Consider the following 228,229-nt stretch of genomic DNA (forward strand, 5'->3'; position numbering starts at 1 on the left):
AGGGCAGCGTCATCACGAACGACGATGACGGCATGATCCGCGCCGCATTGCAGAACGTGGGCCTTATCCAGCACATCGACATTGCCGTGCAGCGACATTTGGACTCGGGTGCGCTGGTACGTGTGCTGCAGCCCTGGTGCAAGCCCTTCGCGGGTTTCTACATCTATGCGCCGACCCGCGCGCAGATGCCCGCCAAGGTGCGTGCCTTGATTGACTTCCTGGTCGAGAAGCGCGAGGGCATGGCAGCCCTGCGACAGCCGTCTTCCAAGACGAAACGGGTGCGCTGAGCGGCATTCTCACGCTTCATTGTCAATCTGGACTGAATACTGTTGTGTAGATTGGAAATCTTGGCTCGCGGCCGCTTTGGCCTCAGATTGAAGGTCTTGTGACTTTCTTTTGGGGCGCCTGCGTTGCGCCAAGGTTTCTAAATGACTTCTGAACACACCACCCTGTTCCAACCTTTCGCTCTCCATAGCGGCTTGACGCTGCGCAACCGTGTCGTCATGGCGCCTATGACCACGTGGTCTGCCAACCCCGACGGCACCGTCTCGGATGCGGAGGTGGACTATTACCGCCGCCGCGCCCAGGGCGTGGGCATGGTCATCACGGGGTGTACGCATGTGACGGAGAATGGCATCGGTTTCACCGACGAGTTCGCCGCCTACGACGACCGCTTCATTCCCAGCTTGCAGCGGCTGGCTGAGGCCGCCAAGAGTGGCGGCGCTGCGGCGGTCCTGCAAATCTTCCATGCGGGCAACAAGGCGGTGGTGGAGGCGGTACCAGGAGGTGAACTGGTGAGTGCCAGTGCCGTCAATGCACTGGCCGGCCCCTTCAACCGGGGCGATGTGGCACCCCGGGCTTTATCACGTGACGAGATTTTTGAGATGGTGCATGCCTTCGGCGAAGCTACCCGCCGGGCCATCGAAGCGGGGTTCGATGGGGTAGAGCTGCATGGTGCGCACGGTTTCTTGCTGCAGAACTTCTTCTCGCCACGCTACAACCAGCGCGATGACGAATGGGGTGGCTCACCGGAAAACCGCATGCGCTTCGCGCTGGCTGTGGTGCGGGAGGCGAAGCGGGTGATTGCCGCCCATGCCAAGGGGCCGTTTGTATTGGGCTACCGCATCTCACCCGAGGAACGCGAGGATGGCGGCTATCGAGTGCCGGACATCTGCGCGCTGGTGGATGGGCTGATTGCCGAAGGCATCGACTATTTACACGTCTCGCTCAATGACGTTCTGGGTGCGCGCCCGCTGGGAGCGGACTCCCGCCTCACCGTGGAACAGGTCGTTGCTCACGTCGACAAGCGCGTGCCAATACTTGCGGCAGGCATGCTGCGCACCCCCAAACAGGCCCAGGCCGCGCTTGACCTGGGGCTGTCGCTGGCAGGTATAGGCAAGGGGCTGGTAATGAACGCTGACTGGGTAGGATTGGCACAGTCGGGCTGCGGTGCGCAAATCCGTCAGGAACTGGATCTGGAAAAGCGCGCGGTGTTATCCATCCCCGCGGGTCTGTTGCGAGCTGTGGAGGCGGCGCCAGGGTGGATTCCTGTGAGCAAGAAGGTTGAAACAGTTGCTTGATCGGCGTTGTCGTTCGCGCCAGGGGTATGGCGTCCTGAGGCAGGAACGATGACGTTCCGTTCTTAAGTCAGTTGAATTGGCAGCCTCTCGGGGGTAAACCCGCTCCTGCAGTGAAGGTGTATGTCGTGGGTAACACCTGGTCTGTAGGAGCGGGTTTACCCGCGAAGGGCCGCATGCCGGCCCAGGTAAGTTCGTCCTAGAGCACGGCCCCTGCCGCGCGTAGGCACTGTTGCTCCTGCGCCGAGAAGCCCCAGTCGGCCAGCACCGTATCTGCATCCTGGCCAGGATGTGGTGGGGGGTTCTGGATAGCGCCCGGTGTACGGCTAAAGCGCGGCGCCGGCGCCGGCTGGAGCACACCATCAACTTCCACGAAGCTGCCGCGTTGCTGCACGTGGGTGTGCTGCGGTGCCTCGGCCAGCGACAGCACCGGCACGATGCAGGACTGGGTACCCGCGGCCAGCGCCGTCCATTCCTCACGCGTACGGGTCTTGAACACCTCAGCGAAGCGCTGCTTCATCAGCGGCCAGCCGGCCTGATCGTGCTGCGCTGGTAGATCCCGTTCCTCCAGGCCCAGCACGCCCAGGGCTTCGCGGTAGAAGCGCCCTTCGTTGGCGGCGATGCTGACGTGCTTGCCGTCCTGGGTTTCATAGACGTTGTACCAGGGGGCGCCGGAGTCGAGCCGGTTGGTGCCGCGCTCATCCTTCCAGTACCCCGCGGCATGGAAACCATAGACCAGGGTCATCAACGAGGCGGCGCCATCAACCATGGCCGCATCCACCACCTGGCCCTGGCCTGAGGCGCGCGCCTCGAGCAGAGCACTGAGGATGCCCAATGCAAGGTAAAGCGAGCCACCACCGAAGTCGCCCACCAGGTTCAGCGGAATCGCCGGCGCCTCGCCAGCGCGCCCCATGGCGTGCAGGGCACCGGTCAGCGCGATGTAGTTGACGTCATGGCCCGGCGCCTGGGCCAGCGGGCCGTCCTGGCCCCAGCCGGTCATGCGGCCGTAGACCAGGTGGGGGTTGGCACTCAGGCAGACCTCGGGCCCCAGCCCCAGGCGCTCCATCACACCAGGGCGGAAGCCTTCCACCAGCACGTCGGCCTGTTCCACCAGGCGCAGCACCGCGGCCACTGCCTCGGGCTGTTTGAGGTTCATCTGCACGCTGCGCCGGCTACGATTGAGCAGGTCGAAACGTGCATCGACAGGGGCGCCGCCATCATGGCCTGCAGGCCGGTCGATGCGCACGACCTCAGCGCCCAGGTCGGCCAGCAGCATGCAGCAGAACGGGGCCGGGCCGATGCCACCTATTTCGACGATCTTGACACCCTTCAATGGGCCTTGAGCTTGCTTGTTCATGAATCCATCCAATGAGGAGTGAAGGTGCACGGGTGCCCGCATTGATCAGGCACCTTGCAGCAACTGGTGGAGGCGTGCGTTGTCCTGGCCGATTTCGGGGGCCGAGGCCAGGGCGGGTGGACGCTGGCGGTCGAACGAAAGGGGCATGCCCACCAGCTCGATCTCGTCTTCGCCCGTTCTGCCCAGGATACCCAAGGCACGGGTTTGCTCATGGGTGTAGAGTTCTTCGGTGGTTTGCACCGAGGCGCAAGGCAGGCCGAGGGCATCGAAGTGTTTCTGCCAGTGATCGCGCCTGTGCTGTTTCATGCGCTCGCCGATCAGCCCGTCGATCGCCTTGCGGTTGGCGATGCGCCCGGCATTGGTGGCGAACCTGGGGTCGGTGGCCCATTCGGGATGACCCAGGGCATCGCACAGGCGGGCAAACAGTGTGTCGTTGGCCGCACTGATGATGGCGTGGCCGTCTGCCGCCTCGTAGGCACGGTGCGGCACGATGAAGGCCACGCCCGAACCATGTCGACCACCGGGGTTGCCGTCGGCGGCGTAGTTGGCGATACCAATGGACATCCAGGCGATCGCGGTTTCCAGCAGCGAACTGTTGACGGTCGCGCCGATTTGCTTGCGCTCACGACGCACAAGGGCGGCGGCGATACCGATTACGGCCCACATGCCGGTGCCGAAATCGCAGATGGAGACACCGGCGCGCACAGGCGCCTGGCCGTCCTCGCCGGTGAGCGTCATGATGCCGGAAAACGCCTGCATCAACGGGTCGTAGCCGGGCAGCTTGCTCAAGGGGCCCAGATGCCCATAGGCACCAACTTCGCACACCACCAGGTCAGGCTTGCGCTGGCGCAGGCTGTCAGGGTCCAGGTGGTACCGCTCGGCACTGCCCGGGCGCAGGTTGTGCAGGAAGACATCGGCATGGCCCTCGATGAGGTCATGCAGAGTGGCCAGTTGCACCGGGTCCTTGATGTCCAGGCAGATGGAGCGCTTGCCGCGGTTGATGGCGTGGAACGCGGCGCCGCTGCCTTTCCATTGGCTGGGGCCCCAACTGCGGGAGGAGTCGCCGGCCGGACGCTCCACCTTCCAGACCTGTGCACCCAGGCCGGCAAGGACGTGGCCGGCAAATGGCGCAGAAGCGCTGTCACCCAGTTCGACCACGGTGATGCCGGCCAGGGGCAGGTCTGCTCGGGGATCCTTTTGCATTGGGGGCTCCTTACTCACGCGCTGGCCGTATCGATGGAGGCTTGCACGGCACCCCCGGACTGCACCACCTGTTGGGCCTGTTCTGTCGTCAAGCCATACTCGGTCAGCAATTGCACCGTGTGCTCGCCTAGGCGCGGAGCGGGGTAGCGCTGCTCCGGTTGGCTCTCGCTCCACTGTTGCGGGATACCCAGCATGCGCAACAGGCCTTCGCTCGGGTGCTGTTGCACCTGGAAGAAGTTGACGGCTTCCATGTGCGGGTCATGCAGCAGTGTCTCAGGGGTGTTCATCTCGATGACGGGAATGTCGGCTTCAGTCAGGATGCTCAGCCACTGCGCAGTCGTCTTGGTTTCGAAGGTGTCGGCCAGGAACTTGTAGAGGTAGCCGATGTTCTCGGTACGGCCGAAGATCGTGCCGTAGCGAGGGTCGTCAGCCATGTCGGGGCGACCGACGGCGAGGAAGAAGCGCTGCCAGTGGCGGTCGGTGTAGATGTTCACGCCCAGGTAGCCATCCTGCGTCTGGTAGGGACGGCGTTCGGCACTCATCATGCGGGCGTAGCCCCAGTCGCCGATCGGCGGCTCGAAGGTATGGCCGTACAGGTGGTCGCCCATCACGAAGTGAGCGAAAGTTTCGAACATCGGCACTTCCACCGATTGTCCGTGCCCGGTCTTTTCGCGGTAATAGAGTGCCATCGCTACCGCGTTGCAGGTTGCCATACCGACGATCCGGTCAGCGATGGCTGTGGCGACGTAGGAGGGTGGGCCAGATTTGCGCGCTTGCAGCACTGGCATGCCCACAGCTGCCTGGATCAGGTCGTCGTAGGCAGGGCGGTCAGCGTAAGGGCCGTTCTGTCCGAAGCCAAAAGCGCCGCAGTAGATGATGCGTGGGTTGATCTTGCGGACATCATCGTAGGTCAGCCCGAGCTTGGCCATTGCCTTGGGGCGCAGGCTATGCAACACCACATCGGCGGAGGCCAGCATGTGCTGGAGGGCTTGTGCAGCCTCCGGGTGCTTGAGGTCCAGCACGGCACTGCGTTTGTTGCGGTTCAGGTGCAGGAAGATTGCGCTCATGCCTGAGTTACGGCAGGGTCCGACGCCGCGCGTGGGGTCACCACCGGGAGCCTCGATCTTGCAGATGTCCGCGCCCATGTCCGCCATCAGCAGTGAGGCATAGGGGCCCATGAAATTAGAGGTCAGGTCCAGTACCCGTACCCCGGAAAGTGGTCCTGCCATGTCGGTTACTCCGATTGTTGTTATTGGATATCAAAGCGTCAGCGGTTAGCCGTGAGACCGGACATGGCCTGATGGCCAGGCCCGGTCTGGCTCCATCAGGTCCGCCGGTACATCGTCACCACGCAGGCACCACCTAGGCCGATGTTGTGCTGCAATGCAATCCGAGCGTTCTCCACCTGGCGTTTACCGGCCTGGCCACGCAGGTGCCAGACCAGTTCGGTGCACTGGGCCAGGCCTGTGGCACCGAGGGGGTGACCCTTGGACATCAGACCACCCGACGGGTTGACGACATACTTGCCGCCATAGGTGTTGTCCCTGTCGGCGATGAACTGCTCCGCGCCGCCCTCCGGGCACAGCCCCAGGCCTTCGTAGCTGATGACCTCGTTGGGCGTGAAGCAATCGTGCAACTCCACGACGTTCACGTCCTGCGGGCCAATACCGGCCGCCTCGTAGACCTGCTGCGCGGCGCTGCGGGTCATATCGGCACCCACCAGGTTCAGCAGATCGAGCTTGCTGGCCTCGGTGTCGGTCGTCATCGACTGGGCCACGATCTCCACGGCATTGGTGATGCCGTGGCGGGTGGCAAAGGCTTCACTGCAAACGATCGCCGCTGCTGCACCGCAGGTGGGAGGGCAGGCCATCAAACGGGTCATGTGAGGATACATCGGCGCAGCCGCCAGCACCTCCTCGACCGTCAAGGGCTTGTTGAATAGGGAGTAGGGGTTGTTCACTGCATGGCTACGGGTCTTCACGGCCACCTTGGCAAAGATGTCCGGGTTGGCACCATAGCGGTTGATGTATTCCCATCCAGCTGCACCGAATGCCTTGATCGCTCGCGGGGCCTCCTGTGGCAGTTGCGGTGCCAGCACATCGCGCCGCTCATGGATCCAGCCCACGGGGGATGTGCGATCAGTGAAGGCACTGCCCAGTGCGCCTGGTTGCATCTCCTCGAAGCCGAACGCCAATGCACACTCGACGACACCTGCCTCTACAGCCTGGCGTGCCAGGAACAGCGCAGAGGAACCGGAGGCGCAGTAGTTGTTCAGGTTGAACACCGGAATGCCGGTCATTCCCACGCCATAGGCCACCCGCTGGCCGCAGGTGCTGTCGCCATAGACGTAGCCGGCAAAGGCCTGCTGCACCTGATCGTAGCGGATGCCGGCGTCCTCCAAAGCACCCTGGATGGCCTTGGCGCCCATGACCTCGTAGGGCTCATGCGCCCCTGGCTTGGCGAACTTGACCATGTTCACGCCAATGATTCTGGCTTTGTTACCCATGTCGGTTCTCCTTCAATGCATCAACTGCAGATCGCTTTCATCGACATCCAGAACGATGCGCAGGATGGCCTGGCACATGGTCTTGCCGGTGAAGTCGATACGCAGACTGCGTGTGGCGCCGCCGCCGAGCGAGTTACGCAGCACGAAGTTCATCGCGTGCAGGGTGCGTACCTCATAACGCTCCACCGGCCCCTTGGACATTTCGCCGAAGAACGCCTTGACGCGCTCTGCGGTCAGGTGCTTTTGCAGCAAGGGGTAGAAGCGCGGCTCTTTGGCGATGACAGCAATGTTGCTGATGTCGCCCTTGTCGCCAGAGCGGGCGTATACCAGGTCTTTCAGTTGCAGCTTGGCCATTTCAAAGCTCCCGGATCTCGACGTTCTGTACGACTTGCTCGCGTTCGATCAGCGTGGGCCAGAGGGCAAACACTTCGCGTGGGGCGGGCGTGTTCAACTGGCCAGTGGAACCGATGGGGCCAGTTCCCATCAGCATCACGCACTCACGGGCGACTTTGCTGGCTTCGGCGCGGTTGGCGCACTTTGCCGCCACGCGAATGCGCACTTCGTTGATGTCCTCGTCGGGCTCGGGGGAGGCCGACCAGTGGCAGGAGTCGACACCGACCATGTCGAAGCGCACTTCCTCGGCCTTCAGGTCGACCATCTCGAAGCGCTTCTTGATGATCTCGAACGAGCGCCGCGCCTTGGCCACGGCATCCGGCCAAGTCACCGAGGACTCGACTTCGCCGATGTAACCGTCGGTGTAGGCGATACCGGCCTTGAGCGTGGCCGGTGCCGGCTTGCCACGGGCGCCCCAGACCTTGACGCGGTCCTTGGCCACTTCCTGCATCTGCACCTGGGTGAAGTCGGTGATGACCTCGGGCATAAGGTAGTTGCCTGGGTCATGCACTTCATAGAGCAGGTGTTCGGTGAGCGTTACCTTGTTGACCAGGCCGCCAGTCCCGTCCACCTTGGTGATGAACAGCTCGCCTTCTTCGTTCACCTCGGCGATGGGATAGCCGATGTTCCAGGGCTCTGGCACTTCCTTCCACAGGCTGGTGATACCGCCGGAGCAGGCCGCGCCGCACTCGATCAGGTGGCCGGCGGTGATGCCGATGGCCAGCCTGTCCCAGTCGTCCCATTTCCAGCCGAATTCATGGACCAGTGGTGCCAGGATGGCGGCGTCGTCGGTCGCGCGGTCGGAGATGATGATGTCGCAGCCGGCCTGCAGCGCCTCCACGTAGCCATAGGCGCCGGAGTAGACGTACGAGCCGACGATGCGTTCACGCACCCGCCCCAGGTCGGTGTCACCGGTGTCCAGGTTGGTGAAGCGCACGCCCTTGTCGAGCAGCTCCTCCACCTTGTGCTGGATGTCGTTGGTGGTGACGATACCCACCTTTAGCCGGGTGATGCCCACCTCCCTGGCCGCTGCCAGGATGGTGTCGGCGCAGGCTTGGGGGTTGGCCGCGCCGGCGTTGGTGAGGATCTTGATGCCTTTTTCCAGACAGATCGGCAGTACGCCGCGCACCACCGCTCGGATGGCCGGCACGAAACCGTGCTCCGGGTTCTTCTGGCGCATCTTCTGCAGCAGTGGAATGGTCGGCTCGCCGAGGAAGTCGTAAGCCAGATACTGCACGTTGCCGTGCTTGGCGATCTCGATGGCAGGGTCGAGGTTGTCACCCCAGAACCCGCTACCGGAGCCGATACGAATGGTCTTCATGGCGATTAGCCTTTCGGGGTAGGCAGGGTGGAGGCCACCAGGGCATCGAGGTCTTCGCGCTTGCGCAGCATCAGCAGGCTCCATTCGCCCTGTTGCACCACATCGCCGTCCTGGTTCAGCACCTGCATCAGGAACTTGATCACACCGTATTTGTCGTCCTTGACCTTCTTGCCGATCACGGTGGCACGGGCATAGACGGTGTCATCGATCAACACGGGCTTGAGAAAGCGCATGTTGTCGATGCCGTAGTTGGCCTGGAAGCCCAGGCCGAACTGCACCAGGCCGGTGGCGATGGAGTAGGTGAGGGCACCTTGCACCAGGCGCTTGCCGAAGCGGGTCTTGGACGAATAAACAGTGTTGGAATGAATCGCGATCCAGTTACCGGTCAGTGCGCAGTAGTTCACCACGTCGGTTTCGGTGATGGTGCGGCCACCGGAGGCGAAGACCTGGCCCTCCTCCAGCTCGTCGAAGGTCTGGTTGATCTGGTTGTTGATCAGGCTCATGGCAGTTTCCTTGTTTCGTATCAGGCGTCGGCTCAGTTCAAGCGCATGGATTTGGCGATGATGGTTCGCTGGATCTGCGAAGTGCCGCCACCGATGGTGCATTGAATGCTTTCGCGCAGGTAGCGCTCCATGTCGGCTTCGGGCAGGTTGGCGAAGCCGCCAAGAATCTGCATGCCATCGAGCGCGCACTGCTTGAGGGTTTCGGAGGCAAACAGCTTGGCCATGGATGTTTCCTTCGGCGCGGATTGGCCTTCGTTCTTGGCTACCGCGGCGCGGTATACGAGCAGGCGTGCAGCATCGACCCGGGTCTGGTTCTCTGCCAACATGTGTTTGAGCACCTGAAAGTTGAAGAGCGGCTGGCCGAACTGGGTGCGTTGGTGCGCATAGCGGTTGGCGTTGTTCACTGCCTCCTGGGCATTGCCTGTATAGGCAGCAGCGACGGCGCAACGCTCAAGTTCAAGGTGATTGAGGATGATTTCATGACCTTGGCCTTCGACACCGAGGATCATGTCACCGGGAATCACAACATTGTCGAGGAAGATCTCGGTGGTGCCGGTTGCATGGCGCGACAACGTGGGGAGCTTGTTGATGACCAAACCCGGAGTCGTGTTTGGGATGAGCATCATGGAGAGACCACCGTGCTTGTCATTCATGTCGGTGCGCACGAGCATTGCAATGACGGTGTCGTTGGCATGCGCGCCGGAGCAGTACAACTTGGAACCGTTGATGACCCAGTCGCCGTTCTCGTTCTTCTTGGCATGGGTCTTCGTCGCGAACACGTCCGAGCCGGCATTGGGCTCGGTCATCGACACGGAGAAACGAATCTTGCCTTCGATGAAGGGCTGGATGTACATGTCCCGCTGCTTCTGCGTGCCGTACTTGGCAATGTTCATGGCGGTGAAGGTAGGCACCAGGATAGAGGCGGCGAAATCGAACCCGTACTTGCCCAAACCTTCGGCCATCAAGATGTAGTCAAAAACGCTGCCGCCGGCGCCGCCTTCCTCTTCAGAGAACAGCAGGCCAAGCCAGCCTTGCTCGGCGACCTTTGCGTAGGCTTCGTAGGGATAGTCACGGTTGATGTCGCACTTGCGGATGTATTCGCAGGTAACTTCTTTGTCCATGAAGCGGTTTACGCTGTCGAGCCACATTTGTTGTGAATCGTCGAGGAAGTTGGCCATCGCCGGGGTCCTTTTAGGTTGTTGTGTAGACACCCCGTAAGCTAGGCCGCAGAGCCCGGCAAACCAAGTTGCGAATTTTGAAGTCTGATTTCGAGAAGATTGAAGTGACGCTCGCTAGGTCGTTTGCTGCGTCTTCAGAGCATGGTTTTCAAGCGCGCGAAAATCTTATGGTGCGCTTGCGAGGTGCTGTGCAGTAAAGCAATGGGAGATGACCACTGCAGGCCGGTCGCGCCGGCCTTTCGTTGCCATAGAGTTGAGTGCAACCGGCCAGCGCAGCGCGTTCACTCTACAGGTAGGTCGAGCACCACCGCTTTGGATTCCAGGAAGGCTTCGAGGCCACCTTCGCCGCCTTCACGGCCAATGCCCGACTGCTTGAAACCGCCGAAGCCGATCGAGAAGTCATAGCGCGAAGCGTTGTGGCCAACCGTACCTGCGCGCAATTGCCGCGCCACCTGCATGGCTCGCTCAGGATCCTGGGTGAACACCGTGGCATTGAGGCCAAAGATGGTGTCGTTGGCCATTTCGATCGCATGCTGCTCGTTGTCGGCGGCAATGACCGATAGCACCGGCCCGAAAAATTCATGCTGGGCCGCGAAGGAGCGATTGTCGACATCGGCGAATACCGTGGGCTCAAAGAAGAACCCGCGTTGCAGGTGCTTGGGCCTGCCGCCACCGGTAGCTAATTTGGCGCCGTCGGCAATACTTTGGGCCACTAGCCGTTCCACGTTGTCTCGCTGGCGTGATGTGGCCAAGGGGCCCATCGTCGTGCCGGTATCGAACGGGTCGCCCGGCACAGCTTCCCTCGCGGCACTTACCAGCGCTTCGACCATCGCGTTGTGCTTGTTGCGAGGCACAATAATCCGGGTCAGGCTGGCGCAAACCTGCCCTGACAGGTAGCTGAAATACGGGGCGCCAAGGGCCTTGGCGGCGACTCCTATGTCGTAGTCGTCCAGCACCAGCGCGGGTGACTTGCCGCCTAGCTCCAGTGTGACCCGTGCTACGCGTTCCGAGGCCACCGCGCTGATGCGCCGCCCTGCCGCAGTGGAGCCCGTGAAGGTGATCTTGTCAACGCCAGGGTTGCTGACCAGCGTCTCGGACACATCGCGCTCGGCCGTCACCATGTTCACCACACCCGGTGGCAGCCCGACCTCCTGACAGACCTGCGCGAACAGATAGCCGGAGCAGGGGGCTTCAGGGGAGTTTTTGATGATGACCGTGCAACCGGCCAGCAGGGCGGGCGCGACCTTGTAGGCGATCAGCCCCGCCGGACCGTTCCACGGAACGATGGCCAGCGTGACCCCCACCGGCTCCTGCACGGCATAGCCTTGGTGACCGCTGCCGGAGGTGATGGGCTTGATGAACGGGTAGGTGTGGGCCAGCGCCGCATACTGGCGGAAAGCGCCACTGAGGTATTGGCCTACGCGAGGTTGGGCGATGCGGTACAGGATGCCGGACTCGATCGTCCAGATACGGGCGAACTCGTCATTGAGTGCCTCAAGGCGCTGGGCGATCTTTTCCAAGTAGCCGGCCCGCTCGGTGGGGGTCATGCGCGGCCAGTGGCCATGGTCGAATGCCTGGCGGGCGGCCTGCACGGCGGCGGCCACATCAGCCTCCTCGGCCTTGGCCACGCGGGCGACGACCTCTTCGGTAGCGCAGTTGAGCACCGCGAAGGTGTCCACTGTAGAGGGTTTGACCCATTGCCCCCCGATGAACAGGCAATCAGCATGGGGGATGTTCAGGGTCTGACCTGGGTTCGTCATGGCGATGGGTCCTTGAAGTGTCAGGCTGCCAAAGTACGGGCGGTGAGCGCGTCGGCACGGATCATGTCCGCTCCCTTTTCACCGATCATGATGCAGGGGGCATTGGTGTTCCCCGTGGGGATGACCGGCATGATCGAGGCATCGATGACCCGGAGCCGACGAAGGCCGTGCGCGCGTAGCTGGGCATCGACCACGGCATCGCCATCGTTGCCCATCTTGCAGGTACCTACCGGGTGCCAGCCTGTTCCGCCGAATCGCTTGATGTAGTCGAACAATTCATCGTCGCTTGTGCACTGCGGGCCAGGTTTGATCTCCTCGACCACCCGTTGCGCAAGCGGCTGCGTCTGCAGGATCTGGCGCAGTTGGCGCAGCCCGGCGATGTGCCGGCGTATGTCGCTTTCATCACTGAAGTAGTTGGGGTGAAGGAGCGGAGCGTCCAGCGGGTTGGCGCTCGCCAGCTCCAGATAGCCGCGCGAGCGGGGTGAGAGCAGCACCACCGAGGCGGACAGGCCTGGGTAGTTGTCGGCGGCGACTTCGCCTGATGCGGTAGCCGAAAAGCTCATAGGATTGAGGGACAGCTGCAGGTCGACCCGTTCGCCCGCTTCACTTCTGGCATACGCCGTCACAGGGGCGGCCCCCAAGGCAAGGTAACCACTGTGCGTGAGCACGTAGCGCGCGCCCTCCAGGTATTTACGCACGCCGTTCAGGCGATGGTTGACCGAGCTGGCCGGCGTGCAGCGCCACGCCATTGAGGCATACCAGTGGTCCTGTAGATTGCGGCCTACGCCCGGCAAATCCCTGCGCACGGCAATGCCGTGGCGTTGTAACTGCGCGGCAGGGCCGACTCCCGAGAGCATGAGCAACTGAGGCGAGGCGAGGGCACCTGCGCTCAGGATCACCTCGCGCGTGGCGGTGATGGCGCGGCGTTGGCTCTGGAGCTGGACTTCCACCCCCGTCGCTTCGTCGCCGTCGAACAGTATCCGCGTCACATGCGCGTTGGTCAGCATGTCGAGGTTGGGGCGGTGACGCACAGGGTGGAGAAAGGCCTTGTACGCCGAGTGGCGTTGGCCCTTCTTGATCGTGTATTGGCGAACCCCGACAGCAGGGTACGGTGGGGCATTCAGGTCGCTGGAACGTTCGATGCCGGTGTTGACGCAGGCAGTGATGAAGTCGTGCGCCGCCGGGTGGAGCTCGACCGGGTCGGTCACGTACAAGGGGCCTTGGTCGCCATGAAAGGCGTTGGCGCCGCGCATGTTGTTTTCCGAGCGCTTGAAGTAGGGCAGCACATCGTCCCAGCCCCAGCCCACGTTACCCAGTTGCGCCCAGCGATCATAGTCCTCGGGTTGGCCGCGCATGTAGATCATGCCGTTGATGGCGCTGCTGCCACCCAGGCCCTTGCCCCGGTCCCATTGCACCTGGCGCCCATCGAGTGTGGGCACGGGCGCGGTCTTGAAGCGCCAGTTGAAACGTTCGCTGCCGAAGAGCTTGGCCATGCCCGCGGGGGTATTGACCCAGAAGTCTTCCATGCTGCCACCCGCTTCGATCAATAGAACGCGAACGTGCGGATCCTCGCTGAGACGGCTCGCTACCACGCAACCCGAGGAGCCGGCACCGACCACGATATAGTCATAGTTTTCCATCGTGCGCCTCTGCCTGCGGGGCGGTCAGATGGGCATGCAATTGTGCGAACGGTTTCATGGTGCCTCCTTGGTTTTTGTTGTGCTTATTGACTCCGCACGCTATCAAACATGGATCAGGCGTCGTAAGCGGCTCGGCTTGACGAATCCTGAAGTGGCGCTTCGAAAATCATGACTTGGAGGGGCCTGGCGGAGTCTTGAAGATGACGGTTCGTCGCGATACTGACGACCGCGACGGGCGTGGGCGCCGCGCAAGATCGCTTGTAGTCGGCAGTACCGTCCATCTGGCGCCTTGTCTTGGTCCTCATACATGAACCCACGCACCTCGCTTCCCGGCACGTCCACCCCAATGCTCACCTGGACCGGCGCTCATGGCAATCGTCTGTGCGGCGATAGCTGGGGCGACCCTTCATCACGGCCTGTCGTGCTATTGCATGGTGGCGGGCAAACCCGGCATTCGTGGCGAAATACCGCACGCCAGCTGGCGCAAGCCGGCTTTCACGCAGTGACCTACGACGCCCGCGGTCATGGTGATTCGAGCTGGGTGGAGGACGGCGACTATGGCGAGATGGCCATGGCGCAGGATCTTGCCTGTGTGGCTCGTACTCTTGCTGGGCGCCCTGTGTTGATCGGCGCCTCGATGGGCGGGATGACCAGCCTACAGGCGGCGGGCGGTGGTGTGGTGGATGCGGCAGCATTGATATTGGCAGATGTCGCGCATTTGTCGTCCGGCGATGGTGTTGGCCGAGTGCGTGAATTCATGATGCGCCACGCCGAGGGCTTCGTATCGCTCGATGAGGCAGCCGACGCTATCGCGCAATACCGTGGGGATGTGCGACGTCAGGGCAACATCGCCGGATTGGGTAAGAACTTGCGCCGCGCCGTGGACGGCCGCCTCTACTGGCACTGGGACCCGCGTTTTCTCCATGCCCGGGGCGACTTGGCCGAGCGGGCTGCACGGCTTGGCCAATGCGCGCGTCGTCTCGATGTACCGACGCTAGTGGTGCGCGGCGAGCATTCCGATGTGCTGACGCGTGAGGCGGTCAGCGAATTTCTGGCGCTGTGCCCTCAAGCTCGAAAAATCGAAGTGGCGGGGGCGGGGCATATGCTGACGGGTGACGACAATAATGCCTTTGGCCAAGTGGCGATCGATTTCATCCGTCAGATGGAGTGATGAGCTGATTCGGCTCAAGCCTTCTGCGAGCAGCCTTGTGTCGCGAAAGGGCTGCCCCGTAGCTCTGGATACGGCGACAGAGACAGATAGGGCCGCGGTGCGGCCCTTCGCACTACAAAGTTGCGCCCACGAGATTCAGAACAGCGACAAGGTGTAGGTCACCAGCAAGCGATTCTGGTCCTGGTTCGGCACCGCCTCGCTGTGCAGCAAGGCATTGAGCCAGACGAAACCTAGGCCTTTTAATGGGCCGCTCTGGATAATGTAGCCCAACGACAAGTCCCGTTCCCATTCGCGCTGGTTACTGCCACTGGCCGTCTTGATTGAGTCTGAGTCCAGATACATGATTGACGCATTGAGGCCAGGCACACCGGCTGCGGCAAAGTCGTAAGCGTACTGCGCATACCGCGTGGCCTGGCCCGCGCGGGTGAAGTTGGAAGCGAGCCGGTCGGTGTACAAGTAGGTGCTGGAGCCAGCTGCCTCAACGCCACCGCTCAGGCTGGCCTGGTTCGGTTGGACAAATGCACTGTTGTCGGACACTTTCTGATAACCGGCCAGCAAGCTGTGCCCGTTAACGGTGTAGGTGAAGGTGGCGCTCCAGGTATCGTTGTCGATTTTTCCATCTCCGCCTTGTGTGAAGCCGGCCACCTGATAGCCCGCATCACCCGAGGCGTTTGCCCCCTGCGCTCGACTGCGGAAGTAACGCAGGTCAGTCTTGAACTTTTGCGTTTCGCCAATGGGCAGCGTATGTACCGCTCCCAGGAAATCCTGGCGGTAATAGTCCTTCAGCGAGGCATGGTAATACTGCAGCAAAAGGTTGCTGCCGAGTGAGTAGTCGGCCCCCGCAAAGGTGAAATTATCGCTTTGCTCGCGCCCTCCGCCCACCGCCAGCCCGGTACGATCGCTCGAGCCACGCCCGGTGGCCTTGTTCAACTTGCCTGCGACCAGGGTGAGCCTGTCGAATTCGTTTGAGGTGACCATAGCGCCCTGGAATGTCTGTTGCAGCAATCGGCCGTCATTGGCGACCAGAATGGGCAGCTTGGGGTATAGCGTACCAGCCAGCAGCTCGGTCTTTGATGCCTTGGCCTTGAAGGTCAGGCCGAGCCTGCTCCATTCGTCCGCGGGGTGATCGCCGTCCGAAGGAATCATGGAACTGCCCTGGTGGCGCCCTCTGCCGCTGTCGAGTGTCACTCCCAGTAGACCCAGGGCATTGACGCCCAGGCCGATGGGGCCATCCGTATAGCCGGACTGGTAGTCGAGCTTGAAGCCTTGTGCCAATTCAGCGGTCTTGGATGGGCCACTGGTGTTGTCGCGAAAATCATTATTGTAATAGAGCGTTCGAAAGCCCAGGTTCAGCCTGCTGTCAGACACGAATTCCGCGCGCGCGGTCATCGGGACGATGGGGCTCAACGCCATGATCAGGACGAGCGGATACAACTTTGATTCGGCCACACTACAACCCTCTTCTTATTTTTTTAAGGTGAACGCGTACCCGCGTCGGCAATGATCTTGCCGACGAGGACCAGCGGGCTTTCTCGGATAACGGACAGGGTGCTCTCGCCCGTGGTGTAACTATTGAAGGGCTAAGATGGTCGCTCAAGTGACCATTCCTGAAGCACAGATTCAGCGTGGGTGAATCGGCCGCAAGTACGCATTGGGACAGAGGTTGGCGAAGTCCGTCAGGCCCATGCGAACAGCAGCAATAGGCAAGCGGGTTGGCGGGTGAGGGGGTATAGTCGAGCTAGCGAGAAGCAGTGGAAGAGGGCGTTCGGACAACAGGTTTCGATCGCCTTCTGATAAATAATGATAAGACGATTGAGACACCTTCAGAGCGCCTATGACTTTCAACAAGATGCACCTCATCCGCCAGGTAGATCTGTTTACCTTGAAGCTATTCCTGTCTGCCGTGGAGGAACAGCAGATTGGCCTTGCAGCGATTCGCGAGAACATCGCGGCTTCGACAGCGACGAAGAGAATCCAGGATCTTGAGGAAATTGCCGGCGTGAAACTCTTGGAGCGTAATCCCAAGGGCGTACTGCCAAGCCCGGCAGGTGCGGTGCTGGTGCGCTACCTGCGCTCGATCTTCGGTCAATTGGATGACATGCGGGCGGAAATTTCCTCCTTCACCGAAGGTGTTCGTGGCGAGGTCCATGTCGCGTCGGCTCGTTCGATCATCGCGCCATTTCTGGCGCGTGAACTAGGCAACTATGCTCATGACTATCCCCTGATCGAGCTGCAACTGAGTGAGGTGGAAAATGCCGAGATCGTGCGCACTGTGGCGCATGGCGAGGCTGATGTGGGCGTTTTTGCAATGGCCCACGAAATTGACCTGAGCGGTGTCGATGTCACCCCTTATCGCAAGGACCGGATGGTAGCCATCGTGCCTCGGGAGCACCCGCTAGCGGGCCGGCAGAGTGTAACTTTCGAAGACCTGGCGCCGGAAAACATCGTTGCGGTGAAAGCTATGATACCGGCTTTCCGGGTAGCGGCGAAACGGTTGGGCCAGGAGTTCCAGACCCGCTTTAATGTCCGTAGTACCGGGGTTGCGATCAGCCTGGTGCAGGCGGGGTTCGGCGTGACGGTGCAGCCAGAGTGCCATGTCAGCCGCGACATGCTCGATACCATCGCAGTGCTCGACCTCGCTGAGCCTTGGGCCAAGCGCATAATTTCGATTGCGACGCCTCACGGGCGTTTGCCGAGCCCGGCGGCTCGTACGCTGCTGGAGTACCTGGCGGGTAGTTCAGGGGGTGTGGAGGTTTGACCTATCCGGCCGTGGGCACTGCTGTCCACGGCCAACGCTCTTGATGGCTAGCCTGGTAGATTGCCCGCGTGTACTTGGCGTTCAAGTGTTTCACGGTGTTCCGGCGCCGCTACTGCGATTAGCCTGGCTGCTCGCTGGGCAAGTGAGAGCCCGCGCAGGTCGGCGATACCGTGCTCGGTGATGATGACGCAGCCATCGCTTCGAGGCACCGTCACAGGCCCCGACAGCGCAGTAACGATTCTGCTCTGGCCACCTGCTGTGGCGGGCAGAGCAATGATTGGCACGCCGCCTCGACTCGATTGAGCGGCGCGCAGGAAATCGACGATGCCACCAACACCGCCTAGGTAGCGACCTCCGGCCATTTCCGAGTTTATCTGGCCGCTGAGGTCGACCTCGATGGCCGAGTTGATCGCCACGAACCGGTCGATTTTCCCCAGCACCTGTGGGTTGTGCGTGTAATCCGTGCCCCGCAACTCCAAAGCACGGTTCATATGAGCATAGCGACGCACCAACTCGCCGCCAATCAACACTCCACCAATGGACACATCGACATCGATGCTCTTGCAACCGTTGGTGATGATGCCTGCCAGCGCCAATTCGGCAATGCCGTCACCAATCGCGCCGGAATGCACGCCGAGTTCTCGTCGGTCGTGTAGTTGCGCCAGTACGGCATCGGGAATATTGCCGATACCGGTCTGCAAGGTGGCGCCATCTTCCACGAGGCTAGCGACATGACGCCCAATCGCGACCTCGATTGGGCCCGGGGCTGATGCGGCAGTGGCGAGGGGCTGGAGGATGCTGGGGATCAGCAAGTCGAAGTCGTTCTCCTGCAGGTAGGGGCCGCCATATGTCCAGGGGATGGAAGTATTGACCTCCGCAAGGACCACCCGCGCCGATTTGAGTGCTGGAATCAGATACTCACGAGCCATACCCAGGCTATAACGGCCCAGCGCGTCGGGGGGCGGAACTTGCAGCATCAGGACATCGATACGCAGTGCCTTCTGCTCTATCAGGCGTGGGAACTGGGAGTAGTGGGCCGGAAGGATATCCAGCACTCCCGCCTGGGCCAGCTTGCGGTTAGAGCCCGTTGCGCAGTACCCCAGAAAGTCGATGGCGTCGGCATGTCCAGGCTCGAGCAAGCTGTTTTGTCCGATACCGAGGAACACGCGTACGCGGCCCAGCGCGTGGCGCTGATTCACCAACGCCTGGATCAAGGTCAAGGGCTCTGCGTTGGCTTGCCCCCACATGATGGTATCGCTAGGGCGAATCAATGAAGTCAGGTCAGGAGCCTGGGCATCGAGCGGAGCAAGGTGTGGTGTATTCATAGGGGCGTCGGATTGTCTGGGCCTGTCGTCAGCCTGATGTTTGGTCTTGCGGGTGTGTGGAACAAATGAATATTTCGCAAGCGCAGCTTCATCGCCGACGAATTGAACGTCGTAGCGACACGCGCAGGATGGCTTTGACAACGGTTCGACCTCATCGAATCGGCGCTTTGAAATTCACGTATTGAACAAGGTGATGCCTGCCTCCAGCATTGTGCTGGCCTCCCTCTTCATAAGGTCCCTTGCGTACTGGGTTCTCCAGGCCAAGGTGGACTTCACATCGATGGTCAACGGTAGACAGATGCAGCTCCCAAAACCCTCCATCAAAGCAGCAGTGCGCAAGTGTTTGCATGGTGATGCGGGAGGGGAGCGCTGATGCGCACGATAGGCAATGAGCAGTCCTCTCGTTTTGAACGGGCCAAGTTGATCGTCCTGGCCGGATTCACGGGTAGCAGTGAATGCTGATGCGTCGCTTGCCGAGCCGAGAGGACCTGTGGTTTTCCCTGCGTACGTTCATTGCCTCGATGCTGGCGTTGTACATTGCGCTTGATCTGTCATTGGCCAATCCAATCTGGGCCATGGGTACCGTCTACATCGTCTCGCAACCGCTGCTCGGGGCGATGCGCTCAAAGACCCTCTATCGTATCGGCGGGACCTTGACCGGTGCGGCCGGAGCCCTACTACTGGTCCCGCCTCTGAGCTCCCAGCCGGTGTTGTTGATCCTTGCTGTAGCGCTATGGTCGGGGATGTTCCTATTCCTGTCGATGCTCGATCGCAGCCCTCGGACGTACCTGTTTCGCTTGCCGGCCTATACCTTGCCGTTGATCGTGTTTCCCTCGGTGCAGGCGCCTCAGTTGGTGTTCGACATCGCGCTGGCCAGAACAGAGGAAATCCTGGTCGGTATCTTCTGCGCCAACCTGGTTGCTGGCCTCGCCCTGGTGCAGCGGGCTAGTCCGGTGATACGCAAGCGGCTTACACAATGGTTCGAACATGTGGCCATGTGGGCACAAGAGCTGATGACAGGGCAGGCCGGTTCGGGCAGCCGACACCAGTTGGTCGTGGAGCTTTCGACGCTGGAGCAGTTGACCACCCACCTGGGTTTCGATACCCCTCACCGGCACGCTGTATCGCTGATGCTGCAGTTGCGCGCGCGAATGCGCCGCCTGCTGCCGCTGCTATCATCGCTGGCGGCGATGCGCCAGGCGCTGCAGCGAGAGGGCAACCTCGATCCGCTATTGCAGTTGCAGCTCAGTCAGGTGGTTGATCAACTGAGCGGCGCGGCAACGGCAGACGCTGCCGGTGAGTTTTCCGATGCCCCTCCACGGCAGAACTGGCCTGGGATCCTGGCGTGGGTCATACGCCGACGCTTGGCCCATTTCCGTGCACTCAATGGTGATTGCCAGCAGTTGCGCAAGCGCCTGATCGATATGAGTCTAGATCGTAGCCCCTTGCTGTATCCCCATGACCGTTTGGCTGGTAACGCCCATCACCTGGACCATGGCCTAGTGCTGTTCTATGCGAGTTCGGTAGCCCTGGGCATAGTCCTTTGTGGCCTGCTCTGGCTGATCTCTGGTTGGACGGCGGGGGCCAATGCCATGGTGCTGGGCATCGTCGCTTGTGCGCTGTTCTGCGCGCTAGACGAACCTGCACCGAAAATGTTGCGTTTTCTCGGCGTGAACCTGGCCAGCAGTGTGCTGGGTGGTCTGCTGTTGTTCGTGGTGTTGCCTCAGGTGGAGACGTTTGAGGCACTGGTGGCATGTCTCATGCTGCCGTGCCTGGCATTCGGGGTACTGATCCTACGCCCACAGTTCAGCACCGAAGCGATGCTGATGATTGTCTTTACCGGCAGCACGCTCGGGCTACACGGCGCATATCAGGCCGATTTCGCTGGGTTCCTGGAGGGGTGTCTGGCCAGTATCGGTGGTGCCTTGGTCGCATTATTGTGGACGATGCTGATTCGGCCCTTCGGCCGTGATGTAACCTTGGCACGGTTGCGCCAGTCCACCTTCAGGGCGCTGGCCCAACTAGCATTGTGTGGTGGCGACGACTACCCACGCCTCACCGCGCGCCTGCATGATCGCCAGGAACTGACCTGGCCCCGTCAACCGGGCATCGATGGCATGGCCGAAGTGCGTTTGGGGTTGGCCTTACTGCATCTGCGCAGGCAACTGCCCTCGATCGATGGCACCGCTCGCAGTGCCGTCGAGGAACTGCTCGACGGCCTTGGGCGGTTCTTCCTGATCTGTGCCGAGAATGGAGGGCTGAGCCTGCCCGATAGTCGCCTGCTGCCGCTCATCGACCGGGCCTTGGGCCAGCTGCTGGCGGGCACCGCATTTGCTGAACAGGACGCCAGCAGCACCCTGGTGGAGCTGCGCCTCATTTGTTACCCCGATGCACCTGCACCGGATTTGTCTGGAGTGCTCGTCCATGCTGGGTGAAGTCGACCTGTACGGTGTCTATTTGCCCAGCCTGTTGCCCATGCTGGCAATTGCCTATGTCGTGAGTACATTGTTGCGAGTGGCTTTGGCCCGATCAGGGCTGTATCGACGACTATGGCATCCCTTTCTCTTCAACCTGGCCTTGTACGTGCTCGTTCTTGGCCTTGCCACTTTCCTGGTATCGGATTGGCCCGTATGACCCGCAAGCTGAATAACCTGCTTCCCTTCATCCCGTCGTTGCTGCTGGCGGCCATCGCAATCCCGGTGGCGGTCCATTTATGGGACTACTACAGCAACTCACCCTGGACACGAGACGGTCGCGTGCGAGCCGAGGTGGTGCAGGTGGCGCCGGACGTTTCCGGTCTGATCATCCAGGTGGCGGTCGAAGACAACCAATTGGTCAAGCGCGGGCAGTTGCTGTTTAAGATCGATCGCAGCCGTTACGAGGCCCTGGTGAGACAGGCGCAGGCAAACCTGATGCAGGCACGAGCGAATCTGGGCCAGGCGCAACGGCAGGCGCGACGCAACCATGTGGTATCCGACCTAGTGGCGCGTCAGCAACTGGAAGAGGGCGATACCCGGGTCGAGCGGGCCCAGGCCACGCTGGCCGCAGCCGAAGCGGCATTGACCCTGGCACAGGTGGACCTGGTCCGAACCGAAGTGCGTAGTCCGGTGGATGGTTATGTCAATGATCAAGTACCGCGTAGCGGTGACTACATCACCACCGGGCGCCCAGTGCTTTCGATTGTCGATGAACACTCGCTGCATGTGGTTGGCTACTTCGAAGAAACCAAGCTGGAGCGTTTGCATATCGGCCAGCCAGTGGAAATACGCCTTATGGGCAGCAATGGTTTGCTGCACGGCCACGTACAGAGCGTGGCTGCAGGTATCGATGACCGTGACCGTAGTTCGGGCGAGGCGCTTTTGCCTAATGTGAACCCGGCTTTCAACTGGGTGCGTTTGGCCCAGCGTGTGCCGGTGCGGGTAGCGCTGGATGACGTACCTGGCGATCTGCGCATGGTGGCCGGGCGCACCGCGACCGTGTCTGTGCTCCAGGAGCTGTCACGATGAAGGCTGAGATTCTTGCCATTATCGTCGGGGTAGTTCTGGGCGGTTGTAGTCTTGTAGGGCCAGATTACAGGGTGGCCGATACTGCTTTGGTACGCACAGAAGCAGCCAATGGGCCGTTCCAGGCGCCAGGGGCGCGGGATCAAGCGGTGCCGGAGCACTGGCGGCTTTACGATGATCCCGAAGTCGAGCAGCTGGTGCGCGAGGCATTGGCAGCCAATACCGACCTTCGGGTGGCCACTGCCCATTTGCGCAAAGCCTTGGCAGTGGAGGCCTCGGTGACTGCTGATAGCCATCCACACGCCAGCGTCGAAGTCGATGCACGTCGTCACCAGGAGGCCCTCGAATCGTCGCCGCTTGGCGTGCGCCCAGGCGTGGTGAACGACGCGGGTGTGGGATTGACGATCAGTTACGATCTAGACCTGTTTGGTAAGCTGGCGCGTGCCGAGCAGGCGGCCCGCGCCGACAGCGATAGTGCCTTGGCGGCGCTGGAGCTTGCTCGCACTGCGGTTGTGGCGCAGACCCTGAGGGCCTATGTTCAGGGCTGCTCGGCGACGCATCAGCTGGCCGTCGCACGGCAACAGTTGGCGCTGCAGGCGCGTAGCGTGGAGGTGGTTGAACGCTTGGCAGCGGTGGGCAGTGGTAGCAAGAGCGATGTCGACCGGGCGCGCACCCAACTGGCCAGCCTGCGGGCCAACCTGCCACCGTTCGAGGCGGCTCGGGATGGGGCTGCGTACCGCCTCGCTGCGTTGCTGGGCAAAACTTCTGCGCAATTTTCCAATGAACGGCCAGCCTGCTCGCGAGAGCCACGTCTGGCCCAGCCTATTCCCGCAGGGGATGGTGGGGCGCTGCTTCGCCGGCGCCCGGACGTTCGCCAGGCCGAGCGCCAGCTGGCTGCCGCTACCGCACGTATCGGCGTAGCCATGGCAGACTTGTACCCGGACATCCGACTGGGAGCATCGGCGGGGCTGGCCGGGCGATTCGGCGACCTTGCCGAACAGTCGGCATCGCATTTCGCTTTCGGCCCACTGTTGAGCTGGACGATACCCGACAGTGGCGCTCGTGCCCGCGTCAAGGCCGCTGAAGCTGACAGCGACGCGGCGCTGGCGAATTTTGATGGTGTGGTGCTTGGTGCATTGCGTGAAACCGAAACTGCATTGACCAATTACTCAAGGGCGCTTGTACGCAATGCTGACTTGCGGGATGCGCGCGACCATGCCAAAGGCGCGGCTGTGGACGAAGACCGTCTGTACCGGGCGGGGCAATCGCCGTACCTGTCCAGTCTCGATGCCAATCGCACGCTGGCGACAGCCGAGGCAGAGCTGGCGGCATCCGATGCACAGGTGGCGCTTGATCAAGTGGATTTGTTCCGAGCCCTGGGTGGGGGATGGCGCGCTGCAGTGTCCGCGAATCGCTCGCCCGTTACAGCATCTTCGCTACCAGCCGCTCACGTTTCTCTACGAGAAAGTCCAACAATGCCCTGATTTTGGCGGGCATTTGTGAGCGCAACGAGAGACAGGCACACTATGGTGCCGTCTCTCGTTGCGCTGGTCTGGCTCCGGCAGCCCTGCTCAGTCCGGTACGTGCTTTCCCGATAGCCTTAGGACAGGTTCTCTTTAAAGAAAGGCACCAGCTTGGCCAAGGCTTGGCGCACAGGCTCGGGCTTGTCATAGAGGTCGTAGTGCGACCAGCCCGGCACCACCACCAGCTCCTTGGGCTTCGACGCTGCACGACCGATGATCTCGCAGCCGTCGCGGTAGGCACCGAATGCACCGACCTTGTCACCCACCACCACCATCAACGGCTGGGTCAGCAACACTTCGGCAAGGTGGAAAGCATCCCAACCCACGGCGTTGCCCTGATGCGAGAGCAGTGAGCGGTTCAATCCATTGGGTTTCTGCCCGCGCGGGGTGCGGTAGTACTCGGTGGCTTCGAATACGTCGATTTCAGTCGCGCCCACGCGTTTGGCGTCTTCTGGAGAAGGCGGCAGCAGGTCATCCACCCGGCGTTCGCCACCACGGGCTTCTGCTGTACGCTGCTGGGCGATGGATTCGAGCAGGGCGACAGGGTTGAAGCCACTGAACCCTTCGCGCATCAGGCGGCCATAGTTCACACCTGTGACGGTGGCCACGGCCTTGATGCGCCGCTCGGTCATCGCCGCATTGATCGAATAACCGCCACCGCCACAGAGGCCGAGTACGCCAATGTGTTGCTCGTCCACATAGGGCAGGGTTGTCAGGTAGTCGGCTACCACCCGGAAATCCTCGACCCGGTGGCTTGGGTCTTCGATGAAGCGCGGCTCACCGCCGCTGGCGCCCTGAAAGCTGGCGTCGAAGGCGATGACCACGAACCCTTCCTTGGCGAGCGCTGTGCCATAGACGTTGCCGGACGTCTGCTCCTTGCAACTGCCGATGGGGTGGGCACTGATGATGGCGGGGTACTTCTTCTGGGCATCGAAGTCCGGCGGGAAGTGCAGGTCGGCGGCAATGTTCCAGTACAGGTTGGGGATTTGGACAGTTTCCATGAACGTGCACCTCGTAGCATGTGATCAGTGATTACGGCATAAGCCTTCAGTCGGCAGCTGCCAGTGCCCCGCCTGATTCCAATACGGCTGCCACTTCGTCCTGGGCGAAGCCATATTCGTGCAGCAGCTCGGTGGTGTGTTGGCCCAGGCGCGGTGCGGGAAATCGCAACGCGCCGGGGGTGGCACTCCATTCGTGAGCCAGGCCAATGGTGCGGATGCGTCCTTCGCTTGGGTGATCCTGCTCTTCGAAGAAGTTCACGGCCTTCATGTGCTCATCGTCGAGCAGTGACTCAGGGGTGTTCATCTGCATCACGCAGATATCCGCTTCGATGAGCAGCTTTACCCACTCGGCACTGGTTCGGGTCTCGAAGGTGTGCGAAAGGAATTCGTACAGCTCACTCATATGCAGCGCCCGGCTGTGGACATCACGATACCGTGGATCCTCGGCCATTTCCGGGCGCCCCACGGCTTCGAACAGTCGTTGCCAGTGGCGATCAGTATAGATCTCCACGCTCAGGTAACCATCCAATGTGGGGAAGGGACGCCGTTCAGAACTGGTCATGCGTGCATAGCCCCAGTCGCCGAGCGCAGGCACGAATGTATGGCCATACATGTGGTCGCCCATCACGAAGTGGGCGAAGGTTTCGAACATGGGCACCGACACCGACTGGCCTTGGCCCGTTTGTCCTCGGTAGTGAAGGGCCGCCAGGATTGCATTGCTGGTGGCCATCCCAACGATGCGATCCGCGATTGCCGTGCCCACATAGCTGGGTGGGCCATCGGTCTTGCGGCTTTGTACCATCGGCACGCCAACGGCAGCCTGGATCAGGTTGTCATAGGCCGGACGCTCGGCGTAGGGGCCGCGCTGTCCAAAACCGAAGGCACCGCAGTAGATGATCCGCGGGTTGATGGCCTGCACCTGCTCGTAGGAAAGCCCGAGCCGTGTCATCGCATTGGGGCGCAGGCTGAATAGCAGGACGTCCGCCGTGGCGATCATGCGTTTGAGCGCTGCGAGGCCGCTGGGCGTTTTGAGGTTCAGCACCAGGCTGCGCTTGTTGCGGTTCAGGTGTAGGAAGATTGCCGCCATGCCCTTGTTGCGGCTGGGGCCGACGTTGCGGGTGGTATCGCCTTCAGGCGCTTCGATCTTGCAGATGTCCGCGCCCATGTCCCCCAGTAGCAGGGATGCATACGGCCCCATGAAATTCGAGGTGAGGTCCAGCACCCGCACACCGGTCAAAGGCCCGACCAGCGTGGAGTGATTGGTCAGTGGGGGGTTAGTGGCACATTGATTCGACATACCGCATTACTCCTGTTTTTGTTATTGCGTCAGTCCGCTACCGGGTGAGCCAGAGGGCTCAATGAATGGTCAGGCCACCGGTGGGGCTGACCGTGGCACCCGTGAGGTACGCAGCATCGTCGGAAGCCAGGAAGGCCACGACGCCCCCGATGTCACCGGGCGCCGCGACACCGAATGGGCTGCTGGCCACGATCTTTTCGTACTGCTTGCGGTGGTGCTCGGAAACACCGCCTTCCTGGCCCCAGGCGGCGTCCCACGACGGGGTGTCACGCACCACGGTGACGCACACGCAATTGACCCGGATCTTATCCTTGGCGAGCTCTTTGGACAGCACCTTGCTGGCCATGATCAGGCCGCCGGAGAACGTGGAGATGGCGGTCTGCCCAGGGGTGGGCGACCTGCCGCCTTCGGAGGTGACGAATACCACACTGCCGCCGCCGCGCTGGCGCATGTAGGGTACCGCTGCCTGCACTACCAGCAGTTTCGCCGCCACGGCTTGCGCCACGAACTGAGTCACCCGCTCCAGGTCGATCTCGGCAAAGGGGCCGCGTACCTGTGGTTGCCGGGCCTCATCGTCGTTGCCCCCGGCGTTGGGTACCACGATGTCTATTCCGCCGAAGCGGCGTGCCGCCTCAGCAGCTACGGCCTGCATGTCGCTTTTCGAGCGCACGTCGCCTGCAACGAAGCAGCCTTCGCCACCCAGGGTGCGTATTTGCTCGAGTACCGCCTGGGCCTTCTTTTCGTCCCGGCCATTGATGACCACACGGGCACCACGGGCGGCGAGTTGCAACGCCACACCCTTGCCAATACCACCCGTGCCACCGGTGACGATGGCGACTTTACCTTCAAGATTGTTCATTGCTACAAAGCCCCTGACTGCATGGTCGAAACTGGCGGTGCCACGCACCGCGCAGGTTTGATGAATATCAAACCCAAGGGTAGGCGCCGACACGGCCCGATCCAACTTGTGCTTTACGAAGCCCTGATTCGGTCGTATTGAAGTTGCGCCTTGGGTGAAACCGGTGCGGCGAAAGGCCTCGTCGCACCGGAGCATTTACATGTTCTGCGGCAGCCAGAGCGTCAACTGAGGGAATACCAAGAGAATCGCGATCGCGATCAATTGGGTGACCACATAGGGGAACGACCCCCTGAAGATCTGCGAGACCGGCGTCTTCGAGTACTTGGACACGATGAAACAGTTCAGACCCACCGGCGGGGTGACCATGCCGATTTCAGCGACAACGATCATGATGATGCCGAACCAGACCAAGTCGAAGCCCAGCGAGGATACCAACGGCGCGACGATGGGCACGGTGAGCACCAGGATGGCCATCTGGTCCATGAAGAAACCCAGCACCAGGTACAGGAGCACCAGCCCAAGCATGATGGTCCAGGGCGACACGTCCAGTGCTCCCACCCAGGCGATCAGGTCCTGCGTGACATGGGTCAGCGCGAACACCATGGCGAATAGTTTCGCGCCCAGGATGATGATGGCGAACATGCAAGAGGTGCGCGCCGCCCGTGCGACCAGCACTTGCAGATCGGGCAGTGAAGCGCGACCGCGGACGACATACAGGACACCAGCGAGCAATGCACCCAGCGCGGAGGCTTCGGTGGGGGTTGCGATACCGGTGTAGATGACCCCTGTGATCGCGGCAAACAGAAGCAGCACCGGCAGGACGCTCTTGAGCAGGCGCAGTTTCTCTGTCAGGGCGACCGGCTCCGACAAAGGTGCGCGCGAAGGGTCGAGCTTGACCAGGGTATAGACCGTGATGACGATCGTCAGGGTTACCAGAATGCCGGGTACTACCCCTGCCATCAGCAGCCTGCCGATGTTCACCTCGGCAATCAGTCCATAGACCACCATCGCGATGCTGGGGGGAATCAGCATCGCCAGGGTCCCGGAAATCGCCACGCAGCCACCTGCCAGGCGCGGCTCATAGCCGTGCTTGAGCATCGCCGGCAGGGACGTGGCCGACAGGGTCGCCGCAGCTGCGGAGGAGGAACCGCAGATCGCCCCGAAACCAGCCCCGGAAAAGGCCGTTGCAATACCGAGCCCGCCGGGAATACGGCCGAACCAGGCCGCGCCGGCCTTGAATAGGTCATCGGTTACGCCCGAGCGAAGCACGAACTCAGCCATCAGCAGGAACATGGGTATGGTCACGAACTCGTAGACCACCGCCGATTCGCGTGGCATCGACCCGAGCATGATGACCAACGCATCGGTACCACCGGCCCACAGAAGCCCAAGACCACCCACGATCGCCATGGCAAAGCCGATGGGGGAACCCAGGGAGATCAGCAGCAACAGGGCAATGAAAAAAGCAACGGCAATCATCTCAGGCTTCCTCGGGTTGTTCGAGAGACGCATCCTGGCCACTGCTCAATAGCAGCGAGCAGTGATGAATCAGTCGCAAGGACAGCAGCCCACTGCCGATACTGATGGGCAAGTAGCTCAACCAGACCGGCCAGTTGACGTAACCCGTGAGAAACTCGGCTGCCTTGAACGACTCGATCATGTTGAAGGTGCTGCCAATGGCGATAACCACAAACACGCAGGCGGCCAGGAGCGAGCAAGCGGTATCTGAAATCAGCTTGGTGCGCGGCCCCATGCGAGTGAGGAACAGGTCCAGTTGGATATGGTCGCCATGCCGGAAGGTATCGGAGATCGCCAGGTAGGAAATAACTACCATGAGGTAGTAGCTGATGACGTCCATTGTCCAGGGAATGGGTGAGTGGAACATGTAGCGGGCAACCGCGTCGGCGCTGATTAGCAACATGGTGATCAGCAAGCAGGTACCCGCAAGCAGTGTGCTGGACTTTTCGAGGGCTTGAATTGTCGATTTCATGGAAAGGCTCTCAGGTAAGCGGCGGGTTATTGTTCTGAAGCCACGAACAGCTGGTGGTATTCCTCAAGCAGTGCACTGCCGTCGTGATGGGCTGCATCCATGACCTGCGCCCAGCTTTCCTTGACCTGTTGCATGGCGAGCGTCAGCTTGGCCAGATCGTCGGCTGGCAACTGTGTCACGATGTGGCCATTGTCCTTGACGATCTGGTTTTTGATCCTGACGTTTTCCTCATCCAGCCATTGGCACAGTGAGGCCTGGGTGGACTGCGCTGCTTGATTCATGATGGTTTTCACATCCGCGGGCAGCGCATTCCACTTTTTGCTGTTCATTGCATACACCACGGCCGTTCCACCCAGGCTTACACCGTCTACGGAGTACTTGAGCTGGTTTTCGAGGGCGTAAGGCGTCAGCGCGTTATAGGGGTAGACGGCGCCGTCGATGGTGCCACGCGACAATGCTTCGTAGACCTCCGAAGCGGAGATCTGCACGGGCACCGCGCCCAGAGCCTGTACCGTCTTTGTCATGGCCGCCCCGGCGCCGCGGATCTTCAACCCCTCCATTGCCTCCAGGCTGGCGGTCGGTTGCTTCGAGGTCATGAAGGTATAGGGTGGCATCAGGGTCACGAACAGCACGTGAAGCCCGTGGCGGTTGTACTCGGATTTACCGATGGTGCCGGTGTCACTGATCATGGTCGCCAGCGTGCGAGTACCCTGGCATATGTTGCTGTACATGTTCGGCAGTTCAGCTACCGTGGACATTGGAAGTTTGTCCGATTCATACGCGGGAATGAAAACAGCTATATCGGCAAGCCCTGAGCGGAGCAGGCTGAAGTAGTCTTTTCCCAATTGTGCGGCGGGGTAGACTTCGAACGTTACCCTGCCGCTTGAGGCCTTCTCCACCGCCTGGGTGAATACGCCACCGCCGTGAGTCCAGGCATAGTGCTTCGCTGAGAAACGGTGAGTGAACTTCAGGTTGATTTGATCCTGTGCCACCGCGGGAAACGCACTGCACAAGCTGGCAAGGGTCAGTACCGTCGCGCATTGAAGTACAGAAGGACGCTGGTGCACGGGGCGCGTCTGAGTGGCAGATGGTTGTGCGGGCGCACGGTTTTTTAACGGTGTCTTCGAACGGAACAACATGGCTGTACCTCTGAAACTGGAATGATCTTGTTGTTGTTTCTATTCCTGTTTGGGTTCGTCGAGTTGATCAGGTCTGTTAGGTCACGGAGTCACTCCTCTGCGATGTATCACCGGGTTCGCAACCTAACCGGAGCGTGGTTGTGCGCGGGTGCGATGTTGGGATAACGATGAAGCAGAGCAGCCGATTGCGCCTGCTGTTTCGGCTGAAGAATTCGCAAGCCCCGATTCGCTCTCGGCGAACCCTGAGACTGCTTCGCCCTAGTCGAATCGACGCTTCGATTTATCGCGTTTGCCCCATGCCCGGTAAGCTCTTAGCCTCATGCAAGAGGGATATTGCCTGTCCCGGTGCTGGCCAGATGCGTGGCCTGTTTCACTTCTGGCAAGCGTCCAGGGGCATTCAAACGCAACGGCAGCACCCGACTACCAACAACAATCAAGCTAATGCTGAGGGCGCTGAATGCGAGGCATGATTTTCAAGGGGCAGTGCGAAGTCCAAGTCAAGGACTTCCCGGACCCCACCCCAGGACCGGGCGAGGCCATCATCGAGATGAAAGCCTCCGGCATGTGCGGTACCGATCTGCATTACTACCGGCACGGCATGCACGAGGCCCTCGGTATGCTCGGCCTGAAGGAGCGCATGCGCGGCGACGACATCATCGGCGGGCATGAGCCCTGTGGGGTAATCGCCGCAGTGGGGGCTGATGTGGACGCGCGGGCATTCAAGCCGGGCGATCGGGTCATTGTCTTTCATTACAAAGGGTGCAGTCACTGCGAGCATTGCCGTAGCGGCTGGACCCAGTTGTGCGATCACGGCGCCGACATCTATGGCGTACTCAACCACGGCGGGCATGCCACCTACATGAAGGTGCCGGTGTCCTCGCTGATCCATCTGCCCCAAGACATTTCGTTCAAGGGCGGTGCCGCCATCGCTTGTGGCACGGGTACGGCCTATGGCGCTCTGCTGCGCCTTGGCGTCACCGCTCGCGACACGCTGGCGATCTATGGTCTGGGGCCCGTCGGTCTTTCCGCCGCGCAGTTGGCTGCCGCCATGGGCGTAGAGGTGATCGGCGTCGATATCAACGCCGAACGCGTGCAGAACGCGAAGGCGTTTGGTGTGGCGCATGCCATCGATGCCAGCCGAGCTGACCCGGTCGAGCAGATCCACAGGCTCACGGCTGGCAAAGGCGCCTCCTGCGCCATGGAGTGTGCCGGTGGTGAGATACCCCGTAACCAGGCTGTGCGCAGCACCAGCATCTGGGGGCGGATTGCCCTGGTGTCGGTGGGCGGCAACCTGAGCCTCGATGTCATGAAGGACCTGATCGGCAAGCAGCGAACCCTGGTGGGCACATTCACGGTTTCGGAGGTCGGCATGAGTGACTGTGCGCGCTTCATCGCGGCCCACGGTGTCGAGGTGGACAAGCTGTTTTCCAGCGAGTGGTCCCTTGAGCAGGCCGGCGAGGCCTATGCCGATTTCAACCAACAGACAGGCGGCAAGGGCGTGATCGTCTTCTGACCGCCCTGTGTTCTGGCCAAACCGTTCAGTGGCGCATTGGTGCCCAATGGAGATCATCATGACCAAAAGAACCATTTCCCTGAAACACCCCGATCGGCTATTTATCGGTGGGCAGTGGGTAGTGCCCGCCACCTCTGAAACCTTCGATGTGCTTGACTGCTCGACCGAGGAGGTCGTCGCCACTGTGGCCAAAGCCTCTTCCGAGGATATGCAGCGGGCGATCAACGCGGCGCGGGAGGCATTCGACGACGGGCCCTGGCCGCGCCTGAGCCCACAGGAGCGTGCTGTCTATTTAGAGAAAATTGCCGAGCGCCTCGAGGCGTTGAATGACGAGTTCGCGCGCATCTGGTCTATCGAAACAGGCATTGTCTACAAGGTCGCCCAACCGCGTATCGGCCTGTTCATCAGTGGCGCGTTTCGGCAATACGCGGCGATGGCCTCGAGCTTTCCCTTCAGTGAGGCGCATCAGTCGGTGACCGGAAACCCGGCTTATCGCGTTTATGAACCGGTCGGTGTAGTGGGGCAGATCATTCCTTGGAATGGTCCTGCGGGGTTGATGGCCTACAAGACCGCGCCGGCGCTGCTGGCCGGGTGCACGATGGTCATCAAATCACCGCCCGAAGCGCCATGTTCGGCGTACCTGCTGGCGCAGATCTGCGAGGAAATCGGGTTGCCTTCTGGCGTCATCAACGTCGTGACGGCGGACCGGGATGTGTCCGAGGAGTTGGTTCGCCATCCGGGCGTGGACAAGATCACTTTCACCGGGTCGACCGGGGCAGGCCGCAGGATCGCCTCCATCGCCGGGGATCGCGTCGCCCGCGTAACGCTGGAGCTGGGCGGCAAGTCGCCGGCCGTGGTGCTTGACGACTATGACATCGAAACGGCCGCCGCCACTTTGGGTAACTCCTACTTTGGCTATAACACCGGCCAGATCTGCCATAGCCTGACCAGGGTCATCGTTCCACGGGCCAAGCACGACCAGATGGTCGAGGCGCTGGCGAACATCGCGCGCAAGATTGTCGTCGGCGACCCGTTTGCCGACGATACGACCTCCGGCCCGCTCGCCAGCGGGCGTCAGCGGGAAACCGTGGAACGTTATGTGGCAAAAGGTATTGCCGAGGGGGCTACGCTGGTGACGGGAGGAAAGCGCCCTGAAAACCCGAAAAAAGGGTTCTTCTACGAGCCTACGGTCTTTGCCAACGTCGACAATCGCTCCGCCATTGCCCAGGAAGAGATTTTCGGGCCGGTGCTGTGTGTCATTCCCGCCGACAGCGAGGCGGATGCCATTCGCATGGCGAACGACACACCGTTCGGACTTAATGCTGCGGTCTTTACCAACGATCGTGAAAAGGCGTTGCAGGTGGCACGCCAGCTTCGCTCCGGTACTGTGGGGCACAATGGGCCCCGCACTGATTTTTCGATCGGCTTCGGCGGGTTCAAGCAGTCTGGAATTGGTCGTGAGGGCGGGGTAGAGGGCTTGTTGGCCTTCATGGAGTCCAAAACCATCGTCCTGGCCTGAGCTCTTCATCGTCGCACGCCTGGCGCTGGATCGTCAGGCGTGTCGTCTTTCGCCACTGCAAAAGCACTAACATTGAACATCGGAAATGGCCCATTGAAGGGGATGTGTCATGAAATTAGAGGTAGTGCGTACGCAGATAGGTGCTGCTGAAATCCTCCAGGTCATCGAGTTGGAAATAGGCCCGCAACTGGCTTGGCTCCTACCTGATACGACGCCTGACAATATTCGGGCAATCGAATGGTTGAAGCCTCCCTATCGTAATGCCGACTTTTCATTGAATGCGCTCTCTCAATGTTTCATCGTCAGGTTGAATGGGCGCACGCTGGTCGTGGATACCTGCATCGGCAATGACAAGACCGTCACGGAGGTCGCTGAGTGGGAGCATATGGATACCGGTTTTCTCGAAGCGCTGGATCGCGCCGATATCGATCGTGGCGAAGTGACCGATGTCTTGTGTACCCACCTGCATATCGACCATGTGGGTTGGAACACCTATCTACACGAGGGCCGGTGGCTGCCTACTTTCCCTAATGCCAAGTACCATTTTGCCCGGGGTGAGTATGAATATTGGCTAGAGGCTGCTCAGCAGAGCCCGCAAGACATGCATTCTGTCTCGTTTGGCGAGTCCATCCACCCGGTGGTCGAGGCTGGGCTGGTGAACCTCGTCGATGCACCGTGTGAGCTGGGTGACGGCATCTCCATCCTGGCGACCCCCGGGCATACTCACTCGCATATCGCCGTCATGATCGATAGCGGCTGTGGCGATATCATCATTGCAGGTGATGCGTTTCACCACCCGTGCCAAGTCGCAAGGCCGCATTGGGCTACCGTGAGTGATCATGACCAGCGTCAGTCCACTATGACAAGGGAGACGCTGCTCTCGACATGCGCTGACACGCCGACATTGCTTGCGGGGATTCACTTCAGCACACCTTCGTTCGGTCAAATTTGCTCAACTGAAGAAGGCGGGTACCTCTTCAAACCTTTCGTTTCGAAATGAATGGATCGTTACTTCCTGCGCTGCACGCTCCTCGGTGAAGGGCGCGCTCTTACGAGGACTTAAGGGCAATTCATCGCTTGGGAAGCGGCACTTCATGCATTGCCAGTTGGATCGATCGCTGCGATCGCTAACCATCCAACAATAATAACCAGGCATCACGTGCCCCAGTGCCATATCGACGGGGCTGGGATTTGAGGCGAGATGCCGCCCCCGTCCCCGCAATGCAGTGCTGCTGTCTGGTTCGACGGGATTGGAGTGGAGCGAAGTATTATGGGGCAGATCCAGCAGTATCGACCAGACCGGATGAGCATCCGTGACAGGTTGAGTTTCATGGGTACCTTGGCGATTGCAGGGCTGAATATTTCTGCGCTGGGCTCGGCGCGACTGATAGTACCTTTGATCGCACTCTCGCTGGGCGCAAGCGCTACGCTTGTGGGCGTCATTGCTGCGGCGTTCACCGCTGTCCCCATGGTCTTTAGCGTGTCATTCGGGCGCTGGCTGGACCGTGCGGGAACCTTGATGCCGATCATGAGCGCCGCACTGCTCATCGTTGGTGCAACGTTGACGTTCTGGGTATTCCCGAGTTACTACGCGCTTGTGGTCGTTGCAGGTCTCGTAGGGGCAGGCGCGGTGTTGACCCACATGGCTGCCACCCGTGCTGTCGGCTCGATTGCGACAGAAGCGCAACGCCCTCGATATCTGGGGTACTTGATCCTCAGTTATTCGCTATTCCAGCTGGTGGCTCCAGTGTCGGCAGGGGCGATGTACCAGCATCATGGTTCGGTCGCTGCAATCACTTTGCTTGGAGGATTTTCCGTACTGTCGATTCTCGCGATCAGTCTTCGTCAGCATCATTTCAGGCACGAGCGTCGTGGGCCCGTGGAGAGAGTGGCCCGTCAGGGCATCTATCCGTTGTTGCGTGTGCCTGGCCTGATGGTTTGGATACTGGTGAGCAGCCTCTTCTTCGCCGCACAGACCATTTTCCCATTTGTGATATCACTGCACGCGGTTGCCAATGGCATCTCGCCCATTGAAGCCGGTTGGTTGCTCGGCGCGTTTGCCGGTGGCGCATTCATCTCCAGGTTCTTCACACCCGTTCTGACCCGGTATGCCAGACCACGCCCGACGTTGGTGGTGGCAATGATTCTCGGCGCTGCCATTTACGCGGTGATACCGTTCGCCCATCAGGTCGTCACCCTGAGCGCTCTGAGCCTACTCCTCGGAATGCCATTGGGCGTTGGTGTGCCTGTCTCCTTGGCAATGATTTACGACACTGCACCGGCAGAGCGGGTCAATGAGTCGGTGGGGTTGTCCATGACCGTTAATAACTGCCTACAGACAATTTTTCCCTTGGCCTTGGGCGCACTGGTTCACACATTCGGAGTTGCGCCGATGGTTCTCGCATTCTCGCTGATCATGCTTGGGTGTGCCGCGATCAGTTCCAGAAGTTCGGCGTGATTTTCCGCGCTTTGGCGCCCCACTTCAGCTCGGTTGCCCAAGGGATGGACGCGACGTCCGAAGCCTGGCCAAGGGCCTAGACATGAAAGTACACAGATTGTCGCGTCCAATGCGTGATAACAAGCACGGTGTCTAAGACGGCCTCAGCTGATGATCAATTCCCGTAGGCCATTGGCATGCTCGACCCGCTCCCCAGGCAACGCAACGCGCTGGTTCGCTCTGTAGTCGTGGAAGGCTCGGGCCCTATCGATCTGCGACAGGTCCAGGGTCACGGTGTGACGTGACTCACCCCTGCCTGCCTCGAACAGGGTCTTGCCAAAGGGGTCCACACCCAGGCTGTGGCCGACAAATACGCAACCGTCAGGCCCCTTGCCCACGCGGTTGGATACCACCGCGAAGATCTGGTTCTCCATCGCCCGCGCCATCACTGACACGCGGTGTACGTTGTCCTCCGGTTCGGACAGGCCGTCGGTGATCAGCACCACCTGCGCATCGAGAGCCGTCAGCGCCCGCGCGGTCTCTGGGAATTCACTGTCATAGCAGATCAGCAGGCCGATGCGCACGCCTCGCCATTGCACGGTCGCGAAGCGATCCCCCGGTACCACGATGCCATGCTCCGGCACCCACAGGTGGGTCTTGCGATAGGTGAGCAAGATGCCCTCCGGCGCGATAAGCAGCGTGGTGTTGTAGAAAGTGCCGTTGGCATTTTCATAAAGACCCAGCACCACCGCCACATTGTTCCGGCGTGCCGCTTCGACCACCGTCTGCACGGCCTCGCCCTCAATGGCCTCGGATAGCATGCCCACGTCCTCCTGGCTGAGGAAGCCGGTCAGGTGCGACTCGGGGAACAGCACGATGTCGGTGTCCGGTGCACACTGGCCAATCGCCTCCAGGATGCACTTGAGGTTGTAGGGCGTGTCGCCATCGCGTGTCGTTGTTTGTACCACTTCGATCTTCATGGGCCATCCATCTTATAGTGTCCGACCGATTGTGGTCGGGTGACTTTTGTAAAAGGTGATGCAAGTATGAAAACAACGACTATTAAAACAATCACGCTGAGTGGTTAACCCAGGGGGTAGGCATGGGCCTGAGTTTGCAGGATCTTTCATGGCATCAGGGCATCGGCCAATGCATTGAGCACCTCGATCGGCCCAGTTTCTGGCGCACGCTGGCAACGCTAGTGGGCGACTTCGTCGAGGTGGACTCCTGGGTCGCCTTGCTGTTCAGCCACGACAAACCGCTGATCTTCGATCAGAGCCCCTACGGCCGGGAGGGCGTCGATCCACTGGTAAGCGAGTATGCCAATGGCCTGTACCTGCTGGACCCGTTCTACCTCAACAGTCGTGAGCATCCCGTGACCGCTCTGGTGCGGCTGGCCGACATCGCCCCGGAGCACTTCCACCAGACCGACTACTACCGCCTGTATTTCACCCACAACGTAGTCGCCGACGAGGTGCAGTTCAACGCTACGGTGGGAGAGGGGCGAACGCTGTGCCTGTCGCTGGGCGCTTGTCGGCGTTTCAACGCCGAACAGCTTGCCGTGCTGGAGCTGGTGCGGCCCTGGCTGATCGGCCTGATGCGTCAACGCCTGCACTTCGAGGGCCTGCCGGAGCGGGCGCCTGCGAAATCGGCGCTGGATTGCACTCATGGTCGCGACGAGGCGCGCCAGCAGTTGGAGTCGGTGCTCACCGCACGAGAGTTGGACGTGGTACGGCTGATTCTTTCCGGGCACTCCAACAAAGAGGCGGCGGCTAAGCTCAAGCTCTCTGTGGAGACGGTGAAGGTTCATAGACGCAATGTCTATCGCAAGCTGGACGTGAACTCCCAGAGCGAACTTTTCTCGTTGTTGTTCCTGGCTGGCGGGGACCTCAGGAGCCTGCGTCTCACCCCTTGATAACCCTAGGGTTAATCATTCGGCGTTATAGGAATTGGCGCACGGATCCGCATACTTGAGTGGCTGACGCCCTTGCGCGCGCAGCCCATGCCTTCCGTTGCTCACGCTCCGGGAGCCCGTTCTCAGCCTCCGACAAGAACACAAGAGAGGATGACCGATGGCCCATTCCATTTCTGACCAGGCCCCTGGCCGCATTACTGCAAGCGGGGAGGCCGCCGATGCCTGAGCCGATTTCCATACCCTTCAAATTGTCGCTCACCTCGCTGGTGGTTTTTGGCCTCGCGTATATGTGCCCAAGTCTGGTGATGGTGATCTTCGGCGTGATTGCCGAAAGCAGTCAAGGCATCGCGCCCACGGCCTTCCTGCTGGCCACAGGGGCGATGCTGCTGTCGGCGCTAAGCTACGCCAAACTCTCGCGGCTGTTCCCGGTGTCAGGTTCGGCCTACTACTACGCCAAGCGCCTGCTAGGCCCCAGCTGTGGGTTCTTAGTCGGCTGGACAGTGCTGCTGGCGTACCTGTTCATGCCTATGGTGGCTTGGCTGCTGCAATCGGTGTTCCTCAACGCGCAGTTCCCGATGGTGCCAACCTGGGGCTGGCTACTGATCAACATCGGCCTGACCACGGCGGTGAATGTCAGTGGCATGGCGCTGACCGACAGGTTGAACAAGCTGCTCACCGCGCTGAGTGTGATGCTGGTGCTGTTGTTCGTGGGCTACTGCCTGAAATACTTGGCGGGCCAGCCGCAGGTGGGCTTCACCCAGGCGGTGTGGAATACTGACAGCAGCCTTGCCGGGTTGACCGCTGCGGCCGCGATCGCGGCCTACTCCTTCCTGGGGTTCGACGCGGTGACCACCCTCGCCGAAGAAGCCGAGCAACCGCAGCGCGATATCCCACGTGCGGTGATCCTGGTGGTTTGTCTGGGAGGACTGTTGTTCACAGCGGTGGCCTACATTCTACAACTGAGCCATCCCGGCGGCCTATTCGATGATCCGGAAACTGCCACCTATTCGATGTCGATTGCCGTAGGCGGGCAGTTCTTTGCTGACTTCATCAACCTGGGCGGGATCATTGGTGGCTTTGCTTCATGCCTGGCTGTGCAGGTCAGTGCCAGCCGCTTGCTGTATTTCATGGGGCGTGAGGACGTGCTGCCTCGACGTTACTTCGCGCGTTTACAGGGCCCGAGCCAGACACCGAAGGTCAACCTCCTGCTGATCGCAGGCGTGGGTTTGGTCGGCATTTTCGCGGATGTCGGTTCGGCCACTTCGCTCATCAATTTCGGTGCCTTCCTAGCCTTTGCTGCAGTCAACTCCTGCGTGATTGGCTACTACATGCGCGAGCGGCATATGCAGCGGTTGAGTGTAAGCAGTTTCGTAGTGTTTCCGATGTTGGCCATTGGTGTGAACCTCTATCTGCTTTCGCTTTTGAGTACCGCGGTGATCGTGGTGGGTGCAGGCTGGCTGGTATTTGGTGGGTTGTACCTGATGTGGATCACGATGGGATTTCGCAAGCCTGTGCCTGGATTGATCGAATTGGAGTCTTGAGCGCTAGCCCTTCATATCCACCACGCCGAACAGACCATCCCGATGGTCGCCGCTCGTTGCTGACTCCCTAGGCAGCACCGATCAATCATCCAACAACAAGAACCCTGCACGTGCCGGTCGTCGTCCCGATGCTGACGACCCGCCAGGAGCGTATTCATGCAATCGAAGTCAGTGAAACTTGGCCTGGCCCTGCTGCTGGGAATAATGGGTAGCGTCGCCACAGCGGCGACTTCTAGTGTGCACCTCTACAATTGGTACGACTTCATCGAGCCGGAAACACCCAAAGCATTTGGGCGAGACTCTGGTAATTCCTTGGTGCTGGATACCTTCGACAGCGTCGATGTAATGCAAAGCAAGCTCATGGCCGGCCGTACCGGTTATGACGTGGTGGTGGTCAGTGGCGATGCTCTGCCCAATCTGATCAAGGCTGGCGTGGTGACCGCAGAGCAGGTTGCCCGCCAGCGTGCTCATCGATGATTGGCACGCAGGTGAAACGGCCGTTTTCTCACATGTTTGGATAGGTGGGCCCGCCTGCGCCTTCAGGGGTAACCCAGGTGATGTTCTGGGCCGGGTCCTTGATGTCGCAGGTCTTGCAGTGCACGCAGTTCTGCGCGTTGATCTGGAAGCGTTTGGCGCCGTCTTCCTGGGTGACCACCTCGTATACGCCGGCCGGGCAGTAACGCTGGGCCGGTTCGTCGTACAGCGGCAGGTTGCTGGCGGTTGGCACGTTCGGGTCGGCCAGCTTCAGGTGGCAAGGTTGTTCCTCTTCGTGGTTGGTGCTGGAGAGGAATACCGAGCTGAGCTTGTCGAAGCTGAGCTTGCCGTCCGGTTTCGGGTAGTCGATTTTTTTCGACTCTGACGCAAGCTTGAGGCAGGCATAGTCCGGCTTGGTGTCGTGCAGGGTGAATGGCAGCTTGCCGCCGAACCAGTTCTGGTCGACATAGTTGAAGGCTGCGCCCAGCAGGGGGCCGAACTTGTGCATGGCCGGGCCGAAGTTGCGGCTGGCGAACAGTTCCTCGTACAGCCAGCTGGCCTTGAACGCGCTGACATAACCGTCGAGCTGGTCACCACCCTCGCGGCCGGCCGCCAGGGCCTCGGCCACCGCTTCAGCGGCGAGCATGCCGGACTTCATGGCGGTGTGGCTGCCCTTGATCTTGGAGAAGTTCAGGGTGCCGAGATCGCAACCGATCAGCGCGCCGCCGTTGAAGACCATTTTCGGCAGCGAGTTCAGGCCGCCTTTGCAGATGGCCCGGGCACCGTAGCTGATGCGCTTGCCGCCTTCGAGGTACTGGCTCATCACCGGGTGGTGCTTGAGGCGCTGGAATTCGTCGAATGGCGACAGGTACGGGTTGGCGTAGGACAGGTCGACGATCAGGCCGACCACCACCTGGTTGTTTTCCAGGTGGTAAAGGAACGAGCCACCGGTGTTGTCCTTGGCCACCACGTCCAGCGGCCAGCCGGCGGTGTGCACCACCAGGCCCTGCTCATGCTTGGCCGGGTCGATTTCCCAGATTTCCTTCAGGCCGATGCCGTAGTGCTGGACGTCGGATTCGCTGTCGAGGTTGAAGCGCTTGATCAGCTGCTTGCCGATATGGCCGCGGCAGCCTTCGGCGAACAGGGTGTACTTGGCACGCAGTTCCATGCCTGGGGTATACAGGCCGTCCTTCGGGTTGCCTTCACGGTCGACACCCAGGTCGCCGGTGACAATGCCGCGGACCACGCCGTTTTCGTCGAACAGCGCTTCCTGGGCGGCGAAGCCCGGGTAGATTTCCACACCCAGGTTCTCGGCCTGCTGGGCCAGCCAGCGGCACAGGTTGCCCAGGGAAATGATGTAGTTACCGTGGTTGTGCATGGTCTTGGGCACGAACAGGTCCGGGACCTTGGTCGAGCTGCCGGCGTCCTTGAGCACATAGATATCGTCGCGCTTCACTTCGGTGTTGAGCGGCGCGCCGAGTTCCTTCCAGTCGGGGAACAGCTCGTTCAGGGCGCGGGGTTCGAACACCGCGCCGGAGAGAATATGAGCGCCTACTTCGGAGCCTTTTTCCACCACGCAGACGCTGATCTCGCTACCGGCTTCGGCGGCCTTCTTCTTCAGGCGGCAGGCGGCGGACAGGCCTCCCGGGCCGGCACCGACGATGACCACGTCGAATTCCATATATTCGCGTTCCACTTTCGATTTCTCCTGACAGGGCTGAGCGGCGAATGTTGGGAAGCGGGGCGTTGCCGCAGCGCCGCCGCCTGTGTCGGGATCATTGAAAATGCGAAACGATATTTCAATGTGCGAAACGTCATTGTTCCGCCTGGCGCAACAAGTGGCGGGATTCGGTCAAAAGGTCATTCCGCTCTTCGGAACGCACCCTCTCTGGCGGTTGTGCCGGGGTGGGAAATGCCCTGACGATAATTTGAAACAAGATTTCGCATGTTGAAACCACGCATTTGCCACAAGATCAAGACAGGAGGGCGCGATGCCCATCGATGCCGACCAGTTGCTCAGCTACCCGATCCCGAGCGTGCGCCAGCGCCTGGCCGCACGTGAGGCTGCGTTCTATGCGCTGTCGGTAGGTCTGGGACAAGATCCTGAGGATGAGCGCCAGTTGCGCTATGTCGACTATACGCAGGCGATATCGGTATTGCCGTCCATGGCCTTGGTACTGGCGCACCCTGGGTTCTGGCTGGGTGATCCACGGTCTGGCGTCGATGCCACTCAAGTGGTGCATGGCGAGCAGGCGCTCACCCTGCATCAGCCATTGCCGGTGGACACTGACCTGACCAGTGAAACAGTCATCGATGGCCTCGTGGACAAGGGGCCGGGGCAGGGCGCGCTGCTCTATACGCGCAAAACACTCAAGAACGCGGCCAATGGCGAGCTGATCGCTTCCACTGTGAACACCACCTTCATTCGCGGCGGCGGGGGATTTGGAGGGGGAGATGTGGCACGAGGCCCCAGTCTGCCGCACCCTGAAGGTGAGCCGGCATTCGTCGTCGATCTGCCAACCCGCCCCGAGCAAGCGCTGTATTACCGCATGAATGGCGACCACAACCCGTTGCACGCCGATCCACAGGTGGCCGCCAAGGCCGGCTTCCCACGCCCGATTCTGCATGGGTTGTGCTCCTTCGGGGTGGTGTGTCATGCGTTGGTACGCAGCCTGTGCGACTACCAGGGAGGGCGTCTGCGAGAAATGTCCTTGCGCTTCGCTGCGCCGGTCTACCCCGGGGAAACCTTGCGTTGCGAAATCTGGCGCGACGGCGCCTTCCGTGTCTGGGTAGTGGAACGTGAGGTGTTGGTGATCAGTCACGGGCGGGCATCGTGGCAACAGCCCTGATATTCCGAAGTACGGAACAATCCGACCACTTGCTTTGACGCTACCGCTTCCTGGGCGGTTAATGAATAAACGACCAGATCTGAAAACAAAATCCGAGTGGCACCCTCACCGGGCCACCGAAATCGACTGGAGATGTGACGCAACATGAACGACAGCTCGCCCTCGGTATGGCAACCAAGCGCTGAAGACATCGCCAGCGCCAACGTGACCGAAATGATGCACCGACTCGGTACTCCGGACTACGAGCAATTCCAGGCTCGCGCCCTGGCTGACCCGCTCGCTTACTGGCGGATGGTCTCGAACTACTGTGGTATTGCCTGGGAAAAGCCGTTCGAGGGCTACCTGGACGACAGTCGCGGCAGGGAGTTCCCTAGTTGGTTCCCGGGCGGACGACTGAACTGGGTGCAGTCCATCCTTGCCATGGGCGAGCGTCAAGGTGCCGTGCCTGCAGTGATTGCCGAACGTGAGAATGGCCAAGTGAACCGTGCCACTTACGCAGAGCTCGCAGGGCAGGTCCGCGCCTTCGCCGCAGGCCTGGAGGCCAACGGCCTCAAGCGTGGGGATCGTATTGGTCTGTTGATGTCCAACGGCCTAGAAGCCACTGTCACCCTACTGGCTATCGCCTACATGGGCGCCATTGCCGTGCCCTTGTTCAGTGGCTTTGGTGTCGATGCCATCAAATCACGGCTTTCCGCCTGCTCGGCCAAGGCGCTGATCGCCAGTGCCGGTTTCGATCGGCGCGGCAAGCGGGTGGATACACTGGCGCTGGTGCAAGCTGCTCGCACAGAGCTGCCCATCTTGGAAATCCTGGTGGTCCATGATGTCGATGGCGTAGCGCCGGTGGTCGACGGCAGCCGTGACTGGATGCAGGTTCTGGTGCAGGGGCGAGGGCTGGAAAAAGCGGCTGCGAGCATGTCGCCCAATGATCCGTTCATGATCGTCTACACCTCCGGCACCACCGGCAAGCCCAAAGGCACGGTGCATGTGCACGGCGGCTTTGCTTTGAAGATTGCCCACGACGCTGCGATCCACTTCAACGTCAAACCCGGTGATGTGTTCTGCTGGCCTGCCGACATGGGCTGGATCGCCGGCTCCCTGGTGTTGTGCAGTGCCCTGATGCGTGGCGCGACCCTGGTTTGCTATGACGGTGCGCCGGATTTTCCCGACTGGTCGCGCATGGGCCGGCTGATCGAAACCCATCGGGTGACACATTTCGGCTCGGCACCGACCCTGATCCGTGGCCTGGCGGTCAACGAGGCCGTGGCCTGTGCTGCCGATACTTCTTCGGTACGCCTACTGATCACGGCAGGCGAGGGCATCGACCCCGAGCATTTCTGTTGGTTCCAGGCGCACTTCGGCAGAGGCCGCAGTCCGGTCATCAACTACACCGGCGGTACCGAGGTTTCCGGTGCGCTGCTGTCGAGTGTGGTGATCCGCCCGATCAGCCCCTCAGGCTTCAACACCGCCTCGCCCGGGGTAGATGTCACCGTCGCGGACAGCGCGGGGCAGGCAGTGGCAGGCGAGCCGGGCGAGCTGGTCGTTCGCCGACCGTTCGTGGGCATGACCCAGTCCTTCTGGCAGGACGATGAGCGTTATCTGGACTCGTACTGGCGCACCCTCCCCGGTCTTTGGGTTCATGGCGACCTGGCCATGCTCAAGGACGGTAGCTTCTACATGCTGGGCCGCTCCGACGACACCATCAAGCTGGCCGGCAAGCGTGTCGGGCCAGCGGAAATCGAAGAAGTGCTGCTGGAGCTCGATGAGATCAGCGAAGCTGCTGCGGTCGGCGTAAAGGACGACAGCAAAGGCCAGAAGCTGGTGGTGTTCTTGATTGCACCCGGTGCCTCGGGCGACCAGGCTGCGCTGCGGCAGCGCATTGCTGCCCACGTGCAAGCGCGCATGGGCAAACCCTTTGTGCCTGCGGCGGCCTATTTCGTTAGTCTGCTGCCCAAGACTCGCAGCTCCAAGGTGATGCGAAGGGTCATTCGCAACCTCTGCAACGGCATGCCGCTGGGGGATACCTCGTCGCTGGACAACCCGGCAGCCCTGGATCTAATCCGCCAGGCCATCCAGGCCTAGTCGCCTACAAGCTGATAAAAAGGAACACCACAATGCACAAACAGATCGACTATTGCGACTATCAACGCCTGGCATTCGACCGCCCGGCGCCTCGGGTGCTGCGCATCACGCTCAACCGCCCGGAACGCCTGAATGCTCTGGACGAAGCCGGGCATGCCGAGCTGACCCGGGTATGGCGCGATATCGAGGCTGACGACAGCGTCAATACGGTGATCATCTGCGGCGCCGGCAAGGCGTTCTCTGCCGGCGGGGATTTCCAGATCGTCGAGGGCATGATCGATTCGTTCGAATACCGCTGCCGCGTGTGGCGCGAGTCCAAGGACCTGGTCTACAACATCATCAACTGCAACAAACCTATCGTTTCGGCGATCCATGGCCCGGCTGTGGGTGCCGGACTGGTGGCTGCCTTGCTCGCCGACATCTCCATCGCGGCGAAAGACGCGAAGATCGTAGATGGTCACACCCGTCTGGGCGTGGCCGCTGGCGATCACGCTGCGATTGTCTGGCCACTGCTGTGCGGTATGGCCAAGGCCAAGTATCACTTGCTGCTGTGCGAATCGCTCAATGGCGAGGAGGCCGAGCGTATTGGCCTGGTGTCGCTCTGCGTCGATGGCGAACAGTTGCAGGCCCGCGCCCTGGAGGTGGCCACACGCCTGGCCGAGGGTGCCCAGTCGGCGATCCGCTGGACCAAATACTCGCTCAACAACTGGCTGCGCCAGGCCGGGCCGATCTTCGATGCCTCGCTGGCTCTGGAGATGCTTGGCTTTGGTGGCGAGGAAGTGAAGGAGGGCGTGCGGGCCTATCGGGAGAAGCGTGCGCCGAAATTCCCGGACAACACCGACGTGTAGGGAGGTTGCCGTCATGACCAAGGCCGAACCCATGAGCGGCGGGCTGCACCATGAAGCATTGCTCAGCCTGCGCGAACCCCAGTTGCCGAGGTCGGGCATGGTCATGCCGGTGGTGCGGGCGCTGGAGGTGCTCTCGGCCTTCAGTGCCCATGACGGCTGGTTGGGCAACAAGGACATCGCCGACCGTACCGGGATGCCGGCCTCCACGGTCAGTCGCTTCCTGCGCTCGCTAGTATCGTTGGGTTTTCTCAACTACAACGCCAGCCTGCGTCAGTATCGACTGGCCGCAGCCGTGTTGTCGCTGGGATATGCCGCCACCTCGCACTCCGACGTGCAACGCCTGGTGCGTGAGGACCTGGTGCGTTTCGCCTGTGCCAACAACGTCACGGTATTGCTGGCCATGCGTGACCGCCTGGACCTGATCGCCCTGGAGAGTTGTACCGGCAACGGCAGCTTCCGGCGCAACGGTCTGAACGTCGGCACGCGTATCGCCATCTCCTCGACGCAGATGGGCGTGACTTTGCTGGCCTCTCTGCCGCCGTTGGAACGTGCCTACTTGCTGGAAAATATCGCTCGACGCATGCCCGAAGGCTGGACAGAACCGGAGCCGAACCTCAGCGAGGCAATCCGTCAATTGCGTGCGATGGGTTTTTGCTACTCGCTGAGCAAGTGGGAGCGCGACCTGGGGATCATCTCGGTACCGCTGAGTTTGCCCGGGCGCGGCCTGTTCGTCCTGACTTGCCTGGGGTCGCTGGGGCAGATGACCAAGGCGCGGGTGGCGCGGGAGCTGGGCCCACAACTTTTGGCGCTGGCCAACCAGATCAAACGCTCGCTGGACGACTCCAGCGGTGACCTCTAACGGAGCTCGGCCATGACCAGCGATCACGATAGTGCCGATGCACTGCTTACCGTCAGCCGTGGGCTTCAGGTGTTGCGCGCGTTCCGTGGCGAGCGGGCGCCGCTGTCGAACGCCGAGATCGTCGCACGTACCGGTTTGCCCAAATCGACCGTCTCGCGACTGACCACGACCTTGATGTTCTCCGGCTTCTTGCAGCACGCCAGCGGCGGTCGCCAGTTCGAACTGAGTACAGGGCCGCTTGGGATCGGCCAGGCGTTGCTGGAGTCCAGCCCCCTGGTGCAGCGAGCCCAGCCGTTCATGCAGGCACTGGCGGACCGACTCAACGTCTCGGTAGCCCTGGCCATGCCGGATCAGCTGGAGATGCTCTACGTCACCTATTGCTCGGGCCGCAACATCTCCACCTTGCGTCTGGGTGTGGGCTCGATGCTGCCAATGGCGAGCACGGCGATTGGTCATGGCTACCTGTGGGGCTTGCCGGTAGAGGAGCGTGAAGCCTTGATCGCCCGCATGGCGCAGCGCATGGGAGCAGGCTTTGCCAAGGTCCGTGAGGCCATGGGTACCAGTTTTTCCCACATGGCTGACAGCGGCTGCTGTCTGGTGGTCGGCGGCTACCAGCGCGATACCTATGGGATCGGTTGCCCGATCAGAGTAGGGCGTCAGGGCACGGTCATGGGCCTGAATTGCGGCGCGGCCGTACTCGGGGTGGATTTCGAGAGGGTGCGTAGTACTGTGGGCAAGGCCTTGATGGAGGCTGCCCCGGAGCTCGAACACCTGCTGCAGGATCTGGAAGGCCCATTCTAAAGGCCGGCCATTCAATGAAGCACAAGAGAGACTTCTATGGCGCAAGTGTTAGCTGGAATCAGGGTGCTCGACTTCGGGCGCTATATCGCGGGGCCGTTCTGTGGTGCGCTGCTGGCCGACATGGGCGCGGACGTGATCCGCATCGACCGGGTCGGTGGCAGCGAGGACCGCTTCGTCATGCCGGTCACCGAGCAGGGTGATGGTGCGGTGTTTCTGCAGTCCAACCGCAACAAGCGCTCGCTCACTCTGGAGATCGCCAGCGAGGAGGGCCGCGCGATCGTACGGCGTCTGGTGGCCGAGGCCGATGTGGTGATCGCCAACATGCCGGCGCCGACCCTGGCCAACCTGGGGCTCGACTATGAAACACTCAAGGCGATCAAGCCGGACGTCGTGCTGGTTGCACCCTCGGCGTTCGGCGACAGCCCGCTGCTGCGCGATAAGATTGGCTTTGACGGTGTGGGCCAGGTCATGAGTGGCGGGGTGTACTTGTCGGGTTATCCGGACCAGCCAATCAAGTCGATGTTGCCGGTAGTGGATTACTGCACCGGTATCGCATGCGCTCTGGGAGCGGTGGCCGCGCTCTATGAGCGTGAGCGCAGTGGCCAGGGCCAGCAGGTGGGGGCTTCGCTCTTGCAGACAGCCTTAAACTTCTCGAGTGGCTACCTGATCGAGGAGCGGGTACTGGGCCTGCAACGCCAGGCCACCGGTAACCGCAGCCAGAGCTACGGGCCATCGGACATCTTCCGCACCCGTGGTGGCTGGATCATCGTTCAGGTCATTGGCCCGGCCATGTTCCGCCGCTGGGCGAAGATCGTCGGTCAACCTGAACTGCTCGATGACTCACGCTTTGCCGACGATGAGCTGCGTGGGCAGCATGGAGAGGTGTTGTCCGGGTTGATGAGCGAGTGGTGCGCGGAGCGCTCCCGAGATCAGGCATTGGAGGAACTGAACCAGGCAAAGATTCCTGCGGGGCCTGTGTATTCGCCCGCGGAGGTCAACAGTGACCCAGCTATTGCCGAGAGCGGGGCGTTCGTACGTTTGAGGCACCCGGGGGTTGAGCCTGAAGTGCCTTATGTAGCTGCGCCCGTGAGCCTGTCGCGTACACCGCTGGCGATTCGCAAACATGCGCCGCTCAGTGGCGAGCATACAGAGGAAGTCCTGCGCGAGTTTGGATTCTCGCCGGGGCAGATCGAGGCACTGCGAGCAAAAGGCACGGTCTGAGTTCGGATGAACGGGGCTGCTGCGCAGCCCCAAACGATATCAATCCCTTGCCGCGGCCAGCTGTGTGGCAATGTCGTCAGCCACTTGCCGTAGCGGCGCCAAGATCTGCTTGCGCGCCTCGGAGAGGATCAGCGCTTTCTTGAGCATCATCACATTCAAGGCTGCGAACAGCTCACCTTTGTGCACCACCGGCACGCCCATGGCCCAAACATTACCGGCGAACACCTGTTCGCTGTAGTCATCATTCATCACCGCGAACCCGTCTTTACGCGTGCGTTCGAGCAGCGCATTCAGCCGCTCGGGTTCACGGGCCAACTGGTTCCAAGGTTCATCCACTGCCGCCAGTTGCCTGATGATCCGCTGGCATTCATCCGTTGGGCAGAACGCCAGGTAGGCGATGCCGATCGAGGTGGCCAGCATTGGTGAGCGGAACCCTGGGCGGCGATTGAACGACAAGGGGCCGCCGCTCTCCCGCGAGGTCTGCAGCACCACCATGGCGTCGACATCGAACACGGCGATGTCCGAAGGCCAGCCAATGCTATTGCGAAAGCGCGCCAAGCTCGGCTCGGCGACGCCTGCGATCCAGCGTGATTTCTCGTAGCCCTGGCTCAACAGCAAGGTACGGGCGGTGACCGAGTACTGTGCCCGCTCCGTTTCCTTGGCCACGTAGCCTTCGTGATGCAAGGTCTCGAGCATGCGCACGATTGTGGCCTTGTCCAGGCCGGTCTTACGGTGGATCGAGGCCACCGTCGCCTGACGCTCCTCACTGACCACCCGTAGCACCTTCAGAGCACGGGCAACGGCTTCCACGGGTTTGAACGAGGGCTTGGTGGGCGTCTTCACAGGCATTCCAGATCAGGGCTAGGGCGTGCCGCGATCTTAGCAAGCAGTGGCGCGTAGCAGGAACTTGGAGCGCTTTTGCGTGAGCTGTTCTCACTGTACGGAACCGTGCGCGTGGCGCGCTTGTCTTGCCCGGACATCTGCCGTTGATTGGCAATGCTTTCGACAAAGTGCTGGCAATGGCTGGCCATCTGTCCCTTCGAGTACGTCGCTTCACAACAACAATAAAAAGTGGAGATGTTCCTATGCTCAGTCGCCCGAACGTGCGGGGGTAACCCTGCACGCACTTCGCCAACTACTCGTTACGCTGTTGGTACCGCTATGCCTGCTCTTGCCGACCTCCAAAGCGCTTGCTCTGGGTGCCGATATCGGCGATTTCGCCGCGCCCATGCCGGGGTATGACCTGACGGCGTTGTACATGATCAATTCGAAGAATTCCGACATGTACAAGAACAACCAGATCATCGACAACCATGCCAAGCTCGATGTCACCACCACCATCCTACGCTATGCCCACCCGATCGAGGTGGCGATTGGTTCATCATCAACCGGTCCTTGATCCTGATCCACCAGAACATGTCACGGGATAACGTCGCGGGCCTGGACCACATTTCCGGGATGGGCGACCCCTTCATCGGCATCCCGTTCTGGCTGCATGTCGACCGTGAAAGACGCGAGTACCTGACCGTCGGCGCTTGGCTGTACCTGCCGCTGGGCGAATATGACCACGAGGACTTTCTTATCCAGGAGAGAACCGTTGGAAAGTGGTCCTGCAGTTGGGCTACCAACGAGGCCTGAGGCAGCACTTCGACCTGGACGTGCTGCTCGAAGCGGACTTCTACCGCAAGAACGACGAGTACGGCCCGGACAAGCTCACTCGACGTCAACACCCTTGGTACGAGGCCAAGGGTAGGGCGACCTACCTGTTCAACAACCGTGGCGGTTCTCAGTTGGGCGTGGGGACCAAGGTGGCGAGACCGAGATCGAAGGCCAGTTGCAGGGCGACCAGGTCAAGCTCCGCAGCTTCTATGTTCAGGGCTGCACCATGCTGAGCCCTGTCGATCAGGTCATGGTCGGCCTGTTCCGCGACCTCGACGTGGAGAACGGCTTCAAGATGAGCCAACAGCTGCGCCTGCGCTACCTGCATGTGTTCTGACCGGCGAACAGCGTCGCCGAAAGTATTCCGAAGTACAGGACAGGCAACCTTGGTTGCTTGCCCGCAACGCCCGTCAGGGCTGCAATGACCTCCCGCGCGCTGAACCTGCCGCATGCATATGCCGACCGGCCCGAAATGATGTTCGACAAGACAAACAAGAGAACATGTCATGAGAAAGTCTGTACTGCTCGACGGCATGACCCACACCGAAGGCGCACGCCGGTATCACGGACGTTTCTGGTTCAGTGACCTGTACTCCTTCGCCAGGAAGCCGACCTGCCAGCGGGCTTAATCAATATGCTTCCGGGCTTTGGCCATATCGCGGGTGCCGCGCTGTCGCTGCACCAGAACGTGGACAAGATCACCTTCACCGGCTCCACAGCAGTGGGCAAGCAGATCGTCCAGGCATCTACCTCCAACCTCAAGAAGGCACCCTGGAGCTTGGCGGCAAGGCGCCTACGTGGTGTTCGCCGACCCCGACCTCGAAAAGGCGGTGCAAGGGGCAGTCAAGACCTGCTGTGGCAACTCCGGCCAGGTGTGCTCCGCCGGCACGCGACTGTTCGTCCAGCGCGCGGTGTATGACGAAGTGCAGGAGCGCGTGGCAGGTCTGGCCGCAACCTTCAAGGTCGGTGACCCCCTGGCTGCCGACACCAAACTTGGCCCACGTATGGATCAACACCTATGGCGAGGCCGATCCGGCAATGCCGTTTAGCGGATACAAACAGTCCGGCTGGGGCCGCGAGTTCGGCCAGAAATAGATCGACGCCTATACCCAAGTCAAGGCTGTAATGCTGCGTATGTAAGCCCCCGTAACGGCGGCCCGGGTATTCTGAACAGAACAAAATACAAGAGCGTTTACCGGAGCACACTATGCGTGGCGTTGTATTCAGAGGCGAACGCAAGCTGGACATCCTCGACTTCGCTGACCCCACCCTAGGGCCAGGCGAGGCCGTGATCCGCCTGCGTGCATCGGGCATGTGCGGCAGTGATTTGCATTTCTATCGACATGACTCGCTGCAGATCATCCGCTCGGTGGGTTCAAGGATCTGGCCTCGCGTGGCATCGACGAAACCCAGCCAATCATCGGTGGGCATGAGCCCTGTGGCGAGATCGTTGCCGTAGGCGAGGGGGCGACCCGACGCGTTTCAAGATTGGCGATCGGGTGATGGTGTTCCATTACGAAGGTCGCAAGTGCTGTGACTCCTGCCGCACCAGCTGGAGCCAGCGCTGTGACCACGGCGCCACGGTGCATGGGGTCATCGCCCACGGCAGTCATGCCGCTTACATGAAAACCCCGGCGTCCTGCCTGGTACACCTGCGCGAGGAAATCTCATTCGCCGGTGGTGCGCCATCGCTTGTGGCACCGGCACGGCCTATGGCGCGCTGTTGCGCCTGGACATCAGCGCCCGCGACACCCTGGCGGTGTTCGGCCTTGGACCGGTGGGGTTGTCGGCTGTACAGCTGGCGGCGGCCATGGGTATCGAAGTGATTGGCGTGGATATCAGCGCCGAGCGCATTGCCCGGCCAAGGCCTTTGGCGCGGCGCACGTGATTGACGGCAGCCAGGTGGACGCGGTGGAGGAGATCCTGCGCATCCCCCGCGGCAAGGGCGTGAGCTGCTCCATGGATTGCGCAGGCGGCGAAGCGCCGCGCCAGCAGGCCGTGCGTTGTACCGCTACCTGGCATGGCTGCGGCGGGAATCACCGGGCCGCGGGCCTTCCTGTCCGGCAACAAAGGCTTCTTGCGCACCTTCGTGCAGCGTGGACCGGGCGAAAGCGCCGAGGCGCGCTTCGGCTTGGACCAGCCATTTGAAATCGGCAATGTCTGGCTCAAGGCTTACTGCGCCTGTTATTGCACACACGCCTACATTGATCCCTTGACGCCCTATGCAGGGCAACTGGAGCGTATCCGCGAGGTGCATGCGCGTATTCATCCGGCGTTCAACACGGTGGTGGGTAATGCCAATGCCTACTCACCGGCCAACATCGAGCAGGTGCAGTTCAGCCTGCCAGTGCTGATCGTCTTCGCCCTCCCGGGCAAAGGCAACGGCTTTGCCGTGCACCGTGACTATCTAGCTAGCAAGGTCGATATGGCCCCCGTGCTGGAGGTGGCTCGAGGCATTCGCATCAGCGAGTCGCCGGAGATCGAGTAGCGCTACCCCGGCAAGTTCGTGGCCGACCTGACCATGACGCTGAGTGATGGCACACATCTGTTCGTCGAACAGCCTATCGGTTCGTTGGAGAACCCTATGTCCGAGGCGCAGCAAGATGCCAAGTTCATGGAACTGACAGCCGAGGTGCTTGGCGAGCAACGCGCTCGGGCCTTGCTGGCAACCTTGCGCGAGCTGCCGCTGAAAGCCCCGGTGACGGACTTGACCGCTCTGTTCGCAGCCTGACGGGGGTTACTGCACGAGTGGCCTCTTTGCGATGCAAGGCCGCTCCTGCACAGGGGCGTAGCATCTTTCAACGCCTTGCCCAGAGCAAAGCGTTGTCGTTTCTGGCCGCTAGACGGTCGGCTAGTTCCATTGCTCGGAACAAAGCCTAACTGCCCTTCCGAAAACCCCTGTCAACGGGCTGTAGGCTCTTGAAACGGTATTTCATATGGCGAAATATCTTCTCAAGGCTGTGACGACTTCGCTGCCGACGACACGTTGCCAGGTGACTGCCAGGCAATCAGGAGACCGAGATGCATTCGTCTGAAGAACGTTTGGAAAACATCCGCATGATCCGCGACAGCGCGGTCGCGTTCGCCCCGGCCAGCGAGCTGGCCCGGGTGCGCGGTGTGCGCTACCAAGTGCCGGGGTTCGACGGCGCGGTATGGCGCGAGATGGCCGACAACGGCTGGCTAGGCTTGTCGTTGCCCGAAGCTCAGGGCGGCATTGGCCTGGGCATGGCCGAGTACTGCGCCTTGCTGGAAGTGTTCGGCGCCGCCTTGCTGCCCGAGCCCTTCGTACCGGCGGTGCTGGCGGCGCGCCTGCTCGATGGTGAACAACTGACTGCACAACTGAGCGGTGAGCGCCTGCTGCTGCCAGCCTTGCAAGAGCAGATCGACAGCCTCGAAGCCGCTGAAGGCGGCACCCGACTGCACAACGGCAAGGTCAGGGGGCGCAAGCTGTGCATCCCCATGGCCGCTAGCGCCGACGGCTTTTTGGTCAGCACCCCCGATGGCCTGGCCCTGGTGGACGCCAAGGCCCCGGGCGTGAAGTTGGAAATCGTCACCACTCAGGACGGCGGCCACTTCGGCCACCTGCAGCTGGATAGCGCCCCGGCCGAAACCTTGCCACTGCAGGCCCAGGCCCTGGCCGACGCCCTTGACGAAGCCGCCCTGGGCACCGCCGCCTACCTGCTGGGCGCCGCCGAGCAGGCCTTCGCCCTGACCCTGGAGTACCTGCGCACCCGCAAGCAGTTCGGCCAGACCATCGGCAATTTCCAGGCCCTGCAGCACCGCGCCGTGGACTTGAAGCTGCAACTGGCCTTGTGGCGCGCCAGCCTGGACGCGGCGGCGGCTACCTGTGACGCAGGCGCCCCGGCCACCCAGCGCCGCGCGGCCGTTTCCCGGGCCAAGGCCCGCGCCGCCGATGCCGCCTTGCTGGTGACCCGCCAGGCCGTGCAGTTGCACGGCGCCATTGGCTACACCGACGAGTGCGACGTGGGCCTGTACCTGCGCAAAGCCATGACCCTGGCCAACCTGTACGGCTCATCCGACCAGCACCGTCGTCGTTACGACGCCTGCATGCCACGCCTGGCCAGCGCCTGAGGACCCGACCATGAGCGACACACCACAACTGCCCGATTTCAACGCCCTGAGCGACGATGCCTTCCGCCAAGCCGTACGCGAATTCCTGCATGCGCACTTTCCCGAAGCGCTGCGCGACTTACCCAAACGCCTGCATTGGGAAGAGGTCAAGGACTGGTACATGACCCTCTCCGAGCACGGCTGGCTTTGCCCGGGCTGGCCCCGTGAGTTCGGTGGCATGGGCCTGTCGGCGGCCAAGCAGCTGATCTATACCGAGGAATTCGAGAACCACGGCGTGGCCCGTACCCCGGACCACGGCATCATGTTGCTCGGCCCGCTGCTGATCCGCTACGGCTCACCCGAGCAACAGCAGTACTTCCTGCCGCGCATCCTTTCCGGCGAGCACATCTGGTGCCAGGGCTACAGCGAGCCCAACGCTGGCTCCGACCTGGCCAGCCTGCGCACAGAAGCGGTGCTCGACGATGACGAATGGGTAGTCAACGGCCAGAAAATCTGGACCACCCTGGCCACCGACGCCGACTGGATCTTCCTGCTGGTGCGCACCGACAAGACGGCGAAGAAGCAGGAGGGCATCAGCTTCCTGCTGGTGCCGATGGACAGCCCCGGCGTGACCGTGCGGCCGGTCCTCAACCTGGACCTGCACGACGAGCTCTGCGAGGTGTTCTTCGACGATGTGCGCGTGCCCAAGGCCAACCTGGTTGGCGAAATGAATGCTGGCTGGACCATGGCTAAGGCGCTGCTGGGCTTCGAGCGCATCTTCCTCGGCTCGCCCAAGCAGTCGGCCAATGCCCTGACCCGCCTGGAAGTGCTCGGCGAGCACTTGGGCCTTCACGACGAGCCGGGTTTCCGCGACCGCCTGACCCGCCTGCGCCTGGACCTGGACGACCACAAGCTGCTGTTCGAGACCTTCGCCGAGCGCCTGCGCCGGGGCGAGAACCTGGGCGCCGACGTGTCGCTGCTCAAGGTGCACCAGACCGAGCTATTCCAGCGCATCACCGACTACATGCTGGAGATCGCCGGGGAATACGCCGCCTATCTGGAGCCGATCGAGGGCAACGGCAACCTGAACCCCACCGGCCTGTTCCTCCAGGCGCGCCCCGCGACCATCTACGGCGGCAGCTCGGAGATCCAGCGCAACATCCTGGCCAAAGCGATGCTCGGCCTGTAACCGATCGACGGAGAGAACGACATGCTCGACAACAAAGTAGTGGTGGTCACCGGTGCCGGTGGCGGCATCGGCCGGGCCATCGCCGTGGAAATGGCACGTGCCGGCGCCTCGGTGGTGATCAATGACGTGGGCGTGTCCCTGGGCGGCGAGGGCGGCTCGTCCACCCCGGCCCAGGAGACGTTGAAACTGATCGAAGGCTTCGGTGGTCGCGCGGTGATCAACACCGACAGCGTGGCCGACTGGAATGGCGCGCAGAACATCATCACCTGCGCCATGGACAGCTTTGGCCGTATCGATGGCGTTGTGAACAACGCCGGCATCATCCGCGACGTGATCTTCCACAAGATGAGTGTGGAGGATTGGCAGTCAGTGATCCAGGTGCACCTGAACGGCAGCTTCTTCGTCAGCCGTGCCGCCGCCGAGCGTTTTCGCGCACAGAGCAGCGGGGCCTTCGTGCACATGGTCAGCACTTCGGCGCTGATCGGCAACGTCGGCCAGGCCAACTACTCGGCGGCCAAGCTGGGGATGGTGGCACTGAGCAAATCCATCGCGCTGGACATGCAGCGCTTCAACGTGCGCTCCAATTGCCTGGCGCCGTTCGCCTGGAGCCGGATGACCAGCGCGATCCCCGACAGCACCCCGGAAGAAAAGGCCCGGGTCGAGCGCCTGAAGCAGATGACCCCGGAGAAGAACGCCCCGCTGGCGGTGTACCTGCTGTCGGACCAGGCCAAGGAAGTGAACGGCCAGGTGTTCACCGTGCGCCGCAACGAAATCTTCCTGATGAGCCAGAACCGCCCGGTGCGCTCGGTGCAGCAGGGCGAGGGCTGGACCGCCCAGGCCATCGCCGAGCACGGCATGCCGGCGCTGTCGGGCTCTTTCACACCGCTGCAGGTCAGCGCCGACGTGTTCTGCTGGGACCCGGTTTAACGAATTCATGAGGTCGAGTTTTATGAATGCCACACACGCCCAAGAGCGCTACCAGGACATCCGAGAGGGCGTCCGTGCCCTGTGCGGGGAGTTCCCCGCCGAATACTGGCGCAAGATCGACGAGCAGAAAGGGTTCCCGGAAGCCTTCGTCACGGCCATGACCGAGGCAGGCTGGCTGTCGGCGATGATCCCGGAAGAGTACGGCGGCTCGGGCCTGGGCCTCGCCGAGGCGTCGGTGATCCTGGAGGAAGTCAATCACTGCGGCGGCAACTCCGGCACCATCCATGGGCAGATGTACAACATGTTCACCCTGCTGCGTAACGGCAGCGAGGAGCAGAAGCGCTATTACCTGCCAAAGCTGGCCAGCGGTGAGCTGCGCTTGCAGTCGATGGGCGTGACCGAGCCGACCACCGGCACCGACACCACCAAGATCAAGACCACCGCCGTGCGCCAGGGCGACAAGTACGTCATCAATGGGCAGAAGGTGTGGATCTCCCGGGTGCAGCACTCGGACCTGATGATCCTGCTGGCCCGCACCACGCCGTTGGCGGAGGTGAAGAAGAAGGTCGATGGCATGTCGATCTTCCTGGTCGACCTGCGCGAGGCCATCGGCAATGGCCTGACGGTCCAGCCGATCGCCAACTTGGTGAACCACGAGACCAACGAGCTGTTCTTCGACAACCTGGAGATCCCCGCCAGCAGCCTGATCGGTGAGGAGGGCAAGGGCTTCCGCTACATTCTCGATGGACTCAATGCGGAGCGCACGCTGATCGCCGCCGAATGCATCGGCGATGGTCGCTGGTTCGTCGAAAAGGCCAGTGCCTATGCCCGCGATCGTGTCGTCTTTGGCCGCCCGATTGGGCAGAACCAAGGTGTGCAATTCCCCATCGCCGAAGCCCATATCGAGATCGAGGCCGCCGACCTGATGCGCTGGCGCGCCTGCGAGGAGTACGACAGTGGCCGCAATGCCGGCGCGGCGGCCAACATGGCCAAGTACCTGGCGGCCAAGGCCAGCTGGGAGGCGGCCAACGCCTGCCTGCAGACCCACGGTGGCTTCGGCTTCGCCAACGAGTACGACGTGGAGCGCAAGTTCCGCGAGACCCGCCTGTACCAGGTGGCGCCGATCTCCACCAACCTGATTCTCAGCTACGTCGCCGAGCATTTGCTGGGCATGCCCCGTTCCTACTGAGGCAATGGTCATGAGCGATAACGATCTGGGCCAATTGCAAGAGTGGCTGGGCCGCCAGGAGCGCTGCGAGGCGATGATCACGCCGCAGATGCTCGAGGCCTATCGGGCTACCCTGGCGCCACATCTGTGGGAGGCTGAAGGGTTCGCGCCGCCTGGCCTGCATTGGTGCCTGGCACCGAGCCCGGCCGCCGCCAGCATGGATGAGCTGGGCGAGGACGGCCACCCTCGACGCGGCGGCTTCCTGCCGCCGGTGCTGTTGCCGAGGCGCATGTGGGCGGGCGGTGAGGTACAGACCTTCGCACCGCTGCCCATCGGCAAACCGATCCAGCGGCTGTCGACCATCCGCGACATTCGCTTCAAGGAGGGGCGCAGCGGCAAGCTGTGCTTCGTGACCGTCGAGCACGAGTTGTCCTGTGACGGCACGCTGGCCGTCCGTGAGCGCCAGGAAATTGTCTACCGTGCGCCGGCCGCGGCAGGTACTGCGCCTGCGGGTGGGCCGCAGCGTGTGGGTGAGCTTGAGCATTGGGTCGAGACCCCACCGACCTTGCTGATGCGCTATTCGGCGCTGACCTTCAACGCCCATCGCATACATTACGACCTGCCCTACGCCACGGAAGTGGAGGGTTACCAAGGGTTGGTGGTGCACGGGCCGTTGCAGGCCAGCCTGTTGTTCAACCTGGCGGCCCGGCACGCGGGGCACGTGCCCGCACGTTTCGCCTATCGCGGCCAGGTGCCATTGATTGCCGGGCGCGTGTTTCGCGCGGCGGTGTCCTGGCAAACCCAAGGCGACACGCTGCAGGCCTGGACCCAGGATGCCGATGGCAACCTGAACATGGAGGCCAGCGCATCATGTTGAGTGACTTCCAGGCGCCCCTGGCGCCGTTGTTCGTGCCGGGCGACCGCCCTGAGCGTTTTGCCAAGGCCGCCGCCAGCGGCACCGATGCGGTGATCCTTGACTTGGAGGATGCTGTGGCGGCGGGCAACCGTGCTGCTGCCCGGGACGCCGTGGCCAACCATGGCATCGACGTTGTGCCGGTGATCATCCGCATCAACTCGACCACCAGCGCTGATTTTCAGGCCGACCTGACTGCGCTGCGCGAGGCGCGTTTCGATGCCTTGATGCTGGCCAAAGCCGAGACGGCCGCGGACATCCGTCTGGTGCATGCCTTGCTGGCTCGGCAAGTGCCCGTGATCGCCTTGGTGGAGACCGCCGCCGCCTTTGAAGATTTGGCCTGGCTGCTGCGTGAGCCCGGCGTGGTGCAGGCCGCGTTCGGCTCGCTGGACCTGGCCCTGGACCTGGGCTGCCAGCCGAGCTGGGAGGCGCTGACGTATTTTCGCAGTGCGCTGGTGTTGCAGTCGCGACTGGCTGGCCTCTCGGCCCCGCTCGATGGCGTCACGCCAAGTTTTGACGACCCCACCCTGGTGCACCACGACGCCCTGAGGGCCAGCAACCTGGGCTTCGGCGGCAAGCTGGCGATCCACCCAAAACAGGTGGCGCCGATCACCGAAGCGCTGTTACCCGATGCCCAATCGGTGAACTGGGCCCGTCGGGTCCTGGAGGCCGTGCATAACGGCGGCGCCGTGCAAGTTGACGGAGCGATGGTCGATCGCCCGTTGATCGAGCGGGCCCGCCGCATTCTTTCCCGTTCCAGCTCTGTTGGAGAATCCCAAGCATGAAAGTCCTCGTAGCAGTCAAGCGCGTGGTCGATTTCAACGTGAAGGTCCGCGTCAAGGCGGACCAGTCCGGCGTTGAGCTGACCAGCGTGAAAATGGCCCTGAACCCCTTCTGCGAGATCGCCGTGGAAGAAGCCGTCCGGCTCAAGGAGCAAGGCATCGCCACTGAAGTGGTGGTGGTGAGTGTCGGCTCGAACGCTGCCCAGGAGCAACTGCGCACGGCCTTGGCCCTGGGGGCCGATCGCGCCATCCTGGTCGAAACCGACGTCGAGCTGGGCTCGTTGGCCATTGCCAAGGCGCTCAAGGCCATCGTCGACAAGGAACAACCACAGCTGGTGATCCTTGGCAAGCAAGCCATCGACAGTGACAACAACCAGACTGGCCAGATGCTGGCTGCGCTGACCGGCTATGCCCAGGGCACCTTCGCTTCCAAGGTTGAAGTGGCGGGCGACAAGCTGAATGTCACCCGCGAAATCGATGGTGGCCTGCAGACCGTTTCGCTGAACCTGCCGGCGATCGTCACCACCGACCTGCGCCTGAACGAGCCGCGCTATGCGTCGCTGCCGAACATCATGAAGGCGAAGAAGAAGCCGCTGGAGACCTTGGCACCAGAGGCGCTGGGCGTGTCCACCACCTCTACCACCAAGACCCTGAAAGTCGAAGCTCCGGCTGCTCGCAGCGCGGGCATCAAGGTCAAGACGGTGGCTGAACTGGTCGAAAAACTGAAGAACGAAGCGAAGGTGATCTGATGGCTATCCTGGTTGTTGCTGAACACTCCAATGGCGCCCTGGCCGCCGCCACCCTCAACACCATCACCGCCGCGGCACAGATTGGTGGCGACATCACCGTGCTGGTCGCTGGTGCGAACGTTGGCGCTGTTGCCGAAGCTGCGGCGCAGGTCGTGGGCGTGACCAAGGTCCTGCTTGCCGACAATGCGGCCTATGCCCACCAACTGCCGGAAAACATCGCCCCGCTGGTGGTATCCCTGGCCAGCGAGTACAGCCATGTGCTGGCCCCGGCCACCACCAACGGCAAGAACTACCTGCCACGGGTGGCGGCGCAGCTGGATGTGGACCAGATCTCCGAGATCATCGAGGTGGTCAACGCGGACACTTTCAAACGCCCGATCTACGCCGGTAACGCCATCGCCACTGTGCAATCCAGTGCCCCGGTGAAGGTGTTGACCGTGCGTGCCACCGGTTTCGATGCTGCCAACGCCGAAGGTGGTAAGGCCAGCGTCGAGGTGATGAGCAGTGCGTTCGATGCGCAGGTATCCGCTTTCGTCGGTGAAGCCCTGGCCAAATCAGACCGTCCGGAGTTGACGGCCGCCAAGATCGTGGTGTCCGGCGGGCGTGGCATGCAGAACGGCGACAACTTCAGCTTGCTGTATAGCCTCGCCGACAAGCTCGGTGCCGCTGTCGGTGCTTCGCGCGCTGCGGTTGACGCAGGCTTCGTGCCTAACGACATGCAGGTCGGCCAGACCGGCAAGATCGTCGCCCCGCAGCTGTACATCGCCGTCGGTATCTCCGGCGCGATCCAGCACCTGGCGGGCATGAAGGACTCCAAGGTGATCGTGGCGATCAACAAGGACGAAGAAGCGCCGATCTTCCAAGTCGCCGACTACGGCTTGGTGGGCGACCTGTTCGAGTTGGTCCCGCAACTGCAAGACGCGCTCTGAGGAGAGGCAACGATGAGAAGAGCAGCGATCGTGGCACCGCGCCGAACCGCGGTTGGGACATTTGGCGGCAGCCTGCGCGGCGTGCCAGTGGAGCGCCTGGGCGCGGAGGTGGTCAAAGCCATCCTGGCGCAAACCAGGCTGGACCCTGAGCGTATCGATGATGTGGTGTTCGCCCAGTCCTATGCCAACTCCGAAACTCCCTGCGTGGGCCGCTGGATTGCCCTGGAGGCGGGGCTGCCGGTGAGCGTGCCGGGCATGCAGCTGGACCGCCGTTGTGGCGGTGGCCTGCAGGCCCTGGTCAGCGCCGCGATGATGGTGCAGACCGGCGCCGCCGACGTGGTACTCGCCGGTGGCGTAGAGAGCATGAGCAACATCGAGTACTACAGCACTGACATGCGCTGGGGCTCCAAGGCCGGCTCCGTGACGCTGCACGACCGCCTGGATCGGGGCCGCGAGCGTTCGCAGCCGGAGCACCGCTTCGGCCGTATCTCGGGAATGATCGAGACCGCCGAGAACCTGGCCCGCGAGTACGGCATCAGCCGTGAGGCGTCCGACGCTTATGCCGCACGCAGCCAGCAACGCGCTGCCGCCGCCTGGGAGGCCGGGCGTTTCGATGACGAGATCGTACCGGTCAGCGTGCCGCAGAAGCGCGGCGAGCCGCTTGTGGTGACCCGCGATGAGGGCGTGCGTGGTGACACCACGCTCGAAAAACTGGCCGGCCTGCGCACTCTGAGCAAGGGCGGTACCGTCACCGCCGGCAACGCCTCCCAGCAGAACGACGCCGCGGCAGCCTGCCTGGTGGTGGCCGAGGATAAGCTCGACGAGCTGGGCCTGGAGCCAATCGGCTACCTGCACAGCTGGGCGGCGGCCGGTTGCGAGCCAGCGATCATGGGCATCGGACCGGTACCGGCGGTGAACAAGCTGTTCGCCCGTACCGGGCTTGGCTTCGAGCAGATGGACCTGGTGGAGGTCAACGAGGCCTTTGCCTGCCAGGTGCTGGCGGTGCTCAAGGGTTGGGGCTGGAACGACCCGGACCGGCTCAATGTGAACGGTTCGGGCATCTCCCTGGGGCATCCGGTGGGCGCCACGGGCCTGCGCATCATGACCTCGGTGCTGCACGAGCTGCAGCGTCGCCAGGGGCGCTATGCTCTGGAGGCCATGTGTATCGGCGGTGGCCAAGGCCTAGCCGCGATCTTCGAGCGGGCCTGAGGGAGCACCTGCGATGACGGAAGCGATCAGCCTCGAAGCGCTGGACTTCTGTACCCTGATCCACCCGGGCGACCGGGCTGTGTGGGGGCAGGGCGGCGCTGAACCGACAGCGCTAACCGAACGCCTGATGGCCCAGCGTGAAAGTATTGGACGTTTCAACGTGTTCGTCGGCATGAGCCTCGGCGACAGCGTGACACCCGCCAATTCCAGGCAGGTGCGCTATCAGTCCTATTGTGGTGCCGCGCGGAACCGGTCCCTGGCCCGAGAGAAGGCGCTGGACATCCTGCCGTGCCATTACTCGCAGCTGGCCACGCTCCTGGCGCCTGTCGACGTTTTGCTGTTGCAGGTGGCCGAGGGGCCGCAAGGGTTCAGTTTCAGTATTGCCGCCGAGTACCTGGCACCGCTGGTACGCTCGGCGCGCTTGGTGATTGCGGAGGTCAATGCCCAGGCCCCGTGGACTCATGGTGAGTACCTGGACCCACGGGACATCGACCTGCTGGTACGCACCGACCGGTCTGTACTGGAGGTGCCCAGTGCGTTGGGCGGCGAAGTCGAGAAGGCCATCGCTCGGCACATTGCCGGGTTGGTGGAGGATGGTTCTACCTTGCAACTGGGCCTGGGCAGCTTGCCGGAGGCCGTGCTCGATGGCCTTCGTTCGCACCGTGACCTGGGTATCCACTCCGGCGCCATCGGTGACAAGGTTGTCGACCTGATGGAACAGGGCATCATCACCAACGCTCGCAAGAGCCGTGATGCCGGTGTCAGCGTTGGCGGCGTACTGTTCGGCGGTGAGCGCATTTACCGCTACGCTCACGACAACCCTCGCATTCACTTGCGTTCGACCGCCTATACGCACTCTCTAGATGTCCTGCGCAGCCTGGACCGGTTGGTGACCATCAATTCGGCCATCGAGGTGGACCTCACCGGCCAGGTTAACGCCGAAATCGCCGGTGGCTTGTATGTCGGTGCGGTGGGCGGCGCCATGGACTTCCAGCGCGGCGCCCATGCCTCCCGGGGGGGCCTGCCGATCATCGCCTTGCCGGCCACGGCACTGGGCGGGCGTCAGAGCCGGGTGGTCAGCAGCTTGTCGGGGCCGGTCAGCACGCCCCGTGCCGATGCCGGATTGATTGTGACGGAATATGGCGTGGCGGACCTGCGTCATTGTGACCTGCGCGAGCGGGCGCGACGCATGGTGGACATCGCCCACCCAGACTTCCGTCACTCGCTCGCCCAAGCGGCGGGGCTCTGAACTGGTTTGATGGCGGGTAAGGCAGGCGTCATTGGTTCCACGCAACCCCGTCGTCGTTTGCTTGACTCGCGGTCAGACCACCCCCGAATTCAACAAACTCCGTTTGAGCACTGGCAGGTCGACGGTTACCATCTCGCCAGTCCACCCGACCCACAGGGATGCCCGCTACAGATGGCGAGACGTCAAGCCACTCCTTCCGCTGAAGACACCCGTGAACGGCTCATGCGCCTCGCTGCCCGTGCGTTCGGTGCTCAAGGTTATACCGCCACGACCATGCGACAGATCGCCGAGCAAGCTGGTATCGAGGCCGCCAGCATCTATTACCACTTCTCGTCCAAGGAAGAGCTGGTGGATGCGGTCATGGAGCATGGTGCCGAGCGAATCGTCCGGCACATCTATCGATGCATGGATTCGCTGCCCGTCGGCGCCAGCGCCGAGGCCAGCTTCAAGGCGGCACTGGTCGGCCAGTTGACGGGGCTGGTGCAGTACGGCGACTACGCCTTCGCTCGTGGACGCTTGCATGAGCAGTTGCCGGAAAAGGTTCAGCAGCGTCAATTGCGCCGGCGCGAACGGCACCAAGCGTTCTGGGACGGGTTGCTGCATCGGCTGCGCGACGAAGGGTATCTGCGCGAGGATGTGAACCTGGCGCTGTGCCGTGTGTTCGTGCTTGGCACCATCAATTCGGCATTGAACTGGTTCGATCCGCAGAAGGGAACGGCGCAGGCGGTGGTGGAGGAGTTTTGCTCGATCTTCTTCGAGGGGGTACGGCCAAGGGCGGCGAACTAGGTTCTTTTATTAATGGATCCTGGGACGCAAAGCGCCTCCAGTCATCGTTAGCCTAGTGGTGGTGCTTCCGGCACCGGGGAAAAGTGGTGCCGCCAGATTTTCCACGCTCCGTCTTCAAGGCGCAGTACCAAGGTCGAGCGCAACAGGCTTGTCGTCTCGCGCCCATCGCTCAGGACGAAACTCATGTTTACGTGCCCTTGGGCCAACAGCAGGCCGTCGGCCGGCTGTGAAACCTCCTGGTCCAGGGCTTGTACCGCGCCCGAACGGATCACACCGTCATAGCTGGCGAAATAGGCCACGATGGCCCCACGCCCGAGGCTGTGCCCCGGGCGCCCGCCGAGCAGCCCGGCATCGGCGGTATAGCACGCGCCCAGGGCGTTGGCATCCCAGGTCGCGGCTGCGGCGCTCCACCGTTCGAGCATTTGCTCCAGCAGTCGTGTCGGTGTCATACGAAGGCTCCGTCTGCGGCATAGGCATCGATACTCGCCGCAGGCAACCACTCGGCCAGCGCCGCGCGGGCGTTTTCCAGCCTTGGTGCGGCCGGTGGCGTAGGGCGCGCAGGCGGTGTACGGGAGAACCGGGGAGCAGGGGCAGGCTGCAGGATACCCTCCACCTCGACGAAGGTTTCCCGCGCCTTGAGATGCGGGTGCTGCATAGCCTGTACAAGGTCGAAGACCGGCGAGAAACAGCAGTCGCTGCCGGCCAGCAGATGCTCCCAGTGGGCGCGAGGCTGGCTGGCGAAGCGTTGGCCCAGGGCATCACGGATCGCTGGGCAAGCGGCGCGGTCGTACTGCTCGCGCAGTATGGGCGCATTGAGTTCGAGTTTTGCCAGCAATTGCAGGTAGAACTTGCGCTCGATGGGGCCGACCGAAACGTACTGGCCCTCGGCGCAAGCGTAGACGTCGTAGAACGGAGAGCCGGAGTCCAGCAGGTTGTTGCCGCGTCCTTCGTTCATCATGCCGGCGTGCCAGAGGCCAAGCAGCACAGTCATCAACGAGCTCACGCCATCGACGATGGCCGCGTCCACGACTTGGCCCTGGCCCGAGCCGCGCGCCTCGAGAATGCCACTGAGCAGCCCGATGGCCAGGTAAAGCGAGCCGCCGGCATAGTCGCCGAGCACGTTCAGTGGAACGGTGGGCGGAGCCCCTTTGCGACCAATGGCATCGAGTACACCGGTAATGGCGATGTAGTTGATGTCATGACCGGCGCTGTGGGCCAGCGGGCCATATTGGCCCCAACCGGTCATGCGGCAGTAGACCAGCCTGGGGTTGCGTTCGAGGCACGCGTCGGGCCCCGCCCCAGGCGTTCCATCACACCCGGGTGAAAGCCCTCGATCAGGGCATCGGCACGGGCTATCAGGTCTTGTACCAGGGCCATGCCCTTGGGTCCTTGAGGTCGACGCGCACGGTCTTGCGGTTGCGCAGTACCAGGTCGTATTCCAGGGGGCAGGCCAGGCCAATATCGGGTGGGGTGACTCGGTCGATACGAATGACGGTGGCGCCAAGGTCGGCCAGCAGCATTGCGCACAGGGGGGGCCGGCCTAATATCGGCGAACTCGATGATATGTACACCTTGCAAGGGTCCCACGGTGTTCTCCTTCTAGGCCGCCGCGGCACCGGCCGCGGCGATCGTGGCTAGACGATGCCTTGCTCGCGCAGGCTGTTGATCTGCTCGGGGCTCAGGCCCAGTAGACCGGTGTAGACATCTTCATTGGCTGCGCCCAGGGCCATGGCGGGTTGGTCGAACTGCGAGGGCGTGGCGGAAAACTGGATCGGCAGCCCCATGCCCATGGCACCGGTGGGGCCGTTGTGCGGGTGCGACAGTTCGAGGATTGCGCCTCGCTCATGCAGACGGCGGTCGTCGAGCATCTGTTGTGGTGTCCGCACGGGTGCCGCCGGAACACCGCGCTTGCGGCCCAGCTCTGCAATCGCTTCGGCGCTGGTGCGCTGGCTGGTCCAGGCCTCGATGATGGCGTTTAGCTCGGTGGCATGGCGCATGCGCGGTCCGCGATGGGCGAAGCGTGGGTCATCGATCAGCTCGGGTTGGCCGAGGGCATCGAGCAGGCCGCGCATCCATTCTGGATGGAAGGCGACGATGGCGATGTGGCCGTCCCGGGTTCGGTAGACACCGAAGGGCGCCAGGCGATCATGGAAATTGCCGGAGCGCATGGGGTAGCCAGCTTGGCCCATGACGTCGAAGTGCTCTTCGGCCACCCAGGACGCCAAGCAGTCGAGCATGGACACCTGCACATGCTGGCCGACGCCTGTACGGCCACGGTGGATCAGCGCGGCGAGGATACCGTTGACCGCGTACATCGGTGCGACCATGTCAGCGATCGGCAGGCCACAACGGGTGGGTGGGCCATCGGCGAAGCCGGTGACTTCCATGATCCCGCTCAAGGCCTGGACGATGATGTCCATGCCCTTCAGGCCGGGGTAGGCGCTAGGCTCACCCATGGCCTTGATCGAGGCATAGATGATGTTCGGGTTGTGCGGGCGTACGCGTTCGTAGTCGACTCCAAGCTTGGCAGTGACACCTTCGCTGAAGTTCTCAAGGATCACATCGGCTTTCTGTGCCAGTTGCATGAATAGCGCTTTGCCCTGCTCACTCTTGAGGTCGAGGGTGATGCTTTTTTTGTTGCGCGCGCGGTTGAGGATCGACAGGGATATCTCGTCCTTGGCCGGGGCGCCGAAATTCAGGCCGTCACCGCCTAGAAAAGGGGGGTTGCTGCGGCCGATATCGCTACCGCCAGGGGATTCGATGCGGATCACTTCCGCACCCATACCGCCTAGCAGCAGCGAGGCGTAGGGCCCCGACAGCGCGACGGTCAGGTCGAGGACGCGGATACCTTCCAGAGGTCTTGTTGTTGACATTTTTGTCTCCTAGAACCGGTTTGCGATCGATGCCTAGCGGGTAACTCGGACCAGGCATCGCGCAGGCTTAGTAGGACTTCGGCAACCCGAGCTTGCGCTCGGCGATGTTCGACAGAATCAGCTGCGGCGTGACCGGGGCGATGTAGCCGATCCAGGCTTCGCGCATGAAGCGCTCGACGTGGTACTCCTTGGCATAGCCGAAACCGCCATGGGTCAGGATCGAGGTCTGGCAGGCCTGCATGCACGCCTCTGAAGCCAACAGCTTGGCGGCATTGGCTTCCGAGCCGCAGGGCTGGCCTTTGTCGTACAGGTCGGCGGCGGCGAAGATCATGTGGTTGGCCGCTTCAAGCTCGGCCCAATTGCGTGCCAGCGGGTGTTGCACGCCCTGGTTCATGCCGATCTGACGACCGAAAACCACACGTTCCTTGGCGTACTGGGTGGCCAGTTTGAGCACAGCGCGGCCAATGCCGACCTGCTCTGCGGAAACCAGCACACGTTCGGCGTTCATACCATGGAAGATATAGCTCAGGCCTTTACCTTCCTCGCCGATCAGCGCGTCCTTGGATATCGGCATGTTGTCGATGAACAGTTCGTTGGTGTCGACGGCAGCGCGGCCGAGCTTGTCGATCTCGCGGATGTCGACGTAGTTGTGGTCCAGCTTGGTGTAGAACAGGCTCAGGCCTTCGCTGTGCTTCTTGACCTCTTCGATCGGCGTGGTGCGCGCCAGGATCAGCATGTGGTCGGCCACCTGGGCGGTGGAAATGAACACTTTCTTGCCGGAGAGGATGTAGTTGCCATCGGCCTGTTTCTTGGCGACGCAGCGCAGCTTGGTGGTGTCCAGGCCCGTGTCCGGTTCGGTGACCGCGAAGCACGCCTTGTGCTCGCCACGGGCGAACGGTGGCAACCAGGCTTCTTTCTGCGCCTCGGTCCCGAAGTGCACAACCGGTTGCAGGCCGAAGATGTTCATGTGAATGGTCGAGGCCGCGGCCTGGCCACCACACTCGGCGACTGTGCGCATGAACAAGGCTGCCTCGGTCACGCCCAGATTTGCACCGCCGACGTTTTCGGGCATGCAGATCCCCAGCCAGCCATCGCGGGCGACGGCTTCGAAGAATTCGTGGGGGAACTCGTGATTCTTGTCTTTGTTACGCCAGTATTCAAGCGGGAAGTTGGCGCAGATTTTCTCTGCGGCATCGACAATGGCTCGTTGGTCCGCTGTAAGTTGGTAATCCATGGCGGGTTCTCCCTCAAGCCTGCGCGGTCGGGCGCAGCATCATCAGGCCAGTGCGAACGGCGGTGCAGACGACTTCATCGCGCTGGTTCCTGGCCACGTGCTTGAAGGTGACGATGCCGGAGTCGTTGCGGCTCTTGGAGAGGCGGGTATCGACGATCTCGGTCTGCACACGGATGGTATCTCCGTGGAAGGTTGGCTTGGGGAAGGCGATCTCGCCAAAGCCGAGGTTGCCTAGGGTTGTGCCCAGGGTGGTCTCGTACACGGTGATGCCGGCTACCAGGGCTAGCAAGAACATGCTGTTGACCAGGCGCTGGCCATAGAAAGTGTTGGCGCTGTATTCGGCATCGATGTGGAGCGGCGCGCAATTGTAGGTCATGGCCGAGAACAGGATGTTGTCGGTCTCGGTCACGGTGCGGCGAATGGCATGTTCGATCACCATCCCTGGTTTGAAGTCTTCGAAGTAAAGTCCGGCCATTTTCATGTTCTCCTTAATTGTTGAAGGCTCGAGCGAGTTCGAGGACTTCGCGGGCGGTCTTGGCGTGGGCGATGTCGATGTGCTCGCCGTCGTAGATGCACGAGGCGCGGCCTTCAGACTGGGCTTTTTCCAGCGCGTCGATCATGCCCTGGTAGAAGGCCACTTCTTCCTCGGTGGGGCTGTAGGTGCGGTTAACGATCTCGATGTTGGACGGGTGCAGCACCAGTTCACCGCTCATGCCCAACTGACGGTCGTTGGCCGAAGACACTTTGAGGCCCTCAAGGTCGTGGACCTGCTGCCAGACACCGCCGATCGGCAGCTTGCCGGCAGCGCGGGCAGCCATGACGATGCGCGACTTGAGGTATTGGGTCTCGCGGCCTTCCAGTGACCACACGGTCTTCAGGGCGCGGGCCACATCGGCGTTCTTGGCGGTTGCCCCGACGATGGCCGGCACGCGCTCGTGTTGGGCGATTTCATACGCCAGCTGCAGCGAGCGGGCGGTTTCCAGCAGTGGGATGACCAAGGTATGACCGATCGGGACACCCGCGCGGTACTCGGCCTCGGCCAGCATAGAGGAAACGGTGTGGATGTCCTCAGGGCCGCATGGCTTGGAGATGACAATACCTTCGATCAGCGGGCTGACAACGGCGAGGATGTCGTCGAAGTCGTATAGGTGAGCGCTACGGTTGATACGCACCCATATACGTTGTTTCTGTTGGGCCAGCCAGCCGATCTTGGATTTGACGATACCGCGGGCCTCGACCTTCAGGTCCGCTGGCACGCTGTCCTCTAGGTCGAGGATCAGCGCATCGGCCTTGGCGCCGGCCGCCTTCTCGATCATGTTCGGCTTGTTGCCGGGCACGAACATCATCGAGCGAATCGGTTTGAGGGGAGTGGAAGCCATCGTGCGAGTACTCCTTCTTGTTTTGCTGGTTAGCCTAACGATAGTTAGATTGATTGGCGGAACTTGCCTGGAATCCAGCATGTATCCGTGAGCTGACCCGCGCCAAGCGGGGTGGCGGAATATTTCCGTACTTTGAAATTCACCATTGAGATCATTGCTGCGCAGTGCCTTCGGAGCGCCAAAGAACGGAACAGAGGCATGTTGCGCCTTGTCAGGGAGTTTGCAGGAGGGCAGGCTGCCTAACATCTGTAAGATTACTGCCGTGCGGGCAGGCTAGAAGGACTCTGCGTAGGCGCTTGTCCGATACCCCACAGCCTACGCAGCACTGGCCGGGCGGGCGGGGCTTGTGCTGGCCGGGGACAGCTGGGGCGATCCAGCGGGGCCGCTGGTGATCCTGTTACACGGCGGGGGCAACCCCGTCATGCCTGGGGCGCCACCGGTGCACTGCTCGCTGCTGCCGGTTGTCATGCAGTGGCCCTGGATGTTCGAGGGCATGGCGATTCGCAGTGGAGCCCTCCAGTGGCGATTACAGCACTGACGCCATGGTGCAGGACCTCAAAGCGGTCATCGCCAGTCATGGCGACCCCGAGCCGGTGCTCATCGGGGCCGAGCGCCTTGAGCCAAGCTGCGGTTTCGCTCGCAGCGTCACCGTCACGGTCGGACACGATCACCAAGGCTCCATCTTCGGCCAGGCGCTGAGCGATCGCGCGACCGATACCCCGTGCAGCGCCGGTAACCAGCGCGACTTGTCCTGCAAGTGGTTTCATCAGATGGATCTCAATGCCGAGGGTTTGTATGCGCCGACATTAGAAGCGGCCTTGGCGCGGCAGGGTGAGGTATCAACCCCGTGTTCCGGTATCCGGAACCTTGTCGATGACGCACTTGAACTGGCGTGAGGAATGGATGATGCAGCGACCTACTGCAAGACCCCTCATGGTGAGTTTCGTGGGTACCTGCGCTATCGCAGGCTTGAACCTGGCCTCGATGTTCTCCGCACGACTGGTGGTGCCTCTGGTGGCCTTGTCGATGGGGGCCAGTGCGCTGTTCGCGGGTGTGACGGCGGCCATGTTCACAATGGTGCCGAAGTTTGCCAGCCTCGGTTTCGGCAGATGGTTAGATCGCACTGGCACCTTGTGGCCCATGACCTTTGCCGCCAGCCTAGCCGTCATCACGGCCTTGGTGTTCACATTGACGCCGCACCTGTTCGCTTTACCGGTGGTGGCCGGCCTGGCTGGTGCAGGTGGCGTGTTTGCGCACATGGCCGCCACTCAGGCGATCGGCGTTGTCGAGGATGTGGCGCATCGGACACGTGACTTGGGTTACCTGGTTCTGGGGTACTCACTGTTCCAGTTCTCCGGGCCGCTGATTGTCGGGGCGACGTATCAGTACCTGGGCAGTACTGCGGCCATGTTGGCGCTGGGAGCGTTCTCGCTCATTTCCCTGGTGGTACTGGCCCTGGGTTGGCATATGTTCCTGCACGAAAACCGGCAAGCGCCGACGGCCAAATCGGCCCGGCCAACTCGGTTGCTGTTGGCACATGCCGAACTGCGTACCTGGATCCTGATCAGTAGTGTGTTCGTCGCAGCACATTCGATTTACCCGTTCGTGTTGTCGCTGCATATCAGCCAGGTGGGCCTGGGGGCGCTCGAAGCGGGATGGATCCTGGGGGCATCGCGTCGTTGAGCATCAGCTCCAGCCGCAGGTTTGGCCAACGGGTCATTAGTTCGCCCATGTGTGGCTCCAGCAAGGTTCTTGCAGCGATGCGCGAAGTGTTTATGCGGATCAGACCAGTCGGTTCGAACTGGGTTTCACCCAGTTCGGAAACTGCGACATCGATGGTGCGCAACGCGGGGACGATGGCATCGAACAGGCGCTGCCCCTCTTCGGTCAGCGACATGTCCCGTGTCGAGCGGTGCAGCAGCCTGACATTCAACTGCTGCTCCAGTGCCTTGAGGTGTTGGAAGAGTGCCGCGCGTGACTTGTCCGTCTATATCGCAGCCTTGGTGAAGCTGCGATTACGCGCAATGTGAACGAACTAGGCCAGTGCGGCAAGAAGAGAGGGAGGAACCGTCATATTGTTAATTAATCCTGACGACTGATGTAATGATCGGCATGTTTTACATGCTAATTGCTTGGTTGCGAAAGGTCATCGATTTCGTTTAACGCCTCATTCCAAAGCAGGAGGAGCCCCATGCGCAACGTCAGCATCACTTACCTCAACGGCCAAGGCATCACCCTGGCAGCGGTCATCCACGAACCGGCAGGGTTCGACGAAGGAAAGCATTACCCAGTGGTTGTCATCGCACCAGGCGGTGACGTGAAGGAGCAGACGGCTGGCCTTTATGCTCGCAAGCTGGCTGAGCAAGGCTTGCTGGCTATCGCCTTCGATGACTCGTACCAGGGCGCAAGCACCGGCTTGCCGCGCGCCAACTGGAGAACCCTTACATCCACACCGAAGATATCAGCGCTGTCATCGACTACCTGACTACGCTGCCCTATGTCGACCCACAGCGTATCGGCGCCATGGGGATCTGTGCCGGTGGTGGCTACAGCGTCAACGCGGCGATCAACGGCCGTCGTATCAGGGCCGTGCCGACGGTCAGTGCCGTGAACATCGGCCAGACGTTCCGCAATGGCTGGGAAAACACCGTCAAGGACGCGGACGCCGTGGGCCACATCGAGTTCGGCTCGAACGCTCGCACCGCCGATCCCAGCAAGTCCGAGTTGGCAACATTGCCGCTGGCCCCGATGCGAGAGGAAGATGCCCCCAACGCTGAACTGCGCGAGGCTGGGAGTACTACCACACGCCTCGCTGCGAACACCCCAACGCGCCTGGCTTCATGACCGCACGCAGCCTGACCCAAATCATCACTTATGATGCTTACAACAAGGCCGAAGCCTTCCTGACCCGACCCATTCTCGCCGTAGCCGGCAGTGTGGCTGGCAGCAAATGGATGAGTGATGACATGCTGGCCCGTGCTGCGAGCCTGGGTTAGCGACTCCACGTCCTCGAGGGTGCTAACCACATGTCATTGTACGACGTACCGAAATATGTGGATGAGGCCGTTTCTGTGCTGGCACCATCCTTCAAGGACACGCCGTAAGGCTTAGTTTGCAGTGCATGGTGGAGTGTATAACCGGTTTTGGTCTGGACCGCCGAGGTGGTGGTGTCGAGCACTTGCCACTCTGGCGCTAGGAATTGAATGTACTTTAGGGGGGCTTTTCGGTATGTGCAGAGAAGCTGGTGGAGTGCTTTTCCAGATAGCCAGAAGCGCAACCAATCAGCGTCAGAAATTCTGATGTCCAAACTGCTGTTTTCATACGCGCCTGTCTTTTTCCTCTACGGATGGGTGGGAATGAGTCCGCCCTAGTACACGCTGCTGGAAATTGCCAGAAAAATGCATCTCGCTAGGTTGTCTAACGCTGTTCGTCTGCACTCATCATCGCTTTGGCTAGGCGTGTCGCCTCGGTAGTGCGGATAGCCAAAGTACGTACTTCATCGGCAACAACGGCAAAGCCCCTCCCGTATTCACCCGCGCGAGCGGCTTCTATGGCAGCGTTGAGGGCTAACAAGTTGGTCTGGGTCGCGATTCCCTCGATCGAGCTGACAATCGTGTTTATCTTTTGCAGGTTGCCTTGCAGGAATTCATGCTGAAGCGCTTGCAGCCGTCGAAGCTCGGACTCTTCATGCTCATCTTGCGCATCAACCAGCGACCCCACCACACGTAGAAGTAAACCGCTGCAGTTGCGCTGGGCTATACCTCGTGCGCGAAACCAGCGGTAGTCGCCATTTTTTAATTTCAACCGATAAGACAAGTCGAGTGGGGCGGTCGCATTGATATCCGCCATGTAAGCAGCAAATGACTCGAAGGTGTTGCCCTGGTCATCCGGATGAAGGCGGGATGACCAGGTCTCTAGCCGTTCGGGAAACGCTTCGACATTTTCGAAACCCAGTAGGCGAATGAACTGAGGTGACCACCACAACGTATTTCTGGGATTGAGGAGGTCACCTTCCACTACCTGCATCTCCCAGAGGGCGTCACGGATGGCTTCAAGCGAAAGTTCGAAGCGCAGCTCGCTAGCCGCCAGCGCATGGCATTGTTGTTTGCTCTGCGTAATGTCCCGCAGGACACAGATGACATGGGATGACAGCGATGAATCATTGCTTGCGCCCAGGTAGCCTTTGAACCAGCCGTACTCATCCATTCTGGTGCGTATCCGACATTCAAATACTTGGGGCACGGTGTCTACCTTGCCGTAAACCAAGCTCTCCACAGGGGCGCCATCATCTGGGTGTACTAGGGCAAGGAGCTCACTTAAACGGGCCGGCACATTAGGTCGTAAAAGACCGGCGAGTGAGGCCGAGAGCGATATAGAGGTATTTGAACTCAGTTCCCTTTGCCCAAGCGATTCCCAAAAGTACTCCCCCGAGCAGGAGGCCAGCAGTTCAAAACGGGCTCTATCGCGATCATGCGCTGCCTGAAGGGAAACCAGATGTTCGGAGAGTTTTTTAATTTCTTGCTCCTGATATATTTTCTCTTCTGTCAGCGCACTGAATTGTTCTTTAAGATTGACCAGCGCTCGATCAGCGTGTTGCGCAAGCCCTCGGATCGAGTGTGGCAAGACAGTGTTTGCCGAGCATGCGGCGTGGATGACATGAAGCAGTGTCTTCCTGACTGCCCGCGCGGTGGAAAAGAGGAGCATCGGATTACCTCGGTTATAACAACAGTGTTGAAATTGTAGTGACGCTCGTGCTGTGCAGCTACGCGCTGAGTCAACCGTTCCGCAAAGTGGAAGGTGTCGACAGTTGTGCTAACAACGCTGTGGTTTTGTCCTGCATCACCCTGTGCAACACTGGGATCGTCATCGTGCAATGTGGGACTCGAAGCGTAGCTGGGCCTTTGATCTTCTGAGGTCTTCTCGAGGAGGCTGGCGACTGTGCTCATGAATCTAGGTACCTATTTGCCTAGGTCACTACTTCTACCACCTGATATCCCCAGTTCGAGCCTTTCGTGGCTCGTTATTGTCATTTGTACCGCATTCGACGGTATCCAACAGAAATGAGAATCCTGCAACGGAGAATCGGTAGTTGCAAGCGAGAAGGTTCACTGGAAATGAGAGGCTCGGCGCATCAAGGGCTGAGAATTACCTCATGGTGTCGCTAGAATCGAGAGTCACTAGCATGAACACGATCGTAATCACAAATTCTGCGGCTGCCGACCTTCTTCACCGATCGCTGCTGCGCTGGAGATCGGGGGTATGGTCATCGGAGTGTTGTGCCATGTAATCTAGTGGTGCGGATAGTAACGATGAAAATTTTGGTTGGTATAAATCAATTGATCATTACACGTTTAATTCGCCTCGGCGGCTCACTGTCCTTGTGGCTCAGTTGCATGCTGTTGGTGCTGGGTGGTTGATCCCAACGATGGCACAAACGATTTTCTGAGAGTGCCGAAAGGTGGAGCAGCAGCACTACATCCGAGGTGTAGAGGAACGAGCGTCCCGCGAGATCGATAGGGTCCGTGAGGAGAGCAAGGGCCTGACGGGTCAACTCAAAGAGGCTAATAAACGTCTGCTGGCTGCGCAACAGCTGCTGCAATCGGTGCATGCTGAGCTGGGCGAGGCTCGCGAGCAGCGCGCTACCGCTCAAGCTCAGGTACACGTCCTGCGGGATCAGGTGGAGCTAGCCCGTGTGGCGGACAAGCCATGCTTTTGCTTGCAGGTAGGCCATGCCCCTCGCGTTGCTTTACTCGCGCAGGCCAGGAGCAAGGTCGCCAGGGCCAGGGCCAAATCACCTTGTTCGCCCCCAGTCGCTCACTAACTCTGACCGCAACGCTGACTAGTTGCAATGCATTAGGATCGGCCAACCCGATATCGTCCCAGGCGACGGCAAGCAGGCGCCGACGCAGATAACGACGATATACGCCTCCCTGTAACATACGGCAATACGGCACATCCAATACAGAGCGGCGGATGGGCTCGACCCCCGCGGCGACTTATGCGGTGCGGAAACTCGGTTAGTCGGATGCTGGGTGCCTTGGTGATCATAAGGTTATTCACCCCATATTTGTCGCCGATTAACACCCTGATTGCGGCGTAGGTGCTGGCAGCGGGGTTGTACGTAATCATTCCGCTGATCAAGGATTTGCTGTTGCTATATTTTCTGAGTGGGTGTGTCGGTCATGATGTGGGCGTTAATCGTTGGTCTTCATCGTCGTCATGACGCTGTTCAGCAGGGGCTAGGCGCAAGGTATAGAAAGCACGGAAGCACCGTGGCCGCCGTGCATGTTTACAATCGGGCTTCTCAGTCCGCGTAGAGATCAGGAAATTTACCTGTCTTACTGATCACGGTCGTGCAGGTTTCCAGGTAGGGTTCAAGGGCATTGATCCCGTTCTCCCGGCCCCAGCCACTACTCTTGACCCCCCCGTAAGGCGTCGACCAGCGCAGGAACGAATAAGTGTTGACCCACACCGTGCCTGCTTCTATGCGACTCGACACCCGGTGAGCTCTGCCCAGGTCCTGAGTCCAGACTCCGGCTGTCAAACCGTAGATGGTGTCGTTGGCGATGGCGATGGCTTCTTCCTCATCATCAAAAGGAATCAGGCATGCCACCGGACCAAATATTTCCTCGCGGGCAACGCGCATTTGATTGGTGACGTCGGCGAATACCGTTGGCTCTACAAAATAACCCGAGGCCAGTTCAGGTGTGCTAACACGTTTGCCACCGGTCACCAGCCTTGCTCCCTCTTGTTGAGCGACAGCGATATACGAAAGGGTTTTCTTCAACTGCGCCTCGTTGGATTGCGGCCCCATATGCACATCTTCCCGAGACGGCAGGCCGACGCGAACACATTTTGCTCGCTCACGGAAGGCCTCGACTACGCGCTCATAGATTGAGCGCTCGACCAGCACACGCGACCCCAACGCACAACTTTGCCCTGTCAGACGCCACGCAGAGGCCGTTGCAGCATTAATCGCGCTTTCGATATCCGCGTCCGCGAAAATGATGTGTGGGGCTTTGCCACCCAGCTCAAAGGAAAATCTTTTTAGATTCTCGGAACCGTCGCGCAGCATGCGTTTAGCGGTAGAGCCTTCACCTGTAAACGAAATTTTGTTCACATCGGGATGCTGGACCAGATGCGCGCCGGCCACAGTTCCCAGGCCTGGCACTACATTGAAAACACCCGGAGGGAAGCCCGCCTCATGTACCAGTCGCGCAAGCAGCAGTGCTGATACCGGCGTCTGCTCGGCTGGTTTGACAACTACTGTACAGCCGGCTGCGAGGGCAGCGCCCACTTTGAGACAGGTGGAAAGCATCGGCGCATTCCAAGGGATGATGGCACCCACTACACCAATGGGTACACGGGTGGTAAAGGCATGCACGCTGTCGTCAATCGGAATAGTTGTACCCTGAGTTTTATCTGCCAGCGAGGCGAACCATTGGTACCACTGGACCTGCGCTGCCAGGCTATTGCGATGATCTCGCACAGGGTTGCCGTTGTCCCTGGACTCGATGATAGCCAGGTCTTCTGTCGCGGCACTGAACAGATCGGCCAGCCGACGAATCAGGGCAGCGCGTTCATGCCCAGGCATTTTGCCCCATGGTCCCTTGAGGGCTGTGCGCGCCGCTAGCACGGCACGATCGATGTCCTGGATGCCTCCAATAGGTGCAACTGCCCAGGGTTTCCCGGATGCAGGGTCGATCGTCTCTATATAGCCGCCATCCAGTGGTGTAACCCACTCGCCATTGATGTAGAGGTGTTCGTAGCGCTGCAAAGTTGTTTCTTGGGGTGTGACTGAAAATTGGACCGCCATGTGTAACTCCAATTGATTGATGCTTGTGACACTACCTGCCAGGTGCCGCTGCTTAGGGCTCACTCTAGAGATCCAGCACCAGCCGTGCTGATTTGGCCCGAGAACAGCACGGCAGGAATTGATCGTTTGCCTCTTGCTCCTGTTCGCTGAGGTAAACGTCAAAGTGGTCCGGCTCGCCGGCTAGGACACGGGTCAGGCAACTGCCGCATACCCCTTGCTCACAAGACGTTTCCACCGTGATTCCGGCGTTGGCTAAGGCCTGGACAGCGGATTGATCTGGCTCGACGACGATCACCTTGCCAGTACTGGCGATCTCGATCTCAAAACGCTCGTTCTCGGTGGGCCGCCGTTGCTCGGCGGCAAAGAACTCGTAATGCAGTTGAGATTCCGGCCAACCTAGCTCGCGGGCCGTGGTCAATACGACATCCATGAAACCTTTGGGGCCGCAGACATAAAGGTGGGTGCCTGCCTGTGGCGACTCCAGCAGGGCTCCTAGATCGAGTCGAGGTGTGCGTGCCTCGTCGTCAAAATATAGGTGAGTGTGGGGTATGAAGTCGGAATGAGTCACGCGCCCTAGAAACGCCGTGCGCGCTCGCGATCGCGTGCAGTAATGCAGGTTGAACGTTGAACCTATTTTAGCCAAGCGTTCCGCCATGCACAGGATTGGGGTGACGCCGATGCCGCCGGCCAGCAGCACGCTGTGACTCGCATCGTCGGCCAAAGGGAAATGATTTCTGGGTGTACTGATGGTCAACTCATCGCCGACATTTACATACGCGTGCAGACTCGACGAGCCACCCCGTGAATGGTGATCACGAAGTACGCAAATCAAATAGCTGAGGGGCGCGTCACCCGCGTTGCATAACGAATACTGGCGCGTTGGCCCACCCGGTATCTGCACATCGATATGCGAGCCGGCCGAGAAGGGGGGAAGTGGGGTGGCGGTGGTGGACACCAATTCGAAGCTGCAGATATCCTCGGCTTCGGTGCGTTTTGCCGCTACGCGAACCTTCAAACGGTCTGGCATGGTCCTACCTCGTTCTTGCTCACGAATAAGCGCGCAGGTACTTGCGCATTTAATAACGCCTGAATATGAACACCACCGGCCGTCAGCCTTACAGGAGCTGCCGGTGGATGCCATCGCCTTGTTAAGATAGGGCGTCCGCAACCGTCTCTGCCGACGACCATTTGATGACCTGCTCAAGGCCATGACGGCAAAGGATTTCGCTCTCGTTGAAGTACACAAAAGGCTTGGCACCGGACTCCAGGCCTTTTTGCATGCTTTCAATGTTTGCCAAGTCTTCTAGCATCGTATCGGTGATGTGGGACGTGAAATGCTCCAATTGAAGGCGCTCGCGCACGGTCGTTGGCTTCTTGTTATAGAAGCGGGCTTCCCAGAGGGTGGTGGTAGCCGAGGTGGGCCAGAACTCATGCGTCCAGAACTGGTTGGCCGACAATTGCAAATGCCAGTTAGGAAAGAACCAGTTCACGTCGCTTGACCAATTCTCGTTCTTCGTCGGGTTTACGCTCTTGTGTTCAGTTACAGGGTTTCTTTGCCCATGTTGACGTGCACCGGTTACCGAGTGATCCGCCGGAAACAGCCATTGAGCGAACTTCGATTTAGCAAAAGGTTGTGCAAGAGGGTTCAGCCAGAGTGACAGCGAGCGATGAGAACCATAGATATTGGCGCTGATGGGGCGACTAAACGGGTTAGGCTTGCCCGTATAAAGCGGACCCAGCGTCTTAGGGTGGATCGAGGCAATATGGTAGGCCTCGCTGAAGTTCTCAGCCACGACTTTCCAATTTGCCTTGAACTCCCCACGTAAAACAACAGAGTGATTGGGATTCTGGTAAGTAATTCCTGCCATGGCATCCGCCATTGGCCCAAGAAACGCTTTCAGGCTGACCTCGGGCACCGGCGCCATATTGAGGAAGATCCAGCCTTCCCAGATATCCAGTGTGACGGGTGTTAGACCGCACTTTTTACGATCAAGGTTGAAGAACCCTGACTCATCCGGAACATTGGCCAGCTCACCAGAGTTGTTGTAACCCCAACTGTGGTAGCGACAGACGAAACGCTTAGCATTGCCACTAGGACGGTGCTCAACCAGATTTGCACGATGCGCGCAGACGTTATGGAATGCACGGATATTGCCGTCCTCGGCGCGCACCACAATGACGGAGGATTTGATCACCGCGAGGTCCTTCACGAAGAAGTCGCCGGTCTTGGGTATGCTTTCGACGCGCCCGACCATCAACCAGGCGCGCTTGAATATACGCTCACGCTCAACTTCATATTGAGCCAGATCGCTGTAAAGCGAGGATGACATTTCACCTGTATTTAGGCCAGCCAACTCGGTTAGACTCGTTTTTTTATCGATCGGTTGGTTCATGATGACTCCTGGTAATACATGAAATTTCAGATGAACAAAGGCCCAAGCGGACACTCAACCGTGAGGCTGAAAGCCAGTCACTATTTCAAGTGCATGCTGTGATCGTGCATGTCGAATAGAAGGGGCTTGGTGAATTTCCACCGCAACGGCGGCGTGAGTCATTGCCAGCAATAACCGGAACAGGCGTTCAGCGGGAGCGGGCATTTCATCCAGAGGAAATTGATCCAAATACTGAGTTGCAGCGTCCGCGCGCGGCAGCATGGCCTCGTAGAACTTCAAAATGTCCGGATAGGGCATCGCGGCACGTTTGATCCAGCGCTCATGGGATGTGGGCTTATCCCAATGATCCAGAAATGGTTCCAACTCTTCAAAACCGTCAGGCAAGCGAGTGGTGTCAGGCGTTAGCATCGGTACCTCCTTTTTTTTTATGGCAGTCTCAAAGCGGGTCAGAGCGAAGTCAATTTTCCTCGTAGAACATTTCCGTACACTGGGTTTGCGCATCGCATAAGGTGGCCAGTTGTGGTGTTATGGCATCAAAATACGTGAAGGATGCGAACACGAAGTTGCTGGTCCATCTTGAAGCCACTTTCAACGTCTAGGTCCCGGTAGTAACCGAACAGGATCTGATCTGATGCTGTTACAAAAGTACTGGTCTCAGAATAGAAGCCCGTGGTTTTCGTCCGGTCGCCTTGCCAGTTATTGTCCAGCTTTGTTTCTCCGCCTATGTCGTGGTACAGGCCTACCCCTACCAGTGTGTGACCCGGGTTATCAAACTGGTAGTTGAACGCGACTTTGGTTTCGTACCAGGGGCGCTGGCGAAGCGTCATCTTGGACGGGCCGTATTCATTGTTTTTACCGTAGACGGTAGCCTCGGCAGCAAGCTCCAAGCGCCAGTTCGGCCCCAGCCCACGCTGATAGAGTGCCTGTACGGTCGCTTTCCAGCGGTTTTCTCCAGGATTGAGTAGGTCGTTGTGGTCATACTCACCTATTGGCAAAAATACATACGGCCCAATGACAAAGTAATTGTTATTAGCTCTGTCGACATGCAACCATATCGGAAAACCAACTAATGGATCAGCGAGCCCGGAGGTGTGTCTCAACCCGACTACGTTGTCGGGCGAAAGATTTGAGTGAAAGAGAACAAACTGGGGATTCCCGACCATGGAATCCCCCAGTGCTATAGGGTGGGCGTACCGAATGATGCTGGTGGTGGCTTTGAGCTTTGCCTGACGACTTACTACGTCGCCGTTCTTGTACATGCTGGAGTTTCGATTGGCGAGGACATAACCGGCGAGAAGGTCATGCCCTGGAACCGGAGCAATCGTATCTCCGATATCGCTTCCCAAGGCGTTTGCGGGAAGCGGGTATAAACCAATAAGTGATAAAATCATTGCTGAAGTTAGCGCTTTTTTTACGGTGCAATAGAGGTGCAGCCAAAAACGATGTTTGACGAGCATGCAATTCTCCAATATTTATTTTTTTTGTTTTGAAGCTCTTTATTGCTCAGGGCGCGAGATTGCTTCCCGCTGGAGGTATCTCGCCACAATATGTCTGGGCTGTCTTTTTTTTTTGGTAGATGTTCCGTTCTTTGGAATAGATCGCAGAGCGATATCAATTAGAGCGTGAAAAATGGAAGGAAGAGGCTTGTATGGTACGAGTTCATCGTATGTTATAACAACGTGATTGCCGGCGACGTGGGCGCCGGCGGGGCGTCAGATCGAAGTGAACGTCCACGGCTAAGTTGGCTGTGGTGACGTAGGATGTCTGGTCACTCGTCAGAAACAATACAGCGCTGGCAACCTCTTCGGGAACGTGCAGCAATTCCCGGGTTTCACTTTCACTGTTCAGGCCGCCCGCACTCATTGTGGTGATGATCATCCCTGGGTTTACTGCATTCAGGCGGATGTTGTGGGATGCATATTTGGGTGCCGCAGATTTTGTCAGCATCCTCGAGACACCTTTGGAGGCGGTAGAATCCGGATTGAGCCCGGGGAACGCACCCAGTGCTGCGATAAGGCGCAACGCTGACGATCGCGCCGCCTCCAGCCTCTTCAGGTGCGGAGCGGCAGCCTTAAGTTTGAACTCACTGGAATAAGATTTACGCATAGCCTAACACCTCAGATTTGGGCGCAATCATAGCGCCCGATTGAAGTGTCCAAAATCATTAGGCCAGGCGGTTGCAGGAGCTGAGTGCAACACGGTTATTGAATTGTCATGGGTGTATCGTTCCGCATCGCAATGGCCTTTTGCATCACCTCACTCATCACCTCGATCGGACATTGGAAATCGAAGCGTTTACGTGGAAGCATATTTAATTGCAAGGCAATGGCATCTACCTGTTTTTGGCTGTGTCCCGACAAGTCCGCCCCTTTGGGCAGGTACTGACGGATCAGCCCGTTGATATTTTCATTACTGCCGCGCTGCCGAGGGCTGTGCGGGTCGCAGAGGTAATCGCCACCTCTGTGCTCTGGGTAATCTCCCCGCGCCGCGCCGTCTCTCGGCCCTGGTCGAAGGTCATGCTCCTGCGCAATGTCAACGGCGTGCTATTGAACGCAGCGCTGAAGCCCTACATCGCCGAGGTTGCGGTCGCGTCATTCATTTTCACCAGCATCAAGTAGCCACTGGTGCGTTCCACCAACGTGACTACGGACGAGGCATTGGCCGCGCCGATCCACGCCGCCTGAGCGTGGCCGGCGGGCCGTTTTGCCTTGGCGCAGACAGATGATAAGTTCCTTGCGCAGTTCACCGACCGGCAGGGCATAGATCGCGTTATAGATCGTCTCGCGGCAGACGTAGGCATCTCTAGGGCTGGGAATGTTCATGCTGCGTAGCTTGCCGGCAATCTGCTCGGGAGACAAACGCTCGCGCAGCATATGGGCCACCAACTCGAAGCGTTCGCTACACGGCAACAGCTTTCGCATCGGCCGACAGGTTTGGCGGCGGGCTTGCGTTTGTTGCTGAGCCGCACGGGCCGAGTAACTACCACAGACCTCCCGATTGCGGCGTATCTCCCGGCTGATGGTCGAGGGAGATCGTCCGATCAGCCGAGCAATTCAACGCTGGCCGAGGACCTCTACATGACCGATTTGAATGGCGGCGCGTTCTTCGACGCTGAGTTCGTGATAAGAGATGGGGCAGCACCGTACCGGAAAGGTCAGGTGTGCACTCAGTTTTTGCCGCCGCCCCAGTTGAGTACAGTGACGGCACGGATAACTTCAGATGTGCGCAAGGCGGTCATGCCCCCAAACTCTCGAGTTATTCTGATGTACGGAATATAAGCGTCGTGCTCTTTGTGCACCGAAATGTTTGCTCCTTATGATGGACTCGTCGGTTCAACTGAAGGTAGCTCGTCAGTTGAATGGCGCACGCACGACAGGAAATAAGAAAGGGAATGTGTGCAAGCTCCTAAATCGGTTTCGCCGTTTGCTATCGCAGTTGCGGGTAGGACGAGTCCAATGACGTTGGCGATCTTCTCCGTCGCCTCTCCACTACAGGCAGTCGCACAGGCGCGCTCAACCCAAGTACGGGCTGGTCAAAAAAAATCAGCACCAACGTAACTGGAATGAGGTCGAGACCGGTTTGATCTGCACGTTCGGTATCCAGGCTCATCCTCATTTGGATGCCGGCATATATACCGACTGGGAGGGGAAACCGTCTAGGTTATGAGCTGTAAGACGATCAGGGACGTACACGGGATTTATATGGCTAACGCAGTCCGTTTCTTGTAGCTCTGATCAGATGATGTTCGGTATGTACAAGGATCTGGATGTTGAAAGCGGCTACAAAATGGTCCACCGCTGGTTCATCTGGTGAGCGCTCTATAAGCGTGACAGTACACGAACACCCGAACCACAAATAGAGCTTAAATCTAGAGGACACCATCATGTCGGACACCATCGTACAAAAACTGGCGCAATTTTCGAGTCAAACGACCCTCGCTTCCTTGCCGGGCGAGGTTATCGAGGAGTGCAAGCGCGTCCTGCTCGATTCCTTTGGTTGCGCGCTTGCCGCGATCCATGAACCCAAGGGGCGCATCGGTATCGACTACGCCCGCGTGCTCGGCGCCGGCGATCCGGCAGCCACCATCATCGGTGAGAAGCAAAAGGTCTCGGTGTTTGCCGCAGCGTTCGCCAATGGTGAGTTGATCAACACCCTGGACATGGACGCAGTGCTACCGCCGGGTCATGTCACGCCTTATGTACTGCCGGGGGCGCTGGCGGTGGCCGAGGCACGTCGCTCCTCGGGTGCCGAGTTGATCGCAGCCATGGCGTTGTCGCACGAGATGTCCTATCGCCTAGGCAAGGCGATGGATTATCTGCGTGATACCAAAGACGGCAAGGTTTCGCCGCCGCCGGTGTATGGCTACAGCAGCACTGTCTTCGGTGCCACCGCGGCCGTCGGCAAGCTCATGGGGTTTACCACGCAACAGCTGGCTGACGCTCTTGGTATCGCCGGCAGTACCGCCCCAGTGAACTCCCAAGTCGCCTGGTTCCAGCATGCGCCAAGCTCGACCATCAAGTATCTGCTGGCCGGCGCGTTGACCCAGGTCGCCATGACCGCAGCATATATGGCTGAGCTGGGGCATCGTGGCGATATTCAGACCCTCGACGACCGCGAATACGGTTTCCCAAGGTTCATCGGCACCCGCCGCTGGGAGCCGGCGCCTATTACCCAGGGCCTGGGTGAAGAGTGGCGGTTCACCACCGAGCAGGCTTACAAGCCTTATCCTCATTGTCGCATCCTCCATGCGCTGCTTGATTCGATGGACGAAATCTTATCTGACAATAATATCCGCCCGAACGAGATCGATGGCATCAAGGCTTGGGTAGAAGGGTTCGTGGAACAGCCTGTATGGCTCAATCGCAGTATCGAACATGTGCATGACGCCCAGTTCAGTATCGCCCACGGCTTGGCATTGGGAGCCCATCGCATTAAGCCCGGCAAAGCATGGCAGGACCCGCAACGGGTGTTCGACCCATCGGTGATGCAACTGATGGACAAGGTTACCCACGAAGTTCACCCCAATTACGTCGAGCTACTCACAACCAACGGTGCCAGTCGGCCTGCGAAGATCGAAATCACCGCCCGTGGCCAAACATTCACCGGTGAGCGTCGCTACCCCAAAGGCAGCCCATCCCCGGACCCGCAAAGCCGCATGACCAATGAAGAGCTGATTGCCAAATTCCTACACAACGCCGATGGGGTGATCCCAGCAGATGTGGCCACGCAGATCGTCGATAACGTGCTCTCCCTTGAACAGCTCAGCGATGTTTCACAGTTGATGCGGAAGGTCGCCGCCGCGGGCTGAGCCCGTGTTCGTCTGCCCTTAGTAGCCCGAGAAAATCACAATGACAATAAAGTACCTCAAGAAAATCTTCAGAATAAATGTTGCCTTAAAGGCAAAGCACAGATGACGCACGCTCGGTCCAGAGCTCGGCCGTCTGGGAGAGTCTGGGAGAGGTAGCTGTTAGTCGATTAGGGATCCGTAGGGGCCTTAGAAATGCCATCAAAAACCAAATCAGGTCGGCTCGCACGGGTGAGGAGTGGATCGCGCGTGACGGTGATCTGGGGGTGAAATCAACCAGGGTGTGTACGACTGGGCGAAAGGCTAGGAGAGGCGATTTGAGTGACGCCGTTTATGTTCAATAGGCCCCACATTTTGACACAGTGGGGGGCTGCTTGATTGGCTCTGTTTCCCACTATCCTAGACTGGATGGCCAGGCCCCCTGGCCCTGATTACGCAGTAAACGCTCTCACTCAAAAGGTTAATTCGGCTAGCCGTTGCTGGAGGACATCTGCCTCGAAGTCGGAATCAACTGTGCCGACAGTCACGGCGCACTCGGAGTAAGCGCGTGGATGCGCCAGTTAGTTAAAGACGCGATGAGCGAGTGCTGGTGGCCAAAGTGGCTGCTGCTGAAGATCTACATCTATGGCTACCTGAACTGGTCAAGTAATTTTGGACACCGGTTAAGGTTCATGCCGCTATCCTGAGCTTTTCCTCCATGGCTACTGGTGTTTTCATAGCCGTTGTAGCTGTGGAGGCGTTTGAGCTTGTAGCGCAATAGATAAGCCTGGATATCCCCTCGTGCCTGCGCTTCGGTCTCATAGCCCTCCGCTGGCATCCATTCTGATTTCAACGTGCTGAAGAATCGCTCCATGGCGGCAATATCCCAGCATTGGCCCCGATGGCTCATGCTCTGGCTCAATTTGTACTCATCGAGTGCTGCCCTGAATTATGGCTGGTGTACTGACAGCCCTGGTCCGAATGAAACATTACACCCGCCGGCCTGCCTCGTGATTCGGCAGCCATGCGCAGGGCGTTACAAGCCAGATTAGCGTCTGCAATCATTGAGAACGCCCAACCCACTACTCGACGGGCATAGAGATCAATCACAGCGGCTAGGTACAACCAGCGCTTGCCAACCTGGATGTAGGTCACATCTCCACACCAAACCTCATTGATCGTTGAAAGCTTGAAATTGAGCTTCAGTGATTCTGCGCCCGATGACCGATATCGGTGCGGCCTGCGCTGCTTGCACTTCAGTGCCAGCTTCACGCATTAACGCGCGCACCTTGTATCGTCCGACTTCATGACCTTATCGCCGCAATTCCTGCACCAGCGTTCGCAAGTCAGACGCACTTCGTGAGGCGTTGAAGTGCTTGATGACCAATAGGCGCAGAGCATCTCTGGCCGGGTCTTCACACCCTTGCCGTTTGCGCCATGCATAGAAACTGCTGCGTTTGACTCCAAGCACGCGGCAGCAGTCGATAACAGGATATTGCTCACTCAGCTCGTTGATCAGCGAGGACGATCTTTGGAGTCCCGAAGCAGAAGAGCACTGGCCTTTTTTAGGATTTCGATGTCCCGATCTTTTGCCGAACCAGCGCTTCGAGTTCTTCAATTCGTTGCTGCTCCGGCATGATCGCCTTGGCTCCGGCCGGAAACTTGCCAGCCCTCTCTTCGCGCACCTGCTCAACCCAACGACTGCGGGCCGTAGGCCCCAGCCCAAGGGCTGCGCAGACTTCAGGAACTGACTGGCCGCCGTCCAGCACCATTTCGGCAGCTTGGACTTTGTATTCTCTTGAGTAAGATTTACGCACTGATTTTGCCTCCAATTGGGCGTCATCATAGCGCCCGATGAAGGTGTCCAAAATCATTAGGCCAGTTCACTTAGTCCTAACAGATCTTTCTGGATAATGGCATGCATGGCGTGGGTACGAGTAGGTTTGCAAGGGTATGGCAGATCCCGCAACACGCCAGCACGCCGACGGTGGCTGACGAAATATGGAATTGTCATCTCCGCTGAATCGCTTGCGGGTTAGTTCAGGTTGTATAGCTCAGCTAGGCATCGACCAAGGATTGTTTCGAGTGTTCCAGATCAGGGGAACTCGGGCGTTTCGTAAGCGCGATCATCCTTCGAGCTTTCTAAAAAGGCCCCCAAATTGTTGTGCAGGCTCAACATAGCGTAGTGCGGACTTCAAATCGCTCCAGCCGACGTAGTCCATCAACGTCTTGATGTCCCAGCCTGAACTCGCTGCCCAGGTGGCAAAGCCTCGCCGTATCGAGTGCGCACTATAGATCTCGGACGGCAAGCCACACCTATCCAGAGTGCCGCGAAGCAGGGGAATTAAGCTATGGGCGGCAAGCGGGCGATCGCTTATGTTGCCCCAGCGATCGATGCTTCTAAACACACCTCCGCGGGTAAGGCCAGCAATCTCGATCCAGTTCAGGTAAGCCTCGACAGGGCAAAGCTTGCTTAGCGATGGGGTTTTGTACTCGCGCCCGATGTTCTGCCGATCTCCTTTGCTAGACCCGAGGTAAAACTTAATCCCGACGTAGCGCTCGGCATGCGTGTTCTCGATCGTGAGCCTGGCAAGTTCGTCCCCGCGGAAGCCCCTCCAGAACCCGATCGTGAGCAGAGCGATGTCGCGACTCGCCTTGAGAAGGACGGCCATATTGCCGGCGGATCTTGCCTGGGCAGCCTCATCCTCTAGGTGAGCGACTGCCTTCTCAAGATGCAGCAACGCTAGCGGGGCAGCTTGCTTTTGCTGGACGGGATGAAGTGCCCTGATGCCTTTTAGCAACTGCCTGACCTTCGGTGCCTTGGTGGGATCTGGGAAGCCGTTGCTCTGATGCCAGTTGGCGAGCGCAGCCAGGCGCTGCTTAAGGGTGCTGAGCGCCAGCTGGTCAGCGTACTCAGCGATGTACCGCACGACTGACTCGGTGGTGGTGGGCAGAAAGCCGCCCCACGTCACCTCGAAGTGGTTGAGGGCAGCCGCATAGCTCTTCGAGGTGTTCTCTCGAACGCTCGCATCCAAGTACCTATCAGCCTTACTGGGCACATCAACCACGCTAATCCTCCGTTTCGAGCCCTACGTGGCTCTCCTTTGCCATTTGTACCGCTTTTTGGGTCATTTTACCCCAAACTTGGCCCTGGCAAGCTATAAACCTCGATTATGTCTTGCCACAAATGAAGGAATATTTGGTATCTCAAAGTGTTAAAGTGGCACGTAATTACATGAAACGTAAAACAGTACGTAATCGTAGGGGCAGACATGGCTAGAGGCGGCATTAACCTGGTACTGGTGCGCAAGGCTCGCGAGGCGCTGCTGTTGAGAGGGCAGAACCCTAGCATCGACGCGATACGCATAGAACTTGGGAATACTGGCTCAAAGACAACAATTCAGCGCTTTTTGAAGGAGATTGAAACGCATGACCCCCGACCATCAGCTTCGCCATCGCGCTTAAGTGATGAGCTCACGGAGCTGGTGGGCAAGATGCTCGAGCGCTTGCTAGCGGAGGGGAACGAAGCCTTGGCGCATGAGCGAGCCGCATTTGAGCTTGAACGCAAAGCGATGAAGGCTGAGAGCAGTACACTTCAAAGTGATCTTGAGCAATTGCAGTTGGAGATCGCCAAGCTGCAGTCAGCCCTGCAGGCTCAGGACGAAGAACTCAAGATCGTTCAATCCAGCCTTCAAACAGAGATCACTCGAAACGCCCGGATCAGCCAGAGCTGCAGCGACCTTGAGATACGCGTGCAAGAGAAGGACGCCCAGATCGAATCTCTGGAGCAGAAGCACACGCATGCCAGAGAAGCACTCGAGCACTACCGAGTAGCGGTAAAGGAACAGCGCGACCAGGATCTAAACCGTCACGAAACTCAGATCTACCAGATGCAGCAAGAGGTGACAGTCCTCCAACAGACGCTCATGGTTAAGCAGGAGGAGGCCACTCGATTGATTCGCGACAACGAGCGATTGATCGCCGAAAACCGCCAGCACGCCAAGGAGGCCAGCCAGCATCGTGACGCTATCGAGCATCTGAGAGGCGACCTGGGCATCGCCAATGCTGCAACTGCTCGCGCGGAAGGGGGCCAAAGAGCTGCTGGCTCACCAGCTCGAAACCAAGAGTAAAGAGGCTACCGATGCCCATCTAACTGGAACAGCAGCACAGCAAAAGGCAGAAGAGTTGAAGGCACTGCTCGAGCAGTCTGAAACCGAGCTAGAAGCACTTCGCGCTTCGATTGAAACCAAACAAGGGTCAGAAAGTCAGTAAGCCTCGAGCCGAGACGTATTGGTGGAGTACAAATGTACTCTATCCGTATTTCAGGCATACGCGCTTCTCTACACGTTCACCTAAGAGGGGCTCAGTTGCGATTACCTCAGGCGGCGCATCACGCTCTACAATGATTTCCATCGGCTAATCGATCATGGATGTAAGTGAAGAGGCAATTTATGGATCGCGAAGGCCCTGGCACTCCAGGCACCTTTGATGCTCCGGCATCACCGCATCAGGATCACGCATTTCCGACAACCGCCTCGGAGCGCCTACAGCTGGCGCTCGACGCTGGCGCCATCATCGGCACATGGGTATGGGATATTCCGGATAATCGGGTTACCGCTGATGAGCGGTTCTCCCGCTCCTTCGGGCTGGCTGCGGACAGGTGTCTGGCCGGCATCCCGATCGAGGAAGCGTTTTCGTCCATACACCCTGATGATCGTGATCGAGTCTTGGCTGACATCCATGACGCCATGCGCCGCGGTGGGGCTTATCGGTGTGAATACCGGGTGAAGCAACACGAGGGCGGCTACCGCTGGGTCGAGGCTAACGGCCGTGCCGAGCTCAATTCGGACGGCCTAGCTGTGCGCTTTCCGGGGGTGCTCATGGACATTGAGTCACGCCGCTCTGCCGAGGCCGAGCGCGACAGAATGTCAGCCTTACTCCGCACCTTTGCCGCAGCAGTACCTGGTGTTGTCTACGCCAAAAACCTAGAAGGCAGACTGCTGGTCGCGAACCATGGAGCCACGCAGCTGATCGGTAAACCCCCTGAATTTTACCTTGGCAAAACCGACCTAGAGGTTCTGGAAGACAAGGCGCAGGCCCGCCAGATCATGGAAACCGATCAGCGCATCATGCAAAGCGGGAAGGCCATTCAGATTGAAGAGCGCGTCGACATGCCGGATGGCTCGGCTACCTACTGGCTTTCGATGAAATCTCCTCTTCGCAATGAATCAGGTGAAATCATCGGCCTGATTGGTTCATCCATTGATGTAACGGCAAGGAAGAAAGCGGAATCGGAGCTGCTGCAGCTCAATCACACGCTGGAAGCACGCATAGAACAAGCCATTGCCGAGCGTGAAGCAGCTCAAGCGGCGCTTCGCCAGTCACAGAAAATGGAGGCGGTAGGACAACTGACCGGAGGTATCGCTCATGACTTCAATAATTTGCTGGCTGGCATTACAGGCAGCCTGGATTTGATCAGACTTCGCTTGAAGCAGGGGCGCATTTCGGACGTCGAACGTTACGTGACAGTCGCTCACGGCGCGGCTCATAGGGCTGCCGCTTTGACCCATCGACTTCTAGCGTTCTCCCGTCGCCAGACGTTGATGCCTGTCCACACCGATGTGAATACCCTGATCAGTGACATGGAAGAGCTGATTAGCCGCACAGTGGGGCCAGGGATTGAACTGAAGGTAGAACTGAATGCAGCATCAAGCATCTGTCTGGTCGACCCCGCACAAGTAGAGAACTCGCTCCTGAACCTGTGCATCAATGCCCGTGATGCCTTGGAGGGTGGCGGGTATATTTTCATCAGAACGTTCAACCAGGAGCTGGCGCAAGGGGCAGAGCTGGATCCTGAGCTGGCGCCAGGCAGCTATTTCACGGTTTGTGTCGCTGATAATGGAACCGGCATGAGCGCTGAAACACTGACCCGGGCATTTGAACCATTCTTTACCACCAAGCCCGTGGGCGCCGGCACTGGCCTCGGCCTGTCCATGACCTATGGATTCGCCAAGCAATCCGGAGGACAGGTCAGGATTGAGTCTGAGGAGGGAGCTGGAACGCGGGTCTTCCTTCAGCTACCAAGCCATACGGCTCAAATCCCTGCGCCAAAGCCTGTTGAGCAGCAGCCCGAGTCAAAGATCTCCTCATCCGGGGAGACGGTGCTGGTCGTCGACGACGAGCCTTCCGTTCGCCTATTCGTGAGTGAGTTGCTGGGCAGCAATGGCTACATTGTCATAGAGGCTGCCGACAGCCTGGCGGGACTTCAGCTGCTTGGATCGGACACCCGCATTGACCTGCTTGTAACAGACATCGGCCTACCTGGTGGCATCGACGGTAAACAGATGGTCGATACAGGACGCAGTACTAGGCCTGATCTTCCCGTGCTGTTCATGACCGGCTATGCGCAGCCGCATGTCCTGGAAAACGCCAAATTAGGGCCGTGTACGGCAATACTGACCAAACCCTTCTCACTCGAAGCCATGATGCAGAGCGTTAACACCCTGCTCAGGAGAACTTGACTGCCAGAGGAGGTAGCAAGCTCCGCCCATCTTCAACTGCGGCGATGCCCCAATGATGGAATGGAGTCCATGCTTCCCATGTAGGATTTAAGTACCTCAGGAATACGAACTGAGCCATCTGCCTGCCGGTGATTCTAAAATATGGCAAACATACTGCGTGCCACGCCAGACCTGCGGCTACCAAGGCAGACTGTCTACCAGTGACTGACAGAACACTGACCTGAGTGCGCTCTGAAGCGGGTAAGGGTTACCGATCGGGTAGGTGTAGAGATTACTGGCGAACCCCCAGCAGGAGTACGAATGTACTCCTTGCCGATGCTCCAACAAAACCCTCCGAGCGTGAGCCACGTACTTAAAGCTGGCAGGCTGGGCTTGAGAGGTGGTCAGCAAAGAAACGGACAGGGCTTGAGCTTTTCTAGTCCGTGCTCGCGCTGAGGGCTCATGAGATATAAACCGTCATGCGTCACTCGAGCGAGATGACTTTTTACGGTCGGCGGCCTCGCCTGCCCGCCCAGCTTCAGCAACCACTGGAAACTCCACTTCAGCGACAGCGTGCAGTTGTCTACGGCGCGGCGGCTGCCGCCAAATAGCCATACGGATCTCCTGGCGCTAGGGAGCCGTCAGCATGGGGTGGGCGATGGTCAGGATGTGTCGTCTCTGCCGCAAACAGAGGAAAAGATGGCATATTGCCTTCCCTTTTGATCTGGCCGAGCCGATTACTGCCGGGACTGAGACACAAGCTGTCGGTGTCAGCGGTGATGTTGGCCATGCATTAGTTTTCTCAAGGATGTGTGTTGATGATTACCGTTCTCTCCCTGCTGGACGACAGGCTGCGACCTAAGGGGTCCAGGGATCCCTTGGCCATCGAGTCGATCTGGAGCGCCGTGGGGCGCAAGCTGGTCGGCAACCTGACCACGGTCACCAGCCGCGCCGAGCACTTCATGGTGGCGCTGCTGGCCTGCCGTCATGCCCATGAAGGCAAATCCCGCTCGCTGGACGAGGTACAGGCCCGCTATGTCACGGCCGAGCAACTGGCCGCGTACTTGCGTCTGGAAGCCTCTGCCGAAGCCAGCTTGCTGGGGCGTCAGCTGGCCGTTGCCAATTTCAGGCGCGACGCGATGGCGCTGGGAATGCACAAGAAAGCCCAGATTCTGAGCAATCAGCTGAGCTACGGGTTGTGGGGGCTGTATTCCTCGGCCCTGCATGAGGCTGGCCTGATCAAGGGCAACGATAGGCGCCTGACCGACGCAGGGCGCGCCCTGACAGATGCGTTGCTGGAGGTGTTCGGCAAGTCGCAATGGCAGCGCTTCGGCGAGTTGGCAAACCAGGACGCGGTGAGCAGGCAGCAGCTGTCGACACTGGCTGGGCCATTTTCGGCCCTGCTAAAAGACCAGGGCGTGCGCAAACAACTGGTCTCGGCGCTGCTGCGGTACGCCAAGGCTTGCCCATTGCAACTGGCGTTGCATGATGCGGCCCAGCAGTGGCTGGCATTGCCGGGTGAGCACGATGTATCTGCTCGCGCCTTCGCCAGCTGGGCGGTGGGCGCTGATGAAGTCGATGCGCAGGTACAGCAGGTCCTGAAGCAGATCCTGCTGTTGCAACCGCTACTGGTATTCGCCAACACCGTGGTCGTCTGGCTGCAGCGGCAGGGCGGGCGAACCCGCGTAGCTTTGGTCGAAGACTTGCGCTCGCGGCTTACCGAGCCTTTCCTCCAGTCGGGTTGGGATCGACCTGGGTTGCCCCATGCGACCTTCCTGCAGGGCTTGAGCGATGCTGTCAATGACGGGGATGCGGGGGCGGTGATCGACCAGCTCATCCGCCAGAATTCGGCGGTCATGGGCGCGCGCGGCGGTGCGGCCTGGCTGGATTGGGAGGGGGACAGGCTCAAGGTCAGGGTGCCGGTCGACCGCGCCAGCCTCCCTGCCGAACTGGTCGCGCACTGCCATCGAACCTGGGACTACAGCTTTTTCCTCCATGCCTTCCTCGCCATTGCCAAGGCCGGTCACGTATGAAAGCACATACCATCAGCGACGCGTTTCGCCGCTGCATCGGCGAGCGTGAAGTGAGCTTTGCCTTCTTCAGCACCTACAGTTTCGAGCCTGACTTCTTCGAACTCGAAGTCATTCCCTTGCTCTTGGGCGATCAGGCGCTCTCCAGTCAGGATGACATTCGCTATGTCCAACTACAGGTTTTGATGCAGGACAAGGCCCGGCGATTCGCCGTGGCCCACGACATGGATGTCTTCAACCCTGCCGCCGGCAGCCGTCTGGAAGTCGACTACCTGCCGGTAAGAATCGGCGGGGCCTGCCAGCATTCCAAATTGGCGATCCTGGTGGTCAAGGGCGATCAGGGGGATGCGGCCATCCTGTTGGCAGCAGGGTCGTTCAACCTGACCAAGGCCGGCTGGTGGGACAACATCGAGGTTGGCCACTTCGTCGAGCTCAGCGCCAACCATGCACCGGGCAATATCCTTGGGCCGCTGCGCCGGGCCTTGCAGTTTTTCCAGGCCAGCACACCGGCACCTGCGCTCGATGGGATCGTCGCGGTGCAGGAAGGCTGGTCGCCGGGTGAACATGATCCCGACTGCAGCTTCTATTTTTCCGGCGCTGCATCTGGGCGTGTGGCCTTTCTCGACTTCCTGCACCAGCACCTGCAAAGGCCAGCGACTGCAAATGGCACAGGCACGTTGGAAATCATCAGCCCGTTTTTTGCCGAGAAGCCCACCCGTGGCAGTACCCAGGAGCTGATGAGCGAGTTCGGCACTGTGCGCCTGTTGCTGCCGAAGGATGAAGATGGACGCGCATTGGTCGACCGTGCGGTGTACAGCGCCTTCGAGGTGCAGCAGTGGTGTGACTGGGCCGAGCAGTGGCAAGGCAGTCACAAGGTGCACGACAAGCCGTTACGCCGCCTTCACGCAAAGGTTTTTCAGGGGCTGGGCAAGCAGCCATGGCAATTCGTCGGTTCGGTGAATTTCAGTCACAAGGCCTTCAAGGAAAACGTCGAGGCAGGGTTCCTGCTGCAGGGGCGGGCGCTGGCGCCGTTGCTGGCGACTTCGACGACCAGCTTCACGGAATTCGCTGAGGTACCTGGTACGCAATCTGCCCAGACGCAGGACGGCTTGGTAATGCCCGTTCTATGCCTGGCATACGACTGGGACAGTGGGGTGCTGGAGGTGACGGCGCAGGCGCCGATCAGCGGTGAGCTGACACTACTGGACAGCTCCAGTGGCAATCTCGCCACGCTGCATTTCGAACGGGCCGCGCAGCTTGTGCAGCCGTTGCCCGCGCTGCATGAGCACCTGCAGCGTTCTTCATTGCTCAATGTGTGCTGGCAGGCCGGCGGCGAATGCGTGACACGTTGGCTGATGGTCTCGCAGCACAACATCTACTGCCGCCCCAGCCATTTGCCGGCCATGGACCTGCAAAGCCTGCTGCGCCTGTTCATCGAGATGCGCTTGAGCAGGAAAATCAGCCAGTTTGGCGAGCTGGCCCAGCGGTTGCTGAGCCGGCGTCACGCCGACGAGGCGGACGAACATCTGCCGCAGCTGCCGGATGAAGGCGAAGACCGCAGCTTTTTCTCAGAGTTTTCACAGGTCAACGGGGCGTTCTGGCAACTGGAACGCACACTGGAACGGGCCGAGGCCGAGGGGAATCACGCCAAACTGGCGTACTACCTCGCGGGCTGCCAGCCCGACTCCTTGCGGGCCATGCTCGACAGCGTGCAGGCCGCAGCAGGCGATGAAGAAACGCTGGTAGTGCGCTATTTGACCCTGGTCAGCATGCAAGGCGTGTTGAACCGCTATCCGCAGCACCGTTGTGCAGACCTGGAATCAGGTGTGGCGGCCGCCATCAGCGGGCTGGAACGCCAGGAATTGCTTGGCCAACTCGGCGAAGGCGAGGGCAAGCGGTTTCTGCAGTGGTTCAGGGCGCAGTTTCAGCGTCGCCTGAGCACTTCGAAGTCACCCAACAAAGAGGTTGCCCATGCAGCGGATCAATAAGGCCACGGCCCAGGCTGTGATCGATTTTTCGGGCAATAACCCCGAACTCGCGGGGCTGGCCGAACAGCAGCTGGAGGGCACCGTCGCGCTGTACAACAAGCTCGCGGACCAGCGGGTAGCCTACCTTGCCGATGAAGTCGGGATGGGCAAGACCTACATAGGCCTGGGTGTGGCTGCCTTGATGCGGCATTTCAACCCGGGGCTGCGCGTGCTGTACCTGTTACCGAAAAACAACGTTCGCGACAAATGGATCAAGGACTATCGGGCCTTCGTGCGCAGCAACTATCGGCTCCAGGACATGGCGGTCAAAGGCCTGGGCAGCGACCCCGTCACGCCCTACGCCGACTGTCGAAAACTATCCGAGCTGGTTCAAACCGTCGCCAGTGGCAATGAGCGGGACCTGTTCCTGTGCACGTCGATCTTCAGCTACGCGCTGGGCAATACGGCGGCCCAGCTGCTGGACAGTACCCGGCAGTTCGAAGAATCGATGCCCCAGTATCGGCTTCTGATGGCCCCATTGGCCCTGCAACTCCGGGCCATGAACGGCAACTGCAAACCGGCAGACCTCAAGCGCAAGGTCAAGCACGTGTGGATGCAGGCCCTGGGCAAAATGTTGCCGCGCTTCGACCTGGTGATTGTGGACGAAGCGCACAACTTGCGGGCTGGCCGTGAAAGCAGTGACCGTAACCGTTTGCTGGCGACCTTGCTGGGGGACAACCAACGCATCAAGCGCCTGTTGCTGCTGTCGGCGACACCCTTCGACCGCGACCTGGGCCAATTGCGCAACCAGCTTGCCCTGTTTGGCTTCAAAGCGCAGGCCGACCTGCCAGCGGGTAACGATCCGGCCGCCCCCGACATGCACGCAGCGCTCGCTCGCCTGCTGGTTCGGCGGCTGAATACGCTCACCCTTGGCCAGAAAGCGCACACCCGCAACATGTATCGGCGTGAGCAGCGCGGCAGCGAGGCACACGTGACATTGACGGTCGCGCAGAAGCTGTTCGCCGCACTGCTGCAGAAGAAGGTCAGCGAGCATTTGCAGGAAAACTGCTCGAACCGTTTCGAACTGGGAATGTTGGCCTCGTTCGAGAGCTACTTGCCTGGCGAAAAGAACCAGCCGGTGACTTTCGACGGTGATGAGGTCGCGAGCGACAGTGAATCGTCGCACGATGCGGCAGACCGCAGCGTCGTCGAGTATCTGGTGGAAGATTTCGAGAAGACCTTCAAGCGCAGGCCTCCGCACCCGAAAATGGACAGTGTGTGCCGGCAGACACACCGGCTGGCGTTTGTCGAAGGCAAGAAACAGTTGGTCTTCGTGCGCCGGATACGCAGCGTCACCGAGTTGAAGTTCAAGCTCGAAGAGGCCTACAACGAATGGATCGGCGATTACATCGACAGCGATGTTGCCGTTGCCGACGTTTTCAAGCGCTATCGGAAGCGCGCAGCCCAACGCAGCCACTCACTCATCGAGCCCGAGGCCGTCGATGACTTCGAAGCAGCGGCCAGCGGCGACAATTTCTTCACCTGGTTCTACCGAGGACGGAATCCGGAACTGGACCGCGAGAAAAAGTTGGGGCAGTTGCCACACAACTTGCGCAGCAAACTGCTGCAGAGCCGATGGTTCGAGACCAACTGGGCATCCTTGCCAGGCATGCCGGCCGCGAAGTCGCTGGTCCTCGATTGGGGCGTGATCGGCAAGAACGAATCTACTGCCAACCCCGGCCAGCGTTATCGACTGGCTCAATATGCTTATCTGCGTGCTGTCGCGGCACGCAAAGACAAGGCGGCGATTGTCGCCAACCACGTGCTGACTGTGTTGTTTGACAAGTTCGAGGCCAGGTGCGACCTGGCCGACCCTTCTGTGCTGATCAGCGAACTGCAACGTTCGACGCTGTGGGACATTCTGCGACGCCAGGCTGAGCTGTCGGAACTGGCGCCGCTATGGACCGCCGATACATTCATTGAGCTGACCAAGGCAAACCACGCTGGGGCCGATCGGCTACTGCGCAGGCTCAGTACCCACCAGGAGCTTTTCGGTGTGCTTTGCCGTGTGGATCATCCTTTCATTGACCTGTATGCGCTCAGGCACACAGGCAAGGAAGGGGAGGCCGATGCCGAAGAGGCATTCATGGCGGCGTTGGCCGAACGGTTGCGCGTACAACACGCGCAGCGCATCCCGTTCTGCAGCTACCAGATACTGCGCGACACTGCCCAGAACCTGGACTTGTTGATCAAGCTCAATTTCCCGGATGTGTACACCAAGCCAGTGAGCAGCCTGACACAGTACCTGTCCAGCCAGGTCCGCTCCACATCGCCCGTTCGCGGCGCTACGGGCGAGAACAGCGGCAGCCGTACGGCGATCGCCACGTTGTTCCGCATGCCCGGTTATCCCAGGGTGCTGGTGTCCACCGATGTGTTCCAGGAAGGTGAAGACCTGCACACCTTCTGCGACAGCGTGGTCCATTACGGTATTTCCTCCAGCCCTATCGCGCTGGAGCAGAAGGTCGGTCGTGTCGACCGGGTCGGTTCGCTGGCGCATCGACGCATGCAGTCGGCCGGTGATGGTTATGCCGAGCACTTCATTCAGGTTGGCTTTCCGCACATCCGGCAAAGCATGGAGTTCTACCAGGTGCGCACGGCCGCAGCCAATATGAATGCCTTCATTCAAACGCTGCATGCCGTGGGAAGACAAGGCCCGCGCTTCAAGCACGAGGTGCAATTGCAGGACGAGGTTCTGGACCCCTCACCGGTGCAGCCGCAGATCCTCGATTTTTTGACCAGCCACTACGCCATCACTGATGGCGACCTCCAGGGCGATGACTGCAGCCAGTTCATCAGCGACCGGGCCAAGGCCATGCAGCAGCGTCTGGAGCATGTCAAGACCCAGTTGGGCACCTCGCTCAGGGACCTGACAGGTGATCCGCAGGTGTTGGTCAAGGAGGATGGCAAAGGCTGGCACTTGTCCAGCACAGACCTCGACAGCCCCGTGGCTGCCGGGCCGGCAGTTTCCGTCCGTAGCGCGGTTGGCATGGCCGAATTGGTGATCGCAGCGACGTTGCCCAGCGGGATCGAAGACCCCGGTGACATCGACAGCCCGATCGGGCGTGTGCGTGTGCTCAAGGCCCTGCAAGCCGACCCGTTCAGGCGCCTGGCGCGGGTGCCGGGCACTGACAAGTCCAGGCAAATGGCGTTGCAGTATCAGGTTGAAGGTTATGCGGGCAGTGACGGTGTGCTGATCGGCGACGAAATTCTCGACGTCTATCAGCGTGCCTCAGGTTCGCAAGCGGCCGGCAAGTGCACAGAGCAAACGCGGTCGTGCGTTCACGCGATGGTGGACGGGCTGGCCTGCGACACGCCGCGGATGAGTGTGCGGCGCTTGTCGACCTGGAGGCTGGCGTTCCTGTTCAAGCTGGAGGGGCGAATGCAAGTGGTTCGGTGGGCGTTCAAGGGCCCGTACGTGATGTTCAGCGCCAATGTGGTCAACCCCAAGCACACCCGAAGACTGGCCATGTTCAACCGGTTCAGCCAATCACCGCTGGTAGAGCACACGCTCGGGCGTAACGCCCGATTCGAACTGGTGGACTTCCATGTCGACCAGAATGAGGCACTGAGCGTGCGAGCCTGCCACCCGGTGCAGCACCTCAATGAGGAAGAACTGATGTACATCGCCCATCAAGTCGCGTCCCAGGCAGACCGGCTGGAGCACGTACTGATGGGGCGGGAAGAGGAGATCGGCGGCGACGACTGATCAGTCTGCCGGGCGTTTGTAGCGTTCGAGTGCCTCGTGCAGCTTCTCGCATACATACTCCCGCAGTTCAGAGGGGGCCAGCACTTCGATGCCTGCCGCGTTGCTGAGCAGAAACAGGCGTAGCCCCAGGCTGTCTTTCAACTGGCAGGTCAATACCCAACCATGCCGGTCCTGCGTGAGCTGCGGGCACAGCGATTTTGGCCACTGTGGTGCAGACGCTGACTACGCTTTGCAGCATCCGTGCAAAGGTGGTGTCAGGCCCACTGTTGCTGTACTTGCCACGCGCGGCGTCGTATGGGTAGTTCCGCAACGCGGCCAGTTCACCTGTCGCTGCAAGGAACTCGAAGCATTATGTACGCTGGAACATTGCGGTGAGGGTCATCGATTCAGCCGGAGAAAGCACTAGATCGAGGTGTGCACGGCGGAGTATCCCATAGTGGGCCCTGCCGCCTTCGTTCCGGTCACCACCTCGTTGATCACCTAAAGCGATGACCTGCAGCAGAAAAGGCCTAAGCGTTCATGACCGACGCCACCCGCAGGAGCGGCTTACCATTCAGAACTATCGCCAGTAACTCCTGAGCGACCTTACCCATGGCGGCGGTGAATGCCGCTTAATGACCACGCTGGACGACGCCAGCGTTCGATTTCACAGCCTGAGTAGACAGCCAATGAACTTCAACGAATATCAACAACATGGCTGGGCCGCCTATGCCGCCTTGGCGTCGACGATCTCCAGCATCTTGGCCGCTGCTATCGAGACTGAGGGTGGTTACCGCCTCCAGCTGGTCAAAGAGCGCGCCAAGGAGGCCAACTCTCTGTTCAAAAAGCTGCAGGAACGGGGCATCGCGGACACCGCGCAGCTGGAGCATGAAATCAAGGATCTCGCCGGGTGCCGCACGGTGTTCTACACCAACAGCGACGTCGAGAAGTTCATCCACTCGGGCATCATCCAGGAAAACTTCGATGTCTTGGAGGTCAAGCTCCACCAGCCGGGGAGGGAGGTCAAGGATGCGGCAGACCTGTACATCTCCAACCATTATCTGGTGACCCTCACCGAGGAGCGGACCAAGCTACCGGAGTATGCGCGCTTCGCCGGCATGCGCTGTGAAATTCAGATTCAGACAATTCTCAACCACGCCTGGGCGGAAATGGCCCATGACACGATCTACAAAGCACCTGATCTGCGCGACTTTGGCAGCAGGCAGTTTCAGGGGATCAAGAACCGGCTGCAAAAGGTCGCATTGCAGTACCTGGTTCCGGCGGGCTATGAGTTCCAGAAAATCGCGGCTGACTTCCAGCGCCTGCTTGACGGCAAGGCGCTTTTCGATGGGGATGCCCTGGAAGCCATTGTCCGAGCAACGGACAATAATCAGCGGGTAGATGCCCTTGAGCGCTTCGCTGAAAATGTCCTGCCGTTTTATGATGACCTGTCAGCGGTCTACGGTGACGTCGTGGCGAAGCTGCTGGCGGCAGCGGACCAGGCCAAAGCCACCCCCGCTATAGACATCGAAACACCGTATGGCTCCCTGCCCGCGAAAACCTACGCAGATGTCTTGCAGGCGATCGCCGACATCCTTACTCATTACCGCTATGTAGACGCAGAGCTGACCTTTGATGGCCTGTGTAAGCTCTATTTGGCGACCGACACGGAGGCGGAGCGCAAACCGCTGATGCAGTTGGGTGAGGCACTGGCGGGGCACCAACTGGAGATCTGGAACGGCCATGGTCCGCTGGTGCAGTGGCTGCTGGTAGAACGTATCGAAGGGTTCGAAGACAACGTTCGCAAGCAATTGCTGCCGCTGTTGATCGCCGTGCTCAATCCGGTCTTGAGCCTGGAGATCAGTGGCACGTCCAGCAGTTTTGAAGGGTTTACCATTCGCCGCGCCACCGTTGTCGCCAGCGACCAGCTCCGCCTGACCCGGGGCAAAGCCGTCGCACTCCTGGCGAGTCTGTATCCGGTTTGCGATGGCGAAACACAGCAGCGCAGCATCCTGTTGGCAGTGAATGCAGCGACCTGTGGTCCGCGCGGTACCGGCTTCACCCGCGAACTTGCAGCGATCGTTCTCGCCGACACGCTCGCAGTATTAGAATTCCTGCTGAGCATTGCCACCGCCGTTAGTCATCAGACACTGCAAGCGATGGAGGAGCGGGTGCTCCACTGTTATTGGCGCTATGTGCAACTTCCCGAGTACCTGGGAGAAGACGCTGATTTGCAGGCGGCGTGCCAACGCGTGCGTAGTGCAGCATTGAAGTTTCGCGATTTCATCAATGCTGTGCCGGACTATGTGATGTACAAGGCGCTGGTTGGCTACAACTCGGTCTTTCCGCCTGCCTGGGAAGAGCAAGATTTTGGTTATGAGCAAGCGGCGGTTTACCGGAAGGAGCAAATTGAGCGACTTTATGCGCAAGTCGAGCTGCCAAGCGCTGAGCTCTGGTTTGAGCGGTTAAATCGCTTTGCGCAGACAGAGTCTGACGATCTGGCGACATTTCCAGAGTTTGGGCAGTTTCTGGAGCGGTTGGCCGAGGAGAAGGCGGGCATTGTTCGGTCGTTTATCGAGCGAAAGGACAGCAGCCTAATGAATTTCCTCCCTGCAATGCTGATCGGCCTGGCTCGCAGCCAGGAGCGCGAGCAGGTTCGGCTGCGTATCGAGTCGTGGTTGGACCATGGTGAGCATCTCGGCGCTATCGCCTGGTATTTGCGGTTCACCGATTGCTTCGACAAAGAACTGCTTTGTCGCACCTTGGTCAGTGCGCAGAGGCACGGTGACAGAGACGGCCTGAGAAATGTCTTGCTGGCGGCTGTTACCCAGTTTTCCAGCCACCCTGACGATCTGATTGACGGGGTGTTCTTGCCCGCCCTGACAGGGCTGGTCGAACTCGACAACTTCAGCTGGACTGGGCAGCCCTGGTTCTCTTGGCTGAATAACAACCTGATCGCGTCGCTCGATCAAGCGCAGGCTGAGACTGTGTTGAATGCGCTCATCGGCTACCCGGAACTCGTTTATGGAGCCGAATACATTTGCGCCTCGATCGCCAAGCACTGGCCTGCGCTGGTCGTGCAATTTCTGGGCGACCGGCAGTTCTACGCAGAACGTGAAGACGCACCGTCACGCTACGATGCCTTACCGTTCAATGTCTTCGAGCTGCGGGCACCGCTGGCGTTGGTGCCTGACCTGATGCTTACGGCGGCTCAGCAGTGGTTCACCCGCGCACCAGGCAGCTTTGAATTCGATGGCGCAAGGTTGTTGGCCTCGGTCTTCTCGGAGGTGGCGGGTGACTATGCAGAGCGGCTGCGGGCGTTGATCGCGGGCCGGGAGCTCAGCAATCTGGCGTTTGTGTTGGCGCTACTACACGCTTATGAGGGGCGTGAAAGTGTGTATCCTTTGGTTCGAGAGATTGTCGCCGTGCTGCCAGGGCATAGCGACTTGCTGAAATGCGCACAACGTGTGCTGGGCGCCTCGGGCGTGGTGTCGGGAGCGTATGGATTCGCTGAGCTGTATGACGAGCGTAAAGCGCGGCTGAATGAATGGCTGACTGACGAGCGCGAGCCGGTCCGTACCTTTGCATGCGAGCTGATCCGCCGCCTGGAGCAACGGATTTCTGCGGAGAATCGCGCCGCACAGGCCTCGATCGCACTGAGAAGATTGGAGTGGCCAGATGACCAGGATAAGGTGTCCGAGGAGTAAGCCGGTCGGTGAACAACGCGCACGATATTCAGTCGATCTGCCCTCAGGGGTCATCATCATTTGGCGTGATGCGAGGCTTTCATACCTCAGCCTTGGTTCAATGACCGGTCCATAGTGGGGGCGGTGTCTGGGTCGTAATCTAGGTCGTTACCTCAAGAAAACACGCTCTTACAAGGCTCGGTCACGCCCTGATCGCCAAGCATACGGATGGCTCACCATGTAAGGAGCGCGTTGACTGACGACCCGCACCTGAGCGACGAAGTGTTTCAAGGCCTGCTTGAAGGCTCTCGCCTCCGTCAGACGGTACTCATCCACAGAGTCCAAAAAGCACCAGGCTTCTCGGCACGATAAAAACCTGTCAAAGACCGGCGTCATGTAGCCATCGTATTGCCATTGCTACTCTGGTTCAACATACTTGGCTGATGACCCGCGGGTAAGCGGATTACGTGCCATACACCGTGTCGCGGTGACGTAGCCACATACCTGTCGGAGGAATCGCATTAACCAAGGATATGTGTGTGGCTATACGGAATGTAGACCAGGATCGGTTTGTCGAGATCCTTCAGTCAAAGCTGTCAGTGCGCTCTCCGATCAAAACCATCGAACGGCTTTTTGGCCGAGAACGCGAATTGGAGTTGGTCGAAGAAGCCCTGTTCGACCAAGGCGGTCACGTATTCATTTACGGTGATCGGGGCGTGGGCAAGTCTTCACTTGCGGCATCGGTGGCCGCTCAGTACCAGAGCAGCGACAACGAACCCATCCAGATACCCTGTGGCAAGGACACATGTTTCTATAAGACGATCGAGGAAATCGCAGAGCGCATCTTGCGCCGAGCGGGCGGACGGCGGAGCCTGGAATTCACGCATACGGTCAATCTGAAATTCTACACGTTACAGGTTAAAGACCAGGTGAAAAGCATCAGCCTTCCGCCTATCGACTCGATGTTTTCCGCCGTGGATGTGATGGAAGAGGTGGTGGAGGTTCACTCTGAGCGGCCGGTTGTGGTCATCGATGAGTTCGACCAGATCGAATCTGTCTCCGAGCGCGCCAAATTCGCCCATTTCCTCAAAGATCTCGGTGACCGAGGCGTCAACGTTAAATTCATTTTCACCGGTATCGCGACATCGTTGTACCAGCTGCTGGGCGATCATGAATCCAGCTTTCGACAGCTTTTCACCCTGCATCTGGAGCGTCTGTACTGGTCATACCGGGAAGACATTGCCTACAGCGCTATTGAGGCATTCGGCCTAGACGTCAATGAAGAGATCGTGCACTCGATTGCACGCATCAGTAATGGCTTCCCTTACTTTGTTCATCTGCTGACGCAGAATTTACTGTGGGCAGTTTTCAAAGATGAGCACGAAGTGTCGCGCATTGAGCGGCGACATTTCGATGCTGCCATTGCTCGTTCCATTATCGGCATCAGTGGTCGCCTACAGCGCCCCTACGACAGTGCGGTGCTGCACAAAGGCCACGATTACCTGCTGGCATTGTGGGCTACCGCCGATTCCGAGGATACCGTTCGCTATGCTGATAATATTTTTAAATCCTACCTCAGGATCAACCGACAGCTGTTTGGTACGGACCCGGCCGAGGCTGATCAAGCACCGCTTCAGCCCGCCGAATTCAAGAAGATCCTGAAGAAGTTTCTACGCAAAGACTGTGGCGAAGTTCTTGAACTAGTCGAAGGTCGAGAGCACATGTATTCGTACCGTGAAAACCTTCTGCGAGGCTTTGTGGCATTGAAGGCGCAAGAAGCTGGTATTGAACTGCAAGGTGATCAACCTGATGAGCCGCGCATACCTACGGCCATGGCGAAGTCTCGCTTCAGTGGCGGCCAAGGACGGTTATCGGCATACGCAGCAGATCCTTCCAAGCACGTCAAATTCCGATCTGAGCATTGAGCATTTAGGGTACCGGCAAAGCCTCATCAAAAACCTCGCACAGTTTGCAAGTCGTACACACGCCAGAGGCTGAAACACTTGGTTAGGTCCACATTGTTTTGAACAAGTCGCTGACGGTTCAGCGGCTCACACACAGGCCTCATCGGTATGAAAGTTGGTATCAAACGAAGCGCGATTCCTGCCAGTGGTTACCTGTATCAGACATTGGTCGGAATTCAGCTCTTGTGTGACTGGCTCGATTCGCCCTCCCTGTATGAGTGGGTCAAATTCGAGGCGGACGATGAGCGCGAAGCTCAAGGTTTAGATGACATCGTGGCTCAGCGACCCGATGGCAGTGTTGAGTTCATCCAAGTTAAGTTCACCGTTGACGGTTTTGATCCAGGCAATGCTCTGTCATGGGATTGGCTTACGCGTCGCAAAGGGCAACGCGGCAAGTCCTTGCTGGAAAAATGGGCGGGAGCATTCTTTCGCGTTGGCTTAGCGCGTCTGAGTAGGGCCAGACTGATCACCAATAGGCGGCCGGATGCGACCTTCGCCTTGCACCTGGTTGACAACAAAGTACGCTGGAGTTCCTTACCGGAAGCGCTACGCGAAGAGCTAATGCCGCACCTAGGCGGCACAGGGAACGCCGAGCGCTTCTTTGAGCATTTTGAGTTTTTGCATAGTTTTGCAGGCTATGAATCGCTTACCGCCACGGTTGCTTCAGCTCTGGAGGGCAAGCACACCGATCACCTCGGCTGGCTCAACCTGCTGCGCCGCTCTATTGAATGGAGTATACATAAAAGTTCGCCTGCTCCTGACGGGCGGATCACGCTGGAGGTACTACGAAGCACCATCTCCGAGCGGCAACCTCGCCCTTTGGATCAAGAGTTTCGGGTTCCACCAGGATACCTTCCGCCTGACTCTCAGTTTGCCGACGCATTCGTCGACGAGGTACAGAGCACTTGCTGGAATGAGCGCGTCCTATGGGGGGCGCCAGGGCAGGGGAAGAGCACGTTCTTGAGCTACCTCTGCGAGCAACTCAGCGCTTTAGGGTATCCGGTCATACGGCACCACTATTTTCTAGACCTTCAAGACACCTCTGAGAGATTCACTCTGAAAAGTGTCGCGCGATCGATGATGACCCAACTGGCGAGTGAATTTCCAACAGATATTGCGCGCCTGAAAAAGGAGCCTGAGCATCTGCGCAGTTGGCTTGAGGTCTGCGGGCAAGCAAGCTTGGCACAATCGAAGCGATTGATTGTGATTGTCGATGGACTCGATCACGTTTGGCGTGAAAATGACGAACAGATCTTGCCGCTCAATGAGCTATTCAACCAGCTGCTTCCAGCACCACACGGGGTTGCCTTGATCCTTGGTACACAACGTGTGAGTGACCAGCACCTGCCGCGGCGGATGAATCGTCATCTTGGTTCCGAAGCGTGGATAGAGCTTCCGCGCATGCAAATGACCTCAATCATCTCATGGCTTCGTAGCCAGCACGAAGCTGGTGTCTTCCAACTACCTGAACCTGAAGCGGTTGCACAGCAATTGACGCCAATCGCCGAAGCGCTCATGACCGCCAGTGAAGGCCACCCTCTGGTGCTCACTTACTTGTTCATGAAGGTCGCTCATGGACATCGCGTCATCTCGCCAGCAGCAATCCGCGGAGTGGACATTGCGCCGCACGGCGACCTACAGGGTTACTACAAAACTCTGTGGCAACAATTGTCATGGCCCGTACGCGACGCGCTGCACCTTCTAGCTGAGGATTCCTTCATCTGGCCCGCAGGCGCACTTGAGCTTTGCTTGGAGCTCCGAGGTGTCAACTTAGAGGTTGAAATTGGTCACCTGCTGACTACCGTCGACGCGGGGCTGAAGGCGTTTCATGGCAGCCTGTATGTGTTCATCACACAGCAATCCGACCACCGAGATCGACTGGGCATTTTGCGTCCGAAAGTGAAGGTATGGCTTGCCACGCAGGCCTCCCCGTATCTGCGCTGGGCTTGGCTATGGCTTTACGAGGCACACCAGGGTTGCACCGACAACCTGCTTAACGAAACAACCAGGCAATGGGTGCTGAAGTCACTCACCAACGCCTGCGAAATTGGCCAGATTGTTCGCATTTTGGAAGCAGCCGAGTCAGTAGCATTTGAGGCAGGAGACTTTCAGACGGCCATTGGCAAAAGAGCCCTCAAGCATCGAGTGGAGGAAGGGCTTCCCTATCAAGTAGAAGATGCCGAGTACCTGCGTGAACAGGCACTCCAGTTGACTACTGACCCTTACCCGACACTACTGCTGGCCTCGCGTCTAAATCAGTCAAGTCTACATGCCCAGCAGCAACTGGCTTCTCTGTATCTGGCATTGGGTCAGGTAGAGCGAGCGAGGGAAGTGCAGGAACGGATGCGTATCAGAATTAACGATAGGGTAAAAGCCAAGGCCTTCAAAGCTCGGGACTATGGTCAAGCCATCGCTCGATACTTGCAGGTCGCTGCCGGCACAGGACGCTACGACCCAGCAAGGGTACTCACAATATTGCGCCGACAGCCAAATTCCACGGAGCTATTCGAGCGTTTCCTGATCACAGCGAGCAAGGCTGACGATCTGGAGCGCGTCATTGCTTTTGTCGACCTACCCATGCCTTTGGCTTTACGGCGGGTGTTAGAAGTCCACGCCGTACGAGTTGCAGCCTGGGCTAGCGCTCGACTTCACAGTTGGCAACAGTTCAAACGTCTAACCAAGCATCCACTTTCGATCTGCTGGGGGTTGTTGTACCAGCCTGAATTTGCACCTCGCATCCCTCACCGAGCGATCCATGCGACCATGGCTGCTGGGTCTGAGAACAATGACGAGCAGGGTCTTGCTCGATATTTGCACTATTTTTTCTTTGCTGTGTTGGCCCGAGGTCTGGCGGGCACTGATGATAATGTTGTGCCGGAAGCACAGAGTCAACGACCGTGGCTTGCAGGGGCCTTGCTGGCGCTAGAAACTGCGGCCAGTGCCGTTGCAACAGAATTGGTTCGAGGCGGGCATGTAGTCGCCTCAGTGCTTTACAGTCTTGATCTTGGCGAGCGGCCTGCGCACAGCGACCACGAGGCATGGAGTGATCTGCGCGCCATGCGCCGAGCACTGGTGCTCATCACTGCAGATGTATTCCTTCTCACGCGCGCCAGGTCGGGATTACAGCACATCCCTGCGAAGGAATGGGAGAAGTGCAAGGTTTCGCGTCTGTTCGCGCTGGAGCACTGGCAAGAGGACTTCCTCATGTGCGGCTATCGCTTGCTCGATGATGCGACCGCGCAAGACTTCATAGCGGAGCGGGCCGGGAAAATTCGCAGCACAGTTGCTCCCTTCAATGAGCAAGCCTCATCGCTCGTGGCCCTCTGTAGCTGGGCAACTAGCTATGGTCTTACAGATTTAGCTCATGAACTTCTCGAGCAAACCTACGCTTACGCTATCGGCTACGGTTGGAGAAAAGACCCCAGTTTGGCGGGGGTCCTCGAAGTAGTGGCTGAAATAGCCAAGCGCGATCCTGCATATGCAGTAAGACAAGTCCGTCGGCTAGCCCCAATTTTTGAACAGATTGATGCCATGACGGAAGATTCAGGGTCACGGCCATGCGATCTCGCTGCGTTGCTTTGGCAGCTGTTACCCGATATCTATGTGCGCTACTACCAGCATTTTTTGGATAGGAGTGAGTGGTACTACGCGGATTGCACATTCTCAGTATTGGCCGAGCACATTGACCTTTCACCTGAGAGCACGCCAGCATTGAGTATAGCTCTCGGTGAGCAAACGGTGTCAGCGCTACGGACCCGGGCACAAAAGATGGAAAACCCAGCTCTGCTAGCCAAAGTACGGTTGTGGGGCGGCGCGCTGGTTTCAGACTCGAGAGCTAATAATTTCGCGCATGATCAAGTTGACAGGGAAAGTCAAATGGTCGATCCACAACGCTATCCGCCCACACAGCTACGTCAATTTCTGGCGCACGTGCATGCTACGATTGACTATCAGCACCGCTCAGCAATGAGTCAAAACTGGTTGGCGCACTGGGAGCATCAAGGCAATGGAATGGAGGTGTTGCAGGCGCTCGAGGAACTACTGGACGACAAAAGCTCAAGCTCCCACTTCAGCGAACTTCTTGATCCTGCGTTTCATTTGTCGCTGCGTCTGCAGGGGGCGAAGCGTGCCTTTATGTGGCTTATTCGAGCGCACCAGTATCGCTATGGGTGGTCGGAACGTTACCACGGTTACGACGAGTCATTACGGCGTTTGGAGATACTTGGCGAGTATTATCCTTCGCGCTGGAAAGAATTTTTGGCGAAATCGTCGCTGCCGCCACCGGGCGCGTACGTGAAAGCCAGGGTTATCCCAGATACAGGACTAGTGCGCCTATTAATAGCAGTAGGTGAGTTACAGCAGGCCAAGGATGTCCTGTCAACCTTAATTGACATTCTGATCGAGGAGTTCAGTGTGCAACCGCTGGCTCCGCCGCAATGGTGGCCGGAGCTCAACCAATGAACGCTAAACAAATTGCCATTATTGCAACGGCACGTCTTGGACTACCCGTTCCCACGGGGAAATTGTTTTTGCTTCACAGCCTCGCGCATGCACTCAAGCACCCTCAGACTGAGGCAGTCTACGCGGATGCTATTGTGGAATGGTTGGCGTCACGCGAATTAGAATCGGAATGCCTGGAAGGGCTGGCCATCTTTCTATTGGCGCCACCCGCTACAGAACTCTTGGCGCGCGTCCAAGGTGCGATTAAGTGGCCGTCCTTGGCATCGGCTGCGCTTTTATCGATTATCTCGAGCGGCTCTACTGGGCTTCAGGATTGGACCCAGGCACATTCAGGTAGGGCAACCCTCAACGAAGATCTCAGCAAGGCTGAAGAAGCCTTAGCGAGCTGCACTTTTATACCTCCAGTATTTCTTCATGAAGTACAGGCGCTTGAGTCTGGCTCTGGATACCCCTTTGTTCGACAGTGGGCTTTTGAGTACAGCGCCATCAGTAAGCGTGTCAGTAACACTAGCGATGGCCATTTCAGTTACTTCTTGAATGGTCAGCATGATCATGTCGGGCAATTTGTTGGTAGGCAGGGGCATCTGGCCAGGTCGGCCTTTTTGAGGGTTTTGGCGTTCGCTGTGGAGAAGTGGGATATGCCCGAGGAGACTGCTTACCACTATGCCCAGACGGCTTTTCCAGCAGAACCGCTGTTCCTAAAATTCTTGCCTGGGAGCGATCCTGCATGGTTGGGAAGCGCACCTCTGACTGCGGAGGGGGGCACTGAATCTGCCGAACAGTTGGTCGTAGATAGTATCGATCGCGTGGAAAACGCTATCAATGGCCGGGTTATGCATTTGTCAATGAATGTTGTCGATGGGCCTGAACGGCAAGTGGAGCTGGAGGTGTTTACCGTTTTTGCGGGCGAGGCAGTGAATGCAGAGCAAGTATTAAGGATTTATACAGGCATGTTGGGAAGGCTGACGCTGGCCCGCGATGATATGCGAGCATTCGTTTCCCCTGTACTGCCGGCGTTTTTTGTGGAAAAGTTCAACTACGCCCCTGCGTTACTGCCGCTAATTGGTCCGTGCGTAGGTTACTTGCAGAACGATTTCGTCAGTCGAACCCCTTACATTCCCTTCTCATCTGCATCCTTGCCTGCAATCGAGTTGCGGCCCGGCGAGGGCGGCGGGGCATTAACCTCAAGCGGCCAGGTAGTCGGACATTTTGCTTTTTGGCATCGGAAATGGCAGCCGACACATAAAAGAAATTGGCCAAGTCCCACGGGATGTTGCACCTACCTTACGCGTGATGCCGCCGAGCGTCAGGCAACTGACCATGCAGGCAAGGCGCTATATGTCTGGAAACTAACGACGTGGACTCGAAAAACTGAGTACGAGGAGTGGGAGGAATCTGTACTGTTCGGATCCGGCCCTGTACTTGAAAGACCCGGGGCTTGAAAGAGTATATCATGGGCGAGAAGAGCATCTCCCGCTGCTCGCTGGCAGCGACGCCCTTGATGGCAACCGCACAGGGTTCGATCAAGTCGTGTTCGGCCTAGTACCTGGTCCGTTGCGCCTTAAGCCAAGGCGCAATTTTTTCCAGTACTGATATCCGAGCGCTATCCTTATGCGATAACTCGCAAAGCCGATCAAGTCAAGGCGGCCCCGATTGGCCAGTGCCAACTCGCACTGTTCAGCCAAGTCGTCGCTAGTTGTTGCGCGGGCCGCCATGGCGGGTGGCCGGCACAAAAGTAATCATGAAAAATAGGAAGCAGCATGGATTTTAGCACTATCTTTAAAGTTGTTGTCGCGATCAGCGCAATACTGGGTGCCGCCAAGGTGATTTATGAATTTACACTCGGTGGACATACTCGGCGCCGAGAAGAGTACCGGTTCGCTAAAGAGTTTCTCTATGACCTGTACAGGGCCGATGATGTCGACAAACTGCACCCACTAGCCGTCGAGCGTGGCTTCTATGCGATTGCCGGGACATCCAGCATCAATGCAGACGATGTGGAATACCTGCTCACGCTTTCATCGCCGGATAAAGCCTTGAAAGATTATGTCCTCTCGCAAGTCTGCGTGGAGATAGACCACAAAACGCAGCGAGTAAAGTACCGAGACAAGTACGCCAGCACTTTCGCACGATCTTGGCGGAAGGTCTGGTGGCTGTTGATTTACTTCGTCGCCTCTTTACTCGCGGCTTCACCCTTGGTTTTGACCGGTCCTCTGGGCCTTCCTACCCAGTTCATGTGGCTGGCAGTAGTCACCATTCCCTGTGGCGGCCTGTACGCCTACCTAGCATTGAGGGATTTCATCAAGATCACCCGCGCTGAAGCCTTAGTGAAGGATCACAAAAAACACACCCCCGCCATTCAAGTGGGTCACGGTAAATAGGGTGGAAGTGTCAGCGCTCGATTGTGGCAGCGGCACGCAGGGAGTAAAACGCTCATCACCTGCCCGCCGCAGTTGCACGAGAGTTGGTGCGCTGCATCGAAGATTGGCAGGGTTATCCAGGGGATCGCGCTGCTGGCATTTGCCGACAGTGCCGCCCATGAGCTGAGAAGTCGGCTGATCGCTGACCAGCAGGGTGCGCCTTTGGCCACCCGCATAGACGTCGACGATAGATAGCTCATCCTCAATGATCTCGTGGTGTCTATTGTCCATCGACTTACCCGGTATACCAGCAAGGATGGCAATTACCGGCTGCGGCCAGCAAAAATTGAAAGCCTCCGTGCGAGTCACGCTGTAACGGCTTAGCTTTGAGTTAGCTACTCGATAACCAAAATGCTCGGGGGGCAAACTACCAGAGAGAGGGGAACAGAAAATCTATCGCGTGCCGCGAAAGCTTCAGGGATACCGACTGACGGCAGTCCAAAGTGATCAGCCGCTCTAAACACATCTGGCTTAGTAGGCTTTGCGTGGTAGCCTCATCGAGACCTAGGCGCGCGCGGATATCGTTGCGTTGCTGGTCACCCAGGCAGAGAAGCGTTTTGTAGATATCACGGCACTTCATCTGCAGTTCAGGCAGGTGCTCGCCCTTACTGCCTGACAGTGCGCAGCGGCTCCGCATCTCAAAATAGCCGTCGATCCGATCATTTAGCCTTTCCGGCTCCAGCAGCTTACTGAAGTACTGCAACTGCTCAAGTGCTGTCTCAGTGAAGAATCTAGTCCAGCGCCACAAACCGCTATCCGAAAGTTCGCCACGGCCGTCTAATCCGCCTTGGCGCTGAGCATCCGCAGCGCGCAGCATCTCGTAATAGGCGGCGATATTGCGAGCGAACCCACGGCTCATGGACCACAAGCCAGACCCACTCAAGCCAGCAGCCTTGAGGTACTGATCTGTGAATAGGCGACCCGTACGACCATTGCCGTCCATGAATGGGTGGATCCACATCAGGCGGTGGTGGGAGGCAGCAGCGGCTAAAAGCCGCGATTGCCCATGGATCCAATCTAGACGGTACACGCGCGCAAAGTCGTTGAGGTGCGACTGCATCTGCTGCGAAGTAGGGGGGATGTGTTGGCCAACGCGGACCTCACATTTGCGAAATTCACCAGGGACCATGCGCGCGGAAATCGCTGGCTCGGATGATTGCATTTCCAGCATCCGTTCAGGCACGCCAACATAGAGTTCGCGATGTAGGCGTGCGATTGTGACCTTCGCACACACGGTGACTTTGTTGATTGGCTCATTGACAAGCCGGCGCTGGGCGTCAATGTGGCGTTTAACCTCTTGCAGGCCTTGGTCGCCTTCGATCTCATGAGTACTCTCCTCGGCCCTCAGAATGTCGATCGGTGCGCTTGAATTCCCCTCGATCTTGTTGCTGTAGTACGAATTTACAAGCTGTACCAGATTCATCATAGGCACGCGTAATGGGGCTGGAATCCCGGTGTGAAGGGCCTCGTCGAGCCTCATGATCTGGATGATTTGTTCCAGCAGCTCCTCCGTGGCCTTGTCTTGGGTGATGTACGGAGTGAATGCCATTGCCACATAGTCCTTTGCACAGCTAGTTATAAAGGCTTAGAACGTTTCAAAGCTTTCTCCTTGCCGGGTAGTGGATGGTCATGTCAACGCCAGAGCAATCAGCTGTGGCAGTATTTTCTCAGCAGGGCCTATCAGCATGATCTCGTTCGGCCCATTCATGGATACATCTACGTTATTGACGTGTACGACCACTGCACCAGAAGCTATCGCGATATCTGGTAAGTCAGCAGCAGGCCTTACCACACCGGATGTCCCGATCGAAAGCATGACGTCACACTGTCGTGCTGCTCGGCTGGCGGTTTTCCATGCGCCTGGCGGAAGATCTTCACCAAACCACACCACAGCTGGACGCAAGCGGCCGTTGCATCGTCGGCAGCGGGGCGGTTCTATCAATGCGCCTTCCGCTGGAATGCTCGGAAATTCCAGCGATCCCGCGACAAAGCGATGACAGGTGAAACACTTGGGAAGCGTCAGGCTGCCATGGAGATGAAGCACGTCCTGATTGCCCGCCCGCTCGTGCAGGTCATCAACGTTCTGAGTGACCACAGTGACATTCCGACCGCTGCCAGATAACCGGTGGATCGCCTGATGTGCCGCATTGGGCAGAGCTTGCGTGACCTGCTGGCGCCGCCATAGGTACCAGCCCCAAACCAGCGCCGGATTTTCGCGAAATGCCTTCGCGGTTTCTAAGCGTTGAGGGTCTTGGCGCTCCCACAACCCGGTTAGTCGGTCGCGAAAAGTCGGAATGCCGCTGCCAGCAGAAACGCCAGCGCCGGTAAACACCATGATATGTTGCGCATCCCGCAATGCGTCTGCCGCTTTTGCTAAGGTGTCCATGAGCACTCATCATCGTAACGCGTGGTAGGGAAGGCTGCCAGGAGAGCGGCCGCGGGAGGCATCGGATCAGTGAACAGCCAATTCGATGGCCTTGCGCCGAAAAACCCAAGTGTGGAGGCTTCACCGTTCAACGACGGTGTGCGTTCCTGCATCAAAAATGCGCGTACAACTGCGGTTCGTCAGCAGACTTAGGTGGAGGGGCCGTGCTGGTGATTCGCGCTTTCAGGTTTCGCGCCGAGTACAACGCGTGTGACCGTTTCCGCAGGCGTAAATCGAGATCCCCTAATTTGTAGGTGGCCACCGCAGTCTCGTAAATCACTGCGCTTTGCGAGGACTCAAGTCCACGGTGAATCACTATCTTACGAAGCTCTTCCAGGCTCCAGTGCGGACGTCCGGTGATGGAAGGAGGGCATAGCATTTGTACCTGCGCGATCTCGACGCCCGTTGCCTGAGACAGGAAGACGTTGAGTTCGTAGGCATCTTCAACCACAGCTGCTCGCTCGCTCTCACCGTTGAAAAGCGGCCGCAAGGTTACCCAAAAGCACATCCCTTCAATTTCACAATAGGAACCCGTACGGACAGTACGGGTGTGAGATTCGGACAAATAGATCAAAACGGGCTCCACTGAGCGCTGCATACCCCTAGGCGACCAGTCACCAGGGCTGGAAAGCTCAAATTATCCCACAATGAACACTATAGATTGTAGCCCTATCGTGTTCGATAGCGCTTCATCATTCCTTTTATGAGGAATGATGATGGAAATCCGTGAATCCCTGGGTGAGGCACTGCGGCGCATGCGCATTCTTCACGGCCTGACCCAGGAAGATTTTGGAGTAGTCAGTAGTAGGACCTACGTCAGCACCCTCGAACGCGGACTCAAGGCGCCAACTATTCAAAAAATTGAAGAGCTGGCCGGCCGCATGGGTGTCCACCCACTCAGCCTCATCGTATCTGCGTACCTTATCCAGAATCCGGATGTGGGCATCGACGGGCTGATCAAACAGGTGAAAAAAGAGGCGCTCAAGCCTTGACCGTCGTTCCAGCGTCGAAAATGAGCGCTATAGTGTTCACGCCACCCTGAATCGACTACCATCGCTGCTCACTGAAACCCGCTTCGGGGAGCAGCGTAGCTATGCGTAGATCATTCCATGGCTAAGGTGGCCCCTTCTACATCCAAATGCCTATGGCCACCGTCGCTGCTCTCCATTTTTCAATTGGCCTGTACAGAACACCTGTCGAGAATCGTGGAAGATTCCTGACTAGCACTGCCGAAGACTGCCGGCCAGAAGCCTGGATGGAGGAGGGCGTCGCTAAATAAAGCGGTTTTGTCTCTTGGGTATAGCGAGCGAGCTGCGGCGATGGGCCTCGCTACGAGCACCGCTAGCCATGCAAGACCCCATCTATCTCGTCCTGTGCGGCTTGAACCACCGCGTCGGGGTCGGAGGATATGAAGTCCTTCGGCAGCTTACCGCCCAGATACGAATTGGATGATTCGAACCATAACGCCATGCCCCAGCCATTCAGCCTGGTGGCCAGCACAGCGATGACGCGCTGCATTCCCTGGGCCGCATTGGCCAAGGTGCAGGCATCGATGGCAAAACGTGGAAAGTACTCCACGCCCTCATAGGTGATAGAGAAGATCACACCGTCTAAATACCGGCCAGGAGTGCCGGCGCTGAGTTGCTCAGCTAACGCCGGCAACAGCGCATTTAGCTCAGCCCAGGTCAGCCAATCTCCGCTGGCCATGACTCTGGATTGTGCCTTGGACTGGAAAATCGCCTCTCGGCCGGCAATATTCCTCGCCTGTCGAATTTCGCGCATCTGCGAGACCCTCCTTAAGAATCAGGGGGTAGGGGATGTCAGCAACCCGTTCTGAGCTGCCCGCTGAGAGATAGACCACCACCAATTCGGATCCACCGGCTGACTGAGGGTCGACCACTCAACGGCGGCCGGTGTCCTGGAAGTAGTCGTCCTGGGCAACCAGGCCCAAATCACCGCCCTCAGCCGTCGGTTCATCACTGAACAGCTGTTGAACGCGACGCTCCTGCTTCACGTACGCCAGGGTCTGGAAAAAGCAGTGCTCGCAGAGGTGTACCTCGAATCGCTGGCCGTCGTATTCGCTGCCATACCCCCAGCGGGCTTGTAGGGTTCCATACTGGTAACTGCCCGCAGCCAGGCGCGTAGAACTACCGCAGACGTCACACGTGACATCAGTGATGCACTCAATCTCGACCCGCCCGGTAATTTTCACTGTGAATTCCTAGAAAATGGCTTCGTGCCATGTTGGACGGCAGGCTGGCGATCGGCGACCAGGTGATTCGAGCTCAACCGCGGTCACGCATGCCAATGCGCTTAACCGAATGTGCGCGCTCCTGATCATGCGTGTGATAATAGGTGTTCTGGGTTGTACTGAGGTTGCTGTGACGCAAATCTTCCTGCAGGTCCTTAGGATTGCGCAGCGGCGCGTCAAAGGTGGCCGAAGTGTGACGCAGCCAGTGCGCGGACGCACAGCGCAGACTTTCCATCTCGTGGTTCGCGCGGCCTTCGCTGCGCATCTTCTCTACGGCTTTATCAAACACGGTTTGGAGGAGGGCGCGGATCTGTCGATCAGACAAACCGGCGCGGCCGTTGAGCGTGGTGATCAGCGGCGTAGTTTCTCCTAGATGAGGTAACTCGGGAAGTCCCAGGAATCGCCGATAACGTTTCAAATAGCGCTCTACGTAGATATCCCGCACGGCAATCTTCGCCGCCTTGTTGCCTTTACCCACGGCGAAGTACCACCAATTGCCTTCATCATCTAAACGGAAGTCACCCATGGTGGGTTTCCAGTTTTTACGACCGGTGAGATCGGAAACCCGCAGGTACATGGCGAACAGCGTGGCAACAATAAATAATGTTCGCTCATGCCGCTCCGGTTCGGCGTTCGCCATTGCTTCAACGGTATCCAGGACAAAGTCCCACTGCAGCGGCGTAAGTGCCCGCGAAGTAGTAACTTCCAGCACTTGCGTGGAGAATCGGTTGCCTTTTTTAAGGAGCCGAAAGGGATTCGTTTGAGCGAAGCCATCCTCCACAAGAAACTCATAGAACCGGCTGCAGACCGTATACACCTGGTTCAATGTGCCATTCGCAGCATGATACTCCTGGGTGCTCGGAGTTTCTGCAGCGATCACCTTGCGCGACTTGGTATTAAACGGATGCCATTTGGGGTTGGGGATGTAGGCCTCGCGGGCATCGAGCGCGTGCGGGTTACTGACGAACCGGCTGCGGGTCACCGGACCCATCCAGTCATCTGGCGGGTTTCGACAGAAACTCAGATAGTCTTGGGCATCCTGGCGCTTGAGCTGGTTCAGTGGTTTGCCTTGGATCAGCAGCGCCCACAGCAGTAAGCGCTCGGTATGACTGCGGTACGAGTTGAACGTCTGGGCGTTGTCGGAAAAGGCGCGCAGAAACGCGCGTACCGCGGCGTAACCGCGGTCAGCCTCCAGTGCGGCGTCACACTCGTCCAGAAAGGCGCCGACGCAGGCCAGCGGTGAGCCGTGCAAACTGAAGTCTTGCTCGATGAAGTTATCGTGGGTTTCGAACAAGGGTTGGGGTGCGCGCGCCATGAAATACCAGCCAGAATTTTGAAGACAATAGACTTCCAGTTATGACAGTAATCGGAAGTTCGAAGCTATTCGAGGAATTTAGCCTCAGTAGATCGATGGTAGCGGCATGCTCCTCGCGGCGCAAGACTGACTGACGGAAGCCTCAAATGCAAAAGCATTGAAGTCCTTATGAGAACTGAATTTTCTGCGGAGCGCTATTGTTTAATTATGAGAACTTCCTGCGTCGGGTTTTTCTCGTAATTAAACATTTTCCTGACAGGATGATAGAGAGGCCCGTCGCACCTGCGCTGACTGGCATGTAGAAGACAGTGTAGGACTGCATATGCAGAGCCCGCGCGTCAGACGGAATTTCTCATTAATAGGCACCATCCCGCCGGGGATTTCTCATGATTTTTGCAAAGAGCAAGCCTGTCTGTTACGGGCTTTACGTGAGGGCACCCTAGACGAAAAAGGGTTTTTCTCACCTTAGCGCAACATACGAACGGGAATTTCTCGGCATTAATGCACGCCCATTTTCGATAGTTACAAGCTGGTGCAAGTACCTGAACGGATCGTCGATACCGCTAAAGGGCTATCAATCAGCCCCATTTTTTCTCATTTACTCGCAGCGGTCCTCTCGCGGAGGCAGAATTTCAAAGCTATCTCAACGGGTTAAGGACAGACTGACGCGATTCTCATAATTTAGCGACGGGATCAGGTGTATGGTCAATTCGGGCAAAGTCTGGTTTTCGGGGGCTGGTGACAAACAAGGCGGATTCATCAAAGACCATAATTTAACATAATATGCATTATGAGCACCTTCGTATGAAGGTACCGGGCCGTGGGTTGGCCAGATTGGAAGCCCGTTCGCAGTGCGATTATCGCGGACGCGAAAAAATGACCAGTTCAGCCGGCTCCAGGTGTTGCTACCAGCAACACGCATCAGCTCCGAAGTAAGTCGCTGCAGACAGCTCTGCCGGTGGTTTTTCACGGTGAAAAAATCCACGGTGAAACTTCAGAGCCCAGATCGCACTACGATTTTCGCGGGCACCGAAATTACGCTCGCCGTTGGCTTTTCGGCCGACGTTGCGTCATTTGACCCAGTACCTGGTCAAGTTGCGGCGCGAGGTTCAACACGTCCAAGTCTACGCCTAGAACTGAATCGGCTTCGTACGGATACCGCGTGCCAGAGAACAGAGTCGACGCAGTACTTATTCATCTGTCCAACTCAAAGCCTGGTGCCAGGTGTCCAACTCAAAGCCTGGTGCCAGGCTCTGTGAATCGCACGAAACTGGCTGGCTAGGTCGCTAGGAATTGCGTTTTACAGATCAGACAAGCAGTGTCCATTACCACGTGGCTTCAGGCGCAGTCGCAGGTGCCCATCAGGATCATATTCAGATCTGGGGAACGCGGGTCAGCCTTAACCAGAAGCGACTTGAGAAACAGCTCTCAAGCGAGCGCCGGATTCCTCACAGCTGGCCAGTAACGCGTTCTATCTGGGGAACTTTTCGCTCTCACCTCAAGCGCTTGAGTTGCCTGCAGAAATGTCCGGGCTTCCTCTATAACCCAAGTATTGGGCAGTGGGACGTCATCCTTCATATGGCGTCTTAAGTGGACCTTCGCTTGGAGCTGTGGCTGGTAGCAACAGCCTGCGGCCGCATAGCATAGCGGGATAAGCTCTGGTACCCTGCCCTTATAATATGAATTTAAGGAATAACTCTACTAAATATTCATTTAGTAGAGTTGCACTCAGTAAGTGCCTGGTAATGAGTTCAATCAAGACTAATTTGTGTATCGTCAAACCCTACCCTGACGACTGCGAAAGTTTTCCGCAACATTGAACAATCCCATACCGACGAGCATCGCGATCACGAACAGCCAGGCTTGCCAGTACCCCCCGGCGAGCAACACCAACGCCGGCCCCGGACAAACGCCGGCCAACCCCCAGCCTATGCCAAAGACCAGGCTCCCACCGACAAGTCGACGGTCGATGTCACGCCTGGCAGGCAACTGTATCTTACCTCCCAGCGCAGCCGTGGTGTGACGCCGCGCCCAGGTCATAGGCAACAGTGCGGCACCTATCGCACCCACCATGACCAGTGCCAGCGACGGGTCCCACTGCCCGGCAATGTCGAGAAACCCTAACACCTTGGCGGGGTTTGCCATGCCGGATAGCAATATCCCCATGCCGAATAGCAACCCTGCAATGAAGCCACTGATCCGCTTCATTTCACGCTCCTGAAAAAAGATGCCTGACCACGAAGACCGTGGCAAAGCCGGCGGCCATGAAGCACAGTGTCGCCACTGCCGAACGGGGCGACAGGCGTGACAGGCCACAAACGCCATGGCCACTGGTGCAGCCACCGCCATAGCGAGTACCGAGGCCTACCAGAACTCCCGCGACCATAAGCAGCCAAGGCGCCATACTGAAATGAACCGGAGGCATTGCCGAGAACAGTTGCCATAAAAGTGGCGCGGCAATGAGTCCCAACAAGAAGCACACTTTTTCGCCCCGCCCTTCCCCGCCACTTTGCAGCAGAGAACCGAGCAAACCGCTGATGCCCGCGATGCGCCCGTTCGCAACGGCGAACAGCCCAGCGGCCAAACCGATCAGTGCCCCGCCTGCCAACGCCGACCACGGCGTGAAGGCAGCCATATCAACAAACATCTCAGCGCTCCATTGTCGTATTAGAGACAAAAACAGATTCCATCTTAACGCTAGAGAGCGACCTCATGACACTTCCCAGCATGCGGTGCCCGCGTCCAAGCCTGCTGCAGAAACGATAGAAGCGAAACAATAAAGTCAGCTGACCGGCGCAGACCTGATCGTCAGGATGCTGCACGGCGCATGGCTGAGAAGCCGCTCGGTGGTATCGCCGATCACCTTGGCCCAATGCCTGGCCTGCACGACGCCGACAACCACTGCATCGATCTTCAGCGTGGCGATGTAGGTCTTGATCACGCGCAGGGGCGCGCCTTCGCTGAAATACCGGTGCGTGTGGGCAACGCCATGTGCATCGGCCAACGCATCGAAAGGCAACTGCAGTGACTCGCGTAACTGGTTCGCCCAGGGGCCGGCAAGGTCAGGGTTGGCCAGCATGGCGATGGGCAGTTCGTAAGCCGAGAGCAGGTGCAACTGGCCCTTGCATTGAGCAGCCAGTTGTTGACCTGCCGCGATCAGGGCATGGTTGAGGGCATCCTTGTGTGGCGACGGGTTGGCGACATCCACTGCGACCAGAATGTTGCGGAGCATGGCTGGGGCATTCGCCGGCACGAACAACAACGGCGTCTCGCACCCATGCAGCAACGCTTGGTCTAGCGAGGTCCGGGCGATCTGCTCGAGCAGGGAGTGGCCCGGGCAGTCCTTGATCACCAGGTCAGGTGCGTAGCGGGCAATGCAGGCTGGCAGTTGATCACGCGGATTGGAGGTTTCTACGGCCTCGAAACCTGGCCGAGCCCCCACGAACTGCTGCTCATCGAGCAGCGCTTTGAGTTCGGTGCTGAAGTGCACGAATGAGACCGAAGGTACCGGGTCCTCCTGCAATTCATGACGCAGGCGCAGTTCACCCGACTCATGGATGCCCAGTACTTGTAAACTTGCACCCGACGCCGCAGACAATGCCATGGCCCAGGACAGCGCTGTATTGGCTTGGGCCTCGGTCATGATGAGCAGAATCCGGCGATACGGCGTCATGGGCACCTCCCAGCGCGGCGTTTGGGGTGTATGCGATTGTCATTATCGAAGCCGGCGCTGGTTCGTTCTTGATAAATATCAAGGCCCCCAGGCGCCATAGCGCCACTTTACGGCTGAACCGATGCGCCGTCATCGGGGCGGCCATCACTGTCCTCTACCGACTCCAGGCGCGCATCGTGGCTCGGGTTTGCCAAGGATTGATGCGCGCGATCTGGCTCGAAGCGTTCCCGCCGTTACTGCCGCAGGCCAATGAGCTACCATCCATGCGTTGGTCGACAACTTGAAATGAACCGCCACACAGGGCAAGAGTACCTTCGCGATGCTCACTGTCACGCTGATCAACATGCTGGTCGTGATACTGGTGGTGATCATTCACTACGAATGCCTGCTGCGCCTGAATGACTGGCTACCCCGCCTCAAGCTCTGGAGCCGGTTTCGCATCGTAGCGGGCGTGTTCGGCGCACTGCTGGCCCATGCGCTTGAGGTCTGGTGCTTTGCCCTGGTGTATTACCTGATGGCCCATGCCGACGGCTGGGGCACGCTCAGCGGCAATTTCGACGGGAGTTTCCTGGACTGCGTGTACTTTTCCTTCACCACCTATACCACCATTGGTTTCGGCGACATCACCCCTGACGGGCACCTCAAATACCTTACTGGCCTGCAGGCATTGACTGGCCTGGTGCTGATCACCTGGACCGCTTCGTTTCTCTTCCTGGAAATGCAGAAGTACTGGAAAGCCAAATAGAAGCCGGAGCGTCCTTGCTCCTGAAGCGTTCCCGAACGTCGTTCACTCGCTACTCTTGATCGGAATCACTTTTTCCGGGTGAATGGCTTCGGCACGCTTTGGCAGATGTAACCGCAGTACACCGTTGGCGAACTCTGCATTGATTTTTTCAGCATCGACTTCGCGGGGCAATTGGAAAACCCGCTCGAAGCTGCCGTAGTGCCGTTCTGACAGGTGATACTCCTTGCGCTTTTCGTCGCGTTCTTCCTGCTTCTCTCCGCGAATCACCACATTCCCATTGACCAGCTTGATTTCGATGTCCTTGTCGTCCACGCCTGGCAATTCGGCACTGATGCGAAATTCATCGGCCAGTTCGCTGATATCCATCGCCGGCATGCCATGGCTGAAAAGGTCGCGACGCCAGAACGGCTCTACGTCAAACGGCGTGTGGCTGAACGTGCGTAAAGGCCGGCGCCCGAAATCCTCGAACAGGCTGTCGATCTGGCGCCGTAACTGCTGGAATGGCCGCCACTGATCCGATGTTTCGGCGCTGGCCGGCGAAGCCTTGGCAGGCTGGGCGGCTGTGGGAGTATCAGGTACTTTCTTGGCTGCTTCGGACATGGCGACCTCCTCGAATGAGTTATGCCTCACTGGGAGACGCCTTGATCTTGAGCCTGCAGCTAACCCCACGCTTGACCTTTATCAACCTGCATGCGGCAACCTTTGCCTGCCCCTTTTGCTCCTGATCAACGGCCGGTGAGACTGCCGCCTAATGGGCTGGTAGCCGTGCAATTGACAACTATCAAGTCGGTGCAAGGCCATGCGACGAAACTGTATCTCCACTGTTCATTCCAGACGTGTGAGGATACCGCCATGGCTCCAGTCAACCCCTCCCCTCAACCTGCCCCCGCCGCGTTTCCAGTGCCATCCGGCGAGCATTGGATCGATGCTCTGGACAATGGCACCCATGTACTGATCAGGCCGTTGCAAGCCAAGGACAGGCAGCGCGAAAGGGCCTTCATCGAACGGTTGTCACCTGAATCACGGCACTTTCGCTTCCTGTGTCAGATCAGGGAGCCCGGTGAAGCCATGCTCGACCAGTTGATGGCGGTCGATCAGGACCGACAAGCCGCCTTCGTCGCCCTCGCGCATGTCGACGGCGAACTGCAAGAAGTGGGCATTTCCCGTTACGCCGCTTGTGATGCCAAGGATGAATGCGAATGCGCGGTCACGGTTCTCGACAGCTGGCAACACCATGGTCTCGGCCGTTTGCTGCTCAAGCACCTGACTGATCATGCGCGGGCAAAAGGTTTTCGGCAGATGTATTCGATCGATTTCGCCGCCAACCAGGCAATGCGTGACATGGCCAAGGCAGCAGGATTTACCACGACCACCGACCCTGATGATCCGAGCCAGGTAATCCATCGGCTTGTACTGAGCTGAACCGAAGCCGCCGCGCCATGACCGGTCCTGACGCGGCGGCCAGCATCTTATTCAAGGCATGGTTGCCTGAGGCTCCTCGGGCAGCAGGTCGAACTGTTTGAGGCAGCGCTGCTCATCATCGGGTGTGAGTACCTTCAAGCCGCTCACCTCCTGCATGGGCGTTTCGAGCAAAGCCATGCGCAGCACCCCGTTGCGCTCCATGAAGGTCTGCGCCAGGCACGTGCACACCGGTTTGCCGACCAGTGCGGTGAGTTTTTCATCTTCAGGTGTGTGCACCTGATCCAGCAGGTTGGCCTCGCAGTTCGCCACGATCTGCGCCACCGAGCGTCCTGCCAACCACAAGGTGCCGGTGCCCAGCAGGGCCAGGCACAACAGCACCACCAGCAGGATGTTCGACTCCCGGGCCACTGAGCGAAGGAACGCCAGCCTGGCCTGCCAGCCTTTCTCCATGCCGTTGAAAATGGCCTTGCCGACAGTGCGCTTCACACCCCGTTGCACCACCCAGCCTAGCGCCACGCTCAGGGCCAGCAAGCCCAGCATTACGGCTGGATCGTACAGGGGCAGGCGCCATGTCGGGCTCAGCCCGCGGTAGGCCGATGCGGCGAGTAGCAAGACCAGGATCGCAACGATCCACCCCAGGCTGCCCTTGGGGCGATGCATCCAGGCTCTGAGTCTTGCCCTTGCTTGTGTGTTCATGAATACCTCCCGCGCCACCCCAGGCTCTGTATGAAAAGCCTTGATACTCGGTGATACTGCGTTAGAAACAGCCCCTAGCGCACAGGGTCGATGGCAACCGTTTCCTGATACTCAGGCACGCACACCTGCCAGCCGAGTTCGAGGCTGATCCGCCGCCGCAAGGTGTCGGCTGCGTGTGGCTCGCCATGAATGACATAGGTCTGACGCGGTGGCCGGGTGAACCCGCGTAACCATTCCATGATTTCATCAGCATCGGCGTGCGCAGAAAGATTCTCCATCGCATGCACCTGTGCACGGATGGGCACGTCCTCGCCGTGCAACCGCACGCTGTGGGCGCCCGCGACGATATCGGCACCCCGCGTCCCCCCGGCTTGAAAGCCCGAGAACAGAATGCTGTTGCGTGGGTTGGGGGCCAGCGCCTTGAGGTGGTGAAGCACCCGTCCACCGGTCGCCATGCCACTGGCGGCGATGATCACTGCGGGCTCGCGCAGCTGGTCCAGGTGCCTGGACTCGTCGACCGTGCGGACGATGTGCGTGCCCCTGCACATGGCGGCGCACTCGGCTGCTGTCAGCCGGTGTTCACTGCGGTACTGCTGGTACAGGACAGTGGCATCGGTGGCCATCGGGCTGTTCAGGTAGACCGGGATATCAGGGATCAGCCGGTCGCGCTTGAGCGTGTACAGGTAGTACATGAGCAGTTGGGCACGGCCGACAGCGAACGAGGGCACGAGGGTAATGCCGTGGCGCAGGAGCGTTTCGTTGATGACCTTGGCCAGGTACTGTTCGGTCGATTCGGCCGGATGCTGGCGATCCCCATAGGTAGACTCGATCAACAGCACGTCCGTCGTCCTGACCAGTTCAGGCGCACGCATGATCGGATCCTCAGGGCGGCCGAGGTCACCCGAAAACAGCACGGTCTGCCCTTCGGCGCTGATCTGGACCGTGGCTGCCCCCAGAATATGTCCGGCGGTACGCAATAGCAGCTCCATGCCCTCGGCAATCAGGGTCACCTGGTGCAACTCTACGGGATGAAACAGTGCCAGGACCCTTTTGGCATCCTGCTCGGTATAGAGCGGTTGCGCCGGTGCATGCTTGGAGTAACCGTGGCGATTGGCATGGTCGGCCTGCTCTTCCTGCAGCCGCGCACTGTCGAGCAAGAGGATTTCCGCCAGGGCGCAAGTCGCCGGCGTGGCGTAGATCGGCCCGCGGTAGCCTTCCCGAACCAGCACCGGTAGATAACCACTGTGGTCAAGGTGGGCGTGGGTCAGCACCACTGCATCGAGCGCCCGCAGCGCCGGGGGCAGTGGCTGCCAGTTGCGCAGGCGCAGTTGCTTGAACCCCTGGAAGAGTCCGCAGTCGACCAATACCCGCGTGCTGTCACGGGTCAACAGGAATTTGCTGCCGGTCACGGTCCCGGTGCCGCCAAGAAAAGTCAGTTGCATGGCCAAGGCTCCCAACTTTCGGCTATTTGGGGATGAACGGCGAGCACACTGCACGGTGGGCGGCTGACGATACGCTCGGTGGTGTCACCCAACAGTTTGTCCAAGCCTTTGGGCTGTACCACGCCCATCACCACCGCATCGATCTCCAGGGCCGCGACCTGTTCACGAATCACCTGTACCGGGCCTCCCTCCATGAAATGTCGGCGCTCCGGCGCGAAGCCTTCGGCATCGGCCAGCGCTTCGAATGGCTCCTGCAGTGCCTCGCGCATCTCGTCGATCCACGCCTGGGAGACATTCATGTCCGAGGCAAATACCCCTGCCAGGTTGTAGGCCGATAGCAGATGCAGGGGCGCGTCACACTGCAACGCCAGCGCCTGGCCAGCACGAATCAGTCCATGATTGAAGCACGCCTGGACGGCAGGCGTCTCGCTGAACGCAGTATCCACGGCGACCAGCACACGCCGCGGCAATGAAACGGCCGCCGCCGGCACGAAATGGCTGACGCCTTTGAAACCTCGCATCAGCGCACAATCCAGTGGGGTGCCGAACATGCGCATCAGGGCCGACGCGGCTTCGCTGTCCTTGATGACCATATCCGGCTGCAGTTCACTGATGTAATCGATCGCCTGGCTGCGGATATCCTCCGCATTCAGGCTGTCGACCGTCAGCGTCGTACCGCTGCCCCGATGCCGTTCGACCAATCCCGTCAACTGAACGCGATAATGCTGGTACTGGCGCTTGATATCGGCCTCGTTCAGCCGCTCTTCGCGCAGAAGGTGCTCCTCGCTCGGCTCGAACAGGCCCAGCACATGCACGCTGGCACCGCTGACTTGCGCCAAGGCAAGGGCTCGGCGCAAAGCGGCGGAATGCGGATCGACCTCGCTCAGCAGCACCAGCAATTGTCGATATTGCCCCATGGTGAACCTCCGCGCTTGCGTCAGTGGATGTGATGCTGACGATGTTCCGCGCGCAGGATCGATGTTGCTTGATGCAGATCAGAAAACTGCTACCCAGCCTGAACTTGATGATTGTCAGAACCTAACCGGCCCGTCACGTTAAAACGGCTGCACCAGGCAATGATCGAGTAACGGGAGGCGTCATGAACGGGCAGCAAACAGCACAGCCACAGACCTGCGAACACTGGGTCGAAAACCTCGAGGACGGTTCGGCGGTGCTGATCCGCCCCTTACGCGAGGAGGACCACGAACGGGACAAGCGTTTTCTGAGCACAATCACTTATGAATCACGGCGTTTTCGTTTCATTGCCGGACTCAGCGGCGGCTTGCCCAGCTTGGACACGCAATGCATGCCCGTGGACTATCAGCAGCGCATGGCCTACGTCGCCTTGGCTCATGTGGACGGTAAATTGCAACAGATCGGCGTCAGCCGTTATGCAGGCCTACCTGGCAGCCAATGTTGCGAATGCGCAGTGGCGGTCAGCGAAGACTGGCAGCGCAAAGGGTTGGGCAAGCGCCTGATGCAGCACCTGATTGCAGCCGCACGACGCAATGGCTTTCAGTGCATGGTTTCCCGGGATCTGGCCAGCAACTATGGCATGCACCGGCTGGTCAAGGCACTAGGCTTCACCTCACGCTACCCTGGCGGGGATGTGAGCGAGATCCTGCACGAACTTGACCTGCAGCCTTGAAAAGAAAAGGCCCTTGCGGGCCTTGTGCTTCAGCCTTGGGAGCGCTCTGGAGAAATCACCAGCACGCTGCTGGACAACCGATGCAAAACCCGCTCGGCAGTACTGCCGATGAACCAGCCGATGCCATGGTGGTGATAACTGCCCATGACCAGCACGTCGATATCATTGTTATCCATGAATATCGCCAAGGCCTTTGCCGGGTCGCCTATGCGCATGTGGCGGTGTTCGACGGCGATCCCGTTGCGTTCGGCAAGCTCCTGGAAGGCAGCACTCTGAGCGTCATGCAAGGTCCGGGCGTGGTTCGAATCGAACAGGAACGAATGTTCCCGGCTGCCGCCTGCATCCAGGTACATGGAACCCAAGTCGTAGGCATACAGCAACTCGATCTGTGCATTGCACTGCAATGTCAGTTTCAGCGCTTCGCTGATGATCTGGTCGTTGAAACCTTCGAACTGATCCTCAGGCCTGGACAGGTCCACCGCCGCAAGAATCCTGCGTGGCAACGCGTGGCTGGCCTTGTGTACCAAGTGCAAGGGGGTTCGCGTTTCACGCAGCAACTGGATATCCAGCGAGGTGAACATTGCGCGCATCCACCAGGGCTCATGCTCGAACGCCTTGATCAGCATGGCGAACGGCTGCTCACGCAAGTGCACCAGGATCTCGTTCAAGGGTTGCTGTACCCACACCACCTCGGTTGTGACGATGACACCACTGCGCCGCATCGATGTCGCCTGGGTTTCCAGCCATTCACGGTGCTGCTGCACGTAACCCTCGCGCATGACTACCAGCGCCTGGTCATTCACCAGGCCCGCCGTGGCAAGCCCTTCCACGTAGTCGAAAGCCACGATGTGCAGGGCCATCCCCTTGGCCTTGGCCAACGCAGCAGCCCGGTCATAGGCCGGGGTTCGGCGCATCAGGGGGGAGGCGATCAGCAGCAGTCTTTGCGGAGTATCCATGGCACACCTCTGAGGTTGCGATATGTAGCTCAAGCATCTGCCACCCAGGTCTTGCGAATTTGATGTTTATCAACTGGAGGCACCTTCTGACAAACGGCATTGCCCATGGCGCAACAACTTGACGCGGATCAATGTCTCGACACTTCGCAGGCGCACCCTGTACCCATATCAACATTCACTTCAGGCGCCGCAGGCGTGCCATGGTGATAACGCCCTGAGCTTCACCTGCGCTGCCGGCAGGGACGCCTTCATTTTGCATTGTCTACCGATACATGCTTTGGAGGCTCTGATGAACGTTTACGTCGAGAAGAACACTGTGCAGGGACGCTGTTGGGTTCGCATGGATCACTGGCGGGTGAGTTTCAGTACGGCAGCTGAAGCCGAGCAGTTTGTCGAACGGTTGACAACCCGCCTCAATGCGCCCCACTCGTTTGACATGCTGGCCGATTGGTCGCGCCACGCTGGGATTGCCGATGCGCACAGTGCGCGCATTGGCTTGAAGGCCCAAAGCGGCCTCCGAAGTGCTGAGGAGGCCTGAAGATGCCAGGCCAACTGAAGGTCACACGGCTCGACTCGCCCAACGAGTCGTCCAAGGCAAACCCTATTCACCTGAAACCGCTGGCGAACCACTGCAGGGATTGCCGGGTCAGCGGCCTGTGTCTCCCCACCGGCCTGCCGGTTGACGACGACAGCTGCCTGGGCGCGTTGATAGGCCCACGCCTTCGCATTCGCAAGGGCGCCGCGCTGTTCAATGCCAACGATCCGCTGACCATGCTCTATGCCGTCCGCTGCGGCAGTTTCAAGACCAGCCTGAACACCGCCGAGGGGCAAGGCGTGGTGATCAACTTCTGGATGCCGGGCGATGTACTGGGCCTTGATGCCATTGCCACAGAGCACCATGTCTGCGACGCCATTGCCCTGGAAGACAGCGAAGTCTGCCCAGTCCCCTATCGCCGCTTGCAAACCCTGGCGCGTGACTTTCCGGTCCTGCAGCAAAGCCTCAATCGCTTGATGAGCCGGGAGATCGTGCGTGAGCACGGGCGTGTGCTGATGCTGTGCAACCTCACCGCAGAACAGCGGCTGGCCAGCTTCCTGGTAGGGCTCTCCAGGCGCTTCGTCAGCCGTGGTTATTCTGCCCATGGCTTCATGCTGCGGATGTCCCGAGAAGACATGGCGTCGTACCTGGGATTACGCCTGGAAACCGTATGCCGATCCATCGCCCACCTGCGGGCGCTGGGTCTCGTCGACCTGCATGGCAGGTTGGTAGAAATTCTCGATATGCCTGCACTCATGGCACTGGAACAGGGCGGCGGTGAATGTGAGGTCAAGGGCCCCTGAAGGCACCCTGCTCGGACGCCGTAGATGTTGGCCACGACGCTGTGACGCGAGCATTCCTTTCAAACCAACCCGCCAAAACGCTTGTAGAAACCCTCGCTCACGTCCGGCAATGGGCCATCTGCTGTCTCCAGCGCTGCATTCAACCATTCTTCGGCCTTGGCAAACACCAGTCGATAGAGGTTGCGGCACAACTGTCGCGCGGCCCTTCCCTCCCAGTCCCCTGGCAGTAGCTCGTCGGGTAGTTGCGGGTCGCGCAGCAGCAGGCGGCGGTACTCGTGAATCAGCAGCGTGCGTGCCAGGAAGCAATCTTGAGCATCGAGCAACGGCTGCTCTTTCAAACCTTGCCACAGCGGCCTGAACAGCTGGATGAACTCGCTGTATTGCTGCCCCAGTTCGTCGATACGCCAGCTTTCCCGCACCTGGGCGCGCATGGCCTTGGACGCGAGTACCTCTTGGGTGTGGGTTTCGAAGACGATGCTGTCGTCGCTGGCTTCAAGATCACGCAACGTGGCCGCCAGGTCGGCACGATCTGCCCGTGGGCAGCCCAGCAGGTTCGGTGCCATGACGCCAAACCCCTGCCACTCCAGTTCTTCACGCACTGCCTTACGTTTACCCGTCTCGAGTTGCGACAGCAACACCAGCGTCCAGGCCCCGTCCCAGGCCGGCTGGCTCGGGCTATAGACGCGCTTGAAGGCTTTTTCGAAACGCCGACGGCCAGTGCCGGTCAGGCTGTAATAACTGCGTCGCCCCACCTTTTCTGCAGTGAGCCAACCCTCTTTGGTCAGGCGAAAGATCGACGTGCGGATCAACCGTTCATTGATGCCGATCGGCTCCAGCAGGTTGATCAGGCTACCGAGCCAGACTGTACCGCCGTGCGGCTCGATGGCATCGCCGTACAACGTGATGATCAGGGAACTGGCGCGGATTGGCGTCTGCTCCTGAAAGCGGGTAATCAAGTGGTTCAGTGGGGCGAGATTGCTCATGGGCGAACTGTGCGCGGATAAAGCACCGACTATACCTGTGCGGCGGGCCGCCTGGCCATTGCGTGTCACTGCCAGGCTCATGCGCTCGCCTGGCCCTTGGGCCTGACCCCAGTGTCTTCCATGCGCGGGCGCCCCGGCTCTGCCTCGGCCAGCGGCGGGCATTCGACCATGCTGTTCATGCAGCGCCGCGCCAGGTGCTGGTACTCCGCCGTCCCGCGCTGTTTCCAGGCCAGTTCCTGCTCGCTCAGTGGGCGTTTGACCTGGGCTGGTGACCCCATCACCAGGCTCTGCGCCGCGCATTCGAAGCCAGCTTTGACGAAGGCGGTGGCCGCGACGATGCAGCGTGGTGCGACATGGGCGCCATCCATCACCACGGCGTTCATGCCGATCAATGAATCTTCGCCCACGCGACAGCCGTGCAGCACCGCGCCATGGCCGACGTGCCCGTTACGCTCCACTACGGTATCGCCCCCCGGGAAACCATGCATCACGCAGGTGTCCTGCAAGTTGGCGCCCTCCTCCAGCACGATGCGGCCGAAATCGCCCCTGAGCGATGCCAGTGGGCCAATGTAGCAGCGGGGGCCGACGATGACGTCGCCGATCAGGACTGCGCTGGGGTGTACGTAGGCTGTCGGGTGAACCACGGGCGTCAGGCCGTCCAGTCGATAGCAAGGCATCGCATCACTCCTGAAATGATTTGAAATGTCAGTCGATCTTGTATCAGAAGCTGTTTGATCGTCAATCGTGTATCACTTGTGTTGATCTAATGCTGCCAGACAAAAATCAGCTGAAAATACCCGTAAATCCATAGGAAAAACGATTCATCTGCAGATATTGCGGCGGAGCGGTGATCGCCGGATAACACACAAAGAGATACGGAAACGTATTTTTGATGTTGCATATATGTATCATTTAGAGCATATACTGGCCTCACCTGGTCGTGATCCCGCATTACGCCCCTGCAAACAATTCCAAGAAATGCCGGCCCCGCGATGTGCCGTGCGTGCAGCCAGAGGAACCCGAGATGCCGCGATATATCGATGTGCAGGCGCCCGAACACGGCGTTCAGCTCATTACCCTGCAACGGCCCGAGGCCTTGAACGCCCTGAGCACCGAGTTACTGGCACAACTGGCTGCTGCGTTGCAGGCTGCCGGGGACGACGAGCGTGTCCGAACTGTAGTGATTACGGGCAGTGCCAGGGCTTTCGCCGCAGGCGCCGACATTGGCGAGATGGCCGATCGCGACCTGGTCGGCATCCTTAATGACCCCCGCGTAGCGCATTGGCAAAGCATCGCTGCATTCGCCAAGCCGCTGATTGCCGCAGTCAACGGCTATGCCCTGGGTGGCGGCTGCGAACTGGCAATGTGCGCCGACATCCTCATCGCCAGTACCGACGCCCGTTTCGGCCAGCCGGAAATCAACCTGGGCATCATCCCCGGTGCTGGCGGCACCCAGCGCCTGTTGCGCGCCGTCGGTAAGCCGTTGGCCATGCAGATGGTGCTGACGGGGGAGCCCATCACTGCCCACCGCGCCCAGCAGGCCGGCCTGGTCAGCGAAATTACCCAGCCCGAACTCACCGTAGAACGCGCCATGCAGGTTGCCCGCAGCATCGCCGCCAAAGCGCCGCTGGCCGTGCGCCTGGCCAAGGAGGCGCTACTGAAGGCCGGTGATACCGACCTGGCCAGCGGTCTGCGCTTCGAGCGCCATGCGTTCACTCTGCTGGCTGGCACCGCCGACCGCGATGAAGGCATCCGCGCCTTCCAGGAAAAGCGCCAGGCCCGTTTCCAGGGGCGCTGAACTTCATTCTCTCGACTGACGGAGCGAGCCTGTCATGACTTTCCAGCACATCCTGTTTTCCATCGAGGACGGCGTCGCCCTCCTTTCGTTGAACCGCCCCGAGCAGCTGAACAGCTTCAATACGGCCATGCACCTGGAGGTGCGCGAAGCGCTCAAGCAAGTGCGTCAGAGCAGTGAAGCACGGGTGCTGCTGCTGACGGCTGAAGGCCGCGGCTTCTGCGCCGGCCAGGACCTGTCCGACCGCAACGTTGCCCCAGGCGCCGAGATGCCAGACCTGGGCCAGTCGATCGACAAGTTCTACAACCCGCTGGTGCGCACCCTGCGCGACCTGCCATTGCCGGTGATCTGCGCGGTCAACGGCGTGGCTGCCGGAGCCGGTGCCAACATTCCCTTGGCCTGCGACCTGGTGCTGGCCGCCCGCTCGGCCAGCTTCATCCAGGCCTTCTGCAAGATCGGCCTGGTGCCGGATTCCGGCGGTACCTGGCTGCTGCCGCGCTTGGTCGGCATGGCCCGGGCCAAGGCGCTGGCCATGCTGGGCGAGCGCCTTGGCGCCGAACAGGCCGAGCAATGGGGGCTGATCCATCGCGTGGTGGATGATGCCGCGCTGCGTGACGAAGCCCTCACCCTCGCCCGCCAGCTCGCTGCCCAGCCTACCTACGGCCTGGCACTGATCAAGCGCAGCCTCAATGCCAGTTTCGACAACGGTTTTGAGGAGCAGCTGGAGCTGGAGCGCGACCTGCAGCGCCTGGCCGGGCGCAGCGAGGACTACCGCGAAGGCGTGAGCGCCTTCATGAACAAACGCTCGCCAGCCTTCAAGGGGCGCTGAACATGGGCGCACTCGCAAGCAATGCGCAGGTGGCAGTGATCGGTGCCGGCGCCATGGGCGCCGGTATTGCCCAGGTCGCGGCCCAGGCCGGCCACCCCGTCAAGCTCTACGATAACCGCCCGGGTGCTGCCGCCCAGGCAGTGGAGGGTATCGATCGCCAACTGGCCCGGCTGGTTGAAAAAGGAAAGTTGCTGGCCGCTGAACGCGAAGTGATCAATGCCCGCCTGTTCCCGGTCGAGACACTCGAGGCCTTGGCAGATGCCGGCCTGGTGATTGAAGCCATCGTCGAAAACCTGCAGGTGAAGCAGGCGCTGTTCAGTCAGCTCGAAACCCTTTGCGCAGTCGACTGTATCCTTGCCAGCAATACTTCGTCACTGTCCATCACCAGCCTTGCGGCTGGCCTTGAACGCCCGCAGCACGTGGTCGGTATGCATTTCTTCAACCCGGCACCGCTGATGGCGCTGGTCGAGGTGGTGTCGGGCCTGGCAACCGACCCGACAGTTGCCGCACGCATCTACGCCACTGCCCAGGCCTGGGGCAAGCAGCCGGTCCATGCGCGCTCTACACCCGGTTTCATCGTCAACCGGGTAGCGCGGCCGTTCTATGCCGAAAGCCTGCGCCTGATGCAGGAAGGTGCCGCCGATTGCGCCAGCCTGGATGCGCTGATGCGTGACGCGGGTGGCTTCCGCATGGGGGCGTTCGAGCTGACCGACCTGATTGGCCATGACGTCAATTACGCGGTCACCTGTTCCGTATTCGATGCTTTCTATGGCGATTTCCGTTTCCAGCCTTCGCTGGTGCAGAAGGAACTGGTGGACGCCGGTCGCCTGGGTCGTAAGACCGGCCAAGGCTTCTATCGCTATGCCGAAGGCGTCGAGCGCCCGCAGCCGGCCGAACTGCACAGCTCCGCCGGCGCAGAGGCCTGCGTTGTCGAGGGCAACCTGGGGGTGATGCAGCCGCTGGTCGAGCGCCTGCGCCAAAGCGGTATTGCCGTGACCCAACGCGCCGGTAGTGGCCTGATTCAGGTGGGCGATGCCACCCTGGCCCTGTCCGATGGCCGCCTGGCGAGCCAGCGCGCCCGCGAAGACGGCCTGCGCAACCTTGTGCTGCTCGACCTGGCGCTGGACTACAGCAGCGCCACGCGCCTAGCCATCAGCTGGTCAGCGGATACCAGCGACAGCGCCCGTGACCAGGCTGTAGCCCTGCTGCAGCGCGCAGGCTTGAAAGTGACCGGCATCGCCGACCTGCCCGGCCTGGTGGTGCTGCGCACCGTGGCAATGCTCGCCAACGAGGCTGCCGATGCGGTGCTTCAGGGCGTCGGCAGCGCCGCCGACATCGACCTGGCCATGCGCGCCGGCGTCAATTACCCCCGCGGCCCGCTGGCCTGGGCCGCAGACATCGGCCTTGCCCACACCCTGGCCGTGCTCGACAACCTGCAGCGCAGCTATGGCGAGAGCCGCTACCGCCCTTCCCTGTTGTTACGCCGCTGTGAAGCCAAAGGAGGCACCCTACATGACTGAAGAGCAACTGGCACAAGCCTGTGCCGACGCCATGTACGCCCGCGACCAAGCCACCCAGGGCCTGGGTATCAGCCTGCTGGATGCCGGCCCAGGTCGGGCCAGCCTGCGCATGCCGGTGCGTGCCGACATGATCCAGGGGCATGGCACCTGCCATGGCGGTTTCCTGTTCGCGTTGGCCGATTCGGCGTTTGCCTTCGCCTGCAACAGCTACGACCAGGCCACGGTGGCGCTGGGCTGCAGCATCGACTACCTGGCCCCGGCGCTGCGCGATGACGTGCTCACCGCCCACGCCAGCGAAGTCAGCCGCAAAGGCCGCACCGGCCTGTACGACGTGCGCATCGACAACCAGCGCGGTGACCTGGTGGCGATGTTCCATGGCAAATCCTACAAAGTGCGCGGCACCGTGCTGGCGCAGGAGACGCAAGATGAATGAACCGACCCACGCCGATGCCTTGATCATCGACGCCGTACGCACCCCCATTGCCCGCTATGCCGGGGCCCTGAGCAGTGTGCGCGCCGACGACCTGGCGGCCATCCCGCTCAAAGCCTTGATCCAGCGCCACCCCGAACTGGACTGGAAAGCCATTGATGACGTCATCTTCGGCTGTGCCAACCAGGCCGGCGAGGACAACCGCAACGTGGCTCACATGGCGAGCCTGCTGGCCGGGCTGCCAGTCGAAGTTCCAGGGACCACGATCAACCGCCTGTGCGGTTCCGGCCTGGATGCCATCGGCAATGCGGCACGTGCCCTGCGCTGTGGTGAAGCAGGGCTCATGCTGGCCGGCGGTGTGGAATCCATGTCGCGTGCGCCGTTTGTGATGGGTAAGTCGGAACAGGCATTCGGGCGTGCGGCCGAACTGTTCGACACCACGATCGGCTGGCGTTTCGTCAACCCGCTGATGAAGACTGCCTACGGCATCGATTCGATGCCGGAAACGGCCGAAAACGTGGCAGAGCAGTTCGGCATCTCGCGCGCCGACCAGGATGCCTTTGCCCTGCGCAGCCAGCACAAGGCCGCAGCAGCTCAGGCCCGCGGCCGCCTGGCGAGGGAAATCGTGCCGGTCGAAATCCCGCAACGCAAAGGCCCTGCCAAAGTGGTCGAGCATGACGAGCACCCGCGCGGCGACACGACCCTGGAGCAGTTGGCTCGGCTCGGCACGCCGTTTCGTGAAGGCGGCAGCGTAACGGCGGGTAATGCCTCCGGCGTGAATGACGGCGCGTGCGCCCTGCTGCTGGCCAGCAGCGCCGCGGCCCGCCGCCATGGCCTGAAAGCGCGCGGGCGCATCGTCGGCATGGCTGTGGCCGGGGTCGAACCCAGGCTGATGGGCATCGGTCCGGTGCCTGCGACCCGCAAGGTGCTGGCGCTCAGCGGCCTGGCACTGGCTGACATGGATGTCATCGAACTCAATGAAGCCTTTGCCGCCCAAGGGCTGGCCGTGTTGCGCGAGCTGGGCCTGGCCGACGACGACCCACGAGTCAACCGCAACGGCGGCGCCATCGCCCTGGGCCATCCACTGGGCATGAGCGGTGCTCGATTGGTGACCACTGCCTTGCACGAGCTTGAAGAAACGGCCGGCCGCTACGCCCTGTGCACCATGTGCATCGGCGTAGGCCAAGGCATTGCCATGATCATCGAGCGCCTCTGAGCGGTTCAGGCCCTGCGCTTGTTACCGAACTGAACGCAGCCGTATATGCTGCCTCCATGACACTCACCGCGTGGCCTGCAACCGCTGCCGCGCGGCGTACAAGAACAATTCGAGTGAAGCCATGAACATGTACCATGATGCCGATCGTGCCCTGCTGGACCCGATGGAAACCGCCAGCGTCGATGGCCTGCGCCAGCACCAGCTGGAGCGTCTGCGCTGGAGCCTGAAGCACGCCTACGACAATGTGCCGTTGTACCGCCAGCGCTTTGCCGAGTACGGCATCCACCCTGATGACCTCAAGTGCCTGGAGGACCTGGCGAAGTTCCCCTTCACCGGCAAGAACGACCTGCGCGACAACTACCCCTACGGCATGTTTGCCGTGCCCCAGGAAGAAGTGGTGCGCCTGCATGCCTCCAGTGGCACCACCGGCAAGCCGACGGTGGTCGGCTACACCCAGAACGATATCGACACCTGGGCCAATGTGGTTGCCCGTTCGATTCGTGCGGCCGGCGGGCGCAAAGGTGACAAGGTGCATGTGTCCTACGGCTACGGACTGTTCACCGGTGGGCTCGGCGCGCACTACGGTGCAGAACGCCTGGGCTGCACCGTGATCCCCATGTCCGGTGGCCAGACCGAAAAGCAGGTGCAACTGATTCGCGACTTCCAGCCCGACATCATCATGGTCACCCCGTCCTACATGCTCAACCTGGCTGATGAAATCGAGCGTCAGGGCATCGACCCGCACGACCTCAAGCTGCGCCTGGGCATTTTTGGTGCCGAGCCGTGGACCGACGAGCTGCGCCGCTCGATCGAGCAGCGCCTGGGTATCGATGCCCTCGATATCTATGGCCTCTCGGAAATCATGGGGCCCGGGGTGGCAATGGAGTGCATCGAGACCAAGGACGGCCCGACCATCTGGGAAGACCACTTCTATCCCGAGATCATCGACCCTGCCACCGGCGAGGTACTGCCGGATGGCCAATTGGGCGAACTGGTATTTACCTCGCTGAGCAAAGAGGCATTGCCGATGGTGCGCTACCGCACCCGCGACCTCACCCGGCTGCTGCCCGGCACCGCTCGGCCAATGCGGCGGATCGGCAAGATCACCGGTCGCAGTGACGACATGCTGATCATTCGCGGGGTCAATGTGTTCCCGACTCAGATCGAGGAGCAGGTGCTAAAAATAAAACAGCTTTCTGAGCTTTATGAGATTCATCTGTATCGCAATGGAAATCTGGACAGTGTCCAGGTGCACGTGGAGCTGCGTGCAGAGTGCCAGCACCTTGACGAAGGCCAGCGCAAGTTGGTTGTCGGGGAGTTGAGCAAACAGATCAAGACTTACATCGGTATCAGCACCCACGTGCACCTGCAGCCCTGCGGCACGCTCAAGCGCTCCGAAGGCAAGGCGTGCCACGTGTTCGACAAACGGTTGGCCAGCTGACCCATTCGGCTGCCATTTCGGCCCCGGCATTGTCCGGGGCCTTTTTTTGCCTGCGTGCTGCCGGGCACACGCTGCTGCCCGACAGCCCTCTTGCCTGTCAACGTGATACACAAATCTTACTTGATACACATAAATGTGTTTGACGTTATGTTTTGTATCGCTTACAAATGACTCATGCCTTAGCAGGAGTCGCAGCACATGTACGCACAGCTAGTGGAAACCGGAGTCAAGCGCATCAAGTCGCTGGAAGAGATGTCCCCCGAAGAACGCAACTTCCAGGAAAAGATCGACGCCGAAATCAAGATCGAAGCCAAGAACTGGATGCCCGAGGCCTACCGCCAGACCCTGATCCGGCAGATCTCCCAGCACGCCCACTCTGAAATCGTCGGCATGCTGCCCGAAGGCAACTGGGTCACCCGTGCTCCCAGCCTCAAGCGCAAACTGCAGCTGATGGCCAAGATTCAGGACGAAGCCGGCCATGGCCTGTACCTGTACAGCGCCATGGAAACCCTGGGGGCGGACCGCGACGAAGAAATCGCCAAACTGCACAGCGGCAAGGCCAAGTACTCGAGCATCTTCAACTACCCCACCCTCAGCTGGGCCGACATGGGCGCTGTGGGCTGGCTGGTGGACGGCGCCGCCATCGTCAACCAGGTGGTACTGCAGCGCACCTCTTACGGCCCCTACTCCCGCGCGATGATCCGGATCTGCAAGGAAGAGAGCTTCCACCAGCGCCAGGGCTACGAAATGCTCCTGACCATGATGCGCCAGGGCACCCAAGCCCAGCGCGACATGGTTCAGGACGCCATCAACCGCCTGTGGTGGCCGGCGCTGATGATGTTCGGCCCGAGCGATGAACACTCGCCCAACAGCGCCCAGTCGATGGCCTGGAAGATCAAGCGCCAGACCAACGACGAACTGCGCCAGCGCTTCATCGACCAGACCGTGCCGCAGCTGGAACTGCTTGGCTGCACTGCGCCTGACCCTGAGCTGAAGTGGAACGCCGAGCGCGGCCACTACGACTTCGGCGAAATCCAGTGGGACGAGTTCTACGAAGTGATCAAGGGCAATGGCCCGTGCAACCTGGAACGTGTCGCCACCCGGCGCAAGGCCATCGAGGACGGCGCCTGGGTACGCGAGGCTGCCGTGGCCTATGCGCGCAAGCAACAGAACAAGAACGCCGCCTGAGCGGCGATTGATGCGGAGATCGAAAATGTCTGTCTGGACCCTCTACGAAGTGTTCGTGCGCAGCAAGCACGGCCTTAACCACAAGCATGTCGGCAGCGTGCACGCCGCCGATGCCGCCATGGCCATCGAGAATGCCCGCGAGCTCTACACCCGCCGTAGCGAAGGTGTGAGCCTGTGGGTGGTGCCTTCGGCGCTGATCACCGCCTCCTCTCCCGACGAGAAAGACCCGCTGTTCGCCCCTTCGGACGACAAGGTCTATCGCCATGCCAGCTTCTACGAACTGCCCGACGAAGTCGGACACATGTGAGGTGGGCCATGCATAAAGAAGCCCTTATCCCCTACCTGCTGTTGCTCGGTGACAGCGCCCTGGTCCAGGGCCAGCGCCTCTGTGAGTGGTGTGGCCGCGCCCCGGCCATCGAGGAAGAGCTGGCCCTGATGAACGTCGGCCTCGATCTGGTCGGCCAGGCCCGCAACTGGTTGGAGTATGCCGCCGAGCTGCTCGACGATGGCCGGGATGCCGATGCCCTGGCGTTCCGCCGTGACGAGCGCGCCTACCGCAACCTGTTGCTGGTCGAGCAGCCCAACGGTGATTTTGCCGTGACCATGACCAAACAGTTCCTCTACGACGCCTGGCACTTCGCCGTGCTGCGGGGGCTGGTCGAGTCCAGCGATGCGCGAATCGCCGGTATTGCCGCCAAGGCCCTGAAGGAAGTCACCTACCACCTGCGCCGGTCCAGCGAGTGGGTACAACGTCTGGGTGGTGGTACCGATGCCAGCCGCCAGCGCATGCTGGCCGCTATCCCGGCACTGTGGCGCTTCACCGTCGAACTCGCCGCTGGCAGCGACAACGAAGTGCGTTTGGCCGAATGCGGTATTGCCGCCGACCCAGCGACCGTCGGCGCCACCTGGCTGAAGCAGGTCGCCGCGACGTTTGCTTCGGTCGAACTGCCGCTGCCCAAGGCCGCGAGCCACTTCTACCTGGACGGCCGCAAAGGCCTGCACACCGAGCATCTGGGCCTGCTGCTGGCCGAAATGCAGTTCCTGCCAAGGGCCTACCCCGATGCAACCTGGTGAACTGATTGCCGGTGACCGCGGCGCGCGGGCACAGCAAGGTGACGACCTGGCCCGGGCCTGGGCGGTATTGGGCCAGGTCATGGACCCTGAAGTGCCGGTAGTCAGCGTGGTCGACCTGGGGATCGTGCGCGATGTCGATTGGCGCGCCGGCCACCTGCACCTGGTGGTTACCCCGACCTACTCTGGCTGCCCGGCCACCGAAGTCATCGAAGGGGATATACGCCAGGCGCTGGAACACGCCGGTTTCACCGCGCCAGACCTGGAGCGCCGGCTGACCCCGGCCTGGAGCACCGACTGGATCACCGAACTGGGCCGCGAGCGCCTGCGCGCTTATGGCATTGCGCCGCCGCAAGGCAGCGCCAGCAAGCGCAGCCTGCTCGGCGGAGCCCCCCAGGTGTGCTGCCCGCAATGCGGCAGCGCCCATACCGAATTGCTCAGCCAGTTCGGCTCCACGGCCTGCAAGGCGCTGTACCGCTGCCGCGAGTGCCTGGAGCCATTCGACTATTTCAAATGCATTTGAGCCGTGGAGACCACCATGAGCCAGTTTCACAGCCTGACCATCAAGCAAGTGCGCAATGAGACCCGTGATGCGGTATCGATTGCCTTCGATGTGCCCGAGCACCTGCAGGACCAGTTCCGCTTCACTCAGGGCCAGTACCTGGTCATGCGTACCCAGCTGGACAACGAAGAAGTCCGCCGCTCCTACTCCATCTGCAGCGCCGTGCAGGACGGCGAGCTGCGCGTGGCCGTCAAGCGCGTGCCGGGCGGGCGCTTCTCGGCATTTGCCAATGAAGTGCTCAAGGCCGGCCAGCAGCTGGAAGTGATGCCGCCATCGGGGAGCTTCTTCGTGCCTCTGGACCCGGCTCGCCAGGGCAACTATCTGGGGGTGGCCGCCGGCAGCGGCATCACCCCGATACTGTCGATCATCGCCACCACGCTGGCCAGCGAGCCGCACAGCCGTTTCACCTTGCTGTACGGCAACCGCTCCAGTTCGGGGGCGCTGTTCCGCGACAAGCTCGAAGACCTGAAAAACCGTTACCTCGACCGCTTGAACCTGATTTTCGTGTTCAGCCGCGAACAGCAGGACGTCGACCTGTACAACGGCCGCATCGACGCTGACAAATGCGGCCAACTGTTTTCGCGCTGGCTGGATGTTCCCGGCCTGGACGCGGCATTCATCTGCGGCCCGCAGGCGATGACCGAAACCGTGCGTGACAGCCTGCAGGCCAACGGTATGGCCAAGGAACGCATTCACTTCGAGCTGTTCGCCGCCGCCGGCAGCGAGGCCCGCCGCGAAGCCCGTGAGGCGGCACACCAGGTGGATTCGGCGCTTAGCCATATCACCGTAATCAGCGACGGCCGGGCACTGAGCTTCGACCTGCCGCGCAACACCCAGAACGTACTGGACGCCGGCAACGCCATCGGCGCCGAGCTGCCCTACTCGTGCAAGGCCGGCGTGTGCTCCACCTGCAAGTGCCGGGTGATCGAGGGCGAAGTGGAAATGGACAGCAACCATGCCCTCGAAGATTACGAAGTGGCGGCCGGGTATGTGCTGTCGTGCCAGACCTACCCGGTGAGCGACAAGGTGGTGCTTGACTTCGACCAGCTGTAGACCGAGTCGACTGCTTCGCGGGTAAACCCGCTCCTACAGGGGCTGCGCAAGACCCTATGGCAGCCTCCTGCCTGCGAAGGGCCTAAGCAGCAACGCAATACCCCGCGTGACCTCAACAAAACAATTACAACACCCAGAGATCGCAACCTATGACACCCGAACGCATAGAAAGCATCGCCAACCACCCCGACTTCCAGCACCTGGTGCGGCGCAAACGCCGCCTGAACGGCAGCCTGACCCTGGCCATGCTGGTGGTCTACTACGGCTTCGTCCTGCTGGTCGCGTTCTCGCCCAGCACCCTCGGCCAGTCCCTCAGCGGCGGCGTAACCACTGTCGGCATGCTGGTGGGCGTGCTGATGGTGCTGCTGTCCTTTGCCCTGACCGGCATCTATGTGCACCGCGCCAACAACGTGCTCGACCCGCTCAACGACAAGGTCAAGCAGGAGTGCGCACAATGAACTGGACAGCCATTTCGATGTTCATGGTGTTTGTCTGCTTCACCCTGCTGGTCACCCGCTGGGCTGCCCTGCGGACCCGCTCGGCCAGCGACTTCTACACCGCCGGCGGGGGCCTGACCGGCATGCAGAACGGCCTGGCGATCGCTGGGGACATGATCAGTGCTGCTTCGTTCCTGGGCATTTCCGCGATGATGTTCATGAACGGCTACGACGGCCTGTTGTATGCCCTCGGTGTCCTGGCAGGCTGGCCGATCATCCTGTTCCTGATTGCCGAGCGGCTGCGCAACCTGGGCAAGTACACCTTCGCCGACGTGGTCAGCTACCGGCTGGCGCAAACCCCGGTGCGCTTGACCTCGGCTTTCGGCACCCTGGTGGTGGCGCTGATGTACCTGGTGGCGCAAATGGTCGGTGCCGGCAAGCTGATCGAGTTGCTGTTCGGCATCAGCTACCTGTACGCCGTGATGCTGGTCGGCGTGCTGATGGTTGCCTATGTCACCTTCGGTGGCATGCTCGCCACCACCTGGGTGCAGATCATCAAGGCGGTAATGCTGCTGTCGGGCACCAGTTTCATGGCTTTCATGGTGCTCAAGCACTTCGGCTTCAGCACCGAGGCCATGTTTGCCAGCGCCGTGGCCGTGCATGCCAAGGGCCAGGCGATCATGGCCCCAGGCGGCTTGTTGTCCAACCCGGTGGACGCCATTTCCCTCGGTTTGGGCATGATGTTCGGCACCGCTGGCCTGCCGCATATCCTGATGCGCTTCTTCACTGTCAGTGATGCCAAGGAAGCACGCAAGAGCGTGTTCTATGCCACCGGTTTCATTGGTTACTTCTACCTGCTGCTGATCATTGTCGGCTTTGGCGCCATCGTCATGGTCGGCACCGAGCCGTCCTACCGCGACGCCTCCGGCGCAATCATCGGTGGTGGCAACATGGTCGCCGTGCACCTGGCCCAGGCCGTGGGTGGCAACCTGTTCCTCGGCTTCATCTCTGCCGTGGCCTTCGCCACCATTCTGGCGGTGGTTGCCGGCCTGGCGCTGTCCGGGGCTTCGGCAGTGTCCCACGACCTGTATGCCTGCGTGATGCGCAAAGGCAAGGCCACCGAGCAAGAGGAAATGCGCGTGTCGCGCATCGCCACGCTGGTCATAGGCCTGCTGGCAGTGATCCTGGGCCTGATGTTCGAGTCGCAGAACATTGCCTTCCTGTCCGGCCTGGTGCTGGCGGTGGCCGCTTCGGTCAACTTCCCGGTGCTGCTCCTTTCGATGTTCTGGAAAGGCCTGACCACCCGCGGCGCGGTGTGCGGCAGCATGGCCGGGCTGGTCTCGGCGGTGCTGTTGGTGGTGCTGGGCCCGGCGGTGTGGGTCAACGTGCTGCACAACGAAACGGCGCTGTTCCCCTACAGCAACCCGGCACTGTTCTCCATGAGCCTGGCCTTCCTCAGTGCCTGGGTGTTCTCGGTTACCGACAGCTCCGAACGTGCCGTTGAAGAGCGTGGCCGCTACCTGGGCCAGTTCATCCGCTCCATGACCGGTATCGGTGCGGCTGGCGCCAGCAAACACTGACTTCAAGGACGAACAGACATGTCGGGTAAAACAACAACAATGAACCGCACACACTTCCTGTCAGCCGCCTGGCTGGCCACCCTCGCCCTGCCCATGCCCGCGCTGGCCGACTTCATCGGCGACAGCCATGCTCGCCTGGAGCTGCGCAACCACTACCTCAACCGCGACTTCCGCCAAAGCAACGCCCCGCAGGCCAAGGCCGAGGAATGGGGCCAGGGCTTTACCGCCAAGCTGGAATCGGGTTTCACCGAGGGCCCGGTCGGCTTTGGCGTGGACGCGCTGGGGCAGTTGGGCATCAAGCTCGACTCCAGCCGCGACCGTCGCAACACCGGCCTGCTGCCTTTTGGCCCGAACAGCCACGAACCGGTCGACGACTACAGTGAGCTGGGCCTGACCGGCAAGGTTCGTGTGTCCAAGAGCACCTTGCGCCTGGGCACCTTGCAGCCGATCCTGCCGGTGGTGGTGTACAACGACACCCGCCTGCTGGCATCCACCTTCCAGGGGGGGCTGCTCACCAGTCAGGACCTTGATGGCCTCACCTTCAATGCCGGGCGCCTGACCAAGGCCAATCTACGCGATTCCTCTGGCCGCGATGATATCGGCTATGGCGCAGCCAGCAGTGACCACCTGGACTTTGGTGGTGGCAGCTACGCCATCACGCCGCAAACCACGGTCAGCTATTACTACGCCAAGCTCCAGGACATCTACCGTCAGCAATTCGTCGGGCTGATCGACACCCGCCCACTGGCAGAAGGTGTGAGCCTGCGCAGTGACCTGCGCTACTTCGACAGCCGCAACGACGGTGCCGAGCGTGCCGGCAACATCGACAACCGTAACTTCAACGCCATGTTTACCCTGGGCGTGCGGGCGCACAAGTTCACCGCCACCTGGCAGCAGATGTCCGGTGACAGCGCCTTCCCGTTCGTCAACGGCGGCGACCCGTTCACCGTCAACCTGGTCACCTACAACACCTTCACCCGCGCCGGGCTGGACTCTTGGCAAGTACGCTACGACTACGACTTCGTTGCCATGGGCATTCCCGGCCTGAGTTTCATGACCCGCTACACCGACGGTCGCCACGCCGAAACTGCCACCGTGACCAATGGCCGCGAGCGCGAGCGCGACACCGACATCGCTTATGTCATTCAGAGCGGCCCGCTTAAAGACGTCAGCCTGCGCTGGCGCAATGTCACCTTCCGCTCCGGCAACGGCCTGACCAACGCCGTGGACGAAAACCGCCTGATCATCGGCTACACCCTGGCGCTGTGGTAACAGCGCCCCCCTCTTTTTGAACAGCACGGAGAACAGCATGTCTGCCGCCCCTACTCTGCAAAGTTTCATCGCCGGCCGTTGGCTCGGCCAGCACGGCGCCCAGGCCCTGCGCAGCGCCCTCGACGGCCACGTACTGGCCTACAGCCATGAAGAGCGCCCAGACTTCGCCGAAGCTGTGGACTACGCGCGTGCACGTGGCCTTGCCTCGCTGATGGGCATGGATTTCCAACAGCGTGCCCAACGCCTCAAAGCCCTGGCCCTGTACCTGGCCGAACGCAAGGAGCAGCTCTACGCCCTGTCGCACCACAGCGGCGCCACCCGGGCTGACAGCTGGATCGACATCGAAGGCGGCAACGCCACGCTGTTCTCCTATGCCGGCATCGGCAGCCGCGAGCTGCCGTCGGGTAACCTGGTGCACGAAGGCCCAGCCATACCGTTGGGCAAACAAGGCCATTTCGCCGGCAGTCACATCCTGGTGCCACGGGCAGGCGTTGCGGTGCATATCAACGCGTTCAACTTCCCCATCTGGGGCATGCTGGAAAAGTTTGCCCCGACGTTCCTTGCCGGTATGCCCTGCATCGTCAAGCCGGCGACCTCGACCAGCTATTTGACCGAGGCCGTGGTGCGCCTGATGAATGCCTCAGGCCTGCTGCCCGAAGGCAGCCTGCAGCTTGTGATAGGCAGCACCGGCGACCTGCTCGACCGCCTGCAAGGCCAGGACGTGGTGACTTTCACTGGTTCTGCCGATACCGCTGCCAAATTGCGCGTGACGCCCAACCTGATTCGCAACTCGGTGCCGTTCACTGCCGAGGCCGACTCGCTCAACTGCGCCATCCTCGGCCCGGACGTGACACCGGACAGCGAAGAGTTCGACCTGTACATCAAGGAAGTGGTGCGTGAAATGACCACTAAAGCCGGGCAGAAATGCACCGCCATCCGCCGGGCGATCGTTCCGGCCAGGCACCTGGATGCCGTTGCCACCCGCCTGCGCGAGCGCCTGAGCAAGGTCGTGGTTGGCGACCCGTCGCTGGAAGGTGTGCGCATGGGGGCCCTGGCCTCCCATGACCAACAGCGCGACGTTGGCGAGCGGGTGCGCAGCCTGCTGCAGAGTTGTGATCAACTGTTTGGCGCCAGCGATGGCTTTGCCCCGCGTGGCGAAGGCGTGGCTGAAGGCGCGTTCTTTGCGCCAACCTTGTTGCAGGCCCGCGACCCGCATGCCGAGGGCGGCGCCCACGACATCGAAGCGTTCGGCCCGGTCAGTACGCTGATGGCCTATGACGACCTCGACGAGGCCTTGGCACTGGCTGCCCGTGGCAAAGGCAGCCTGGTGGCGACCCTGGTCACCGCCGACCGCAGCGTGGCCGCCAAGGCTATCCCGGTGGCTGCTGCCTGGCATGGCCGACTGCTGGTGCTCGATAGCCAGGCCGCCAAAGAGTCCACCGGTCACGGCTCGCCACTGCCGCAGCTCAAGCACGGTGGCCCGGGCCGCGCCGGTGGTGGTGAAGAGCTGGGTGGCCTGCGTGCGGTCAAGCACTACCTGCAGCGCGCGGCAGTACAAGGCTCGCCGAGCATGCTCACGGCGGTCACCGGCGAGTACGTGCGCGGCGGCGAAGTGATCGAAACCGAAGTGCACCCGTTCCGTCGCTACTTCGAGCAGTTGCGTATCGGCGAGTCGCTGCTCACCCATCGCCGCACCGTGACGGAAGCTGACCTGGTCAATTTCGGCTGCCTCTCCGGCGACCATTTCTATATGCACTTCGACGAAATCGCCGCCAAGGCGTCGCAGTTCGGTAAACGCATTGCCCACGGTTACTTCGTACTGTCGGCAGCGGCCGGGCTGTTCGTGTCGCCCGGTGCCGGCCCGGTGCTGGCCAACTATGGGCTGGACACCCTGCGCTTCATCAACCCGGTGGGCATTGGCGATACCATCCAGGCGCGCCTGACCTGCAAGCGCAAGATCGACCAGGGCAAGACCAGCCCGCTGGGGCAGCCGCAGGGGGTGGTGGCATGGGATGTGGAGGTAACCAATCAGCTGGGTGAACTGGTGGCCAGCTATGACATCCTGACCTTGGTGCTGAAAAAGCCAGAATGATGGGTTGAAGCTACCGGCCTCTTCCCGGGCAAGCCGCCTTTGCCCGGTACTGCGCAGCGCCCTCGTAGGAGCGGGTTCACCCGCGAAGAGGCCGGTAGCAGCTCAAGGCACTTGGGATCAATGCACCTACGTGGCTGCCGTGAAGTATTCAGGCATTTGAAACCGTTGGTCAGCGACTGCCAATGCTCAGTGGACCTCTGGCGTGCACCTGTCGATCTCAATTCATGAGGATCATGAACGAGGACTGCACCATGGATTCCCTACTGCGAATGGGTGGCGGCAATGTTGAAGATGACTGGCCGGAGCTGGAGCCGGATCGACGCAATGATCGGGCAGACGACCCGGATACCGACCCCAATGTGACTGATGATGAGGAAAACCGGCCCGGCGTCCCGGCCAGCGACCCTGAGTCTGGCGCCTGACACTATGAGTATCAGCGTACCCTGCAGGAGCGGGCACGTCCGCTCCTGCAGTTTCTTCTACCGGTTGCAAGCGAGCTATTAAACCATCGCCGCCGGATCGCCCACCGACTGGTTGGGCTTGCTCCCCGAAATCCGCCAGCTCACGGCGGTAATGCCGTAACGCTCGGCCATCGGCCGACTGACTTTCCTGATCTTCTCGCGACCGAACTTGGGAATGATGCCGATGCCCGCATCACAACTTGCCCAATGCCAGGCCTCGGCATTATCCAGACGTTCCAGGCGAATGATGAAGCTGCGCGGCTGGTCATGCAGTTTGTAATCAATTATGTACAGCTGTGGGCTAGGCATCGCAGGGGGCCTCCTCTTCTCCATGGATGACATTTTGATTGATCTGGCCGTGACCGGAAGATTCAAAATTTTGTCGAACCTTTGGTGCCAGTGGCCGAATGTGTGCCCCTGCCTCGGTTTCGAGAGCCTGTTTTATCGCTGTGGCACGAAATTTCCGATTGCCACTTTGCTCACCTCGACCAGGTGGCTACGGTAAAGGGCGAGATCAAGGCCCAGATCCGCTCCTTGCTGGCTTGTGCCCCCGGCACTGCGGCGTCCGTTCGGTAAGCTAGGCGTGCACACTCCACTGAACGGCGTCTGACGCGATCGGCATCTCGTCGATTGCATGGATCATTCCGTTTTCCAGCGCCTCCCGCGGCGCCAGTATCCTTGGATAGGCCATTAGATAGCGCGGTACATCCAGAACCTCGGCCGCGCCTTTCGTGCGCTCGGCCACGATCTGCGCATACAGACGCAAGTCGTAATCCAGGCTCATTGCATACTCGGACATCCGCGAATGGTCTACCGAGCCATGCAAGGTCCAATGAAACGGGTGGAAAAGAAACTTGCTGAAACTGCAAGCCGTACGTCGCTCCCCGGCCAGGAAGAGGATATTGCCCATGGATTCCACCGTGCCCAGGTTGTGGGTATGCACCTCTACGGGTAACGCCCGCAGAAAGTTGTAAAGGGTAAACCCATAGCTGCACTCGCCGCCCATGGTGGCGATGTTCAGTTGCAGCGTTTCGGCACCCTGTTGCAATGCCCGCGAGCAGGTACTGATCAGGTTGCCGCAGGTAGACGAATTGATCGGTCCGGTGAAGTGGATGATATGTCTGGCCATGCTTGCCTCCACGGGTGGCAGGTCATTGCTTGTTCTACAGCACATCGTCACCCTGCCCGGCAATCTGCCAGAGGGCGAGGCGGTCGAATTTCATCCTGGCACCCTGCCATGAAGCGGGTATGCGGTGGAGACGCCAGCCGCTACAAAGTTCAACTCGGCGTCAGCATTTCCGTTGGTCAAGCGTTGTGAACCCTCGCCGGCCTTTGCCGGTCGCACCTTCAGAGCGACCGAACAAGGAACCGGCAGTGAGGACGGCAGCGTGAGCGATATTCGCATCGGTATCTCCGGGTGGCGCTATGGCCCCTGGCGCAAGGATTTCTACCCCAAAGGCCTGAAGCAGGACGATGAACTGGCATTCGCTTCACGGGCGGTGAACAGCATCGAGATCAATGGCTCGTTCTACAGCCTGCAAACGCCCGAGCGCTATCTGGGCTGGCGTGAACAAACACCGGACGGCTTCGTGTTCGCGGTCAAGGGGCCGCGCTATATCACCCATGTGCGGCGGCTGAAGGACATCGAAGAGCCAGTGGCCAACTTTTTTGCCTCCGGGCCGCTGCTGTTGGGCGAAAAGCTCGGGCCGTTCCTGTGGCAGTTCCCTCCCAGCATGAAGTTCGATGAAGACCGTTTTGCCCGGTTTTTCGAGCTGCTGCCTCACACCCGCAAAGCGGCCCGTGAACGCGCCCAAGGCTGCACCGAACGCCTCAAGGGCAATGGCAGCCTTGCCATCAAGGGCAATGCACGCTTGCGTCACGCCGTGGAAATCCGCCACGAGAGCTTTCTCTGCGAAGCCTTCATCAAGCTGTTACGCAAGCATCGCGTGGCGCTGGTGGTTGCCGACAGCGCCGGCAAGTGGCCCTGTGTCGAAGATGTGACCGCCGACTTCGTCTACATGCGCCTGCACGGGGATGTGGAGCTGTACAGCAGCGGATATACCGCACGCGCGCTACGGCGCTGGAAACAACGTATCCAGCAATGGAGTGAAGGTAACCAGGCGGACGATGCCCGTCTGATCGTGCCGGGGCCGCCGCCTCGGCGTGCGACACGGGATGTATACTGCTACTTCGACAACGACCAGAAGGTTCACGCGCCATACGACGCCAGGCGCTTGCTGCAAAAGCTGTCGTTGGACCATGAGCTGATGACTGAGCCTGGCATGGTGCCGGAGGTGGCCTTGTGAACAAGACCCTGCCCACCCCACGCTGCATCATCGACAAGGTGACCGCTGTACGCCGGCTCAATGTGTTGACGCTGAACGTGCACAAAGGCTTCACCTTCTTCAACCGGCGCTTCATCTTGCCCGAGTTGCGCGAGGCGGTACGCGCCACCGGCGCCGACCTGGTGTTTCTGCAAGAGGTGCACGGCAGTCATCAGCAGCACGCCTTGCGCCACCCTGCCTGGCCAGAAACGCCGCAGTACGAGTTTCTGGCCGACAGCATGTGGCCGCAGTTCGCCTACGGTCGCAATGCCGTGTATCCACATGGCGATCACGGCAACGCACTGCTGTCGAAATTCCCCATCAGCCGCTTCGACAACCTGGATGTCTCGGTGCAGGGCAATGAACAGCGTGGCCTGCTGCATTGCCAGCTGGAGGTGCCGGGCCATGACGAGGTGCATGCGGTATGCGTACACCTGGGCCTGCGGGAAGCCCACCGGCAGAGCCAGGTGAAGCTGATGCTGGACCTGCTGGCCAGCCTGCCGCCCACAGCGCCGGTCATCATCGCCGGCGATTTCAACGACTGGCGGCTGAAGGCGGACGCGGTGCTGAGCGAGCACCTGACAGAGGCCTTCGGCACCCCAGCGCGCAGTTTCCCGGCGCGCCTGCCGTTGTTGCGTCTGGACCGCATCTACGTGCGTAACGCCATGCCGGGCGCTGCCCAGGTGCTGTCGAAATACCCGTGGTCGCATCTGTCCGACCACGTACCACTGGCTGCGGAGATCAACCTGTGAACCGACCTTGGGTAGAGGGCAACAGCGTGCAGTTGCTGATCAATGGCGAGCAGTACTACCCCCGCGTGTTCGAGGCCATGGCCAAGGCGCGGGAAGAAATACTGCTGGAAACCTTCATCATCTTCGACGACAAGGTGGGCCAGCAATTGCAGCAGGTGTTGATCGACGCTGCCCGGCGTGGTGTGCGCGTGGAAGTGGCTGCGGACGGCTACGGCACAGCCGACCTGCCGGCTGCATTCATTTCAGCGATGACCGATGCGGGCGTAAGCTTTCACGCGTTCGATCCACAACCCCGGTTGTTAGGCATGCGCACTAACCTGTTCCGCCGTTTGCACCGCAAGATCGTGGTGGTCGATGGCGAGCGGGCCTTCATCGGCGGTATCAACTACAGCGCCGACCATTTGGGTGACTTTGGTGCCATGGCCAAGCAGGACTATGCCGTGGAGGTCACCGGCCCGGTGGTGGCGCAGGTACATGCCTCCAGCAAGCGCCTGATGTCCCCCGTGTTGCAGCCCCCCAGTGCAGTGCGCCCGGTTACCGAGCCTGCCGGGGGGAGCGACGCGGTGTTGATCGAGCGCGACAACGGGATGCGCAGTAACGATATAGAAGCGTACTACCTTCAGGCTTTTCGCAAGGCCAGGCAACGCATCGTGGTCGCCAATGCGTACTTCTTTCCAGGCTATCGGTTGATGCGAGAGTTGCGTAACGCGGCCCGGCGTGGCGTGGAGGTTCACTTGATTTTGCAGGGCCAGCCTGACATGCGCTGGGTACGTGCGCTGTCGCGCCTGCTATACAACTACCTGCTGCGCGACGGCGTGATGATTCATGAGTACTGCCAGCGGCCGTTGCACGGCAAGGTGGCACTGGTAGACGACCAGTGGGCCACAGTTGGCTCCAGCAACCTCGATCCTCTGAGCCTGTCGTTCAACCTGGAGGCCAACCTGTTCATTCGTGATCGAGCCTTCAACCAGCAACTGCACCAGCATTTGCAAGCACTGGCCAGCGAGCAATGCAAACCGGTTACCTTGGAGCGGATGATTCGCGGCTACTGGTGGCGAGCACCGTTGATCTTCGTGTGTTTCCACGTGATCCGTCACTTCCCGCGCATTGCGGGTTGGTTCCCTGCGCACCGGCAGCGATTACGCTCGCTGCAGCCGGACGCCGAACCCCAGGGCAAACTGCACGAGGGCAATTCCTGATGGCGGGCAAAAACTGGCAAACCTGGGGCAAACGCTTGTTTACGCTTGCGTTCCTGATCCTGATCCCTGTGCTGTTGTACCTGCTGGCGCGCAATCTGGACTGGAATGAAGTGCGCCAGTCTTTGCTGGCCTACAAACCTGGCACCCTTGTCATCGGCTTGGCGATCGCGTTGTGCAGCTATTTCGCGTTTGCCAGTTACGACCTGCTCGCCCGGGCTTACACCGGCCATACACTACCTGCCCGTCAGGTATTGCCAGTCGCGTTCGTGTGTTATGCCTTCAACCTCAACTTCACTACCTGGGTAGGCGGGGTTGCCTTGCGCTACCGGCTCTATGGCCGACTGGGCCTGGATACCGCGACCATTACGCGAATCCTCACCTTGGGCCTGTTGACCAACTGGATGGGTTACATGCTGCTGGCCGGCACCGTCTTCGCCCTGGGCCTGGTCGAGATGCCCGGCAACTGGGCGGTAGGCACTACAGGCCTGCGCCTGATCGGCTTGCTGCTGCTGGCGATTGCTGGAGGCTACCTGCTGGCCTGTGGTTTTGCCAAGAAGCGCACCTGGTGCTGGCGCGACCACGAAGTGACGCTGCCCTCGCTGCGTCTGGCGCTTTGCCAGGTGGTGCTGGGTGCCAGCAACTGGGCGCTGATGGCGCTGCTGATCTTCTGGTTGCTACCGGGCGAAGCCTTCTACCCGTCGATTCTCGGCATCCTGCTGATCAGTTGTGTGGCTGGGGTGGTTGCGCACATCCCTGCGGGGCTGGGCGTGCTGGAGGCGGTGTTTCTGGCCCTGCTGCATGGGCAGATGGCCCAAGGCACGCTGGTGGCTGCCCTGCTCGGCTACCGCACGCTGTACTACCTGATTCCGCTGCTGTTGGCGGTGGTGACCTACCTGATCCTGGAAAAGCGCGCCAAGGCCATGCGCCGGCGCGACAAGCCTGCCCAGACCTGAAAGGGGCCATGTGCGCTGGAGGTGACAAATGCGACGCGTTGCGTGGCACCGGCTGCGCCGGTGTTCGCGGGTGAACCCGCTCCTACGGGGGGGCGCGCGCCAGGAAACCAACCCCGCGCAAGCCATGCGCCGTAAATGTAGGAGCGGGTTTACCCGCGAAGCAGGCAACGCAACACCCGAGGCCCCAATGACTGGCGCCCGGGTGAAAGGGCAGCCCGCCTATCGGCCTCAGGGCGAAATGGGGTCACTCGCCGGATAGGTTTCATCCAGCGCATTGTCCACCGCATTCTCGCCCGGCTTTTCACCACAATGGCAGTCCTGCATCCGGCATGGCTCACCCTTGCGGTGGCCGCTGGCGCAGGCCTCGCAGCAATATGCCTTACCGTCGCGCTGCAGGGCATTGGCATCCACCGTGCAGGAACAATGCGTGCACGCGCAGCGTTGTTCGTTCATGGCTTGTTCTCCTCGTCGTCAATCACATCATCGGTCCAGGGCACCCCATCCAGCGGCGCGGAGCGGGCCAGTTCGGCCTCGTCCAGGCCAGTGCCGCCACCAATCTCATCGGCATCCACCTGCCGCAGGCGTTGGTCTGCCGGACCGCCTCTGCCGCCCGGCTCGTGGGGATCGCGTGCACCGGTTTCGTCAAGCAGCGTGTCCGGGCTCAAATCGTCATCGGTAACATTGTCCTCATGCAGGCTGTCACTCAGCGCCTCGCCGCCGGTCATGCCACTCTGCGCCACGCGTCGGGGGGGAAACTCACGGGCGACCTCGGCGGCCGGTCGTTCGTCGCCCACACGCCCTTCACGCTCATCCAGGCGTTCATCGAAATCCAGCTCATGCACGCTGCCCATGCGGTCTTCGGTGTCATCGATTTCGCTGGGTGTGTACGGCTTAGGTTCATCGGGTCGGGCCATGTGCGTTCTCCATCAGTTGGCTTCATTCGGTCGACTGCGCCAGCTCATGGAAGATTCAGAGTTTTTTGAACTACCGCCTCGGCCGACGCCTCCCACCTTAGAGACTGAGATCTGCCCGGAGCCCGCCATGGCCAAGCCCCTGCAGGAATACGCGCGCAAGCGCAACTTCAACGCCACACCCGAGCCCAGCGGCAAACGCATCCAGGGCAAGCGGGCTCATGCGCTGCAGTTCTGCATCCAGAAACACGATGCCAGTCACTTGCACTACGACTTCCGCCTGGAACTCGATGGCACCTTGAAAAGCTGGGCGATCCCCAAAGGCCCATCGCTGGACCCCAAGGTGCGTCGCCTGGCAGTGCATGTGGAGGACCACCCGTTGGACTACGCCGATTTCGAGGGGCATATCCCTGAAGGCCACTATGGTGCAGGGGACGTGATCGTCTGGGACCGTGGCATTTGGGAGCCTGAAGGCGATGCCCATGAAGGCTACGCCAAAGGCAAGCTGCGTTTCCGCCTGCAAGGTGAGAAGCTTGGCGGCGTGTGGAACCTGTTCCGCACCCACCTGGCCGGCAAGAAAGAGCAATGGATGCTGGTCAAGTCACACGATGCCCAGGCGCGCAGCGAAGCGGAGTACAGCATTGTCGAGGCCCTGCCCGACAGCGTGCTCAGCGAGCGCACGCTGGTGCCACGCAAACCCGCTGCGAAAAAAGCCGCTACACCGCGCAGCAGCCGTAAACGCCCCGGCAAAGCTCAGACTGCACCGTTGCCAGCGCAGCTGCCGCCGCAGCTGGCCACGCTAGTGGATTCTCCACCCAGCGGCGACTGGCGCTACGAAGTCAAGTTCGATGGCTACCGTATCCTCGCCCGTATCGAGGGCCAGGACATCCGCCTGTTCACCCGCAACGGCCATGACTGGAGCAGCAAGATGCCCCGGCAGGTTGCTGCCCTGCGCGCACTCAGTATCGACTCGGCCTGGCTCGACGGCGAAATGGTGGTGGCTGATGAGAATGGCATGGCTGACTTCCAGGCGTTGCAGAACGCCTTCGATACCGAGCACGACGAACACATCACTTATTACCTGTTCGACCTGCCTTTTCTGGGCGGTCAGGACCTGCGACAGCTACCGCTGCAGAACCGCCGCGATACATTGCGCCAACTGCTTGAACACAACCATTCCGACGTCATCAAGTATTCCGCCGACTTCGACCAACCTGTCGGGTCACTGCTCGACAGTGCCTGCCGGCTGAAGCTGGAAGGCCTGATCGGAAAGCGAGCTGACAGTGTTTACAGCGGCCGCCGCAGCCCAGACTGGATCAAGCTCAAGTGCAAGCAACGCCAGGAATTCGTGATCGTCGGCTACACCGACCCCAAAGGCAGCCGCAGCGGCTTTGGTGCCCTGCTGCTGGCCCTGCACGACAACGAAAGTGGCGAGCTGCGCTATGCCGGGAAGGTAGGTACCGGCTTCAATACCACGACACTGGGCAGCATCCACGCGCGGCTCAAGCCCCTGGAAATCGCCAGGCCAGCCCTGCCCTCGCCGCCTGCCGGTGCCCAGGCGCGTGGTGTGCACTGGCTGCGGCCCCAGCTGTTGGCCGAAGTCGCCTATGCCCAAATGACCCGTGACGGCATCGTGCGCCACTCGGTATTCCACGGACTGCGCGATGACAAGGCGGCAACCGCCATTGACCTGGAGCGCGCCATGCCCGCAACGACTGTATCCAACCGCAACAAGCAGGCCAAGGCGTCTGAAAACCTGGGTGAACTCCGCCTGACCCACCCCGACCGGGTCATTGATCCCACCACTGGGGTGACCAAGCGCGAGGTCGCCGAGTATTACGCCGGCATCAGCCAGTGGATCCTGCCCCAGCTCAAGCACCGCCCGGTGGCATTGGTGCGCGCCCCGGACGGTCTGGGCGGCGAGCTGTTCTTCCAGAAAAACGCGGGCCAGCTGCACATACCCAACCTAATCAGCTATGAAAAGGCCGAGGCAGGCCAGGCGGCGATGGTCATCAATCGCCCGGACACGCTGCTGGGCGCGGTGCAGATGAACATGCTGGAGCTGCACACCTGGAACGCCACGGACAAGGACTTCGACAAACCGGACCGTTTTGTCCTCGACCTGGACCCTGACCCCGCGCTGCCCTGGAAGGCAATGGTGGAGGCGACCCAACTGACCCTCACCCTGCTGGACGAGCTGGGCCTGAAGGTGTTTCTGAAAACCAGTGGTGGCAAGGGTATTCACGTGGTCGTGCCCTTGACCCGGCGAACCGGGTGGGACGAGGTCAAGGACTTCAGCCACGCCATCGTCAATTACCTGGCCAAGCTGTTCCCGGAGCGCCTGAGCGCGGTGTCGGGGCCGAAAAATCGCGTGGGACGCATCTTCATCGACTACCTGCGCAATGGCAAGGGCGCCACCACGGCGTGCGCCTATTCACTGCGTGCCCGTGACGGGCTGCCTGTATCGGTACCTGTCTGGCGTGAGGAACTGGCGCAAATAAAAAGCGCCAATCAATGGAACATCACCAACCTGCGCGAGCGCCTGGCGGAGGTCGACGACCCTTGGGCCGACATGGGCAAGGTACGCCAGTCGATCACCGCGCGCAGGCGCAAGCAGCTAGGGCTCGAATGATGACGCCACAGCGATTGGACACGAACCGGGAGGCCCGCCCATGAGCATCGTTCAGGACTTCAACCTGACCACCCTTGACCGCCTGTTACGCACCTTTGGCGAACGCCAGTTACCGCTCAACCTCGACAGCCAATTGCCGCAACTGATCCAGGCGCTGCAAGCTGATCACCTCGACCTGCTACCGCTGCCGGGGCAAGGCAACACTTTGCTGCGCTGGCAGACCTTGGCACGGGTGGCAGGTTGCGACCTGGCGTTGGCCAAGCTCTATGAGGGCCATACCGATGCGTTGGCGATCCTCGCGGAATGCGGCGCAGCGCACCACGCCAACGACGGCATCTGGGGCGTGTGGGCGGCAGAGCCGCCCGATGCACGGGTCCTCATCACTGCGCGTGAAGGCGACCAGGTGCGCCTGAACGGCACCAAAGCCTGGTGTTCCGGTGCCTTGCAGATCGATCGCGCGCTGATTACCGCCTGGGATGAGGCCGAGCAGCCGCAATTGGTGGCAATCGAGCTGTCGCAGCCAAGCCAGGGCCTGAACATCGAACACTGGCAGGCCGTTGGCATGGCCACTACCGCCAGTGTCGAGGTGGCGTTCAACGATACCCCAGGCACGCTCATCGGCACGCCAGGCCAATACCTTTCGCGCCCTGGCTTCTGGCAAGGCGGTGCGGGTATCGCCGCCTGCTGGTACGGCGCGGCCGAGGCGCTGGCGGATTACCTGCGTGAACATTGCCGCAAACCCCGCCCAGACCCGCATGCCGATGCGCATCTGGGGGCTGTGGACGCTGCGTTGCATGGCGCCCGGGCGTCACTGCGTGAGTGTGCTGCCTGGATCGATCAACAGCCCGGCGTGGATGCCAGTTTCGAAGTTCGCCGCACCCGCGCCCAGGTAGAACAGGCCGTAGAGCAGGTTATCAGCCACGTCGGTCGTGCCTTGGGGGCCACGCCGTTCTGTCGCAGCAGTCATTTTTCCCGGCTGAGCGCCGACCTGCCGGTGTTCCTGCGCCAAAGCCATGCCGAGCGCGATCTGGCGATGCTCGGCCAGCAGTTGGCCCGTTTGCCAGCCGGGGTGTGGCAGCTATGAGCCAGAACCTCATCCAGTCCGCGGATGGCACGCCGTGGGCCGCATGGCAGCAAAGCGCGCACCTGGCGCGTGCGACCTGGCTCGACTCACGCCAACTGTGCCCGCCGGGGCGCCGGCTGGTATTGATTGCGCCGCATCCGGATGACGAAATTCTCATGGCCGGCGGCCTGCTGGCAGGTTTCAAGGGGCGCGAGGATGAGCTGGTGCTGATCTCCGCCACCGACGGCGAAGGCAGCCACCCCGGCTCCAGCCATTGGACCGAACATCGCTTGCGCCGCCAGCGCCCCCAGGAAAGCCGACAGGCCCTGCAACAGCTCGGCCTGGACCTTGAGCGCCTGGACTGGCGCAGGCTCCATCTGAAGGACGGCCAGTTGCCGCGCGAAGAAGCGTTTCTGGTCAGTCACCTCACGCAGTTACTGCGCCCCGATGACCTACTGATGGCCACCTGGCGCAGTGACGGCCATTGCGATCACGAGGCCGTTGGCCGCGCCGCTGCGCATGCGGCGGCAAACCGTGGGGTGCAATTGGCTGAGGTACCAGTCTGGGCCTGGCACTGGGCTGAGCCTGACGACCCGCGCCTGCCATGGCCCCGTGCGCACCGCATGCAGCTCGATGAAAGCCGTCTGGCACGCAAGCGCAAGGCTTTGGCCGCCCACGTCAGCCAGTTGCAGCCGGACGGCGAGCAGCCGCCGGTGCTACCGCCACACCTGCTGGATTGCCTTCTGCAACCTTTCGAACTGGTGTTCCTTTGAATGGAGCTGTCATGAGCCTTGATCCACAGTATTTTGCCGAGCTATACGCCACCAATGAAGACCCTTGGGCCTTCCGCACCCGCTGGTATGAGAAGCGCAAACGCGAGCTGGTCATGGCCAGCCTGCCACGGCAGTGCTATCAGCGTGTGTTCGAGCCTGCCTGCGCGAATGGTGAGCTCAGTGCGCTGCTGGCCGAGCGTTGCGCCGAGCTGCTGTGCCAAGACCTGGACCCGACAGCCGTAGGCCTGGCCCGCGAACGCCTGGCTCACGTGCACAATGCTACGGTCGAGCGGGCCCGGCTACCGGGGGACTGGCCGGGCGGGCGCTTTGACCTGATCGTGCTCAGCGAGGTGGGCTATTACCTTGATCCCACTGACTGGCTGCAAGTGATCGAACAATCGGTGGCCAGCCTTGGCTACGACGGCACGCTACTGGCCTGCCACTGGAAGCACCCTATCGCGGGTTGCCCGCAGGATGGTCGCGAGGTGCACCGTATGTTGACCCGGCATTTGCCGTTGCATCTGCAGTTCCGGCATGAGGAGGCGGACTTTTTGCTGGAGTGCTGGTCATGCCAGCCAAGCGTCGTCGATCTCGATGAGACTTGCCCATGATCGCCGTTGTCATCCCGGCGCATAACGAAGCCCGCCGCCTTGGGCGATGCCTGCGGGCGGTGCTGGTGGCTGCCCGGCAGGCGCAGCAAGCGGGACTGCACGTGGAAGTGCTGGTGGTGCTGGACCGCTGCAGCGACGGCAGCGCCGCCGTGGCGCGGCGTTTCGGTGTACACACGCTGGAGGTGGATGCCGGTAATGTCGGCATGGCACGTCGTGTTGGGGCGGCGCACATGGTCGAGCGTGGCGCCACGTGGCTGGCGTGCACTGATGCGGACAGCCGAGTCCCTGCGCACTGGCTGCTGTCGCAGCTGGCCTGTAGCGCCGAGGTGGTTTGCGGCACCGTGCATGTCGAGTACTGGCAACCCTGGCAGACCGCCGCGCTGCGCAAGCTGTACCAGAGCCGCTACCAGGCGTATGAAGGGCATCGGCATGTGCACGGCGCGAACCTGGGGGTATGTGCCGATGCTTATGAGCGTGTGGGTGGCTTCCAGCCCTTGGCGGCGCATGAAGATGTGCAACTGGTCAGCGACCTGCAGGCCAGCGGTGCCCAGATCATCTGGACCGCCAGGCATAGTGTGGCCACCAGCAGCCGGCGCGATAGCCGCGCCCGCGAGGGGTTTGGGGATTACCTGGCCGGGTTACAGGCGCAGTCCTGAAATCACTGGGATTTCGGCAGTGTTCATGAAGCTTTGCGCGTTTTCTTCACCGGTTTCTTGCCACCCAGGCTGCGCTTGAGCAGTTCGGTCAGGTCGAGGATGTCCGCACCTTTCTCGGCCCCACCTGCGTCGCCCTTCTCCACCGCCTCGATCTTGCCCTTGCTGGCTTTCTCTTCCACCAGGTCCATGATCGTCTGGCGGAAGGCGTCATGATAATCCTCAGGCTTCCAGGGCCCGCTCATGTCCTCTACCAGGCGCTTGGCCATCTCCAGCTCGCGCTTCTCCACCTTACTGTCGGTGACGCTGGAGTCCAGCTCCAGCGTTTCCAGCCCTCGCACCTCTTCAGGCCAGCGCAAGGTGATCATCACCAGCGCATCGTCCAGCGGCCGCAGCAGCGCCAGGTGCTGCCGGGTATGCAATACCACGGTGGCCAGGGCCACCTTGCCGGTCTTTTCCAGCGTCTCGCGCAGCAAGGCGTACACCTTGCCGCCACGGCGGTCCGGTGTCAGGTAGTACGGCGTATCAAAATGCTGCAGCGGAATGTCGCCCGCTTCCACAAAGGAAAAGATATCGATCGTCTGGGTCGCTTCGGGCCGGGCCTTGCGGATCTCCTCCTCACTGATCACCACGTAGCGGCCCTTCTCGAACTCTACGCCCTTGACGATATTGTCCTTGTCGATTTCCTTGCCGGTCACCTTGTTCACCCGCTTGTAGCCGACCGGCTCCATGCTGCGCTTGTCCAGCCAGTCGAAATCCACACGCTCGGTGCGCACGGCGGTATTGAGTGCCACGGGGATGTGCACAAGGCCAAAACTGATGGCGCCTTTCCAGATTGCCCGAGCCATGAGGGTGCTCCCAGGGTTGCCTGCTGATACCAGAAGTGACTGCGCCGGGCGACAAAGGTTTAGCTGCCCTGCCCTGCGGCAACCGTCACGCCTGGCTGAACAGCACCCGTTTGAACGCTTCGGCCGCCAGGTGCACTTGCACTGCCCAATCCCCCGCGGCATCGCTGCCGGCGTCATCGGAAATGTATTTCAGGCACACGAACGGAATACCTTCGCCACGCGCGATCAATGCCAGTACGTAGGCTTCCATGTCGACCACGTCATAAGGTGCGTCGCCATGGTTGATCTCGAAGCTGTCACCGCTGCCACAGGTTTCCACAGCCAGGCCGGGAATTACCGCCCCGTGCTCGAGTACCACCGGGGTATCGGACAAGGGCGTTTCATAGCGGGCAAAGCCCAGCGCGGTCACATCCATGTCGCGTTGTACGAAGCGGTTACAGCACACGACTTCGCCCTTGCCATGACGCTGGCTGCCAGCCGAGCCCAGGTTGACGATAAGTTTGGGCCTGCGCGTTGCGATCGCCTTGGTCAGGGCGATAGCGGCATTGACCTTGCCAATGCCGGTGAACACGGTGTTCACCTCGGTAAAGACATCGCCAGCCTCGGCCTCGAGGGCAAAGACGAACAGCGTGTCATCCAGGGAAATGTCGGGGAATTGCTTGATCAGCATCATAGAGCAGGTGTTTCCGAGTGGCTGCAAAGGGCGCGGCCATTGTCGGCCAACACAGCCTAAATGCAAGTCCCGGCGATATCGGCAGATTCGCTTTATTACGAGAGGTTCGGGCCGGTGGCGTTCAGCGACATTGCCATATTGGGTGCGCTTGTCAGTGGTGCGGCGGGCTCTCCATGCGCGCCTGGCGCCGGCCCAGCCAGCCACCTGTCGCGGCCCAGCCCACGGCAAGCAGCGCACCGATCAGCATCGCCAATTGCGGGTGCTCGCCCAACACGTCCAGTGCACGCTTGACCCAGCCGCTCAGGGCATCGCCGCCACGGTAGACCACCGTGTCGATGAAGTTTTTGGCTTTGTACTTGTCCTCGGCGGGCAGCACGGTGAACAGCATCTCCCGCCCTGGTCGTACCAGTGCGTATTCGCCTGCCCGGCGCACCACCATGACCACCACGAATATCGCGAACACCGGGGCCAGTGCCAGCCACAAGAAGCCCGCAGCCATCACCAGCGGCACGGCTACCAGCAATACACCGACACCCAGCCGACGGGCCAGGCGCCCGGTAAGAAAGACCTGGGTGATGATGGCCAACGCCTGCACTACAGTGTCGATCAGGCCGAACACCTGTGTCTGCCGGGTGCGATCAGTGAAGGTTTCGCTGACAATACGCGCCTGCTCGAAGTACAGGAATGTACTGACGCTGGCCAGCAACACGACGAACAAAGCGATACCTAGCAAATAGGGCGAGCCCAGTACAGCGGTGGCGCCCGTGAACGGGTTGCCACCCAGCGGCCGCGAGTCCTGGTTTTTGATTGGCATCGGGATGGGTTGGCGTGCTCGCCAGCGTTGCAGGAACAGTGTTGCGCCAATACTGCCCAGTAGAAATACCGCCGCCAGCACCAGCAACCCAGCATGGCCGAGCGGCGCCACCAGCAAGGTGCCAAAAAGAGGGCCACTAAGCCCGCCCAGGCTGGCCCCGGCTGCCAGCAGGCCGAACAGGCGCTTGCCTTGGGCGGTGGAAAACAGATCGGCGAGCACGCTCCAGGCCAGCGAGATCGTCAGCAAATTGAACACCGACAGCCAGATGTAGAAAGCCCGGGCGGTCCACAGATCGTCAGGGTTACCGGCCAACAGTGCCGCGAACAGCAACAGGTTGCTGACGAAAAAACCATAGGTCCAAGGCAGGATGTGCCTGCGCTGCACCTTGGATGCTAGCCAGCCAAACAGCGGCAGGCACGCCAACGTGGCAATGAAGGTGCCCGTGAACAACCATTGCAGGTTTTCCACGCCACCGGCAACGCCCATGGTCTCGCGCACCGGTCGTAGCATGAAGTAACCGGTGAACAACAGGTAGAACAGCAGCAAGCCGGCGATTACCGCCGGCCCCTCACCAGGCTGGATGTTCAGCGCATGGTCCAGGCGCCGCCGCCAGGCTTGCATGGTGTCAGGCGAACTGCTTGATCAGCGCCTGTTGCTGCGCCTGGGTGAGCATTGGCCCATGCCCGGCCTTGAGCTGATCGAGCTGGCGGTCAGGCCGACTGGTAGCAGGTATGACCGTGGTCACTGCAGGGTGGCTGATGGCGAACTTGAGAAATAGCTGTGCCCAGCTGCCGATGCCTGCTTCGGCGGCCCAGCCCGGCAAGGCCTGGCCTTTGACCCGGGCGAACAGCCGGCCATCGTCGAAGGCCCGGTTGATCAGTACCGCAACACCCTTGTCCTGACACAGTGGCAGCAGTTCACGGGCGGCGGCGGGGGCGTTGACCGCGTAGTTGATCTGGATGAAGTCAAGCGGCTCGCTGCGCACGATACGGGCGACGTCATCGTGGCCGCTGTTCAGGTAATGGGTGATGCCGACATAACGTGTCCCGCCCTGCTGCTTCAGCTCGCGGGCATAAGGCAGCTGTGTCTGCCAGTCACGCAGGTTGTGAATCTGCAGCAAGTCCACCTTGTCGGTACGCAGGCTCTTGAGGCTGCCGACCCACTGCGCCTGGGCTTCAGCCCGGCTATTGGCGGCGATCTTGGTGGCAATGAAGCACTGGCGGTGCCAGCCGCCCTCTTCCAGCAACTGGCCGAGAATGCGGTCGGCCCCCCCGTAGTTGGGCGAGGTGTCGATCACCCGGCCGCCGCCTTCGAAGAACGCCTTCAGCACGGTTTTGAGCTGAAGGTATTGGGGTGAACCGCTTACTACCTCGAAACTGCCGGAAGTACCGGCACCGATCACCGGCAACGCTTCACCGGTGGACGGTATTTTACGGGCTAGCAAACCAGCCGGCACGGCAGCGTGCAGCCAAGGGCTGGCAGCAGCCAGCAACCCCAATGCTGCACCTGCGCGTAGGACATCACGACGTGCGTACACGGAAAATCTCCCGTCATAAACCGGAAACTTTCAAGGCTAGCCGCTCTGTTACTCGCCTGCGGGTGTTTCTGTATCTGGATGTTTAGTGATCAGGCCCGCAGCAACAGGCTCAGATCAACACCCGTCTCGCCCATCGGCGGGCACCAGTAGTAGCCACCCGTCAGCGGGCGGCTAAAGCGGTACAGTCCGTCGATGATGCCGTCTTCCAGGCCACTCATGCGCCGCAACTGCACTTCGAATGCCTCGAAGCTTTTGCCCAGAGCGACGAAAGCCAGGCCGGCGCCGCGTTGGTCGGCCCAGGCTACCGAGCGACGGACCATGAACGCCTCGGGTTCAAAGCTTTCCTGGGCGGTGCGTTTGACGTGCGCGGACTCCGGGGCGTCGTCGAGCTCTTCGTTGTCGCTCAGGCGGCGGCCGATGATGTTGTCCTGGTCAGCCTGGGGCAGCGACTTGAAGTATTCCAGGTCGTGCTTCCACAGCTGGAACGCGGCAAAACTGGAGCCATCGGCGGCAATGGCCGCTTGTACGGCATCTTCGTCCACCGGGTTTTCGGTGCCGTCTTCGTAACCGGTAAGGTCATGGCCACCCCTGTGCAGGAAGCCATCAACGCTGTCGGCCAGTTGCAGGGCCGGTGCCAGCGCCTGCTCCAGGGCCTGGGCGCGCAGCAGCAGGTCGCCACGTTCGTCGCCACGCAGCCACAGCCACAGGGCGTGTTGAGTGCTGGGGTTCTCCACTGCGGCATCCAGCAGTGGGAATGGGCGCAAGCCTGGTATTTCAAGGCCCAGGGCCTTGGCCAGCGGGGCGCCTACGCCGAGCAGCAACTGTTCGCCATCGACCTGCGGCAGCAAGGCATCCAGCGCGGCAGGCAACGCCTCGGGCGACTGCAGGGTGAAGAACAGGTGACGGGCGTGGGCCGGCACCGGGGTGGCAAGCAGACCTTGCTGGAACGGCATATCAGGCTAATCCTAAGGTAAAAACGGAATGCTACTTCGCCTGCATGCCTGCTGCAATGCGGCATGCAGCCTCGCCAGCTGCTGCACGTGGTAACAAACGGTTACCAAGAGCTGGCCCTTTGCAATTAGCTATCAATCAGGGCCGACCTACACTGCTTCAGATCCTTCGCCCGAGAACGCCCTCATGACTGCCTCGCCCCTGCTCACTGCGTTTCTGCCGCTTGCCCTGGGCATCATCATGCTTGGCCTTGGGTTGTCACTGACCCTGGCTGACTTCGCTCGCGTGGTGAAGTACCCAAAGCCCGTGGTGGTGGGCCTGGTGTGCCAGATCCTGCTGTTGCCGCTGGTGTGCTTTCTGATCGCCAATGGCTTTGGCCTGGAATCAGCCCTGGCAGTGGGGCTGATGCTGCTGGCTGCTTCGCCGGGCGGTACCACGGCCAACCTGTTCAGCCATCTGGCCCACGGTGACGTGGCGTTGAACATCACCCTGACGGCGGTCAACTCACTGATCGCGATCCTGACCATGCCGTTGCTGGTGAACCTGTCCCTGAGCTGGTTCATGGCCTCCGACCAGGCTATACCACTGCAGTTCGCCAAGGTCATGCAGGTGTTCGCCATTGTCTTGCTGCCGGTGGCGCTGGGCATGCTGATTCGCCACTTCGCCCCGGCGTTCGCTGCCCGCATGGAAAAACCGATGAAGCTGGTGGCTGCGTTGTTCCTGGCCTTCACTATCGTCCTGGCATTGGCCAAGGACTGGCAGACGGTGGTCGAGTACGCACCGGTGGTGGGCCTGGCGGCGCTGCTGTTCAACCTGCTGAGCCTGACGGTGGGCTATTGGGTGCCGCGGCTGTTGAACATTCCCAAGCGCCAGGCGATTGCCATTGGTATGGAGATTGGCATCCATAACGGGACCTTGGCGATTGCCCTGGCGTTGAGCCCTTCGCTGCTGAACAACGCGACCATGGCGGTGCCGGCTGCGTTGTACAGCTTGATCATGTTCTTTACCGCGGCCGGGTTTGGCTGGTGGGTGAGCCGCGGGCATGTGGCGGCAGAGCCCAAGGGTGAAACCGTGAACTGACGTCACCCAATGCCCGGCAGGTGCCGGGCGTGCCAGGGATGCGTCACGATTGGCTGCGCCTGCTGCGCAGCTGCTGCTTCAACAGCTTCAGCGGCGGCGCATAGAAGAACCCGAACGACACGCTCCCCGTGCGCCCCTTCACCGCATGGTGCAGGCGGTGCGCGCGGTGCAAGCGTTTCAGGTAGCGGTTGACCGGCCGCGGCTTGCGCGGCCACTGCCGGTGAAAGAAGCCGTCGTGGGCCAGTACATACAGTGCCCCATACCCTGCCACACCACCGCCCACCCACTGCAAAGGCGCATAACCACTTTTGCCCAGCGCCACCAGCGCCGTGGCGATCAGCCCCAGGGCCACCAGGTACAGGTCGTTGGTTTCGAGCATGCCCAGGTGTGGCTCATGGTGCGAGCGGTGCAGCCACCAGCCCCAGCCATGCATGATGTACTTGTGAGCCAGCGTACCAACGCCCTCCATGGCCACCAGGGTGCCGAACAATATGGCGAGATTGAACAGCATGGAACGGTCCGGGTGATGGCAAAGGAAGGCGCAAGGTTACCGGCTGCCCAGGGTTTTTTCCATGTGGGCGTGACCGGCAGCAGGCCGTTCCCGGATGAAGCCATTGTCATGTTTTTGCCCTTGACCTGCTCTGCCCTGCGGCGTATGGTCCGCGACGCAATTTTGCCTTCCTCAACAGGAGACCTGCCTTGGACAGTAGCCCCAGTCGCTTGCGACAGGCCCGCGTAGCGCGCTAGCCCGGCAATGTTCTGCACTGTCTGGCCGCGCTGGCAAGACGGTGGTTTCCTGTAACCCCCGCTTCTCCTTCCCTCCTCGTGGTCCTGCGCAATTTTCTGGTTTTTCAACCGCGCCAACTGATGGCGTTCATGCAGGCGTGTGCCTGCGGAAGAGGTTTGCTATGGATTGGAAAGTATTTCTGCTGCGCGTCAGCATTGCTTTGGTGCTGGGTGCGCTGATCGGTGCCGAGCGGCAATTGCGCCAGCGCCTGACCGGCCTGCGCACCAATGCGCTGGTCAGTACCGGTGCCTGCCTGTTCGTATTGATGACCCAGGCGGTGCCAGGCATGGCGCCTGCTGATGCGTCGCGCGTCGCAGCCTATGTGGTGTCGGGCATCGGCTTTCTCGGCGGTGGTGTGATCATGCGCGATGGTTTCAATGTGCGAGGCCTGAACACCGCGGCCACCTTGTGGTGCACGGCTGCGGTCGGCGTGCTGTGCAGCCTTGGGCTGATGATGGAGGCGGCACTGGGCAGCCTGGTGGTGCTCTGCGCCAACATCTTGTTGCGTGACATCGCCCAGCGCCTCGACCGTCAGGACGTGGTGCCGGCCAGCGAGGTGGAACAGCACTTCGAAGTCCGTATCGTCTGCCGCGGCGAGGACGAGATCCAGGTGCGTAGCCTGATGTTGCACAGCCTGGGCGATCCACAGCTGCGCCTGCAGTCGTTGCAGAGCCAGGATCTGGACAACCCTGCGCACCTGGAAGTGCGCGCCGAGCTGTTGGGCACCGCGCAGGCACCGGCGCAGCTGGAGCGCCTGGTCAGCAGGGTCAGCCTGGAGAAAGGTGTAAGCTCGGTGCGCTGGCAATTACAGCCGCAGGTGCTGGCGACGGATTAGAACGACAGGAGTGATTCATGCTTATCCGCCCTACCCTTGAACAGGACATTGAATGGCTGCCGGACGTCGAGCGTTCGGCAGCCCAGGCTTTTGTCAACTGGCCGGCACTGGCCTGGCTGGCGCAAGGCGAAGTCATGGATTGCGCGGCGCACAGGGCTTTCGTCGAGGAAGGTGGTAGTTGGGTGGCGCAGGACGCGGCTGGGTGCATTGTGGGTTTTGCATGCGCCCGGCTGGCGGATCAGGCATTGCACCTTCATGAAATATCGGTGCGCCAGGAGGCCCAAGGGCAAGGTGTCGGGCGCCGGTTGCTGCAGCAAGTGGTCGATGCAGGGCGCTGCGCCGGTGTACGTGAGCTGACACTGACCACCTTTGTGGATGTGCCTTGGAATGCGCCGTTCTATGCACGTTTCGGGTTTGAGATGCTTCAGGAAAGGCGGCTTGGCGAACGGCTCCGGGGCATTCTGGCCAGCGAGTATGCTCACGGTTTCAGTGGGCGTTGTGCAATGCGTCTGCGCGTTTCGCCGCCTCTCACCCTCTAGTTCAGTGTCGCGCGGTCGAAACCCGCAGCAAAAAAGATTAAACCTTTGCCACGGCTTCACCCTCAACCGTACGCGACACAGAGGTCGCGCCACGGTTTAAGGAGTGAAGCATGAATAACCTCTTCATCAGGCATGTTGGTTTTTCCATGGTCTTGGGCCTGGCATCGATGCACGCAATGGCCACGACTTCCGATGATTTCGTCGATGCAGCCACCGAGGCCGGCATTGCCGAAGTGGTGACTGGCAAGCTGGCTCAGGAGAAAAGCCAGAACGCCGAGATCAAGACTTTCGCTCAGCAAATGGTCACCGACCACACCCAGGCCAACCAGAAACTCGGCGACATTGCCCGCAAACTGGACATTTCGGTTCCGGATGAGGCCGCGATGACCGACAAGATCAAGAAAATGATCCTGGAGTGGCGCGACGAGTCCTTCGACAAGTCGTACCTCAACAACCAGGTCGACGCTCACGAAAAAGCGGTGGAACTGTTCAAGAAGGAGGCTGCATCGTCCGACAAGGCCGAGCTGAAGGCCTTTGCCAGCGAAACGCTGCCCAAACTCGAACAGCACCTGGAGCAGGCAAAAGCCCTTCAGTCCAAGCACGGCAAGTGAGGCCGCACATGAGTAACGATGCATTGAAGACCGAAGTACTTACCCGCCTGTTGCATGCGCACCCCGAAGGGCTGGGCAAGGAAGTGCTGGACAACTACCGCGGCGAAAAGGCGGTGGCCGGCATGCTCAAGACGCTGCAGGAAGCCGGTTTGATTCACGACGGGAGCGTGGCAGTAAGCAGTGATCACCAGATCAGCGTGCACTATCCGATCAAGCTGTCGGCGGCGGGCGTAGAGGCCGCCAGGCGCGCCGAGGGCTGACACTTGCCTGGTCTGGTCTTGTCGCCAGCAAGCCCGCCCCGAGGGATAGCGCATGGCTTGCCGGCGACAAGGCCAGTCATCAAGGCCGTGGCTCACTCCTTTTTCTCAATGTCTCCAGGCGGCCTGGCCGGCCCCTGTGGGTCGACTTGAGGGTCTTCGACATCCGGGGAATCGGGGTCGAAACCAAGGTCCATCTTTTTATCGGCCTGCTCGGTCGAGTGAGGCCCCTCTTTGCGTGGTGGTTGAGATCCAGGCATGGCGTTGTCTCCGGTGAGTGTCTAGGGAAGAAACCACCCGCCAGGAAAAGTTTGATTAATCTGCGCCCGGGGCCAACTGCGCCCGACACTGTGCCAACGCCTCATCACGCGCCTGCAGTTGCTCCTCAAGCCGCTGCAGCTGCCGCGCCTGCTCGGCGCACAGGTCGCGCCTGGCTTCCAGACTTTGGGCTTGCACATCGAGCTGGCGGCGCATCTCTTCGCTGGCACCTTGTGCCTGGGCCAGGATCGTGCGCAGGCCCTGGATCTGCGCATCGCGCTGCTCCAGCAACTCATCCTGTGCCCGGCATTCACTGGCCGCCTGACGGTGCTCTCCCAGTAAACGCTCATTGTCGCGGTGCAAACGGGTAAGTTCGTCCTGCTTGACGATCATGCCCTGCTGCAACTGGCGCAACTCCACCTGCATCTGCTGCAACTGCGCTTCATGGCGGCGCTGTTCCTGCTCGCGCTGTTCACGGCTGGCATTGCGGTAGTGCTCCAGGGCGTCGCGGGCATGGCGGTGCTTGTCTTCCAACGATTTGACCTGCTCGTCCTTGTCAGCCAGGCGCACCTGCAACTCACCCAGCGCCTGGTTGAGGCTGGCACTGCGCAGCTGTTCGGCCTGCAGCGTGCTTTGTGTGGACAGCAGTTTTTCTGTCTCGGCCGCCAATGCCGCGGCATCGATCTTGTGTTGCTGGTGCGCTGCTGCCAGTGCCTGCTGGGCGATTTCCAGCTGCGCCTCAAGCGTCTCGCGCTGTTGCGTGAAGGTGCTCTCGGCCTGCTCGATCTTCAGGTCGGCCTCGTCCTGCAACTGGGTTGCCAGTTGCCCAACCAGGCGGCTCAGCACATCGCTCAGCGCGACCCCGCCTTCGGAAGCCACCGGCTGCTGGCCGTTCAGTTCCTTCAGGTAGCGGTGAATCGTGGTTTTGGAGCCGGTATTGCCCAACTCGATACGTATGGCATCGATGCTGGGGTTTTCGCCCCGGGCAATCAGCGCCTGACGCGCCTGCTGCACTACCACCTTGTTGATACCGCCACGGGCCATGCTTGCTCCTACGATTTTGTACTGTGTTATGTAACATGTAATTACGTACCAATTATGGCAATATCAAACCACCCCTGCAAACATTTCCTTAGGTGGAATAATCACGGCTTATCGCATGTGATAGGCAAATTGGTCTTGTTTTGAACCCGCACACCCGTACGGAAGCTGCCGGCTCGCCACCTTGTGCCGTTAACGCTTTGCCGCCACCATGGACGTCCAGCACCGATCACCGACAGAAAATGACCCTGGAAAACTACAAGGCAATCGCCGACAGCATCGCCCTGCTGCTGTATCCGCACGCTGAAGTCATCGTCCATGAACTGCACAGCCAGACGGTCGTGCACATCGCCAACAACTTTTCCCGGCGCAAGCTGGGCGATGATTCGGCAATCGATCACGAACTGGACGATGTACTTGGCGGTGCCAACCTGGGCCCTTACGAGAAGCTCAACTGGAACGGCCAGAAGATCCGCTCTATCAGTACCGTACTGCGCAACTCGCAGGGCGAACCCGAGTACCTGATGTGCATCAATCTGAACGTGTCGGTACTGGAGCAAGCCCGCGTGGCGCTCGATGCGTTCTTCCAGATGAGCCGGCTGGTACCGCAACCTGACTCGCTGTTCCGCAACGACTGGCAGGAACGTATCAACACCTTCCTGCATGCCTGGCTGCAAGCGCGCAGCTTGTCGCTGCAGACCTTACAGATGAAGGACAAACGCAGCCTTGTGCAGGCGCTGTACGCTGAAGGCGCGTTCGAAGGGCGAAGTGGTGCTGACTATGTCGCCAACGTTCTGAGCATGGGTCGGGCCACCGTTTACAAATACCTGAAAGAGCTCAAGGGCTAACCCCCCGTCGCTTGGCCGATCTGGCAGCCTGTCAGGGTGTTGCCAGTGGTGGCGCTCGCCCACTTGCCTTGAGTGGATGAATATTCTACTGTGGATAAATATTCCACAAGGAGCGCAGCATGCCAGTCGCGACTGTTTCACCGACCATTGTCGATGCCCGATACCTCGATGCACTGTACACGTCCATAAAGGAAGCCCACGGCGCGCTGCGCCCCGCCGTCAGCATCACGCCGCTGACTCGCAGCGCCCGTTTGTCAGCACTGACCGGCTGTGAAGTGCTGCTCAAATGCGAACACCTGCAGCACACCGGTTCATTCAAGTTTCGCGGTGCCAGCAACAAGATGCGCCTGCTGCCGGCCGAGGCGCGCAAGCAGGGGGTGATAGCTGCCTCTTCCGGTAACCATGGGCAGGCACTGGCCTTGGCCGGCAAGATGGCTGGCGTGCCAGTGAAGGTCTACACCACCACGGGCGCATCGGCATACAAAACAGAGGCAATGCGCGCGCTGGGCGCCGAAGTGGTCTGCCTGCCCACCGACCCGCTGAGTGCAGAGCTGGAAGCAGCCAGGCAAGCCAAGGCCCAGGGCGTACCTTTCGTGTCCCCCTACAACGACCTGCAAGTCATTGCCGGCCAGGGCACCATCGGCATGGAGCTGTTCGAGCAGGCGCCAGACCTGGATGCGGTGTTCGTTGCCGTGGGCGGTGGCGGGATGATTTCCGGCATCGGCGCCGCCTTGCGCGTACTCAAGCCGGGCATCGAGATCATCGGCTGCTGGCCGGCGAATGACCCGACGTTGCAGCAATCGCTCAAGGCCGGTGAAATCATCGAAGTGGATGCCTGCGAAACGCTGTCCGATGGCACGGCTGGCGGCGTCGAGCCAGGTTCGGTCACCTTCCCGCTTTGCCAGGCACTGCTCACCGATACCGTGCTGGTCAGCGAGGACGAAATCCGCTGTGCCATGCGCGAGATCGCCAGCAGTGAGCGCTGGATCATCGAAGGCGCTGCAGCGGTGGCGGTCGCCGGCATGCAAAAGCTCGCCGAGCGCTATCAGGGCAAGCGTGTCGCGGTGATCCTGTGTGGCCGTAACATCCTGCTGGAAAAGTTCCTCGAGGCCGTTCAATGAAGGTCTTCAGCAAGGCGCAGATCATCGCCCACTTCAACCCGGAGCTGGCGGTAAGCCAGCTGGAGGAAGGCTTCATCGCCTACTCCGAAGGCAAGGTGCAGGTGCCGCCCGTGCAGGGCTTCGCATTCAAGGGCGCGAACGGTGACTGTTGCGTGAAGTCGGCCTACATCGAAGGCAGCCCGACCTTCACCGTCAAGCTTTCGACAGGCTTCTACGACAATCCGTCCAAGGGCCTGCCGAGCAATGACGGCCTGATGCTTGTGCTGTCTGCACACACCGGTCAGCCGCTGGCACTGCTGCAGGACCAAGGCTGGCTGACTGCCATGCGCACCGCGTTGGCCGGGCGTATCGCCGCCCAGCTGCTGGCGCCATCCCACGTCAAGGCCATTGGCATCCTCGGCACCGGCATGCAGGCGCAGATGCAGCTTGAGCAGCTTCGCGCTGTGACCGACTGCCGCCAGGTCATTGTCTGGGGCCGCAATGAACGCGGGCTTGCGGCCTATACGGCATTTGCCCGCGAGCTGGGCTTCGCAGTGCACAGCACGCAGGATGCTGCCGAGGTTGCGGGCGCTGCAAACCTGATCGTCTGCACCACGCCTTCTCGCCAGGCGCTGTTGCACAGCGATTGGGTCCAGCCGGGTACGCATATCACCGCCGTCGGTGCCGATGCGCCCGGCAAGCAGGAACTGGACCCAGCACTGGTGGCAAGGGCAGACCGTATCATCGTCGACTCCATCGCGCAGTGCAGCCAGTACGGCGAAGTGGCCCATGCCCTCGGCAGCGGCCGGATCGACGCTAACCAGCTGATCGAGCTGGGTACGCTGCTGGCTGGCCGCGCCCAGGGGCGTGAGCACGACAGCCAGATTACCCTGGCGGACCTGACCGGTGTGGCAGTGCAGGATGCACAAGTCGCAAGCTACGCCCTGGCAGCCCTGTGCACCTGAGGCGACAACAGCGTCAGCGCAAACGTTGCACCTGCGCTGGCGTGCGCTGCATCAGTACCTTGCCATTGCGTACCGATACCAAAGCGTGCCCCTGGCTGCGCACCATCTCGTAATCATCCGGCGCCGACAGCAGCAACAGGTTCGCCGGCCGCCCCACCTCGATGCCATAGCGCTCGCCCAGGTTCAGGGTGCGGGCGCTGTTGTCGGTAATCAGGTCCAGGCAGCGCTGCAGGTCTTCATAGCCGAGCATGTGGCAGATGTGCAGGCCTGCTTCGAGAATGCGCAGGATGTTGCCATTGCCCAGCGGGTACCACGGGTCGACGATGGAATCCTGGCCGAAGCACACGTTCATGCCGGCGCGGTCAATCTCGGCGACGCGGGTAACGCCACGACGTTTCGGGTAGTTGTCGAAGCGCCCTTGCAGGTGAATGCTCTCGGTCGGGCACGACACAAAGTTGATGCCCGACAGCTTGAGCAGGCGGAACAGCTTGTAGCAATACGCATTGTCATACGAGCCCATGGCCACGGTGTGGCTAGCCGTGACCCGGGCCCCCATGCCGCGTACCCGCGCTTCTTCGGCCAACACTTCGAGGAAGCGCGATTGCGGGTCGTCGGTCTCGTCGCAGTGCACGTCCACCAGGCAGCCGGTACGCTCGGCCAGGTCCATCAAGAACTTCACCGACGATACACCCTGGTCGCGGGTATTTTCGAAATGCGGAATGCCGCCGACGACGTCAGCGCCAATCGCCACGGCTTCAGTCATCAGCGCCCGGCCGTTGGCGTACGACTCGATGCCCTCCTGCGGGAAGGCGACAATCTGCAGGTCGATCAGCTCACGCACTTCATCACGCACCTCGACCATGGCCTTGAGCGCGGTGAATTTCGGGTCGGTCACATCGACATGGGTGCGCACATGCTGGATACCGTGGTCCACCAGCATGCCGATGGTTTTTTTCGCACGGGTCTTGATGTCGTCGTGGGTGGTGATTTCCTTGCGCTCGGACCAGCGCTCAATGCCTTCGAACAACGTGCCGCTCATGTTCCACTTCGGCTCACCAGCGGTCAGCGTGGCATCCAGATGAATGTGCGGCTCGACAAAGGGCGCGACCACCAGGTTTTGCCCGGCGTCCAGGTCATTGACCGTAGCGGGCGCCACGGCGTCGGTCTGGGGCACGATGGCGGCAATGCGCTCGCCGTTCAGTTCGACGCGGAACAGGCCAGGCTTGCCGCGCAGGCGTGCGTTGATAATGTTCATGCTGTTACTCCTTGCCGTGGATTTCGCTCATGCGCCATACCAGCATGGCGACCGAAGCATTCATGCGAAAAAGCGGGTCGTCCAGCGACTGCCCGCTCAGTTGTTCGATGCGCTGAATGCGCTGATTGATGGTGTTGCGGTGCAGCCCCAGGCGTTGTGCGGCCTTGAGCCCGTTGCCATTTTCCATGAGCAAGGCGTCGAGGGTATGCACCAGGGCATTGGCGTGTTTGCGCCCGGGGGCGATCAGCGGGCCGAGGGTGCGGCTGACGAAATCGTCGATCAGCGAGCGGTCGACAATACCTTGCAGCAAGCGCAGGACGCCAAGCTCGCTGAAGTTGCAATAGCCGTTGACCGGGCGCAGATGCTGCGCTACATCCAGCGCCTGGCGTGCCTCGTTGAGGGCCTGGCGGTAATGCGCGCAATCGTCAGCGAGGCTCGACAGGCCCATGTAAAGGCCCAGTTCACCTGTCGCGGCTTGCAACTGCCGGTACAGCGCACCCAACGTCTCGGGTAAGTCGTGCGTATCGGCCAGCAGCACCACGAACAGGTCGCCCGGCAGTTGCGCTGTCACACTGTCAGGCCGCTGGCGGCACCAGGCTTCCAGCTGGTCTTCCAGGGCCTGCCGGGTGGCTTGCCAGGTACGCTCGCCGTGGGCCAGCCCTTGGCGCTCGAACAAGGCGTCCACGCCCGTCAGGCGCAACGCCAGCAGGCGCCGAGGCTTGTCCAGCGCCAGTTGCAGGTGCGCTGCACGCTGCCGGGCAATCGCCAGGCTCGGGTAGTCGCCCGTCAGCAGTTGACCAAGGATGTCGTTGCGCGAGCGGCGCACCTGGCTCATCTGCACCAGTGCAGTGCCGATCAGGTGGGTGACCACCACCATCTTCAGCGCGTAGGGCTGTTCGATCAGCGGCAAGCCCAGTTGCTCGGCGCGCGCGATCACGGGCGCCGGGATGCTCTGGATGAAACTGCCGCCGGTGAGAATCACCATGCCGGCAATGCCCACGGCGTCGCCATCCTCCACCAGGCTCAGCAGGTTGGCTTCGCCGCGCGGGTGGTTGATGCCAGTGACGAACACCAGTTCACCGCCCATCACCCATTCGGCGATACCCTCGTTCTCCGCCACGTAAGGCCAGCGTACCCGCCGTTGCAGGTTGCGCGCCCCGGCCCGCACATGCATTTCGTGCAGGCCGGGCAAATGCAGGATCTCGTCCAGCGCCAGGCTCACGGCTCGACACCCGCCTGGCGTGGCGCCCGGCGGCGTGCGCCCAGCTCTAGAATGACGATGTAGCACACTGCCGAGGCGGCGATGCCCACCAGCGGCGCGACCCACGGTGAGGCATAGGCCAGTACAGCGCCCACGGCATAGGCAAACAGCCCGGTGAGGTTGTAGCGTGGCAGGTTTGCCACACCCAGCGCCGGGTATTTGCCGCGGTGGCGATACCAGAAGTCAGCCATGATCACCCCACCCACCGGCGGAATGATCGACCCCAGCAGCACCAGGAACGGGATCAGCATTTCGTACATGCCACCCATCGCCAGCACAATCCCAACTCCGGCCGCCACCAGGGTTGCCGTGCGCCTGCGCTCACTGCGCAACAAATGGCAGGCGGCGGCCGACACGTTGTAGATGGTCGGCCCCTGAATGGTCCACAGGTTCAGGCACAGCATCACCACCGCTGCGAACGACAGACCCTGCAGCATCATCACGTCGACGATATCGGCCTGCTGGTAAACCATCGCGCACCACGCTCCGGCCACCACCATCAGGCCGTTGCCAAGGAGGAATGCCACCACGCTGGCAGTCACCGCTACCCGGCCACTGCGTGCCAGCCGTGTCCAGTTGGTGGCCTGGGTGGCGCCGCTGGCGAAGGTGCCGAAGACCATGGTGACTGCCGCCGAAAAGGTCATGGTTTCATGCGGGACGACTGCAGCCAGGCCGGCAAAGCCACCGGCATCACGGGTGGCGATGTACATGGACACCAACAGCAGCACGAACATCAATGGCACCGACACCCGCGACAACACATCCAGCCCCTTGAAACCGATGATGGCCGTAATGCTGAAACCCAGCCCGAACAGCACCATCAAAGGCATGCCGAAGCCATCCGCCAGCCCCAGCAGCTTGACCAGCACGATGGCCACCGTGGCCGTGCCCCAGGCATACCAGCCCAGTTCGGCAAAACCCAGCAGAAAATCCGAGAGCCGGCTCCCCGCTTCACCGAAACAGAAGCGCCCCATCAGCACGGTGTTCAGCCCGCTGCGCGAGGCGATGAAGGCCAGCACTGCGGCATACAAGGCCAGTAGGCTGTTGCCGAGGGTAGCCACCCACAGCATGTCGACAAAACTGAATGCCATGCCCAGCTTGCCGCCGGCGAACATCGTGCCGGTAAAGAAGGTGAAGCTGAACAAGACCATCGCGATCGGCAGCAGGCCCCTACGGGCGGACTGCGGGGCTTCGCTGAGGGGGAATTCGCTGGGTGAGCTCATTGCACGGGGGCTCCGGGTTTGTAGTCGGGAGCAGAAAGAGCAATATGCGGGCCGCTTTTTTTACTGCGCCGCCACCCGGAAAAATCGGGCTGGTCGCCCAGAAATCCATATGCACTGTGCACATTAAAGCCGCGACCTGACGATTTGAAGTGTGCGGGACGACTTATTTTGAGGCGTTCATGCACCAAAGCAGGCTCAGGCTGGGTAGTAATCACCCAGCCCACGGCGGTTTACACGATGCCGTCCAGCCCCATCTGCCAGAAATCAGCCTCCAGGCTGGAGGCCTGGCCAAAAATCCCTGCCAGTTCGGCGAACCGTTGCTCGGTCATGCTGCGCGCTGCCAGTTCGTCCAAGTGCTTGCGCGCTGCTGCGGCCACCCCTTGGTAGCCCTCCCCGGCATACTCGCCAATCCACTCGCGGTAGGGGTGATTGCTCAAGTCGCCAATGCGCTCGGCCAGGGTCCGGCCGATTTCGGCATAGCCGATCACGCAAGGTGCCAGTGCCACATGCAGCTCCAGCAGGTCGCCGGCAGCGCCGCAGTCCAGCACGTAACGGGTGTATGCCACCGTGGCCTGGTGCTCTGGCGCGGCTTCGATGTCTGCCTGGGTCAAGCCCCAGCGCGCGCACAGGCGCAAGTGCAGCTCTGTTTCATCCAGGATCGCCGCCAGCCCGGCCTGCGCCGCGCGAATGTCGGTCGGGCGGCGGCTCTTGTAGGCGGCCAGCGCCCAGGCGCGGGCGAACTGGATCAGGAACAGGTAATCCTGCACAAGGTAGGTTCGGAACGCTTCCTCGCTCAGCGTGCCCTCGCCCATCTGCCGCACGAAGTCATGGTCTACGTAGCTGTTCCATTGTGGCGTGGCGGCGGCCTTGAGGCGCTCGAAGATATCCATGCTCATTTGCCCTCCGGGTACACTGCATCGAAGAAAGCCAGCTCCAGCGCCGCTGTGCGCTGGTAGAAGTCACTGGCCAATGCGGCCTCCTGCGGGCCGACGCGGTCCAGTTCGGCCTGCAGGAAAGCGACGAATGCCTGGAACGCCGGGTTGTCGTGCAGGGTAATCCACTCGGCATGGACGAAGTTGTCCGGCATCGGTTTCGGCGCCTTGAGCGCCCAGTCCAGGTACAGGCCTTCGGCAACGTTCAGCACCGCCAGTGCCGCTGCATAGGAACGGGTGGCTGCCGCTTCGCGCATGATCGCCTTGAAACCTGCGGTAGGCGCGGTATCGGCCGGTTCACTGCGTTGCGCCGGGCTGACACCCAGGGCCTCGAAGGCACGCAGGAAATAGGTGTTCTCGTCACTGGAGATCATCCCGGCAAAGCGGCCGAAGCGCAGGCGGGCTTCAAACGTGTCAGCGGTGGCGATCGCCGCGCCCAGCAGGGTCAGGAAGCTGTCGAGAAAACGGTGGTCCTGAACCAGGTAGCTGACCATGATCGGGTCAGGCAGGCTGCCGTCGCACAATTGGGTCACGAAACGGTGGCCAACGGCCGCCGACCAGGTCGGCTCGCACTGGCGGCGCAGGGACTGGCTGAAACGTTCGGTCATGTTGCTGTCCTTGATGAGGGTGACAGCGAGACCTTGAAAGTTGGCATGGACTGGCCTCGCAGTGAGGCCGGCAAAAAGGCAGGTTACAAGCCCCATCCCTTCGCCGGCATGATCCGGATCAGGTTCGAAGGGTCACCGCGCTGTAGCGTTCAGCGGTTTCTCAGCCCATTGCCGGGCTCCCCTTGGTGGCGTTCAGGTATACCCGAGGGCGCCGCGCCTGTCACTACTCTCCAACTCCCCAAACTGTGGGCAATTGTGACCCGCTAATGGGTATCTGCCCCCATTCTTGACGCGCCATCGTTTAGTGCACGCCAGGCGCTGCAAGGTTTTGTATGTCAAAGCATTACTGAAATATCTGTTGGCATAGCTGTTGCTCATGGCCATTTAACGGGCAGAACGCCATTGATGGCTTAAGGCCGTAAGGCCGCAACAGAGGCTTAAGCCAATGAAAACATCCGCCGTGAGCCACGCGTCCAGGCGCGCGTTCCATCTGTCCTCCGTCACTGCGCTGATGATCAGCCTGGGGTTGATCACGGCCATGGCAGCCCCCCTCGACGACAACAGCCCGCCACCGCCGACCGACCCGTCGGCCTACACCGACCAGCCGGACGACCCGACCGCTGCCTTGCTTGAGCTGAAAACCTTGCCCGAGGCCAACGAGGGCGCGCTGGAGCTGACCGATGGCGTGTATGGCGACCGCAGCACGGTACGCACCGACAACGTGCTGCCGCCTGCCCTGCAAACGTCGGACAAGTACCCTACCAACGGCAAACCCAGCCCGTTGTTCGGTGCGCAACCTTTCACCCAGCAACTGTTGCTGTTCGAAGAGTTCGGGCCAGAGATGCTCGACCCGACCACGCCGGCGCCCGATCTGACCTTCCCGGTCCCCACCCTCGGCGCGGCCCCCGCGCAAGACCCCAACGTGGTGGCACGCAGCGGACCCAGTGGCAGCGCACTGGAAGCGTTCCTCAAGCAACCCGGCCTGTACCCGTTCCCGACCCAGTACGCCAACGTGCTGGACCGCAACCCATGGAAGGCGCAGATCGAGATGTTCCTCAACCGCCAGCCGGTCGGCTCGCCCGCTGAAGGCCGGCCACCAGGAAAAGGCTGGTCGCACCAGCGCTGGAACGAGTTCTACCCGCAGGCAGCGTTCAAGACCGCCCAGGCCGGTGCGCGCATCAACCTCGGTCTGCGCGACCGCAAGCAACTGCACAACTATGCCGTCGGTGAATTCGCCCCGGGAGGCCTGTACTACCAGACCTCCGACATTCCGACCACGCTGGGCACCACCAAGGGTATCGACATACGCTTCCACCCAAACATGCCGCTGCAAAACCACAAATCGTTGTGGACCTTCGACGGCACTTTCCCGCCCAAGCTGCTGATGGTGCGCTACGGCCAGCCAATCCTGATGCGCCATTACAACGCCCTGCCGATTGACCCTTCGGCCAACGGCGGCTTTGGCCTGCATACCATCTCGACCCACGAGCACAACGGCCACTCCCCGGCCGAAAGCGACGGCTTTGCCAACGCGTACTTCTTCCCCGGCCAGTACTACGACTACCGCTGGCCGGTGCAACTGGCCGGCTACGACACCATCAACACCCGCGCCCAGGACCCGCGAGCAGCTTTCCCCTGCTCGCCGGGTGAAACCTTGTTCGTCAACGATGGCACACCGGGCCTGAAAACCTGCGAGAACGGCAGCATCAAGATTCGTGGCGACTGGCGCGAAACCATGAGTACCCACTGGTTCCACGACCACATGATGGATTTCACGGCGCAGAACGTCTACAAGGGCAACGCCGTGATGATGAACTACTACAGCGCCCTGGACCGCGGCAACGAGGCCCTGCAGGACGGTGTCAACCTGCGCTTCCCAAGTGGTTCAGCCATGCCTTGGGGTAACCGTGACTATGACGTCAACCTGGTGATAGCCGACAAGGCCTGGGATGCAAACGGCCAGCTGTGGTTCAACCCGTTCAACACTGACGGCTTCCTCGGTGACCAGATCCTGGTCAACTGGCAGTACCAGCCCAGGCTCAAGGTGCGTGCGCGCAGTTACCGTTTCCGTCTCCTCAACGGCTCGGTGTCGCGCTACTTCAAATTCGCCGTGGTGCGGGAGATTGCCGGTAACAGCGGTGAGTTCAAAGGCCCGTCCGGCTCCAACCTGTCGTATGCGCGGGTACCATTCCACATGATCGCCAACGACGGCAACATCATGGAACACGCGGTGCCATTCGACGGCACGATGGACCTCAATGGTGACGGCAACCGGCAAGACAACAACGGCGTCTTGCCGGTGCAGGCCATTGCCGAGCGCTACGACATCATCATCAACTTCGCCAAGAACGGCATCAAGGCAGGCGACAAGCTGTACTTCGTCAACCTGATGGAGCACGACTCCGGCAAAGGTCCGAAGCAAGCTATCCCGTTGGCCGACGTGCTGTCGGAAAAATACAAGGCGGTGATCAAGCAGACCAGCAAAGGCCCGCAGTGGGACAAGGGCGATCCGGCAGTCGGCAAGTTTCTGCAACTGTGGGTGCAGCCGTACACCGGCCAGGACCTGAGCATGGACCCGGTAGCCTATGAGCCGGCCAAGCCAGGCAAGGCGGCCGGCCTGAAAATGCTGCCCCTGCCAATTGACCGCGATGCCGCAGCGGACCAGGCCAAACTCAAGGATGCCCGACACCGCGAGTTCATCTTTGGCCGCTCCGACGGCACGGACACCACCCCGTGGACCATCAAGACCGACGGCGGCTTTGGCTACAGCATGGACCCGCGCCGCATCAGTGCCGCGCCACAATTGGCCAACCAGTCCACCGACGCTGGTTTCAGCGGCGACGGCACCCTGGAAGTGTGGAAAATCGTCAACGGCGGCAATGGCTGGAGCCACCCGGTACACGTGCACTTCGAGGAAGGCGTGATTCTTAGCCGCGACGGTAAGGCCCCGCCAGAATGGGAAAAATGGGCGCGCAAGGATGTGTACCGTATCGGGCAGGAACCTGATTCGTCCAAAGAGGTGGAAATGGCCATCCGCTTCCGCGAGTTTGCCGGCACCTACATGGAGCACTGCCACAACACCCAGCACGAGGACACTTCGATGCTGCTGCGCTGGGACATTGAACACCCGGGACAGTTCCAGGTGATGCCGACTCCGCTGCCGGGATGGGATGGCGTGCATTACATGGCCTCGGTAGGCCTGCCAACGTTCCGCACCAAAACCCACGACGACAATGACGACCCGGCCAACAAACCACCCGTCGCGGCCAATGACAGTGCCGCAACGACGGCTGGCACACCGATCACCCTGAACGTGCTGGCCAACGACAGTGACCCGGACGGCAATGTACCGCTCACGGTAACCGGCCTCAGCCAGCCGGACTCCGGCCAGGGTGCCGTCAGCACTGACGGCACCACCGTAACGTACAGCCCGCCCGCTGCGGTCGCCACGCTATTCACGGCCAGCTTCAATTACACGGCGCGTGATACCAAGGGGGCCGAGTCGGTGGCCCCGGCCACGGTCAGCATCGCCGTAACCGCAGCAGCAGCGGCCGACGAACTCAAGGTCACCAGTGCCACGGTGCAGGAACGCAGCGGCAACCGTTTCACCTGGGATGTGCAGGGGACTACCACGGTGGCCACGGGCAACAGCATCAGTGTGACTGCAGCAACCACCGGTGGTCCGGTAAGCCTGGGGAACGCGACGCTGACTGCCACGACTACGGGGGCCCGTTGGCGGGTAGCGGTGACCACCACCGGCTTTGGCCCGGCCACGCCAGCGACGGTCACGGTGAAATCGGCACTGGGCCAGACGGTGACAGCGCCAGTCAAATACAAGTGAGTGCAAAGCGGGGACCCCTATGCGGCCCCGCTCAGCCAACCCACGAGGACCGCATCATGCCCGGCTCATGGCGTTTCCTGCTGGTACTTGCGTTGTTCGCCGCCAGCATACCGTTCTGGCCACTGCACCCCCAACAAACGGTGGCCGAAGCAGCTGCCTCTCCCTGGGGGGCCAACTACTTCCCCAACATCCCCCTGCTCACCCAGGATGGCGAAAAAGTGCATTTCTTCGACGACCTTATCAAGGACAAGGTGGTTGCCATCAACTTCATCTTTACCGGCTGCTCCGATTCCTGCCCAGTGGAAACCGCACGCCTGCGCCAGGTACAGAAAATCCTCGGTGACCGGGTCGGCAAGGATATCTTCCTCTACTCCATCAGCATCGACCCCTATAACGACACCCCCGCCACCCTCAAGCGCTATGCCGAAAAGTTCAGCATCGGCCCAGGCTGGACCTTGCTGACCGGCGAACCTGACGATATCGAGCAACTACGCCGCAGCCTGGGGCTATGGATCGATGGCCTGGAAAACGGCCGCTCCAAAGACCATAACCTGAGCCTCATCATCGGCAACCAGGCCACCGGCCGCTGGATGAAAGCCTCGCCTTTCGAAAGCCCGTACATCCTCGCCGACCGCCTCGGCAACAGCTTGCACAACTGGAAGCAGGCCAGCGCCATGACCAATGACTACGCTCAAGCGCCGCAGATGCGCGCACCCAGCAGCGGCGAGCAGATCTTCCGCACCCGTTGCTCGTCCTGCCACACCGTGGGCAATACCGAGCCAGGCCCGCCAGGCATCGGTCCCGACCTGCTGGGCGTGACCCGTCAGCGTGACGCCAACTGGCTGGTCCGCTGGCTGAAGGCGCCCGACCAGATGCTGGCCGAGAAAGACCCCCTGGCCATGCTGCTGTTCGAGCAATACAACCGCCTGGCCATGCCCAACATGCGCCTGGGCGATGCCGAAGTCAGCGCATTGATAAGCTACCTCGAAGAAGAAACGGCACGCCTGCAGAGACCCGTTGCAAATAGGGGAATCCCCTAAAGGCTATTGGCCATCAGTCATCAGGCTGTCATCTCGCTGTCGTATTTTTCGAGCATCACCCAGGGTCGGGAACTATCAGCAGTGATTCGCCGTTCGCTTTCCTCATCCAGCCTTCTGCGACTGCTGATCCTGATACTCTGTGCAGCGACCTTGGCCTTTCTCTGGGGGCTGCACGTCACGCATAAAGCCGCCGCCCGACAGGATGCACTGTCGGCCAAGGCCATCGAGCACCTGAACCTGGCCAACATCTTGGGCGAAAGCCTGCGACAGCTTGTCGACCGCGCCCAGGCGGTGGGTCGTGTTACCCAGGACGATATGAAAGCGCTGCGTCAGGGCAACTTCCGCCTGGCACCCAGCCTGGTAGCAGACCCAGTTTTCAAGCGCTTGAGCCTGTACGACCGACAAGGCCGGCTGCTGTCGGCCAGCCATACCGATGAGGCCGCCGAGTTGCCGGCAGACTGGTTGCGCCAACTGCAACGGCACATTGACCGCTACGGTTTCAAACCTTTCCTGCCAAGCATTCAGCCTGTCAACCAAACCGCTGCCCTTCCCACTTGGCGCCTGCCCTTCCTGCTGCCGTTGACCAATTCGACCGGCCGGGAAATCGACAACATTTTGGCGGTGCAACTGGACGTCGGCTACCTGGCGGTGCTGTTCCAGCCTATCGACCTGGGCAACAGTGGCCTGGTGCGTCTGCTGCAGGATGACGGCCTGGAGCGGCTGCGCATCGACAACAGCGGCACGGTGACTGCCGGCGACCTATTGCAGCCCCCGCTGCCGGCGCTAAACACCGAAGCGGGCATGCTGACCCAGTACGTAGCGGGTGATGCCTACCAAAGCGTGTACCGCCATGTACCCGAGCAAGGCTTCAGCGTGGTGGTCAGCCAGCGCCAGGCAGAAATCCTCACACCCTCGACGCTGGCCTATTCCCGGCAATTCTGGTTGAACCTGAGCATGACCCTGATGATCCTGGCCAGCCTGCTATGGACCTTGCGCCTGCTACGCAAGCGCCAGGAGGCATTCGATGCGCTGGAACATGCCCAGCAGGTCAATCAGCAGCTGATCGTGCGCCTGGAGGACGAACACCGGCGCAGTAGCCACGCCGCCGCCACCGACCACCTCAGCGGCCTGCACAACCGTCGCCAGTTCGTCGAAGTGGCCAGCCAGGTGCTGACTCGGCAACGTGGCAAGCGCCGACTGATGGCGATCCTGTTCATCGACATGGACCGTTTCAAGTCGATCAACGACTCGCTCGGACACAAGATTGGTGACCTGCTGCTACAGGCCGTGGCCGGGCGTATCCAGCGCCTGCTGGAGCCCGGCGACGAGGCTTCGCGCTTTGGCGGCGACGAATTCGTGGTGCTGCTGGCCGGCGAGCGCAGCGAGGAGCAGATCAACGCCTGGGTCCACGAACTGGTGCAGAAACTGTCGGCCACCTACGCCCTGGATGGCCAAGAGGTCAACACCAGCCCCAGCGTAGGGGTGAGCATCTGTCCGCGTGATGGCCAGGACATCGACAGCCTGATACGCAGCGCCGATGCGGCGATGTACTCGGCCAAGCAGGCAGGGCGCGCGCAGTATCGCTTTTTCGACCCCTCGCTGAACCTGGCCGATATCCAGGCGTTTACCCTTGAACAGGCGTTCGGCAGTGCCTTGGCCGAACGCCAGTTCGTGCTGCACTACCAGCCGCAGATGCGCCTCGACACCCTCCAGGTGCTGGGCTACGAGGCGCTGGTGCGCTGGGACCACCCCGAGTTCGGCCTGCTGTACCCGGACCGCTTCATCGGCCTGGCCGAGCGCAGTGGTTTCATTGTCGAGCTGGGTTGGGAAGTACTGCAGCTGGCCTGTGAAGCCTTGTCGAGCTGGAATGCCCAAGGCCGCAAGACACGGCTGGCCGTCAATGTCTCCGCCCTGCAGCTGCGTCAAGCCGATTTTGCTGACCGGCTGCTGAGCAAGTTGCAGCATCATGGCATCGCGCCCCAGCAGCTGGAGCTGGAAATTACCGAAACCACCATTCTCGACCCCGAAGGCACGGCGGTGGCGCACCTGCATACGTTGCGCGGCGCAGGTCTGGGTATCAGTCTGGACGATTTTGGCCGTGGCTACGCCGGCTTTGCCCACCTGCATTCACTGCCCCTGAGCAAGCTGAAGATCGATCGTTCGCTGATCGCGGCGCTGTCCAACAGCCATGACGACAGCCCTATCGTGTCCTCCACCATCATCCTGGCCAAGCGTCTGGGCCTGGAAGTGGTGGCCGAGGGGGTGGAAACCCGTGAACAGGTGGTGTATCTGAAGCTTGCCGGCTGCGATATCGCCCAGGGCTACCACTTCAGCCGGCCACTGTCGCTGCCGCAGCTGTGGGTTTACCCGCCCTTCAACGGTATCGAGGACAAGGCATGCGTGTACTGAGCGCAACGGCAGGCTTGCCGATGGCGTTGGGCAAGGACAGGCAACGCATTTCGGTTTATCGTGTACCGATCACACACCGACACCCGCACCATGACCGATATCGAGCGCTACCTTCGCGCCGCCACCCGTGACAACACCCGGCGCAGCTACCAGGCCGCCATCGAACATTTCGAAAGCCACTGGGGCGGTTTTCTCCCGGCCACTGCCGAGAGTATCGCCCGCTACCTGGCCGATCATGCCGACCAGCATGCCGTCAGCACCCTGCGTCAACGCCTGGCCGCGCTCAGCCAATGGCACGTCGCCCAAGGTTTCCCCGACCCGACCAAGGCACCCTTGGTGCGTCAGGTGCTGCGCGGCATCCGCACCCTGCACCCGACGCCACCCAAACAGGCCGCCCCGCTGTTGCTGCAACACCTGCAAACTGCTGTGACGTGTTTTGAAGAAGAAGCCCGACAAGCCCGAGAGCACCATGATTTGGCAGCCCTGCGCCGGGCTCGCCGTGACAGCGCCTTGCTGTTGCTGGGTTTCTGGCGTGGTTTTCGCGGCGATGAGCTGGCACGCCTGCGCATCGAACACATCCAGGCCGAAGCCGGTGTCGGCATTACGCTTTTCCTGCCACGCAGCAAGGGCGACCGCGAAGCCTTGGGCGTGCAGCACCGCACCCCAGCCCTCAAGGCCTTGTGCCCTGTCACTGCCTACCTGCAATGGCTTGAAGTCGCGGGTATTGCCCACGGGCCGGTGTTCCGCAAACTCGACCGCTGGGGCAACCTTGGTGACAGCGCGCTCAACAGCAACAGCCTGGTCGGCCTGCTGCGGCGCATGCTGGAACGTGCCGGGGTGCCGGCGGCGCTGTATACCGGCCACTCGCTACGGCGTGGCTTCGCCACCTGGGCAACCGCCAATGGTTGGGAACTGAAATCGCTGATGAGCTATGTGGGCTGGAAAGACGCCAAGTCGGCGCTGCGCTACATCGACTCGGCGCAACGCTTTGGCGAACTGGCTGTGCTACCGGCCAGTCAGGTGCAACCGCTTATTCCTTGAAGCTGTGCCTGGCGACGCCGCCCGTTTCCGGGCGGATGGCATACAGGTCGCCAGCGTCCGGATAATGGTGCAGGTCTTCTGGCATCATGTCGTAACGCGCGGTGCTGATGTACAAGGTGTTCATCCCGGGCCCGCCAAAGCAGCAGCTGGTGGGGCACGGTACTGGCATCAACACCTGGTCGGTCAGGTGCCCGTGGCGGTCGTAGCGCAGCAGGCAACTGCCATGGTACTGGCACACCCACAGCCCGCCTTCGCGGTCCAGCGCCAGGCCATCCGGCCGGCCCAGTTCGGCGGGGGTTTCGGCAAACAGCGTAACAGCGCCCAGCCGGCCTTCGATGAGGTACTCGGCGCGGTAGATCGCACGCGCCGCCGAATCGACGAAGTACACCGTGTGGCCGTCCTGCGACCAGGCAAGGCCGGTGGGCAAAGCCATGTCATCGTGAATCACCTGGTCGCTCAATTGCCAGTCAAAGCGAAAGAGCGCCCCGGTATTGCCACTGGGGGCCTCGTCCATCAGGCCGGTGACGAAGCGTCCCTGCGGGTCGCAGGCGCCATCGTTGAAGCGGAAAGTCGAGCGCGGATGAACCGATGCCGAATGCTGGCGCACCTTGCGCGTTGGCACATCGAAGATGGCCACGCTGGCATCCTCGGTGAAAATCAGGTTGCCTCGGTCGGTCAGCGCCAGGGCGCCAATGCGCGCGGCAGACTCGTAAAGGCAATCGACTTCGCCATCAGGTGCCAGGCAGTTGATGCGCCCGCCAGAGATATCGACAAAGTACAGCACGCCACTGCCTTCATCCCAGACCAGGCTTTCACCAAGGTCCGCGCGTGCGTTGGCAACTTTGACTGGCACGTAGTTGCATTCCTTGATGCGTCTCCTACGCTCGGCCACCTGCGCCAGGTCGCTGGTCTGCACACGGCCGAGGTCAAGACGATAGCTGACGCCGCTGTCTTTGTTGAAGCGCGTGGCGGTGTACTGGCCATCGCTGTCATGAGTGTGATGGCACAGCGCACCGGCCAGGTGAGTAACGGGCATTTCTGGCTACCTTCAATTCTCCTTTTTTACGATATCAACAAAAAAATCAATGACTTAATATTAAAAGCATGCAACTTTGATATCCCATGGATATCACCGCCGTGTCGCCACGCTGCAGGAATGCTGGATGATCGAAACACGTTTGCTCAGGCAGTTCATCGCCGTGGCCGAAGAGCTGCACTTTCACAAGGCCGCCCAGCGCCTGCACATGGCGCAGCCACCGCTGAGCCAGGCGATCAACCGGCTTGAAGAAAAGCTCGGCTTTGGCCTGTTTCTGCGTAACAAGCGCGAGGTGCGTCTGACTGCAGCGGGTGCAGCGTTTCTCGACACCGCTTACCGCACGCTTGCCGAACTGGAACAAGGGATCGAGTACGCGCGCAACGTTTCTGCGGGGGTCAGCGGCAAATTGACCATCACGGCCATTTCCATCGCCTATTACGACTCGCTGCTCAACCGCTTGCGCCGCTTTCGGGAAACCTATCCGAACGTGCAACTGACCATCCGCGAGATGCCATCCGCCGCTCAGGCCAAGGCCTTGCTGGCCGGTGAGGCGGATATTGGCTTCATGCGCAGGCTTCCGCTACCAGTCGGCACCCTGGAGGCACGCTTGCTGCTTGACGAGCAGATCGTCATGGCGTTGCCCGCCAGCCATCCCAAGGCACGGCACGAAGTTGTCGACTTGCGCGAGTTTGCCGATGAGGACTTCGTGTTCACCCCGCAAGCGCTGGGCGGGGGCTACCACGCGCAGTTGGTTGCGCTGTGCGAATCGGCCGGGTTCTACCCCAGGGTCGTGCAGGAGGCGGCGCAGATCCACACCCTGCTTGGCCTGGTGGCCTGCGGCTTTGGCGTGGCCCTGGTGCCGGAGTCGTTCGTCCGCTCGACCCCGCGCGAACGTGTGCGGTTTTGCCCGATCCGCCCTATCCAGGACCAGCCCACCCCGGGGCTTGGGCTGTACATGAAATGGAGCGCCCAGAATGCTTCGCCAGCGCTGGCCAACTTCATTGCCATGTTCGAGGCGCAGCAATAAGGCCACTTCCACGAGCCTGTGAAGAGGTCCACCCACGCCGCACGAAATTCATCCCCTCCACCGATCGTCAGCTCAACGCCCCCCCTACCCGCCCCTGGCGTCAAATGATTCCAAAGGCCCCTTTGGAGAAGCCCCCCATGACCCAGCACGCCGTGGCACGCTTGGCCCAGCTCGACGAACACCGCCCCCTGCGCGTCCAAGCCGGTAGCGAAGAACTCATCCTCGTCCGTCAAGGGGAGCAGGTACACGCTTATCAAGGCAACTGCCCCCATGCCGGAGCCCCACTCGACGAAGGCGTAGTCTGCGGTGGCCTGCTGGTCTGCCCATGGCACAAAGCTGCGTTCGCGGTTGACGACGGCGTGGTCTGTGAGCCGCCTGCGCTGGCCGACCTGCGCCGCTACAGGGCGTGGATCAAGGGCGATGAAGTCTGGGTCGATGACCAGCCCCTGCCGGCAACCGAACCGCCCAGGTACAGCGATGCCCGCTGTTTCGTGGTAGTCGGCGCCGGTGCCGCCGGCAGCGCCGCCGTCGCCACCCTGCTGGCTCATGGCTTCGCTGGCCGGTTGGTATGGATCGATCAGGAACGCCAGCCGGCCTACGACCGCACAGCACTGAGCAAATTCGTGATTGCCGGGCAGATGCCGCCCGATGAGGTCCCCCCGCTGCTCGAAGCCGACGCCCTGCGCAAGGGCCAGCTGGAACGCAAGTGCGGCAAGGTGCGCACCCTGAACAGCCAGAAGCGCCAGGTCACCCTCGCCGATGGTCAGCAGATCGATTACCACGCCTGCCTGCTGGCAACCGGCGGTAAAGCACTGCGCCCAGACATTCCCGGTGCCGACTTGCCCGGGGTGTTCACCCTCCGCTCACTGGAAGATGCTGCACAGCTGCTCGATGCAGCCGAGCCTGGCCAGCCGGTGGTCATCGTCGGTGACGGCTTCATCGGCCTGGAGGCAGCCTCGGCATTGCGCAAATATGGCTTGCAGGTGCACGTGGTCACACGCCACGAAGTCCCTCTGGCCCGACAGTTGGGTGAGCGGATCGGGCGCTGCATTCGCGCGCTGCATGAACGAAAAGGGATCACCTTCCATGGCCCTACCGAGGTCGAGCGGATCGAAGGCCAGGACAAGGCCGAAGCGGTGAAACTGGCCAATGGTGAACGGCTGCAGACCCCCTTGGTCCTGCTCGGCACCGGGGTAAAACCCGCCACCGCGTTCCTTCAAGGTGTGCCGCTTGGCGAAGACAAATCGGTGAGGGTCGACGCAGAAATGCGCGCAGCTGACGGTTTGTGGGCCGCAGGTGACATTGCCACGTTCCCGCTCACGGGGCGCCCGGTGCGCATCGAACACTGGCGCCTGGCCCAGCAACACGGGGTTATCGCCGCCGCCAACATGCTTGGCGAACAGCGCCGTTATGCCGATGTACCCTTCTTCTGGACCTACCAGCACGGCAGTACCTATGAAGTGCTGGGTCATGCCAGGGACTGGAACCGGATCGAATTCGTCGGGGAGCCGGAAAAAGGCGATTTCGTTGCCCTGCAGTGTGTGGATGAGCGCGTCGAGGCCGTTATCGCCAAAGGTTATTCCGATGCCATGGCGACACTGTCGCAACGCCTGAAGCGCCCGTTAAGCCTGCAGGAGGCTTTGGCGCTCATTGGCTGAGCGGTGCCTTTCAATGCTTCCCGGTTGTGTGTAAAACAGGCAGGTCAGCCGACTGCACAAGGACCCACGCGCATGATCTACCGCCCCCTCGGCCACAGTGGCCTGCAGGTTTCCGCCCTTACCCTGGGCAGCATGATGTTCGGCGAGCAGACCAGTACCGATGATGCCCTGCGCATCATCGACAAGGCCTGGGACCAAGGCATCAACTTCATCGACACCGCCGACGTGTACAACGCCGGGCGCTCGGAAGAAATCGTCGGTGAAGCCGTGGCGCGCCATCGCCATGACTGGGTGGTCGCCAGCAAGGTCGGCTTCGGCCCGGCCGACGGCCTGCCCAACCGCAGCGGGTTGTCGCGCAAGCACATCTTCAATGCCGTGGATGCCACGCTGACCCGCATGGGCATGGACTACCTGGACATCTACTACCTGCACCGCGAAGACCACAAGGTACCGCTGGAAGAGACCGTGCAGGCCATTGGCGACTTGTTGCGCCAAGGCAAGATCCGCTACTGGGGGGTGTCCAATTTCCGTGGCTGGCGCATTGCCGAGGTCTGTCATATTGCCGAGCGCCTTGGCGTACCCAAGCCGGTAGTCAGCCAGCCACTGTACAACATCGTCAACCGCCAGGCCGAGCCAGAGCAACTCACTGCTGCGGCCGCGCACGGTCTGGGCGTGGTGCCGTTCAGCCCGCTGGCGCGAGGCGTGCTCAGCGGCAAGTACGCGCCCGGGGCGGTGCCGGACGCTGGCAGCCGTGCCGGGCGCCAGGACAAGCGCATCATGGAGGTGGAGTGGCGCCAGGAATCGCTGGCGATTGCCCGGCAGATCCAGGCCTATGTCGAGGCCAAAGGTGTGGGGATCGTCGAGTTTGCCATTGCCTGGGTATTGAACAACCAGCTGGTGAGTTCCGCTATCGTAGGGCCTCGCACCGAGGAACAGTGGGAGACCTATGGCGGTGCGCTGGCGGTGAAGATCACCGCAGAGGACGAGGCGTTCATTGACTCACTGGTGACGCCGGGGCATGCGTCGACCCCAGGGTTCAATGATGTCGCGCATTATGTGAGTGGGCGGTTGGCACGCAGCTGAGCGTCTTGCTGTACTGGCCTCTTCGCGGGCAATGGGGGCCCGACGCGGGGCTCCCGCCCCCCACCTTGATCACCGCGGCCCGATGCCTGGCTCATGACAGGACCTTGATGACCAGCAAATGCAGCGGATAGAACAGGTAACCCCAGCGCCCCACTACGGGCACCCGCCATTCATCATGCCGTAACAACAGCACCCCGAGCGGAATCGCCAGAATTGCAGCAGTCAGTGTCAGCACCGTGAACGGCGCCAACAGGTGCTCGCGCAACCAGCTATTGGTCAGATTGCCGCCCGCAGCCAACAGGCAAGGCAACAACCCGACAACCCCACCCTGCCTGCGCGCCATCAACCAGGCGCCCGGCAGCAACACCCCCGGCAACCCATACATCAGCTGCTCACGCAACAACCAACCCGCCAGCAGGCCGGCGATGCCGAGCACGCGTGCCGATATCAAGGGGTGATGCACACCCCAGGCAACCACCAACCCCAATAACAAGGTCGGCATCACGCTGAATGTCTGCGAGCCACTGTCCAGCCAACGATACGCAGGCTCGGACAGCACCGCGAACATCAGCATCAGCGCCAGGTAGCGCAGGTTGCCACGGGTATACAACGCCCCCGCACGGGCTCGTCCCACATTCACTGCAATCGCCAGGCAGAACAGCGGAAACGCCAGCCGCCCCAACACGAACAGGCTATCGGCCTCGGGCCACAGAAAACGTAAGTGATCGACGACCATGGTCAACATCGCCGTCCATTTGACCAGATCCAGCCCGGCCGAGCGCAAGCGCTAGTGCTCGCGCTCTACGGGGCTGACGCCCAGGTAGCGTTCGGTCCACACTGCCAGAGGCAAGGGTGGTTGCTGTTCGATAATGCGCCGCCAGATCAACGCCAGGTCTGCACCACTGAACATCGAACCTGGGCCAGCGCCCTGGAACATCGAAGGCACATCGACAATCCAGCGCCCCTGGTTGTCACGGTGGGCCATGTTGAAACGGAAGGTGTAGTTGCCTGGAATACCCATACGCAGGTCGGTGACCACCAGCGCATCACCGATCTGGTCGTATCGCAGCCAGTCATCGGTGAACCAGCGCAACCGCTGGTGCAGGGGATCATCGCTCAGCGCTTGGGCAAGCTGCAGGTTACGTGACAAGCGTTGCATCTCGGGCGCTTGCCGGTCGAATGCACTGCTGATGCCTTCGTAGTAATCCCCTTCCGCAGTCTTGGCCAGCACCCGCCAGACCAGGCTGTTGAACGCGATCGGCACGGCGCGGACCTCGTTGGTAGCGATACCGCGCTGGTGCAGCGCCGCCTCGAAGCGCTGCTCGGCCGCCATGCGCCCGGCAAGGCCAAACCCCAGGTAAGTGGTACTGAATACCAGCGCCAGGGTCAATAGGCGTTTAGCCCTGGCAGTCACGCCCTTGGCGATGGCGTAGATGACCGCCAGCAGCAGTGGCACGGTATAGACCGGGTCGATGATGAACACCGCCGCCCAGCTTTGCGGGGTGCCTTGCAGTGGCCAGAACAGCTGCGTGCCGTAGACCGTAAAGGCGTCCAGCAACGGGTGGGTAACCAGTACCAGCCAGAATGCGAGGAACAGCCGTGGCAAGGTATAGCCCTTGCCAGGCCAGCATTTGTTGACCAGCCAGGCCAGCAGCAAGGCCAGCCCCGTTAGCACGAACAGCGAGTGGGAAAAACCACGGTGGTAGGTCATCTGCGACACCGGGTCGGCGTAGCGAATGATCACATCCAGGTCCGGCAACGTGCCCAGTGCTGCACCGTACAGCAGCGAGCGTCGGCCCTGGATGCGCCCGAGCACGGTCCCTTGCAGCGCCGCGCCGAGTACGGCTTGGGTGATGGAGTCCAAGGGGGGATTCCTGAAAGAGTCGTTTCCGCAAGCTACCCTCATACACCCCTGATGCGCAATTCTACTGAATGGCTTAGAACAGCTGCCAGGTGTACACCAGCGTCAGGCGGTTCTCGTCGATATCACTGCGGTAGTTGGAGCGCGCCATGGCGTTCCTCACCCGTATCCCCAAGCCTTTCAGCGCCCCGCTCTGCACCGCATAGCCGATATCCAGATCACGCTCGCGATCACGCCCTTCGTAACCCAGCCCGGTATCGACATTGTTACCGGTTATGTAGCGCACGGTCGCTGTCAGGCCCGGCACGCCCATGGCGGCGAAGTTGTAGTCGTAACGCACCTGGTACGAGCGTTCGTCCGTGTAGGCAAACTCATAGGTCGGCACCTCGTTGCCCAGCGGCGAGATGTTGGCGAATACCCGTGGAAACGGGCTATCGCCATAAATACCCTGGTAGCCGGCATGAAAGCTGTGCCCGCCATGCCGGGCGGTGAACATCGAGAAGAACGCCTGGTTGTCGATATTGCCCAGCAGCGCACCACCGTCTTCACGCGCGGAGAAATAACCCAGGTTGGCGCTGAGTACCCAGTCCCCGACCGGTTTGCTGTGTTTCAGGCCAACAAAGCCCTGTTGGTAGATGTCCTCCAGCTGACCGTACCAAAGGCTGACGCTGCTCTGGTTGGCATTGAACGCATAGTCCCCACCCACATAGTTGAACGCGTCGCTTTCGGCCTGCCGCATCGGCACATGGCCGAGCATCGCGTTCATCTTGCCGTCGCCGCCTTCGTTGCGCAGATGGGTGCTTTTCAAGTGCCCGGCCTGCATGGTCAGCCCGTCGATTTCCGACGAACTCAGACTCACGCCCTGATAGGTGGGTGGCAACAGGCGAATATCACTGAAGGTCAGCACCGGCAGGTTCGGTTGCAGTTCACCTGCACGCAGTTCGGTTTTCGATAGCCGGGCCTTGAAGGTAGGCGCCAGACGGCTGTACTCATCGGCAGCGCGGCCGTCGCCATGCACCGGCAACAGGCCGGTGTTGGTACGGTCTGGACTGCTGTCCAGCTTGATCCCCAGCAAGCCCAGGGCGTCTACGCCAAAGCCGACCGGGCCCGGGGTGTAGCCACTTTTGAAGTCGAGGATGAAACCCTGGGCCCACTCCTCGGCCTTGGACTGTTTGTTGGCCCCCACAATGTCGGAAAAATCGCGGCTGAAGTAGTAGTTACGGGCACTCAGGCTGGCCTTCGAATCCTCGAAGAAGCCGCCTTCGGCAGCCAGCAGTGGCTGGCTGAGCAATGTCAGGCCCAGGGCAACGCAAGGGGTGTGGTTCATTTCGAAGCTCTCTTGATCTTGTTTTTATGGGTAAAGCGTTGGAAACACGACAGTTCATGGTGTACGGCGCAGCACCTCCCGGGCACTTGGTTGGCGCAGCCTCAGCAGCGCGTGGGCCAGCAGACCGAACAGCAGCCCCCAGAACGCTGCCGACAGGCCCAGGAAAGCCACCCCCGAAGCGGTGACCAGGAAGGTGAACAGTCCGGCATCGCGCTCGGCCGGCTCTGCCAGGCTGCGGACCAAGGCTTCGCTGATGGCGCCATACAGGGCCAAACCGGCCAGGGCAGCGATCAGTACGGCGGGAAAGGCGGCGAACAGCGACATCAAGGTGGCCCCGGCAATGCCCAGTAGCAGGTACAACGCACTGCCAGCCACCGCTGCCACATAACGCCGTTGCGGGTTTTCATGGGCCTCATGGCCGGTGCACAGGCTGGCGGTAACCGCCGCCAGGTTCAGCCCGTGGCAACCGAACGGCGCCAGTAGCGCACCGACCAGGGCACTGGCGCTGATCAGCGGGCTGGCCGGCGTGGGATAGCCAGCGTTGCGCAGTACCGCCATACCCGGCATGAATTGCCCGGTCAGCGCCACCAGCACCATCGGCAGCGCCAGGCTGAATACCGCCGACAGGCTGAACTGGGGGGTGACCCACTGAGGTGAGGCCAATTCCAGCACCAGTGCCTCGCTGCGCAACGTACCGCTGACCACGGTCACCAGCATGCCTACGCCCAGCACCGCAGCCACGGCATAGCGCGGCTGCACCCGGCGCATCAGCACATAGGTGACGAACATCGCCAGTACCAGCAGCGGTTGCACCGGCAAGGCGCGGAACACCTCGATGCCAAAGCTGAACAGGATCCCGGCCTGCATGCCGGCAGCGATAGAGCCCGGCAGGCGCGCGATGATGCGGTCGAAGGCCCCGCTGATGCCGATCAGCAGCAGGACCAGGTTGGCCACCAGGTAGGCACCCACGGCCTGCTCCAGGCCCAGTTGCGGCAAGGCAGTGACCAACAGCGCCGACCCCGGGATCGACCAGGCGATCACTACCGGCACGCGGTAGCGCAGGCTGAGCAGCGCACCGAGCACCGCACTGCCCATGGACACGGCCCAGACCCAGGACGACAACTGCTGGTGCGACAGGCCGGCCGCTTCGGCGGCGTGGAAAATGATCACCAACGGGCCGGCGTAGGAGATCGTCGTGGCAATGCAGCCGGCGACAATGGCCGACACAGAGCAGTCCTTGATCAGCGTTTTCATGAAGCGTCTCGCAAGGCAGCGGCCGGCCTTTGTGGCGGGCTCTTGTTTGGGGGTTGTCTGCTTCGCGGGCATGCCCGCTCCAACAACGACTGCACAGGCTTCACCTGTGGGAGCGGGCATGCCCGCGAAACAGCCCACGCGGTGGATCAGGCCTCCTGCAAAGCCCGCGGCCGCCCGCTGCGCTGCTCATCGACACCGCCCTGGGCCTGCTGCAACTGGAAGTCGAACTTCAACTCGGCATGCCGACCATCCGGCCCTTCGACGAACACCACCTCCCCGACCAGCCCATCCCGTGTGGCATAGGCAAAGTCATCCCACAGGTACTTGTCCCCCGACAGGTTTATCTGCGTGGTCAGGTGCCGGTACCCTGGCGCCGAGATGAAGAAGTGCACGTGCGCCGGGCGCTGGCCATGACGGCCCAGCAGGTCCAGGCATTCCTGGGTTGGCCCCTGCGGGTCGCAGCCATAGCCCGATGGCACGATGGAGCGCGCGCGGTACCGCCCCTGGGCATCGGTAACGATGCGCCGACGCAGGTTGTACGCCGACTGGCTTTGGTCGAAGAACGAATAGGTACCACGGGTATTGGCATGCCACAGGTCGACCGTGGCACCCGGCAGCGGGTGTCCGTGCGGGTCCAGCACCTGGCCTTCCAGGAACATCACCGTGGCGACGCCCTCCTCGCTGCCGTCGTCCATGCGCACTTCACCTTGGGCAATCGGTGCGCCAGCCACGTACAACGGGCCTTCGATGGTGCGTGGGGTACCGCCAACGCGTCCTGCCGCCTGGTCCTTGGCATCCTGCAGCAGGTCGAGGAAGTGCTCGATGCCCAGCCCCGCCACCAGCAGCCCGGCTTCGCCGCGACCGCCCAGGCGGTTGAGGTAATCGACGGCGTGCCAGAACTCGTCTTCGCTGATGTCCAGGTCTTCGATCAGCCGCGCGGTATCCTGTAGCAGGCGCTGCACAATGCGTTTGAGGCGTGGGTTGCCGGCCGCATTACCAAAACCTGCAGCCTCCTCGAAGAACTGCTGTACCTCGGCAGTATGGGAAATGTTCACCGTCATGGGGGTTACCTCGTCTTGTTCTGTTCGGTTCAGGCCTGCGCGGCAAGGGTCTGGGCGTGGCGCCGACCACTGGCCAGGTGCACGGCCATGGCCAGCGCGGCGATAGCGCCAGGAATGGCGAAGGCGATGAAATTGAGTTGAAGTGGCAGGTTGATGCCCATCAGCGCACCACCCAGCAACGGGCCGACGATGGCGCCATTACGGCCGATGCCCGAGGCCCAGCCCAGGCCGGTAGAGCGCACCGACAGGCCGTACATCTGGGCAGCGCCGGCATACAGCAGAATCTGCGTACCAATGCTGGTGGCGCCGGCGATGAAGATCAGCAGGTACAGCACCGGCATCGGGCTGTTCAACCCCAGCAGGCTGATCGACAGTGCCGCGGCAATGAAGAACGCCACCTTCACCTTGACCAGGTTGTAGCGATCACCCAGCCAGCCACCGAGGATCGCCCCGGCCATGCCGCCAAAGTTCAGTGCCAGCAGGAACGACAGGCTTGAGCCCAGGCTGTAGCCGGCGTTGGCCATCAGTTTTGGCAGCCAGGAACTCAGTGCGTAGACCATCAGCAGGCAGCAGAAGAACGCAACCCATAGCGCCAAGGTGCGAATCGCCAGGCCATTGCGGAACAGTTCCAGCACCGAAGCGCCGCTGCCTTTGCGGTCGGTTGCCTGAAGCATGTCATCGGCCTGGACATCGCAGTCCGGGTCCAGCCGTTTGAGCAGCGTGCGTGCTTCCTCGACACGGCCTTGGCGCACCAGGAAGCCGATGGATTCAGGCAGGTAGTAGAGAATCACCGGTAACAGCAGCAGTGGCACCGCTGCGGCGAAGAACATCGACTCCCAGCCAAAACGCGGCAGCATGAAGATGCCGACACCTGCCGACAGCATGCCGCCCAGCGAATAGCCACTGAACATGATCGCCACCAGCGTGCTGCGCAGGCGCTTGGGCGCGTATTCGTTCATCAGTGCCACGGCGTTGGGCATCAGGCCGCCACAGCCCAGGCCGGCGATGAAGCGGTAGATGCCAAACTCGCTCGGGCTGCTGGCGAAGCCATTGAGGATGGTCGCCCCCGAGAACAAGGCAAAACAGATGGCAATGCCCTTCTTGCGCCCGATGCGGTCGGCCAGGCTGCCGAAGACCAGGGCGCCGAACATCATGCCGAACAGCGCATAGCTGCCCAACGCGCCGGCCTGCAACGGGGTCAGGCCCCACTCTTTCATGATGACCGGCAGTACCACACCGTAGATGAACAGGTCATAGCCGTCGAAAATCAGCAGCAGGCCGCACCAGGCCATGACCATCCAGTGAAACGAGGTAAAGCGCGCATTGTCGATGATCGGGTGTACGTCAAGGGTTCGCATGGCATCTGTCGCTCTTGTTTTTGTTGTGGAAGAAAGCTTTTGCCTTGAGGTTGCAGTTCAGCCGAGGTCGCCGCCCCCTACCGGGAGGGTCACGCCGGTGATGTACGAGGCTTCGTCGGAAGCGAGGAACAGAATGGCCCCCACCTGCTCGTCGATGCTGCCGTAACGGTGCATCAGGCTGCTGCCCAGGGTCTGGTCGACGATCTGCTGGTACCAGCGCTTTTCCTGCTCGGTTTGCTCGGCACTGTTGCGCGGTACCCGCCGGGGCGGCGCTTCAGTGCCGCCTGGCGCAGTGGCGTTGACGCGGATGCCCCGGCCGGCGGTTTCGAAGGCCAGGCAGGCAGTGAGCGCGTTGACGCCGCCTTTGGCCGCGCCATAGGGCACACGGTTGACGCCACGGGTGGCGATGGAAGAAACGTTGACGATGACGCCGCTGCCACGTTCAAGCATGTAAGGCAGCGCGGCATGGCAGCACCACAGTGTCGGGAACAGCGAACGGCGCACTTCGGCCTCGATCTGCTCGACTTCGTAGTGCTCGAAAGGCTTGGCCCAGATGGTGCCGCCGACGTTGTTGACCAAGATGTCGAGGCGGCCGAAGGTTTCCACCGCACTGGCCATGACCCGGGTGCAATCGGTGTGTTGCTCCAGGTCGGCGGTGAGGGTAAGCATGCCTTCGCCCGCCAGCTCGTGGACCAGCTCGGAACGGTCTACCGCGACCACGTGTGCGCCTTCGGCCTTGAGCCGCCAGCACACGCCCCGGCCGATGCCTTGGGCGGCACCGGTGACCAGGGCGACCTTGCCTTGGAATCTGTTGTTCATATGCAAATCTCCAGTTCGCGAGAGACCCTGTGGCTGCAACTGTCTTGCTCAAAGCCTGAAAGGCTGCGCGATCACTGTGGGAGCGGGCTTGCCCGCGAACACGGGCGAAGCCCGTGCCATCCACCGCGCAACCTGCTTCGCGGGCTCGCCCGCTCCCACAGGGTCGGCGTATTGCTTTGAATCAGAGGGGCTGTCAGGCCGCAGCCGCAAACTTCTCGTAGTAGAAGTTGGCCGGGGTAATGCCTTGTTCGCGCACGTACTGGCTGACCGCTTCCACCATGGGTGGCGGCCCGCACAGGTATACGTCCACATTGCCGTCATTGAGGTGGCGTGGCTCGATGTGCTGGGTGACATAGCCCTTCTGCGGGTACTGGCTGTCCGGGTTGGCGACGCAGGCGCTGTAGGTGAAGTTGGGGATGCGTGCCGCCAACGCTTGCAGGCGGTCGAGTTCGACCAGGTCGAAGTCGTTGGTCACGCCATAGATCAGGTGCAGCGGGTGTTCACTGCCTTGCTCGGCGATCTTCTCCAGCATCGCGGTGAACGGTGCCAGCCCGGTACCACCCGCGAGCAGCAACAGCGGGCGCTGGATCGGCCGCAGGTAGAAGCTGCCCAACGGCCCGGCCAGGCTCAGGCTGTCGCCGGCTTTGGCAAGGTTGGTCAGGAAGCTGCTCATCAGCCCACCCGGTACGTTGCGGATCAGGAAGCTGACTTCACCGTCCTTCTGCAGCGAGCTGAACGAGTAGGCCCGGCTCTGCTCGCTGCCTGGCACCTTGAGGTTGACGTACTGCCCCGGCAGGAAGGCCAGACGGCTCAGGGCCTCACCCTTGATCGACAGGGCAATGGTGCTGACCGAGAGTTGGCGCACATCGCTGATGGCGGCCTCGAAAGTGGCCTGCTCGGTCTTGCACAGCTGCGACGAAGCCGGGATGCGGATGACGCAGTCGCTTTCGGCGCGCATCTGGCACGTCAGCACGTAGCCTTCGGCGATTTCATCTTCGCTCAAGGCGTCTTCGATGAAGTTGTCGCCAAGGTCATAACGACCGGACTCAGCCTTGCACTTGCAGGTACCGCAAGCACCGTCGCGGCAGTCCAGAGGGATGTTCATACCCTGGCGGTAAGCGGCGTCGGCCACGGTTTCCTGACCGGTGGCTTCAATGAAACGGGTAACCCCGTCTTCGAAATTCAGTGCGATCTGGTAGCTCATGTTGCACCTCGCGGGCGAGCCAGGCCACGGCGCGTCACAAGACGCACCGGGCAATGCTCGCAATACCCTGTATCAGATGTGGTAGATGTCGATGACCTGGCGGACGTAGTCGTTTTTCAGCACCACCTTCTTGGCCTTGATCAGCGGCTGCTCGCCGCGCAGGTCGAGGGTGTAGAAGCTGGTGCCGAAGTAACTGTCGGTGGTCTTGTAGCGGAAGCTCAGGGTGTGCCAGTTGAAGCGCACCTGGCAGTTGCCCTCGCCCTGCTCGACGATCTCGATGTTGCTGATGTTGTGCGAAGTGCGGGTGTCGGGCACGGTCGCACTGGAGCGCTCAGTCTTGATGCGGAACACGCGGTCTTCCAGGCCGCCACGGTTGCCGTACCAGATCAGCGAGATTTCGCTTTGTGGGTCTTCGGTGAGGGTATCGTCATCGTCCCAGCTCGGCATCCAGAAGCTGGCATCGCTGGCGTACAGTTCCAGCCACTGGTCCCACTGGGCATCGTCCAGATAGCGCGCTTCGCGGTAGAGAAAGTCGCGCACGGTTTCATACAGGCTCATTGCACGGCCTCCACGGGGATCAGCTGCTGTTCGTCCTTGAGGGCCTGAATCATGGTGTCTTGCCAGTACTTGTGCTGCAGCACGAACAGGCCTTCGTCTTCGGTACGCACGCCAGACAGCAGGGGTTCGAGCTCAATCTCCCTGGCCGCCTCATCGGCGCCTTCGACCCAGTGTTTCGCGCCGCGAGACATGTCGTTCCAGCCCGTGCCGCCACCATAGCCGGTCTGGCACGAGCGGAATTCTTCCAGGTCGTCCGGGGTGGCCATGCCGCTGACGTTGAAGAAGTCTTCGTACTGGCGAATACGCTTGGCACGGGCATCGGCGCTCTCGCCTTTCGGCGCGATGCAGTAGATGGTGATTTCGGTCTTGTTCACCGAAATCGGCCGGGCGACGCGGATCTGCGAGCTGAACTGGTCCATCAGGTACACGTTCGGGTACAGGCACAGGTTGCGCGAATTTTCGATCATCCAGTCGGCGCGCGCCTGGCCGAAATCGGCCGCCAGCTGCTCGCGGCGCTCGTAGGCCGGGCGGTCTTCGGGGTTGGCCCAACGGGTCCACAGCAGCAGGTGGCCGTGGTCGAAGGAATAGAAACCGCCGCCCTGCTTGGCCCAGGCACCAGCGCTCATGGTCTTGATCTCGTCACCCGCCTCGCGCTGCTTGCGCTGGTTCTGGGTGGCAGCGTAGTTCCAGTGCACGGAGCTTACGTGGTAGCCGTCAGCACCGTTTTCGGCGGTGAGCTTCCAGTTGCCTTCGTAGATGTACGAGCTGGCACCGCGCAGCACTTCCAGGCCTTCAGGCGACTGATCGACGATCATGTCGATGATCTTCGCCGACTCGCCCAAGTGCTCGACCAGCGGCTTCACATCGGCGTTCAGGCTGCCGAACAAGAAGCCCCGGTACGACTCGAAGCGTGCCACCTTGGTCAGGTCGTGGGAGCCGTCGCAGTTGAAGCTGTCGGGGTAGCCGGCGTTGCTGGGGTCTTTCACCTTCAGCAGTTTGCCGCTGTTGTTGAACGTCCAGCCGTGGAACGGGCAGGTATAGCTGGAACGGTTGCCGCGCTTGTGCCGGCACAGCATGGCACCGCGGTGGCTGCAGGCGTTGAGGAAGGCATTGAGCTCACCGTCCTTGTTGCGCGCGATGAAAATCGGCTGGCGCCCCATGGTCAGGGTGAGGAAGTCATTCTTCTCGGGGATCTGGCTTTCGTGGGCCAGGTAGATCCAGTTGCCCTCGAAGATGTGCTTCATCTCCAGGTCGAACAGGCGTGGGTCGGTGAACATCTCCCGCTTGCAGCGGTAGATGCCCTTTTCACGGTCGTCCTCGAGCATGGCATCGAGGTAGTCGAATCCCAGGGACATGGCCAGGGTCTCCCTTGTTATTGTTTAGACCTGGTCAGGTTAGAGGCTGGGATTGGGTCGCAATATCCGGTTTGTGCGGGGTGCTATCCGTTTTGTGCAGGTTGAGGTAACAGGTTCAAGCGTCTCTTCGCGGGCGTACCCGCGAGAGACCGGTAGGGTTCAACGCCGGTTGCGCAAGGTTTCGGACGGCAATTCGCCAAACTGCTGTCGATACACCTCGGAAAAACGCCCGAGGTGCAGAAAACCATAATCCATGGCCAGTTCGGTCACGCTGCGTACCGAGCAACTGACATCGCCCAGGCAGGCACGCACCTGTTCCAGCTTGCGTTGTCGCACGTACTGCTTGGGTGTGGTCTGCAGGTGCCGGTCGAACAGCGCATACAACGAGCGCAGGCTCATGCATGCCTGCTCCGCCAGCGTCTCCGCTGTCAGCTCGGACTTAAGGTTGCGGTCGATGTAGTCGATGATCCGCTCCAGGCTTGCACCCGCTGAGCTGAGGCTCTCACGGCGAATATTGGTGCTCATCAGGGTCAGCAGCTTGCTGGCGACAATCTGGCTGTAATGGCCCTGCACCCTGGGCAGTGAATCGCCCACTTCCGCCTCATGGCAAACCATGGCCAGCAGGTTCACGAAGCCATCCAGCTCATCCAGCCGGTAATGATTGCGCAAGAACCGCACGCCCCCATCAGGCCGCTGCCAGCGCTGTTCATCGCAGATCGAGTCCAGCAGCCGGGTTGGCACCTTGAGGATGAACTTCTCGCAGTCTTCCGAATAGGTGAGGTCAACCGGGTCGTCCGGGTTGATCAGCAGCAGCTCGCCCGGCACCAGGTGCTGCTCGCGCTTGTGTCCGCGCCACAGGCAATTGCCATTGAGCAAGACCTGCAGGTGGTAGATGGTTTCCAGCGCAGGCGACGTCACGCGAACACTGCCGCCATAGCTGATACGGCACAGGTCGAGCTCGGCGAACTTGCGATGGCTGAGGCTGGCCTGGGGGTGGGTGGTGCGGGACAAACCGATGCAATGCTGGCCTACATGCTGGTTCACATAATCGGACACAGCGTAAGGGTCGGCGTGGTGAAACACGCTACTGCGCTCGCTCAGCAGGCGGCTTTCCATAGGCAAGGCACTCGGTATCGTTATTGTTCTGGTCGCCGCGCCCTACCGCCTTGTCGGCTGTGGTTGCGGTCATCACGGTCATTCTATCGGGCTGGCAGCGCGTCGCAGGGGCAGGCGACAGCCGGCGGATAGGGGACACTACAGCAAAAAGGCGGGGGTTGGGCAATGCAACGATGGGATTGGCTGGGCGGATAGCGGACAGGTCCGGCGTCATGTGTGTTCGTTTATCGAACAGTATCTTTCAGCACTCACGTGGCCTGCACATGGCGCCGGATCAGCACTCCTGCAACGACCGTCATTCACTGCACCGGCAGGAAGTTCATCAGCAACAGGCTCTGCGCGTAATTCAAGCCTATGCGCCGATAACGCTCATCCAGCAACTCGGCCAGCAAGTCCAGCCGCGCGACGATCTTGCCGAACTCCACGGCAAAACTCAGGTTGGTGCCCTCCTCCGAGATCTCGTTCGAGAACAGCAGCAACACCCCATTGGCATCTTGCCGCTGGCTGAGCATCCATGTTGCCTTCTCGATATTGCGCGCGGCGTTGTTGACGAACAGCGGGTCGATGGTATCGGTCATGTAGAACTCGGTACGCCCACCATGCGCGGTGATCAGCATGCTGCCAATGGCGTAGATGAAGGCTCCGACGCGGTCCCCGCGAAACTCGGGGCTCAGGGCGTAGCTCAAGGCTGCAAGGTCACGGCGGTTGCCCAGTTGCGGCAGCGGCCGGCGCTGTTCGATGGCGATGCGGATCTGTCGCTCGGCGGTGGCGGCGTCAAGGTAGCCAGACACTTTCCACTGGCTGGGGTTGCGCAGGTACAGCTTGTTCATCAGCAGGTACAGGCTTTGCAGGTTGTCGCGCATCGACAGCGTGGCCAGGCGGTCGACGCTGGTCTGGAACAGCTCGCTGGGTTTGCCGTTGCCGAGCTGGTTGACCATGTCACGGCCCTGCTGCTGCGTGCAGGCGCACAGGCATGCCAGGGCACCTGTCAGTAGCAGGCGGGGGAGGAAATTCGGGTAGCTTGCAACCATCGGTACCGGGTCGATATTCGGCGGCTGCGCCGGGAGTCAGCGCGGCCTGGCCAAGCATAGAGCCCGAAAATGGGAAAAAGTGCGGTGGCTGGAGAGAATGGAAACCTGTGGCGGCCTCTTCGCGGGTGAACCCGCTCCCACAAGAAGGGACTCGCCCGCGAAGAGGCTAGGCGCGACGAACCCGGATCACATGGCGTGGCGCAACATCTCCACCACCTGCGCATGCAGCGCAGGGTCCCCACAGGCCACCACGCAGCCGCCATCCTGCGCCGAACTACCATCCCACGCCGTGATGACGCCACCCGCCCCTTCGATGATCGGCATCAGCGCCTGTACGTCATACGGCTGAAGGCTCGCTTCGACAATCACGTCGACAAAGCCCGAGGCCAGCATGCAGTAGGCATAGCAATCACCGCCATAACGCATCAACCGCGCCTTGCCGGCGACCGCTTCGAATGCTGCCTTGCGCTCGGCGGTGTCGAACATGTCCGGCGTGGTGCACATCAGCGTGGCGGCAGCCAGGTCGGTGCAGGCACGCGTCTTCAGCGGCGTGCCACTGCGCCAGGCGCCTGCCGGGGTACCCACAAAACGTTCGCCGGTGAACGGCTGGTTCATCACGCCCAGCACCGGGCGGGTGCCGTCATTCAGGGCAATCAGGGTGCCCCACAGTGGCAGGCCGGTAATGAACGCCCGGGTGCCGTCGATCGGGTCCAGCACCCAGGTCAACGGGCTGCTGCCCACTGCAACGCCGGCCTCTTCACCGAGAATGCCATGTTCGGGATACCGAGCCTGGATCAACTCACGCATGGCATCCTCGGCGGCCTTGTCGGCCACGGTCACCGGGTCGTACAGGCGCCCGCCCTTGTCCTCGACATCCAGGCTGGCGCGGAAGTACGGCGCGATCGCTGCAGCGGCAGCATCGGCCAATTGCTCGGCAAAGGCGCGATACTCAACGATCTGTTCAGCACTCAGGGACATGGGGCGGGCCTCGTGACAATGATGGGGCACGCATCATACCCGACACATCGCCCCGGTGTACGTTGCGGCAGTCTAGACTGAACATGACCAGATCACCGGGGGGCTGCCACACGTGGAGGTGTGCGATGAGCCAGTTCAAACGTCTGTTCGTCATGCTCGGCCCGCAAATGCGTCATACGCCTGCGCTGCAACGCGCTGCGGCGTTGGCGGAATCCAGCGGTGCCCTGCTGGATATCAATGTATTCGTCGACGACGTCGACACCTTTGGCTTGATGAGCGATGGCCGTGAGCGTGAACGGCTGCTCAGCGACAACCGCCAATGGCTGGCGGATGAGGCCGAACAGCTGAGCGATGCCGGCCTGGACGTGTCCACCGAGCTGTTGTTGACCCGCGACCCGCTGGGCAGCGTACTAGAGCGGGTCGAACGGCTGGGCTGCGATCTGCTGGTCAAGGACGTACAGCACGAACCCGTACTCAAACGCCTGCTGGTAACGCCGCTGGACTGGCAATTGCTCAAGGACAGCCCGGTCGCCGTGCATCTGGTCAGCGACATTCGCCTGCCCCTGCCACGGCAGATCGCTGCCGCGGTGGACCTGAACAGCCACGGCGCTGGCGAACACCTGGACGAGCAAGTCATCCACTGCGCCCATGACCTGGCCCTGCAGTGCAACGCCGAGCTGCACCTGCTGCATGTGTGCGATGCGGCCAAGACCCACATCGCCGACTTCGGTGCCGGTGCGGTCACCATGCCCGGCTTCGATGGCAGCGTGCGTACCGCGCAGCGGGCGGCGTTCAACCGCCTGGGCGACCATCACCAGATTCCGCTGGAGCGCCGGCACTTCCTCGAAGGGGCTGCGACCAGGGCAATTGCCCAGTTCGTCGGCCACAACCGGGTGGACGTGATAGTCATGGGCAGCCATCGGCATGACGCCATGCAGACATTCCTGGGCGGGACAACGGCGCATGTGCTGGAACACCCGCTGTGCAATGTGTTGGCGATCAAGGCGATTCGCTGAGCTTCATCAGACTGACCAGGGGCCAGGCTAGGACGACCTTGTACTGCGAAGAGGCAATTCCACCCACAGAGCAGCTTCTGACCTATCGGTCCCTTCGCAGCACAAGGTTGCTCCTGCAGGCACTACTGTGACCGTAACTTCTTCCCCCTTGGTTTCTGGTACACCAGTGCCACTCAAAACTAATGCATTTGATAATGATTCGTAGTATGTTCGCGGCATCTCCCGACCCAGCCCCTTAGCGCCCTATTCAAGGACCGTACCGTCGATGCGCCGCACGTTCGTTTCGCTTTGTGTGCTTCATGCTGTCTCCCCGCTGGCCTTTGCCGAGCCTGAACCGCTCAGCGACCCTAACCAGATCGAACTCCAGGCCCTGAGCATCACCAGTACTGCCGACAGCGAACGCGCCGACGGCCCGGTCGAAGGCTACAAGGCCACCCGCTCGGCCAGTGCCACCCGCACCGACACGGCGCTGCACGAAACCCCGCAATCGGTCAGCGTGGTACCCAAGGATGTGCTGGTAGACACGGGCGCCACGCGCCTGCAGGACGGCCTGGACTACGCCGGTGGTGTCGGCCGCGCCAACAACTTCGGCGGCCAGGGCCTGACAACCTTCACCGTGCGTGGCTTCACGACCGGCGAGTTCTATCGCAACGGCTTTCCGATCAACCGCGGCTACCCCAACGCCCCGGACGCCAACACCGTCGAGCGCCTGGAGGTCATCCGTGGCCCGGCCAGCAGCCTGTACGGCCGTGGCGACCCTGGCGGTACGTTCAACGTGGTCAGCAAGCAGCCGTTGCCTGAGTCCAAGGTCACCCTTGGCAGCCAGTTCGACGACCAAGGCATGCACCGTGCCACCCTCGATGCCACCGGGCCGCTGAGCCAGGACGGCTCGCTGGCCTACCGCCTGAACATACTGGGTGAAGGTGGCGACAGCTTCCGCGACGATGTCGAAAGCGAACGCTACGATGTCGCCCCGGTCATCAGCTGGCAGGTCAATGACGCCACGAAGATCACCTTCGAAGGCGATTTCATGCGCAACAACCACCCCCTCGATCGCGGCCTGACCCGCTACCCCACCCAGACCGGCAGCGCCTCGCGCGATACCTATATCTGGGAAAAAGGCAGCGACAACCTGCTGCATAACGACAACAACATGGCGCAGCTGCGTTTCGAGCACCTGCTCAATGACAACTGGACGCTGGCTGGCGGGTTCCAGTTCCTCGATGGCTCGCTCAAAGGCAACGCTGTCGAAGCCGACGGCGCACCGGCAGATGGACGCACGCTGCAGCGCAACTTCAACTACCGCAAGCTGGAGTGGACCGACCGCGACTGGCAGCTGAACCTGACCGGGCATTTTGACACCGGCAATTTCAGCCATACCTTGTTGACCGGGGTCGAATACGAGAACTACGACTACAACTCGATCATCCAGCGTTCCTCGGCAGCCTACCCGATCGACATCTACAACCCGGTACTGGGCCAGCCGCGCCCGGCACTGGACCGCACCACCACCTGGGACAAGGAAAACCTGCAGACGTGGGCGTTCTTCATTCAGGACCAGGTAGCGCTGACCGAGCGATTGAAGGCGCTGGCGAGTGTGCGCTTCGAGCGTTTCGAGCATGACTATGACAACAAGCTGAACAATGCCGGCGATTTCAGCAAGGGCGAAAACGGCGTTACACCCCGCCTTGGCTTGATCTACGACCTGACCGATACCCTGGCGGTCTACGCCAACACCGCACGTTCGTTCAAACCCAATACGGGCACGCCGGCCAGTGGCGGCGGTTTCGACCCAGAGAAAGGCAAGTCCTACGAGCTGGGTGTGAAATGGGAGTCACTCGACCGCCAGTTGAGTGTCGACGCAGCGATCTACCACATCGTCAAGGAGAACGTCCTGACGCGCGACCCGGTGAATACCAACTACAGCTTGGCCGCCGGGGAAGTGCGCAGCCGCGGGCTGGATATCAACATCGCCGGCAATATCACGCCTGAGTGGCGGGTAATCGGTGGCTACGCCTATGTCGATGCCGAAGTTACCAAGGACAACCGCCTGCCGACGGGTACGCGACTGGCCAACATCCCGCGCAACAGCTTCAGCCTGCTCAACACTTATGAGTTCCAGGACGGTTTTGCCAAAGGTTTGGGGCTAGGGCTTGGGTTGAAGTATGTGGATGACCGCAATGGCCAGACCGAGGCGGTCACCTACAACATGGACCAGTACACCGTGGTTGACCTGCTGACGTTCTACAAGGTCAACGAACACGTGCGGTTGAATCTGGACGTGAAGAACGTGTTCAACAAGGGGTATGACGAGGGGGCGTTCAACAGCTACGTATACCCCGGCGCACCGCGCACGGTGCAGGCCGGCGTTTCCTATACGTTCTGAATTGCCGGGGCCGCGCAGCGGCCCCGTAATGTCAGAAAGCTCTGCTATAGAACAGCGAGTACGACTCGATGCCGTCGTTTGGCTGCTTTATCCCGGCGTTGGAGTAGTGCATGGCACGGATGCCTACCTTCTGTTCTCCCGGCAACTTCAGGCCAAAGCCGATACGGTCTTCGAAGTTGACCGACGACCCCAGTCGCTGGTCGCCCACGTCGGTCTTTGAAAACGCTGCCAGGCCAATACCTGCCTCGATGTAAGGCGTGTAGGTAAAGCCGCTGAACTCATACGTGAACACCGGGCTGAACGACAGCGAATGCGCACCACTGGCATCGCCACCTTCCCAATAGGTGTAGGCCGCATCCCAGTAACCGCTCACATGACCGGCACTGCTTTGCAGCCATTTCTTGTCCCAGTCGAACGACATGCCGATACGGTAGGTCATGTCACCTTGGCCAGTGGCGCCCACGGCGCCTGATATCTGCGCAGCCTGGACCAGATCGGCTCCGGCAAAGGCCAGCACTGCAACGGCCAGCGAAGCTGCTAGACGGGTTTTCATCAACGACTCTCCTGATGGTCTACACGGCAAGCGGGGGCTTGGGCCCCTCGATGTTATGCGCTGACCGGTGCATCCAAACCGGTCATACGAAGTAATACTTTTCTGATTATTGTCCAGATAATCAGAAAGTTGGAAGTGTATTGCCACTATTGGCTAAATCACTTGGAAACGCTGTGCTTTGCCGGGAGGCAGCTGCACATACAGCAGTGGCCCGGCATCGCTGACGCTGAGCACGGGCTGGCCCTGAGCATTCTGGATATCGACTGTTATCGAGAAAAAACATCAGCTTGCGCGTCCTTCTTCAAGCAACTTCACGAACATGCTCAAACTGCGCGAGACCGTACCCCGTCGCCATACCAGCCAGGTTTTCAGGTAGCGGAAGTCCTCTGACATTGGCCAGGCGCTGACGGTGCTGCACCCGGGCATATTGTCGAGCATGCTGCGCGGCAGCATGGCCAGACCGGCGCCCGCACTGACGCAGGCCAACATGCCGTGATAGGACTCCATTTCGTGGATCTTGCCCGGTACCGCCTGGTCCTGTACGAACCAGTTTTCGAAGTGATGGCGGTACGAACAGTTGGCGCGGAAGGCATAGATGCTTTCACCGTTCACGTCCTGGGCGCGGGTCACCGGTGTATGGTTGAGTGGCGCAATGACCATCATCTCTTCCTCGAACACCGGTATGCCCTCCAGCGTCGGGTGCAGCACCGGGCCGTCGACGAACGCGGCCACCAGGCGGCCAGACAGCACGCCTTCGAGCATGGTCCCGGAGGGCCCGGTGGACAGGTCAAGGTCAACCTTGGGGTAGCGCTGGTTATAGGCCGCCAGCAACGCGGGGATGCGCACCGCCGCCGTGCTTTCCAGTGATCCTAGGGCAAAGGTGCCCTGCGGGTCTTCACCCGCCACGGTCAGCCGCGCCTCATGGACCAGGTCGAGGATGCGCCGGGTATATTCGAGGAAGTTCCAGCCCGCAGGCGACAGGCGCAGGCGGCTCTTCTCACGAATGAACAGCTCTACCCCCAAGTCCTCCTCCAGTTGCTTGATGCGCGTGGTCAGGTTCGACGGCACCCGATGGATGTGCTGCGCGGCGGCGCTGATGCTGCCCTGCTCTGCCACGGCCTTGAAGATCTCCAGTTGCACCAGGTCCACAGCCATTCTCCAAACGTGAATGTTTCGCTCATTATTATTCAGTTTTCATTAAAGCCATAGCCCACTAGTCTGGCCTCACTGATTAACAACAACGAGAGTGTCCCGCCATGAGCGCGATCAGCAGCCTGACCCACGCCATCTCCCTCGACCCGTACAGCGGCGAGCAGATCGGCGCCTACCCGTTCGACAGCGACGCCGCACTGGAAGCGGCGCTGCAACGTGCCAAGGTTGGCTACCGCCAGTGGCGCCAGGTGTCGCTGGGTCAGCGCAGCGAGTACCTGCTGGCCCTGGCCGGCACCCTCGAAACCAAGGCCGAAGCCTTCGCGCACATGATCAGCCGCGAAATTGGCAAGCCGATCGCCCAGGCTCGCGGTGAAGTCAGCAAGTGTGTGGGCCTTTGCCGCTGGTACGCCGAGCACGGCCCGGCCATGCTCGCCGCCGAGCCGACCCAGGTCGAAAAAGCCCGTATCGAATACCGCCCGCTAGGCCCGATCCTGGCCGTGATGCCGTGGAACTTCCCGCTCTGGCAGGTGCTGCGCGGCGCCGTGCCGGCGATTCTGGCGGGTAACACCTACGTGCTCAAGCACGCACCGAACGTGATGGGCAGCGCTTACCTGATGGCTGAGCTGTTCAAGGATGCCGGCCTGCCGGAAGGCGTGTTCGAAGTACTGAACGTGACCCCGGATGGCGTTACCCGCGCCATCAACGATCCGCGCATCGCCGCCGTGACCCTGACCGGCAGCGTGCGTGCCGGCATGGCGATTGGTGCACAGGCCGGTGCCGCGCTGAAGAAGTGCGTGTTGGAACTGGGTGGCTCCGACCCGTTCATCGTGCTGGCTGACGCCGACCTGGATGCCGCCGTTCAGGCTGCGGTGATAGGCCGCTACCAGAACACCGGCCAGGTGTGTGCCGCCGCCAAGCGCCTGATCGTGGAAGCCAGCATCGTCGACGCGTTCACCCACAAGTTCGTTGAAGCCACGCGCCAGCTGAAAATCGGCAACCCGCTGGAGGACGACACCTATATCGGCCCGATGGCCCGCTACGACCTGCGCGACGAGTTGGACGGCCAGGTTCAGGCGACGTTGGCCGAAGGCGCCACGTTGCTGCTGGGCGGCAACAAGGTCGAAGGTGTGGCCAACTTCTACGCGCCGACCGTGTTCGCCAATGTCACCCCGGACATGACCGCGTTCAAGCAGGAGCTGTTCGGCCCGGTAGCGGCGATCATCACTGCACGCGATGCCGACCATGCCGTGGAACTGGCCAACGACAGCGAGTTCGGCCTGGCCTCGACCATCTACACAGCCGACTATGCGCTGGCCGAACGCATGACCGCCGCACTGGATACCGGTGGCGTGTTCATCAACGGCTACTGCGCTTCCGACCCCCGTGTTGCGTTTGGTGGCGTGAAGAAGAGCGGTTTCGGCCGTGAACTGTCGCACTTTGGGGTGCGCGAGTTCACCAATGCCCAGACGGTGTGGCTGGACCGTAACTGATCCATGACCCTGGGGCTGCTTTGCAGCCCCAGGCGCTTCAATCCCGAACCTGGTCCTTGACCCAGTCCAGCATCCCCCCCGGCACGATCAGTTCATGCCGCGCCCGCGAACAGGCGGTATACAACCCCGCCAGCATACGCGCCCGTTCATTGCGGTTACCCGCCACCTGTGGCGCCACCATCAGCTCCGGCGACACCATCACCCGGGCAAACTCCATGTTCTTCACATCCCGTACACGCCCCAGGAACAACTTCGGCGCCTTGTCCCAGCGGTAACGGCTCTTGGCCTTGGCAAAGTGCTCCGGCGTGTAGCCCTTGCGCAGCATGTTGGCCACGGCGACGAACGCTTTGTCATCGCCCTTGTCCTGCTCCAGCGCCTGCCAGCTGGCATAGCGGAACAGCATCGGGTGGCGCGGCCGCGTGCCGTAGCGGTACAGCTCGATGCAGTCCTCGACGAACAGTTCAAAGTCCTTGCGAGCGCTTTTCAGCAACAAGAACGGCACACCCTGATGCGTCAGGCGCTGGAACCAGCCAAACAGCCCCCATTCATCATCGACGATAAGCGCCGTGGGCTGTTCCGGCACCATCACCGTATCGAAGAAGCTGACCCGGGTGTAGTGCTCGGCGTTGCCACTGAAGGCCGCCTGGATCGTGGCCGGGTGCGCCTGGATCAACGGGTTGAGCACATTGTCCATTGCCGGCCCGGCGCGCAGTGAATGGTCGATGCAGCGTTGCCGGATGAAGCTGCCATGGTGCGGGCTGAGGCCGTTGAGGTTTTGCAGTTCGTCACCCAGGGTAATGATCGACTGTGGACTGCGATCGAGTACCGCCAGCATCGGTGCCGACAGCTCGTGGGCCTCGTCGACGATGACATGGGTGTAACGGCTGTCGATCACATGCTCGGTCAGCGACAGCAGCTTGACCCGGTGGTAGTCACGCACCGGCAGCTGAATGTCCCGCGCCGACGGACGAATCAGCTCTTGCCAGTACAGGCGTGCCTTCTCCAGCAGCACCTCCTGATCCAGCGGCGAAGTGCCCGGCCCGGCCCAGGGCAAGTGGTGCAGCTGAAGTTGGGTATCGGCACTGTGGCAGAACGTGCGCACGGCGCGGATACACAAGGCAACCACGTCACGCGCTGCGAGCGGGCCGATATCTGGGATGGCCAGCCAGCGCACCACTTGCGCTTCCTGGGGGCGCCAGGACAGCTTGGTGCGGTATGGGTCGCGCAGTCGCCAGCCGTTGCTGGTGAGGTCGCGGTTGAGCAGCTCGTCAGCCAATTGGCCGAAGGTCAGCGCGGTATAGGCGGCAGCGTCCTTGACCCGCGCCTGCAGCGCGCGCAACTGCCCTTCGGTCAAGGCCAGCAGCAATGTGCGCTGGGGGTCCAGCAGCCGGGCGAACTGGTGAATCAGGAAGGTCTTGCCGGTGCCGGCGAAACCTTGCACAGCCACAGACTCGTCGATGCCACTGAGGAATTCACGCAGCAGGCGGTTCTGCTGGTCGCTGAGCATCAAGTCACTGGCCAGCGACGGCAGGTACACCGGGTGCAGCGGCGTGGCCCGTTGGCGGTAGCGGTCGGCGAACTGGAAGTTCCACTGGCCTTCGTCATCCAGCAACTCGTCCGCCTGGTATTCCACTTCGGCCGACAGCAGTGCAATGCCATTTTCGCCCAGCATGCCCAGGCCCATGGCGAACGCTTCGCGATCGAAGTGCTGCGCTACCTGGCCCTGGAAGCGCCCGGGGGCGACACCTTCGACTTGGTTGGCGATGCGCACGATTTCAGCGAAACGACGCTCCTGCGCGTCGGCCGAGGCGGTGGCTGGCTGGCGTGGCAGGTTTTGCACGAACAGCACGGCAGCGGCATCGAGCACACTGGCGGTGGTGAAGAACTCGGTTACAGCCGCGCTGGCGAGGCGGTCAGCCTGGTCGCTGGGCAAAGGCAGGTAGAACATCGGCACCTCGGGTGAAATCAGGGCGGCACGATAGCAACTTTCGGCACGGGATGCTGGGTTCAGTTTTGGCGTGCCCCCTCAACCCCTGCCCCGCCGCAACGTCTCGCTCGGAAACTCCTTGAACAACTGCCGATAACTCTCTGAAAACCTTCCCAAATGCCAGAACGACCAACGCATCGCTACCTCGGCGACGGTCACCCCTCCTCCCCGCAAAAGATCGCGCCGCGCGCCGTTCAAACGGCGCAGCCGTAACCAGTGCGCAGGCGGCATGCCGGTGAACGCTTTGAACGCCTGTTGCAACTGACGCAATGAAACCCCGGCAACCTCCGCCAACTCCACCAGGTTCAGCGTTTCTTCCGGGCAGTCGGCCGCCCATTCGCTGACCCGGCGCATGATCGCCCGCTCCTCGTCACGTCGCCCCAGGGCCACACCCTGCAAGCGCTGGCAGGCGTTGTCGAGTATGAACAGGCAGTCCTCCAGCAGTTGCTCTGCCAGGGCCGGCCCCTGCAGCGGGCTGCCGGCCTCGGCCAGGCGCGTCAGGATGGCGCTCAGCCAACTGCCGAACAAGGCATTCTGGCCGCTGCCCAATGGCACCATGAACAACCCCTCCAGGCGCTGCGGGTCCAGCCCATGACGGGCCAGGAAGGCCTGGTCGAACACGACCGCCACCTCGTGGTAGTTCTCCGGCGTGATCCAGATATTGCGGCTTTGTTCGTTCAGCAGGTACAGGCTGTTCTCGCTGCGGTCGAAGCAAAACGCCAACGCGCCGCTTGGCGCGCGAAAAAACTGCTCCACACGGGTATTCAGGCGCTCTTCGTACACCTCCACGCCATCCAGCCCCAGACAACGCAGCTCACCGCTGAAGTACCCGGGTGACATCTGCCGGTACTGCTGCTGCCAGCCAGGGGTGGCGCGCACTTGCTCGGTGACGTCAGTGGTATGGAAAGCCTGGACCTTCAACGCATTGGCGGTTGTCACACATCATCCTGTATGCACTCTTTTGGTGCATTCGATACTGAAGAAAGTGGATAGATCGCCCCGGGGGGCTGCGCCCAAGATAGTCTCCAGCGCGTCACCTGGGAAGCGTAACGCCTTCGCAACTGTTGAACGGTTTTCGCAAGCGTCCACGCTCCCACACCAAAACCCAACCAAGAGGTCTGTATGAACGCCCCCTTCGATCAGCTGTCCACCTGGCTGAAAGAACACCGGATCACCGAAGTCGAATGCGTGATCAGCGACTTGACCGGCATCGCCCGCGGCAAGATCGCGCCCACCGCCAAGTTCCTCCATGAGCGAGGCATGCGCCTGCCAGAAAGCGTGCTGCTGCAGACGGTCACCGGCGACTACGTCGATGATGACATCTATTACAACCTGCTCGACGCCGCCGACATCGACATGGTCTGCCGCCCTGACCCCACTGCCGTTTACCAGATCCCGTGGGCGATCGAGCCAACCGCGATCGTGATCCACGACACCTTCGACAAGCAAGGCAACCCCATCGAGCTTTCGCCACGCAACGTGCTGAAGAAGGTGCTCAAGCTGTACGCCGACAAGGGCTGGCAGCCAATCGTCGCGCCCGAGATGGAATTCTACCTGACCAAGCGCTGCGAAGACCCGGACTTGCCACTGCAGGTGCCACTGGGGCGTTCCGGCCGTGCTGAAAGTGGCCGTCAATCGTTCTCGATCGATGCCGCCAACGAATTCGACCCACTGTTCGAAGACGTCTACGACTGGTGCGAGATCCAGGGCCTGGACCTGGATACGCTGATCCACGAAGACGGCCCGGCGCAGATGGAAATCAACTTCCGCCACGGCGATGCGCTGGACCTGGCCGACCAGATCACCGTGTTCAAGCGCACCATGCGCGAGGCAGCGCTCAAGCACAACGTGGCCGCCACGTTCATGGCCAAGCCGATCACCGACGAACCCGGCAGTGCCATGCACCTGCACCAGAGCGTGGTCGACATCGCCACGGGCAAACCGATCTTCGCCAACGAAGACGGCAGCATGAGCCCGCTGTTCCTGCATCACATCGGCGGCTTGCAGAAGTACATCCCCAAGCTGCTGCCGATGTTCGCGCCCAACGTCAACTCGTTCCGCCGCTTCCTGCCGGATACTTCGGCACCGGTCAACGTCGAGTGGGGTGTAGAAAACCGCACCGCCGGCTTGCGCGTGCCTACGTCCAGCCCGGAGGCGATGCGGGTGGAAAACCGCCTGCCGGGCGCCGATGCCAACCCGTACCTGGCCATCGCTGCCAGCCTGCTGTGCGGCTACCTGGGCATGGTCGAGCAGATCGACCCTAGCGCAGCAGTGCAGGGCCGTGCCTATGAACGACGCAACCTGCGCCTGCCGATCACCATCGAAGATGCGCTGCAGCACATGGAAGACTGCGAAACCGTGCAGCAGTACCTGGGCAAGCAATTCGTCCAGGGCTACGTGGCGGTCAAGCGCGCCGAACACGAGAACTACAAGCGCGTCATCAGCTCGTGGGAGCGTGAATTCCTGATGCTGAGTGTCTGATCCACTGCGGGGGTGCTTTGCACCCCATGCACAGGCAAGCCTGCTCCGAACTCGAAGAACAAGACCAACGAGGTGTTCCCATGCGTCATCTGCAAGCCCTGATCCCCGCTGCATTCACCCTGCTGTTCGCCACCACCACCCAGGCCACGCCCACGGTCAGTGTGTACAACTGGACCGACTACATCGGTGACACCACCTTGGCCGATTTCCAGGCCAGCAGCGGAATCAAGGTGGTCTATGACGTGTTCGACTCCAACGAAACCCTCGAAGGCAAGCTGTTGGCCGGGCGCACAGGTTATGACGTGGTGGTACCGTCCAACCACTTCCTCGCCCGCCAGGCCCAGGCCGGGGCCTTCCTGCCGTTGGACCGCAGCAAGTTGCCGAACTGGCAGCACCTGGACCCCAAACTGCTCAAGCAACTTGAACAGAACGACCCCGGCAACCAGTACGCCGTGCCTTACCTGTGGGGCACCAATGGCATCGGCTACAACGTCGACAAGGTCAAGGCGGCACTGGGTGTGGACCATATCGACTCGTGGGCGGTGCTGTTCGAGCCCGAGAACCTGAAAAAGCTCAAGCAGTGCGGCGTGGCATTCATGGACTCGCCCGACGAACTGTTCCCGGCCGTGCTCAACTACCTGGGCCTGGACCCGCGCAGCGAAAAACCGGGCGATTACGCCAAGGCCGAGGCCCGGCTACTCGAACTGCGCCCCTACATCACCTACTTCCACTCCTCCAAGTACGTCTCGGACCTGGCGAACGGTAATGTCTGCGTAGCGTTCGGCTACTCCGGCGACGTGTTCCAGGCTGCCAACCGCGCCGTAGAAGCGAAGAACGGCGTGAAGGTCGCCTACAGCATTCCCAAGGAAGGCAGCAACCTGTGGTTCGACCTGCTGGCCATCCCCAAGGACGCCAACAACCCCGAGCAGGCCCTGGCGTTCATCAACTACCTGCTCGACCCCAAAGTGATCGCCAAGGTCAGCGCCACGGTCGGCTATGCCAATGCCAACCCGGACGCCAAGGCCTACATGGATGCATCGCTGGTGAACAATCCCGAGATCTATCCACCCCAGGAGGTGCTGGACAAGCTGTACATCTCCAGCACCCCGAGCCCGAAAATCATGCGCGTCATGACCCGCTCCTGGAGCAAGATCAAGTCCAACCGCTGAGTCGAGAACGCTCATGTCTTTCAATACCCAACACACCGCCTCGTACTACGCCGCCACAGCGCGCGACGCGGCACCCTACCCCAGCCTGGACAGTGAACTGACGGCCGACGTATGCGTGATCGGCGGCGGGCTGACCGGGGTCAATACCGCCCTGGAGCTGGCCGAGCGCGGCCTCTCGGTGGTGCTGCTGGAAGCCCGGCGCATCGGCTGGGGCGCCAGTGGGCGCAATGGCGGCCAACTGATTCGCGGTATCGGCCATGATGTCAGCGGCTTTGCCCGGCATGTCGGGCAGGACGGTGTGCGCTACCTGAAACAGGCCGGCATAGACTCAGTGGAACTGGTGGCCAACCGCATCGCCCGCTACGGTATTGCCTGCGATCTGCGCTGGGGCTTCTGCGAACTGGCCAACACCGATGCGCAGTTCGCCGCTTTCAAGAATGAACAGGACGACCTGGCCGCCCTGGGCTATCGCCATGAAACACGCCTGGTCGGCGCCGGGCAGTTGAACGAGATCGTCGCCAGCGACCAGTACGCTGGCGGCCTGGTAGACATGGGCTCGGGCCACCTGCACCCGCTGGATCTGGTACAGGGCGAAGCCCGCGCGGCTCACAGCCTGGGCGTGCGCATTTTCGAGCAAAGCCCGGTCCTGCGCATTGAGCACGGGCCCAGGCTGACGCTGTACACGGCGCGCGGCAAGGTGCGCGCAAGCAGCCTGGTGCTGGGCTGCAACGCTCACCTCGATGAACTGGAACCGCGCCTGAGTGGCAAGGTGCTCCCGGCCGGCAGCTATGTGGTGGCCACCGAACCCTTGCCCGAAGCGCTGGCCAGCAGCCTGATCCCGCAGAACATGGCGCTGTGCGACCAGAAGGTCGGCCTGGACTACTACCGTCTCACTGCAGACCGCCGCCTGCTGTTCGGTGGCGCCTGCCACTATTCCGGGCGCGACCCTAAAGACATCGGCGCGTACATGCGGCCGAAGGTATTGAAGGTGTTCCCGCAACTGGCCAACGTGCGCATCGACTACCAGTGGGGTGGCATGATCGGCATCACCGCCAACCGGTTCCCCCAGGTCGGGCGCCTTGGCCAGCACCCCAACGTGTATTACGCCCAAGGCTATTCCGGGCACGGGCTGAACGTGACGCACTGGACGGCGAAATTGCTGGCCGAAAGCATCGCCCTCGGCCATAGCCACGGCCTGGATGTGTTCAGCGCCGTGCCGCACCTGACCTTCCCCGGCGGCAAGACCCTGCGCTCACCCCTGCTGGCACTGGGCATGCTGTGGTACCGCTTGCGTGAGGCCCTGAGTTGAGTGGGCAACAACGTTTGCAGCGCCACTCAGGGCGAGCGCGTCCCGGTCACGCATTCTGTACTTTTCAAAGAGGATTGCCCCGTCCACTGGCCAACTGCCTCGCACCTGCTAGCGTTGTTGAGGCCGACCTCTCATGGATGCCTTTTCATCATGAAATCATTGCCTCGCATTACCCTGTTGTGCGCCGCGCTGCTTGCCGTGGCCGCCTGCTCCAGCAACCGCGTGGACCCCAAGGATTACTCCGGCTTCCTCAAGGATTACAGCCGGCTGCAAGAGGCCAAGAGCCCGTCGGGTGACCCGGTGATGCGCTGGATCGACCCCAAGGTCAATATCAACCAGTACAGCCAGGTGTTCGTCGAGCCAAGCCAGTTCTACCCCAAACCGCAGCCAACAGCGGTTATCTCGCAGCAGACGCTGCAGGAAATCACCCGCTACTTCAACGAGGCCCTGCGCAGGGAAATGAGCAGCGTGATGCCTCTGGCCAAGGGGCCTGGCCCGGGCGTGATCGTGATACGCCCGGCGATCACGGCAGTGTCCACCAGTAACGAGGGCCTCAGGCCTTACGAGGTGATCCCTATCGCGCTTATCGCGGCGGGAGTGAATACCGCCATGGGTGGCCGCGACCAGGACGTGGATGTCGGTGTAGAGGCAGCGTTCCTGGACGGCGCCAGCCAGAAGGTGCTGGCCCAGGTGGTACGCAAGGGCGCGGGCCAGGAGCTGGAAAACGATACCCAGAAGCTGACCTTGAACGACGTCAAGCCGGTGCTGGATGGCTGGGCCAAGGACATGCGTGCGAGCTTCCTGGCAGCGAAGCAGAAAGGCCGCTGATTCAGTTCTGACCCAACCGGTCAACGCAATCTGGTTCAGGAGCGGCCCATCGAGACACAAGGCCGCTCCAGTTGACCGCGTTGAAACTCAGCACTCGACAAAAGCGACCGCCAAACCGCCGCGCGAGGTTTCCTTGTAGTTGGCATGCATGTCCGCCCCGGTATCACGCATGGTGCGGATCACCCGATCGAGCGAGATGAAGTGCTCGCCATCCCCCCGCAGCGCCATCTGCACGGCATTGATCGCTTTTACTGCAGCAATTGCATTGCGCTCGATACAGGGCACCTGCACCAGGCCACCCACGGGGTCGCAAGTGAGCCCGAGGTTGTGCTCCAGGGCAATCTCGGCCGCGTTTTCCAACTGCGGCGGCGTCGCCCCCAGCACCTGGGCCAAGCCGGCGGCAGCCATCGAACAGGCCGAACCCACCTCGCCCTGGCAGCCTACCTCTGCCCCCGAGATCGACGCATTTTTCTTGCACAAAATACCGACCGCCGCAGCCGCCAGCAGGAAATCGACGACATCGGCATCGCAAACGGTCGGGTTGAACTTCATGTAGTAATGCAGCACAGCCGGGATAATGCCAGCGGCACCGTTGGTGGGCGCGGTAACCATGCGCCCGCCCGCGGCGTTCTCCTCATTGACCGCCAAGGCGAACAGGTTCACCCACTCCATGGCGCTGAGGGTTGAGCCGATCACGTTGGGCTTGCCCAACTCCTGCAGGCTGCGGTGCAACCGCGCAGCGCGGCGCTTGACGTGCAAGCCGCCTGGCAGGACGCCCTCGTTGCGCAGGCCGTTCGCCACGCACTCACGCATGGCCGCCCAGATGCGCAACAAGCCTTCGCGCACCTCGGCCTCCGGGCGCCAGGCGCATTCGTTGGCCATCATCAGTTGCGCCACGCTCAGGTTGTGGGCCTTGCACAACGCCAGCAGTTGGGCACCACTGTCAAACTCATAAGGCAGCATCACGGCATTCGCTTCGCTTGCCGGCGCATCGATCTCGGCTTGCTCGACGATGAAGCCGCCGCCTACCGAAAAATAGGTCTGGCTCAACAGGCTGTGCTGCCCGTCCATGGCTTCCAGGCTCATGGCATTGGGGTGATAAGGCAGGCTATCGTCGAGCAGCAGCATGTCACGGCCGTAGTCGAAGGCCAGCGGATGGCTACCGTCGAGCATCAGGCAGTGCTCTTGCAGGACCTGGCCGATGCGCGACTCGATCGTGGACGGGTCGATACGGTCCGGCCACTGGCCCATCAAGCCTAGCAGGCACGCGCGGTCGGTGGCATGGCCAACCCCGGTCGCCGACAGCGAGCCATACAGCCGCACTTCCACGCGCGTTACCCGGGCAAGCAGCCCCTGCTCACGCAAGGCCTGGGCAAAGGTGGCCGCCGCGCGCATCGGGCCGACGGTGTGGGAGCTGGAAGGCCCGATGCCAATTTTGAAAAGGTCGAAAACACTGATAGCCATGCTAATGCCTGCCCCTACCCTGATATGCATCCAAGATAGAGTTGTCTGGAGAAATTGAGCGTTGTTGCGATTTTGCGCGATACTGACGCGATGGCTCACGGATGACCAACGAAACCTCCTAAGCAAGCCTTTAGCGGTACTAAACGATGCGACGACAACTCAATGGTCAGATGTTCGTCTGGCTGCATGTATTTGCCTGCGCAGCCCGGCACTTGTCCTTCACCCGTTGTGCCGAAGAGCTGCATATCACCCCGGGCGCGGTCAGCCAGCAGATGCGCCAACTGGAAGAGCGCCTGGGCTACCGGCTGTTCCTGCGCCGGGCGCGCGGCGTGGAGCTGAGCGCCGAGGGGCAACGCCTGGCCCAGACGGTGGCCGAGGCCTACGGCAATATCGAGGCCGAACTGCTGCGGCTGGACGCGGGAGAAATCCGCGGCACGTTGCGTGTGCGTTCGATCCCGTCGTTCCTGGCCAAATGGCTCACGCCGCGCTTGCCGCGTTTTCAACAACGTTACCCGGACATCGAGTTGCGCCTGGTGGCTGAGGACAGTGCCCAGGCGCTGACGCCGGGCGACTTCGACCTGGCCATCGACCTGAACGATGGCAGTTACCCAGGCATGCTCTCGACGCCGCTGCTGGACGAGCAGATCTTCCCGGTGTGCTCACCTGCCCTGCTGCGCGGGCGCCCGCCGCTGCACGGCCCGGCTGACCTGGCGCACTACCCGCTGCTGCATGACATCACCGCCTGGCGTGGCAGTTCGGAATATGCCGAGTGGGAGTTCTACCTGGAAGGCATCGGCGCCGCCGGCCTGGATGTACGGCGCGGGCACACCTTCAACCGCAACCACCTGACCATCGAGGCGGCGATTGCCGGGATCGGCGTGGCGATTGCCCGGCGCACGCTGCTCAATGATGAACTGGAACGCGGGGCACTGATCGTGCCGTTTGGTGTACCGATCGCCAACCACAAGCGTTATGTGGTGCATTACCCGCCAGGCGGCTTGAACCAGCCGGGTGCGCGGGCAGTGCATGACTGGCTGGTGGAAGAAGCGCGGGGGTTCAGGGAGTTGCATCCGTTGAACAAGGACTAACTGGCGGTACACGGTCGATGCGGGCGGGCGTTGCTCAATAAGCCTGCTTACCCGTAAAGGCATTGAGCGTGCGCACCAGAATCACAAAGTCCAGCCACAACGACCAGTTGTTGATGTACTCGATGTCCGAGTCGACCCGCTGGATCATTTGCTCGATATCCTTGGTCTCCCCCCTGAACCCGCGCACCTGCGCCAAACCCGTCATGCCTGGCTTGATATTGTGGCGGGCAAAGTAGTCGACGATATCCTGCGAATACAGGGTGTCATGTTGCAAGGCGTGTGGCCGCGGCCCTACCAGGGACATTTCCCCGGTCAGTACATTGAACAATTGTGGCAGTTCATCAAGGCTTGTACGCCGGATGAAGGCACCGATTCGGGTCAACCGTGGGTCATTCTTCTGCGCCTGCTTGACCACCCCTTCTTCCGGTTGGTGAACATGCATGCTGCGAAACTTCCAGATACGGAACGATTCGCCTGTCCAGCCGGTACGTTCCTGGCGGAAGAACACCGGCCCGCGGCTATCGATCTTGATGGCCAGCGCAACAGCCAGCAGCACGGGTGATGCAAACAGCAAAATCAACGCGGCCAGCACCCGGTCCTCAAGGTTTTTCAAGAACAGGCTCATGCCCGTCAAGGGCGTCTCCGACAAGGTCAGCACCGGAATGCCGGCAATTTCCCGCACGCTGTGGTTGATCAGGCGCAACGAGAAGATATCCGGCACCCAGTTCACCGCAATGCACTTGTCGAGCAACTTGAAATACACGTCGTTGATGACCTCGGAGCCACCCAGTGGCGTCACCAGATACACCGTACGAATGCCGTGCTGGGCCACCAGTTCGTCGAGGTCGCCAATATGCCCCAGCACCGGCAGGCGCTGCTTGCCCTCGGCACTCTCCAGCCCCTGCCCGTCGCCTTTGTCGAGTAGCACGCACCCCAGCACCCGCTCGCCGAACCACGGGTTGTTGCTGATTTTCTGATACAGGAAGTTGGCCAGGTCACCGTTGCCGATGATCAGCGCATTGTCCAGGCGCGCATGCGCGCTAAAGCGCTTTTGCAGTTCGCGCACGGCAAAATGCAAGAATAACTGGGCAAAATAACCAATGACGAACAGTTGCACCACCAATAGCCGTGAATAGGTTTCGCTCTGTTTGGTCAGGAACGCCATGACGACCAGGAAGCAAAACGTTGCCGACCAAGCCTTGAACAGGCGGAACGCCTTGATCGAAAGCCCGACATTGGTGCGGTAGATCGCGTAATGATCATAAATGACTGCCAGTGCGCCAATCAGCAACAGCAGCATGATCACGTAATCGGATGTGATATAGCCGAACTGGTCGTAGATCAGGTACCAGGCAATACCGGTGACGGCAATACCATCGAGGCCGGCCTGGATGGCGTTACTGACACTGCTTCTTCTCTGGAGTAAGGAACGACTGCTTCTGGGTTCGAAAACCATTTCAGACCTCATCAAAATGAGCGTAGCAAGTGCCTTCCATCAAACAGCAAGTCTTGAAAACAGACTTATGCAAAGCCAGTGCAGCAGGTTCGTGGAGCCTTCAAGCCATTGATATCACTGTAGCAGCCACCCGCTAGTGGCGTATCCGGAATCACGGCTTGTGCGAATTTTGACCGATTCACAGGGTCCGCCTGGCCGAAACCGCCGCCCTCCGGTACAACAGGGTGCGCAACAGGAATAGCGGATTGCCCACCACATAACGCATGAACAGGCGCTTGGGCTCGCGCAGCAGGCGGTACAGCCACTCGCCCCCCAAACGCCGCAGCCATTCGGGGGCACGGCTGACCTTGCCGCCGAGAAAATCCAGGATCGCCCCACCGCACACGATCAGGCATGGCCCACCAGTGGCTGCCAACTCCGCTGCCACCGCCTCCTGCTTGGGCATGCCCATGCCCAGCACGATCAGCTCGGGCTGCTGCTTGCGGGCCAACTGCAGATAGGTTTCAACGCTGGCAAAGCCATCGTGAACCGACACTGGCACGATGCCAAACTCGGCTTTACAGCGCTGCGCAGCCTGGTCCAGGTAGGGTTGCCGGGTGCCCCAGAAGGCGACCTTGCGCCCTCGGTAAGCAGCCATGAGCCTGGGAATGAAGTCAGTGCCATTCATGTTGAGCCCGGGCTCCAGGCCCAGGCCGCGATACAGGATCGCCATGCCGGCGCCATCGCGCAGCAGCACATCTGCGGCCGACAGTGCCTGACTGTAGCCACCATCGCGCACCACCAGGTTCATCGCATGGGCGTTGACGAAACCCAGCACGGTGCCCGTGTCCGGCGTGGCCAGGCGGTCGAGCAGATGCTGCACGGCGGCGTCATCAGCGATCACGTCCAGTTGGTCGATCACTCGCTTCCAGCGATTCTGCCACTGAGCCATCAGTCGTCATCCCGTTTTGAACGCACCCATTCAACCTGGCGCTTGATCAGGAAACTCAGGTACAAGGGAATTTTCCTGGCCGCGTAGAACGGCGCGTACAACAACACCGAAAACGGTATCACTTCACGACAGAAGCGCGCCCAGGCCAACACCACGGCAAAGGCCAGCAAGGCCAAACCGGCCAAGGCGAGCCACGCGGGCAGCGCCAGGCCGAACAGCAGGTACGCCAGCCAGGTCACCAGGTTAAGCCCGAGCAAGGCCAGTACCAGCAACGCCAGGGGCGGTACCAGCAGGTCCAGGGTCAAGGCCGCCAGGCTAGCGTTACGCTGGGTGATTGCAGCCTTCGCCCGTTTGGGTGCGTCGGCGAGCATCAAGCCCAGATGGCCATGCTCCCAGCGGGTGCGTTGGCTGTTGAGGCCTTGCTGACTGAGCGGGAACTGGCTCGTGACCAGTGCCTCGGGGCAGAAAGCAGGGGGCTTACCCTGCTGGCAAAGGTCCAGGCCCAGCTTCACATCCTCGACCAGATGACCATTGGCCAGGTTGATCAGGCTCAGATCGTGCCAGCCGAACGCCATGCCCGCGCCCATCAACTGGCATGGCAGTCCCAGGCGCGCCCAGCCGCGTGGCCGCACCAGGTTCTTGACCCGCCAGGCAAACTCGGCAACCTGCACTCTCAACCCGGCACCTGCCGGTGCACGCATCAGGTACAGCGACTGTACCGGGCGCCCAAGTTCGAGGCAGCGGCGCGCCAGGCAGTCGATCGCCCCCTCGCCCACCTGACAGTCGGCATCCACCACGATGACCACCTCGGGCGGCCGCTGAGCCAGGTGGCGCACGCCGAAATCCAATGCGTAACCTTTGCCGCGCAAGCGCGTATCGCGGCGCTCTACCACTTCGGCGCCGGACGCGCGTGCCAACCGGGCCGTGTCATCCGAACAGTTGTCTGCCACGACCAGCAAGCGGTCGCCGTCCAGCAGCTGCGGCGTAACGCTGGCCAGCATCGCACGAATGACCAACGCCTCATCGTGGGCGGGCACCAACACCGCCACTCGCGGGCGCTCGCCAATGCCCTCGGGCCTTGACCGCGCCGGCAGGCACGCCAGCAACACTTGCAGCACCAGGACCAACACCGGCACCAGGACGATGATCGCCAACAGGCCCAGTAACCAACCCAATACACTTATCATGCGTATGCCTTGAAATAGCCGGCCAGCCTGGCCGCCTCGGTGTCGATGTCATGCCGTTGCACTACACGCTGGTAGGCCACCTCGCCCATGCGCTGCAGTACCTCGGCCGGTTGCGCCAGGCAGTCGGCCATGGCTGTTGCCAGCTCGTCCACGGCACCGGCAGGGAACAACCAGCCGTTTTCGCCAGGCCGCACCAGCTCGGGGATACCCGCTACATAGGTGGTCAGCACGGGCCGGCGCAAGGCCATGGCCTCCATGATTACCACGGGCAAGCCCTCGGCGAAGCTGGGTAGCACCAGCGCACGGGCGGCCAGGATTTCCTCGCGTACCTGCGCACTGCTGATCCAACCGGTGATACGCACTTGCTGCTGCAAGCCGTGCCGGGCAATCAAGGCCTCGATCTGCTCGCGCATTTCACCGTCACCCGCCAGCACCAGCTCGAAGGCGATCGACTGGGCAGCGAGACAGCGCGCCGCTTCCAGCAACAGCAGCTGGCCCTTCTGTTCGCACAGGCGCCCGACACACACCAGCCTTGGTGCCGGCGGCACATTGACCGGCGCCACCTCATGAAAGCCACGCTCCAGGCCGCAATGCACCACCTTCACCTTGCCCCACTGCTCGTGCGCCACCCAACGGTACAGCTGGCTGCGCCCGTACGAGCTCACCGCCGCGACAAAGGCGGCGCGCCGTACTTTCTCACCCAAGTGCAGGAACTGTGGTTTGTCGAATTCTTCAGGGCCGTGCACGGTAAAGCTGTATGCCGGCCCGCCCAGGGCGTTGGCCAGCATGACCACTTCAGTAGAGTTGGTGCCGAAATGCGCGTGCACATGTGTCGCCTCCCCTGCCTGCAACCACTGCAGCACCTGGCAGGCCTCGGCCAGGTAGACCAGGTGGTAGGGCCAGGCACGGTCGGCCCGCAAGCCGAGGCGCATGGCCAGCCACAGCGCCTGGAAAAACCGCCGCGGCTGCGTACGCAGTACCTGCCACGTCGGTGCCAACAACCCCTTGAGCCCACCTTGCAATACGTAGCGGGTCTTGCCCCGTTCGGTTGTGTCCTCGGCATCCTGCACTTCGGCGTCCCACCCACGCAGGGCTATACGTTGCACCTCGACCCCTTGGCGCTCCAGCGCCAGAATTTCGCGACGGATGAAACTGTGACTGACTTTCGGGTACTGATTGATGAAGTAAGCAATGCGCATACGAATCCAGATCCAAACCCGCTTGATGACCAACCTTCCCTGGCAACCTTCACTTCAGGCTGTCGACTACGGGCGGTCCGTCTACTGCCGATGCACTCACAGCAAATGCATCCCCCTGTTTTCCTTGTAGTCCAAGGTTGTGATTGCTGCTTGGCAATGCTGCCTGCAAACGGGTGAAAACATCGTCGAGCAATGCCTGGCGGCGGCGGTACATCGCCCGTTTCTTGGCCGGGATGTCAGTTTCCGCCCGTTGCGCCGGCGCTAATGGCAGGCTGAAAAAATCCTCACGGTCAGACGCTGTGGCACCGTGTTCTTGCCAGATCACGTCGTAGTTGGCCGCCAGGTCCTGGCCCTTGTCGCTGCCAAAATAGGGATGGCGATGGTGCCGGCAGGCGTCGCTGACGGCATACAGCTGCGTCACACCCAGGGTCCTGCACAGGCATTTCAACGCTTCGAGCAACAGGCTGCGTGGCCGCAGCCCTTCGAAGTCCTTGGTCAGGTCACGGTAGATGGCCAGCGAGGTTTCGCTGTCGACGCCTTTGTGGATGCCCTGCACCGCACCGATGAACAGACTTGTCTCACCCTGGCCGCGGCCCAGGGTGAAGGCCAGGGATGCCACACGCAGGTCGGCCTGGAACAAGTTAAGCACCAGTTCGCCTTCGCGCTTGAACCAGATTGGCCGGTCCAGTACCAGGCAGCAGCCCGGCGAATGGCTGGACAGGTCACACAGCCTCAGGTTTTCGTCGCGGCCCAGCAACAGCAACGCCGGGAATTGCCCCGCCACCCGTTCAAAGTGTGAAGCCACCACATCCAGACGCTGTGGCGCCTCCCAGCATCGGCTGATGTAAGGCCATTGCACGACACCGATACAATCCACACCCAGACGCTGCAGACCATGCGGGCCCAGCGCCGCCGTCATGCGCTGCATGAACCCGTTCAGCTCAGGCCACTGCCTGGCGATCTGCCGCGCCAACTTGTACTTGTTGTGCAACGCCCGCAACGAGTATCCCGGTTGCAAGATAAACACGCTTTTCACGAGGGTGCCGAGCTTCATGGGTTTCTCTCACTTGTACTCGATCAAAGCCGATTTGCCAGCCGCAAGACGGTGGCGCAGGAACTTCAGCTGGCCGAGCATTTCCGGAAACTTGCCCAACACCAGGAACACAGCCTGCAGCCAGTTCTCGCGCGTCGACTTGCCGCCGCGGCGGGCCAGGCGCACGGCCTGCAGTGGGTAGATCAACAGCAAGAGCAGGCCCCAGCCGCCCAGCAGCAGGCAGGCCAGCGCGATCACCAAAGGTATGCCCAGGCCCCACAACCAGGCCCGACGTGACTCGCGCAGCCAGTGCCGCTCGGGTGGCTGGCCATGCAAGTAGGCGCCCTCGGCATAGGCATGCCCAGCGCGCAGGCTACGCCGCCACCACTGGCTGAAACGGGTCATGTCGGCATCGTGCAGCGTCATCTCGGCAGCCAGTCGCCAGACTTTCCAGCCGTTGGCCCGCAAACGCACGCACAGTTCCGGCTCTTCTCCGGCGATCAGGTCAGGACGGAAGCCACCCACGGCAGCAAAGGCGTCTGCCCGCATCAGCGCATCGCCGCCACAGGCCTTGGCCTCACCGACCGGGGTATCCCATTCCAGGTCGCACAGCAAGTTGTACACCGAGCGCTGCGGGAAGCGCTCACGCCGGCGACCACACACCACTGCCACTGTGGGGTGCTGCTCAAGAAAAGCCTGCGCAGTGGGCAGCCAGGTGGCATTCACCTCGCAGTCGCCATCGACGAACTGTACCAGTTGCATCGATGGCAACAGGCGCTGCAAGGCGGCAAAACCTTCATTGCGGGCGCGTGCGGCAGTGAACGGGATACTCATGTCCAGCGCCAGCACTGCCACGCCAAGGTTG

206 protein-coding genes, 7 pseudogenes and 1 riboswitch (2 of these 214 running past the window's edge) are annotated in these 228,229 nt (G+C 60.9%); of the genes and pseudogenes, 110 read left to right on the forward strand and 103 right to left on the reverse strand.

Annotated elements, in window-relative coordinates; translation table 11 throughout:
* Window positions 1–287, forward strand: the 3' portion of a protein-coding gene (locus J3A98_RS10380; protein ID WP_209965883.1) for a LysR family transcriptional regulator. Its footprint begins 664 nt before the window's first position; only the last 287 of its 951 coding nucleotides appear in the window; its start codon lies beyond the left edge, outside the window; it ends in the stop codon at window positions 285–287.
* Between the two features lie 141 nt (window positions 288–428).
* Entirely contained in the window at window positions 429–1,580 is a 1,152-nt protein-coding gene (locus J3A98_RS10385) for an NADH-dependent flavin oxidoreductase (protein ID WP_209965886.1), read from the forward strand.
* Between the two features lie 196 nt (window positions 1,581–1,776).
* Here J3A98_RS10385 and J3A98_RS10390 read toward each other — a convergent pair whose 3' ends face one another.
* From J3A98_RS10390 to J3A98_RS10435, 10 genes are all read right to left on the reverse strand, one after another.
* Window positions 1,777–2,934, reverse strand: coding sequence for a CaiB/BaiF CoA-transferase family protein (locus J3A98_RS10390; protein WP_209965888.1), 1,158 nt, complete (start codon window positions 2,932–2,934; stop codon window positions 1,777–1,779).
* Window positions 2,935–2,979: 45 nt separating this feature from the next.
* Window positions 2,980–4,137, reverse strand: coding sequence for a CoA transferase (locus J3A98_RS10395; RefSeq protein WP_209965890.1), 1,158 nt, complete (start codon window positions 4,135–4,137; stop codon window positions 2,980–2,982).
* Between the two features lie 14 nt (window positions 4,138–4,151).
* Window positions 4,152–5,366 carry a CoA transferase gene (locus tag J3A98_RS10400; RefSeq protein WP_209965891.1) on the reverse strand — a complete coding sequence of 405 codons (1,215 nt, stop codon included), beginning with the start codon at window positions 5,364–5,366 and terminating at the stop codon, window positions 4,152–4,154.
* 95 nt (window positions 5,367–5,461) lie between these two features.
* Window positions 5,462–6,643 (reverse strand): lipid-transfer protein, encoded by a 1,182-nt coding sequence (locus J3A98_RS10405; protein ID WP_209965893.1) that lies wholly within the window; start codon window positions 6,641–6,643, stop codon window positions 5,462–5,464.
* Between the two features lie 12 nt (window positions 6,644–6,655).
* Window positions 6,656–6,997, reverse strand: a complete 342-nt coding sequence (locus tag J3A98_RS10410; protein ID WP_347275855.1) for a hypothetical protein — start codon at window positions 6,995–6,997, stop codon at window positions 6,656–6,658.
* Window position 6,998: 1 nt separating this feature from the next.
* A complete protein-coding gene (locus J3A98_RS10415; RefSeq protein ID WP_209965895.1) occupies window positions 6,999–8,357 on the reverse strand; it encodes an acyclic terpene utilization AtuA family protein in 1,359 nt (452 codons plus the stop codon).
* Window positions 8,358–8,362: 5 nt separating this feature from the next.
* Window positions 8,363–8,860: a MaoC/PaaZ C-terminal domain-containing protein gene (locus tag J3A98_RS10420; protein ID WP_209965898.1), complete on the reverse strand. Its 498-nt coding sequence runs from the start codon at window positions 8,858–8,860 to the stop codon at window positions 8,363–8,365.
* A gap of 32 nt (window positions 8,861–8,892) precedes the next feature.
* Window positions 8,893–10,038, reverse strand: a complete 1,146-nt coding sequence (locus J3A98_RS10425; RefSeq protein ID WP_209965901.1) for an acyl-CoA dehydrogenase family protein — start codon at window positions 10,036–10,038, stop codon at window positions 8,893–8,895.
* Between the two features lie 281 nt (window positions 10,039–10,319).
* Complete coding sequence (locus J3A98_RS10430) at window positions 10,320–11,798, reverse strand: aldehyde dehydrogenase (RefSeq protein WP_209965903.1); 1,479 nt, start codon at window positions 11,796–11,798, stop codon at window positions 10,320–10,322.
* Between the two features lie 20 nt (window positions 11,799–11,818).
* Window positions 11,819–13,438, reverse strand: a complete 1,620-nt coding sequence (locus J3A98_RS10435; RefSeq protein WP_209965906.1) for a GMC family oxidoreductase N-terminal domain-containing protein — start codon at window positions 13,436–13,438, stop codon at window positions 11,819–11,821.
* Between the two features lie 307 nt (window positions 13,439–13,745).
* Here J3A98_RS10435 and J3A98_RS10440 point away from each other — a divergent pair, with 307 nt between their 5' ends.
* On the forward strand, window positions 13,746–14,609 hold the full coding sequence (locus tag J3A98_RS10440) for an alpha/beta hydrolase (RefSeq protein WP_209965908.1): 864 nt from the start codon (window positions 13,746–13,748) through the stop codon (window positions 14,607–14,609).
* 135 nt (window positions 14,610–14,744) lie between these two features.
* Here J3A98_RS10440 and J3A98_RS10445 read toward each other — a convergent pair whose 3' ends face one another.
* Window positions 14,745–16,022: an OprD family outer membrane porin gene (locus tag J3A98_RS10445; RefSeq protein ID WP_209969815.1), complete on the reverse strand. Its 1,278-nt coding sequence runs from the start codon at window positions 16,020–16,022 to the stop codon at window positions 14,745–14,747.
* A gap of 421 nt (window positions 16,023–16,443) precedes the next feature.
* Here J3A98_RS10445 and J3A98_RS10450 point away from each other — a divergent pair, with 421 nt between their 5' ends.
* Window positions 16,444–17,367: a LysR family transcriptional regulator gene (locus J3A98_RS10450; RefSeq protein WP_209965911.1), complete on the forward strand. Its 924-nt coding sequence runs from the start codon at window positions 16,444–16,446 to the stop codon at window positions 17,365–17,367.
* A 47-nt stretch (window positions 17,368–17,414) separates the two neighbouring features.
* Here J3A98_RS10450 and J3A98_RS10455 read toward each other — a convergent pair whose 3' ends face one another.
* Window positions 17,415–18,833 (reverse strand): acetyl-CoA hydrolase/transferase C-terminal domain-containing protein, encoded by a 1,419-nt coding sequence (locus J3A98_RS10455; protein ID WP_245355149.1) that lies wholly within the window; start codon window positions 18,831–18,833, stop codon window positions 17,415–17,417.
* 314 nt (window positions 18,834–19,147) lie between these two features.
* On the opposite strand from J3A98_RS10455, the gene J3A98_RS10460 reads away from it, so the two are divergent.
* Genes J3A98_RS10460 through J3A98_RS10475 form a run of 4 tightly spaced genes read left to right on the forward strand, consistent with a single transcriptional unit; the run spans window position 19,148 to window position 23,679 of the window.
* Window positions 19,148–21,127 (forward strand): FUSC family protein, encoded by a 1,980-nt coding sequence (locus J3A98_RS10460; RefSeq protein WP_209965913.1) that lies wholly within the window; start codon window positions 19,148–19,150, stop codon window positions 21,125–21,127.
* A complete protein-coding gene (locus J3A98_RS10465; RefSeq protein WP_209965915.1) occupies window positions 21,117–21,326 on the forward strand; it encodes a DUF1656 domain-containing protein in 210 nt (69 codons plus the stop codon). Before J3A98_RS10460 ends, J3A98_RS10465 begins: the two co-directional genes overlap by 11 nt.
* Window positions 21,323–22,198 (forward strand): HlyD family secretion protein, encoded by an 876-nt coding sequence (locus J3A98_RS10470; RefSeq protein ID WP_209965917.1) that lies wholly within the window; start codon window positions 21,323–21,325, stop codon window positions 22,196–22,198. Before J3A98_RS10465 ends, J3A98_RS10470 begins: the two co-directional genes overlap by 4 nt.
* Window positions 22,195–23,679: an efflux transporter outer membrane subunit gene (locus J3A98_RS10475; protein ID WP_209965919.1), complete on the forward strand. Its 1,485-nt coding sequence runs from the start codon at window positions 22,195–22,197 to the stop codon at window positions 23,677–23,679. The genes J3A98_RS10470 and J3A98_RS10475 overlap by 4 nt, the downstream gene beginning before the upstream one ends.
* A gap of 116 nt (window positions 23,680–23,795) precedes the next feature.
* On the opposite strand, the gene J3A98_RS10480 is transcribed toward J3A98_RS10475, so the two are convergent.
* The 6 genes from J3A98_RS10480 to dctP all read right to left on the reverse strand — a co-directional run bounded on the left by J3A98_RS10480 (window position 23,796) and on the right by dctP (window position 30,004).
* Window positions 23,796–24,719, reverse strand: coding sequence for an alpha/beta hydrolase (locus J3A98_RS10480; RefSeq protein WP_209965921.1), 924 nt, complete (start codon window positions 24,717–24,719; stop codon window positions 23,796–23,798).
* A 46-nt stretch (window positions 24,720–24,765) separates the two neighbouring features.
* On the reverse strand, window positions 24,766–26,016 hold the full coding sequence (locus J3A98_RS10485; protein WP_209965923.1) for a CoA transferase: 1,251 nt from the start codon (window positions 26,014–26,016) through the stop codon (window positions 24,766–24,768).
* Between the two features lie 58 nt (window positions 26,017–26,074).
* The gene (locus J3A98_RS10490; RefSeq protein ID WP_209965925.1) at window positions 26,075–26,875 is read right to left on the reverse strand and encodes an SDR family oxidoreductase; all 801 of its coding nucleotides are present in this window, start codon (window positions 26,873–26,875) and stop codon (window positions 26,075–26,077) included.
* A gap of 195 nt (window positions 26,876–27,070) precedes the next feature.
* Complete coding sequence (locus J3A98_RS10495; protein ID WP_209965928.1) at window positions 27,071–28,354, reverse strand: TRAP transporter large permease; 1,284 nt, start codon at window positions 28,352–28,354, stop codon at window positions 27,071–27,073.
* Between the two features lies 1 nt (window position 28,355).
* On the reverse strand, window positions 28,356–28,865 hold the full coding sequence (locus J3A98_RS10500; RefSeq protein WP_209965930.1) for a TRAP transporter small permease: 510 nt from the start codon (window positions 28,863–28,865) through the stop codon (window positions 28,356–28,358).
* A gap of 26 nt (window positions 28,866–28,891) precedes the next feature.
* Window positions 28,892–30,004, reverse strand: a complete 1,113-nt coding sequence (gene dctP / locus J3A98_RS10505; protein ID WP_209965932.1) for a TRAP transporter substrate-binding protein DctP — start codon at window positions 30,002–30,004, stop codon at window positions 28,892–28,894.
* Between the two features lie 457 nt (window positions 30,005–30,461).
* Between dctP and J3A98_RS10510 the strand changes: the two genes are divergently transcribed.
* From J3A98_RS10510 to J3A98_RS10525, 4 genes are all read left to right on the forward strand, one after another.
* Window positions 30,462–31,517 carry a zinc-binding dehydrogenase gene (locus tag J3A98_RS10510; protein WP_209965934.1) on the forward strand — a complete coding sequence of 352 codons (1,056 nt, stop codon included), beginning with the start codon at window positions 30,462–30,464 and terminating at the stop codon, window positions 31,515–31,517.
* A 58-nt stretch (window positions 31,518–31,575) separates the two neighbouring features.
* Window positions 31,576–33,036: an aldehyde dehydrogenase gene (locus J3A98_RS10515; RefSeq protein ID WP_245355146.1), complete on the forward strand. Its 1,461-nt coding sequence runs from the start codon at window positions 31,576–31,578 to the stop codon at window positions 33,034–33,036.
* 109 nt (window positions 33,037–33,145) lie between these two features.
* Entirely contained in the window at window positions 33,146–34,036 is an 891-nt protein-coding gene (locus J3A98_RS10520) for an MBL fold metallo-hydrolase (RefSeq protein WP_209965938.1), read from the forward strand.
* Window positions 34,037–34,306: 270 nt separating this feature from the next.
* Window positions 34,307–35,494 (forward strand): MFS transporter, encoded by a 1,188-nt coding sequence (locus J3A98_RS10525; protein ID WP_209965940.1) that lies wholly within the window; start codon window positions 34,307–34,309, stop codon window positions 35,492–35,494.
* 143 nt (window positions 35,495–35,637) lie between these two features.
* Here the strand turns inward: J3A98_RS10525 and J3A98_RS10530 are convergent, their stop codons facing one another.
* Entirely contained in the window at window positions 35,638–36,453 is an 816-nt protein-coding gene (locus tag J3A98_RS10530) for a carbon-nitrogen hydrolase family protein (protein WP_209965942.1), read from the reverse strand.
* A gap of 122 nt (window positions 36,454–36,575) precedes the next feature.
* Here J3A98_RS10530 and J3A98_RS10535 point away from each other — a divergent pair, with 122 nt between their 5' ends.
* The 3 genes and pseudogenes from J3A98_RS10535 to J3A98_RS10545 form a co-directional block, all read left to right on the forward strand.
* Window positions 36,576–37,388 (forward strand): LuxR C-terminal-related transcriptional regulator, encoded by an 813-nt coding sequence (locus tag J3A98_RS10535; protein ID WP_209965944.1) that lies wholly within the window; start codon window positions 36,576–36,578, stop codon window positions 37,386–37,388.
* A 59-nt stretch (window positions 37,389–37,447) separates the two neighbouring features.
* Window positions 37,448–38,929 (forward strand): APC family permease, encoded by a 1,482-nt coding sequence (locus J3A98_RS10540; RefSeq protein WP_348635622.1) that lies wholly within the window; start codon window positions 37,448–37,450, stop codon window positions 38,927–38,929.
* Window positions 38,930–39,133: 204 nt separating this feature from the next.
* Window positions 39,134–39,394: pseudogene (locus J3A98_RS10545) on the forward strand (hypothetical protein); the annotation flags it as partial.
* Between the two features lie 40 nt (window positions 39,395–39,434).
* Here the strand turns inward: J3A98_RS10545 and J3A98_RS10550 are convergent.
* On the reverse strand, window positions 39,435–41,099 hold the full coding sequence (locus J3A98_RS10550) for an electron transfer flavoprotein-ubiquinone oxidoreductase (protein WP_209965948.1): 1,665 nt from the start codon (window positions 41,097–41,099) through the stop codon (window positions 39,435–39,437).
* Between the two features lie 295 nt (window positions 41,100–41,394).
* Between J3A98_RS10550 and J3A98_RS10555 the strand changes: the two genes are divergently transcribed.
* The 6 genes from J3A98_RS10555 to J3A98_RS10580 all read left to right on the forward strand — a co-directional run bounded on the left by J3A98_RS10555 (window position 41,395) and on the right by J3A98_RS10580 (window position 48,060).
* On the forward strand, window positions 41,395–42,252 hold the full coding sequence (locus tag J3A98_RS10555) for a MaoC family dehydratase (RefSeq protein WP_209965950.1): 858 nt from the start codon (window positions 41,395–41,397) through the stop codon (window positions 42,250–42,252).
* Window positions 42,253–42,396: 144 nt separating this feature from the next.
* Window positions 42,397–44,331 (forward strand): AMP-binding protein, encoded by a 1,935-nt coding sequence (locus J3A98_RS10560; protein WP_209965952.1) that lies wholly within the window; start codon window positions 42,397–42,399, stop codon window positions 44,329–44,331.
* Window positions 44,332–44,363: 32 nt separating this feature from the next.
* Window positions 44,364–45,179, forward strand: a complete 816-nt coding sequence (locus J3A98_RS10565) for an enoyl-CoA hydratase/isomerase family protein (RefSeq protein WP_209965954.1) — start codon at window positions 44,364–44,366, stop codon at window positions 45,177–45,179.
* A 13-nt stretch (window positions 45,180–45,192) separates the two neighbouring features.
* Window positions 45,193–46,038 carry an IclR family transcriptional regulator gene (locus J3A98_RS10570; RefSeq protein ID WP_209965957.1) on the forward strand — a complete coding sequence of 282 codons (846 nt, stop codon included), beginning with the start codon at window positions 45,193–45,195 and terminating at the stop codon, window positions 46,036–46,038.
* Window positions 46,039–46,050: 12 nt separating this feature from the next.
* A complete protein-coding gene (locus J3A98_RS10575; protein ID WP_209965958.1) occupies window positions 46,051–46,839 on the forward strand; it encodes an IclR family transcriptional regulator in 789 nt (262 codons plus the stop codon).
* Window positions 46,840–46,875: 36 nt separating this feature from the next.
* Window positions 46,876–48,060 carry a CoA transferase gene (locus J3A98_RS10580; protein WP_209965960.1) on the forward strand — a complete coding sequence of 395 codons (1,185 nt, stop codon included), beginning with the start codon at window positions 46,876–46,878 and terminating at the stop codon, window positions 48,058–48,060.
* 39 nt (window positions 48,061–48,099) lie between these two features.
* Here the strand turns inward: J3A98_RS10580 and J3A98_RS10585 are convergent, their stop codons facing one another.
* Complete coding sequence (locus J3A98_RS10585; protein ID WP_209965962.1) at window positions 48,100–48,903, reverse strand: helix-turn-helix domain-containing protein; 804 nt, start codon at window positions 48,901–48,903, stop codon at window positions 48,100–48,102.
* A gap of 328 nt (window positions 48,904–49,231) precedes the next feature.
* Here J3A98_RS10585 and J3A98_RS10590 point away from each other — a divergent pair, with 328 nt between their 5' ends.
* The 19 genes and pseudogenes from J3A98_RS10590 (at window position 49,232) to J3A98_RS10685 (ending at window position 63,691) form a co-directional block, all read left to right on the forward strand.
* Window positions 49,232–49,459: a hypothetical protein gene (locus J3A98_RS10590; protein ID WP_209965965.1), complete on the forward strand. Its 228-nt coding sequence runs from the start codon at window positions 49,232–49,234 to the stop codon at window positions 49,457–49,459.
* Window positions 49,456–49,698 carry a hypothetical protein gene (locus J3A98_RS10595; protein WP_209965967.1) on the forward strand — a complete coding sequence of 81 codons (243 nt, stop codon included), beginning with the start codon at window positions 49,456–49,458 and terminating at the stop codon, window positions 49,696–49,698. Before J3A98_RS10590 ends, J3A98_RS10595 begins: the two co-directional genes overlap by 4 nt.
* Before the next feature lie 527 nt (window positions 49,699–50,225).
* Window positions 50,226–50,348, forward strand: a complete 123-nt coding sequence (locus J3A98_RS27080) for a hypothetical protein (RefSeq protein WP_277819036.1) — start codon at window positions 50,226–50,228, stop codon at window positions 50,346–50,348.
* A 171-nt stretch (window positions 50,349–50,519) separates the two neighbouring features.
* Entirely contained in the window at window positions 50,520–50,768 is a 249-nt protein-coding gene (locus tag J3A98_RS27155) for an aldehyde dehydrogenase family protein (RefSeq protein ID WP_347275883.1), read from the forward strand.
* Window positions 50,769–50,926: 158 nt separating this feature from the next.
* Window positions 50,927–51,178 (forward strand): alcohol dehydrogenase catalytic domain-containing protein, encoded by a 252-nt coding sequence (locus J3A98_RS10610; RefSeq protein WP_209965973.1) that lies wholly within the window; start codon window positions 50,927–50,929, stop codon window positions 51,176–51,178.
* 264 nt (window positions 51,179–51,442) lie between these two features.
* Window positions 51,443–51,607, forward strand: coding sequence for a hypothetical protein (locus J3A98_RS26865; RefSeq protein ID WP_241792089.1), 165 nt, complete (start codon window positions 51,443–51,445; stop codon window positions 51,605–51,607).
* 132 nt (window positions 51,608–51,739) lie between these two features.
* Window positions 51,740–52,207, forward strand: a complete 468-nt coding sequence (locus J3A98_RS10625) for an MmgE/PrpD family protein (protein ID WP_209965980.1) — start codon at window positions 51,740–51,742, stop codon at window positions 52,205–52,207.
* A 15-nt stretch (window positions 52,208–52,222) separates the two neighbouring features.
* Window positions 52,223–52,450, forward strand: a pseudogene (locus J3A98_RS10630) (hypothetical protein); the annotation flags it as partial.
* A gap of 290 nt (window positions 52,451–52,740) precedes the next feature.
* Entirely contained in the window at window positions 52,741–53,811 is a 1,071-nt protein-coding gene (locus tag J3A98_RS10635; protein ID WP_209965983.1) for an acyl-CoA dehydrogenase family protein, read from the forward strand.
* A 28-nt stretch (window positions 53,812–53,839) separates the two neighbouring features.
* Window positions 53,840–54,979: an acyl-CoA dehydrogenase family protein gene (locus J3A98_RS10640; RefSeq protein WP_209969823.1), complete on the forward strand. Its 1,140-nt coding sequence runs from the start codon at window positions 53,840–53,842 to the stop codon at window positions 54,977–54,979.
* Between the two features lie 21 nt (window positions 54,980–55,000).
* The gene (locus J3A98_RS10645; RefSeq protein WP_209965985.1) at window positions 55,001–55,906 is read left to right on the forward strand and encodes an SDR family NAD(P)-dependent oxidoreductase; all 906 of its coding nucleotides are present in this window, start codon (window positions 55,001–55,003) and stop codon (window positions 55,904–55,906) included.
* 22 nt (window positions 55,907–55,928) lie between these two features.
* On the forward strand, window positions 55,929–57,095 hold the full coding sequence (locus tag J3A98_RS10650) for an acyl-CoA dehydrogenase family protein (RefSeq protein WP_209965987.1): 1,167 nt from the start codon (window positions 55,929–55,931) through the stop codon (window positions 57,093–57,095).
* 10 nt (window positions 57,096–57,105) lie between these two features.
* A complete protein-coding gene (locus J3A98_RS10655) occupies window positions 57,106–57,951 on the forward strand; it encodes a MaoC family dehydratase N-terminal domain-containing protein (RefSeq protein ID WP_209965989.1) in 846 nt (281 codons plus the stop codon).
* Entirely contained in the window at window positions 57,945–58,772 is an 828-nt protein-coding gene (locus J3A98_RS10660; protein WP_245355143.1) for a CoA ester lyase, read from the forward strand. The genes J3A98_RS10655 and J3A98_RS10660 overlap by 7 nt, the downstream gene beginning before the upstream one ends.
* Window positions 58,769–59,518 (forward strand): electron transfer flavoprotein subunit beta/FixA family protein, encoded by a 750-nt coding sequence (locus J3A98_RS10665; RefSeq protein WP_209965991.1) that lies wholly within the window; start codon window positions 58,769–58,771, stop codon window positions 59,516–59,518. The genes J3A98_RS10660 and J3A98_RS10665 overlap by 4 nt, the downstream gene beginning before the upstream one ends.
* Complete coding sequence (locus J3A98_RS10670) at window positions 59,518–60,447, forward strand: FAD-binding protein (RefSeq protein ID WP_209965993.1); 930 nt, start codon at window positions 59,518–59,520, stop codon at window positions 60,445–60,447. The genes J3A98_RS10665 and J3A98_RS10670 overlap by 1 nt, the downstream gene beginning before the upstream one ends.
* A 12-nt stretch (window positions 60,448–60,459) precedes the next feature.
* On the forward strand, window positions 60,460–61,656 hold the full coding sequence (locus J3A98_RS10675) for an acetyl-CoA C-acetyltransferase (RefSeq protein WP_209965995.1): 1,197 nt from the start codon (window positions 60,460–60,462) through the stop codon (window positions 61,654–61,656).
* A 13-nt stretch (window positions 61,657–61,669) separates the two neighbouring features.
* Window positions 61,670–62,905, forward strand: coding sequence for an acetyl-CoA hydrolase/transferase C-terminal domain-containing protein (locus tag J3A98_RS10680; RefSeq protein ID WP_209965997.1), 1,236 nt, complete (start codon window positions 61,670–61,672; stop codon window positions 62,903–62,905).
* Between the two features lie 171 nt (window positions 62,906–63,076).
* A complete protein-coding gene (locus J3A98_RS10685; RefSeq protein ID WP_209966000.1) occupies window positions 63,077–63,691 on the forward strand; it encodes a TetR/AcrR family transcriptional regulator in 615 nt (204 codons plus the stop codon).
* Window positions 63,692–63,738: 47 nt separating this feature from the next.
* Here J3A98_RS10685 and J3A98_RS10690 read toward each other — a convergent pair whose 3' ends face one another.
* The 9 genes and pseudogenes from J3A98_RS10690 to J3A98_RS27085 form a co-directional block, all read right to left on the reverse strand.
* A complete protein-coding gene (locus tag J3A98_RS10690; RefSeq protein WP_209966002.1) occupies window positions 63,739–64,140 on the reverse strand; it encodes an SgcJ/EcaC family oxidoreductase in 402 nt (133 codons plus the stop codon).
* Window positions 64,137–64,937 (reverse strand): CaiB/BaiF CoA-transferase family protein, encoded by an 801-nt coding sequence (locus J3A98_RS10695; protein ID WP_347275877.1) that lies wholly within the window; start codon window positions 64,935–64,937, stop codon window positions 64,137–64,139. The genes J3A98_RS10690 and J3A98_RS10695 overlap by 4 nt, the downstream gene beginning before the upstream one ends.
* On the reverse strand, window positions 64,934–65,068 hold the full coding sequence (locus J3A98_RS27160) for a CoA transferase (RefSeq protein ID WP_348635623.1): 135 nt from the start codon (window positions 65,066–65,068) through the stop codon (window positions 64,934–64,936). The genes J3A98_RS10695 and J3A98_RS27160 overlap by 4 nt, the downstream gene beginning before the upstream one ends.
* Complete coding sequence (locus tag J3A98_RS27165; protein WP_348635624.1) at window positions 65,047–65,211, reverse strand: hypothetical protein; 165 nt, start codon at window positions 65,209–65,211, stop codon at window positions 65,047–65,049. Before J3A98_RS27165 ends, J3A98_RS27160 begins: the two co-directional genes overlap by 22 nt.
* Window positions 65,212–65,325: 114 nt before the next feature.
* Complete coding sequence (locus J3A98_RS10700) at window positions 65,326–66,564, reverse strand: CaiB/BaiF CoA-transferase family protein (RefSeq protein WP_209966004.1); 1,239 nt, start codon at window positions 66,562–66,564, stop codon at window positions 65,326–65,328.
* 67 nt (window positions 66,565–66,631) lie between these two features.
* The gene (locus J3A98_RS10705) at window positions 66,632–67,798 is read right to left on the reverse strand and encodes an acyl-CoA dehydrogenase family protein (protein ID WP_209966006.1); all 1,167 of its coding nucleotides are present in this window, start codon (window positions 67,796–67,798) and stop codon (window positions 66,632–66,634) included.
* 13 nt (window positions 67,799–67,811) lie between these two features.
* Complete coding sequence (locus tag J3A98_RS10710) at window positions 67,812–68,273, reverse strand: MaoC family dehydratase (RefSeq protein ID WP_209966008.1); 462 nt, start codon at window positions 68,271–68,273, stop codon at window positions 67,812–67,814.
* A gap of 13 nt (window positions 68,274–68,286) precedes the next feature.
* Window positions 68,287–69,177 (reverse strand): CoA ester lyase, encoded by an 891-nt coding sequence (locus J3A98_RS10715; RefSeq protein ID WP_209966010.1) that lies wholly within the window; start codon window positions 69,175–69,177, stop codon window positions 68,287–68,289.
* Between the two features lie 464 nt (window positions 69,178–69,641).
* Window positions 69,642–69,956: pseudogene (locus tag J3A98_RS27085) on the reverse strand (SDR family NAD(P)-dependent oxidoreductase); the annotation flags it as partial.
* Window positions 69,957–70,122: 166 nt separating this feature from the next.
* Between J3A98_RS27085 and J3A98_RS10725 the strand changes: the two are divergent.
* Complete coding sequence (locus J3A98_RS10725; RefSeq protein WP_209966014.1) at window positions 70,123–70,860, forward strand: MFS transporter; 738 nt, start codon at window positions 70,123–70,125, stop codon at window positions 70,858–70,860.
* On the opposite strand, the pseudogene J3A98_RS27090 reads toward J3A98_RS10725, so the two are convergent.
* A pseudogene (locus J3A98_RS27090) lies at window positions 70,799–71,143 on the reverse strand (LysR family transcriptional regulator); the annotation flags it as partial. The gene J3A98_RS10725 and the pseudogene J3A98_RS27090 sit on opposite strands and share 62 nt — an antisense overlap.
* Before the next feature lie 225 nt (window positions 71,144–71,368).
* Between J3A98_RS27090 and J3A98_RS26880 the strand changes: the two are divergent.
* Genes J3A98_RS26880 through J3A98_RS26890 form a run of 3 tightly spaced genes read left to right on the forward strand, consistent with a single transcriptional unit; the run spans window position 71,369 to window position 72,173 of the window.
* A complete protein-coding gene (locus J3A98_RS26880) occupies window positions 71,369–71,662 on the forward strand; it encodes an alpha/beta hydrolase (protein ID WP_245355141.1) in 294 nt (97 codons plus the stop codon).
* A 5-nt stretch (window positions 71,663–71,667) separates the two neighbouring features.
* Entirely contained in the window at window positions 71,668–72,021 is a 354-nt protein-coding gene (locus tag J3A98_RS26885) for a hypothetical protein (RefSeq protein ID WP_245355538.1), read from the forward strand.
* Window positions 72,018–72,173 (forward strand): hypothetical protein, encoded by a 156-nt coding sequence (locus tag J3A98_RS26890; protein ID WP_241792080.1) that lies wholly within the window; start codon window positions 72,018–72,020, stop codon window positions 72,171–72,173. The genes J3A98_RS26885 and J3A98_RS26890 overlap by 4 nt, the downstream gene beginning before the upstream one ends.
* 421 nt (window positions 72,174–72,594) lie before the next feature.
* Here J3A98_RS26890 and J3A98_RS27170 read toward each other — a convergent pair whose 3' ends face one another.
* From J3A98_RS27170 to J3A98_RS10785, 9 genes and pseudogenes are all read right to left on the reverse strand, one after another.
* Window positions 72,595–73,881 (reverse strand): PAS domain-containing methyl-accepting chemotaxis protein, encoded by a 1,287-nt coding sequence (locus J3A98_RS27170; protein WP_209966016.1) that lies wholly within the window; start codon window positions 73,879–73,881, stop codon window positions 72,595–72,597.
* Between the two features lie 628 nt (window positions 73,882–74,509).
* Window positions 74,510–74,839, reverse strand: a complete 330-nt coding sequence (locus J3A98_RS10745; RefSeq protein WP_209966018.1) for a hypothetical protein — start codon at window positions 74,837–74,839, stop codon at window positions 74,510–74,512.
* A gap of 642 nt (window positions 74,840–75,481) precedes the next feature.
* Window positions 75,482–76,993 (reverse strand): aldehyde dehydrogenase, encoded by a 1,512-nt coding sequence (locus J3A98_RS10755; RefSeq protein ID WP_209966021.1) that lies wholly within the window; start codon window positions 76,991–76,993, stop codon window positions 75,482–75,484.
* A 64-nt stretch (window positions 76,994–77,057) separates the two neighbouring features.
* On the reverse strand, window positions 77,058–78,020 hold the full coding sequence (locus tag J3A98_RS10760; protein WP_209966023.1) for a PDR/VanB family oxidoreductase: 963 nt from the start codon (window positions 78,018–78,020) through the stop codon (window positions 77,058–77,060).
* 121 nt (window positions 78,021–78,141) lie between these two features.
* A complete protein-coding gene (locus tag J3A98_RS10765) occupies window positions 78,142–79,386 on the reverse strand; it encodes an SRPBCC family protein (RefSeq protein ID WP_209966026.1) in 1,245 nt (414 codons plus the stop codon).
* Between the two features lie 54 nt (window positions 79,387–79,440).
* Entirely contained in the window at window positions 79,441–79,794 is a 354-nt protein-coding gene (locus J3A98_RS10770; protein WP_209966028.1) for a hypothetical protein, read from the reverse strand.
* A gap of 125 nt (window positions 79,795–79,919) precedes the next feature.
* On the reverse strand, window positions 79,920–80,843 hold the full coding sequence (locus J3A98_RS10775; protein ID WP_209966030.1) for a transporter: 924 nt from the start codon (window positions 80,841–80,843) through the stop codon (window positions 79,920–79,922).
* A gap of 202 nt (window positions 80,844–81,045) precedes the next feature.
* Complete coding sequence (locus tag J3A98_RS10780; protein WP_209966032.1) at window positions 81,046–81,492, reverse strand: SDR family oxidoreductase; 447 nt, start codon at window positions 81,490–81,492, stop codon at window positions 81,046–81,048.
* Window positions 81,493–81,587: 95 nt separating this feature from the next.
* Window positions 81,588–82,517 (reverse strand): annotated as a pseudogene (locus J3A98_RS10785) (IS30 family transposase).
* A gap of 752 nt (window positions 82,518–83,269) precedes the next feature.
* Here J3A98_RS10785 and J3A98_RS10790 point away from each other — a divergent pair.
* Window positions 83,270–84,694 carry an MmgE/PrpD family protein gene (locus J3A98_RS10790; RefSeq protein ID WP_209966034.1) on the forward strand — a complete coding sequence of 475 codons (1,425 nt, stop codon included), beginning with the start codon at window positions 83,270–83,272 and terminating at the stop codon, window positions 84,692–84,694.
* 625 nt (window positions 84,695–85,319) lie between these two features.
* Here J3A98_RS10790 and J3A98_RS26905 read toward each other — a convergent pair.
* The 4 genes from J3A98_RS26905 to J3A98_RS27180 form a co-directional block, all read right to left on the reverse strand.
* Window positions 85,320–85,592: an integrase core domain-containing protein gene (locus J3A98_RS26905; RefSeq protein WP_245355139.1), complete on the reverse strand. Its 273-nt coding sequence runs from the start codon at window positions 85,590–85,592 to the stop codon at window positions 85,320–85,322.
* The gene (locus J3A98_RS27175) at window positions 85,589–85,942 is read right to left on the reverse strand and encodes a DDE-type integrase/transposase/recombinase (protein WP_348635625.1); all 354 of its coding nucleotides are present in this window, start codon (window positions 85,940–85,942) and stop codon (window positions 85,589–85,591) included. Before J3A98_RS27175 ends, J3A98_RS26905 begins: the two co-directional genes overlap by 4 nt.
* Before the next feature lie 293 nt (window positions 85,943–86,235).
* Window positions 86,236–86,544 carry a transposase gene (locus J3A98_RS26915; protein WP_241792162.1) on the reverse strand — a complete coding sequence of 103 codons (309 nt, stop codon included), beginning with the start codon at window positions 86,542–86,544 and terminating at the stop codon, window positions 86,236–86,238.
* Between the two features lie 252 nt (window positions 86,545–86,796).
* Entirely contained in the window at window positions 86,797–87,738 is a 942-nt protein-coding gene (locus J3A98_RS27180) for a tyrosine-type recombinase/integrase (protein ID WP_209966036.1), read from the reverse strand.
* A 204-nt stretch (window positions 87,739–87,942) separates the two neighbouring features.
* On the opposite strand from J3A98_RS27180, the gene J3A98_RS10805 reads away from it, so the two are divergent.
* The 5 genes from J3A98_RS10805 to J3A98_RS10825 all read left to right on the forward strand — a co-directional run bounded on the left by J3A98_RS10805 (window position 87,943) and on the right by J3A98_RS10825 (window position 98,933).
* Window positions 87,943–88,800 (forward strand): DNA-binding protein, encoded by an 858-nt coding sequence (locus tag J3A98_RS10805; RefSeq protein WP_245356165.1) that lies wholly within the window; start codon window positions 87,943–87,945, stop codon window positions 88,798–88,800.
* Between the two features lie 321 nt (window positions 88,801–89,121).
* A complete protein-coding gene (locus J3A98_RS10810) occupies window positions 89,122–91,191 on the forward strand; it encodes a PAS domain-containing sensor histidine kinase (protein ID WP_209966038.1) in 2,070 nt (689 codons plus the stop codon).
* 797 nt (window positions 91,192–91,988) lie between these two features.
* A complete protein-coding gene (locus tag J3A98_RS10815) occupies window positions 91,989–93,203 on the forward strand; it encodes a hypothetical protein (protein ID WP_209966041.1) in 1,215 nt (404 codons plus the stop codon).
* Window positions 93,200–95,188: a hypothetical protein gene (locus J3A98_RS10820; RefSeq protein ID WP_209966044.1), complete on the forward strand. Its 1,989-nt coding sequence runs from the start codon at window positions 93,200–93,202 to the stop codon at window positions 95,186–95,188. The genes J3A98_RS10815 and J3A98_RS10820 overlap by 4 nt, the downstream gene beginning before the upstream one ends.
* Window positions 95,172–98,933, forward strand: a complete 3,762-nt coding sequence (locus J3A98_RS10825) for a DEAD/DEAH box helicase (RefSeq protein ID WP_209966046.1) — start codon at window positions 95,172–95,174, stop codon at window positions 98,931–98,933. Before J3A98_RS10820 ends, J3A98_RS10825 begins: the two co-directional genes overlap by 17 nt.
* On the opposite strand, the gene J3A98_RS10830 is transcribed toward J3A98_RS10825, so the two are convergent.
* Window positions 98,934–99,125: a WYL domain-containing protein gene (locus tag J3A98_RS10830; protein WP_348635636.1), complete on the reverse strand. Its 192-nt coding sequence runs from the start codon at window positions 99,123–99,125 to the stop codon at window positions 98,934–98,936.
* A gap of 476 nt (window positions 99,126–99,601) precedes the next feature.
* Here J3A98_RS10830 and J3A98_RS10835 point away from each other — a divergent pair, with 476 nt between their 5' ends.
* The 5 genes from J3A98_RS10835 (at window position 99,602) to J3A98_RS10855 (ending at window position 111,404) form a co-directional block, all read left to right on the forward strand.
* On the forward strand, window positions 99,602–102,619 hold the full coding sequence (locus J3A98_RS10835) for a RelA/SpoT domain-containing protein (protein WP_209966051.1): 3,018 nt from the start codon (window positions 99,602–99,604) through the stop codon (window positions 102,617–102,619).
* A gap of 518 nt (window positions 102,620–103,137) precedes the next feature.
* Window positions 103,138–104,523 carry an ATP-binding protein gene (locus J3A98_RS10840; protein WP_209966052.1) on the forward strand — a complete coding sequence of 462 codons (1,386 nt, stop codon included), beginning with the start codon at window positions 103,138–103,140 and terminating at the stop codon, window positions 104,521–104,523.
* Window positions 104,524–104,670: 147 nt separating this feature from the next.
* Window positions 104,671–109,023 carry an ATP-binding protein gene (locus tag J3A98_RS10845; protein ID WP_209966054.1) on the forward strand — a complete coding sequence of 1,451 codons (4,353 nt, stop codon included), beginning with the start codon at window positions 104,671–104,673 and terminating at the stop codon, window positions 109,021–109,023.
* Window positions 109,020–110,465, forward strand: coding sequence for a hypothetical protein (locus J3A98_RS10850; RefSeq protein ID WP_209966056.1), 1,446 nt, complete (start codon window positions 109,020–109,022; stop codon window positions 110,463–110,465). The genes J3A98_RS10845 and J3A98_RS10850 overlap by 4 nt, the downstream gene beginning before the upstream one ends.
* A 318-nt stretch (window positions 110,466–110,783) precedes the next feature.
* Window positions 110,784–111,404 carry a hypothetical protein gene (locus J3A98_RS10855; RefSeq protein ID WP_209966058.1) on the forward strand — a complete coding sequence of 207 codons (621 nt, stop codon included), beginning with the start codon at window positions 110,784–110,786 and terminating at the stop codon, window positions 111,402–111,404.
* A gap of 406 nt (window positions 111,405–111,810) precedes the next feature.
* On the opposite strand, the gene J3A98_RS10860 is transcribed toward J3A98_RS10855, so the two are convergent.
* The 3 genes from J3A98_RS10860 to J3A98_RS10870 form a co-directional block, all read right to left on the reverse strand.
* Window positions 111,811–112,992 carry a Fic family protein gene (locus J3A98_RS10860; protein ID WP_209966060.1) on the reverse strand — a complete coding sequence of 394 codons (1,182 nt, stop codon included), beginning with the start codon at window positions 112,990–112,992 and terminating at the stop codon, window positions 111,811–111,813.
* A 78-nt stretch (window positions 112,993–113,070) separates the two neighbouring features.
* Complete coding sequence (locus tag J3A98_RS10865; protein ID WP_209966063.1) at window positions 113,071–113,829, reverse strand: NAD-dependent protein deacylase; 759 nt, start codon at window positions 113,827–113,829, stop codon at window positions 113,071–113,073.
* 151 nt (window positions 113,830–113,980) lie between these two features.
* The gene (locus tag J3A98_RS10870; RefSeq protein WP_176431015.1) at window positions 113,981–114,442 is read right to left on the reverse strand and encodes a hypothetical protein; all 462 of its coding nucleotides are present in this window, start codon (window positions 114,440–114,442) and stop codon (window positions 113,981–113,983) included.
* Window positions 114,443–114,584: 142 nt separating this feature from the next.
* On the opposite strand from J3A98_RS10870, the gene J3A98_RS10875 reads away from it, so the two are divergent.
* Window positions 114,585–114,860, forward strand: a complete 276-nt coding sequence (locus J3A98_RS10875) for a helix-turn-helix transcriptional regulator (protein ID WP_027609240.1) — start codon at window positions 114,585–114,587, stop codon at window positions 114,858–114,860.
* A gap of 349 nt (window positions 114,861–115,209) precedes the next feature.
* On the opposite strand, the gene J3A98_RS10880 is transcribed toward J3A98_RS10875, so the two are convergent.
* The 6 genes from J3A98_RS10880 to J3A98_RS10905 all read right to left on the reverse strand — a co-directional run bounded on the left by J3A98_RS10880 (window position 115,210) and on the right by J3A98_RS10905 (window position 121,107).
* Window positions 115,210–115,650, reverse strand: a complete 441-nt coding sequence (locus tag J3A98_RS10880; RefSeq protein ID WP_209966066.1) for a hypothetical protein — start codon at window positions 115,648–115,650, stop codon at window positions 115,210–115,212.
* Between the two features lie 118 nt (window positions 115,651–115,768).
* A complete protein-coding gene (locus tag J3A98_RS10885) occupies window positions 115,769–116,080 on the reverse strand; it encodes a hypothetical protein (protein WP_209966069.1) in 312 nt (103 codons plus the stop codon).
* Window positions 116,081–116,153: 73 nt separating this feature from the next.
* On the reverse strand, window positions 116,154–117,434 hold the full coding sequence (locus J3A98_RS10890) for a site-specific integrase (protein WP_209966071.1): 1,281 nt from the start codon (window positions 117,432–117,434) through the stop codon (window positions 116,154–116,156).
* Window positions 117,435–119,210: 1,776 nt separating this feature from the next.
* Window positions 119,211–119,642 carry a DUF6691 family protein gene (locus tag J3A98_RS10895; RefSeq protein WP_176684199.1) on the reverse strand — a complete coding sequence of 144 codons (432 nt, stop codon included), beginning with the start codon at window positions 119,640–119,642 and terminating at the stop codon, window positions 119,211–119,213.
* A 1-nt stretch (window position 119,643) separates the two neighbouring features.
* Window positions 119,644–120,081 (reverse strand): YeeE/YedE family protein, encoded by a 438-nt coding sequence (locus J3A98_RS10900; protein ID WP_176684200.1) that lies wholly within the window; start codon window positions 120,079–120,081, stop codon window positions 119,644–119,646.
* 135 nt (window positions 120,082–120,216) lie between these two features.
* Window positions 120,217–121,107, reverse strand: coding sequence for a universal stress protein (locus tag J3A98_RS10905; protein WP_209966073.1), 891 nt, complete (start codon window positions 121,105–121,107; stop codon window positions 120,217–120,219).
* A gap of 319 nt (window positions 121,108–121,426) precedes the next feature.
* Here J3A98_RS10905 and J3A98_RS10910 point away from each other — a divergent pair, with 319 nt between their 5' ends.
* Window positions 121,427–121,852, forward strand: a complete 426-nt coding sequence (locus J3A98_RS10910; RefSeq protein WP_209966075.1) for a potassium channel family protein — start codon at window positions 121,427–121,429, stop codon at window positions 121,850–121,852.
* A 42-nt stretch (window positions 121,853–121,894) separates the two neighbouring features.
* Here the strand turns inward: J3A98_RS10910 and J3A98_RS10915 are convergent, their stop codons facing one another.
* A complete protein-coding gene (locus tag J3A98_RS10915; RefSeq protein WP_209966077.1) occupies window positions 121,895–122,452 on the reverse strand; it encodes an Hsp20/alpha crystallin family protein in 558 nt (185 codons plus the stop codon).
* Window positions 122,453–122,704: 252 nt separating this feature from the next.
* On the opposite strand from J3A98_RS10915, the gene J3A98_RS10920 reads away from it, so the two are divergent.
* Complete coding sequence (locus tag J3A98_RS10920; protein WP_209969829.1) at window positions 122,705–123,274, forward strand: GNAT family N-acetyltransferase; 570 nt, start codon at window positions 122,705–122,707, stop codon at window positions 123,272–123,274.
* A 51-nt stretch (window positions 123,275–123,325) separates the two neighbouring features.
* Here J3A98_RS10920 and J3A98_RS10925 read toward each other — a convergent pair whose 3' ends face one another.
* The 3 genes from J3A98_RS10925 to J3A98_RS10935 all read right to left on the reverse strand — a co-directional run bounded on the left by J3A98_RS10925 (window position 123,326) and on the right by J3A98_RS10935 (window position 126,329).
* On the reverse strand, window positions 123,326–123,934 hold the full coding sequence (locus J3A98_RS10925) for a hypothetical protein (protein WP_209969831.1): 609 nt from the start codon (window positions 123,932–123,934) through the stop codon (window positions 123,326–123,328).
* Between the two features lie 110 nt (window positions 123,935–124,044).
* The gene (locus tag J3A98_RS10930) at window positions 124,045–125,412 is read right to left on the reverse strand and encodes an MBL fold metallo-hydrolase (RefSeq protein ID WP_209966080.1); all 1,368 of its coding nucleotides are present in this window, start codon (window positions 125,410–125,412) and stop codon (window positions 124,045–124,047) included.
* Window positions 125,403–126,329 (reverse strand): universal stress protein, encoded by a 927-nt coding sequence (locus J3A98_RS10935; protein WP_209966082.1) that lies wholly within the window; start codon window positions 126,327–126,329, stop codon window positions 125,403–125,405. The genes J3A98_RS10930 and J3A98_RS10935 overlap by 10 nt, the downstream gene beginning before the upstream one ends.
* Window positions 126,330–126,511: 182 nt before the next feature.
* Between J3A98_RS10935 and J3A98_RS10940 the strand changes: the two genes are divergently transcribed.
* The gene (locus J3A98_RS10940) at window positions 126,512–127,060 is read left to right on the forward strand and encodes a GNAT family N-acetyltransferase (protein WP_176684208.1); all 549 of its coding nucleotides are present in this window, start codon (window positions 126,512–126,514) and stop codon (window positions 127,058–127,060) included.
* Between the two features lie 29 nt (window positions 127,061–127,089).
* On the opposite strand, the gene J3A98_RS10945 is transcribed toward J3A98_RS10940, so the two are convergent.
* Entirely contained in the window at window positions 127,090–128,016 is a 927-nt protein-coding gene (locus tag J3A98_RS10945; protein WP_209966085.1) for a universal stress protein, read from the reverse strand.
* A 289-nt stretch (window positions 128,017–128,305) separates the two neighbouring features.
* Here J3A98_RS10945 and J3A98_RS10950 point away from each other — a divergent pair, with 289 nt between their 5' ends.
* Both J3A98_RS10950 and J3A98_RS10955 read left to right on the forward strand, forming a co-directional pair.
* Complete coding sequence (locus J3A98_RS10950; protein ID WP_209966087.1) at window positions 128,306–128,554, forward strand: hypothetical protein; 249 nt, start codon at window positions 128,306–128,308, stop codon at window positions 128,552–128,554.
* Window positions 128,555–128,556: 2 nt separating this feature from the next.
* The gene (locus J3A98_RS10955) at window positions 128,557–129,354 is read left to right on the forward strand and encodes a helix-turn-helix domain-containing protein (RefSeq protein ID WP_176684211.1); all 798 of its coding nucleotides are present in this window, start codon (window positions 128,557–128,559) and stop codon (window positions 129,352–129,354) included.
* 59 nt (window positions 129,355–129,413) lie between these two features.
* Here J3A98_RS10955 and paaX read toward each other — a convergent pair whose 3' ends face one another.
* On the reverse strand, window positions 129,414–130,337 hold the full coding sequence (paaX, locus tag J3A98_RS10960; protein WP_209966089.1) for a phenylacetic acid degradation operon negative regulatory protein PaaX: 924 nt from the start codon (window positions 130,335–130,337) through the stop codon (window positions 129,414–129,416).
* Window positions 130,338–130,414: 77 nt separating this feature from the next.
* Window positions 130,415–131,014, reverse strand: coding sequence for a phenylacetic acid degradation protein PaaY (gene paaY / locus J3A98_RS10965; protein WP_176684213.1), 600 nt, complete (start codon window positions 131,012–131,014; stop codon window positions 130,415–130,417).
* A gap of 347 nt (window positions 131,015–131,361) precedes the next feature.
* Between paaY and paaF the strand changes: the two genes are divergently transcribed.
* From paaF to J3A98_RS11045, 16 genes and pseudogenes are all read left to right on the forward strand, one after another.
* Window positions 131,362–132,135: a 2,3-dehydroadipyl-CoA hydratase PaaF gene (gene paaF, locus J3A98_RS10970; RefSeq protein ID WP_209966092.1), complete on the forward strand. Its 774-nt coding sequence runs from the start codon at window positions 131,362–131,364 to the stop codon at window positions 132,133–132,135.
* A gap of 34 nt (window positions 132,136–132,169) precedes the next feature.
* A complete protein-coding gene (paaG, locus tag J3A98_RS10975) occupies window positions 132,170–132,961 on the forward strand; it encodes a 2-(1,2-epoxy-1,2-dihydrophenyl)acetyl-CoA isomerase PaaG (protein ID WP_209966093.1) in 792 nt (263 codons plus the stop codon).
* 2 nt (window positions 132,962–132,963) lie between these two features.
* The gene (gene paaH, locus J3A98_RS10980; protein WP_209966095.1) at window positions 132,964–134,481 is read left to right on the forward strand and encodes a 3-hydroxyacyl-CoA dehydrogenase PaaH; all 1,518 of its coding nucleotides are present in this window, start codon (window positions 132,964–132,966) and stop codon (window positions 134,479–134,481) included.
* Complete coding sequence (gene paaI, locus J3A98_RS10985; protein ID WP_209966098.1) at window positions 134,474–134,914, forward strand: hydroxyphenylacetyl-CoA thioesterase PaaI; 441 nt, start codon at window positions 134,474–134,476, stop codon at window positions 134,912–134,914. Before paaH ends, paaI begins: the two co-directional genes overlap by 8 nt.
* Entirely contained in the window at window positions 134,907–136,127 is a 1,221-nt protein-coding gene (gene pcaF, locus J3A98_RS10990; RefSeq protein ID WP_209966100.1) for a 3-oxoadipyl-CoA thiolase, read from the forward strand. The genes paaI and pcaF overlap by 8 nt, the downstream gene beginning before the upstream one ends.
* Window positions 136,128–136,248: 121 nt before the next feature.
* Window positions 136,249–137,568: a phenylacetate--CoA ligase PaaK gene (gene paaK, locus J3A98_RS10995; RefSeq protein ID WP_209966102.1), complete on the forward strand. Its 1,320-nt coding sequence runs from the start codon at window positions 136,249–136,251 to the stop codon at window positions 137,566–137,568.
* Between the two features lie 198 nt (window positions 137,569–137,766).
* Window positions 137,767–138,756 (forward strand): 1,2-phenylacetyl-CoA epoxidase subunit PaaA, encoded by a 990-nt coding sequence (gene paaA, locus J3A98_RS11000; protein ID WP_010954157.1) that lies wholly within the window; start codon window positions 137,767–137,769, stop codon window positions 138,754–138,756.
* Window positions 138,757–138,781: 25 nt separating this feature from the next.
* Window positions 138,782–139,063 carry a 1,2-phenylacetyl-CoA epoxidase subunit PaaB gene (gene paaB / locus J3A98_RS11005; RefSeq protein WP_004374528.1) on the forward strand — a complete coding sequence of 94 codons (282 nt, stop codon included), beginning with the start codon at window positions 138,782–138,784 and terminating at the stop codon, window positions 139,061–139,063.
* A gap of 8 nt (window positions 139,064–139,071) precedes the next feature.
* Window positions 139,072–139,830: a 1,2-phenylacetyl-CoA epoxidase subunit PaaC gene (gene paaC / locus J3A98_RS11010; RefSeq protein ID WP_209966104.1), complete on the forward strand. Its 759-nt coding sequence runs from the start codon at window positions 139,072–139,074 to the stop codon at window positions 139,828–139,830.
* Window positions 139,817–140,350, forward strand: coding sequence for a 1,2-phenylacetyl-CoA epoxidase subunit PaaD (paaD, locus tag J3A98_RS11015; protein WP_209966105.1), 534 nt, complete (start codon window positions 139,817–139,819; stop codon window positions 140,348–140,350). Before paaC ends, paaD begins: the two co-directional genes overlap by 14 nt.
* A 15-nt stretch (window positions 140,351–140,365) precedes the next feature.
* Window positions 140,366–141,442: a 1,2-phenylacetyl-CoA epoxidase subunit PaaE gene (paaE, locus tag J3A98_RS11020; protein ID WP_209966107.1), complete on the forward strand. Its 1,077-nt coding sequence runs from the start codon at window positions 140,366–140,368 to the stop codon at window positions 141,440–141,442.
* Window positions 141,443–141,591: 149 nt separating this feature from the next.
* Window positions 141,592–141,900, forward strand: a complete 309-nt coding sequence (locus tag J3A98_RS11025; protein WP_004374508.1) for a DUF485 domain-containing protein — start codon at window positions 141,592–141,594, stop codon at window positions 141,898–141,900.
* Window positions 141,897–143,459 (forward strand): annotated as a pseudogene (locus J3A98_RS11030) (cation acetate symporter); the annotation flags it as partial. The gene J3A98_RS11025 and the pseudogene J3A98_RS11030, both read left to right, overlap by 4 nt.
* Before the next feature lie 39 nt (window positions 143,460–143,498).
* On the forward strand, window positions 143,499–144,731 hold the full coding sequence (locus J3A98_RS11035) for an OprD family porin (protein ID WP_209966109.1): 1,233 nt from the start codon (window positions 143,499–143,501) through the stop codon (window positions 144,729–144,731).
* Between the two features lie 37 nt (window positions 144,732–144,768).
* A complete protein-coding gene (paaZ, locus tag J3A98_RS11040) occupies window positions 144,769–146,823 on the forward strand; it encodes a phenylacetic acid degradation bifunctional protein PaaZ (protein WP_209966111.1) in 2,055 nt (684 codons plus the stop codon).
* A gap of 251 nt (window positions 146,824–147,074) precedes the next feature.
* The gene (locus tag J3A98_RS11045) at window positions 147,075–147,245 is read left to right on the forward strand and encodes a hypothetical protein (RefSeq protein WP_155295227.1); all 171 of its coding nucleotides are present in this window, start codon (window positions 147,075–147,077) and stop codon (window positions 147,243–147,245) included.
* Window positions 147,246–147,323: 78 nt separating this feature from the next.
* On the opposite strand, the gene J3A98_RS11050 is transcribed toward J3A98_RS11045, so the two are convergent.
* Entirely contained in the window at window positions 147,324–147,593 is a 270-nt protein-coding gene (locus tag J3A98_RS11050; RefSeq protein ID WP_004374494.1) for a DUF6555 family protein, read from the reverse strand.
* A 144-nt stretch (window positions 147,594–147,737) separates the two neighbouring features.
* Between J3A98_RS11050 and J3A98_RS27185 the strand changes: the two are divergent.
* Window positions 147,738–147,860: pseudogene (locus tag J3A98_RS27185) on the forward strand (DNA mismatch repair protein MutT); the annotation flags it as partial.
* A gap of 1 nt (window position 147,861) precedes the next feature.
* Here the strand turns inward: J3A98_RS27185 and J3A98_RS11055 are convergent.
* Entirely contained in the window at window positions 147,862–148,413 is a 552-nt protein-coding gene (locus tag J3A98_RS11055; RefSeq protein WP_209966113.1) for an ATP-dependent Clp protease proteolytic subunit, read from the reverse strand.
* A 124-nt stretch (window positions 148,414–148,537) separates the two neighbouring features.
* Between J3A98_RS11055 and J3A98_RS11060 the strand changes: the two genes are divergently transcribed.
* The 4 genes from J3A98_RS11060 to J3A98_RS11075 are packed head-to-tail and all read left to right on the forward strand — an operon-like array spanning window position 148,538 to window position 152,512.
* Window positions 148,538–149,590: a DUF72 domain-containing protein gene (locus J3A98_RS11060; protein WP_209966115.1), complete on the forward strand. Its 1,053-nt coding sequence runs from the start codon at window positions 148,538–148,540 to the stop codon at window positions 149,588–149,590.
* A complete protein-coding gene (locus tag J3A98_RS11065) occupies window positions 149,587–150,360 on the forward strand; it encodes an endonuclease/exonuclease/phosphatase family protein (RefSeq protein WP_176684228.1) in 774 nt (257 codons plus the stop codon). The genes J3A98_RS11060 and J3A98_RS11065 overlap by 4 nt, the downstream gene beginning before the upstream one ends.
* A complete protein-coding gene (clsB, locus tag J3A98_RS11070; protein ID WP_176684229.1) occupies window positions 150,357–151,559 on the forward strand; it encodes a cardiolipin synthase ClsB in 1,203 nt (400 codons plus the stop codon). Before J3A98_RS11065 ends, clsB begins: the two co-directional genes overlap by 4 nt.
* Window positions 151,559–152,512, forward strand: a complete 954-nt coding sequence (locus tag J3A98_RS11075; RefSeq protein WP_176684230.1) for a lysylphosphatidylglycerol synthase domain-containing protein — start codon at window positions 151,559–151,561, stop codon at window positions 152,510–152,512. Before clsB ends, J3A98_RS11075 begins: the two co-directional genes overlap by 1 nt.
* Window positions 152,513–152,740: 228 nt before the next feature.
* On the opposite strand, the gene J3A98_RS11080 is transcribed toward J3A98_RS11075, so the two are convergent.
* Both J3A98_RS11080 and J3A98_RS11085 read right to left on the reverse strand, forming a co-directional pair.
* Entirely contained in the window at window positions 152,741–152,965 is a 225-nt protein-coding gene (locus J3A98_RS11080; RefSeq protein WP_209966117.1) for a metallothionein, read from the reverse strand.
* Complete coding sequence (locus J3A98_RS11085) at window positions 152,962–153,426, reverse strand: phosphotransferase system, HPr-related protein (protein WP_209966119.1); 465 nt, start codon at window positions 153,424–153,426, stop codon at window positions 152,962–152,964. Before J3A98_RS11085 ends, J3A98_RS11080 begins: the two co-directional genes overlap by 4 nt.
* Before the next feature lie 127 nt (window positions 153,427–153,553).
* On the opposite strand from J3A98_RS11085, the gene ligD reads away from it, so the two are divergent.
* From ligD to J3A98_RS11110, 5 genes are read left to right on the forward strand one after another with little or no spacing between them, the layout of a single operon-like run.
* Entirely contained in the window at window positions 153,554–156,055 is a 2,502-nt protein-coding gene (gene ligD, locus J3A98_RS11090; protein ID WP_209966121.1) for a DNA ligase D, read from the forward strand.
* Window positions 156,056–156,095: 40 nt separating this feature from the next.
* Entirely contained in the window at window positions 156,096–157,139 is a 1,044-nt protein-coding gene (locus J3A98_RS11095) for an acyl-CoA dehydrogenase family protein (protein WP_209966123.1), read from the forward strand.
* Window positions 157,136–157,891 carry a PIG-L family deacetylase gene (locus tag J3A98_RS11100; RefSeq protein ID WP_209966125.1) on the forward strand — a complete coding sequence of 252 codons (756 nt, stop codon included), beginning with the start codon at window positions 157,136–157,138 and terminating at the stop codon, window positions 157,889–157,891. Before J3A98_RS11095 ends, J3A98_RS11100 begins: the two co-directional genes overlap by 4 nt.
* Window positions 157,892–157,902: 11 nt before the next feature.
* Window positions 157,903–158,502 (forward strand): SAM-dependent methyltransferase, encoded by a 600-nt coding sequence (locus J3A98_RS11105; RefSeq protein WP_209966127.1) that lies wholly within the window; start codon window positions 157,903–157,905, stop codon window positions 158,500–158,502.
* Window positions 158,499–159,158 carry a glycosyltransferase gene (locus J3A98_RS11110; protein ID WP_209966129.1) on the forward strand — a complete coding sequence of 220 codons (660 nt, stop codon included), beginning with the start codon at window positions 158,499–158,501 and terminating at the stop codon, window positions 159,156–159,158. Before J3A98_RS11105 ends, J3A98_RS11110 begins: the two co-directional genes overlap by 4 nt.
* A 23-nt stretch (window positions 159,159–159,181) precedes the next feature.
* On the opposite strand, the gene J3A98_RS11115 is transcribed toward J3A98_RS11110, so the two are convergent.
* From J3A98_RS11115 to J3A98_RS11135, 5 genes are all read right to left on the reverse strand, one after another.
* Window positions 159,182–160,003 (reverse strand): Ku protein, encoded by an 822-nt coding sequence (locus J3A98_RS11115; protein ID WP_209966132.1) that lies wholly within the window; start codon window positions 160,001–160,003, stop codon window positions 159,182–159,184.
* An 85-nt stretch (window positions 160,004–160,088) separates the two neighbouring features.
* Window positions 160,089–160,676, reverse strand: coding sequence for a nucleosidase (locus J3A98_RS11120; RefSeq protein ID WP_209966134.1), 588 nt, complete (start codon window positions 160,674–160,676; stop codon window positions 160,089–160,091).
* A 151-nt stretch (window positions 160,677–160,827) separates the two neighbouring features.
* Window positions 160,828–162,111, reverse strand: coding sequence for an MFS transporter (locus J3A98_RS11125; RefSeq protein WP_209966137.1), 1,284 nt, complete (start codon window positions 162,109–162,111; stop codon window positions 160,828–160,830).
* A 4-nt stretch (window positions 162,112–162,115) separates the two neighbouring features.
* On the reverse strand, window positions 162,116–163,027 hold the full coding sequence (locus J3A98_RS11130; protein ID WP_209966139.1) for an aldo/keto reductase: 912 nt from the start codon (window positions 163,025–163,027) through the stop codon (window positions 162,116–162,118).
* Between the two features lie 89 nt (window positions 163,028–163,116).
* A complete protein-coding gene (locus J3A98_RS11135; RefSeq protein WP_209966142.1) occupies window positions 163,117–163,980 on the reverse strand; it encodes a Dyp-type peroxidase in 864 nt (287 codons plus the stop codon).
* Between the two features lie 184 nt (window positions 163,981–164,164).
* Between J3A98_RS11135 and J3A98_RS11140 the strand changes: the two genes are divergently transcribed.
* Entirely contained in the window at window positions 164,165–165,058 is an 894-nt protein-coding gene (locus tag J3A98_RS11140) for a bile acid:sodium symporter family protein (RefSeq protein WP_012052327.1), read from the forward strand.
* Between the two features lie 43 nt (window positions 165,059–165,101).
* Here J3A98_RS11140 and J3A98_RS11145 read toward each other — a convergent pair whose 3' ends face one another.
* Window positions 165,102–165,569, reverse strand: a complete 468-nt coding sequence (locus tag J3A98_RS11145) for a sterol desaturase family protein (protein ID WP_209966144.1) — start codon at window positions 165,567–165,569, stop codon at window positions 165,102–165,104.
* Window positions 165,570–165,966: 397 nt separating this feature from the next.
* On the opposite strand from J3A98_RS11145, the gene J3A98_RS11150 reads away from it, so the two are divergent.
* From J3A98_RS11150 to J3A98_RS11165, 4 genes are all read left to right on the forward strand, one after another.
* Window positions 165,967–166,680 carry an MgtC/SapB family protein gene (locus tag J3A98_RS11150; RefSeq protein ID WP_209966146.1) on the forward strand — a complete coding sequence of 238 codons (714 nt, stop codon included), beginning with the start codon at window positions 165,967–165,969 and terminating at the stop codon, window positions 166,678–166,680.
* Between the two features lie 17 nt (window positions 166,681–166,697).
* Window positions 166,698–167,219 carry a GNAT family N-acetyltransferase gene (locus J3A98_RS11155; RefSeq protein ID WP_209966148.1) on the forward strand — a complete coding sequence of 174 codons (522 nt, stop codon included), beginning with the start codon at window positions 166,698–166,700 and terminating at the stop codon, window positions 167,217–167,219.
* 110 nt (window positions 167,220–167,329) lie between these two features.
* On the forward strand, window positions 167,330–167,830 hold the full coding sequence (locus J3A98_RS11160; protein ID WP_209966149.1) for a DUF4142 domain-containing protein: 501 nt from the start codon (window positions 167,330–167,332) through the stop codon (window positions 167,828–167,830).
* A gap of 8 nt (window positions 167,831–167,838) precedes the next feature.
* On the forward strand, window positions 167,839–168,090 hold the full coding sequence (locus tag J3A98_RS11165) for a hypothetical protein (protein WP_004374436.1): 252 nt from the start codon (window positions 167,839–167,841) through the stop codon (window positions 168,088–168,090).
* A gap of 92 nt (window positions 168,091–168,182) precedes the next feature.
* Here the strand turns inward: J3A98_RS11165 and J3A98_RS26925 are convergent, their stop codons facing one another.
* A complete protein-coding gene (locus tag J3A98_RS26925; protein ID WP_245355135.1) occupies window positions 168,183–168,347 on the reverse strand; it encodes a DUF6021 family protein in 165 nt (54 codons plus the stop codon).
* A gap of 55 nt (window positions 168,348–168,402) precedes the next feature.
* Window positions 168,403–169,389 (reverse strand): DNA-binding protein, encoded by a 987-nt coding sequence (locus J3A98_RS11170; protein WP_209966151.1) that lies wholly within the window; start codon window positions 169,387–169,389, stop codon window positions 168,403–168,405.
* A gap of 239 nt (window positions 169,390–169,628) precedes the next feature.
* On the opposite strand from J3A98_RS11170, the gene J3A98_RS11175 reads away from it, so the two are divergent.
* The 3 genes from J3A98_RS11175 to J3A98_RS11185 all read left to right on the forward strand — a co-directional run bounded on the left by J3A98_RS11175 (window position 169,629) and on the right by J3A98_RS11185 (window position 172,299).
* Entirely contained in the window at window positions 169,629–170,234 is a 606-nt protein-coding gene (locus tag J3A98_RS11175) for a PAS domain-containing protein (protein ID WP_209966153.1), read from the forward strand.
* Window positions 170,235–170,353: 119 nt separating this feature from the next.
* On the forward strand, window positions 170,354–171,355 hold the full coding sequence (locus J3A98_RS11180; protein WP_209966155.1) for a threonine/serine dehydratase: 1,002 nt from the start codon (window positions 170,354–170,356) through the stop codon (window positions 171,353–171,355).
* Window positions 171,352–172,299, forward strand: coding sequence for an ornithine cyclodeaminase family protein (locus J3A98_RS11185; protein ID WP_209966157.1), 948 nt, complete (start codon window positions 171,352–171,354; stop codon window positions 172,297–172,299). Before J3A98_RS11180 ends, J3A98_RS11185 begins: the two co-directional genes overlap by 4 nt.
* A gap of 13 nt (window positions 172,300–172,312) precedes the next feature.
* On the opposite strand, the gene codA is transcribed toward J3A98_RS11185, so the two are convergent.
* The 5 genes from codA to J3A98_RS11210 form a co-directional block, all read right to left on the reverse strand.
* The gene (gene codA / locus J3A98_RS11190; RefSeq protein ID WP_209966159.1) at window positions 172,313–173,554 is read right to left on the reverse strand and encodes a cytosine deaminase; all 1,242 of its coding nucleotides are present in this window, start codon (window positions 173,552–173,554) and stop codon (window positions 172,313–172,315) included.
* A 4-nt stretch (window positions 173,555–173,558) separates the two neighbouring features.
* A complete protein-coding gene (locus J3A98_RS11195) occupies window positions 173,559–174,776 on the reverse strand; it encodes a PucR family transcriptional regulator (protein ID WP_209966161.1) in 1,218 nt (405 codons plus the stop codon).
* The gene (gene codB, locus J3A98_RS11200) at window positions 174,773–176,038 is read right to left on the reverse strand and encodes a cytosine permease (RefSeq protein ID WP_209966163.1); all 1,266 of its coding nucleotides are present in this window, start codon (window positions 176,036–176,038) and stop codon (window positions 174,773–174,775) included. Before codB ends, J3A98_RS11195 begins: the two co-directional genes overlap by 4 nt.
* Before the next feature lie 230 nt (window positions 176,039–176,268).
* A complete protein-coding gene (tenA, locus tag J3A98_RS11205) occupies window positions 176,269–176,934 on the reverse strand; it encodes a thiaminase II (protein ID WP_176684254.1) in 666 nt (221 codons plus the stop codon).
* Window positions 176,931–177,578, reverse strand: a complete 648-nt coding sequence (locus J3A98_RS11210; protein ID WP_209966164.1) for a TenA family protein — start codon at window positions 177,576–177,578, stop codon at window positions 176,931–176,933. Before J3A98_RS11210 ends, tenA begins: the two co-directional genes overlap by 4 nt.
* Window positions 177,579–177,656: 78 nt before the next feature.
* A riboswitch (TPP riboswitch) is annotated at window positions 177,657–177,771 on the reverse strand.
* A 252-nt stretch (window positions 177,772–178,023) separates the two neighbouring features.
* On the opposite strand from J3A98_RS11210, the gene J3A98_RS11215 reads away from it, so the two are divergent.
* The 4 genes from J3A98_RS11215 (at window position 178,024) to J3A98_RS11230 (ending at window position 185,909) form a co-directional block, all read left to right on the forward strand.
* On the forward strand, window positions 178,024–181,419 hold the full coding sequence (locus tag J3A98_RS11215; protein WP_209966167.1) for an Ig-like domain-containing protein: 3,396 nt from the start codon (window positions 178,024–178,026) through the stop codon (window positions 181,417–181,419).
* A 56-nt stretch (window positions 181,420–181,475) separates the two neighbouring features.
* Complete coding sequence (locus J3A98_RS11220; protein WP_209966169.1) at window positions 181,476–182,459, forward strand: SCO family protein; 984 nt, start codon at window positions 181,476–181,478, stop codon at window positions 182,457–182,459.
* A gap of 81 nt (window positions 182,460–182,540) precedes the next feature.
* Entirely contained in the window at window positions 182,541–184,868 is a 2,328-nt protein-coding gene (locus tag J3A98_RS11225; protein WP_209966171.1) for an EAL domain-containing protein, read from the forward strand.
* Between the two features lie 60 nt (window positions 184,869–184,928).
* A complete protein-coding gene (locus tag J3A98_RS11230; RefSeq protein WP_176686031.1) occupies window positions 184,929–185,909 on the forward strand; it encodes a site-specific integrase in 981 nt (326 codons plus the stop codon).
* Here J3A98_RS11230 and J3A98_RS11235 read toward each other — a convergent pair.
* Complete coding sequence (locus J3A98_RS11235; RefSeq protein ID WP_209966173.1) at window positions 185,899–186,945, reverse strand: SMP-30/gluconolactonase/LRE family protein; 1,047 nt, start codon at window positions 186,943–186,945, stop codon at window positions 185,899–185,901. The two genes, J3A98_RS11230 and J3A98_RS11235, sit on opposite strands and share 11 nt — an antisense overlap.
* A gap of 127 nt (window positions 186,946–187,072) precedes the next feature.
* Between J3A98_RS11235 and J3A98_RS11240 the strand changes: the two genes are divergently transcribed.
* The 3 genes from J3A98_RS11240 (at window position 187,073) to J3A98_RS11250 (ending at window position 190,713) form a co-directional block, all read left to right on the forward strand.
* Complete coding sequence (locus J3A98_RS11240) at window positions 187,073–187,972, forward strand: LysR substrate-binding domain-containing protein (protein WP_209966175.1); 900 nt, start codon at window positions 187,073–187,075, stop codon at window positions 187,970–187,972.
* Window positions 187,973–188,109: 137 nt separating this feature from the next.
* On the forward strand, window positions 188,110–189,630 hold the full coding sequence (locus J3A98_RS11245) for an FAD-dependent oxidoreductase (RefSeq protein ID WP_209966177.1): 1,521 nt from the start codon (window positions 188,110–188,112) through the stop codon (window positions 189,628–189,630).
* A 72-nt stretch (window positions 189,631–189,702) separates the two neighbouring features.
* The gene (locus tag J3A98_RS11250; RefSeq protein WP_176684263.1) at window positions 189,703–190,713 is read left to right on the forward strand and encodes an aldo/keto reductase; all 1,011 of its coding nucleotides are present in this window, start codon (window positions 189,703–189,705) and stop codon (window positions 190,711–190,713) included.
* Between the two features lie 91 nt (window positions 190,714–190,804).
* On the opposite strand, the gene J3A98_RS11255 is transcribed toward J3A98_RS11250, so the two are convergent.
* From J3A98_RS11255 to hisN, 13 genes are all read right to left on the reverse strand, one after another.
* Window positions 190,805–191,497 carry a TraX family protein gene (locus tag J3A98_RS11255; protein WP_209966179.1) on the reverse strand — a complete coding sequence of 231 codons (693 nt, stop codon included), beginning with the start codon at window positions 191,495–191,497 and terminating at the stop codon, window positions 190,805–190,807.
* Between the two features lie 3 nt (window positions 191,498–191,500).
* The gene (locus tag J3A98_RS11260) at window positions 191,501–192,577 is read right to left on the reverse strand and encodes a metal-dependent hydrolase (protein WP_209966181.1); all 1,077 of its coding nucleotides are present in this window, start codon (window positions 192,575–192,577) and stop codon (window positions 191,501–191,503) included.
* Window positions 192,578–192,650: 73 nt separating this feature from the next.
* Window positions 192,651–193,901: an OprD family porin gene (locus J3A98_RS11265; protein WP_209966183.1), complete on the reverse strand. Its 1,251-nt coding sequence runs from the start codon at window positions 193,899–193,901 to the stop codon at window positions 192,651–192,653.
* Window positions 193,902–193,955: 54 nt separating this feature from the next.
* Entirely contained in the window at window positions 193,956–195,155 is a 1,200-nt protein-coding gene (locus J3A98_RS11270; RefSeq protein WP_209966185.1) for a benzoate/H(+) symporter BenE family transporter, read from the reverse strand.
* A 146-nt stretch (window positions 195,156–195,301) separates the two neighbouring features.
* Entirely contained in the window at window positions 195,302–196,216 is a 915-nt protein-coding gene (gene catA, locus J3A98_RS11275) for a catechol 1,2-dioxygenase (RefSeq protein ID WP_209966187.1), read from the reverse strand.
* Window positions 196,217–196,245: 29 nt separating this feature from the next.
* Window positions 196,246–197,574: an aromatic acid/H+ symport family MFS transporter gene (locus J3A98_RS11280; RefSeq protein ID WP_209966189.1), complete on the reverse strand. Its 1,329-nt coding sequence runs from the start codon at window positions 197,572–197,574 to the stop codon at window positions 196,246–196,248.
* A gap of 57 nt (window positions 197,575–197,631) precedes the next feature.
* Window positions 197,632–198,393, reverse strand: a complete 762-nt coding sequence (locus J3A98_RS11285) for a 1,6-dihydroxycyclohexa-2,4-diene-1-carboxylate dehydrogenase (RefSeq protein WP_209966191.1) — start codon at window positions 198,391–198,393, stop codon at window positions 197,632–197,634.
* A gap of 193 nt (window positions 198,394–198,586) precedes the next feature.
* Complete coding sequence (benC, locus tag J3A98_RS11290) at window positions 198,587–199,597, reverse strand: benzoate 1,2-dioxygenase electron transfer component BenC (RefSeq protein WP_209966193.1); 1,011 nt, start codon at window positions 199,595–199,597, stop codon at window positions 198,587–198,589.
* Window positions 199,598–199,669: 72 nt separating this feature from the next.
* Window positions 199,670–200,155, reverse strand: coding sequence for a benzoate 1,2-dioxygenase small subunit (gene benB / locus J3A98_RS11295; protein WP_209966195.1), 486 nt, complete (start codon window positions 200,153–200,155; stop codon window positions 199,670–199,672).
* Window positions 200,152–201,510: a benzoate 1,2-dioxygenase large subunit gene (benA, locus tag J3A98_RS11300; protein ID WP_209966197.1), complete on the reverse strand. Its 1,359-nt coding sequence runs from the start codon at window positions 201,508–201,510 to the stop codon at window positions 200,152–200,154. The genes benB and benA overlap by 4 nt, the downstream gene beginning before the upstream one ends.
* A 159-nt stretch (window positions 201,511–201,669) precedes the next feature.
* Window positions 201,670–202,626, reverse strand: coding sequence for an AraC family transcriptional regulator (locus J3A98_RS11305; RefSeq protein ID WP_209966199.1), 957 nt, complete (start codon window positions 202,624–202,626; stop codon window positions 201,670–201,672).
* 299 nt (window positions 202,627–202,925) lie between these two features.
* The gene (locus tag J3A98_RS11310; RefSeq protein ID WP_176684273.1) at window positions 202,926–203,657 is read right to left on the reverse strand and encodes a hypothetical protein; all 732 of its coding nucleotides are present in this window, start codon (window positions 203,655–203,657) and stop codon (window positions 202,926–202,928) included.
* 186 nt (window positions 203,658–203,843) lie between these two features.
* Entirely contained in the window at window positions 203,844–204,635 is a 792-nt protein-coding gene (hisN, locus tag J3A98_RS11315; RefSeq protein ID WP_176684274.1) for a histidinol-phosphatase, read from the reverse strand.
* 125 nt (window positions 204,636–204,760) lie between these two features.
* Between hisN and J3A98_RS11320 the strand changes: the two genes are divergently transcribed.
* Window positions 204,761–205,651, forward strand: a complete 891-nt coding sequence (locus tag J3A98_RS11320; protein WP_176684275.1) for a universal stress protein — start codon at window positions 204,761–204,763, stop codon at window positions 205,649–205,651.
* 265 nt (window positions 205,652–205,916) lie between these two features.
* Window positions 205,917–208,037: a TonB-dependent siderophore receptor gene (locus J3A98_RS11325; protein ID WP_209966201.1), complete on the forward strand. Its 2,121-nt coding sequence runs from the start codon at window positions 205,917–205,919 to the stop codon at window positions 208,035–208,037.
* 31 nt (window positions 208,038–208,068) lie between these two features.
* Here the strand turns inward: J3A98_RS11325 and J3A98_RS11330 are convergent, their stop codons facing one another.
* Together J3A98_RS11330 and J3A98_RS11335 are read right to left on the reverse strand one after the other, a co-directional pair.
* Window positions 208,069–208,590 carry an acyloxyacyl hydrolase gene (locus J3A98_RS11330; protein WP_176684277.1) on the reverse strand — a complete coding sequence of 174 codons (522 nt, stop codon included), beginning with the start codon at window positions 208,588–208,590 and terminating at the stop codon, window positions 208,069–208,071.
* A gap of 282 nt (window positions 208,591–208,872) precedes the next feature.
* Complete coding sequence (locus J3A98_RS11335; RefSeq protein ID WP_004374302.1) at window positions 208,873–209,739, reverse strand: LysR family transcriptional regulator; 867 nt, start codon at window positions 209,737–209,739, stop codon at window positions 208,873–208,875.
* Between the two features lie 107 nt (window positions 209,740–209,846).
* Here J3A98_RS11335 and J3A98_RS11340 point away from each other — a divergent pair, with 107 nt between their 5' ends.
* Window positions 209,847–211,232 carry an aldehyde dehydrogenase family protein gene (locus J3A98_RS11340; protein ID WP_209966203.1) on the forward strand — a complete coding sequence of 462 codons (1,386 nt, stop codon included), beginning with the start codon at window positions 209,847–209,849 and terminating at the stop codon, window positions 211,230–211,232.
* Window positions 211,233–211,269: 37 nt separating this feature from the next.
* On the opposite strand, the gene J3A98_RS11345 is transcribed toward J3A98_RS11340, so the two are convergent.
* Both J3A98_RS11345 and J3A98_RS11350 read right to left on the reverse strand, forming a co-directional pair.
* Complete coding sequence (locus J3A98_RS11345; protein ID WP_209966205.1) at window positions 211,270–213,180, reverse strand: AAA family ATPase; 1,911 nt, start codon at window positions 213,178–213,180, stop codon at window positions 211,270–211,272.
* A 78-nt stretch (window positions 213,181–213,258) separates the two neighbouring features.
* On the reverse strand, window positions 213,259–214,158 hold the full coding sequence (locus J3A98_RS11350) for a helix-turn-helix domain-containing protein (protein WP_209966207.1): 900 nt from the start codon (window positions 214,156–214,158) through the stop codon (window positions 213,259–213,261).
* A 183-nt stretch (window positions 214,159–214,341) separates the two neighbouring features.
* Here J3A98_RS11350 and J3A98_RS11355 point away from each other — a divergent pair, with 183 nt between their 5' ends.
* From J3A98_RS11355 to J3A98_RS11370, 4 genes are all read left to right on the forward strand, one after another.
* Complete coding sequence (locus J3A98_RS11355; protein WP_021785086.1) at window positions 214,342–215,700, forward strand: glutamine synthetase family protein; 1,359 nt, start codon at window positions 214,342–214,344, stop codon at window positions 215,698–215,700.
* 80 nt (window positions 215,701–215,780) lie between these two features.
* Window positions 215,781–216,869 carry a polyamine ABC transporter substrate-binding protein gene (locus J3A98_RS11360; protein ID WP_209966209.1) on the forward strand — a complete coding sequence of 363 codons (1,089 nt, stop codon included), beginning with the start codon at window positions 215,781–215,783 and terminating at the stop codon, window positions 216,867–216,869.
* A gap of 13 nt (window positions 216,870–216,882) precedes the next feature.
* Window positions 216,883–218,178, forward strand: a complete 1,296-nt coding sequence (locus J3A98_RS11365; RefSeq protein ID WP_209966211.1) for an FAD-binding oxidoreductase — start codon at window positions 216,883–216,885, stop codon at window positions 218,176–218,178.
* Window positions 218,179–218,328: 150 nt separating this feature from the next.
* Window positions 218,329–219,006 carry a DUF3313 domain-containing protein gene (locus J3A98_RS11370; protein ID WP_176684283.1) on the forward strand — a complete coding sequence of 226 codons (678 nt, stop codon included), beginning with the start codon at window positions 218,329–218,331 and terminating at the stop codon, window positions 219,004–219,006.
* Window positions 219,007–219,093: 87 nt separating this feature from the next.
* Here J3A98_RS11370 and J3A98_RS11375 read toward each other — a convergent pair whose 3' ends face one another.
* The gene (locus J3A98_RS11375; RefSeq protein WP_209966213.1) at window positions 219,094–220,470 is read right to left on the reverse strand and encodes an L-serine ammonia-lyase; all 1,377 of its coding nucleotides are present in this window, start codon (window positions 220,468–220,470) and stop codon (window positions 219,094–219,096) included.
* 146 nt (window positions 220,471–220,616) lie between these two features.
* Here J3A98_RS11375 and J3A98_RS11380 point away from each other — a divergent pair, with 146 nt between their 5' ends.
* Window positions 220,617–221,558, forward strand: a complete 942-nt coding sequence (locus J3A98_RS11380; protein ID WP_176684285.1) for a LysR substrate-binding domain-containing protein — start codon at window positions 220,617–220,619, stop codon at window positions 221,556–221,558.
* Between the two features lie 34 nt (window positions 221,559–221,592).
* On the opposite strand, the gene J3A98_RS11385 is transcribed toward J3A98_RS11380, so the two are convergent.
* From J3A98_RS11385 to J3A98_RS11410, 6 genes are all read right to left on the reverse strand, one after another.
* On the reverse strand, window positions 221,593–223,014 hold the full coding sequence (locus J3A98_RS11385; RefSeq protein WP_176684286.1) for an undecaprenyl-phosphate glucose phosphotransferase: 1,422 nt from the start codon (window positions 223,012–223,014) through the stop codon (window positions 221,593–221,595).
* Window positions 223,015–223,192: 178 nt separating this feature from the next.
* Window positions 223,193–223,945, reverse strand: coding sequence for a WecB/TagA/CpsF family glycosyltransferase (locus J3A98_RS11390; RefSeq protein WP_209966215.1), 753 nt, complete (start codon window positions 223,943–223,945; stop codon window positions 223,193–223,195).
* Window positions 223,945–225,132 (reverse strand): glycosyltransferase family 2 protein, encoded by a 1,188-nt coding sequence (locus J3A98_RS11395; protein ID WP_176684288.1) that lies wholly within the window; start codon window positions 225,130–225,132, stop codon window positions 223,945–223,947. Before J3A98_RS11395 ends, J3A98_RS11390 begins: the two co-directional genes overlap by 1 nt.
* On the reverse strand, window positions 225,129–226,331 hold the full coding sequence (locus J3A98_RS11400; RefSeq protein ID WP_176684289.1) for a glycosyltransferase: 1,203 nt from the start codon (window positions 226,329–226,331) through the stop codon (window positions 225,129–225,131). The genes J3A98_RS11395 and J3A98_RS11400 overlap by 4 nt, the downstream gene beginning before the upstream one ends.
* A 49-nt stretch (window positions 226,332–226,380) precedes the next feature.
* Entirely contained in the window at window positions 226,381–227,385 is a 1,005-nt protein-coding gene (locus J3A98_RS11405) for a VirK/YbjX family protein (protein WP_209966217.1), read from the reverse strand.
* A gap of 9 nt (window positions 227,386–227,394) precedes the next feature.
* On the reverse strand, window positions 227,395–228,229 hold the 3' portion of the coding sequence (locus tag J3A98_RS11410) for a glycosyltransferase (protein WP_209966219.1). Its footprint extends 143 nt past the window's final position; the window shows 835 of its 978 coding nt (coding positions 144–978); the start codon falls outside the window, past its right edge — the gene reads right to left on this strand; its stop codon occupies window positions 227,395–227,397.

The sequence above is a fragment of the Pseudomonas sp. BP6 genome, from assembly GCF_017875935.1.
GTDB classification, from domain to species: domain Bacteria; phylum Pseudomonadota; class Gammaproteobacteria; order Pseudomonadales; family Pseudomonadaceae; genus Aquipseudomonas; species Aquipseudomonas putida_Y.

What these genes read in the sequence shown, in the direction of transcription:
- J3A98_RS11135 (WP_209966142.1), bottom strand. Translation starts at nt 163,980, where the DNA reads ATGCCGTTCCAGCAAGGTCTGCTTGCCACCCCGGTGCCGGCCCACGCC.
- J3A98_RS10865 (WP_209966063.1), bottom strand. Translation starts at nt 113,829, where the DNA reads ATGGACACCTTAGCAAAAGCGGCAGACGCATTGCGGGATGCGCAACAT.
- J3A98_RS10465 (WP_209965915.1), top strand. Translation starts at nt 21,117, where the DNA reads ATGCTGGGTGAAGTCGACCTGTACGGTGTCTATTTGCCCAGCCTGTTG.
- J3A98_RS10705 (WP_209966006.1), bottom strand. Translation starts at nt 67,798, where the DNA reads ATGGATTACCAACTTACAGCGGACCAACGAGCCATTGTCGATGCCGCA.
- J3A98_RS10810 (WP_209966038.1), top strand. Translation starts at nt 89,122, where the DNA reads ATGGATCGCGAAGGCCCTGGCACTCCAGGCACCTTTGATGCTCCGGCA.
- J3A98_RS26915 (WP_241792162.1), bottom strand. Translation starts at nt 86,544, where the DNA reads ATGATTTTGGACACCTTCATCGGGCGCTATGATGACGCCCAATTGGAG.
- J3A98_RS10390 (WP_209965888.1), bottom strand. Translation starts at nt 2,934, where the DNA reads ATGAACAAGCAAGCTCAAGGCCCATTGAAGGGTGTCAAGATCGTCGAA.
- J3A98_RS10490 (WP_209965925.1), bottom strand. Translation starts at nt 26,875, where the DNA reads ATGAACAATCTTGAAGGTAAAGTCGCCATCGTCACCGGTGGCACGGGT.
- J3A98_RS11150 (WP_209966146.1), top strand. Translation starts at nt 165,967, where the DNA reads ATGGATTGGAAAGTATTTCTGCTGCGCGTCAGCATTGCTTTGGTGCTG.
- J3A98_RS11120 (WP_209966134.1), bottom strand. Translation starts at nt 160,676, where the DNA reads ATGATGCTGATCAAGCAATTCCCCGACATTTCCCTGGATGACACGCTG.
- J3A98_RS10815 (WP_209966041.1), top strand. Translation starts at nt 91,989, where the DNA reads ATGATTACCGTTCTCTCCCTGCTGGACGACAGGCTGCGACCTAAGGGG.
- benC (WP_209966193.1), bottom strand. Translation starts at nt 199,597, where the DNA reads ATGAGCTACCAGATCGCACTGAATTTCGAAGACGGGGTTACCCGTTTC.
- J3A98_RS11250 (WP_176684263.1), top strand. Translation starts at nt 189,703, where the DNA reads ATGATCTACCGCCCCCTCGGCCACAGTGGCCTGCAGGTTTCCGCCCTT.
- J3A98_RS11240 (WP_209966175.1), top strand. Translation starts at nt 187,073, where the DNA reads ATGATCGAAACACGTTTGCTCAGGCAGTTCATCGCCGTGGCCGAAGAG.
- J3A98_RS10665 (WP_209965991.1), top strand. Translation starts at nt 58,769, where the DNA reads ATGAAAGTCCTCGTAGCAGTCAAGCGCGTGGTCGATTTCAACGTGAAG.
- J3A98_RS11145 (WP_209966144.1), bottom strand. Translation starts at nt 165,569, where the DNA reads ATGCTGTTCAATCTCGCCATATTGTTCGGCACCCTGGTGGCCATGGAG.
- J3A98_RS27165 (WP_348635624.1), bottom strand. Translation starts at nt 65,211, where the DNA reads ATGCTGCTGGCCGACCTTGGCGCCACCGTCATTCGTATCGACCGAGTC.
- J3A98_RS10535 (WP_209965944.1), top strand. Translation starts at nt 36,576, where the DNA reads ATGGGCCTGAGTTTGCAGGATCTTTCATGGCATCAGGGCATCGGCCAA.
- J3A98_RS10475 (WP_209965919.1), top strand. Translation starts at nt 22,195, where the DNA reads ATGAAGGCTGAGATTCTTGCCATTATCGTCGGGGTAGTTCTGGGCGGT.
- J3A98_RS10915 (WP_209966077.1), bottom strand. Translation starts at nt 122,452, where the DNA reads ATGTCCGAAGCAGCCAAGAAAGTACCTGATACTCCCACAGCCGCCCAG.
- J3A98_RS11235 (WP_209966173.1), bottom strand. Translation starts at nt 186,945, where the DNA reads ATGCCCGTTACTCACCTGGCCGGTGCGCTGTGCCATCACACTCATGAC.
- J3A98_RS11400 (WP_176684289.1), bottom strand. Translation starts at nt 226,331, where the DNA reads ATGCGCATTGCTTACTTCATCAATCAGTACCCGAAAGTCAGTCACAGT.
- J3A98_RS11175 (WP_209966153.1), top strand. Translation starts at nt 169,629, where the DNA reads ATGACCCTGGAAAACTACAAGGCAATCGCCGACAGCATCGCCCTGCTG.
- paaH (WP_209966095.1), top strand. Translation starts at nt 132,964, where the DNA reads ATGGGCGCACTCGCAAGCAATGCGCAGGTGGCAGTGATCGGTGCCGGC.
- J3A98_RS10945 (WP_209966085.1), bottom strand. Translation starts at nt 128,016, where the DNA reads ATGGATACTCCGCAAAGACTGCTGCTGATCGCCTCCCCCCTGATGCGC.
- J3A98_RS10860 (WP_209966060.1), bottom strand. Translation starts at nt 112,992, where the DNA reads ATGGCATTCACTCCGTACATCACCCAAGACAAGGCCACGGAGGAGCTG.
- J3A98_RS10480 (WP_209965921.1), bottom strand. Translation starts at nt 24,719, where the DNA reads ATGGAAACTGTCCAAATCCCCAACCTGTACTGGAACATTGCCGCCGAC.
- J3A98_RS10780 (WP_209966032.1), bottom strand. Translation starts at nt 81,492, where the DNA reads ATGCGTAAATCTTATTCCAGTGAGTTCAAACTTAAGGCTGCCGCTCCG.
- J3A98_RS26880 (WP_245355141.1), top strand. Translation starts at nt 71,369, where the DNA reads ATGCGCAACGTCAGCATCACTTACCTCAACGGCCAAGGCATCACCCTG.
- J3A98_RS10530 (WP_209965942.1), bottom strand. Translation starts at nt 36,453, where the DNA reads ATGAAGATCGAAGTGGTACAAACAACGACACGCGATGGCGACACGCCC.
- J3A98_RS10485 (WP_209965923.1), bottom strand. Translation starts at nt 26,016, where the DNA reads ATGTCGAATCAATGTGCCACTAACCCCCCACTGACCAATCACTCCACG.
- J3A98_RS10510 (WP_209965934.1), top strand. Translation starts at nt 30,462, where the DNA reads ATGCGAGGCATGATTTTCAAGGGGCAGTGCGAAGTCCAAGTCAAGGAC.
- paaZ (WP_209966111.1), top strand. Translation starts at nt 144,769, where the DNA reads ATGTCTGCCGCCCCTACTCTGCAAAGTTTCATCGCCGGCCGTTGGCTC.
- J3A98_RS11085 (WP_209966119.1), bottom strand. Translation starts at nt 153,426, where the DNA reads ATGGCCCGACCCGATGAACCTAAGCCGTACACACCCAGCGAAATCGAT.
- J3A98_RS10760 (WP_209966023.1), bottom strand. Translation starts at nt 78,020, where the DNA reads ATGCCAGACCGTTTGAAGGTTCGCGTAGCGGCAAAACGCACCGAAGCC.
- J3A98_RS10925 (WP_209969831.1), bottom strand. Translation starts at nt 123,934, where the DNA reads ATGCATCGCCCCAAGGGCAGCCTGGGGTGGATCGTTGCGATCCTGGTC.
- J3A98_RS11265 (WP_209966183.1), bottom strand. Translation starts at nt 193,901, where the DNA reads ATGAACCACACCCCTTGCGTTGCCCTGGGCCTGACATTGCTCAGCCAG.
- catA (WP_209966187.1), bottom strand. Translation starts at nt 196,216, where the DNA reads ATGACGGTGAACATTTCCCATACTGCCGAGGTACAGCAGTTCTTCGAG.
- J3A98_RS10765 (WP_209966026.1), bottom strand. Translation starts at nt 79,386, where the DNA reads ATGAACCAACCGATCGATAAAAAAACGAGTCTAACCGAGTTGGCTGGC.
- J3A98_RS10920 (WP_209969829.1), top strand. Translation starts at nt 122,705, where the DNA reads ATGGCTCCAGTCAACCCCTCCCCTCAACCTGCCCCCGCCGCGTTTCCA.
- J3A98_RS11385 (WP_176684286.1), bottom strand. Translation starts at nt 223,014, where the DNA reads ATGGTTTTCGAACCCAGAAGCAGTCGTTCCTTACTCCAGAGAAGAAGC.
- paaF (WP_209966092.1), top strand. Translation starts at nt 131,362, where the DNA reads ATGCCGCGATATATCGATGTGCAGGCGCCCGAACACGGCGTTCAGCTC.
- J3A98_RS11405 (WP_209966217.1), bottom strand. Translation starts at nt 227,385, where the DNA reads ATGAAGCTCGGCACCCTCGTGAAAAGCGTGTTTATCTTGCAACCGGGA.
- tenA (WP_176684254.1), bottom strand. Translation starts at nt 176,934, where the DNA reads ATGAGCATGGATATCTTCGAGCGCCTCAAGGCCGCCGCCACGCCACAA.
- J3A98_RS10430 (WP_209965903.1), bottom strand. Translation starts at nt 11,798, where the DNA reads ATGACGAACCCAGGTCAGACCCTGAACATCCCCCATGCTGATTGCCTG.
- J3A98_RS10425 (WP_209965901.1), bottom strand. Translation starts at nt 10,038, where the DNA reads ATGGCCAACTTCCTCGACGATTCACAACAAATGTGGCTCGACAGCGTA.
- paaX (WP_209966089.1), bottom strand. Translation starts at nt 130,337, where the DNA reads ATGAGCAATCTCGCCCCACTGAACCACTTGATTACCCGCTTTCAGGAG.
- J3A98_RS11345 (WP_209966205.1), bottom strand. Translation starts at nt 213,180, where the DNA reads ATGTTCTACCTGCCTTTGCCCAGCGACCAGGCTGACCGCCTCGCCAGC.
- J3A98_RS10905 (WP_209966073.1), bottom strand. Translation starts at nt 121,107, where the DNA reads ATGACGCCGTATCGCCGGATTCTGCTCATCATGACCGAGGCCCAAGCC.
- J3A98_RS10890 (WP_209966071.1), bottom strand. Translation starts at nt 117,434, where the DNA reads ATGGCGCGCGCACCCCAACCCTTGTTCGAAACCCACGATAACTTCATC.
- J3A98_RS11025 (WP_004374508.1), top strand. Translation starts at nt 141,592, where the DNA reads ATGACACCCGAACGCATAGAAAGCATCGCCAACCACCCCGACTTCCAG.
- benA (WP_209966197.1), bottom strand. Translation starts at nt 201,510, where the DNA reads ATGTCCCTGGGATTCGACTACCTCGATGCCATGCTCGAGGACGACCGT.
- J3A98_RS10930 (WP_209966080.1), bottom strand. Translation starts at nt 125,412, where the DNA reads ATGCAACTGACTTTTCTTGGCGGCACCGGGACCGTGACCGGCAGCAAA.
- J3A98_RS10460 (WP_209965913.1), top strand. Translation starts at nt 19,148, where the DNA reads ATGCTGATGCGTCGCTTGCCGAGCCGAGAGGACCTGTGGTTTTCCCTG.
- hisN (WP_176684274.1), bottom strand. Translation starts at nt 204,635, where the DNA reads ATGTCCCTGAGTGCTGAACAGATCGTTGAGTATCGCGCCTTTGCCGAG.
- J3A98_RS11395 (WP_176684288.1), bottom strand. Translation starts at nt 225,132, where the DNA reads ATGATAAGTGTATTGGGTTGGTTACTGGGCCTGTTGGCGATCATCGTC.
- paaG (WP_209966093.1), top strand. Translation starts at nt 132,170, where the DNA reads ATGACTTTCCAGCACATCCTGTTTTCCATCGAGGACGGCGTCGCCCTC.
- J3A98_RS10955 (WP_176684211.1), top strand. Translation starts at nt 128,557, where the DNA reads ATGCCAGGCCAACTGAAGGTCACACGGCTCGACTCGCCCAACGAGTCG.
- J3A98_RS10685 (WP_209966000.1), top strand. Translation starts at nt 63,077, where the DNA reads ATGGCGAGACGTCAAGCCACTCCTTCCGCTGAAGACACCCGTGAACGG.
- J3A98_RS10385 (WP_209965886.1), top strand. Translation starts at nt 429, where the DNA reads ATGACTTCTGAACACACCACCCTGTTCCAACCTTTCGCTCTCCATAGC.
- J3A98_RS10850 (WP_209966056.1), top strand. Translation starts at nt 109,020, where the DNA reads ATGAACGCTAAACAAATTGCCATTATTGCAACGGCACGTCTTGGACTA.
- J3A98_RS11095 (WP_209966123.1), top strand. Translation starts at nt 156,096, where the DNA reads ATGAGCATCGTTCAGGACTTCAACCTGACCACCCTTGACCGCCTGTTA.
- J3A98_RS10690 (WP_209966002.1), bottom strand. Translation starts at nt 64,140, where the DNA reads ATGACACCGACACGACTGCTGGAGCAAATGCTCGAACGGTGGAGCGCC.
- J3A98_RS11180 (WP_209966155.1), top strand. Translation starts at nt 170,354, where the DNA reads ATGCCAGTCGCGACTGTTTCACCGACCATTGTCGATGCCCGATACCTC.
- J3A98_RS10610 (WP_209965973.1), top strand. Translation starts at nt 50,927, where the DNA reads ATGCGTGGCGTTGTATTCAGAGGCGAACGCAAGCTGGACATCCTCGAC.
- J3A98_RS10805 (WP_245356165.1), top strand. Translation starts at nt 87,943, where the DNA reads ATGGCTAGAGGCGGCATTAACCTGGTACTGGTGCGCAAGGCTCGCGAG.
- J3A98_RS10405 (WP_209965893.1), bottom strand. Translation starts at nt 6,643, where the DNA reads ATGGGTAACAAAGCCAGAATCATTGGCGTGAACATGGTCAAGTTCGCC.
- J3A98_RS10935 (WP_209966082.1), bottom strand. Translation starts at nt 126,329, where the DNA reads ATGGGGCAATATCGACAATTGCTGGTGCTGCTGAGCGAGGTCGATCCG.
- J3A98_RS11320 (WP_176684275.1), top strand. Translation starts at nt 204,761, where the DNA reads ATGAGCCAGTTCAAACGTCTGTTCGTCATGCTCGGCCCGCAAATGCGT.
- J3A98_RS11325 (WP_209966201.1), top strand. Translation starts at nt 205,917, where the DNA reads ATGCGCCGCACGTTCGTTTCGCTTTGTGTGCTTCATGCTGTCTCCCCG.
- J3A98_RS26925 (WP_245355135.1), bottom strand. Translation starts at nt 168,347, where the DNA reads ATGCCTGGATCTCAACCACCACGCAAAGAGGGGCCTCACTCGACCGAG.
- J3A98_RS11185 (WP_209966157.1), top strand. Translation starts at nt 171,352, where the DNA reads ATGAAGGTCTTCAGCAAGGCGCAGATCATCGCCCACTTCAACCCGGAG.
- J3A98_RS10940 (WP_176684208.1), top strand. Translation starts at nt 126,512, where the DNA reads ATGAACGGGCAGCAAACAGCACAGCCACAGACCTGCGAACACTGGGTC.
- J3A98_RS10395 (WP_209965890.1), bottom strand. Translation starts at nt 4,137, where the DNA reads ATGCAAAAGGATCCCCGAGCAGACCTGCCCCTGGCCGGCATCACCGTG.
- J3A98_RS11045 (WP_155295227.1), top strand. Translation starts at nt 147,075, where the DNA reads ATGGATTCCCTACTGCGAATGGGTGGCGGCAATGTTGAAGATGACTGG.
- J3A98_RS11110 (WP_209966129.1), top strand. Translation starts at nt 158,499, where the DNA reads ATGATCGCCGTTGTCATCCCGGCGCATAACGAAGCCCGCCGCCTTGGG.
- J3A98_RS10525 (WP_209965940.1), top strand. Translation starts at nt 34,307, where the DNA reads ATGGGGCAGATCCAGCAGTATCGACCAGACCGGATGAGCATCCGTGAC.
- J3A98_RS27080 (WP_277819036.1), top strand. Translation starts at nt 50,226, where the DNA reads ATGAGAAAGTCTGTACTGCTCGACGGCATGACCCACACCGAAGGCGCA.
- J3A98_RS10880 (WP_209966066.1), bottom strand. Translation starts at nt 115,650, where the DNA reads ATGCGCGAAATTCGACAGGCGAGGAATATTGCCGGCCGAGAGGCGATT.
- paaE (WP_209966107.1), top strand. Translation starts at nt 140,366, where the DNA reads ATGAGCCAGTTTCACAGCCTGACCATCAAGCAAGTGCGCAATGAGACC.
- J3A98_RS11105 (WP_209966127.1), top strand. Translation starts at nt 157,903, where the DNA reads ATGAGCCTTGATCCACAGTATTTTGCCGAGCTATACGCCACCAATGAA.
- J3A98_RS10400 (WP_209965891.1), bottom strand. Translation starts at nt 5,366, where the DNA reads ATGGCAGGACCACTTTCCGGGGTACGGGTACTGGACCTGACCTCTAAT.
- dctP (WP_209965932.1), bottom strand. Translation starts at nt 30,004, where the DNA reads ATGTTGTTCCGTTCGAAGACACCGTTAAAAAACCGTGCGCCCGCACAA.
- J3A98_RS11210 (WP_209966164.1), bottom strand. Translation starts at nt 177,578, where the DNA reads ATGACCGAACGTTTCAGCCAGTCCCTGCGCCGCCAGTGCGAGCCGACC.
- benB (WP_209966195.1), bottom strand. Translation starts at nt 200,155, where the DNA reads ATGAGCCTGTATGAAACCGTGCGCGACTTTCTCTACCGCGAAGCGCGC.
- J3A98_RS11310 (WP_176684273.1), bottom strand. Translation starts at nt 203,657, where the DNA reads ATGGTTGCAAGCTACCCGAATTTCCTCCCCCGCCTGCTACTGACAGGT.
- J3A98_RS11165 (WP_004374436.1), top strand. Translation starts at nt 167,839, where the DNA reads ATGAGTAACGATGCATTGAAGACCGAAGTACTTACCCGCCTGTTGCAT.
- J3A98_RS10495 (WP_209965928.1), bottom strand. Translation starts at nt 28,354, where the DNA reads ATGATTGCCGTTGCTTTTTTCATTGCCCTGTTGCTGCTGATCTCCCTG.
- J3A98_RS26890 (WP_241792080.1), top strand. Translation starts at nt 72,018, where the DNA reads ATGACCGCACGCAGCCTGACCCAAATCATCACTTATGATGCTTACAAC.
- J3A98_RS27160 (WP_348635623.1), bottom strand. Translation starts at nt 65,068, where the DNA reads ATGGCCCTGGTACAAGACCTGATAGCCCGTGCCGATGCCCTGATCGAG.
- pcaF (WP_209966100.1), top strand. Translation starts at nt 134,907, where the DNA reads ATGAATGAACCGACCCACGCCGATGCCTTGATCATCGACGCCGTACGC.
- J3A98_RS10635 (WP_209965983.1), top strand. Translation starts at nt 52,741, where the DNA reads ATGCATTCGTCTGAAGAACGTTTGGAAAACATCCGCATGATCCGCGAC.
- J3A98_RS11340 (WP_209966203.1), top strand. Translation starts at nt 209,847, where the DNA reads ATGAGCGCGATCAGCAGCCTGACCCACGCCATCTCCCTCGACCCGTAC.
- J3A98_RS11055 (WP_209966113.1), bottom strand. Translation starts at nt 148,413, where the DNA reads ATGGCCAGACATATCATCCACTTCACCGGACCGATCAATTCGTCTACC.
- J3A98_RS10670 (WP_209965993.1), top strand. Translation starts at nt 59,518, where the DNA reads ATGGCTATCCTGGTTGTTGCTGAACACTCCAATGGCGCCCTGGCCGCC.
- J3A98_RS10770 (WP_209966028.1), bottom strand. Translation starts at nt 79,794, where the DNA reads ATGCTAACGCCTGACACCACTCGCTTGCCTGACGGTTTTGAAGAGTTG.
- J3A98_RS11270 (WP_209966185.1), bottom strand. Translation starts at nt 195,155, where the DNA reads ATGAAAACGCTGATCAAGGACTGCTCTGTGTCGGCCATTGTCGCCGGC.
- J3A98_RS10560 (WP_209965952.1), top strand. Translation starts at nt 42,397, where the DNA reads ATGAACGACAGCTCGCCCTCGGTATGGCAACCAAGCGCTGAAGACATC.
- J3A98_RS10910 (WP_209966075.1), top strand. Translation starts at nt 121,427, where the DNA reads ATGCTCACTGTCACGCTGATCAACATGCTGGTCGTGATACTGGTGGTG.
- paaD (WP_209966105.1), top strand. Translation starts at nt 139,817, where the DNA reads ATGCAACCTGGTGAACTGATTGCCGGTGACCGCGGCGCGCGGGCACAG.
- J3A98_RS10900 (WP_176684200.1), bottom strand. Translation starts at nt 120,081, where the DNA reads ATGTTTGTTGATATGGCTGCCTTCACGCCGTGGTCGGCGTTGGCAGGC.
- ligD (WP_209966121.1), top strand. Translation starts at nt 153,554, where the DNA reads ATGGCCAAGCCCCTGCAGGAATACGCGCGCAAGCGCAACTTCAACGCC.
- J3A98_RS10435 (WP_209965906.1), bottom strand. Translation starts at nt 13,438, where the DNA reads ATGGAAAACTATGACTATATCGTGGTCGGTGCCGGCTCCTCGGGTTGC.
- J3A98_RS11375 (WP_209966213.1), bottom strand. Translation starts at nt 220,470, where the DNA reads ATGGCTATCAGTGTTTTCGACCTTTTCAAAATTGGCATCGGGCCTTCC.
- J3A98_RS10650 (WP_209965987.1), top strand. Translation starts at nt 55,929, where the DNA reads ATGAATGCCACACACGCCCAAGAGCGCTACCAGGACATCCGAGAGGGC.
- J3A98_RS10875 (WP_027609240.1), top strand. Translation starts at nt 114,585, where the DNA reads ATGGAAATCCGTGAATCCCTGGGTGAGGCACTGCGGCGCATGCGCATT.
- J3A98_RS11080 (WP_209966117.1), bottom strand. Translation starts at nt 152,965, where the DNA reads ATGAACGAACAACGCTGCGCGTGCACGCATTGTTCCTGCACGGTGGAT.
- paaY (WP_176684213.1), bottom strand. Translation starts at nt 131,014, where the DNA reads ATGCCTTGCTATCGACTGGACGGCCTGACGCCCGTGGTTCACCCGACA.
- J3A98_RS11305 (WP_209966199.1), bottom strand. Translation starts at nt 202,626, where the DNA reads ATGGAAAGCCGCCTGCTGAGCGAGCGCAGTAGCGTGTTTCACCACGCC.
- J3A98_RS11115 (WP_209966132.1), bottom strand. Translation starts at nt 160,003, where the DNA reads ATGGCTCGGGCAATCTGGAAAGGCGCCATCAGTTTTGGCCTTGTGCAC.
- J3A98_RS11140 (WP_012052327.1), top strand. Translation starts at nt 164,165, where the DNA reads ATGACTGCCTCGCCCCTGCTCACTGCGTTTCTGCCGCTTGCCCTGGGC.
- codA (WP_209966159.1), bottom strand. Translation starts at nt 173,554, where the DNA reads ATGAACATTATCAACGCACGCCTGCGCGGCAAGCCTGGCCTGTTCCGC.
- J3A98_RS11155 (WP_209966148.1), top strand. Translation starts at nt 166,698, where the DNA reads ATGCTTATCCGCCCTACCCTTGAACAGGACATTGAATGGCTGCCGGAC.
- J3A98_RS10700 (WP_209966004.1), bottom strand. Translation starts at nt 66,564, where the DNA reads ATGTCAACAACAAGACCTCTGGAAGGTATCCGCGTCCTCGACCTGACC.
- paaC (WP_209966104.1), top strand. Translation starts at nt 139,072, where the DNA reads ATGCATAAAGAAGCCCTTATCCCCTACCTGCTGTTGCTCGGTGACAGC.
- J3A98_RS11355 (WP_021785086.1), top strand. Translation starts at nt 214,342, where the DNA reads ATGAACGCCCCCTTCGATCAGCTGTCCACCTGGCTGAAAGAACACCGG.
- J3A98_RS10440 (WP_209965908.1), top strand. Translation starts at nt 13,746, where the DNA reads ATGAACCCACGCACCTCGCTTCCCGGCACGTCCACCCCAATGCTCACC.
- paaI (WP_209966098.1), top strand. Translation starts at nt 134,474, where the DNA reads ATGACTGAAGAGCAACTGGCACAAGCCTGTGCCGACGCCATGTACGCC.
- J3A98_RS10660 (WP_245355143.1), top strand. Translation starts at nt 57,945, where the DNA reads ATGTTGAGTGACTTCCAGGCGCCCCTGGCGCCGTTGTTCGTGCCGGGC.
- J3A98_RS11380 (WP_176684285.1), top strand. Translation starts at nt 220,617, where the DNA reads ATGCGACGACAACTCAATGGTCAGATGTTCGTCTGGCTGCATGTATTT.
- J3A98_RS11365 (WP_209966211.1), top strand. Translation starts at nt 216,883, where the DNA reads ATGTCTTTCAATACCCAACACACCGCCTCGTACTACGCCGCCACAGCG.
- J3A98_RS11285 (WP_209966191.1), bottom strand. Translation starts at nt 198,393, where the DNA reads ATGAACAACAGATTCCAAGGCAAGGTCGCCCTGGTCACCGGTGCCGCC.
- J3A98_RS11170 (WP_209966151.1), bottom strand. Translation starts at nt 169,389, where the DNA reads ATGGCCCGTGGCGGTATCAACAAGGTGGTAGTGCAGCAGGCGCGTCAG.
- paaB (WP_004374528.1), top strand. Translation starts at nt 138,782, where the DNA reads ATGTCTGTCTGGACCCTCTACGAAGTGTTCGTGCGCAGCAAGCACGGC.
- J3A98_RS11245 (WP_209966177.1), top strand. Translation starts at nt 188,110, where the DNA reads ATGACCCAGCACGCCGTGGCACGCTTGGCCCAGCTCGACGAACACCGC.
- J3A98_RS11050 (WP_004374494.1), bottom strand. Translation starts at nt 147,593, where the DNA reads ATGCCTAGCCCACAGCTGTACATAATTGATTACAAACTGCATGACCAG.
- J3A98_RS11390 (WP_209966215.1), bottom strand. Translation starts at nt 223,945, where the DNA reads ATGGCTCAGTGGCAGAATCGCTGGAAGCGAGTGATCGACCAACTGGAC.
- J3A98_RS10680 (WP_209965997.1), top strand. Translation starts at nt 61,670, where the DNA reads ATGACGGAAGCGATCAGCCTCGAAGCGCTGGACTTCTGTACCCTGATC.
- J3A98_RS11220 (WP_209966169.1), top strand. Translation starts at nt 181,476, where the DNA reads ATGCCCGGCTCATGGCGTTTCCTGCTGGTACTTGCGTTGTTCGCCGCC.
- J3A98_RS10655 (WP_209965989.1), top strand. Translation starts at nt 57,106, where the DNA reads ATGAGCGATAACGATCTGGGCCAATTGCAAGAGTGGCTGGGCCGCCAG.
- J3A98_RS10835 (WP_209966051.1), top strand. Translation starts at nt 99,602, where the DNA reads ATGAACTTCAACGAATATCAACAACATGGCTGGGCCGCCTATGCCGCC.
- J3A98_RS10825 (WP_209966046.1), top strand. Translation starts at nt 95,172, where the DNA reads ATGCAGCGGATCAATAAGGCCACGGCCCAGGCTGTGATCGATTTTTCG.
- J3A98_RS11035 (WP_209966109.1), top strand. Translation starts at nt 143,499, where the DNA reads ATGAACCGCACACACTTCCTGTCAGCCGCCTGGCTGGCCACCCTCGCC.
- J3A98_RS10420 (WP_209965898.1), bottom strand. Translation starts at nt 8,860, where the DNA reads ATGAGCCTGATCAACAACCAGATCAACCAGACCTTCGACGAGCTGGAG.
- J3A98_RS10565 (WP_209965954.1), top strand. Translation starts at nt 44,364, where the DNA reads ATGCACAAACAGATCGACTATTGCGACTATCAACGCCTGGCATTCGAC.
- J3A98_RS10580 (WP_209965960.1), top strand. Translation starts at nt 46,876, where the DNA reads ATGGCGCAAGTGTTAGCTGGAATCAGGGTGCTCGACTTCGGGCGCTAT.
- paaK (WP_209966102.1), top strand. Translation starts at nt 136,249, where the DNA reads ATGAACATGTACCATGATGCCGATCGTGCCCTGCTGGACCCGATGGAA.
- J3A98_RS11280 (WP_209966189.1), bottom strand. Translation starts at nt 197,574, where the DNA reads ATGCGAACCCTTGACGTACACCCGATCATCGACAATGCGCGCTTTACC.
- J3A98_RS10410 (WP_347275855.1), bottom strand. Translation starts at nt 6,997, where the DNA reads ATGGCCAAGCTGCAACTGAAAGACCTGGTATACGCCCGCTCTGGCGAC.
- J3A98_RS11370 (WP_176684283.1), top strand. Translation starts at nt 218,329, where the DNA reads ATGAAATCATTGCCTCGCATTACCCTGTTGTGCGCCGCGCTGCTTGCC.
- J3A98_RS10950 (WP_209966087.1), top strand. Translation starts at nt 128,306, where the DNA reads ATGAACGTTTACGTCGAGAAGAACACTGTGCAGGGACGCTGTTGGGTT.
- J3A98_RS10520 (WP_209965938.1), top strand. Translation starts at nt 33,146, where the DNA reads ATGAAATTAGAGGTAGTGCGTACGCAGATAGGTGCTGCTGAAATCCTC.
- J3A98_RS10645 (WP_209965985.1), top strand. Translation starts at nt 55,001, where the DNA reads ATGCTCGACAACAAAGTAGTGGTGGTCACCGGTGCCGGTGGCGGCATC.
- J3A98_RS11075 (WP_176684230.1), top strand. Translation starts at nt 151,559, where the DNA reads ATGGCGGGCAAAAACTGGCAAACCTGGGGCAAACGCTTGTTTACGCTT.
- J3A98_RS11215 (WP_209966167.1), top strand. Translation starts at nt 178,024, where the DNA reads ATGAAAACATCCGCCGTGAGCCACGCGTCCAGGCGCGCGTTCCATCTG.
- J3A98_RS10625 (WP_209965980.1), top strand. Translation starts at nt 51,740, where the DNA reads ATGGCTGCGGCGGGAATCACCGGGCCGCGGGCCTTCCTGTCCGGCAAC.
- J3A98_RS11330 (WP_176684277.1), bottom strand. Translation starts at nt 208,590, where the DNA reads ATGAAAACCCGTCTAGCAGCTTCGCTGGCCGTTGCAGTGCTGGCCTTT.
- J3A98_RS10820 (WP_209966044.1), top strand. Translation starts at nt 93,200, where the DNA reads ATGAAAGCACATACCATCAGCGACGCGTTTCGCCGCTGCATCGGCGAG.
- J3A98_RS10570 (WP_209965957.1), top strand. Translation starts at nt 45,193, where the DNA reads ATGACCAAGGCCGAACCCATGAGCGGCGGGCTGCACCATGAAGCATTG.
- J3A98_RS10675 (WP_209965995.1), top strand. Translation starts at nt 60,460, where the DNA reads ATGAGAAGAGCAGCGATCGTGGCACCGCGCCGAACCGCGGTTGGGACA.
- J3A98_RS10470 (WP_209965917.1), top strand. Translation starts at nt 21,323, where the DNA reads ATGACCCGCAAGCTGAATAACCTGCTTCCCTTCATCCCGTCGTTGCTG.
- J3A98_RS11125 (WP_209966137.1), bottom strand. Translation starts at nt 162,111, where the DNA reads ATGCAAGCCTGGCGGCGGCGCCTGGACCATGCGCTGAACATCCAGCCT.
- J3A98_RS11100 (WP_209966125.1), top strand. Translation starts at nt 157,136, where the DNA reads ATGAGCCAGAACCTCATCCAGTCCGCGGATGGCACGCCGTGGGCCGCA.
- J3A98_RS10415 (WP_209965895.1), bottom strand. Translation starts at nt 8,357, where the DNA reads ATGAAGACCATTCGTATCGGCTCCGGTAGCGGGTTCTGGGGTGACAAC.
- J3A98_RS10855 (WP_209966058.1), top strand. Translation starts at nt 110,784, where the DNA reads ATGGATTTTAGCACTATCTTTAAAGTTGTTGTCGCGATCAGCGCAATA.
- J3A98_RS10555 (WP_209965950.1), top strand. Translation starts at nt 41,395, where the DNA reads ATGCCCATCGATGCCGACCAGTTGCTCAGCTACCCGATCCCGAGCGTG.
- J3A98_RS10755 (WP_209966021.1), bottom strand. Translation starts at nt 76,993, where the DNA reads ATGGCGGTCCAATTTTCAGTCACACCCCAAGAAACAACTTTGCAGCGC.
- J3A98_RS10445 (WP_209969815.1), bottom strand. Translation starts at nt 16,022, where the DNA reads ATGGCGTTGAGCCCCATCGTCCCGATGACCGCGCGCGCGGAATTCGTG.
- J3A98_RS10845 (WP_209966054.1), top strand. Translation starts at nt 104,671, where the DNA reads ATGAAAGTTGGTATCAAACGAAGCGCGATTCCTGCCAGTGGTTACCTG.
- J3A98_RS10715 (WP_209966010.1), bottom strand. Translation starts at nt 69,177, where the DNA reads ATGGCTTCCACTCCCCTCAAACCGATTCGCTCGATGATGTTCGTGCCC.
- J3A98_RS10515 (WP_245355146.1), top strand. Translation starts at nt 31,576, where the DNA reads ATGACCAAAAGAACCATTTCCCTGAAACACCCCGATCGGCTATTTATC.
- J3A98_RS11360 (WP_209966209.1), top strand. Translation starts at nt 215,781, where the DNA reads ATGCGTCATCTGCAAGCCCTGATCCCCGCTGCATTCACCCTGCTGTTC.
- J3A98_RS10895 (WP_176684199.1), bottom strand. Translation starts at nt 119,642, where the DNA reads ATGAAGCGGATCAGTGGCTTCATTGCAGGGTTGCTATTCGGCATGGGG.
- J3A98_RS10575 (WP_209965958.1), top strand. Translation starts at nt 46,051, where the DNA reads ATGACCAGCGATCACGATAGTGCCGATGCACTGCTTACCGTCAGCCGT.
- J3A98_RS10775 (WP_209966030.1), bottom strand. Translation starts at nt 80,843, where the DNA reads ATGCTCGTCAAACATCGTTTTTGGCTGCACCTCTATTGCACCGTAAAA.
- codB (WP_209966163.1), bottom strand. Translation starts at nt 176,038, where the DNA reads ATGAGCTCACCCAGCGAATTCCCCCTCAGCGAAGCCCCGCAGTCCGCC.
- J3A98_RS27170 (WP_209966016.1), bottom strand. Translation starts at nt 73,881, where the DNA reads ATGCTCCTCTTTTCCACCGCGCGGGCAGTCAGGAAGACACTGCTTCAT.
- J3A98_RS10695 (WP_347275877.1), bottom strand. Translation starts at nt 64,937, where the DNA reads ATGACCGGTTGGGGCCAATATGGCCCGCTGGCCCACAGCGCCGGTCAT.
- J3A98_RS10710 (WP_209966008.1), bottom strand. Translation starts at nt 68,273, where the DNA reads ATGGCCGGACTTTACTTCGAAGACTTCAAACCAGGGATGGTGATCGAA.
- paaA (WP_010954157.1), top strand. Translation starts at nt 137,767, where the DNA reads ATGTACGCACAGCTAGTGGAAACCGGAGTCAAGCGCATCAAGTCGCTG.
- J3A98_RS10450 (WP_209965911.1), top strand. Translation starts at nt 16,444, where the DNA reads ATGACTTTCAACAAGATGCACCTCATCCGCCAGGTAGATCTGTTTACC.
- J3A98_RS10500 (WP_209965930.1), bottom strand. Translation starts at nt 28,865, where the DNA reads ATGAAATCGACAATTCAAGCCCTCGAAAAGTCCAGCACACTGCTTGCG.
- J3A98_RS10790 (WP_209966034.1), top strand. Translation starts at nt 83,270, where the DNA reads ATGTCGGACACCATCGTACAAAAACTGGCGCAATTTTCGAGTCAAACG.
- J3A98_RS11160 (WP_209966149.1), top strand. Translation starts at nt 167,330, where the DNA reads ATGAATAACCTCTTCATCAGGCATGTTGGTTTTTCCATGGTCTTGGGC.